We start from the raw sequence: 220593 nt of genomic DNA on the forward strand, positions 1-220593 counted from the left end.
CGCTGCCGGAGGCGTTCCGGCGGCAGGCCGGGCTCGGGGAGGTCCCGGGCGCGCAGGTGCTGTCGCGTGGTGTCCATGTGGGCACGGGCCTGGCGACCCGGCTGCTCCCCTCGTCGTGGACCCGGACCGACACGATGCTGGGGCTTTTGGATCCCGGGCGGGCCGATCTGGGGCCGAACCCGGTGTCCTCGCTGCGCGGCAGGGCGGGGCGGGCCGCGGCGCTGCTGCGCCTGGTGGCGCCCCTGCCCCGTGAGAGCGCGGCCGAGCGGTCCGCGGACCGGTTCTTCGCCGAGGTGCTGGACCAGACCGGGGACGGTCATCTGGACTGGCCCGACCTGGCGGCCATGGCCCGCGAGATCGCCACCCGGCTCGACCTGGACGAGCAGCACGAGGACCGCCTGTACGAGGCCTACGCCGGCTGGTGGCGCGAGCTGCTGGCCGCGCTGGACGCCGACGGGGACGGGCGTGTCACCCGTCAGGAGTACGCGGCCGCGGCGTCGTCCCTGGCCGGGCCGGCGTTGATCAGGGTCGCCGAGGTCCTGTTCGACGTCGCCGACAAGGACGGTGACCGCACCATCAGCGCCGCCGAGCACCAGGCGCTGTTTCGCACCGCGTTCACCCGCGATGTGAACGCCGAACGCGACCGCTACACCCCCGGTGAATTCGTCCGCGACTTCCTGGCCTTCATGTCCGGCCGCCAGGCCTCCGCCGCCTATGACTCACTGCTCACCCAGGCCTGACCGCGTCGCCGGGCCGGTCGCAGGGCGCGGCGCCTGCGGCCTCCGACCGGCCGATCCGGATCCGCGGGTGACGGTGGTCGCCTCGCAAGGCGCTCGGGCGCCGGGTTCAGACGAGCTGGCCGTCGGCTTCGGCCTGCTCGAGCACCGCGCGGGCCTGGCGGGTGTCGAGCATCTCCAGGCCGCGCACGGCCCAAAAGCGCAGGGGCTCCTCATCGCTGGCCAGCTGGGCGGACAGGATCTCCAGCGCCTGCGGGGAGCGGGCCTCGGCGAGCAGTTCCAGCAGCAGGCAGCGCAGGTCCAGGTCGCTTTCGCGGCCGAACTCGACCGCCAGTTGCGCCACGTAGGCGTCCGCGTGTTCGCGCAGGAAGTCGAAGCCGTTCTCCCGGTGCCGCGGATCGGTTTCGCGCATCATCGCCATCGCCCGTTCGAACCGGCGCATCGACATCGTTTCGCCCTCCTTCGTCTGGCTCTGTTCTACCGGTGCGGGGTGACAATCCTGCTGCGGGGATCTCCGGGAGGCGCGCCGGGCCGGCCTCGGCCGGCCCGCAGGCATGGCCGCGCCGCCGAGACCGCTCGTTCGTGCCCGGCGAGGTCGTCTCTGCGCCGGCCGCCGCGGTGGCCGGAGTGGCTGAGCAACCGGGGTTGGAGCCGCGGGTGTTGCAGAACTGCGCCAACTCGGCCTCGCTGCGTGACCAGCACCACCAGGCCGGGGCCGGGCCCTGGAACCGGGAACGGCTCCGGGGCTCGTGGCGGGCCTCGGCAGGGCGTTACGCCTGGGTCTTCTCCGGGGTGGCGGGGGTCGGCCGGGGTGCTGTGGGCGCGCGGTGGCGTGCGGTTGCCAGGTGGTAGAGCAGCGCCAGGGTCGTGACACCGGCGGCCGGCGGCCCCAGCGCGGCGGGCGCGATGGCGAACCACTCCTGGGCCAGTCCGCCCAGGCCGCCGCCGAGGGCGATGCCGACGTAGATGGCCGAGGAGTTGAGGCCGAGCAGAACCGGTGCTGCGGCCGGGCTGAGGGCGATGAGCCGGTGCTGTTGGGGCACGACGACGACGCCCAGGGCCGCGCCCCAGATCGCGGCCCATGCCAGGGTGGACGCAAGCGTGGCGGTCGCCACCGGAGTGAGGGCAAGGGCGATGGCGGCGATGATGAGCGGGCCGGTCAGCACGTGCGCGGGGTCGTGCCGGTCGACCAGCCGTCCGGCGATGAGGTTTCCGGCCAGGACGCCGGTCCCCCAGGCCAGCAGGATGACGGTGAGCCGCGATGGGGAGCCGCCGGTCGCATCCTGCAGGGCCGGGCCGATGTAGGTGTAGAGGGTGTAGGCGCCGAGGAAGACCAGTGTGGTGACGGCCAGCAGCGCGAGGACCCGGCCCTGCTTGAGCGGGCGCAGCCGGTCGCCCAGTGTGGCGGCGGGGAGCGTCACCTTGGGCAGGCCGGCGGCGATTCCCAGGAGCGCGGCGAGGCCGATCCCGGCGACGGCCCACAGGGTGATGTGCCAGTCGGTACGGCCGATCAGCGTGCCGAGGGGAAGGCCCAACGCCGTGGCCAAGGTGAGGCCGCCCAATACCAAGGCCAGGGCCCTGCCTCGGCGTTCGGGGGGTGCGATGGCCCCCGCGGTGCTGGCGGCGGCGGAGTTGATCATCCCGGCCCCGGCCGCGGTGACGACGCGAGCGATCATCACTACCTCGTAGCCGGTGCCCAGGGCGGTGACGGCGTTGCCGGCCACGAAGACGCTCAACGCGATCAGCAGCGCGGACCGCCTGTCCAGCCCACTGGTGAGCGCGCCCATGACGGGCGCCGACAGGGCCATCACCAAGGCGAACACCGTCACCAGCTGCCCGGCGGCGGGCGTGGAGACCTGCAGGTCGGTGGCGATGGCCGGGAGCAGGCCGGCGATGACGTAGCTGTCGGTGCCGACGGCGAAGGTCGCCAGGGCCAGCGGAAGAAGTCGTTTCAACACCAGATGGTGCCGCCTTTCCAGAGGGGCCTCGGAAGTACCGAGCGGAACCCTAAGCGATACATGGATGGTTGTCCATATATCAATGAGTTGGTAGCGTGCGGGTGTGCGGAACACGGGGGGCGGCGATGCGTGAGGTGTCACAGCCGGCGGCCGAGGCCATCCGGCTGGTGGAGGTGCTGCGCGCTCTGGCCGATCCGGTGCGGCTGGACCTGGTCCTGCGGCTCGACCAGATGGGCGAGGACTTCTGCAACGCGATCGGCGCCGAGATCGACGTGCATCAGACGACGCTGTCGCACCACTACCGGGTGCTGCGCGAGGCCGGCGTGACGTGGACGAAGGTGCAGGGCCGATCCCGGCTGGTACGGCTGCGCCGAGAGGACCTCGACGCGCTGTTCCCCGGCCTGCTCGACTCGGTGCTGAGCGCACACCGCCGAACCCGCGATACCGCGACCACCGGCACCCTCAAGGCGCCGTAGGCGCGGGTTCCCCGGCACTCGGCATCGGCGAGCGACTCCCCGCCCTGGGGCTGCGGTCTTATCCGACCGAAATTTCGTCAGCGCTACCGGGACCCCGGGCGACATCACCAAGGTCTCGCCGCCGACGGCCACGACCTAAGGCACGGTCGTGAACCTCGCCGGGGTGATCGCGTTCAGCGGGCCCGCACCGCACGAGCAGACGCCCCGCCGCGCCCTCTACGGTCGCCGCGGCTGTGCGGGGGCGTCGGGCCTCAGCAAGGACCGCGCCGTGCGGTCCGTGTCGCCCATCGGCTGGTCACGACCGCACCGGCCGCCGGCACGACCGCGGCGCAGCCGGCGATGACCGACCAGGCCAGATGACCGGCGGCCACGAAGGCGGTACCGGCGTGGGCGGCGATGACCGACCCGGTCACCGCGACGCCGGCGGCCGCGCCGAACTGGCGGCCGGTCGAGGTCAGGGCCGCGGCCATGCCCGCCTGGTCGGCCGGCAGGCCCGACATGGCGATGCCGGTGACCGGGCCGGTGACCAGCCCGAATCCGGTGCCGATGACGATGTAGGCGCCGACCAGGTAGGCGGCCGGGGTGTGCGCGTCCAGCCGCAGGAACATCAGCGCCCCGGTCGTCTGCAGCGTTCCGGCCAGCACGAGGGGCAGCCGGGGGCCCTTCGCCGCGACGAGCCGTCCGGACACGGTGGCCGACACCGCGAGCGCGACGGCCATCGGGATCGTCCGCACCCCGGCGCCCAGCGCGCTGTCGCCACGGACGTCCTGCAGGTAAAGGGTGTTGAGGAACAGGAAGCCGCCGAGGGCGGCGGAGTAGGCCATCGCGATGAGCATGGCTCCGCAGAACGGCGCGTTGCGGAACAACCGCATGTCGATCAGGGGTTCGCGGTGACGGGTCTCGGCCGCCACCAGCGCCGCCGCGCTCGCCGCCGCGACCACGCACAGCGTGATGATCGGCGCCGAGGACCATCCCGGCCGCGGCCCTTCGATGATCGCGGCCGTGACCGAGACCAGCAGCACGACGACCAGCGCCTGGCCGAGGGGGTCCAGGCGGCGGGGACGCGCGGACCTGGACTCGGGCACGAAGCGCCGGGTCAGCGCGATCGCGGCGATCCCCGCGGGAACGTTGATCCAGAAGATGGACCGCCAGCCCAGCGCGCCGACCAGAAAGCCGCCCAGGACCGGACCGGCCGCCAGGCTCAGCCCGGCCACCGACCCCCACACCCCCACCGCGCGCGCCCGCTCCCCCGGCTCGGGGAAGACGGTGACGATGATCGCCATCGCCACCGGGTTCAGCAGTGAGCCGCCGGCGGCCTGCACGGCGCGGAAGGCGATCAGCCAGCCCAGGCCGGGCGCCAGCGAGCACAGCAGCGAGCCTGCCGAGAACAGCACCAGTCCCGCCTGGAACGCGCGGCGGCGGCCGAGCCGGTCGGCCATCGACCCCGACATCGGCAGCAGGCAGGCGATGACCAGCGTGTAGGCGTCGATGGTCCACTGCAGGCCGCTGACCGATGCGCCCAGGCCGCGCCGGATCACCGGCAGGGCCACGTTCACGATCGTCATGTCGATACCGACGACGAACACGCTCATGCAGCAGATCGCCAGCACCGGCCAGCGGCGAGGCCGGTCCGGCAACGACCTGACGGCCTTGCCGGCGCTCCCTGCGGCATCCGAGGTCACAAGCACCCGCCCGGCCGCTCGGCCGGCTGCGCCGCCATCCCCACCCGGACCCGCCCCATGCAGACAGATACTCGCCCACACCTCGCCCACCGGCAGGGAAACCACAGGATCGGGCCGGGACGGGGATCAGGGCCGTGCCAGCAGCCGGTCGACGAGCCCGGCGATGTAGTCCGGGGTGAGCGGGCCCGCGCCGAACAGGACGCGGATGTACATCGGGGCCATGATGTGGTCGAGGACGCCCAGCGCGTCGGGGGGATGCTCGCCGCGGTCGCCGGCGCGGTCGAGCATGCCCTGGATGAGCCGGGCGCGTTCGGCGAGGAAGTCGTCGCGCGCCTGCAGGCCCCGTTCGCCCCGGTTGGACAGGGCGACGACCAGGCGCAGCACCGCCAGGCCGTCGGGTCCGGCGATCTCGCGGGCCACCTGGGCCGCGTAGGTGTGCAGGTCGCCGGCCAGGGTCCCGGTGTCGGGCATCGGCGACTGGGCTTTCAGCCGGGTGAGCGCCACGTCGGTGAGCAGGGCCTCCAGGGTGCCCCACCGGCGGTAGACGCTGGTGTCGGCCACGCCCGCGCGGGCCGCGACGTCACCGACCGTGAACTCGCCGTAGCCGCGCTCGCCGATCAGCTCCGTGACGGCCTGGTGCACCGCCGCCCGGACCCGGGCGCTGCGCCCGCCGGGCCGCCGGACCGGTTCTCGTTCTGCCATGCCCCCCACCTTATCGCAGTCGGCGGTTGCGTTTAGATGGTCGATCGGCTAGCTTCCCTAAAGCAGTAACGGACTGCTTTAGGGGGAACGATGAAGCCTGCACCACCGGTGGCCGTGCCGAACCGGGCGGCGTTGCTCACGGTGACCTGCCTCGGGCAGTTCATGGTGCTGCTCGACAACACGATCGTCGGCGCGGCGCTGCCCGACATGCAGCAGCGGCTGCACACCCGGCTGACCGGGCTGCAGTGGATCGTCGACGCCTACGTGCTGCTGGTCGCCATGCTGCTGCTGTCGGGCGGCGTCTTCGCCGACCGCTTCGGCCGCAAGAGGGTCTTCCTGGCCGGCGTCGCGGTGTTCACCGCCGCCTCCGTCCTGTGCTCCGCCGCGCCCTCGATCGGCTGGCTGATCACCGGGCGGGTGCTGCAGGGCATCGGGGCCGCCGCGCTGAGCCCCGCCTCGCTGGCCCTGCTCGTCGCCGCGCACCCGGTTCCACAGGAGCGGGTCAGGGCGATCGGGCTGTGGGCCGGCCTCAGCGGGATCGGCCTGGCCGCCGGGCCCCTGGCCGGCGGCGTCCTGGCCGAGGCCTTCGGCTGGCCCGCCATCTTCCTGGTCAACGTGCCCGTCGGCGCGGTCCTGCTGGTCGCCGGCCTGCGCACGCTGGCCGAGTCCCGCAACCCCGCCGCGCCGGCGATCGACGTGCCGGGGACGGCCCTGTCCGTCCTGGGCGTGGGGGCGCTCACCTACGGGCTGATCGAGGGCGGCTCCCGGGGCTGGACCTCACCGGTGATCTTGAGCGGCTTCGCCGCCGGAGCCGTGGCCCTCGCCGCCTTCATCGTCGTCGAAGGGCGGGTCCCGGCGCCGATGCTGCCCATGCGGCTCTTCCGGCAACGGCTGTTCACCGTCTCCAACACGGCGATGACCGTGGTCGGTTTCGCGCTCATGGGCTCGTCGTTCTTCTTCTCCCAGTTCTTCGTCCACGTCCAGGGCAGCTCGATCCTGCGCGCCGGGGTGCAGACCCTGCCCGCCACCCTCGCCATGGTCGTCGTCAGCCCGTTCGCGGGCCGCCTCGCCGCCCGGCACGGCTTCCGGATCATGGTCACCGCCGGCCTGGCGCTGGCCGGGCTGGGACTGCTGGCCCTGGGCTCGGTGCACGCCGGCACCGGCTACACCGACGTGTGGTGGCGGCTGGCCCTCATCGGCACCGGTTTCGCCCTGACCATGTCCCCGCTGACCGGCGCCGCCATCCAGGCGGTCGGCCCCCAGGAGGGCGGCCTGGCCTCGGGCGTCAGCAGCACCACCCGGCAGATCGGCGCGGTCCTCGGCGTGGCGGTGCTCGGAGCCGTCGTCCGCACCCGCCAGTCCGGTGGCGCCTCCTTCGAGGAAGGACTCGACAGCGCCTTCATCGCGGCCGGCGCCGTCACCCTGGCCACGGCCGTGCTCACCGGCCTGTGGCTGGGCAAGAACACCGAACCGGCACGGCCGGCGAACCCCGCCCCCCGTGTCCAGGAGAACACCCCGAGCCCGTGACGCAGATCCGACGCTCCCCGCCCGCTTCCCGAAGAACAAGGATGACGCGCGATGCCCACTCCGCCCACTCCGCCCACTCCCGCCGACCCGACCCTGGTGCACCCGATGCCCGGCCAGCGGCGGGTGGTACTGCTCAAGCCGCTGATCACCTCGCCGCTGATCGCCGGCGGCAACCCGGCCAAGCTCCTGCGCCGCCGCTACCCCGACCGGGACATCGACCGCCTCCTGGCACTGGCCTGGTGGGACTGGCCGCTGCCGCACATCACCGAGCATCTGCGCACGATCATGTCCGGCGGCATCGAGGACCTGGAGAAGGCGGCCCCCACACCGCCCCACGTGCGCTGACCCGTCCGGCACGTCGGAAGCGAGCCTTTCGGCATGCACGCCGGCACCGCATCCGCCCGTGTGGTTTCTGCCCGTGTGGTTTCTGTCGGTGGGGCGCGGTAGCGTCCGGCGGGTGCGTCCCATCGATGTTGAGCGTCTGCCCGTGGCCGAGTGCGTCGACCGCTATGTCGAGATGGTGCGGGCCAAGACCTCGACGGGCACGCTGGCGCCCTCGACGGCGGAGGTGTACGCGCGCGACGTGCACACCTTCGGGGAGCTGGCCGGCCTCGACCGGGTGCTGGACGATCTGACCGGCGGCGACGTCGACGAGGTGCTGCTGCGGTTCGCGCGCAAACCCGACGGCCGCCGCGCCACGGCGGGGCCGACAGCGGGGACGGCGGCGGCCGGGGACGGGGCGCCGCTGCAGAGCGCCTCGTCGCAGGCGCGGTTCCGCCGGTCGGTGTCGGCGTTCTTCCAGTACGCCGTCCTGGCCGGGTGGGTGCAGCTGAACCCGATGCCGGCGGTGACGGTCAAGCCCAAGCAGCGCGGCGGGCTGCGCGCCGAGCGGCGGGCGCTGACGGCCGAGCAGGCCGGCGGCCTGCTGGAGGCCGCCCAGGGGCTGGTGGAGACCGGCGAGCAGGACGAGGGCCGCGCCGACCAGCGCACACAGCTGCGCGACGGCCTGATCGTGCTGCTGCTGGCGGCGGTCGGGCCGCGGGTGTCGGAGCTGACCCGCGCCAACACCGAGGACTTCTTCGTCAACGACGGCACCCGGTACTGGCGGATCTTCGGCAAGGGCGGGCGGACCCGGGACGTGCCGCTGCCGGGCCCGGTCGCCCAGGTGCTGGACGCCTACCGCGCGCAGGGCCGGCCCGCGCTGGACCGCGGCCGCGAGCCCAAGGCGCTGCTGCTGTCGTGGCGGGGGCGGCGGCTGGCGCGCGGCGACGTGCAGGCGGTGATCGACCGGGTGCTGGCGCGGGTCGAGCCCGGCCGGCGCCGCAGCGTGACCCCGCACGGGCTGCGCCACACCACCGCCACGCACCTGCTGGCCGCCGCCACCGACATGGACGCGGTGCGCCGCGTGCTGGGGCACGCCGACCTGTCGACGCTGGGCCGCTACCGCGACGAGCTGCCCGGCGAGCTGGAGGCGGCGATGCGGGTGCACCCGCTGCTCGGGCCGGTCAGGCCGCGATGAGGGTGCGCGCCATCCGGTAGGCCTCGGCCAGGTCGCCGCCGCGGTAGTCCAGGGCGGCGATGCCGGCCAGGTGGTGGTCGGCGTTGACCGCCACGGTATGGGACAGGTGGCGGAACAGCGGCGCGTCCGACATCGAGTCGCCGTAGGCGATGCACCGGTCCAGGGCCAGGCCGTGGCGGGTGCGCAGCCGCTCGGCCAGGCGCACCTTGTCGGCGGGGGTGAGGATCCCGGCGGGGTCCAGCGGCGCGGCGAAGGGCGGCGGAGGGAACCGCGAGGCCAGCACCTCCCCGAAACCCAGGTCCAGCAGGTGGCGGGCGAAGAAGTCCGGGGACATGGTGATGACGGCCGAGTGCTCGCCGCGGGCGGCGATGTCGGCGCACACCTCGGCGATGCCCTCCAGCCACGGGCCGCCGGTGTAGGCGGCCAGGACCTGCTCGGGCGTCAGGGCGCGCCACAGGCGGTGGATCTCGGCGGAGAACCCGCGGGTGTCGATCGATCCGGCGGCGAAGCGCGCCTCCAGATCGGTCAGCTCGGCCAGGGTGCCCAGGTGGCGGGCGATCTGCAGGTTGGCGGTGGTGCCGGTGAGCAGAGTGCCGTCCATGTCGAAGATGTGCAGGATTCCCACGCGCTGATCATGGCGGAGCGGACGGGGCCGGCGCCACCGGGTTTGCCGCCCGTGCGGGCCGCGGGACATGACATCCTCTACAGGCAGGTGAACAGAGGGTGAACGCGCAGCGTCTACCGCAAGAGGCCGGTCACCGCCCCGGGGGGATGAGGAAGCAGCATGCACGCGCCAGATTTCAGCGCCGCCTGGTACCGCGCCGTCACCGAGTTCGCGCAGGGGACGCCCGGCTGGGTGCACGCCTTCGCCGAGATCGGCACCGACGCCGGGATGCTGCTGTTCGCGGCGCTGTTCGCCGCCGGCTGGTGGCGGGCCCGCCGGGACGGGCCGCGCGCGATGGCGCTGGCGCTGCTGGGACCGTGCGCGGTGATCGCGGCGTACCTGGTGAGCGAGGTGTCCAAGAGCCTGCTGCAGGAGGAGCGGCCCTGCCGCGCGGTGGCGCACGCGATGAACATCGCCGCCTGCCCGGCGCCCGGCGACTGGTCCTTCCCCAGCAACCACTCCACCATCGCGGCCGCGTCGGCCGCGGCGATCGTGCTGGCATGGCGGCGCACGGCGCCGCTGGTGCTGCCGCTGGCGGCGCTGATGGCCTTCTCCCGCGTCTTCGTCGGCGTGCACTACCCCCACGACGTGGCGGCGGGCTTCCTGGTCGGGGTGAGCGTGGCGCCGGCGGCGGCGCTGGTCGCGGCGCGCTGGGCGGTGACGCCGGTGACGGCGCTGCGGGCCCTGCCGGCCGGGGCACTGCTGCTGGGGACCGGCCCCGCCGCGGCGCCCCTCCCGCCCGCGGCGGCGGTGACGATGCCCGACGTGATGGGCGGCCTGGGCCCGGTCCCGCCCGACCCCCGGCCCCTGCAGCCCGCGCCGGGACGGCACCGCCGCCCCGGCGCCTGAACACCGCGCGGCTTTGCCCGGCCCGGACCGCAACCTGCGCGCGGCGGCCGGTGTTAGCCAGGATGTGACCGTGACCGACCCAGCCCCCGTCTGCGCCCCCGACCCGGCGCAGCAGGTCGTGGCGGCCCTGGCGGCCGACCTGGACACCGGCTTCGCCGCCCTGTACGAGCGCTACCGGGCACCGGTGTTCTCCACCGCGCTGCGCCTGTGCGGCCGCCGCGCCGAGGCCGAGGACCTGGCCGCCGAGACGTTCCTGCGCGCCTACCGCGCCCTGTGCGGGTACCCGCCCGCCCGCATCGCCGACCTGCGGCCGCGCCCCTGGCTGCTGACGATCCTGGCCAACCAGTGGCGCAACGACCTGCGCACCGCGGCCCGGCGCCCGCGGCCGGCCCCCGAGACCGACGCGCCCGACGCCCCCGACCCGCGCCAAAGCGTCGAGGACGCCGCCGAACGCCACGAGACCGGTCGCGAACTGGCCGCCGCGCTGGCCGCGCTCACCCCCGCCCAGCGCGCCGCCGTCGTGCTGCGCCACGTCGCCGACCTGCCCGTCGCCGAGATCGCCGACGTGCTCGGGCTGGCCGAGGGCACCGTCAAATCCCACATCTCCCGGGGCCTGGCCCGGCTCCGCACGCTGCACACCCCTGGGGGCACCCCATGACCGATCCCGCCACCGATCCCGCCACCGACCCGCTGGTCCAGGCCCTGTCGGGCCTGGCCGCCGACGCGCCGGGCACGCTGTTGGAACGCATCGCCGCCCGCCGCGTCCACGTCCCGGGCCCCCTGCCCGGCGAGCACGCCGACCTGCAGGTCGCCTTCACCGACCAGGGCGTGGCGTTCGTGCGCGCCGGCCTGGACGAGCACGAGTTCGCCCGCGCGTTCCGCGCCCGCTTCGCCCGCCCCCTGCTGCCGGCCGACCGGCCCCCCGCCGGGCTGCTGCCCGCGCTGCGCGCCGGCCGCCCCGGCGCCCTGCGCCTGGACCTGCGCGGCCTCAGCGACTTCGAGGCCGCCGTGCTGCGCGCCGCCGCCGCCATCCCGCGCGGCCAGACCCGCCCCTACGCCTGGATCGCCCGCCAGGCCGGCCACCCGCGCGCCGTGCGCGCCGTCGGGACCGCCCTCGGCCGCAACCCCGTCCCCCTGCTGATCCCCTGCCACCGCGTCACCCGCTCCGACGGCACCCCCGGCCGCTACATCTTCGGCGACGCCGCCAAACAGCACCTGCTGCGCGCCGAGAACGTCGACCTGGACCAGGTCGCCGACCTGGCCCGCCAGGGCGCGCTGCTGATCGCCTCCGACACCACCGGCATCGTGTGCTACCCCACCTGCGCCGACGCGCGCCGCATCACCCCCGCCCACCGCCACGGCTTTCGCACCCTGGCCGCCGCCCGCGCCGCCGGCTACCGGCCCTGCCGCCACTGCCACCCCGCCTAAAAGGACCGAGGGGGCCGGGTCAGGGGCGCACGGGGACCTCGGCGAACCCCGTCGCGCCGCGCCGCACGCTCACCCGGCCCCCCGTCACCTCGGCCGCCCACGCCTCGAACCGCGCCAGCTCCGCCGCCGGCACCGGCACGTCGGCCTCCACCGCCTGCCCGTAGCGCACGTCCGACGGCAGCGGCCCGCGCGCGTGCAGATCCCCCAGGAACCGGCCCGCCACGGCGTGCTCCACCCGCGCCGTCACCGTCACCACCGGCCGCAGCTCCACCACCCCCACCGCCTCCAGCGCCTCGGCGACCGCCTGCCCGTAGGCGCGCACCAGCCCGCCCGCGCCCAGCTTCACCCCGCCGAAATACCGCGTCACCACCGCGGCGGTGCCGGTCAGGCGCCGCCGCACCAGCACCTCCAGCATCGGCACGCCCGCCGTCCCGGCCGGCTCGCCGTCGTCGCTGCTGCGGGTGAACTCCCCCCGCGCGCCCACCACATAGGCGCTGCAGTTGTGCGTGGCGTCGCGGTGCGCCCGCCGGTGCGCCTGCACGAACGCCGCCGCCTCGGCCGCGTCGCCCACCCGCGCCAGCGTGCACACGAAACGCGACCGCCGCACCACCAGCTCGTGCGCACCGCCGCGCGCGACCGTGCGCATCACCACCGGCCCGCCGCCCGCGTCCCCGCCCACCGGCCTCAGCCCGGGAACGGCCACGGATTGGGCCGGCACCCCTGCAGCGACTTGGTCTGCTGCACCATCACCGGCGCCCGCCGGCCCGGCCCCGGGCACTGCTGGTGCCCGTGCCCCAGCGCGTGCCCCACCTCATGGTTGATCACGTACTCGCGGTAGGTCGCCAGGTCCCGGCCGTAGGTGGGCGCGCCGATCCCCCAGCGCCGCGCGTTGATGATCGAGCGGATCCCGCTGCGGCACGACAGCTCCCCGCCGGTGCGCAGCGGCAGGCACAGCCGATCGGTCAGCGCCGGGCTCGACAGTGCCACGACGAACCGCACCGGCCCGCCCGCCACCCGCTGGAAACGCATCGCCCCGCCATGGCCCCAGCTGCGCGGATCGTTGAGGACCCGGTGCACCTCGGCGGCGAACGCCGCCGCATCGAACGGCAGCCCCCGCTCCATCTGCACGCTGTAGCGCACCACCGGGCCGCGCGACCCGCCCGGCGGCGCGGCCGCGCCCGGCACCGTGACGTACCGGCCGCTCGCCGCATGCGGCACCGCCACCTTCACCGGCTGGCGACGCCCCGCCACGACCGCCCCCGGCGACCGCTTGGCCGGCGACGGCGCGGCCCCGGCACGGCTCACCGGCGGCTGCCCGGCCGGACCGCCCGCCCGATCGGGCTTGCCGCCGCCGGACGGCGCCGACGAGCACGCGCCCGCCACCGCCGCCACCAGCACCGCCGACACCACCGGCGCCACCACCCGCCCCCGACGGCCGGCGCGCCGGCCGGCACGAGAGCCTGCGCGGGGGCCGGCGGCGCGGCGCGGACGGCCGATACGGGGGCCGCGCGACGGCGCGGCGGGCTGCGGCGGTTCGGTCTGGGCGTGCACGGCGCTCCGGATCAGATGATCACCAATGGTCACTGCGCATGGTAACCGCCCCGCCGCGCCCGCCCGCACCCCGCCCACCCCGCCGCGCACCGCGACCGCAGGTCACAGGCGTTGCGGCGGTCCGGGCTCAGGCGCCCACGAGGGGGACCACGTCGGCGATGGAGTCCAGCACCCGTGACGGCCGGTAAGGGAACCGCTCGACCTCGTCGCTGCGGGTCACCCCCGACAGCACCAGGATCGTCTCCAGCCCCGCCTCCACGCCCGCGACCACGTCGGTGTCCATCCGGTCGCCGACCATCGCCGTGCTCTCGCTGTGCCCGCCCACCACGTTCAGCGCGGTGCGCATCATCAGCGGGTTGGGCTTGCCCACGAAGTAGGGCGCCACCCCCGTCGCCCGGGTGATCATCGCGGCGACCGCGCCGGTCGCCGGCAGCGACCCCTCCATCGAGGGCCCGACCGGGTCGGGGTTGGTCGCCACGAACCGCGCCCCCGCCTCGATCAGCCGGATCGCCCGGGTGATCTGGGAGAAGCTGTAGGTGCGGGTCTCCCCCAGCACCACATAGTCGGGGTCCAGGTCGGTCAGCACGAACCCGGCCTCGTGCAGCGCCGTCGTCAGCCCCGCCTCGCCGATCACGTACGCCGACCCCTCGGGCCGCTGCCCGGCCAGGAACGCCGCCGTCGCCAGCGCCGAGGTGAAGATCGCCTCGGCGGGCACCCGCAGGCCGAGCGACCCCAGCCGCGCCGACAGGTCGCGCCGGGTGTAGATCGAGTTGTTGGTCAGCACCAGGAACGGCTTGCCCGAGGAGCGCAGCGCGTCCAGGAACTCCGCGGCGCCGGGGATGGCGTGCCCCTCGTGCACCAGCACCCCGTCCATGTCCGACAACCACGACTCGATCGGCCCGCGCTCGTTCATGGCGCCATTGTCGCAGCCCGGCCCGGCCGCGCCCCGGAACGCCCCGCCCACCCCGGGCCGCGCCGGCCGCGCCCCGGAGGGCACCCCCCTTTGACAGGCGAGGTGAAGACGGGTGCGGAAAACAGGTCATGAACGCCGTAATCCACGGATGATCGTTGATCACCCGGTGCCTGCGGGCGCCGCGGTCTTTTTCACTCCCGCCCGGCGGCCTATTCACCGCGGCGCGCACGCTTTCTGCCGCGACACTCCCGGAAATGCGCCATTATTAATGTTTCCGAGAAAAGGGGCGGTATGGGGGCCGGTTCCTCCGTGGTGAAGGCCGCCGCCGCGGCCGGGGCGCTGGCCCTGGCCCTGACGTCCTGTCAGGGGGACGGCAAGAAGCCCGCACCGCCCCGCCCCGGCGCCCCTGCCGGCGGCATCACCGGCGGCACCGGCACCGGCGCGGGCACCGCCGGGACGGCGAGGAGGGGGCGGCCCGTGCGCCGGTGCGCACGGGCCGCCCCCTCCTCAGCGGTGGCCGTCCCCGGGAGACGTGCCGGTCAGACGTTCACCCCGAAGTCGGACGCGATGCCCGACAGGCCCGAGGCGTAACCCTGGCCGACCGCGCGGAACTTCCACTCGGCGCCGTTGCGGTACAGCTCGCCGAACACCATCGCGGTCTCGGTGGAGGCGTCCTCGGTCAGGTCGTAGCGGGCCAGCTCGTTGCCGTCGGCCTGGTTCACCACCCGGATGAAGGCGTTGCGGACCTGCCCGAAGCTCTGCTGCCGGCCGTCGGCGTCGTAGATCGACACCGGGAACACGATCTTGGCGACCTCGGCGGGCACCGCCGCCAGGTTCACCTTGATCTGCTCGTCGTCGCCCTCGCCCTCGCCGGTCAGGTTGTCACCGGTGTGCTCCACCGACCCGTCGGGGCTCTTGAGGTTGTTGAAGAACACGAAGTGCTGGTCCGACACGACCTTGTTCTCCGCCGAGCACAGCAGCGCGCTGGCGTCCAGGTCGAAGTCGGTGCCGGTCGTGGTGCGCACGTCCCAGCCCAGACCCACCACGACCGCGGTCAGTCCGGGAGCCTCCTTGGTCAGCGAGACGTTGCCGCCCTTGCTCAGACTGACACCCACTGGTCTACCTCCGTATCGGCCTCCGCGCGGGCCTGTCGCCCGCACGGTCTGTAACCAAGAACGGTAGTCACCCCACGCCGGTTCCCCCATGCCGACACGGCGTCACCCCCGTCACCCCCGTCACCCCCCGCCCCGCCTCCGCGCGGGCGGGGGCGGGGCGGGGCCGCTCAGCCGCCGGTGACGGCCTCGACCGGCGCGGTCAGCCACTCGGGCAGGTCCAGCCCCGCCGCCAGCGCCTGCGCCTGCCCGGCCAATGCGTCGCCGATCTCGCGCCGCGCCTGCCAGACCAGGTCCAGCAGGCCCGGCCCGGCCACGCCCTCGCTGAGCAGCGCGCCCGCGCGGCGCTCCACCCACTCCAGCGCGTGCAGCGCCAGCAGCGGCCGCAGCACCGCCGGGCCCGCGGCGGCCGCCTCGGCCACCACCGCCAGCTCGGCCCGCTCGGCCGACACCCCCGCCGTCAGCGACGCCAGCGCCAGGTTGTCGTTCCAGGCCGCGAACGCGTCGCCGCCCGCGGCCGCGGCGCCCACCCGCCCCGCCAGCCGCTCGGCCAGCCGCCGCTCCAGGTCCCCGGCCAGGTGCAGCCACACCTGCGGCGCCCGCAGGTCACCGCCCGCCGGAAGCCTCGCGGCGACCTCGGGCGGCGCGTAGCCCTCCAGCGACGCCATCGCCCGCGCGGTGTCGAACAAGATCAGCTCGTTGTCGCCGCCGGCGTTGGCGTAGGCGTGCGCCAGCCCCCGGTACCCGTTCAGCCGGTCGGTCGCGGCGAAACCCGGCGCGCCGCTGTGCACCCGGCACCGCGTCACCGTCTCGTGCGCCCGCCGCGTCGCCACCACCTTGAACAGCGCCAGGTCCCGGTCCACCGCCGACCACGGCGCCCACGCCCCGCCCGCCCCGCCCGCTCCGCCCTCGCCGTCCCCGGCCGCCGGCGGCAGGTCAGCCGGGGTGCGCCGGGCCTTGACGTGCCCGGCCACCGCCGTCAGCGCGTACGCCGACGCCAGCGCCCCCAGCACCGCCTCGCTCTGGTTGCGGTAGTCGGTCAGCGGCCGCCGCGGCGCCAGCCGGCCCAGGGTGGCCCGGCCCGCCGAGTGCGCCAGCAGCAGCCCCGCCGACGCCCGCGTGACCGCCGCCATCGCCGACACCACCGACCGCCACACCGCCGGCGCGATGCCCATCGACCGCGTCAGCCGCTGCGCCGGCCCGCCCGCCGGGTCGTGCAGCGCCCCGTCGGCGTCGAAGGACGCGCCGTCGCGCAGCCACGCCTCGTACGGCACCCGCAGCCCCCGCAGCCGCACCGCCGCGTAGTCCACGCGCAGGCCGGTCGTCTCGGGCGCGGGCACGATCTGCACCCCCTCGGCGGCCGCGCCGTCCGCGCCGCGCAGCGGCACCACGAACACGAACACCCCCTCCTCGCGGCCCCGGTGCACCAGCGTCGCGTACACCGCGGCGGTCTTGGGCACATCGGGATGGGCGGTGTTGGTGGGGAACTTGGCCGCCTGCGCGTCGGGGGTGTCCAGCACGAACTCGCGCGCGGCCTCGTCGTAGCGCGCCACCGTGCGCGGCGACAGATGGCTGTTGCTGCGCCCGGCCTCGGTCATCAGCAGCGTCCCGAAGCTGCGCATCGACTCCAGCGCCTCGCGGGCCCCGCCCAAGCCCTCCTGCCCGGCGCCGAACCGCAGGATCGGGCCGAGCGCCAGGGTGTAGTGCAGCATCATCACGTGGAACAGCGCCGGATCGGCCACCACCGTGCGCTCCAGCAGCGCGCACAGCAGCGGCGGATCGGCCAGCAGCTCGGCCGCCGGCGGCGCCGCCAGCCCCGCCTGCCGCAGCCGCCGGTAGGTCAGCTCCTGCTGCCCGCGCGCCGTCAGCTCCTCGGGATAGGCCGCGAACCGCGCCGGCACCGCCTCGGCCACCCGGGCCAGGGCCTTGGCGTCCAGGCCGCCGCGCACCAAGCGCAGCAGCGCCGGGTCGGCCGCGCTCATCGCCGCCCCTCCGCGGCCGGGCCCGCCGAACCCGACGACGAGGCCTCCCCGGGAGGATCCGCCGCGGGGACGCTGGGCGAGGACTTGCCGACCGGCGGCGCGCCCGACGACGCGCGCGGCAGCTCGCGCAGCGGCACCAGCGTCCGCGCGCCGGGCACCGCCAGCCGCGCGCACTGGGTCAGCGCGCCGCCCGCGCCGGCCTCGGCGAACACCGTCACGCCCGCCTCGCGCGCCGCCACCAGCGCCTGCGGCAGCCGCACCGGCTTGACGATGCAGTCGGCCAGCGCCCGGTGCAGGTCGTCGTCGTCGCCGTAGGCGCGGCCGCGCACCGGGGAGTACACCGGCACCCGCAGCGGCCGCTGCCCGAACCCGCTGATGATCTTGTACCACTCGTCGTCGGCGCCGGCCATCGCCGGATGGTGCGACAGATACGGCACCGCCAGGCGCACCGCCCGCGTCCCGCCCTCGCGCGCCGCCGCCAGCACCCGGTCCAGCGCCGCGTCCGGGCCGCTCACCACCGTCACCTGCGGCGCGTTCAGGCACGCCACCACCACCTGCGGCTCACCGGCCCGCTCGATCAGCCGCGCGGTGTCGTCCTCACCGGCCTCCAGCAGCCCCATCCCGCCGCCGGCGCCCCGGCTCGCCAGCACCCCCACCAGGCTGACCGCCATCCGCGCGCCGTCACCGACGCCGAACGCGCCCGCGCACACCAGCGCGGCGATCTCCCCGAAGCTCTGCCCGACCGCCAGCCCCGGCCGCACCCCGGCCGAGCGCAGCACCCGGTCCACCGCGACCGAGGCGGTGTACCCCGCCAGCTGCGCCACGCCCGGCGTGCGCGCCGCCTCGCGGTAGGACGCCGGGTCGATCAGCAAGATCTCGCGCAGCGACGGCCAGCCCGCCCGCGGGACGCCCTCCTGCACCGCGTCCACCACGTCCTCCACCACCTGCCGGGCGCCCGGCGCGGCCTGTGCCAGCGCCCGCAGGTCGGGGACGCCGGACGAGCCGGTGCCCGGGAACAGGAAGGCGCACACATCTGCGGGCTCGAGCCCGGACGACCACACATCGGCGAGGGCCACGCGCGGTTCTCCTTACTTGGAGGGAAGGTTGTGTTTTCTCGGTGGATAAAACCCGCTTAGAGCTGTGTCATTAGACAAAAGTTGCAATTTTGGATTATTCACGTGTTGGAACGGTCTGACAACCGTCGGTGGCACACGCATCGGCGGCGCGGACCCCAGCGGCGCACACCAAGGAGCGGCATGAGCGACCATCCGGGCCGGCACGGGGACCAGCACGCCGAGCAGCAGCCCGCCGAGCAGCACACCGAGCAGCACGCCCAAGACCGGCCCGCCGGGGACCGGGCCGGCGGCCGGCCCCCGGCCCGCCTGCCCTGGGGCATCCGCGGAACCGGCTCCTACCTGCCCGACCGGCGCGTCGCCAGCGACGAGCTGTCGCGCTCGCTCGGCCTGGACCCCGGCTGGATCGAGGAGCGCACCGGCATCCGCCACCGCCACACCGCCGCCCCCGGCCAGGCCGCCTCCGACCTGGCCGCCCTGGCCGCCGGCCGCGCCCTGGCCGCCGCCGGCCTGGACGCCGCCGACATCGGCCTGATCGTGCTGGGCACCTCCACCCCCGACGAGCTCGGCCCCTCCACCGCCTGCCGCACCCAGGCCCTGCTGGGCGCCCGCCACGCCGCCGCCTTCGACGTCGCCGCCGCCTGCAGCGGCTTCGTCTACGGCCTGCAGACCGCGGCCGGCTGGCTGGCCACCCAGCACGGCGCCGCCCCCTACGCCCTGGTCATCGGCGTGGAGGTCTACTCGCGGTTCCTGGACGCCGGCGACCGCGCCACCGCCGCGCTGTTCGGCGACGGCGCCGCCGCCGCCGTCCTCGGCCCCGTCCCCGCCCCCTACGGCATCGCGTCCATGACGCTCGGCTCCGACGGCACCCGCGCCGACGACGTGCTCATCCCCGCCGGCGGCAGCCGCGCCCCCGCCACCCCCGCCACCCTGGCCGGGCTCGGGCACACCATCCACATGGACGGCCGCGCCGTCCGCAAGTTCATCAGCGAGATCTTCCCCCGCCTGGTCGCCGACGCCACCGCCGGCGCCGGCCTGCGGCCCGCCGACCTGGACCTGGTCGTCCCCCACCAGCCCAACCCCAGGCTCGTGGCGAGCCTGGCCCCCGCCGCCGGCCTGGACACCGCCCGGCTGGCCATCGCCGGCCACGACGTCGGCAACATCGGCGCCGCCAGCCTCCCCTACGCCCTGGACCAGGCCGTGCGCGCCGGCCGCGCCGGCCCCGGCGACCTGGTCCTGCTCGCCGGGTTCGGCGCCGGCCTCACCTGGGGCCACACCCTGCTGGTGTGGCCGCCCGATCTGTGACCCCGGGCCCTCAGCGCGGGGGCCGGGAACACGGGCGCGGCCCGGACGGCGCATCCGCCGTCCGGGCCGCGGGCCGTCGCCCGGCCGGGCACCTCACCGCCGGGCCAGCGAGCGCAGCAGGTCCGCGGTGACCGCGCGGCGCCGCCAGGCCACCACCGCGAACACGACCCCGAACGCCACCGGCAGCGCCGCCCACGCCGGCTCCAGCACCAGCACCTGGGTGAGCGCGGCGCCGATCATCAGGCCGACGAGCCCGGTCGCGGCCAGCCCGGCCAGCCGCGGCACCACCAGCCCGATCGCGCCGGCCGCCTCCACGACCCCGGTGAAGTAGCGCAGCCACTGCCCCCATCCGATCTTGGCGAAGGTGTCGACCGCGTCGACCTGCCCGGCGAGCTTGGGCAGCGCCGAGGCCACCAGCAGGAACACCGCCAGCAGGATCTGCAGCGTCCACAGCGTGACCGTCACCGCGCGGCGGCCGGGAACCGCGTCGGCGGCGGCGGTGGTGGGGGTGGCGGAGGTGATGGGGCTCTGCGTGGCGGCCATGATGACGTCTCCTTCATTGGGCTCCGGTGTGCCTTCACCCACGCGTCGACCGGGCCGCCGCCGGATCGACATCCGCCCGCGACTTTTTTCAAGATTTCTTGTGTGGGACGTATCACCGCAGGTCACAGCGATTCGCGTGCGAGGATGAGCCGCGTGGCGCTGCCGTTCACCCTCGACCCCGCTTCCCCCGAACCCCTCTACCTGCAGCTGCGGGCCGCGCTGGAGCGCTCGGTGCGGGCCGGCGTCTTCCCCGGCGGGCGGCTGCCCTCCTCACGCGAGCTGGCCGCCGGGCTCGGCGTCTCGCGCAACACCGTGAACCTGGCCTACCAGGAACTGGCCGCCGACGGGATCGTCATCGCCCGGCCCCGCTCGGGATACGTGGTCAACCCCGGGGCCCGCATCACCCCCGCCGCCGAGCCCGACACCCGCCCCGGCACCGGCCCCGATGCCGGCTCCGCGCGGCCGGTGTGGCTGGAGCGGCTGGTGGCCCCCGCCGCCCGCGACGAGCTGCCCCACATCCGCAAACCCGCCGACTGGGACCGCTACCCCCACCCCTTCGTCACCGGCCACCTGCCGCCCGAGGCGTTCCCCGGGCGCGCCTGGGCGCGCTGCCTGCGCGAGGCCCTGGCCGGCGAGCACCGCCGCCACAGCCTGCAGGACGGCATCGACGCCGACGACCCGCTGCTGGCCGAGCTGATCTGCACCCAGATCCTGCCCGGCCGCGGCATCCACGCCGCCCCCGAGCGCGTCCTGGTCACCCTGGGCTCCCAGCAGGCCCTGCACCTGCTGGCCGCCGCGCTGGTGCGGCCCGGCACCCCGGTCGCGGTCGAGGACCCCGGCTACCCCGACGCCCGCCACATCCTGGCCCGCGCCGGCGCCGCGCTGCGCCCGGCGCCCGTCGACGACGCCGGCCTGGTCGTCGGCCCCGCCCTGGCCGGGGCCGAGCTCGTCCTCACCACCCCCGCCCACCAGTACCCCACCAACGTCACCTTGAGCGGCGCCCGCCGCCAGCGCCTGGTCGCGCTCGCCCGCGCCCGCGACATGGTCGTCGTCGAGGACGACTACGACGGCGAGCTGCGCTATACCGGCCGCGCCTCCCCGGCCCTGGCCTCCCTGGACCGCGACACGGTGGTCTACCTGGGCAGCTTCTCCAAGTTCCTGGCGCCGGGCCTGCGGCTGGGCTTCGTCACCGGCCCGCCCGGGCTCATCGAGGCCCTGCGCGACCTGCGCCGCTACAGCATCCGCCACCCGCCCGGCCACCTGCAGCGCGCCCTGGCCCTGCTCATCGCCTCGGGCGACTACCGGCGCGGCGTACGGCAGGTGCGCCGCGCCCTGCGCACGCGCTGGGAGGGCACCGCCCGCGCCGTCGCCGCGCACCTGCCCGGCTGGCACGTGCAGCCGCGCGCGGGCGGCGTCAGCCTGTGGCTCACCGGCCCCGCCGGCCTGGACACCCGCGAGCTGGCCGCCCGCCTGGCACCGCGCGGCGTGCTCATCGAGCCCGGCGACACCTTCTTCCTCGGCCCGGGCCGCCCCCGCAACCACATCAAGCTGGGCTTCGGCGCCCTGGACCCCGCCCGCATCGACCAGGGCGTCGCCCTCATCGCCGCCGAGGCCCGCCGCCTCGGTGTTACGCCCAGGTGACCACTGGTACCACGCCGCACACCTGAAACTGGCTCTTTGCGGGGAACCAGCGCACCCTTTACATTCATTTCCGACCAAACAAGTCGGTTTTATGGATCGGAAGAAGAGGCCGCCCGTGTTCCGTGCCGTCGCGCTCCGCGCCGCAGGGGTGCTCGCCCTGCTGGCGCTCTGGTGGGCGGTCGCCGCCGCCCACCTGTGGCCGCCGGTCTTCGTCCCCTCGCCCGGCGCGGTCTGGCACCAGCTGGTGCAGACCAGTACCGTGCACGACGGGCAGCGCGGCTACGCCGGCCACCTGCTGGCCGAGCACCTGGCCGCCAGCCTGCGCCGCATCCTGCTCGGCAGCCTGTACGGGGTCGCCGGCGGCGTCGCGCTCGGACTGCTCATCGGCCTGGTGCCCACCGTCCGGGCCCTGCTCGGCCCCCTGGTCACCTTCGTGCGCACCCTGCCGCCGCTGGCCTACTTCAGCCTCCTGATCATCTGGTTCGGCATCGACGAGACGCCCAAGACCGTCCTGCTGCTGGTCGCCGCGCTGCCCCCGGTCGCGGTCGCCACCGCCGACGCCGTGCGCGGCGTGCACGCCGACTACCTGCACGCCGCCCGCTCCCTCGGTGCGCCGCGCTGGCGCGTCCCGCTGTCGGTGGTGCTGCCCTCGGCGCTGCCGGAGGTGATGACCGGCGTGCGCGTCGCGGTCGGCGTCGCCTACACCACCGTCGTGGCCGCCGAGACCGTCAACGGCGTGCCCGGCATCGGCGGCATGATCCGCGACGCCCAGCGCTACAACCAGTCCGACGTCGTCGTCCTCGGCCTGCTGGTCATCGGCGCCTCCGGCCTGCTCATCGACGCCGCCCTGCAACTGGCCGAACGCCGCCTGGCGCCCTGGCGCGGCAGATCCTGACCCCGCCCCCACGCCGCCCTCTCACCTCGCCGCACAGCAGAAAGAACCCCACACATGAAGCTGCGACCACTGCCCGCGCTCGCCGCGCTCACCGCGCTCGGCCTCGCCCTCACCGGCTGCGCCTCGGGCACCGGCGCCGCCGCCGGGGACTCCGCGCCCAACGCCGACGGCACGCCCAAGGCGCTGCGCATCGGCTACCAGGCCATCCCCAACGGCGACCTCATCGTCAAGGACCAGCGCTGGCTGGAGCAGGCCCTGCCGCACACCAAGATCACCTGGTCGCGGTTCGAGTCCGGCGGCGACGTCAACACCGCCATGGTCGCCGGCGGCCTGGACATCGGCCTGGCCGGCTCCAGCCCCGTCACCCGCGGCCTGTCGGCCCCCTTGAACATCAAGTACAAGGTCCCCTGGATCTTCGACGTGATCGGCGACAACGAGGCCCTGGTCGCCCGCGGCGCCACCACCATCGCCGCCCTGAAGGGCAAGAAGATCGCCGCGCCGTTCTCCTCCACCTCCCACTACAGCCTGCTGGCCGCCCTGCAGGGCGCCGGGCTGACGGAGTCCGACGTCACCCTGGTCGACCTCGAGCCCCCCGACATCCAGGCCGCCTGGGCCCGCGGCGACATCGACGCCGCCTACGTGTGGACGCCCGTCCTCGGCCGGCTGCGCACCACCGGCAAGGTCCTGATCACCAGCAGGGAACTGGCCGCCAAGGGCAAGGTCACCGCCGACCTGGCCGTCGTGCGCACCGCCTTCGCCGACAAGTACCCCAAGGCCCTCACCACCTGGCTCCAGCAGCAGGACCGCGCCGTCAAGCTCGTGCGCGCCGACAAGGCCGCCGCCTCCGCCGCCGTCGGCCGCCAGCTCAACCTGCCCCCCGCCGAGGCCGCCCGCCAGATCGACGAGCTGGTCCTGCTCGACGCCCGCCAGCAGCAGGGCGCCCGCTACCTGGGCACCGCCCAGGCCCCCGGCGGCCTGGCCGCCGACCTGCACGGCGCCGCCGAGTTCCTCACCGCCCAGCACAAGATCCCCGCGGTGCCGCAGCTGAGCGTCTTCCAGCAGGGACTGGCCGCCAAGGAGCTGGGCGATGCCTTCCCCCGCTGACACCCCCGCCGGCCCCGTCGAAGAGGGGGCCGGCGGCGGGGCCGTCGCACTGCGCGGCGTGTCCCTGGCCTACGGCGGGCGCCGCGCCCGCGTCCAGGCCCTGGACGACATCGACATCGCCATCGGCGCCGGGGAGTTCGTCACCATCGTCGGCCCCTCGGGCTGCGGCAAGAGCACCCTGCTGCGCCTGGTCGCCGGCTTCCTGGCCCCCACCGGCGGCACCGTGCAGGTCGCCGGCGCCCCCGTCACCGGCCCCGGACCCGACCGCGGCGTGGTCTTCCAGCAGCCCCGCCTGTTCCCCTGGCTGAACGTGCGCCGCAACATCGAGTTCGGCCTGCGCATGGCCCGCGTCCCGGCCGCGCGGCGCACCGCCCGCACCCGCGAGCTGCTGGAACTGACCGGCCTGGCCGACGCCGCCGGCCGCCGCCCCCACGAACTGTCGGGCGGCATGCAGCAGCGCGCCGCCATCGCCCGCGCCCTGGCCCCCCGCCCCGCCATCCTGCTCATGGACGAACCGTTCGCCGCCCTGGACGCCCTCACCCGCGAACGCCTCCAAGAGGAGATCCGGCGCATCTGGCAGGCCACCGGCACCACCGTCCTGCTGGTCACCCACAGCGTCGACGAGGCCGTCTACCTCGGCACCCGCGTGCTGGTGATGAGCCGCCGCCCCGGCACCGTCGTCGCCGACCACCCCTCCGACCTGCCCCGCGCCCCCGACCCCCGCACCGAACCGGCCTACCTCACCCTGCGCGAAAGCGTCGCCGCAGCCGTCCGCCACGCCGCCGACCCCCGCAAGGACCCCCATGTGCACCCTGTGCTCTGACCACGGACGGCGCGCCTTCCTCGGCGGCTCCCTCGCCGCCGTCGCCGCCGCGGCCCTGCCCGCCCTGCCCGCCGCCGCTGCGGCACCGCGCCCCCACGGCGCACCCGACACCGTCTACCACGGCGGCACCGTCGTCCCCCTGGCCCCCGGCCGCCCCGACGCCCAGGCCATCGCCGTCACCGGCGGCCGCATCACCGCGATCGGCTCCGACCGGCGCATACGCGCCCTGGCCGCACGCACCACCGAACAGGTCGACCTGCGCGGCACGACCCTGCTGCCCGGCTTCATCGACGCCCACAGCCACCTGCCCGCCCCCGGCCTCATCGGCCTGTACTGGGCCGACCTGTCCAGCCCCCCGGTCGGCACCGTCACCGGCATCGCCGACCTCATCGCCGCACTGAAGACCAAGGCCGCCGCCGGCGCCCCCGGCGCATGGATCCTCGGCTGGGGCTACGACCAGACCCTGCTCGCCGAAGGACGCCACCCCACCGCCGCCGACCTGGACCAGGTCTCGGCCACCGCCCCCATCTGGGCCGCCCACACCAACGGCCACATGGGCGTGGCCAACACCGCCGCGCTGCGCCTGGCCGGCATCACCGAACACACCCCCGACCCGCCCGGCGGCGTCATCGCCCGCGACCCCGCCACCGGCCGCCCCACCGGCCTGCTCCAAGAGGCCGCCACCACCCTGGTCACCCGCCACCAGCCCGCCCTCACCCCCGCCCAGCTCACCGCCGCCGCCCGCGCCACCGACGCCCTGTACGCCGCGGCCGGGGTCACCACCACCGTCGTGGCCGGCGGCGGCGCCGACACCTACGCCGCCCTCAACGCCTGGCGCGCCGCCGGCGTGCTGCGCCTGCGCGCCCTGCTCATGCTGAACGGCGACCCCCTGGCCCCCGGCGGCCTGCCCCTGCCCGAAGGCACCGGCGACGACCGCGTCCGCGTCTCCGGCTACGGCGAAGCGGTCTACGACGGCTCCATCCAGGGCTACACCGGCTACCTCACCCAGCCCTACCACCGCCTGGCCGACGGGCTGCCCGCCGGCTACCGCGGCTACACCAACTACCCCGCCGACCTGCTGAAACGGCGCGTCGACGCCCTCTACGCCGCCGGATACGCCATCCGCCTGCACGCCAACGGCGACGCCGCCATCGACGACCTGCTGGACGCCTACGAGGCCGCCATCGCCAAGCACGGCCGCCGCGACCACCGGATGCGCGTCGAGCACGCCCAGACCGCCCGCCCCGACCAGCTGCGCCGCATGCGCCGCCTCGGCGTCACCGCCTCCTTCTTCGTCTCCCACACCTACTACTGGGGCGACCAGCACCGCGACGTCTTCCTCGGCCCCGAACGCGCCGCCCGCATCAGCCCGCTGCGCTCGGCCCAGCGGCTGAACCTGCGCCACAGCCTGCACCTGGACAGCCCCGTCGTGCCGATGAGCCCGCTGCAGGCCCTCTGGTCGGCGGTCAACCGCACCACCCGCAGCGGCCGCGTCCTCGGCCCCGCCGAACGCGTCACCCCCGCCCGCGCGCTGCGCGCCCTCACCATCGACGCCGCCTGGCAGCACTTCCACGACCACGACCGCGGCTCCCTGGAGCCCGGCAAGCTCGCCGACCTGACCGTGCTGTCGGCCGACCCGCGCACCGTCCCGCCCCAGCGGATCAAGGACGTCCAGGTCCTGCGCACCGTCGTCGGCGGCACCACCGTCCACCACCGCGACTGACCAAGGAACACCCGCTCATGGACCACCCCTTGAACCTGCACTGGTTCCTGCCCACCACCGGCGACGGCCACGACGTGCGCACCGCCATCACCACCACCGACACCCACCGCCCCGCCGCCCGCACCGCCGACCTGCGCTACCTGGTCCAGGTCGCCCGCGCCGCTGAGGCCACCGGCTTCCAGGCCGCCCTCACCCCCGTCGGCGCCGGCTGCCCCGACCCCTGGATCGTGTGCGCCGCCCTCGCCCAGCACACCGACCGGCTGCGGCCGCTGGTGGCGTTCCGGCCCGGCTTCACCCTGCCCACCCTGCTCGCCCAGCAGGCCCAGGCCTTCCAGCAGATCTCCGGCGACCGGCTGCTGCTCAACGTCGTCACCGGCGGCGACCCCGCCGAACAGCGCGCCTACGGCGACTTCCTGGACCACGACGCCCGCTACGCCCGCACCGGCGAGTTCCTGCACGTGCTGCGCCGCGCCTTCACCGGCACCCCCTTCGACCACCACGGCGACCACTACCGCATCGAACGCGGCGGCCTGGCCACCCCGCTGACCACGCCCCCGCCGATCTACTTCGGCGGCGCCTCGCCCGCCGCCGAGCAGGTCGCCGCCCGCCACGCCGACGTCGCGCTCATGTGGGGCGAGCCGCCCGCCGCGATCGCCGAGCGCATCACCCGGCTGCGCGCCCTGGCCGCCGCCCACGGCCGCACCCTGCGCTTCGGCATCCGGCTGCACGTCATCACCCGCGACACCACCGCCGCGGCCTGGGCCGAGACCGAACGCCTGCTGCAGGGCATGGACCCCGCCCGCATCGCCGCCGCCCAGGCCCGCTTCGCCCGCTTCGACTCCGTCGGCCAGCGCCGCATGGTGGACCTGCACCACGGCACCACCGCCGACCTGGAGATCTCACCGGGCCTGTGGGCCGGCGCCGGCCTGGTCCGCGAAGGCGCCGGCACCGCCCTGGTCGGCTCGCACGCCGAGGTCGCCGAACTGATCCGCGGCTACGCCGCCCTCGGCGTGCAGGAGTTCATCCTGTCGGGCTGGCCGCACCTGGAGGAGGCCTACCGCGTCGGCGAGAACGTCCTGCCCCGCCTGGCCCCCGCCACGACCCAGAACCATCCGGCATGAAACCTCGCCCGGCCCGGCGAACCGGCACACAATCGGCGCAGGCTCCACATCACCACCCGCCGATGCCGGGAGACCCGTCATGCGCCGACCCGCCCCCTGGATCGCCACCGCCGCCCTCGCCGGAACCCTCGCCGGCGCGCTGACCGGCTTCCTGCTCGCCCCCTCGCCCGGCGACGCCGCCCCCCGAGCCGCCACGACCACCCCCACAGCGGTGTCCAAGGCCCGGGCGGTGCGGCCCGCCGGCGCCACCCACCACCTGGCGCTCAACATGCCCGCCGCCGACCGCGCCAAGGCCGCCGCGCTCGGCTACGACCTGTTCGACGTCGGCCCCGACCCGGACGAGATCGCCGCGCTGCCGCCCGGCGGCCGGGCCATGGTGTGGGCCGGCAACTTCACCTGCGGCGACTTCACCATGGCGGCCGACGACTTCACCGCCGCCGTCGAGCGCCTGGCCGGCGACCCGCGCGTCTACGGCTGGTACCTGTCGGACGAGCCCGACCCCGCCGGCTGCCCCGGCATCGCCGCCGAGATCCGCCGCCGCGCCGACATCGTGCACACCCACGCCCCCGGCCAGAAGGCGTTCGCCTCCCTCACCGACTGGAGCATGCGGCCGCTGCGCCCCGAGACCACCCACCTGGACCTGATCGGCCTGGACCCCTACCCCTGCCGCACCGGCGCCACCGGCTGCGACCTGCGGCGCGTGGACGCGATGGTCGCCCAGGCCGACCAGGCCGGCTTCCCCCGCCGCATGATCGTCCCGGTGTTCCAGACGTTCGGCCAGACCTGCGCCGGCGGTGAGGACGCCTGGCGGCTGCCCACCGCCCGCCAGCTGCGGGCCCTGCTGGACCACTGGAAGACCCTCGCGCCCCGCCCCGCCCTGGACATCAGCTACTCCTGGGGCCACCAGCACCAGTGGGCCTGCCCCACCCTCGCCGACGCCCCCGGCCTGCAGGCCGTCATGAAACGCCACAACACCGCCGCCACCACGGAGTCCAAGCCCCCGGCGCCCACACCCACACCCACACCGGCGACGACGACGACGGCGCCGTGCGCGCCGCAGCCGGCACGGCCCAGCGCCCGCGCCAAGGCGATCCCCGGCCCGTAGCCGGCGCCGAACAGCGGTCAGCGCGCCGGCCGGTGCTCCCGGGCCGCCGCGCGCACGAGCCGGGACCCCAGATCGTGCAGCAGGGCGGCCAGCTCGGGCGGCTCGCGGACCTCGAAGTCCACCTCCAGGAACGCCAGCCGCAGCGCGGTGTACTCCAGCGACGCCGGAGCGGGGCGCAGCACGCAGGAGCGGTCGTCGACCGGCTCCACCTCGTGCCCGGCCACCGGGAACCGGTCGGCGAGCTCGGCCGCGGACACGCGCACCAGCAGCACCGGCCGCACCTCGGGCCGTCCCGCCGCCAGCGAGCGGCGCGCGAAGGCCGCCGCGTCCCCGCCGGGCGGCTCGCGCGGCGCGGCGCGCACCCCGGTCGGCTCCGCCTCCTCCAGCCGGTCCACCCGCAGCGTCCGCCAGCCGTCCCGGCCGGTGTCGAAGGCGACCAGGTACCAGCGGCGCCCCGCCGCCACCAGCGCGTGCGGCTCGACCAGGCGGCGGGTGCGGGCGCCGTCCTTGTCGCGGTAGACCAGGCGCAGCCGCTCGCGGTCACGGCAGGCGGCCGCCAGGACGGTCAGCGTCCCCGGCTCGACCGTCGGCCCGGCGGGCGCCCCCGCGATCGGCACGGTGGCGGCGTGCAGGGCGCTCACCCGCCGCCGCAGCCGCGCGGGCAGCACCTGCTCCAGCTTGGCCAGCGCGCGCACCGAGGTCTCGGCCATCCCCGCCACCGCGCCGCCCGCCGCGGCGCGCAGCCCGATCGCGATGGCGACGGCCTCCTCGTCGTCCAGCAGCAGCGGCGGCATCGCCGCCCCCGCCTCCAGCCGGTACCCGCCGATCGACCCGAGCGTGGCGTGCACCGGGTAGCCGAGGCCGCGCAGCCGCTCCACGTCGCGGCGCACCGTCCGCGCGCTCACCCCGAGCCGCTCCGACAGCTCGGGCCCGGTCCACTCACGCCGGGTCTGCAGGAGCGACAGCAGCTGCAGCAGCCGCGCTGAGGTGTCGGTCACGCCACCGAGTATGCCCGCCAATGAGGACAGATCCTGGCCTGCTTGGTGCCTAGCGTGACGGGCATGAGCGAGAGCATCGTGATCAGCGGAGCCCGGGAGAACAACCTCAAGGACGTCTCGCTGCGCATCCCCAAGGAGCGCATCGTGGTGTTCACCGGCGTCTCGGGCTCGGGCAAGTCCTCCCTGGTGTTCGGCACCGTCGCGGTGGAGGCCCGGCGCCGGCTGAACGAGATCTACTCCTGGCACGTGCGCGACCGGCTGCCCAAGCACGAGCGGCCCGACGCCGACGCGATCGAGAACCTGACCCCCGCCGTCGTGGTCGACCAGCGGCCGATCGGCGGCAACGCCCGCTCCACCGTCGGCACCGCCACCGGCGTCCAGCCGATGATCCGGGTGCTGTTCTCCCGGCACGCCGTCCCGAGCGCCGGGGAGGCGAGCCGCTACTCCTTCAACGACCCCCAGGGCATGTGCCCGCGCTGCGACGGCCTCGGCCGCACCGCCCGCCTCGACCTGGACCGCATCCTGGACACCGCGCGGTCCCTGGACGACGGCGCCATCGTGTTCCCGCCGTTCGCCGCCGGCACCTTCACCTGGCAGCTGTACGCCGAGTCGGGCCTGTTCGACCCCGGCAAGCCGCTGCGCGACTTCACCGAGGACGAATGGCGGCTGTTCCTGCACGGCGACGGCTTTCGCGTCCCCCGCCGCAACCGCAACGGAACGCAGGGCGACAACGCCTACGAGGGCATCGTCCGGCGCTTCGACCGCCTCTACCTCAACCGCGACCCCGCCTCGCTGCCCGAGCGCACGCAGGCCCTGGTCCGCGACGCCGTCACCCGCGCCGCCTGCCCCGAGTGCGGCGGCGCCCGCCTGAACAAGGCCGCCCTGGCCGGCAAGATCGACGGCCGCACCATCGCCGACTTCGGCCGCATGGAGATCACCGACCTGATCGCGGTGCTCGGCGCGATCGGCGACCCGGTGGCCCAGACGGTCGCCCAGGCCGCCGCGGACCGGCTGCGGCGCCTGGAGTCGGCCGGCCTCGGCCACCTCACCCTGGACCGCCCGGCCCGCGCGCTGTCGGGCGGCGAGGCCCAGCGGCTGAAGATCGTGCGCTACCTCGGCTCGGGCCTCACCGGCATGACCTACATCTTCGACGAGCCGAGCGCCGGCCTGCACCCGCGCGACGTCGCCCGCCTGAACGACCTGCTGCGGCGGCTGCGCGACCAGGGCAACACCGTCCTGGTCGTCGAGCACGACCCGGGCGTCATCGCCGCCGCCGACCACGTCGTCGACCTCGGCCCCGGCGCCGGGACACGCGGCGGCCGGGTCGTGTTCCAGGGCCCGGTCGCCCGGCTGCGCCAGGCCGACACCCCCACCGGCCGGTCCCTGCGCCGCGCCGCGCCCCTGAAGGACCGCTTCCGCGAGCCGGCCGGCTGGCTCACCGTCGCCGGCGCGCGCTCCCACAACCTCAAGGACGTCACCGCGCGCTTCCCCGTCGGCGTGCTGACCGCCATCACCGGCGTGGCCGGATCGGGCAAGAGCACGCTGGTGGCCACGGAGTTCCGCGCCGCCCACCCCGAAGCGATCATGGTGGACCAGTCGGCGGCCACCGCGGCGCGGCGCGCCTGCCCCGCCACCCACCTGGACATCATGGACCGGCTGCGGCGGCTGTTCGCCGGCGAGAACGGCGCGCCGGCGGGACTGTTCAGCTTCAACTCCACCGGCGCCTGCCCCGCCTGCGCCGGCCACGGCACCGTCCGCACCGATCTGGCGTTCATGGACCCGGTGACCACCCTGTGCCATGAGTGCCGCGGCACCCGCTACCGGCCCGAGGCGCTGCGCCACACCGTGCGCGGCAAGACGATCGCGGACGTCCTGGCGATGACCGCCGAGGAGGCCCTGGCCTGGACCGGCGACCCGCACGTGGAGCGCACGCTGCGCACCCTGACCGAGGTGGGGCTCGGCTACCTGACGCTCGGCCGCTCCCTGGACACCCTGTCGGGCGGCGAGCGCCAGCGCCTCAAGCTCGCCGGGCACCTGCACCGCGACGGCGAGATCTACGTGCTGGACGAGCCGACCACCGGCCTGCACCCCGCCGACACCGCCACCCTGCTCGCGCTGCTGGACCGGCTGGTGGACCGCGGCAACACCGTGCTGGTCATCGAGCACGACCTGGACGTGGTCAAGCACGCCGACTGGGTGGTGGACCTCGGCCCCGGCGGCGGCCGCCACGGCGGCGAGATCGTCTTCGCCGGCACCCCCGCCGACCTCGCCCGCGACCCGCACTCGGCCACCGCCGCCCACCTGCGCGCCGGCCTCGCGCACGCCGCCTGACCCGGCCCGGCCGGGCATCGACTTTGGTCTACCGGCCATGGCACATCGGACGATGCCCGGCCCCGTCCCCGGCGGCACGCTGGAACCACGCGATGCACACGGGGAGCGTGACCTTGCCCAGGATCAGGGGGATCTCGATGAACGGCGCCGCGCGGGGCCACTGGGAACTCGACCACGACGGCCACCGCCTGCGGGTGGAGAGCGAGCGGCGCGGCTGGCTGCGCACCGCCCGGCTGACCGTCGACGGCGAGCCGGCCGGGCAGGACGAGCAGGTGCTGTTCCAGGCCAGGTTCCCCTACGGCGAGCACACGGTGCTCGTCGGCTACGACCTGCGCGGACTGCTGGACGGCCAGGCCGCCCGCGTCCGCCTCGACCCGCCCGAGCCCAAGGACGGCGGCAACAAGGACGGCGATGCCAAGGACGACGCCGCCAAGCCCGAAGGCGTCGCGTTCACCCCGCCCGAAGGCACCCGCGCCGCCCGCCGCGAGCGGTTCGCGATGCAGCATCCTGGCCTGTACGCCTCACGGCACGTGGTGCTGGCCGTCGGCAAGGTGCTGTTCGGGCTGCTCGGCGTCGCCGCGCTGATCAAGGCGCTGCTCGCGCTCGTCCCCTGGCCCGAACTCCACCTGCCCAAGATCCCCTGGCCGGACCTCGACCTGCCGAGTCTGCCCCTGCCCGACATCGACCTGCCCGACGTCGCGCTGCCCGGCTGGCTCACGGCGGTCCTGGCCACCACCAAGTTCTGGCTGCCGGTCCTCATCGCCATCGGCGTCGCCCGCAAGGAGGCCGAACGGCGCAGGAGGCAGCGCGACGCCCGCCAGAACACCGAGCCCGCCGCCGGACCCGCCGCTGGCCCGGCGGGCTCAGCCGCTCAGCAGCGCGAAAAGGCCCGCGCAGGTCAGCACGACCATGACCGCGGCGACCGGTAGCTGCCCGCGCAGCGCCCGCTCCGGCGGCTGGGTGCGCAGCGCCAGGTCGTGCGCGGCGATCGTGCCGCAGATATGGCCGAGCACGATCGCGTTCACCTGCACCTGCGCGGTCAGCGTCGGCCCGGCCAGCCCGTAGTCGACCTGGTTGCCGGTCGAGCCGAGCAGGTTCAGGCCCGTCCCGAACGGGTCGCTGGCCAGGATGAACGTCATCTGGCCCTCCAGCACGAAGAACGAGAAGTAGTGCGCCACGGTGTAGCCGAGCGCGATCGGCAGCAGCGTCGCGGCGAACCGCCCGGGCAGCTCGGCCGGATCGCCGCCGGTCAGCGCCGCGCAGGCGCGCATCGCCGTCCAGTACAGGGCGGCGACGGCCCCGATCGCCGCGGCCAGCCCCAGCGTGCCCCAGACGATGCTGGAGGGGTCGACGTTGTCGCGCCAGTAGGTGGTGCGGGTGATGCCGTCGAACCCGGTCGAGCCGATCAGCACGCACGCCGTCGCCGCCAGCCCCGCCTCGCCGGTGACCCGCACCAGCCCGGCCAGCGGCGTGCGCAGCACCAGCGTCCCGTCGCCGCGCCGCCCGACCGGGCACATGCGCGCCAGCAGGCTCGAATAGGCCTCGAAGCCGTCGCCGCGGGTGAACCAGCCGCGCCCGAACCACCACGCCAGCGCCACGTTGACGGCCGCGTACCCGATGATCAGCGCGCCGACCAGGCGCGGGTCGGAGCGGTGCGGCGCGACCAGCTCCAGCCACACGAACCCCGTCAGCCACGCCGCCGCCGGCCAGTACCCGATCCGCTCCGGCAGCCGGCGGCGCCCGCCCGGATCGGTACGGGTGAGCCGGCACAGCCCCGCGTGCAAGGCGCGCAGCGGATTCACACGCCGCCAGACCGGCCCGAACAGCACGCTGACGGGCACCAGCCCCACCCAGAAGGTGACGAACAGCGCCCACGGCGCCAGGTTGCGCCGGTCTGTCGGTGGCCCCGCGAACGCCACCGCGACCACCAGCGCCGTCGCGGCGAACGCCGCGACGCGGCCGGCCGCGGTGAGGGCGGGCGCGTCCAGGAACCGGGCGGGCCCGCCCGGCAGCGGCCGCCCGCCGTCGGCGCGCAGCCGCGGCCGCTTCCAGGCGACGGTGAGGACCAGGAACGTCGCGGCCACGGCCGCGCCGCCCCCGGCGATCGCGGCGACCGCGTCCAAGGGCAGGTCGGTACGGCCGCCGAGCCCGTGCGCCAGCACCTGCTGCGCCGGGACCTGCTGCGCCGGAACGGGCACCGCTCAGCCCACCTGCAGCTCGAACACCCGGGCGCCCGAGTGGTGCAGCTCGGCCTCGAAGACGCCGGGCTTGTCGGCGACTAGCTCCAGCGTCGCGGCCTTGCCCGGCGCCAGCGTCATCTCCCGGTCGTAGCCGTGCAGGTGGAACTCCTCGGCGGTGTCGCTGGTGACGGTGATCCGCACCCGGGCGCCGAGGCGGACCTTCACCCGGCCCGACGCCGTCCGCACTTTCCCCTTGGTGACAGTCGCCTCGACGTTGGTCACGCCGGTCTGTCCCGCCGGTGCGGTGCCGGTCGCCGGGGCGCCGGACGACCCGGCCGGAGCCGGCGTCGCGCCGCCCGAGGCGCCGCCCGGACCGTCGGCCGGCTTGCCGCACGCCGCCGCCGAGGCCAGCGTCCCCAGGGCCACCGCCGTCACCAGCATCGTCTTGGCCTTCACGCTGGCGTCACTCCCTTCCCTCCGATGCCTTACACCACTCAACGAGACACTAGACAATGACACATTAGTGAGTGACATACTTCGGCCGGGGTGGTTTGTACCCCGTTTCTGTGGCTATGGGAGCATCCATGTTGGACCGACTGTCAAATCCCCTCGTGGACGCCGCACTGGCCGCACCACAGGCCAAGCCCGCCGGCGGCGCCGCTCTCGACCAGATCATCATCGCGACGGGCGCGGCCGGGATTCTGACGGCCGCGCTCCTGATCCTCGGCTGGGGCCACCGCACCGGGCGCCTCACGCTGCTCACCCGGCTGGCCGACCTGTCCGAGCGCGGACCCGGCCGCGGCCTGCCCGGCTGGGCCTCGCTGCCCATCGTCGTCGCCCTGTTCTCCCTGCTCACCGCCCTGCTCGGGATGTACTGGGACATCTCCCTGCACATCTCGCACGGCCGGGACGAGGGACCGCTCGCCAACATCGCCCACTACCCGATCCTGTTCGGGCTGTTCGGCATCTTCACCGCCGGCGTCCTCGCGATCGCCCTGCCGAACAAGGGCGTGCGGCCCGGCAAGGCCGCGGTGCGCATCACCCGCGACTGGTACGCCCCCGCGGGCGGCGTCCTGCTCGCCGGCGCCGGGTTCTACGCCCTGCTCGGCTTCCCCCTCGACGACGTCTGGCACCGCATCTTCGGCCAGGACGTCACCCTGTGGGGCCCCACCCACCTGATGCTCATCGGCGGCGCCGGCCTGTCCCTGGTCGGCATGATGATCCTGGAGCGCGAGGGCCGCCGCGCCTACGACGGCCCCGCCGGGGACCGCCCCGCCGCCTGGGCCCTGTTCGTGCGCCGCAGCATGCACGCCGGCGGCCTGCTCATCGGCCTGTCGGTCTTCCAGGCCGAGTTCGACTTCGGCGTCACCCAGTTCCGCCTGGTCAACCAGCCCCTGCTGATCGCCCTCGCGGCCGGCTGCGCCCTGGTCGCGGCCCGCCTGTGGGTCGGCCGCGGCGGCGCGCTGGCGGCCGTGGTGTTCTACATGCTGATCCGCGGCGGCGTTTCGCTCATCGTCGGCGGGATCATCGGCGAGCTGTGGGCCGCCGTCCCGCTGTACTTCGCCGAGGCCCTGTGCGTCGAGCTCGCCGCGCTCGTGCTCGCCCGCCGCCCGCTGCTGCTCGGCGCGGTGTCGGGCGTGCTGATCGGCACCGCCGGGTTCGCCGCCGAGTACGGCTGGACCCGGTTCGCCTACAAGCTTCCCTGGACGGGCGACATCATCGTCGAGGGCTCGCTGATGGCCGTCGTCGGCGGCGTCGCCGGCGGCCTGTGCGGCGCGATGCTCGCCGAAGGCCTGGAAGGACGGCTGCCGCGCCCGGCCGTCGCCCGCCCCCTGTTCGCCGCCGCGATCCTGGCGTTCGCCGCCGCCGCGACCAACTGCGTCATCTTCAGCGTGCCCAAGGGCGAGCAGGCCACCGTCGACCTCACCGACGTGCGCGGCGACGCCGCCCACCGCACCGCCAACGCCCGCATCACCCTGTCGCCCGCGAACGCCGTCGACGACCCCGCCTGGGTCGCCATCACCGGCTGGCAGGGCAAGGGCCTGCACGTCGAGCCCCTGATCAAGGAGGGCCAGGGCGTCTACCGCACCGCCGCGCCCATGCCGCTGTACGGCGAGTGGAAGACCCTGATCCGCATCCACGACGGCCGCACCCTGGCCGGCGTCCCGATCTACCTGCCCGACGACCCGGCGATCGGCGCCAAGGAGCTGCCCGCCACCGACCACTTCACCCGGCCGGTGCAGAGCGAGAAGAAGATCCTGCAGCGCGAGCTGAAGAGCGGCGTGCCCGGCTGGCTCTGGCTGGTCTGCTCCGCGGTCGTGCTGGCCTGCACGCTGACCCTGGTCATCGCGCTCGGCTGGGGCGTGGCCCGGGTCTCGCGCATCCTGCCCGAGCGGGCCGGCGCCGAGACCGGGACGCGCGAGAAGGCCAGCGCGTGACCCCCGCCGGCGGGGTGCTGGCCTCCCACCCCATCATCACCGCGGTGCCGTTCTTCGTGCCGACCTTCATCGTCGTCGCCGTCATCGCCGTGGTCATCTGGCGCGACCGGCGCCGCGGCGACGACGAGGAGCCCACCGACGTCTCCTAGGGACCCCGCGCCCTAGGGTTGCCGGTCATGACGGCACCCGAGTACCTGTCCGAACTGTTCTCGCTGCGCGGCCGGACCGCCGTGGTCACCGGGGGCAGCTCCGGCATCGGCCGCGCCATCGCCCTGGCCCTCGGCCGGGCGGGCGCGGCCGTGGTCGTCCTCGCCCGCCGCGAGGCCGAGCTGGCCGCCACCGTCGCCGAACTGGAAGGCCACGGCTGCCGGGCCGCGGCGGTCAGCGCCGACCTGTCGGCCCGCGACGCCGTCCGCCGCGCCGCCGACCAGGCCGCCGAACCGTTCGGCGAACCCGACATCCTGGTCAACAGCGCCGGGATCAACCTGCGGCCCCCGCTGCCCGAGCTCGGCGAGGACGTCTGGGACGCCACCATGGCGGTCAATCTGGACGCCCCCTACCTGCTCGGGCAGCGCTTCGGCCCCGGCATGGCCGCGCGCGGCTTCGGCCGGATCATCCACGTGTCGTCCCAGCAGGCCTTCCGCGCGTTCGTCGACAGCGGCGCCTACGGCGTCTCCAAGGCCGGCCTCACCGCCCTGGCCCGCTCCCAGGCCGAGGCCTGGTCACCCCACGGCGTCACCTGCAACACCCTGGTGCCCGGGTTCGTCATGACACCGCTCAACCGGCGGCTGTCGTCGGACCCCGAACGCGTCGCCGCCCTCGCCGCCCGCACCATGACCGGCCGCAACGGCCTGCCCGGCGACTTCGCCGGCGCCGCGGTGTTCCTGGCCAGCGACGCCTCCGCCTACGTCACCGGGCAGGCGCTGTTCGTCGACGGCGGCCTGTCCTCCCACTGAAAGGCCCTCAGCGGGCCAGGTGGGCGAGCAGCAGCCCGGCCACCTCGTCCGCGGCCTGCTCGGGGATCCAGTGCCCCACGCCCGCCAGCGTGCGGAAGGTGTAGGGGCCGGTCACCCACTTGCGGGTGAGCTCGGCGCCCTTGCGGCTGAGCGCCGGGTCGGCGTCGCTCCACACGTACAGGGTCGGGACGGCGACCTTGGTCAGCCGCCTGGGCGGGTTGAACGGCATGCCCCGGTACCAGTTGAGGGCCGGGGTGAGCGCGCCGGAGTTCATCAGGAAGTCGGCGTCGCGGACCGCGCCGCCCACGCTCTGCCCGCCGCCCGCCACCCCGGCGATCAGGCGCGGCCGCGCCCTGCGGTCCAGCTGACGCAGCAGGAACTCGGGCAGCCCCGGAATCTGGATCAGGTACATGTACCACGACTGCAGGAACTGGCGGCTGGTGAACAGGGCCTGCATGAACGCGCCCGGATGCGGGACCGACAGGGCCGTCATGGTGGCCACCGCGTCCGGGCGCGCCCCCGCGAGCGCCCAGGAGACCGCCGCGCCCCAGTCGTGCCCGACCAGGTGCACCCGGCGCCCGCCCGCCCCGGCCAGCTCGACGAGGGCCAGGGCGTCGTCGACCAGCTCGGTCATGCGGTAGGCGAACCTGCCGCGCGGCCGGGCGCGCGGCGAGTACCCGCGCTGGTCGGGCGCCAGGGTGCGGTAGCCCGCCTCGTGCAGCAGCGGCGCCAGCAGGTCCCAGGACGCGGAGGTCTGGGGGAACCCGTGCAGCAGCACCACGGCCTCCCCGTCGATCGGCCCCCGGTCGGCGACGTCGAACACCAGGCCGCCGCGCTCGAAGGAGGTGATGCGCCGCTCGTCGACGCCGTGCTCGATGGTCATGAGCGCGTTTCCTTTCCGCTCGCGGTCACCGGTGGTTCCCGGGCCGCTGGACCCACTGCCCGTGGAAGGTGAAACCGAGGCTCTCGGGGACGGGGAGGGTGCACACCGGGCCGCCCGCCACGTCCAGGGCGTCGAAGACGACGATGCTGGTGGCCGCTTCGGCGATGTCGGTCTCGTAGGCGACCAGCCAGCCCCGGTCGTCGACCACGTCCGGATCGCGGGGCACGAACAGCGGCTCGCTGACCATGCGGCCGGGGCCGTAGTCGAAGGTGTCGGCCTCGCCGCGCTCGGTGTCGTAGCGCGCGACCGCCGAGAACGTCACGCCCGACGCGGGACCGGTGGCGGCGGCGCCGAAGACGTGGCGGTGGGCGGTGGTGGCGCGCCGGGGGTCGATGGTGGGCCACTCCATCGGCAGGCCGTGGACCTGGTGCGCCTCGACCTTGCCCGCGGCGCTCACCCGGTAGCGCCACAGCCGCCCGACGGGGGTGGCGGCGGCGTCGAGCAGGTGGCTCATGCTGGAGATGGCCTCGTGCATGACGGTCCAGGACCGGAAGCGGGCCAGGTCGAACACGATGTCGTCGCCGTCGTCGTAGGCGCCGGCGAAGTGCCACTGGAACCACGGGTCGGTCTCCACGACACGGAACGGCCCCCCGTCGCGGGGGACCAGCAGGATGCGGGTGGGCTCCTCGCCGTGCCAGCGCATCGCCTCGAAGGGCGACAGGCGGCCCGACACGATGGCGGGCAGGTCCAAGACGACCGGGCCGAGGCAGAACACCAGGTGGGTGGCGGTCATCGCGAAGTCGTGGACCATGAAGCGGCGCGGCATGCGGACGGTGCGCAGGTGCTCGGTCGGGCGGCCCCGCCGGGTGCGGTAGATCTCCAGCTGCGGGCGCGGGCCATAGACGCAGCCGAAGTTCCACACCTCGGCGGTGGCGGGGTCCCAGCAGGGGTGGGCCGAGTAGGGGGCGCCCTGCCGGTCGGCGAAGAGGCGGCCGAGGAACCCCGACGGCGCCAGCGCGCCGTCCAGGTCGCAGCGGCCGAGGGTCTCCAGCGTGCCGGGGTCCAGCTCGAAGGGCGCGTCGGACTCCCACAGCGCCAGCAGCCGGCCGTCGATCATCGCCACCGAGGTGTTGGCCTGCGAGGCCGCCGGGGGCATCGTCAGGTTGCGCAGCCGGCCGCCGGTGGCCATGGACCCGCCGAGGCGCAGCGGGACGGTGCCGGTGCCGCGCGCCTGCACCGAGGCCCGGTAGGAGGGCGTGCGGACGTAGCGGGAGCGGACCCGCACCGGGCCGCCGGGGGCGAACGTCACGGCGCTGACCAGGCCGTCCCCGTCGATCATGTAGTCCGACAGGTGGTTTCCCGCGCCGTTGCGGTACAGGGTCCCGGCCAGCCCCTCGGGGACGGCCCCCTGGGTCGGGTGGAGCTCGGCGTCGACCTCGGGGGCCCAGCCGCCCTGGCGCAGATCCATGGAGACTCCAATGTGATCATTGAATACATTCATGTAATCGTTGATTACATTCCCTTCCGGGACGGGTGTCAAGGTGTGGTACGACTGGCTGCATGAGCACCCCGACGGCCGGCCGGCCCTACCATCACGGCTCGCTGCCGGAGACGCTGGTCGCGCACGCCGTCCAGTTGCTGGACGAGGCGGGCGCCGACGCGGTGGTCGTCCGCGAGGTGGCCCGCCGGGCCGGCGTCTCCCCCGCCGCGCCGTTCCGGCACTTCCCCGACCGGGCCGCCCTGCTGGCCGCGGTCACCGAGGCCGTCGCGGCCGACTTCGCCCGGATCCAGGCGGCCGCGGTGGACACCGCCGAGAGCATCCCCTTCCGGGCCCTCGGCGCCGCGTTCGCGCAGTACGCGCTGGACCACCCGCACCGGTTCGCGCTGCTGCGCGGCGCCCTGTTCGGCGCCGACCGCACGCCCGCACTGGAGGAGGGGCACCGCGCCTTCACCGACCGCATCACCGAGCTGATCGTCGCCGGGCAGCGGCGCGGCGAGCTGCGGCAGGCCGACCCCGAGCTGATCAAGATCGCCGCCCAGGCGCTGGTCTACGGCCTGTCCCAGATGTTCGTCGACCGCTATCTCGACGCCTCGCGCGCCGACACGGTCATCGGGCAGGTCATCGACCTGTTCGGCCTCGGCGTCCTCGCGCCGGACAGCGCGCTGCGCGCGGACGGCTGCGAGCCCGCCTGACCGCGCTCAGCCCTCGCCCTGCGCGGCCAGCCGGTCGATGACCGCGGCCAGGTCGAAGTCCTTGGCGGTGAGGCCGCCGGCGCTGTGCGTGCTCAGCGCGAACGTCACCGTCCGCCAGCGGATGTCGATGTCGGGGTGGTGGTCGGCGTCCTCGGCGGCCCGCGCCACCCGGTCCACCAGCTCGATCCCGGCCAGGAACGAGGCCGCCTCCACCTCCCGGCGGATCTGCGCGCCGTCGCGGACCCAGGCGGGCAGCCCCGCCATCCGGACGCTGATCTCTTCTTCCTCCAGCAGGGCGGCGCCCATGGCGGTCACTCCTTGTCGGCGGGGCGTTCGGGCAGCAGCGCGATGCGCGCCAGGACCAGCCCGAGCCGGCGCGCGGTGACGTCGGCGGGCCCGACCGGCTGCACGATGTGGCTGACGGTCAGCCGCACCACGGTCTCGATGGCCAGCGCGCGGGCGTCCGCGTCGACCTCGGGCCACGCCTCGGCGCCGTAGGCCTCCAGCATCGCGGTCGCGGTGTCCAGCAGCGGCTCGGACCGGGTGGTCAGATGGGCCAGCAGGTCGTCGTCCCCGCCCCGCGAGCTGGTCAGGATGCTCTTCAGCAGCGGATTGTCGGCCGCCGCCTCCAGCGTGAAGCGCACCCCGGCCTCCACCGCGTCGCGCAGGTCGGCGCGGTGGGCGTCCAGCCGCTCCTGGACGCCGAGCAGGAACCGCTCCACCTCGCGCATGACCAGCGCCTGGCCGATCGCGTCCTTGGTGCCGAACTCGGTGTAGAGGGTCTGGCGGCTGACCCCGGCGGTGGCGGCGATGTGCGCCATGCGCAGCTTGTCCCAGCCACCGGCGGTGACCAGGTCGTAGGCGGCGTCCAGCAGCCGCTCGTGCAGGAGCGAGCGGACCGATTCCCGATAGCGCGTCATCACCTCCAGCATAACGATCACCACCGTCCAGTGTCTTGACACCTTCCCGCAAAGTGTCTAGCTCCTGGACAGGACAGTGATTGGTGAACGGCCCCTGGGCGGTAACGCCGGGTCCGGTCCGCGGCCGATCGGCTCAGCGGCGGACGCGATAGCGGATGTGGGTGGCCTCGGGCGTGTCGAGCACCTGGATGATCTCCAGCTCGATCTCCGACGACAGGACGTCGAACAGCCGGCGTCCTGCGCCCAGGAGTACTGGAATGTGGTGGATCTGCACTTCGTCCAGCACTCCGGCCTCGAGGGCCTGCTGCACCGTGTACGCGCCGCCGCGGATCTGGACGTCCCGTTCCCCGGCCGCGGCCTTCGCCTGCGCCATCGCGCTTTCGATCCCGTCGTTCACGTAGGTCACCAGCGGATAGCCCCACCTGGCGGCCGGGCCGGGCGGCCGGTGGCTGGGGACGAAGATCGGGAGACCGCCGTGAGAGCCGCCCCAGTGGTCCATGAGCTCGGCGGTCCGCCGGCCCGCGAGGATCGCACCGGCCCCGTTCCATTCGTCCTGGAACTGCGCGACCGGCCCGGGATGCCGGTCCGAGTCGGCCCACTTGTGCAGCCGCTCGCCGTCGTCGCCGCCGAGGAAGTCGTTGGGATCGGCGATGTACCCGTCGAGGGACATCGACATGTCGAGCACTGATCTGGACATGACCCGCTCCTTGTTTCGCGGCGTGGCCCCTCGGCCACCGCCTGTTCCCAGGGTGGGGAATTAACTGTGTCCCCAGGACACTGTGTACGGTAGAGACAGTTTTGGCGGATGGCAAGCGGGAGACGACGTGGCGGTCAACGAGGATCCGAGGACACTGGCGGAACTGCTGTGGGGCCTGCGCAAACCGCGCACCAGAGGCCCCAGGCCCGCCTTCGACCTCGCCCGGCTGGCCGGCGCCGCCGTCGAGGTCGCCGATACCGAGGGCCTGGAGGCGGTCTCCATGCACCACATCGCCGCCGAGCTCGGCCTCACCAAGATGGCCCTGTACCGCTACGTCAACGGCAAGACGGAGCTGATGGCCATCATGATCGAGGCGGCGGTCGGCACACCCCCCGACCTGAACGGGGTGGCCGGCTGGCGGGCCAAGCTGGAGGAGTACGTCCGCGAACTGTCCGCCGCCTGGCGGCGCCACCCCTGGCTGCCGTCGGTCACCGTGGGCGACCGCGTCATGGGCCCGAATGAGACCGCATGGACCGAGACAGCTCTCAGCGCCCTCACCGACACCCCCTTGACCGAACGCGAACGGCTTGACGCGGTCATGATGGTGTCCCACCACATCCGCGCCACCCACTCGGCCGCCACCCAAGGCACTCAGACCTGGACGGACGGCAGCGCCGCCCCCGTCATGCGCGACCTGCTGCTCCTCAACGCCGACCGCTTCCCGTTGCTCGCCACCACCGTGGCCATTCCCTCGACCACCACCACCCGGGAATTCGGCCTCCGCGCCCTCCTCGACGGCCTCGAACGCACCATCACCCAACGCGCCCACGGCAACGGCGACGAACAACCGGCTTCGCGCCCAGGCCCTCGGTAAGCGGCGACCGCCGGCGGCCCGCCGGTCAGTGGCCGATGTTGCGGTCGCCTGCCTCGACCAGGCCGCTCTCGTAGGCGAAGATGACGATCTGGGCGCGGTCGCGCAGGCCCAGCTTGGTGAGGATGCCGGAGACGTGCGTCTTGACGGTCGCGGGTCCGATGAAGAGCTCTTTGGCGATCTCGGAGTTGCTCGACCCGCGGGCCACGGCGGCCATCACTTCGCGCTCGCGGTCGGTGAGGCGCTCCAGGCGCTCGGCCACGGCGGTGTTGACGCTCAGCCGCCGGGCGAACCGGCCGATCAGCCGGCGGGTGATCGAGGGGGCCAGCAGCGCGCCGCCGTCGGCGACGGTGCGTACGGCGGTGGCGAGCTGGTCGGGCGGGATGTCCTTGAGGACGAAGCCGCTGGCGCCGGCGTGCATCGCCCGGTAGACGTACTCGTCCGGGTCGAACGTGGTCAGGATGAGCACCCTGACGTTCCAGTCGGATTCGGCCAGGATCCGCTCGGTGGCCTCCAGGCCGTCCATGTCCGGCATCCGGATGTCCATGAGGATCACGTCGGGCCGGTGCCGGCGCGCCGCCTCGATCGCCTCGGTGCCGGTCCCGGCCTCGGCGACGACCTCGATGTCGTCGTGGATCCGCAGGATCATGGCGAAGCCGCCGCGGACGAGGGCCTGGTCGTCGACGATGGCGACACGGATGCTCACGCGGGCTCGCCTCCGGTGGGCAGGTGGGCGGTGACGGCGAACCCGCCGTCCGGGCGCGGCCCGGCGTCGAGGGTGCCGCCCAACAGTAGTGCCCGCTCCCGCATCCCCACGATGCCGTGGCCGCGTGTCCCGTCCCGGGCGTCTCCCGGCAGGGCGGCGGTGCCGCCGTCGTCGCGCACCTCGATGACGATCTCGCCGCCGACGGCCCCGAGCCGGACGTCGGCGCGGGCGCCGGGACCGGCGTGCTTGAGCACGTTGGTGAGCGCCTCCTGAACGATGCGGTAGGCGAACAGGTCCACGCGAGCGGGCAGTCCGGCCGGGAGCGTGGCGGGCGACAGGGTCACCGCGACGCCCGTTGCACGGATCTGGTCGGCCAGGCGGGGAACGTCGGCCAGGCCGGGCTGGGGCTCGGGGCCGCCGGCATCGCTCTCGGGACGCAGGACACCGAGCAGGTGGCGCAGCTCGGCCAGCGCCTGCCGTCCCTCGTCTTCGACCGCCCCCATCGCCCGCAGCGCCTGCTCCGGGATCGGGCCGTCGGCGGCGTGCGCGGCCATCGCCTTGGCCGCGCCCGCCTGAACGGTCATGACGCTCACCCGATGGGCCACCACGTCGTGCAGCTCGCGGGCGATGCGCGTCCGCTCCTCGGCCACGATGCGGACGGCCTCGGCGGCCTGTTCGGCGGCGAGCCGGGCGGCGTGGCGGTCGCGCAGCCGGAGACCGCGCCCCACGTACCACAGGCCGACCATGAGGACGGCCCCGAAGACGGCCTCACGCCACGGCGCGGACTCCGTCCGCAGGTCGACGGTGACCAGGGCGACGGCCGCCACGACGCCCGCGGGCCCCCGCCATGAGTCCGGCGAGTACCGCCCGGCGCTGTACAGGGCGATGAGCACCGGAACGCCGATGAGGGTGCGCGTGGTCGGCAGCAACACGGCCCAGGCGACCAAGGTGACGCTCAGCACGGCCAGAGGTGCCCGGCGTCGCCAGTACAACGCCGTACCGGCCGCGGCGAAGACCGGCAGAGCGGCGAGATCGAGGTCGCGAAGGGGGCGGAAGGCCAGGTCGTCTCCGGGCATGTCGCGCACGAGCACCAGCACCAGGAGGACCAGCCCGGCGAGGACGGCGTCCATGGCGCGCGGCCAGCGGGTGAAGGGCCCCCAGAGCCTTCCGGGGCCCTCGGCGGGCGGGCCGGAAGGCGGCTTCGTGCGGTTCACCAGCGCTCCACGGTGCGAGATGCGGTGCCCTCCGCGGCTTGTCGGCGGGCGCGGGGCCACCGTATGCGGGAACGGACACACCGGTCATCCGCCGCGAGGCGGAGCGGGCCTCCGCTGCGCGACGGGGACCGGTTCCGCCGGTGGACGGGCGACTGCGGCGGCCCCGGCGAGCACGGTTGGTGCGACACCCACCCCGGCGCACTCACCGCCGCATCCCCCACCGAAGGAGCACCGTCATGCATCGCGTCATCCGTCGCATAGGCGACGCCAGCGCCCGCCGACCATGGCCGACGATCGGGCTCTGGACTCTCCTGGCCGTCCTGGTCATCGGGCTGGCGGGCACCGCAGGCGGCAGGTTCGCCGACGACCTCGCCGCTCCGGGCAGCCAGAGCGAACGGGCGATGAAGTTGCTGGAGGAGCGCTTCCCGCAGGCGGCCGGTGGCAGCGCCAAGGCGGTCTTCGCCGCCCCGCAGGGTGAACGGCTCGACCGCTACCGACCCGCGATCCAAGCGGCCCTCGCCCGGATCGCCGCCGCCAAGGACGTGGCCGCCGTCACCGACCCGTTCGTCACCGGCACGGTGTCGCGCGATGGGCGCATCGGCTACGCCGAGGTCACCTTCGACCGGCCCTCGGCCGGGCTCGGCCCCGAACCGGTGAAGGCGGTCACCGGCGCGCTGGCGCCGGTACGGGCCGCCGGCGCCGTCGCGGAGGTCGGCGGCGACGCCGCGTTCGTCAACGCCGAGACCGAGACCTCGGGCACCGAGGTGGCCGGTCTGCTGGCCGCCCTGGTCGTGTTGCTCGTCGTCCTCGGAACGGCCGTCGCCGCCCTGGTGCCGATCGCGATCGCGATGGTCACGGTGGCCACCGGACTGTCCGGCATCGCACTGCTGGCCCATGCCATGGACGTCACCAGCGCCGCGACGAGCGTCGGAATGCTGATCGGCCTGGGCGTCGGCATCGACTACGCCCTGATCATCGTGGCCCGCTACCGCCAGAACCGGACGGCCGGCCAGGACAACCGCACCGCACTGTCGAACGCCATGGCGTCGGCGGGCTCGGCGGTCCTGTTCGCCGGAGGCGCCGTCGTCGTCGCGATGTCGGCGCTGCTGCTGACCGGCCTGGGCCTGCTGGCCTCGATCGGGCTCGGCGCCGCGCTGGTCGTGCTCTTCGCCATGGCCACCGCCCTCACCCTGCTGCCCGCACTGCTGTCCCTGCTGGGCGACCGCATCGACGCCGGACGCGTCGTCCGCCGCCACCGCCTCCCCGCCAAGCGCACCGAAGACGGCGCCTGGTGGCGTCTGGCGCATCATGTCTCGGGCCGCCCTTGGCCGTATCTGCTCGGCGCATCGGCGCTGCTGCTCACGCTCGCCGCCCCGGCGTTGTGGATGCGGACCGGCTACCCCGACGCCGGCGCCGACAGCACGAGCACGACCCACCGCCGCGCGTACGACCTGCTGGCGAAGGGCTTCGGCCCCGGCCACAACGCCCCGCTGCTGCTCGTCGCCGACCTGCGCCGCCCGGGCGTGACCGCCCAGACCATCCCCGACCTCACCGAACGTCTCGCCGCCGACCCCGGCATCGCCGCGGTGGGCCCGCCGCGGACCTCTCCCCGGGGGGACGCGGTCGTCGTGCCCGCGATCCCCACCAGCGCCCCCGCGGACGCCGCGACCTCCCGGACGCTGGAACGCGTTCGCGACCTGGCCCCCGCCAACGTCGCCGTCTCCGGCATGACGGCCATGACCGACGACCTCACGCGGCAGCTCGACAAGACCCTCCCGATCTTCATCGCCGCGATCCTGGCCACGTCGTTCCTGCTGCTGATGGTGCTGTTCCGCGCCGTCGTCGTGCCGCTGAAGGCCGCCGTCATGAACCTGCTGTCGATCGGCGCCGCCTACGGCGTCGTGGTCGCGGTGTTCCAGTGGGGGTGGTGCGCGGACCTGTTCGGCCTGGACGGAACGTACGCGATCGCCTCACCGCTGCCCACGATCTTCTTCTCGGTCCTGTTCGGCCTGTCCATGGACTACGAGGTGTTCCTGCTCTCCCGCATCCGCGAAAGCTACGACGCCACCGGCGACAGCACCGCGTCGGTCGCGCGCGGCCTGGCGGGCACCGGCCGGGTGATCACCTCCGCCGCTCTGATCATGACGGTGGTCTTCCTCGGCTTCGTCGCCCACCCGTCACCGATGGTGAAGATGCTCGGCCTGGGCCTGTCCACGGCGATCCTGCTCGACGCCACGGTCGTCCGGATGCTCCTGGTGCCCGCGACCATGGCCCTGCTGGGCAAGGCCAACTGGTGGCTCCCCCGCCGGCTCGACCGCCGGCTCCCCCACCTGACCGGCCCGGCCACCGAGCCCTTCCCCGACACCCCCGCGCCGCCCCCGGCGCCCGCCGTCCGCTGAGAAGGCCCCGAGCTCCTCCTGTCTTGACACTTTTTTCTAAAGTGTCTAGCTTCTAGACATATCAGCGATTTCTGTAGGAGGGCCGATGACCGCGATCGCGACACCCGGCACCGGTTCCGGCGCCGGCGCGGCGGACTGGCGGGACGGCAAGAGGTACCTGTGGCTGCTCGGCCTGTTCGTCCCCACCTTCCCCTTCCTGGCCTGGGGCCTCGCCGCCGCCACCGGCGCCGGCGTCTTCTGGTGGTCGGGCCTGGTCCTGCTGTACGGGATCTTCCCCGTGCTGGACCGGCTCGTCGGCAAGGACTCCGTCAACCCGCCCGAGAGCCTGCTCGCCTGGCTGGAGGGGCAGCGCTACTACCGCTGGTGCACCTACCTGTTCCTGCCGCTGCAGTACGCCGGGCTCGCCACGGCCTGCTGGCTGTGGACCGGCGGCGGCCTCTCCGCGATCGACAAGATCGGCCTCGCGCTCACCATGGGCGCGGTCGGCGGCATCGGCATCAACACCGCCCACGAGCTCGGCCACAAGAAGGACGACCTGGAGCGCTGGCTGTCCAAGATCGCCCTCGCCCAGACCGCCTACGGGCACTTCTACATCGAGCACAACCGCGGCCACCACGTCCGCGTCGCCACCTCCGAGGACCCCGCCAGCTCCCGGCTCGGCGAGGGCTTCTGGCGGTTCCTGCCGCGCAGCGTGTGGGGCAGCTTCCGCTCGGGCTGGCACCTGGAGAAGGCCCGCCTGGCCCGGCTCGGCGAGGGCCCCTGGACGCTGCGCAACGACGTCCTGAACGCCTGGGCGATGACGCTGGTGCTGTTCGGCGGCCTGCTGGCCGCCTTCGGGCCCGCCGTCCTGCCCTACCTGCTGGTCCAGGCGGTCTTCGGCTTCTCGCTGCTGGAGGTCGTCAACTACCTGGAGCACTACGGGCTGCTGCGCCAGAAGACCGCCACCGGCCGCTACGAGCGCTGCACCCCCCAGCACAGCTGGAACAGCAACAACATCGCCTCCAACGTGCTGCTCTACCACCTGCAGCGGCACAGCGACCACCACGCCAACCCCACCCGCCGCTACCAGGCGCTGCGCCACTTCGACGAGGCGCCCGAGCTGCCCTCGGGCTACGCCACGATGATCGTGCTGGCCTACGTCCCGCCGCTGTGGCGGCGCGTGATGGACAAGCGCGTCATCGCCCACTACGGCGGCGACGCCTCCCGCGCCAACATCCAGCCCGGCAAGCACGCGCGCTACGGGGTGGCGGCATGAGTCGTCACCGGTGTCCGGTCTGCGAGTACGTCTACGACGAGACCACCGGCGACCCCCGTGAGGGCTTCCCCGCCGGCACCCCCTGGGCCGACGTGCCCGACGAGTGGCCCTGCCCCGACTGCGGGGTCCGCGAGAAGATCGACTTCGAGGAGACGGCATGACCGACTACAAGGTCTACGAGTGCCTGGTCTGCGGGTTCGTCTACGACGAGGCCGAGGGCTGGCCGGACGAGGGCATCGCCCCCGGCACCCGCTGGGACGACATCCCCGACGACTGGTCCTGCCCCGACTGCGGCGCCGCCAAGTCCGACTTCCAGATGGTCGAGACCACCCGTGCCTGAGAACGCCGTGCCCGAGGAGATCGTCATCGTCGGCACCGGCGTCGCGGGCGCGACCGCCGCGCTGACGCTGCGCGCCGAGGGTTACGACGGCCGCCTCACCCTCGTCGGGGACGAGCCGCACGAGCCCTACCGGCGGCCCCCGCTGTCCAAGGACGTGCTGACCGGCCGCACCCCCGCCGAACGGACCCGGCTGAAACCGCCCGCCACCTGGGACGCGCAGGACATCGACCTGGTCACCGGCACCGCCGTCACCGGGTTCGACGCCACCCACGTCACCCTCACCGGCGGCGCCCGCCTCCCCTACGGCCGGCTGCTGCTCGCCACCGGCGGCCGCCCCCGCCGCCTCCCCCGGACCGCCGGCGTCCCGGACGCGCACACGCTGCGCACCCTCACCGACGCCGAGGCGCTGCGCGCGGACCTGCGCCCCGGCGCGCGCGTGCTGGTGATCGGCGCGGGCCTGGTCGGCCTGGAGGTCGCCGCGTCCGCGCGGGCGCTCGGCTGCGAGGTCACCGTGCTGGAGGCCGCGCACCGGCCGCTGGCGCGCGTCCTGCCCGCCGGGCTCGCGGACGCCGTCCTCGCCCTGCACCGCGAACGCGGCGTGCGGGTGCACACCGGCGTGCGGCTGGAGAGCGTCACCCGCCAGGGCGGCACGGTCATGGCCACCGCCACCGGCGGCGAACACTGGGCCGCGGACGTCCTGGTCGAGGCGACCGGCATGCTCCCGGCCACCGAACTCGCCGAACAGGCGGGCCTGCGCGTGGACGGCGGCATCACCGTTGACGCCTACGGCACGACCAGCGCGCCGAACGTGTTCGCCGCCGGCGACGTCGCCGACCGCCCCGACCTGCTGCACGGCGGACGCCACCGCGGCGGTCACTGGAACCACGCCCAGGAGCACGGCGCCGCCGTCGCCCGCAGCATGCTCGGCAAGGGCGCCCCCTACCGGACGCTCCCCTGGTGCTGGACCGACCAGCACGGCGTCACCCTCCAGCTGTGCGGTGACACCGGCACCGACGCCGAGCTGACGGTCGACGGCGATCCGGCCGCGTTCGACTTCGGCGCCGTACTCAGCCGGGACGGGCGGCCCGTCGCCGCGGTCGCGGCGGGCCGCCCGGCCGAGTTCCGGCGGCTGCGCGCCGCCATCACGGACGCCTCAGCGCGCTGACGTCAGGTCGTAGAGGGTGACGCCGCCGACGGTGCGGGCGGTGAACGACGACGTCACCCACGCGTTGATCTTCTGGGCGGCGTCGCTGCCGCTGGTGGCGCGCATCGCCATCCCCCCGACGCCCGCGATGAAGTAGTGCACGCGGTGCCCGGCGACCAGCCGCTGGAACTCCTCCAGAGTGGGCGCCGGGTCGGTCCCGTTGAACCCGCCGACGGCCATCACCGGCAGGCCCGTCGCCAGCTGGTACCCCGCGGCGCTGTTGGAACCGACCGCCGCAGCCGCCCACCGGTAGGCCGACGCGCCGTCCTTCAGCGCCGCGACCACCTCGGCGCCCGGCTTCGCCGCGTTCAGCAGCCCGCCCGGCCCGCCTCCGGGCCCGCCGCCCCGGCCACCCGCGAACCTGCCGGGAGGCATCCCCGGCATCATCCCGCCCGGGCGGCGGCCCATCATCGGGCCACCGCCCGGACGACCGCGCGGCCCGCCCATCCGCCCGAACCTGCCAGCGGCGCGCGGCCCGGCCGTCACGATCGACCCGCTATGCGCCGTCCCGGCGGTGTCCAGCGCGTAGGCGGCCGGTCCGAGCAGGCACACCACCGCCGCCGCCCCGGCGGCGACCGCGGCCGCCCGTCCCGGCAGTCGGCCGCCGACCGCCAGCACCGCCGCCACCACCAGCCCGGCGGTCAGCACCAGCGGCCGCAGCCACGGGTGCCAGTCCGGCGTTCGGCCGAGCAGCACGCACGCCCACCCGGCCGTGACCACCACGACCCCGGCGGCCACGACGCCGAGGCGCCGCTCGCGCAGCACCGCCGCGCCGAGCCCGGCCAGGGCCGCGACAGCCGGGGCGAGCGCCACGGTGTAGTACTCGTGGAAGATCCCGCGCATCAGGCTGAAGACCAGCCCCGTCACCAGCAGCCAGCCGCCCCAGGTGAGCAGTGCCGCACGCAGCGCGTCGGTGCGCGCGGCCCGCCGCGTCGCCCACAGGCCCACCACCAGCAGGACCAGCGCGGCGGGCAGCAGCCAGGAGATCTGGCCGCCGCTCGCGGCGCCGAACATCCGCGCCCACCCGGCATCCTGGTCCAGATTGCCCAGCCCGCCGGTCTCCTCCCCGTTCAGCCGACCGAGGCCGTTGTAGCCGAGCGCCAGCTCCAGGACGCTGTCGTGCTGCGAACCGCCGATGTAGGGACGCGACCCGGCCGGCACCAGCGCCACGGCCGCCACCCACCACCCGGCGGAGACCAGCAGCGATGCCCCGGCCAGCAGCACCTGCACGACGCGTCGCCGCAGCGGCGCGGGCGCCGTGGCCAGGTAGACCAGGGCGAACACCGGCAGCACCAGGAACGCCTGGAGCATCTTGGCCAGGAAGCCGAACCCCACCAGTGCACCGCACAGCATCAGCCAGCCGGTGTGCGCGCGCTCCTGCGCCCGGATCAGTGCGTACGCGCTGGCCGCCAGCAGCAGCACCAGCAGCGCGTCGGGGTTGTTGAAGCGGAACATCAGCGCCGCTACCGGCGTGAGCGCCAGCGCGGCCCCCGCCAGCAGCGCCGGGAGCACGCTGTCCGGTGTGCGGCCGAGCGACCGGCGGACGGCCGCGTACAGCACTCCAACCGTCGCCACGCCCATCAGCGCCTGCGGCGCCAAGATGCTCCAGGCGTTCACCCCGAACAGCCGCGCCGACAACGCCATCGGCCACAGCGCACCCGGCGTCTTGTCGACGGTGATGGCATTCGCCGAATCGGACGAGCCGAAGAAGAACGCCTTCCAACTCGTCGCGCCCGCCTGCACGGCCGCCGAGTAGAACGCGTTGCCCCACCCGGACGCGCCGAGCCCCCACAGATACAACACGGCCGTCGCAGCCAGCAGGACCAGCAGCGCCGGGCGCGCCCAGGCCGGGTCGCCCGGCCGCGCCGCCAGGTACTGCCGGGCCGGTTTCGGCAGAGTCGCAGTCATCGGTTCCCCCTCAGCTCAGCCGGTACAGCTGCGCGCCGCTGCCGGACGTGCCGCCGTACTCGCTCGCCTGCACCGCCGTGCCGTGCTGCTGCACCCAGGCGGTGACGGACGTGCCGCCCGAGTCCGGGCCGCGCCCGCCGCCCTGGCCGCCGATCATGATGTAGCGGAGCCGGCCGTCCTTGACGTACTGCTGCAGCTTGGCGACGCTCATCGCCGGGTCGCCGCCGGTGAAGCCGCCCATCGCGATGACGGGCCGCCCGGTCCGCAGGATGAGCGAGGACGCCTGCTGCGCGCTCGGCACCGCGACCAGCCACTGCGCCGAGCCCTGGTTCTTCTCCAGGTAGGTGATGAGCTGCCGGCTCACCTCACCGCCGGGACCGCCGCGCATCATGCCCCCGTCGCGCATACCGCCAGGAGGCATCCCCGGAGCGCCGTTCGGCGGCCGGCCCGGCATCCGGCCCGGTCCAGGGAAACCATCCCGGCCGCCGCGCGCGAAGCCACCCGGCGGGCCGCCGAAGCCTCGCCCGGTGTTCGGTCCCGCCAGCGGGTTGGTGCCGTTGACGTGCGAGGCCGCCGCCGACGCCGCGTACGCGCCCGGACCGGCCAGCCCCGCCACCAGCGCCATCGCCACGCCCGCGATCATCACCGGCAGCCCGGCGCGGCGGTGGAACCGCGCCGCCACCAGGTCGACGACGGCCAGCACCGTCACGATCGCGACCGCCCACCGCAGCCACGGGTTCCAGCCCGGCGTGCGGTTCAGCAGCACGAACGCCCACACGCCCGTCACCGCGACCGCCGCGGGCAGCACCCACGCCCACGCCGCCGAGCGCCGGTACGCGCCGAACAGCAGGACCGCGCCCGCGCCGGCGAGCGCGGCGATCGCCGGGCCCATCGCGGTCGTGTAGTAGGGGTGGAAGGTGCCCTCGGCGAAGCTGAACACCACGTAGTGCACCGCCAGCCAGCCGCCCCACAGCAGCAGCGCGGCCCGGCCGAGGTCGGCGCGCGGACGCCGCCGCAGCAGGATCAGCCCCGTCACCAGCGCGATCGCCGCGAACGGCAGCAGCCAGGAGATCTGCCCGCCGATGATGTCGTTGAACAGCCGGCCCGCGCCGGACGCGCCGCCGAATCCGCCGCCGCCCATCCTGCCGCCGCCTCCGCCGGGGCCGCCGCCCTGGCCGAAGACGCGGCCGAGGCCGTTGTAGCCGACGACCAGGTCCCGCACCGTCCCGTCGGTGCTGCCGCCGATGAAGGGACGCCGGTCCGCCGGGATCGCGTCCACCACGACCATCCACCACAGGCTCGACACCGCCAGCACCGCGCCCGCCGCCAGCAGGTGCACCACCCGCCGCACCCAGCCGGCCTTGGCCGCGACCAGATAGACCAGCGCTAGCGCGGGCACCACCAGGAACGCCTGCAGCATCTTGGTGTTGAAGCCGCAGCCGACGAAGAACGCCGCCGCCAGCAGGAACCGCAGCCGCCCCGTCTCGACGGCGCGCTGCGCGCCCCACGCCGCCAGCACCAGGAACAGCACCAGCAGCGAGTCGGGATTGTTGTCCCGGTCGATCGCCACGGTGATCGGCGTCAGCGCCAGCACCAGCGCCGCGATCGTCGCCGCCGGGTACCCGAACGCCCGCCGCACCGTCGCGTGCACCACCGCGACCGACGCGACGCCCGCCAGCACCTGCGGCAGCAGCAGGCTCCAGGTGGAGAACCCGATGACGCGGGCGAACAGCCCCATCGCCCACAGCGCCATCGGCGGCTTGTCGACGGTGATGAACGAACCGGAGTCCAGCGAGCCGAAGAAGAACGCCTTCCAGCTCTGCGTGCCGCTCTTCACCGCCGCCGAGTAGTAGGCGTTGGCGTCGCCGGCGCCCGTCAGGCCCCACGCGTACAGCGCGAACGCCAGCACCAGGATCGCCGCGAGCGCGGGCCGCGCCCAGCGCGGCCGCCGCACCGGTTCGCGCTCGGCGGGCGGCGCGTGCGCGGTCAGGGTCTCGGTGGTCATCGGTCGCTCCCTTCCCGGCCGAGCCGCCGGGGGTGAAAGATCCAGGCGCGCATCAGCAGGAAGCGCACCAGCGTGGCCAGGGCGTTCGCGCCCACCAGCGCCGCCAGCTCGACGGCGCGGGACGCGCCCGGCGCGGTCGCGTGCAGCAGCGCGAGGCCGCCGGAGCTGAGCGCCAGGCCGAGCAGGAACGTCAGGCCGCCCTCCAGTTGCTGGCGGAACGCGCCGCGCTGGCCCGTCACCCCGAAGGTGAAGCGGCGGTTGGCGGCGGTGTTGCCGATCGTGGTGATGACCAGCGACGCCGCGTTCGCCCACAGCGGCCCCATGACCAGCCGGAACAGCACGAACAGCAGCAGCTGCGCGAGCGTGCTGATCGCGCCGATGACGGCGAACACCGGCAGCTGGTGGCGCATCCCGGCGGGCAGCTCGGGCCGGGGCCGGCCGCCGACCGGCGCGGCGAACCCGCCGGTCAGCATCCGCCGCGCGACCCGCGCCATCCCGCGCAGGTCGTCCAGCGCGGTGCGCAGCACGTCGACCCGGCTGTCGGGGTCGTCGACCCAGTCGACGGGGACCTCGTGGATGCGCAGGCCGTTGCGCTCGGCGAGCAGCAGCAGCTCGGTGTCGAAGAACCACTCCTCGTCCTCCACCGACGGCAGCAGCGCCTGCGCGATCTCGGTGCGGGCGGCCTTGAAGCCGCACTGCGCGTCGCTGAACCCCGCGGCCAGCGCGGTGCGCAGCAGCAGGTTGTAGCAGCGCGAGACGACCTCGCGGCGCGGGCCGCGCACCACCGCCGAGCCGCGGGTGAGGCGGCTGCCGATCGCCAGGTCGCTGTGCCCGGAGATCAGCGGCGCGACCAGCGGCAGGAACGCGTCCAGGTCGGTGGACAGGTCCACGTCCATGTAGGCGACGACGTCGGCGTCGCTGCCGCTCCACACGTACCGCAGCGCCCGGCCGCGGCCCTTGCGCTCCAGCCGGACCGCCCGCACCCGCGGCAGCTCGGCCGCCAGCTCCTCGGCGATCCGCCAGGTCGCGTCGGTGCTGGCGTTGTCGGCGACGGTGATGCGGAACGGGTAGGGGAACCCGGCGCGCAGGTAGTCGTGCAGACGGCGCACGCTGGCGGCCAGCACGCGCTCCTCGTTGTGGACGGGGACGACGACCTCGACCAGGCGTCCCCCGCCGCCTCCCGGCGGCGGCAGTGGCGCCCCGGCGAGATCGGGTTCGGTGACCAGGTGGCTCATGCGACCACCGTCGGCGGCCGGGGTGGGAAGGCCCTGAGGCCCGTCTTAAGCCCGGATGAGAATGCCTCAGTCGTCCGGTTCGGCGGTGCCCGGCAGCCGGACACGGGCCAGTGTGCCGCCGCCCTCGGCGGGCTCCAGCGCCACCTCGCCGCCGGTCTCCCCGACGACCCGCGCCACGATCGACAGGCCCAGCCCGGACCCGGGCAGGCTGCGCGCCGACGGCGACCGCCAGAACCGCTCGAACACGTGCGGCAGGTCCTCGGCGGCGATGCCCGGGCCGTGGTCGCGGACGGTCAGCTCGCCGCCGGCCAGCCGCACCGTGACCTCGCCGTCCGGCGGGCTGAACTTCACCGCGTTGTCCAGCAGGTTCACCAGCGCCCGCTCCAGCGACCCGGGATCGCCGTGCACGAACCACGGCTCGATGGACGCCTCGATGCGCAGGCCCGGCCCGCGCAGCCGGGCCCGCTCGACGGCGCGTCCGGCGACCTCGTGCAGCGCCACCGTCTCGCCGCCGGTCTCCTCCCCGGCCGGGCGGGCCAGCTCCAGCAGGTCGCCGACCAGGCTGGACAGCTCCACCATCTGCGCCTTCACGCTGGCCAGCAGCCGCCGCCGGGTGCCTTCGGGCAGTTCCCGGCCGGTCGCCTCCGAGCGCAGCAGCAGGTCGATGTTGGTGCGCAGGCTGGTCAGCGGGGTGCGCAGTTCGTGCCCGGCGTCGGCGATGAGCTGCCGCTGCCGCTCGCGGGACCCGGCGAGCGCGGCCGTCATGGTGTTGAACGACCGGCTCAGCCGGGCGATCTCGTCGGTGCCCTCCTCGGGGATGCGCACGCCCAGGTCCTCGGTGCGGGCGATGTGCTCGACCGCGCCGGTCAGCTCGTCCACCGGCCGCAGCGACGCGCGCGCGATCACCAGCCCGGCCACCGCCGACGCCAGCACCCCGAACGCCGCGACCGCCAGCAGCGCGAACGCCAGCCCCTCCAGCGGGCCCTGCACCTCGGCCAGATCGATGGCGAACGAGACCGCCACCTGGGGGCCGCCGCCGGTGTCCAGCCCCCGGGTGAGCACCCGCACGTCGACGGCGTCGCCGGCGGCGGTGACGCCCCGCCCGTCGTGCACCGCCTCGGGCCGCTCCCCCTTGGCGACGGCGGCGTCGGCGCCGGTCACGGTGATCGCGCCCGCGTTCGACAGCGTGCAGCGCGTGCCGTCGGCCCGGACCACCTGGGCGATGTCGGAGGGTCCCATGCGCAGCGGCGACCGCACGATCCGGGTGACCGGGTCGGCCGAGCACGCCGCCAGCGCCTGCGAGATCTCCACCGCCAGCGGGCCGCGCACCGGGCCCCCGCCGGGCGGGCCGCCGACCGCGTGCAGCCGCCGGTCCAGCTCGTTGTAGAGCCGGTCGCGCACCACGAACCAGCTGAGCACCGCGCACGCGGCGACCGCCACCGCGACCGCCGCCCCGATGAGCAGCGCGAGCCGGCCGCGCAGCGACAGCCGGCGCATCACGAGCCCGCGCGCAGCACGTAGCCGACACCGCGCACGGTGTGCACCAGCCGGGGCCGCCCGCCGGCCTCGGTCTTGCGCCGCAGGTACATCACGTAGACGTCCAGGGAGTTGGAGGCGGGCTCGAAGTCGAAGCCCCAGACCGTCTCCAGGATCTGCTCGCGGGTCAGCACCTGCCGGGGATGGGCCAGGAACATCTCCAGCAGCATGTACTCGGTGCGGGTCAGCTCCAGCGGCTCGCCGTCGCGGGTGACCTCGCGGGCGGCGGTGTCCATCCGCAGGCCGGCGAACGCCAGCACCTCGCCCGGCCCGGCCGGGGCGGGCGCGGCCATCGCGCTGCGCCGCAGCAGGGCGCGGACGCGGGCCAGCAGCTCGTCCAGCTCGAACGGCTTGACCAGGTAGTCGTCGGCGCCCGCGTCCAGGCCGGTGACCCGGTCGCCGACCATGTCGCGGGCGGTCAGCATCAGCACCGGCATCGTGGCGCCCTGCGCGCGCAGCCGGCGGCACGCGGTGAGCCCGTCCATCCGGGGCATCAGCACGTCCAGCACGATCAGGTCGGGGGCCTGCGCGGCGACCCGCTCCAGCGCCAGCACCCCGTCGGCGGCGGAATCGACCCGGTACCCCTCGAACTCCAGGCTGCCGGCGAGGGACTCGCGGACGGCCGGCTCGTCGTCCACGATCAGAATCCGCTGCTCCATGCACCCACCGTAACCAGCGGCGATGTCTCGCCGATCCGGCGCGGCGCGATTCTCATGCGGCTCTCATGAACCGCTGAGCGCGCGTTCAGGAGGCGCGGCGGACCACCCTTCCGGTCAGCACGGGCCCGGTCGCCACGGTCCCGGCGACGACCGCGGGCCGGTCCGGGACCGGCAGCGGGGTGCGGCGCGTCCACGGCCGGTACCGGGAGGCGTTCCGCAGCGTGCTCACCGCGATCTTGGGGACGGCGCGCGGCGCGGTCCGGGTCGTCACCCGCACCGCGATGCCGGTGGCCGAGGCCGGCGCGCCGGTGGCGGCCATCAGGGACGTGGCGGTGCGCGCGGCGCGGCGGGCCATGTCGCGGGCCGACATGGCGGACGCCTCGGCCGGCGCCGGCGGGACGGGCCGGGTCGCGGTGACCCAGGTGGTGCGCATGACGTCGACGACGACGTCCTTGGCCACGTCGCGCATCAGGTCGCGCAGCGCGTCCTTCATCGCCAGCCGCAGCGCCTCGCGCAGCAGCTCGGCCATCACGGTCTCGATCGCGAACACCGTCGCCTGCAGCGCGGCGCGCGCGGCCATGTCACGGGCGGTGCGCGCCAGGGCGCTGCCCGCCACCGCGGCCAGCAGCCCGCCGGCCGCGCGGGCGGCGTCGCTGCGGGCCGCCTGCCCGGCGGCATCGGCCATCGCGGCGGTCAGCGGGGTGAGCGCGGCGGCGTCCTGCGCCCGGCCGCGCACCACCGAGACCAGCTCGCGGGCGCTCTCCTTGGCCACCTCCTGGACGACCTGCGCCGCGATGTCGCGGCCGACGTCCAGCGCGACCTCCACCGCCACGTCGGCGACGGCGTCCAGGGCGCTGTCCACGACGGCCCTGGTGGCGGCCTGCACGATCGGCGCCGACACCGTCCGGTTCGCCACGTCCAGCGCGGTCGCGGTGGCGGCCCGCGCGAACGGGTTGCGCGCGGCCAGCCGGGCCGCGGCCGCCGCCACCGGGTGCTGCGCGGCCTGCCCGGCCAGCGCGACCGCCGTGGTGGTGACACCGAGCGCGGTGCCGGTCACGGCGTTGGACTCGGCGACGGCGCGCGCCTCCAGCACCGCCTTCTCCGCGGCGGCCGAGGCGATCCGCACCGCGGCGTCGCGCGCGGCCCGCTCCACCGCGCGCATCGCGCCGGTGCGGTTCAGCTGGTCGACGATCTGCACCGCCGCCCGGCCCGCGGCGTCGCGGCCGGCCTGGCGGACCGGGCCGGTCAGCACGGCGGCGTGCCGCGCCGCCTGCGACGCGGTCGGCGCGAGCCCGTTCCAGATGTCCTCCAGCCGCTCGGCCGCGGCCTGGTCGATCTTGGCGGGCAGTCCCGCGCGCTCGGCGGAACCGCTGGTCGCAGACTCCCCGGCGGTGCCGTCCACCTGTCCGTCCACGGCCGTGACCTCCCGTTCGGGTACCTGTAAATCACCATAACCGGCGCATGGCGGCTTCCACCTCCTACCTCGGAGGGAGCTATAGTGGCCGTGGAACGAGAGGGAGGTGAACGTCGATGGCCGTCACTGTGGTCGCTGCTGCGCGCAGCATCCGAGCCATCCACACCTCCCGGGCCCGCGCCTGACCGCGATTCCGCGCGTCCGCGCCCGGCCCCTTCACTCAAGGGTTCCATACCGTTGTCTTCTGCATTTCCGCAGGCCCTCGTCCCGTTCGGCTGGGACGACGACCTGGAGACCGCCTTCGCCCCGCACTACGCCGCGGGGCTGATCCCGGCCCGCGTCGCCGGGGTCGACCGCGTCCGCTGCGACGTCATCACCGAAGACGGCCCGCTGCGGGCCGACTCCACCCCGGTCCTGTCCCACGAGGATCCGTCCCTGTCCCCCTGCACCGGCGACTGGGCCGCGCTGCGGCCCGGGGCGCAGCCCGCCCTGGCGGCGCTGCTCCCCCGCCGGACCGCGATCGTCCGCTCGTCGGCCGCCCGCACCTCCCACGGCCAGGTGCTCGCGGCCAACGTCGACACCGTCGCCATCGCCGTCTCGCTGGAGACCGAGGTCGACCTCGGCCGCATCGAGCGGATGCTGGCGCTGGCCTGGGAGAGCGGCGCCCGCCCGGTCGTCGTGCTCACCAAGTCCGACCACAGCCCCGATCCCGCCGCGGACGCGGCGCGGGTCGCCGAGGCCGCGCCCGGCGCCGAGATCATCGCGGTCAGCGCCGCCACCGGCGACGGCGTGGACGTCGCCGCGGCCGTGCTCACCGGCACGGTCGTGCTGATCGGGCCGTCGGGGGCGGGCAAGTCCACCCTCGGCAACGCCCTGCTCGGCGGCGACGTGCTCGCCACCGGCGCGGTGCGGGCGGGCGACGGCAAGGGCCGGCACACCACCGTCCGCCGCGAGCTGCTGCCGCTGCCCGGCGGCGGCGTGCTCATCGACACCCCCGGCCTGCGCGGCGTCGGGCTGTTCGACGCCGCCGAGGGCATCCAGCAGGCCTTCGCCGAGATCGAGGAGCTCGCGCAGGGCTGCCGGTTCGGCGACTGCGCGCACGACACCGAACCCGGCTGCGCCGTCCAGGCCGCCATCGAGGACGGCACCCTGCCGCCCCGGCGCCTGGCCAGCTACCGCAAGCTGGTGCGCGAGAACGAGTGGATCGCCTCCCGCAGCGACGCCCGGCTCGCCGCCGAGCGCCTGAGCAAGTGGAAGACGATCCACAAGGCCCAGCGCCAGCGGTACAAGCTGCAGGGCAAGGGCCGGGGCGAGGGGGCGCCGTGACCGGCTGGAAGACCAGGCCCGAGACCACCGGGGACGCCGCGGCGATCCGCCGGGTCGTCGCGGCGGCGTTCCCGACCGCCGAGGAGGCCGACCTGGTGGAGGCGCTGCGGTCCGACCCGGCGTGGCTGCCGGGCCTGTCCTGGGTCGCCGAGTCGCCGGGCGGTGAGGTGGTCGGCCACGCGCTGCTCACCCGCTGCCAGGTCGGCGACGCCGACGCGCTGGCCCTTGCGCCGGTCTCGGTGCTGCCCGCCTACCAGCGCGGCGGCGTCGGCGGCACCGTCGTGGAGGCGGCGCTGGCCGCGGCCCGCGCACGCGGCGAACGCCTGGTGGTGGTGCTCGGGCATCCGGAGTACTACCCGCGCTTCGGGTTCGTCCGGGCATCCTCGCTCGGCATCGGGGTGTCGTTCGACGTGCCGGACGAGGCGCTGATGGCGCTGGTGCTGGACGGCTCTGGGCCCGTCCCGTCCGGAATCGTCCGCTACCCGGCGCCCTTCGGGGTCTGACAGTAAGGGAGGCCCCCGGCATCCGCCGGGGGCCTCCCGCCCGTTACGGCGTCACGCGGATCGGGAGCGTCTTCGGGCCGCGCAGGTTGATCCGGCCGTTCCAGACGACCTCGCCGTCGAGGGCGAGGTCAGGGAAGCGCTCGACCAGCCGCTGGATCGCCACCCGCCCCTCCAGCCGGGCCAGCGCCGCGCCGAGGCAGTGGTGCGGGCCCGCGCTGAAGGACACGTGGGTGCGGGCGTTCGGCCGGTCCAGCCGCAGCCGGTCGGCGTCGGGGCCCCAGTAGGACTCGTCCCGGTTGGCCGACGCCAGGCAGGTGATGACGAAGCTGTTGGCGGGGATCTCCCTGCCCCCCACGGTGTAGGGGGCGGTGGTGATGCGGCGGGTCTGCTGCACCGGGCTGTCGTAGCGCAGGAACTCCTCCACCGCGTTGCCGGCCAGGTCCGGGTTCGCGCGCAGCAGCTCGAGCTGGTCGGGGTTGCGCAGCAGCGCCAGCACGCCGTTGGAGATCAGGCTCACGGTCGTCTCGTGCCCGGCCACGTACAGCAGCACCAGCTGCGCGACCAGCTCGTCGTCGGACAGCATCGCGCCCTCGTGCTCGGCGGCGATCAGCGCGCTGAGCAGGTCGTCGGCCGGGTTGGCGCGCTTCCAGGCGATCAGCTCGCGGGCGACGCCGTCCAGCTCCTGCCCGGCCGCGGCGATGGCCTTGAGCAGCTCGGGGTCGCCGACGACCTCCAGGGAGTTGACCAGCAGGCCGCTCAGCTCCCGGATGCGGGCGTGGTCGCTGGAGGGCACCCCGAGCATCCGGGAGATCACCATGAACGGCAGCGGGAACGCCAGCGCGCTCACCAGGTCGGCGCGGCCCTCCCGCTCGATGCGCTCCAGCGCGACGTCGACCAGGCGGACGATCTCCGGCTCCAGCGCCGCGACCGAGCGCGGGGTGAACACCTTCGACACCAGCGAGCGCAGCCGGGTGTGGTCGGGCGGGTCGCGGTCCAGCATGGACATGGAGAAGACGTTGCTGCCGCTCTGGTCGAGCTCGTCGAACTGGGCCCGGACCACGCCCTCGGCCAGGTGGCGCATCTCGACCGACAGCCCGGCCCGCAGGGTGGCCGCGACGTCCTCGTACCGGGTCAGCATCCAGAACCCGAACGGGTGCTCGTGCACCGGGTCGGCCTCCCGCAGCAGCCGGTAGGCGGGATAGGGATCGCCGGCGAACGCCGGCTCCAGCGGGTTGAAGAGCAGTTCCGTCTCGGTCATCGCGAGCACCTACCCCGTGTTGGAAACATACGCTAAGTATGTTCGTATACTCGGCGTATGTCACCTGTCAAGAGCCGCCGGGAGCAGTACTCGGAGGCGACCCGGACCGCCCTGCTCGAGGCCGCCACCCGCCGGTTCGCCGAGCACGGCTTCGCCGGCACCTCACTGGAGGACGTCGCCGCCGACATCCGGGCGACCCGGGGCGCGGTGTACCACCACTTCGCGAGCAAGACCGCGCTGTTCCAGGCCGCGTTCGAGCGGGCGGAGGCCGAGATGATCCGCCGCGTCACCGAGGCGGCGGCGTCGGACGACCCCTGGCAGGCGGCGCTGGCCGGCATCGACGCGTTCCTCGAGCACTCGTGCGACCCGGTGTACGGGCGGGTGGTCTGGCAGGAGGCGCCCCTCGCGCTCGGCTGGAAGCGCTGGCGGGAGTGCGAGGAGAAGTACGCCTACGGGCTGATCGAGCAGATGGTGCGGGACCTGGTCGGGGCCGGCGACATCCCGGCGCTGCCGGTGGAGCCGATGGCCCGGGTCACCTTCCACATCTTCGGCGCGGCGGGCATGGCGCTGGCCGACGCCGCCGAGGGGGACAAGGCCCGGGTCCGGGCGGAGTACGCGCAGGTGATCAAGGGCATGCTCGAAGGCGTGCGCCAGACCGCGGCACGGGACGGCGGGTGAGCCCGCGGCGGGGACGGCCCGTCCCCGCCGCTTCACGGCAGGGGCCTCAGCGGCCCCGCCTGTTGTAGGTGCGCACCGTCAGCGGGACGAACACCACCAGCAGCGCCGCCGTCCATGCCAGCACCGCCGTGACCGGGTGCGCGACCGGCCACGCCGTGTCCCCGGTGACCACGCCCGGGTTGCCGAACAGGGTCCGGCAGGCCGCCGTCAGCGCGCTGCAGGGGTTCCAGTCCGCCAGGAACCGCAGCCAGCCCGGCATGCCGCCGGTCGGCACGAACGAGTTCGACAGCATGGTGAACGGCAGGATCAGCGGCATCAGGCCGTCGGCGACCTGCTCGTTCTTCACCACCAGCCCGAGGTAGCAGCCGACCCAGGCGAGCGCGTAGCGCATCGCGAAGATCAGCCCGAACGCCTCCAGGGTGGGGGCGGGGCCGCGGTGCGCGCGCCAGCCGACGAGCAGTCCCGCCGCGACCATCATCGCCATGGCCAGCAGGCCGCCCAGCACGTCCGCGCCGGTCTGCCCGAACGGCACCGCCGAACGCGCCATCGGCATGGCGCGGAAGCGGTCCATCACCCCGCGCGAGGCGTCCGAGGCGACCTTCATGGTGACGGCCATGAGGGAGGTGAAGGTGACCATGGCGAACAGGCCCGGCATCAGGTACTCGCGGTAGTTGCCGCCGCCGGGCACCGCGATCGCGCTGCCGAACACGTACCCGAACAGCACCACCATGATCGCCGGGAAGATCATCGCGACGACCAGCTCGCCGGGCTGCTGCCGGATCCGGCCGAGCTCGCGGCCGACCAGGGTGAGGCCGTCGGCGAGGGTCCAGCGCAGCCGGCCGGCCGGGCTGGCCGGGGCCGGGGTGAGGGCGGGGGCGGTCATCGCACGGTCTCCTTCTCGCGGCCGGGGGCGTCTTCGGTGAGGCGCAGGAACACCTCGTCGAGCGTGGGGCGGCGCAGGCCGACGTCGGCGGCGTCGACACCGGCCCGGTCCAGCTCGCGCACGGCCTCGACGAGCCGGACCGGCCCGCGCGTCAGCGCCACGCTGAGCCGCCCGCCGGCCAGTTCCGGGGCGGCGCCGGCCAGGCCGATCAGCACGTTCGCCGCGATGGAGGCCTGCGCGGGGTCGGCGAGCGCCACGTCGAGCCGGTCGCCGACGGCGGACTTCAGCTCGTCGGGCGTGCCGCCGGCGATGACCCGGCCGTGGTCGACGACCGCGACGTGGTCGGCGAGCCGGTCGGCCTCGTCCAGGTACTGGGTGGTCAGCAGCACGGTCGTGCCGTCGGCGACCAGTTCGCGCACGGCGTCCCAGATCTCGCCGCGGCTGCGCGGGTCCAGGCCCGTGGTCGGCTCGTCCAGGAACAGCACCTGCGGGCGCAGGATCAGGCTGGCGACCAGGTCCAGGCGGCGGCGCATGCCGCCGGAGTAGCCCTCCACCTGCCGGTCCGCGGCCTCGGCCAGCCCGAAGCGCTCCAGCAGCTCGTCGGCCCGGCGCCGGGCGTCGCGCCGCGACAGGTGGTAGAGCCGCCCGAACATGCGCAGGTTGCCGCGCCCGGTCAGCTTCTGGTCCACCGCCGCATGCTGCCCGGCCAGGCCGATGCGCGCCCGCACCTGGTCGGCCTGCCGGGCGACGTCGTACCCGGCGACGCGGGCGTGCCCGGCGTCGGGGTCGGCGAGCGTCGCCAGGATCCGCACGGCGGTGGTCTTGCCCGCGCCGTTCGGCCCGAGCAGCCCGCAGACGGTGCCCGCGGGGACGGCCAGGTCCAGCCCGCACAGCGCGCGGGTCGCGCCGAAGCGCTTGTGCAGCCCCTCGGCGATCACGATGGGCTCGGTCATCGGCCCTCCCATTGGGTACGACGTACGCGGTTGTTGCCCCCGAGGGTAAACAACCGGGTACGCCGTACGCAACTAGGATGTGGCGCAGGAGGTGAGCCGGTGGCCGACACCGCGTCCCCGAACATCTGGATGCGCCCCGAGCGCCCGGCCCGCGGGCCGCGCCCGGCCTACAGCCGCGCGCAGATCACCGAGGCGGCGATCCGCGTCGCCGACGCCGAGGGCCTGGAGGCGGCCTCCATGCGCCGCATCGCGGCCGAGATCGGCACCGGCGCGATGACGCTGTACCGGTACGTGCCGAGCCGCGACGACCTGATCGCGCTCATGGTCGACCACGCGATCGGCCAGGAGCCGCTGCCCGAGCGGCCCTCGGGCGACTGGCGCGCCGACCTCGCCCTCGTCGCGCGGCACACCCGCGCCGTCGGGCTCCGCCACCGGTGGCTGGCCGACCTGCCCCCGGCCGGCGCCGTCTTCGGCCCGAACCAGCTGCGCGTCATCGAGTTCGCCTACGGCGCCCTGGACGTCGGCCTGCCCATCGACGACATCCTCACCTACGTCGGCATGGTGATGGGGCACGCCCAGCTGGCGGTCCGGGCCGAGATCGCCTGGGAGCGGGAGGCCGAGCGCGGCGGGGCGACCGCGGAGCAGCGGATGAGGCGGAACTCCCCGTACGTGGACCAGCTGATCCGCAGCGGCGAGCATCCGATGTTCGCCCGGATCGTCATGGACGCCCGCCAGCCCCACATGTCCCCCGACGAGCGGTTCCGCTACGGCCTGGACCGCGTCCTGGACTGCATCGGCGCCATGATCCCCATCGGCCCGCGGATGTCGGCGCTCACCCGGGCGGACGCGCCGGCCCGGCCGTCCTGACCCGAGGGTGTGCCGTGGTCCCCTCCCCCCTTACGGGGACCACGGCAGGTCTCAGACCTCCAGGTCCTCCTCGATGCCCTTGAGGCGGTGCCGCGACAGCGCCAGGTTGGCCCGGCTCCGGTCCAGCACCATGTAGAGGAACAGGCCCTTGGACTTGCGGCCGGTCACCGGCCGGATGATGTGGTACTGCCCCGACAGCGTGATGAGGATGTCCTCGATGTCGTCCTTGAGGTTCAGCTGCTCCATCGTGCGCATCTTGGCGCGCATCACCTCGGTGTTGCCGGCCGAGGCGACCTGCAGGTCCAGCGACTTGGAGCTGCCGAGCATGCCGAGGGCCATGCCGCTGTTGTAGTCGACGACGGCCGCGCCGACGGCGCCGTCGATCGACATCATGTCCTTCAGGGCCAGGTCCATGTTGCTCATGGGGTTTCCTTTCACTCGCGGTCGGTTCACTCGCGGTCGGTGTCGCGCGGTTGCGGGGCCGGTGCGGCCAGGTGCCCGGCGATGGCGCGGGCGACCGGCCGCGACTCCAGATGGAGCCGGCCGACGTTGACGCCCGGGGACGCCAGCACGGTCAGGGACGCGGCGCGGCCCGCCGCGTAGATCACCACGTAGCCGCCGGTGCCGCGCACGACGACCTCGTGGAGCGCGCCGCCGTGCGCGGTCGCGGCGAGCCGGTACGACAGGGCCAGCTCCGAGGCGGTGAGCGCGGCCATCCCGGCGGGCTCGACGCGCCCGGGCAGGTCGCAGGCGATGAGCAGGCCGTCGGAGGAGGCGACCAGGCTGCCGACCAGGTCGCCGACGCGGTCGCGCAGGGTCTTCAGCTCGGCCAGCACGAGCGGATCGGGCCCGGTCCCCGGCGTGGTCACCTTCGTCAGCCTCCTCATCAGATCGCCCAGTCGCGGTCGCGGCGTGCTCACATGCATTCCTTCAGGGCCGTGCGCAGGCGCACCAGCACGTCCATGTCGGGCGGCGACCACTGCGCCGCCGGCGCGGGCGGCCGGACCGGCGCGGGCGGCGCGGCGCGCGGGGCCCGCACCGCCGCCGGCCGGATCAGCCCGGCGGCGCCCAGCTCCCGCGCGGCCAGCAGGCAGCCGTAGGTGGTGCGGCCGAGGTCCAGCGCCAGCTCGGCGGGCGTGCGCCGGCCGTCGGCGTTCAGCAGCAGTTCGGCCTGAAGCCCGGTGAGCACGACCCGCTGCCGGCGGATCCGGCGGACCGGCACGACCGGCGCCAGGTCGGTGGGCGGCACGGGCCACACGGCGTCCAGCCGGTCGCGCCGCCGCGCGCACTCGTGCGCCAGCGTCGCCGGGGTGACCCGGCAGAGCGGCGCGAGCCAGTGCGCCGGGCCGGCGCCGAACCGCGGGACGGCGGCCGAGCCGAGCAGGAAGTAGGCCGCGTCGAACAGCGCCAGCAGCGCGAACATCTCCAGCTGCGGCCGGGGCAGGCCGGGCGCGCCGTCCAGGCCGCCGAGCCTGATCCGGCCCCACTCCTCGGTGCTGACCATGCCCGACCCGACGGCGAGCCGGTCCAGGCCGGTGGCGCGGCGGCTCCCGGCGAAGACGACGGCGCCCTCGGCCACATGGAAGGCCCCCTCGTCGCCGACGCGCAGCACCCCGGTGCGCCTTTCCTTCTCCAGGCGGCGCAGTTCCGCGAGGATCCGGGTTTCCTCGTTCCCCGGATCGGCGGCCGTCACCGCAAGGGCCTTACCGCTCATCGCCGGTGACGCCCATTTCCTCGATGAGCCTTTGGACGTGAATCCGGGCCAGTGCGAGATTCCCCTTGTCGTGATCGACGGACAGATGCAGGAACAACTGCCCGTCGAAGGTCTGCCCGAAGAGCGTGAGCAGATGGAAACCGCGCGTCCCGCGCACGATGATCTCGGTGATGTCGTCCCCCGCGCGGCCGGTGCCGAAGGCGGGGCAGGCCAGCACCGAGCGCACCGCCTCGGTGGTCGCCGCCGCGTCCTCGTGCTGGTCGAGCCGGTCCCGGTGGCCGGCCGCGGCGACCGCCAGGCCGCTCGCCCCGTCCACCAGGGTGACGCTGCGGGCGCCGGGGATCTCCATGATCCGGTTCAGGCAGCCGTCGATGCCGAGCATTGCTTCACCCCCGCCAGGTGTGGGTCGCGGTGCCCGACGCTACACGCGGCCCCGCCCGTTGCGGGGTGAAACATAAGGAAATTCCAGACGACCCGGCATCTTGGCCGAAAGGGGACAGTATTCCGTCTTCTCGGGGTAATAATACCGATCGGAACTTTTCCCCTAATACCGTTTGGTATTCACGGTCCGCCCTTTCCGGTGCCCGCGCTCACAGCGCGCGGACGAGCGCGGCGGCCATCTCGGCGCGGGCCCGCCGGGAGATCCCGGCGTCGGGGGCCACATGGTCGAAGACGTGGAACGTCCCCGGCACGTGGTGCAGCTCGACCGGCACGCCCGCGTCCAGCAGCCCGAGCGCGTACCGGTTGCCCTCGTCGCGCAGCGGGTCGTGCTCGGCGGTGAGGACGTAGGCGGGCGGCAGGCCGGACAGGTCCGCGGCGCGGGCGGGCGCGGCGTAGGCCGGCTCGTCGACGCCGTCGAGGCCCGCCGGGAGGTAGAGCGGCCACATCTGGGCGGCGGCGGCCGAGTCGAACGCCGGGACGTCGGTGAACGAGGCCGCCGAGCGGGTGCGCATGCGGTCGTCGAGCGCCGGGCAGATGAGGAGCTGGAACGCGATGGCCGGGCCGCCCCGGTCGCGGGCCAGCAGGGTCACCGCGGCGGCGAGCCCGCCGCCCGCGCTGCCGCCGGCGACGGCGAGGCGGGCGGGGTCGACGCCCAGTTCGGTGGCGTTCTCCACCGTCCAGCACAGGGCCTCGTAGCAGTCCTCCAGCCCGGCGGGGAAAGGGTGCTCAGGGGCCAGCCGGTAGTCCACCGAGATCACCACGAAGCCGGTCCGCCGGGCCAGGTCCAGGGCGCGCCGGTGCTCGCTGTCGAGGCTGCCCATGACGAATCCGCCGCCGTGGAAGTCCAGCACGACGGGGGCGGGCGCGTCCGCGTCCACCGGGCGGTACACGCGGACGCGCGGCCCGCCGGTCTCCAGGTCGGTGATCTGGACGGTGTCGTCGGCCGGGAGCGCAGCGACGGCGGCACGGGCGGCGGCCAGCGCGGCCTCCCGCACGGCGACCGGATCGGTGAGGTCGGTGCGCGGCAGCGTCGCGGCGATCTCGGCGAGTTCGGGGTCGAGCCACATGGTGTCGTCTCCCAGGGGTTTCAGCGGTCAGGGGTTTCAGCGGCGGCCTGCGCACAGGCCGGTGACGGCGGCCAGGACCAGGACGGCCACGGTGGTGACGGCGGTGGCGTGGGTGTAGCCGGTGAAGGGGACGCCGGGCGAGCCGGGCGCGGAACCGAGGACGCGGGCGAACAGGGCCCCGATCAGCGCCACGCCCGCGGCGTTCGCGACCTGCGTGGCGGTGAGCAGGACACCACCGGCGGCCCCGGCGTCCGCCGGGTCCACCCCGGCCAGCACCGTGCCGATCAGCGGTGCGGCGACCAGGCCCTGCCCGACCCCGCACAGCGTGAGCAGGGGCAGCAGCCGGCCGATCTGGTCTCCCGCCGGGGCGGACAGCACGACGAGCAGCACCCCGGCCAGACCGATCGCCATCAGGACCGTCCCGCGGGCCGGCCCGCCGTGCCGGCGGCCGGCGAGGCTCGCCACGGCGAACCCGGCGCCGAGCGGCGCGAAGACCAGGCCGCTGCCGAGCGGGTCCAGGCCGAGCCCGGCCTGCAGGTGGTAGGCGAGCAGCAGGAAGAACCCGGCGTTGCCCGCGTAGAAGGCCAGCACGGTCAGCAGCCCGCGGACGATCCGCCGCTGGGCCAGCAGCCGCATCGGCACCAGCGGATCCGCCTGCCGCCGCTCGACCAGCGCGAACGCCGCGAACAGCGCCAGCCCGGCGCCGGTTCCGGCCGCGACGACCGGCAGGCCCCGCTCCAGCACGGGCGGGAGCAGCAGGGCCGTGAGCGCGAGCGCCAGCAGCCCGGCCCCGGCCAGGTCGGGCCTGGCCTGCGCGCCCCGGCTCTCGCGGACGGTCAGCCCCGCCGCGACCAGCGCCACCGCCCCGATCGGGACGTTCACCAGGAACACCGCGCGCCAGCCGAGGCCGAGGGCGTCCCAGGCGAGCAGCGCGCCGCCGGCGAGCTGCCCGGCGATGGACGCCAACCCGACCGCCGCGCCGTAGCAGGCGAGCGCGGTGGCGCGGGCCTGGCCGGTGAAGGCGTGCTGGATGATCGACAGGACCTGCGGGAGCATCACCGCCGCGGCCAGCCCCTGCAGCACGCGCGCGGCGATCAGCGCGGGCGCCGTCGGCGCCGCCGCGCACGCCAGCGAGGCCAGCACGAACAGCACGACACCGGTCAGGAACATCCGGCGGCGGCCGTACCGGTCGCCGAGCCGGCCGCCCGTCACCAGCCCGACCGCGTAGGCGAGGGCGTAGCCGGCGGCCACGAACTGCACCGCGCCGAACGAGGCGTGCAGATCGCGCTGGACCGACGGCACGGCGACCGTCACGATGCCGGCGTCCAGCACGCCCATGAACGTGGCGAGCAGCACCGCGGCCAGCGCGGCCCAGGGCCGTGCCGCGGCGCCGCCGGCGGCACGGGAGCGATTGATGATCACTGTGGTCATGCCGGTATTCAGCCACCGGCGCCGCGGCCGCGTCCAAGTCCGGGATCTTCCCCTGTGATAAGCCGCAGTGATCACAGCGGCTAGGATGCGGGGGCATGGAACTACGGCATCTGCGCTACTTCGTCGCGGTCGCCGAGGAACTGCACTACGGCCGCGCCGCGCAGCGGCTGCACGTGGCCCAGCCCGGCCTCAGCCAGCAGATCAAGGCGTTCGAGCGGGAACTGGGCGTCGAGCTGTTCGCGCGCAACCGGCGCGGCGTGGCGCTGACCGCCGCCGGGGCGGCGCTGCTGCCCGCCGCCACCGACGTCCTCGCCCGCGCCGACGCCGCGGTGGAGCTGGCCCGCCGCCACGGCACCGGCGAGGCCGGACGCCTGACGATCAGCCTCACCCGGTCCGCGCCGCGCCGCGTCGTCACCGAGCTGGTGGACCCCTTCCGCGCCGCCCATCCGGCCGTGGAGGTCAGGGTCACCAGCGGCTTCACCGCCCAGGACGAGCAGCGGCTGCGCGACCGCTCGATCGACGCGGCGTTCCTGCGGATGCTGGACGACCCGCGCGACGACCTGGCCGACCGCACCGTCGGCACCGAGGCCATCGTGGCGGCCGTCCCCAGCGCCGACCCGCTGGCCCGCAAGCGCCGCCTGCGCCGCGCCGACGTGACCGGCCGCCCGCTGGTCTGGTGGCCGCGCGAGCACGGCCCGCGCATGTGGGACCGCATGCTCGACGAGGTGTTCGGCGAAGGCGTCCGCCCGGAACCGGCGCACTGGGAGCCGGAGGAGGAGCACATGCTGCACGCCGTGGCGCAGGGGCACGGCGTCACCTTCATCACCGAGGGCAAGGCGGCCGCGCTCCACGTCCCCGGCGTCGCCGTCCGCCGCTTCGCCGAGCCCGTCCCCACGGTCCCGATCACCCTGGCGTGGCTGCGCGGCAACCCCAACCCGGCGCTGCGCCGCTTCCTGGAGCACCTCCCCGGCTAGCGTCCCTGAGCAGCGGCCTCGATGCCGTCCAGGATGACGCCGAGCCCGGACTCGAAGGCCCGGCGCGCCTCGCGCTCCAGGTAGGTCGCGGGGTCGCCGGGCTCGCCGGGCGGCTCGCTCTCCAGCCACGCCACCGAGGGGAAGCGCCCGGCGAAGTCGGGCGCGACCTCCTGCAGGACCGCCGAGCGGGCCTGCCACCACTCCTCGTCGGACACTCCCGTCACCGCCGCGGCCTGCCGCGCCTCGGCGACGGCCTGGGCCGAGCCCCGCACGAAGTGCAGCAGCGTCCCGACCAGGGGGCGCACCGACCGCGGCGGCAGGCCGGTCGCGCGCAGGACGCCCAGCAGCGCGTCCAGCATGCGGTACTCGTTCGGCCCGAGCACCGGCCGCGCCTGCGACACCTGCAGCACCCACGGATGGCTCAGCAGGAACGCCCAGGTGTCCTCGGCCCAGGACGTCGCCGCCGTCCGCCATCCCGCCGCGGTGTCGTAGCCGGCGGGCAGCTCGGCGAGCACCCGGTCGTACATGAGGTCGACCAGCTCGCTCTTGCCGGGGACGTAGGTGTACAGCGACATCGCGGTGCGGCCGAGACGCTCCCCCACCGCCCGCATGGACAGCGCCGCCATCCCCTCGGCGTCGGCGACGGCGATGGCCGTCGCCACGATCACCTCCACGCTCAGCCCCGGCCGCGGGCCCGGACCGCCGCGCCGCCCGCCGTCCTGCGGGCGCCACAGCAGATCCAGCGACCGGCGCGCGTCACCCTGCCCGGCGAAGACGACCACCGCACAACTCCTTATGCCATAAACTGATAACTGTTTACGGCCTAAAGATATCAGCCGGCCCCTGGAGGACCCCATGGCACCGCCCCTGCCGGTCACGTTCGTCACGGTCACCCGCGTCGAGCGCCTCACCCCGCACATGCGGCGCGTCGTCTTCGCCGCGGACGACCTGCCCGCGATCCTCGGCACCGAGCCGGACCAGCAGGTGAAGCTGTACTTCCCCAAGCCGGGCCAGGCCCGGCCGCGGCTGCCCGAACCGGGCCCCGACGGCGACCTCATGAGCTGGTACCAGGCCTACAACGACATCCCCGAGGACGAGCGGCCCTGGATGCGCAGCTACACCATCCGCGCGCACGACCCGCAGGCCCGCACCGTCGTCGTGGACTTCGTCCTGCACCCCGACGGCGGCCCGGCGACCCGGTGGGCGTACTCGGCCGAGCCCGGGGACACGCTCGGCATGTTCGGCCCGGCGGAGGCGTTCGCGCGCCCCGTCCCCCTCAGCGCCTCCATCGCCGAGGCCGGCTGGCTGCTGCTGGCCGGGGACGCGACGGCCGTCCCCGCGATCGGCACCCTGCTGGAATGGCTCCCCGAAGGCGCCCGCGCCCTGGCCTACATCGAGATCGGCGACCCGGCCGACGAGCAGCGCCTCGCCACCCGGGGCGACGCCGAGGTGCACTGGATCCCCGCCGGCACGCTGCTGGAGGCCGTGCGGGCGGCGCGGTTCCCGGAGGGGCCGGTGTTCGCCTGGCTCGGCGGCGAGGCGGGCACCGTCCGCGCCCTGCGCCGGCACCTGACCGGTGAGCGCGGCGTCCCCAAGGACGCGATCGACTTCACCGGCTTCTGGCGCCGCCGCCTGTCACAGGACGACGCGCCGACCGAGGAGGACCTGGCCGAGGCGCGCGAGCGGCTGGCCGCTCAGCAGGCCTGATCCCGCGCGGCGATCGCCTCCAGCACACCGGTGTAGACCGGCCGCCGGTCGGGCCGGGCCCGGCCGGCGGCATGCGTGAGCGCGGGGACCGCCGCCGCGCCGAGCAGCACGAGCCCCTGCCCGGCGGCCCTGCGGACGGGCGGCCGGGCATGGGTGAGCAGGCCGACCAGCGCCGGGACGGCGGGCTCCCAGCCCGCATGGCCCAGCGTCATGATCGCGGAGCGGACGACGTCGGGCCGCGGGTCGTCCAGCAGCCGCGCGGTCTGCGCCAGATAGGCGGGCCGGTCCAGCACCCGGCGGCAGATCCGGTGGGCGTGCAGCCGGACCCGGGCCGCGGGGTGGCCGATCGACGCGACGAGCAACTCCTCGAACTCGGGGTCGGCGGCGGCACCGGCGTCCTCGTGGCGTTCGGCCAGCAGGGTCAGCGCCCGGCGGATCTCCTCGGGGTCGCCGTCGCGGGCCTGCCGGAACAGCTCCGCGCGGGTCGGCGCGGTGTCCGCAGCCGGTGCGCGCTCACGCAACGCCGCGAGGGACGCGGCGTCCTGGGCGGCGGCGCCGGGCGGGCGCAGCGGGCCGTCCAGCAGCACGATCGCGTCCGCGAGGTCGTCGCGTCCTTCCTCACGCAGCCGCCGCACCGCGCGGGTCAGGACGTCGGTGCGCAGCAGCGGCACGCCCGCGATGAGGTCGAGCATGCCCCAGTCGCCGGCGTCCAGCCGCTCGGACAGAGCGTCCGCCACGGTGTCGGGGGCGGCCCGGCGCAGCGCCTGCCATGCCGCCGCGCGGGTCGCGGGGGCGCCCTGCTCCCACAGTGTCAGCAGTGACGGGACGAATTTCGCCAGGTCGGCGGGCTCCAAGCGGGCGGCCAAGGCGGCGGCCCGCTCGCCGTCCGTATCCTTCAGATCGTCTGGCTCTAGGGCGCGGGCGAGGTCGGCGGTAGCGAGCAACGTGACCTTGCCGTGCAGGAATGCGCGTAGCACCTCGCGTCGGATCTGCGGTTCGGGCCAGTTCAGCAGAGCGCGCGCGGCGGTTTCGCGACGGGCTTGTTCGGGGGCGTCCAACAGGGCGAGCAGCCGCGCCCGCTGTGCCGCCGAGCGGGGCTGGTCCAGGTCGCCGTCCTGCGGCGTCCGCTCCGGCTCACGCGGTCGGCCCGCATGTTCGGCGACGGTCCAGGGCGGCGCGTCGAGCGGCTGGAGCGCGAGCATCTGGTCCAACAGCGCCTCACGGGCCTCGGCCTCGCCGTACTGCCGTATCAGCTCGTGGATCTGCTGGCGCGATCCCTCTGCCGGGACGTCGGGGCCGACCCCGAACGCCTCACGCAACACCGCCTCCTCGGCGCGCCAAGGATTCGGGCCGAGCCGCGCCGCCGTCAGTGCACGGTCCAGGTCATCACGGGTCGGGACCGCGCCGCAGCGGCGCAGCAGCGGCAGCATCCCCTTGCCACCCGCCTGGCCCGGCGGCAGCGCGCGGACCTGCGCGGCGACCTCGGAGGCTTCGGCGGCGCCCAGCTTCGGGACGGCGGCCTCCAGCAGGGCCAGCAGGCCCGGCCGGTGCTCGTCGCCGATCTCGGCCAGCCCGCTGGCCAGCATCTGCGCCGATCTGGCCACGACCTCCACTTCGCTGTCCGACCACGGCGGCGGGCAGAGCCGCAGGACGAACCGCAGCACCGGACCGCGCGGGGCGGATTCGGCCAGCTCCAGCCAGCGGTCCAGCATGGGCCGGAGCGGCTTGGAGTCGCGCGGCATGGTGCCGTCGCGTTCGTGCTCGTCCACCAGGCTCAGCGCGACCTCGCGATCCCACCCGTGAGGCATCGCGGCCTCCGGATTGGCGGTGCGCTTCTCCTCCTTGAGAACGTCCAGAAGCAGTGCGCGGGTGCGGTCGTCGGGCGCGCACTCGGCCGCCGCCGTGACGGTGACGGCGAACGCCTCGCCCAGGATCGCCCGCAGCGCCGCCACGATCGCTTCGCGCAGGCCCGGATTGTCATGGCGGCCGAGCCAGGACAACAACGTCGGCACCGCCACCGGGGCGCTGGCATCGGCCAGCGCCGCCGCTGCGGTCTTCTTGACGTTCATGTTGGAGTGGTTCAAGCACCCGGCGATGGCGCCGGCGGCCCAGTCTGCGCGCGCGCTCGCCAAGGCCAGCAGGGCCTGCCGGACGGTCTGCGCGTCGGCGGCGGCCGTCAACGGGATCAGGCTCGCCGACAGCGCCCGCGCGTCGCCCGCCAGCAGCGCGATCACCTGCTTGCGGACGTGCCGGTCCCGGTGCCGCAGCAGCGGATGCACGCGCGCCCGGATCCGGCGGTACGGGGTCTCCTTCAGCAGACCGAGCAGGATCATCTGCTCGACCGGCACCAGATCCGGACGATCCAGCAGGTCCAAGGCCATGCTCGCCAGGAGCGCGTTCCCCGCTTCTGCGGCGTTCGCGGCGTCCAGCAGGCAGTGCGGACGGATCCGGCCTCGACGGTGCAGGTTGGCACCCAGCTCACGGACGGCGGCCATGGCCTCCTGCGGCACCACCGGTTCCTCGCCCTGTATCCACCCTGTCGCCAGGTCGGACACCACCCGCAGCAGCAAGTCAGTGAGGGCCGGGACGATGTCCGGGCCGCCGTTGCGGGCCAGCCTGCACAGCGCGTCCAGCGGCTCGTCCGGATCCAGGGCGGCGCGCAGCAGCGCGAGTTCCGCTTCGTCGGGTCCGCCCAGGTCCATGGCGATCCGGGGCGGCAGGTCGCGCGGGTCGAGTCGGCCGAGGAGCGAGCGCCGCTCCGCGGCCTCGCTGAGATGCCAGAGCAGCTCCAAAGCCCTGTGCCGGACGGACCGCAGGTGCGGGGCGATCTGCCCGCCGTCGATGCCCAGGCCGGCGCGCAGCGCGGCGACCGTCCGCTCGCCGCCGACAGCTTCCAGCGCGGCCAGCGCCGCCTCGGGTGCACGGGGCAACGCGTCGAGGACGGCCTGCTCGGCACCCAGATGGCGCAGCTCGCGGATCGCCCGCAGAGCCGGCTCCGCCGCGATGTCCAGCAGGCCGGCGACGATGCCGCCCACGCCGAGCTCGCCGCCGCCTTGGGCGTCCAGCGCGACCAGCAGCTCCAGGACCCTCGCGTCTGCGCCGCGCCCGGCCAGCACCCGAACGGTCTCCCGGCGGCAGGTGAACAGGACGGTGGCGACGTCGCCGGCCGGGACGGAATGGTCGGCAAGAGCCAGATCCACGATCGCGGCGACCGCAGCATCACCCGGAAAGTGGCCACGGCGGTGCATTCCAACCAGGCAGCGCAGCGCGGGCCCGGCGAGAAGCAGCGGATCTTCGGTGGCGAGGGCAACCAGGTCGGCCACATCCTCGCGGTCCGCCAGGCCGCCGAGCAGCTCCAGCGCCCTGGCGCGCAGTGCGGGCGGCCGGTCTGAGTCCGCAGCGATGTCCCACAGCAGGTCCCGGTGCCCGTGACGTGCGGCGACCTCGGCAGCCGCGTCGGCCGGGCCCGTCGCGACGAACCGTTCCAGCCGCTCACGCGGCAACGGATCCAGCGCGGCCCAGGGCTCGGCCAGCTCGCGCAAGGCGTCTTCGTTCCCTTCGGCGAGTCCGGCGATCAGCGCGCGGGCCCGCGCCGGGACGATCAGCGCGGCGCGCATGGCCTCGCGCGTGATCCGTAGGGCCTCCGCCCGCAGAACGACGTCATCACGGGCCGCCAACTCCCCGGCCAGCGCCTCGGGATCGTCCAGCTCGGCCGCCCCGATCCCCTGGACGGCCTGGTAGAGCAGCTCCCGCGCGGGCTCGTCCCGCACGGTCCGCGGCCGGGCCGCGATCTCGGCCCGCAACCAGGCGATCCGCACGGAGACGGGCATGTCCGCCGCCCGCCACCGCGGCCACGCGCCGACATGGGCGTGCAGCCGCAGATACAGGCGCGCCTGCGCGAGTGCCGCCTCCGGAGACTCCTCCAGGGTGCTCGGCAGGGATTTCGCGCATTCGACCTGCTCATCGACGCCACGCTCGGCGAGCGTGACCAGCCCCAGCCGCCGCATCCGAGGGTCCGCGCTGGTGAGCAGCGCCTTCAGGACGTCCGTGGACCATGTCGCGGAATGACGGTTCACGGCGGCCGTGAGCGAATCGTCCATCCGGTGATCCTAGGTCGGTGCCGGCCAGTTCCTGAGGGTGACGTCCAGGGCGTCCAGGACCCTGGACCAGGAGGCCTCCACGTCGCCGGTGTGGGAGAAGCCGCCCACGCCCTCCAGCGACACGTAGCCGTGGAAGGTGCTGGACAGCAGGCGCACCGCGGCCGTCTGCTCGGACTCGGGCACGCCGTAGCCGCGCAGGATCGCGCGGGTCAGCTCGCTGTGCCGGCGGCCCGCGGCGATCACCTCGTCCGTCGCCGTCTCCGGGTCCAGCCGCATCCGGGTGGCGGCGTAGCGGCCCGGATGCGCCTTGGCGAAGTCGCGGTAGGCGGTGGCGAAGGCCACCAGCGCGTCCTTGCCCGCACGGCCGGCGAGCGCGGCGGTGACCTGGTCGGCGAGCTCGTTCAGCGCCAGGGCGGCCACCCTGGTCCGCAGGTCCTCCACGTTCTTGACGTGGGAGTACAGGCTCGCGGCCGAGACCCCGAACCGGCGCGCGAGCGCCGAGGCGGTCACGTTCTCCAGGCCGGCCTCGTCGGCCAGCTCGGCCGCCGCCTGGGTCAGGCGCTCGACGGTCACCCCGGCACGCGGCATGCACGCTCCTCCGTTTCCTAAAGCCTTTAAGGATTTGGATAATACCCGTAGGTCGGCTAGCTTCGCTCCCATGAACCCCATCACCGAGAGCGACATCCGCACGTCCTTCGTCAACTGTTCCAAAGGCGAGGCCAAGCGCATGCACCTGCCCAAGGACTTCCCCGAGCTCCCCTGGGCCGACCTGGACTTCCTCGGCTGGCGAGATCCAGGGGCCCCCGAGCGCGCCTACCTGGTCGCCGAGCACGGCGGCCGCACGATCGGCGTCGCGCTGCGCGCGACGTCGGGCGGCACGCGCGGCTTCACCTCGCGCAGCATGTGCTCGCTCTGCCTGACCATGCGCACCGGCAGCGAGGTCGCGCTGATGACCGCCCGCCGGACCGGCGAGGCCGGACGCCAGGGCAACACGGTCGGCCAGTACCTGTGCGCCGACCTGGCGTGCTCCCTGTACGTCCGGGGCCGGAAGAAGTCGGCCGCCGCCGGGGACCTCGACGAGACCCTCACCCTGGACGACAAGATCGCCCGCACGCTGGCCAACCTGGAGTCCTTCCTGGACAAGGTCACCGCCTGACCTAGGCGGCGGTGACCACCACCTTGCCGATCTGGGCGTTGGACTCCAGGTACCGGTGCGCCTGGACGATCTCGTCCAGCGCGAAGGTGCGGTCCACCACCGGGTGGAAGGCGCCCGAGCGCAGCCCGGAGGCGACGAAGGCCTCGGCCCGGCGCAGCCGCTCGGGCCGGGTGGTCGTCTCCAGCATGGTGTAGGTGCGCATGGCGAGCGCGGGCATGCCGAGGTCGAAGCCCGGATAGGGGGTCGGCTCGCCGCTCAGCCCGCCGTACACCAGGTGCAGGCCGTCGTCGGCGGCCACCTTGCCCAGCTCCAGCACGCCGGGTCCGGCGACGGCGTCGAAGACGAACTCGGCGCCCCGGCCGCCGGTCGCCGCCAGCACCCGCTCCACCACGTCCTCGGTCTCGGTGACCACGACCTCGGCGGCGCCGGCCTTCAGCAGCGCCTCCTTCTTGGCGGCGGTGCGGGTGAGGGCGATCGGCGTGGCGCCGACGCGGCCGGCGACGCGGATGGCGGCCAGCCCCACGCTGCTGGACGCCGCGTTCAGCACGACCGTGTCCCCGGCCCGCATCCCGCCCACCTCCACCAGCGCGCCGTAGGCCGTCACGTACGGCATCCACACCGCCGCGCCCTCGACCGCGCCGACCCCTTCGGGGCGGTGCAGCACCGCCGCAGCGGGCACGATCGCCCGCTCGGCGTAGACGCCGTAGTCGTTCTGCGAGAACGTCTGCACGGTGCTGACCGGCTGCCCGACCCGCAACCCGGTGACGCCCGCGCCGACCGCCTCGACCACGCCGGCGGCCTCGGAGCCCAGCCGGGCGGGGAACCGCTTCACCGGCTCGATGTAGTGGCCGCTGCGGAACAGCACCTCGGCCCGGTTCAGGCCGAACGCCTCCACCCGGATCCGCACCTCGCCCGGCCCGGGCTCGCCGACCTCGACGTCCTCCAACCGCAGCACCTCGGGGCCACCGAGCTCGTGGAACAGCACCGTCCGGGTCATCGCCTCGTCCTTTCGCGGGAAGTCATGATCGACTTAAGCCCGAAAGTACGATGGCTGTCAAATTTCGATCTCTGTCGTACTATGGGGTCATGGACGCAGAACGCATCCCCCCGCATCCCGACCTGGGCGAGATCACGCTGCAGCCGGTCCTGGAGGCCCTCGTGGACCCGGTGCGGCGGCGCATCGTCACCCGGCTGTACGACGGCGCCGCCGACGTCAAGTGCGGCGCGTTCGACCTGCCCGTGAGCAAGTCCACCGCCACGCACCACTTCCGCATCCTGCGCGAGGCCGGGCTCATCCGGCAGTACTACGTCGGCACCTCGCGGATGAACACGCTGCGGCGCGACGAGATCGACCAGGTCTTCCCCGGCCTGCTCGACGCCATCGTCAGCGCCGATCGCGCAGCCGTGCATTGAGCCGCGCGGCCTGCCGCGTGAGGTGATCGCGCTCGGGGAGGCTCGGCGCCGACCGGGCGGCCTCGGCGTAGAGCCGCGCCGCGGCCCCCTCGTCGCCGGCACGCTCGTGCAGGTACGCCGCGGCGGCGGTGCGGCGGGGCAGGGCGGGGTCGAGTTCCGCCAGCGCGGCCAGGCCGGCCCGCGGGCCGTCGGCCTCACCGACCGCGACGGCCCGGTTGAGGCGGGCCACCGGGCTGCCGGTGAGGCGCACCAGCTCGTCGTACCACTCGACGATCTGCACCCAGTCGGTCTCCTCGGCCGTGCGGGCGTCGGCGTGCAGCGCGGCGACGGCGGCCTGGGCCTGGAACTCGCCCAGCCGGTCGCGGGCGAGGGCCGCCTGGAGGATCTCGACGCCCTCGGCGATCATGCGGGTGTCCCATAGGCCGCGGTCCTGCTCGGCGAGAGGTACGAGCCTGCCGTCCGGGCCGGTGCGCGCGGGGCGCCGGGCGTGATGCAGCAGCATGAGCGCGAGCAGGCCCGCGACCTCCTCATGGTCGGTCATCGCCGCCAGTTGGCGGGTGAGCCGGATCGCCTCGGCGGCCAGGTCGACGTCGCCGGAGTAGCCCTCGTTGAAGACCAGGTAGAGCACGCGCAGCACGGTGGCGGCGTCCCCGGGCTGATCGAACCGGACGTCGGAGACGGTCCGCTTGGCCCTGCTGATGCGCTGGGCCATCGTCGCCTCCGGCACCAGGTAGGCCTGCGCGATCTGCCGCGTGGTCAGGCCGCCGACCGCGCGCAGCGTGAGCGCGACCGCCGAGGCCGGCGACAGGGACGGGTGCGCGCACAGGAAGTACAGCCGGAGCGTGTCGTCCACCGCCTCGCCCGGGCCGGGCACCGGCTCGGCCTCGACGCGGATCTCGCGGTGCTGCCGGGAGGTGTCGGCGCGGGCGGCGTCGAGGAACTTGCGCCAGGCCACGGTGACCAGCCAGCCCTTGGGGTCGCGCGGCGGCTCGTCCGGCCACAGGCGCACGGCCTCGACCAGGGCGTCCTGCACGGCGTCCTCGGCCGCCGCGAAGCCGGCCCCGCGGCGGACCAGGACACCGATCACCGCGGGCACCAGCTCGCGCAGCAGCGCCTCGTTCACTCGGTGACCACGCACTGCTCGCCGTAGAACGGGCGCAGCTCGAGCCACTCGTGGATCGGCCTGCCGCCCGCGCCCGGCGCGGCGGACAACTCGGCGGCCAGCTCCAGCGCCCGCTCGTAGGAGTCGACGTCGATCACCATCCAGCCGGCGATCAGGTCCTTGGTCTCGGCGAACGGGCCGTCGGTGACCGGCGGCCGCCCCTCGCCGTCGTAGCGGACGAACGTGCCCTCCGGGGAGAGCGCCTGCTCGCCGACGAACTCGCCGGTCTCCTTGAGCCGGTCGGCGAAGTCGCGCATGTACTGCAGGTGGGCCGTGACCTCCTCCGGCTCCCACTGGTCCATCGGCACGTCGTTGACCGGCGCCGGCGCGCCCCGGTAGTGCTTCAGCAACAGGTACTTGGCCATCGTTTTCTCCTTGCCGTGGTGGATGCCATTGTGGCGGGGGCGACTCAGGCGCGCTGGCGCTCTTCCCGCTGCCGGACCAGCTCCTCGACCGCGCTCGGCAGCGTCGTCTCGAAGTCGATCAGCTTCGCCCAGGTCGGGCTCACCACGATCCGGACCATGCCCTCGTGGTAGAGCGAACGCACCTCCGCCTCCCAGACGACCCGCTGCTCGGGCGTCATCTCGTAGGTACTGGTCGACTGGAGGAACTCGTCCGGGATGCCGTCGACGTGGTCCAGCTCGGCCCGGCCTCGGATGAGCAGGATCCTGGGCGGGTGCGACTCGGTGTCGATGGTCAGGGCGACCATCGGGTTCTCAGACAGGGCCCGCAGCTTCGGCGCGTTCTTCGGCGTGCTCATGACGATCTCCGAGCCGTTCCAGGCGAAGATGATCGGGATGTTGCGCGGGGTGCCGTCCTTGGCGACGTAGGCCAGGCGGGCCACGTCGCGGGCCAGCAGCTCCTGGCTGACCGGCCGGCCCAGCACCTCGGTGATCTCGTTCGCGTCCATGGTGGTCCTCCTTCGCCGCGCGGCCCGTCGTGGCCGCTGATGTGCCTGGGACGGAGCCGCCGTCGCGTTCTCGACATCGAGGGCACGCCGAATTCAGAAATTTTCTGCGGCAAGCTGGTGACCATGGACGACGACCTTGACCAGGCGCTCGGCGCGGTCGGCCCCCGGCTGCGCGCCCTGCGCCGGCAGCGGGAGGTCACGCTGGCCGCCCTGGCGGAGACGACCGGCATCTCGGTGAGCACCCTGTCCCGGCTGGAGTCCGGCGCCCGCCGGCCGACCCTGGAACTGCTGCTCCCCCTGGCCCGGGTCCACGGCGTCACCCTCGACGAGCTCGTCGGCGCCCCGCCCACCGGCGACCCGCGCGTGCACCTGCGCCCGGTCACCGCCCACGGCATGACCATGCTGCCCCTGACCCGCCGGGCCGGCGGCATCCAGGCCTACAAGCTCGTGATCCCGGCCGGCCGGCGCAAGGAACCCGAACCGCAGACCCACGAGGGCTACGAATGGCTCTACGTGCTCAGCGGGCGGCTGCGGATCGTCCTCGGCGAGAATGATCTGGTGCTCTCGCCCGGCGAGGCGGCCGAGTTCGACACTCGCGTGCCGCACTGGTTCGGCAGCGCCGACGCCGAAGCGGTCGAGTTCCTCAGCCTGTTCGGCAGGCAGGGCGAGCGTGCGCACCTGCGCGCCCGCCCGAAGGCCAAGCGAGCCGGCCAGGAGTGATCTCCGGCGCGGCCGGATGTCGGTGGCACGGTGCAGGATCGGGCCGTCACCCCTGCCACGCGTACAGGAGATCGCGATGCCGCTCACGAACCAGCAGGTCGCCGGGCATGTGTTCCTCGAGGACATGTTCGGCGACGACTACTACCCCGATCACGTCGTCGCCAAGGGGGCGTCGATCCTGGTGCGGCTGTGCGAGCGGATCGAGGCCGAGCGCCCGGCGGACCTGGCGGCGCTGTACGCGCTCACGCAGGCCGCGACGGAGGAGTTCAACGAGCTGGACGAGGAGTTCTGCGCGGCAGGCAGCGAGATCGAGACCGTCGCGCGGGACACGATCGCCGTGGATTTCGGGTTCGTGGCGTCGGCCTACGGGTTCCCGGACGCGGACCTGGAGGAACTGGTCGCCACCCGGGAGTGGTGAGGCGCGGTCTCAGCGGTCCCCGTCCTTGGTGCGCCGGTAGATGACGATCATGACGACCAGGGCCGCCACCCCCAGCGCGAGCACGACGGCGCCCTTGAGCAGGTAGTCGGCCAGCAGCTCGTGCAGGATCTCGTCCCCGCCATCAGCGGCCATCACGGGTCTTCCCCTCCCGTCCGGCGGCCTGGTCGAGGTGGTCGAGCGCCTGCCGGGCGGCGGCCTTCTTCCATTCGCCGCCCCGCGCACCGGGCCGGCCGGCCCAGTACCGGACGACCGGTTCGGCGTACCGGCGGGCGTCCTGCAGCCGGCCGCGCCGCTTGAGGGTGAGCAGCAGGACGAAGGCGGCGACGGCGAGCAGGGCGATCCCGCCGGCGACCATCACGAAGCGCAGCATGAGCAGGCCCATCACGTCCGAGGCGTCCATGTGTCCTCCCGTTTATTTAGCACGTCCATGCTAAATCAATTTAGCATGGACGTGCTACAAAAGACACATGCCGAAGATCGTGGATCCGGAGGCGCGCCGCCGCCAGGTCGCCGAAGCGGTGTTCCGGGTGGCCCGCCGCGACGGGCTGGAACAGGCGTCGCTGCGCACGGTCGCGGCCGAGGCGGGGCTCGCGGTCGGCTCGGTGCGCCACTACTTCGACGGCCAGGCCGACCTCATGATCTTCGCGATGCGGCACTTCGCCGAGCGGGCCGGGGACCGGATCCTGGAGCGGGCCGGGGCGCTGCGCGTCCCGGACCCGGCCGCGCCGCCCGCCGCGCACGCGGCGGCGATGGAGGCGCTGCTCGGCGAGGTGCTACCGCTGGACGACGAGCGCCGCGAGGAGACCGAGGTCTGGCTGGCCTTCATCACCAGCGCCCGCACCCGGCCCGAGCTGCGCCCCTACGCGCAGCGCCTGTTCGACGGGCTCCGCGAGATCCTCGTCAAGCTGCTGGCCACCGCGCAGCGCCTGGAGCTGCTGCGTCCCGGCCTGGACCTCGAGGTCGAGGCCGTCCGGCTGGGCGCGCTGCTGGACGGCCTGGCCGCCCACGGAGTCCTGTATCCCGACCGGGCCGGTCCGGCCGACCTGGCCGCCGCCCTGCGCCGGCACCTCTGCGAGATCACCGTCGTCGGCCCGGACGACCTCCCACCGGTCACCGGAGCCGCGGCAGCAGCATGCCGGCCACCGCGATGACCAGGCCGAGCCCGGCCGCCACGAGGAAGACCAGGTCGTAACCGGCGGCGTCGGCGACCGTCGCGAGCACCGCCAGGCCCACCGACCCGCCCGCCTGGCCGGCGGTGTTGGCCAGGCCGCCGACGATCCCCGCGTCGCTCTCGGGGACACCGGCGGTCGCCGCGGCCATGAGGGTGGGGAAGGCGAGCCCGATGCCGACCGCGATGAGCAGCGTGGGCCCGAGCACGCCGGTGACGTAGGCGCTGCCCGCGCCGGCCTGGGCGAGCCAGCCGAAACCGGCCAGCAGACAGGCGCCGCCGGCCAGCACCAGGGGACGCGTGCCGGTGCGCGGCAGCAGGGCGGACGCCCTTCCCGCGACCACCATGAACATCACCGCCGCCGGGGTCTGCCCGAGCCCGGCCTGAAGCGCGCTGAAGCCGAGCACGTCCTGCAGGAACAGCGACGTGAAGTACCACATCGCGATGGCGATCCCGCCGAACAGCAGCAGCAGGCCGTTGCCGACGGCCACTCCCCGGTTCCCGAACAGCCGCAGGGGCATCATCGGCCGGGCGGCGAAACGCGCCTCCACCACGGCGAAGAGAATGAGCAGGAGCAGGCCCGCGCCGGCCGGCCCGGCGACCGGCGCGGACGTCCAGCCGTGATCGGCGCTCTGCATGACCCCGTAGATCAGCGCGGCCAGCCCCGCCGTCCCGGTGACCGCGCCGGCGAGGTCGAGCGGCTCCCGCCGGACGGCCCGTGCGCCGGCCGGGGCCAGCACGGCCAGTGCGATCAGCGCCGCGCCGATCGGCACGTTGATCAGGAAGACCCAGCGCCACGACAGGCCGGTGGTGAGAGCGCCGCCCGCGAGCGCGCCGGCCATCCCGCCCACCCCGCCCGCAGCGGACCATGCGCCGAACGCCCGGGCGCGCGCCCGCTCCCCGGTGAAGCCGGTGTTGATCAACGCCAGCGTCGCCGGGGCCAGCAGGGCGGCGCCGGCGCCCTGCACGGCGCGGGCCGCCACCAGGACCTGCGGGGCGGTCGCCAGGCCGCCGGCCAGGCTCGCGAGCGAGAACAGCGCCAGCCCGGCGACCAGCGTCCGGCGATGGCCGAACAGGTCGGCGGCGCGGCCGCCCAGCAGCATGAAGCCGGCGAAGGTGAGCAGATAGCCGTTCACCACCCAGGCCAGGCCGGTGGCGGTGAAGCCGAGGTCGTGCTGGACCGAGGGCAGGGCGACGTTGACGATGGACGCGTCCAGGATCACCATGAACTGGCCGGCGCACGCCAGCGCCAGGACCATCCAGGTGCCGTCGGCCCGCCGGACTGCGGTACCGGTGTCCGTCATGCCCGCCGTCCCGCCATCTCAGCGGCCCGCTGCCCGGTGACATTGCCGGCGCCCGACAGCCGGATCGCGAACCGCGCCAGCCGCTGCCCCTGGTACCGGGCCGCCTCCAGCGCCGCGGCGTCAGGGCCGCCGTCCTGCGAGCCCGTCGCGGAGGTGCCGTAAGGGTTGCCGCCGGCGGCGTACACGGCCGGATCGGTGAAGCCGGGCGGGACGATCAGCGCACCCCAGTGGTAGAACACGTTCGCCAGCGACAGGAGCGTGGCCTCGCTGCCGCCGTGCCGGTTGAACGCCGCGGTGAAGGCCGTCACCGGCTTGTCGGCCAGGACCCCTTCCCGCCACAGCCCGCCCGTCTGGTCGATGAACTGCTTGAGCTGCGCGGCCGGCGTGCCGAACCGCGTCGGCGTCCCGAACGCGAACGCGTCGGCCCACGCCAGGTCCTCGACCGAGGCCTGGGCGATCGACGCGGCGGCGTCGGCGTGCCGTCGCCACTGCGGGTTCTGGTCGATCGCGGCGTCGGACGCGAGTTCGGCGACGCGGCGCAGCCGCACCTCGGCCCCGGCATGGGCGGCGCCCTCGGCGACGGCCTGTGCGAGCGCGTGCACGGTGCCCGTCGCGCTGTAGTAGATGACGGCGACCTTCACGGTCATGTCGGCTCCCTTGCTAGGATTAGTTACGCGCATAATGTTATGCACATAACTAATCCGTCAAGGAGAGCCCGTGGACTTCGACCAGGCCGACGCCCTCAACCAGGCCATCCGCCTGCTCAGCCTGCGCCACCGGGCCCGGACCGCGACGCTGCTGGCCCCGCTCGGCCTGCACCCCGGGCAGGAGGCGCTCCTGCTCGAGCTCGCCCGGACCGGCCCGATGATCCAGGCGCAGCTCAGCGAGGCGCTCGGCTGCGAGCCGCCGAGCGTCACGCTCATGACCCGCAAGCTCGAGGCCTCCGGCCACATCCGCCGCGGGCCCGCCCCGTCCGACAAGCGCGCCAGCATCGTCGAGCTCACCGACAGCGGCAGGGCGCTCACCGACCAGGTCAAGCAGCTGTGGTGCGCCCTGGCGGAGGAGACCGTGGCCGGCCTGCCGGCCGAGACCGTGGCGGAGCTGCCCGCCCTCCTCAACACCCTGACCGGCAACGTCGACACCAGGCGCCTCCGCCACCCGCGCGGGTGATCAGGTGAGGCCCGCGACCTGCTCCCCCGCGTGCTCACGGCGCGGCAGCGGGTGGCCGGCATGACGGCACCGGCGGCCGCGATCGCGATGCGGGGGCCGGTGACGGCGGCCAGTACCGGGTTGAATAGCCGGCCGGCACGCGCGCAGCGTTCCGCTGGCGGGCAGCGTCCTGTGCCGTCCGAACCGCGCCACGAACCGGCGTGCCAGGCAGGAGCCGAGGAGGCGGCCGAGGCAAGGGAGCGCGAGGCTGTACGGCCCGTCCGGCCGCGCTGCGGACGGCGGTGAGCGCCGAGATTGATCTTGGGGTGGAGCCCCAGGTCGGGTGTTCCGTAAGAGCGTTCCGCGAACTGTCCCGACGAGGGGCCCTAGCCGGAACACGGGAGCGTGAACGCTATGGCTCCCGATACCGTCCGGAATGGGTGCACCCGCTGTTCCACCGATGAACAGGACGTGGTCGTCCAGACCGAGTAGCTGCTCGCGCTCGGCGTCCCGGCCGATCGGATCTACATCGACCGGAGCTTCTCCGGGACCACCTGCCGCAACCGTGGCGGCCTGGACCAGGTTCGCCCGCACCATGGCCGAGGCCGACCAGATCCTCACCGACCTGTCCGACCGGGAGGTGCTGTTCGGACGGGGCGGATCGGTCTGCGACTGGAACGACCCGTTCGGCCGGCTGTTCCTGCAGACCCTGGCGATGGACGCCGAGTTCGAGGCGAACCTCGGCCACCTGCGCACCCGCGAGGGCATGGCGCTGGTCAAGAGGAACGGCAAGCAGCCCGAGTCCGCGCGGCGGTCCATCCGTCGCCGCTACGTCACCGGTGAGGTGTCGCCGGACAGAGCTGACGACCGGCGCGGCCGATCGGCTTTTCAGGGTTCGCGAATCCGACGGCGACCGGCAGGGAACGACGTTTCGGCCTCTCAGCCGGATTCGGCATCTGCGCTTGCCGATGGGCCGGCCAGGACGCGCGCCAGCAGGTCACGGAGGTGCCGCTGGTCGGAGCCGGGGAGGTCGAAGAAGGTCCGGGCCAGCGCGTGGGCGCTGGAGCGCAACTCCTGGCGTTTGCGCTCGCCGGCTTCGGTGAGCACCACGTGCTTGACCCGGCGGTCGCCCGGAGCGGGCCGGCGGGTCACCATGCCGCGGCGTTCCAGGCCGTCGACGATGCCGGTGACGTTCGACGGCTCGCATGACAGCCAGTCGGCCAGCTGACGCATCGGGGCAGGACCGGACAGGTTGGTCAGGACGAGCGCTTGGGCCGGGGGAAGGCCGAGCTCTGCCGCGGTGGCGTTGAACTGCGCGCGCAGCCGCCCGGTGACCTCGAAGACCAGGCTGCTCAGCTCGGCTACGACCGCATCCGCGTCGGTGCCGGCCCCTGTTTCGGCGCCGGTGTCGCTGTCGGCATGGGGGCTCATACGGCCAGCATAGCCGCCGCTTAAGCCACTGAACTGTTCAGCTTGTGAAGTAAGTGCTACGCTCGGCCGCATAGAACTTCAGGAACTGAACTATGTAGCAACTGAAGGAGATGTGGCGATGACGCAAGTGAGCACGGCCCGGCGCGCGGGCCTCAGGAGCCCACGACGGGCACGGGTACTGGCCGTGGCGGGTGCGGTCGCGGCCGCGCTGGCGGTCTGGGCGGTCGGGGAACCGCTGCTGGGCCATGACCTGGTCATCCAGCAGAAAGGACAACAGCCGCGAGACCTGGGGGCGGGCGCCATCGCCCTCTTCGCACTGGCCCCCTCGCTGCTCGGCTGGGCACTGCTGGCCGCGCTGGAGCGGGTGACGCCACTGGCGGCCCGGATCTGGACGGCCACCGCCCTGACCCTGCTCGCGGTGTCGTTCCTGCCCATCGTCGGCGTTCAGGCCTCCGGCGCGAGCAAAGCAGTGCTCGCCCTCACCCATCTCGCCGTCGCAGCCGTTCTCATCCCCGTCTTCTGGCGGACGGCCACGACCCGCGCCGCCGACACCGGGAGCGGGCGATGACAGCGCCCGAGAACGAGATCCTCGACAGCCCCACCCCCTGGGTCGCCGACCACATCCGCACCTACCTCGAAACCGACGGCGCCCAGGGCCACCTCTACCAGGGCTGGCCAACGCTGCTGCTCACCACCCGCGGCCGCAGGACCGGCAAACTCCGTCGCACCGCGCTGATCTACGGCCGCGACCAGGGCCGCTACCTGCTGGTCGCCTCCAACGCCGGCGCGGAACGCCACCCGGCCTGGTACCTCAACCTCACCGACACCCCGACGGTGTCGCTGCAGGTCGGCCCGGACCACTTCACCGCGACCGCCCGCACCGCCACCGCCGAGGAGAAGCCCCGGCTGTGGCAGATCATGACCGAGCTGTTCCCCCACTACGCCAAGTACCAAGAGGAATCAGTACGCGAACTGCCCCTGGTGATCCTCACCCCACAGGCACCGCCGGGGTGACCGGGACCGGACCGAGCCACCCGCCGTCCCCATCGACGGCGCCCTTCCGTGCCGAACTCCAGCACCCCCATCGATCCCGCACCGAACCCAGAGGAACCATGGAGACGCGACCCGCCCTGAGCGACCACCAACACCCCGTGAACGCGCAGACGGTGGCAGCCGACTTCGCCGCGATATTGCAGCGGGCCGGCGAGACCCGCGACGCCGACCTCTACGACTCCGCCTTCGCGGCAGACATGCTGTGGGGCAGCCCCTACGGAGCGACTGTGGCCGGCTACACCGAACTGAACACCATCCACCGACGGCTCATGGCGGCGAACGCCGCACCACCGTCACGGTTCGAGGTGGTCACCGCACACACCCCCGCACCCGGCGTGGTGGTGACACACATCCGCCGGCAGGCAGCCGACACCAGCGGATTCTCCGAGATGGCACTGTACGTCCTTGTCGAACGCGCCGGACGATGGTGGCTCGCAGCGGCGCAGAACACCCCCATCGGCGAATCACCACTGCACAACTAAAGCCAGGACAGACCACCGGCTCCCGGGCCTGCCATACCCGAAGCCGTACCGACGGCTGGCTGACACCACTGGCGTTCGGCTGCTGCAAACCCCGAACCCTGCTCCCGAAGACTGCTCTGACCTGCGCGTTGACCCCTTTCGGAAGTACTTCGGCCGTGCCCCCGGGACGCGCGCGCAAGCACCCCGGTCCAGGTGTTCGGACACCCGGCTGCCGTTTGGGGCTGGGGTCAGCTTCGGGAGCAGGACGCCGGGAAGCTCAAGAGTTCACGCGGAACCGCAGGGTCCTCGGCGAACCCGAAGGTGGCTTTAGCCTTTGGTGGGCGCCTTGGCCCCTTGGGTTCGCGGTGAACTCTGGGACTGGCTCGCTGATCCCGAGCGTGGCGCTGGCCGCCGGGCGGCGGATCCGGCTCCAGTCCGGGGCGGCGCCGGGATGGGGCGCGGGCGGGTCCGCCGGCGGCGACGAGCAGGATCGGCGGGACCTCCTGCCCCCGGAGCGGGAGCAGTCCGCCCGCTAAGGCCACGCCCCCGCCTGACCGCCCTACTCCGGCGCGGGCAGCGCGGGCCCCAGGCTGTCCTGCAGATAGGCCATGCCCTCGGTGTACACCGGGTCGGCCGCGCGCTCGCCGATCTCCTCGGGCGTCAGATCGGCCAGTCGTTCCTGGATCCACCAAATGTTGCCCAGCGGGTCTCGCACGCGTCCCACCTTGTCCCCCCAGAACAGCTCGGTCGGTCGCGTGACGACCGCCGCCCCCGCCTTCACCGCGCGTTCCACCACCGCGTCGGCATCATCCACGAACAACCGCAGCAGCCCTGGAGTCTCGACCGGAAACGGCGAGTCGAACATCAGCACCACCGAGTCCCCGATCCGCGCCTCGGCATGCCCGATCCGCCCCTCCACCTCCATCCGGCTGAGCTCCTGGCCGCCGAACGCCTCCTCGATGAACCCGATCAGCGCGACCGTGTCCCGGGTGACGATCCACGGCGTGACCGTCCCGTACCCCTCGGGCGCCTGGGGAAAGTTGTTCGTCATGCCATCTCCTCGCTCGCGGCTCCGGAGACCAACATAGCAGAACGGAATAGTTCGTTCCATAACGGGCCGGCTCTCCGGGCAAGAACCGCAGTCGGCAACCGACCGATCAAAACGGCGATGGCCACAGCCGTCGGCCCTGGGTTCACCCAACCGATCGAACGCCCACCGGCGCCCCAGAACCCTCAGGGCCGCTGAAGAACCCTCAATATCTGCCAGCGAGCCGTCGAGCCATCAACGCAGCACGTCACGGCCTTTCAAACGCCCCCGCCTTCACACCAGGACCCAAGGGTTATTTCTCCATCGCGGAAGGGCCGCAGGTCCGCCTTGGGGTCGGCGCGGGCGAAGGCGTAGCGGTCGAGGAAGTCGATGTGCTCATAGGCGATCGGCGAGAGCCGGGCGCACGTGTTGTCGGTGGCGGGCCTCCTGGGTGTTGAGCTGGGTGCCGGCCATGCGGGACGCGGCTTCGTCCCGCCGACGGCGCGGATGCCCAGCGCAGAGAGCAGGTAGCTGACCGCATCCGCCAGCACGGTCGTCACCGGGCCCAGCAGTCCGATCACCGACGCGCTCCACATCGTGGACTCGAACCGGCTGTTGGCGATGAGCAGGTCCTGTGGCAGCAGCAGCGCCTTCAGGTAAGCGTCGCTGGCGCCCGGAAGGCGAGGTCGGCCGCGGCGACGACAACGGACACAACGAGAAGTTGGGCGAAACTCAGGCAGCCGAGCGCGGCGGGGATGCTCGCCAGCGCCGCGAACCGGACCAGATCCGTCGCGATCATGACGGGCCGCTTGCGCTGGAACTCCACCCACGGGCCGAGCGGCACCGCCCCCCCGGCCCGTCCCACAGCGGCCAGCACCGCCACCTGGGACGGCCCGGAGTGCAGCACGATGACGGCGATCAGGGGAAACGCACCGAACCCGAGCCACGAGCTGTACGTCCTGACCGCGTACGACGCCCACAGTTGTCGTCGGCAGCGAAACCGTCAGTGAATCGGCAACGAGAACGTCAGCTCCTGTCGGTCGAGGGGGTTGTTCGGGCATGTGCGCCACGTAGGCCACGGCCTGCCGCCACCTGACCGGTCTGCGTCGTCAACGCCCAGGTGCTGCCGGCTTTCGGCGTCGACCTGGGGCCCTGGCCTAAAGCAGGGCGAACAGGTCGGCCCACTGCTCGGCCGCCAGGTCGCGCGGCAGCGTCGCACCGGTCACGCGGTGGCGGCGCGCCCAGGGCCGGAGCGCCACCCGCCTGTCCGGCATCGCGCGGTCGAGGATCTGCGGCAGGCCGCGCCCACCGCCGGTGAAGACCCTGTGCACCAGGTCCTGGTAGGCGCGGCGATCGGCCGGGGCCACGAGCGGGCGGGCGCGGCGCGTGATCGTCATCAGGCCGCCGTCCACGCCCGGACGCGGCCGGAACGCCGCCGCCGGCACGCGCTGGACCAACCGGAACTCGAACCACGGCCACCACTGCGCCGTCATCAGCGTCGCGCCGCCGACCCCGGCCCTGCGCCGCGCCACCTCCCACTGCACCAGCAGCACCGCGTCGGTCCAGTGCTCGCTGTGCAGGACGCGGCGCAACATCGTGGTCGTCTGGTGGAAGGGCAGGTTGCCGACCAGCACGTGCGGTGTGCGCGGCAGCCGGTGGCGCAGGAAGTCGCCGGTCACGACCGTGGTCGCCGGGGAGGCCCGGCGGGCCAGCGCGGTGGCCTGGCGGTGGTCGATCTCGACGGCGGTCAGGGGCCGTCCCAGGTCCTGCAACGGGAGGGTGAGCGCGCCGCCGCCCGCGCCGATCTCGACGATCGGGCCGTCGGTGCGGGCGACGAGGCCGACCATCGCGGCGATGACGCGCCGGTCGGTGAGGAAGTTCTGGCCGAGCTCGTGCCGGCCTGCGTGATGGGTGCGCAACGAAGGGCTCCGGGATTCAGAGGGTGAACCCGGGCAGCGTGAGGAGCCGCCCAGCATGGATCTGCTGGAGCGGCGGCGACTCTCAGAGGGGACGACCGCCGCTCAGGGGCGGCGGATCCTCATGAACGCTGCGGGTGCGCTGCACATGGCGCGAACCTACAGCAGGGTGGGCGCGCGGTCCCACCCGTTTTTCAGCGGCGGCGCCGGGCGTACCGGCCCGCAGTTCCTGTCGTCGCCAGCGAGACCGTCAGTGAATCGGCAACGAGAACGTCGGCTCCCGTCGGTCGAGTTTGTGATGTCGAGGTTGAGGGATGGCCGTCGGGCCGGTGTTATCTGGGGTGGCCTTCTGCTGTTTTCATGTACGGCACGTACGTCTTGCGGTCGTGCTGGACAAATACCCAGGGGTTGTTCGGGCAGGTGCGTCACGTGGGCCACGGCCTGCCGCCACCTGGTACGTCATCCTTGGGCTGAAGGCCGGAAGGGTCAGCGTGGACGGGGTTACGGCCGCGGCATGACCGAGACGAAACAATGGCGGGGCTTGCCCGCCGGGAGTCGGGACTTGAGCAGCAACCGAACCGTCAGTCACGGTAGGAGCCCGGTGGGCCGCATCCGCGTCCACCTCATGCCGCACGGCCGCGCCGCCTTCCAGTCCCACGCGCTGGTACTGGAACACATCGTCGCCGCCGCCCGCACCGAACCCGGCCACTGACCTCCATCACACCTACCGCCACGGCTGGTCACGACACGACAAGCCACGAGGCTCTGTAGCATGACCGGCCGTACGGTCGCCGCTCACACCCCGAGTAGGCCGCTGACACCCCAACCGCGCCTGGCCCGCCTGACGCATAAGAGCTACTGACGGTTTCGCTGCCGACCACTGTCGCTCCGGCTGCCGATCCGCTGACATCCGCAGGCCGGGGTCACTGACGTTCTGGCTGCCGACGACAACAGCCACCCGAACCGCCTGCCCAGCGCCCGCCTGCGTGTCCTACCCGCCACACCTCTCATCGCTACGGACAACCATTCGTTGTACAGATACCGTGACCGGCATGGATCTCGATGCCGTGCGCACCTTCGTGGCCGCCACGGACGCAGGGCGCTTCCAGGACGCCGCCGCCGAGCTGTCGATCACTCAGCAGGCCGTATCCAAGCGCATCGCCACACTGAAGAAGGCCCTCGGCGTGCGGCTGTTCACCCGCATCGCACGCGGAGTCGAGCTCACCATCGACGGCCAGGCGTTCCTGCCCCATGCCCGCGATCTCCTGCGGGCCGAGGAGCGGGCGGTCGCCTCGGTCCGTCCCGGCCGCCGCGCGCTGCGCGTCGACGTGATCGGCCGACGGCTCGCCCCGGCGGCCGTGCTGCGCGACTTCTACCGTGCACACCCCGAGTACGAGCTCGACGTCCTGACCCTCTTCGACGCCGACGCGGCCATCGACGCCATCCGGTCCGGCACGATCGACGCGTCCTTCCGCGCCGTCCCTCAGCCCGGCCGCCGGCTCCCCAGCGACATCGAGGCCGCCCGCGCCTTCGACGAGCCCCTCGAGATCCTCGTCGGCCCCGTCCACGAACTCGCCGCCGCCCGCGCCGTCACGCTCGCCGACCTCGCCGGGCGCCGGATCTGGATGCCCGGTATCGTCCCCGGAACCGAGTGGGCCGCCTACTACGACGCCCTCGCCGCCGCGTTCGGGCTCACCATCGAGAGCACCGGCCCCGACTTCGGCATCGAGGCCCTGCTGGACGTCATCGCCGACTCCCGGTCACTGGCGACTTTCGTCGGCGAACTGACACGCCTCGTCTGGCCCGCCGCCCAGGGCCTGCGACGCGTCATCGTGCGCGACCCCGTCCCGGTCTATCCGCACTCACTGGTGTGGCAGCGCGACAACCCGCACCCGGCCCTCGCCGCACTCCGCGACCATCTGGACTCAGCGCAGCCCCGCCCCTCCGGCACCTGGACACCGGCATGGGCAAGGTCGGCAGGACACCTGCGCACGACACCGTGAGTCCCGCCGGTGACCGTTCGCCGGCGCGGCCTGGAGAGCTGCGTCACCGGCCGGAACATACCCAGGGGGGTATATGTTGGACGAGGTACGGGCACACACGGCCATAAGGGGAACGACGATGGAGATGGACGCGTCGGTGCTGGCCGACGCGCTCACCCGGCTCAAGCGGGCGCACGGCCAGCTGGGCGGGGTGATCGCGATGATCGAGAACGCCGAGGACTGCGAGCGGGTGCTGACCCAGCTGGCGGCGGTGTCCAAGGCACTGGACCGCGCCGGTTTCAAGATCATCTCGACCGGCCTGCAGCAGTGCCAGCTCGCACGCGACACCGGCCAGGAGCCGCCGATCACCCCCGAGCGGCTGGAGAAGCTGTTCCTCGCCCTGTCTTAGACAGAGCCCGGCGAGGACATGGCCCCCAGCAGACAGCGCACAAAACCGCTCCCCCACCAGCGCGCACATCTGCCCGCAACATACCCCCAGGGGTATCGCCACAACGGAGTGAATGATGACTCCCGCGAGACGGCGATTACTGAGCTGCAACGCAGCGACTTAACCGGCCCCGGTCGCCGCCGACCAGGCGGGCAAGGGCGTGCCTGCCCGGCGTCCGCAGCACGATCGCCACGCAGGCCCTGCACAGCGCCGTCGCGCGGGTGCGCCCTCTGACCGGCGGCACCACGGCCTGCCGTTGCGAAAACGGCACGCTGACGGCCCGGCACCGGCCGCAAAGAACCGATCGCGACAGCGATGACAACAGCCGAACGACGACATGCGAAGGCGGCGAAACGATGACCACGATCCACGTCGAGGTGGTGGAGACCTCCTCCCTGGGCGACCGCAGCTACCTGGCCCACGACGGGCGGGTGGCGCTGGTGGTCGACCCGCAGCGCGACATCGACCGGGTGCTGGCGCTGGCCGGCCGCGCGGGCGTGCGCATCACGCATGTGGCCGAGACCCACCTGCACAACGACTACGTGTCCGGCGGCCTTGCGCTGGCCAGACTGACCGGTGCGGCGTATCTCGTCGCCCGCGCCGACGAGGTCGGCTTCGACCGGCTGGCGGTCGCCGACGGCGACGAGATCGCCCTGTCTGCGGAGATGGGCCTGCGGGTGGTGGCCACCCCGGGACACACCTTCCACCACCTGTCCTACATCCTGACGGGCCCCGGCGGGGCCGAGGGGGTGTTCACCGGCGGGTCGCTGCTGTTCGGCACCACCGGCCGCACCGACCTGCTCGGACAGGAGCACGCCCACGCCCTGGCCCACCACCAGCACGCCTCCGCCCACCGGCTGGCCGACCTGTTGCCCGACGGCGCGCAGATCTGGCCCACCCACGGGTTCGGCAGCTTCTGCTCGGCCACCCAGTCCGACGCTCCGGCCTCCACCATCGGCCGGGAGAAGCAGGCCAACCCGGCGCTGCGGCTGGAGGCCGACGACTTCGTCGCCGAGACCCTGGCCGGCCTGGATGCCTACCCCGCCTACTACGCCCATATGGGCGCCCGCAACACCGCCGGCGCCGACCTGATCGACCTCACCCCCGTTCAGCGGGCCGACGCCGACCAGCTGCGGGCGCGGATCGCGGCCGGCGAGTGGGTGGTGGACCTGCGCTCGCGCAAGGCCTTCGCCACCGGACACCTGACCGGCACGCTCAGCTTCGGGCTGGACGGGCCGATGGCGACCTGGCTGGGCTGGATGATCGACTGGGGCGCGCCCATCACCCTGCTCGGCGAGGACCCCGGCCAGGTCGCCGCAGCCCAGCGCGAACTGGCCCGCATCGGCATCGACCGTCCCGCCGCGGCCGCCACCGGCGGCCCGGAGCAGTGGGCCGGCGGCGACGGCACCCGGCTCGCCGGCCTGACGGTGGCCGCCTTCACCGACCTGGCCGCCGCCCGCGCCGGACGGCCGCCGCGCGGCCTGCCCGCCTCCGACGTCGTGCTGGACGTGCGGATGACCAACGAATGGCGCGCCGGGCACATCGACGGCGCCGCCCACATCCCGCTGCCCGACCTGCCCGCGCGCCTGGCCGAAGTACCAGGCGGCACGGTGTGGGTGCACTGCGGTTCGGGCTACCGGGCGGCAGCCGCCGCCAGCCTGCTGACCCGTGCCGGGCGCCGCGTGGTGCACATCGACGACGCCTTCGACAGCGCCGCGGCCGCGGGCCTGACCATCACCGATCCCCAGCACTGACCACCTCACCTCCGCGACAAGGAGAATCCATGTCCACCGCTGACACCCCGGCCGGTCCCGCCGCACTGGACACCGCCGCGCTGCGGCAGCTTCTGGCCGCGCAGGACGCGCCCCGGCTGATCGACGTGCGCACCCCCGGCGAGTTCGAGTCCGCCCACATCCCCGGCTCCTGCAACGTTCCGCTGGACCTGCTGCGCGAACACCGCATCGAACTGCGCGCCCACCTGGACGAGCAGGCGGTGCTGATCTGCCACTCCGGCCAGCGCGCCGCCCAGGCCGGGCAGGTCCTGGCCGACGCGGGTCTGCCCGGCCTGCGGGTGCTGACCGGCGGGATCACCGCCTGGCAGGCCGCCGGTGCCCCGGTCGCCACCGGTCGCGCCCGCTGGCACCTGGAGCGCCAGGTGCGCCTGGTGGCCGGGTCCGTCGTGCTGAGCTCGGTCCTGGCCAGCACGGTGGCCCCCAAGGCCAAGTGGGTCGCGGGCTTCATCGGCGCCGGCCTGACCTTCGCCGCAGTGTCCGACACCTGCGCGATGGGCCTGCTGCTGGCCAAACTGCCCTACAACCGCGGGCCCCGGACCGACCTGGACGGCGTGCTCACCGCCCTGACCGGCCACGGTCCCGTCCCGCACGGCGGCCGGACCCGATGATCGCCGCGCTGCTGCTCGGCGTCGTCATCGGCGCGCTGCTGGGACTGCTGGGCGGCGGCGGATCGATCCTGGCGGTGCCCGCCCTGGTCTACGGGGCGGGCCTGCCGCTGGCCTCGGCGATCCCCGCCTCCCTCCTGGTGGTCGGCATCTCCTCGGCCACCGCCGTGCTGCCGCGCGCCCGCGCCGGCCAGATCGCCTGGCGCATCGCCGCGGTCTTCGGCGGCGCCGGCGCGCTGGCCGCTTTCGCCGGCACCGCCCTCAACCGGCTGCTGCCCCCGCGCGTGCTGCTGCTGGGCTTCGCCGCACTGATGGTGGCGGCCGGCCGGCGCATGCTGGCCGACCAGAGCAGCCGGGGCGGCGCCTGCGCCCTGCCCGAAGGCGGCGTCAACTGGCGCAGCTGCCTGCCCAGATCCATTTTCATCGGCGCCGTGGTCGGCGTGCTGACCGGCCTGTTCGGCGTCGGCGGCGGCTTCCTGATCATCCCCGCGCTGGTGCTCGGCCTGGGCCTGCCGATGACCACCGCGGTCGGCACCTCCCTGCTCATCGTGGTGGCCAACGCCGCAGCCGGTTTCGTCGCCCACGCCGGCGACGCCGACCTGGACTACCCCGTCATCACCGCGTTCACCCTGGCCGCGGTCGCCGGCTCCCTCATCGCCGGCCGGCTGGCCCGCCGCCTGGACGCCACCCGGCTGAGCCGCTGGTTCGCCTACCTGGTCTTCGGCATCGCCGCCTTCGTCGCCGCCCAGGCCCTGCTCAACCCCGCTGCCGTGACCGGCTGAGCCTCAGGCGATCGCAAGGCCCTGTAGGGCGAACCCGCGCTGAGGCCCCGCCACCGTTCTCCAAGCCGAGTCCCCACGCTCATCTAGCCAGACTCAGCGCCCACATCCGTCGTTGCTACTGACCATTCCGATCCTCCTCGCGGGCCGATCCGCCTTCTTCCGCGGCAGGGGTGCCGGCGCGCTCGGCTTCGGCCAGCGCGGCGTCGGCGCGGGCGGCACGTTCCCGCTGAGCAGCGGCGTCGGCGCGGGCGGCGGCCAGGTCCTCTTCCAGCCGGGCCCGCAGCGCCTGCTGGGCGGCCAGGGCCGCTGCGCTTTCGGACCGTTCACGGTCGGCGGCGGCCTGTAGCGCCGCCAACTGAGCGGAGAGCTCGTCTGCCCGGGCGACGGCGGACTGCTCGTCACGCCGGGTCTGCTCCAGCGCCTGTTCGGCGGCTTGAGCGCGGGTGCGCTCGGCCCGAGTCTCGCCCTGGGCGGTGGCCAGGGCCTCACGGGCGGCGGACAGCGCGGCGGCCATGTGGGTCAGCTCGGCGCGCAGCCCCTCCATCCGTTCGGCCTGCCTGTCGGCCGCCGCCTGGTGGCGGGCGGTCTCCTCGGCGTGGGCGCGGTGGGCCTCACGCAGCTCGGCGGTCTTGGCGTCCCGGGCGGCCTCGGCGTGCGCCTGGGCCTCGCGGGCGGCGTCGCGGACCTGCTGGTGGACCTCGATCAGCGCCGCGCAGTCGGTACGGGTCTGCGCGGCGTCCGCGATCGCCCGCTCCGCCTCGGCCTGCGCCGCCTGCCGCGCGGCGACGGCGTCCGCGGCGGCCTGCTCGGCCTGACGCCGGGCACGGTCGGCCGCCTCGGCACGGGCCTCGGCGTCCGCGGCGCCCTGCCGGGCCGCGACCGTCTCGGCCTCGGCCCGCTGCACCCGGCCGAGCGCCCCCTCCTGCGCCGCGGCCAGGAACTCCCGCAACTGGGCGAGCTGGTCGGCGACGGCGGCCAGTGGCAGGGTGCGGGCCAGGGCCTCAGCGCGGGCCAGGGGCTCCTCGATCGTGAGGGCGTCGGCGCTGCGCCGGTCGCGGCTGGCCTGGTCAGCGTGGGCCTTGCTGCAGTACTTCGGCCGCCGGCCCCGCCCCTCCACCTGCGGCAACGGCAGTGCGCACCCCTCCAACGCGCACACCCCGCCACCTTCGGTCCGGCGCCCGCCGGCCGCTTCCGGTTCTGCCTCGCGCGGATCTTCGCTCTGGCCAGTAGTCGCGCCCACCTCGTTGATCATGAATCCAGGCTACACCTTCATCGCGTATGAGCACGCGAAAATAATTAAGCGTCACGCGATATGCGAAAGAAGTTGAGCCTGCCCACTCCGGGATAACTCCGATTATCCAGGTGGCTCCTGCCAGCGACTGGCCCCGAGGAGAGAGCTTGTGCCCCGGCCCGTGTGCGGCGCTGACTTGATGTCAGTGAGTGGCGCCGACCTTCTGTCAGTAGCGACGTGGGTAGGCCCGCCGGTAAGAAACGCGTTGTGATCCCCAAACGAGGGACATCGTCCCAGGTCACAGTGGGTGCGGCTCGCGTCGCCGGAGACGGGGTTTTCGACTGTGGCTGACGGGCGGGGCCGGTGCCCGAATTGGCGTGCATGCTGTCGTCACGGCGTTGCCCTGCGTTGGTGCGCTCAGGAGTGCCGGACAGGGTTGGGAATCTGTCCGGCGCGCCCCTTGGTGACATCAACGACCGTAACAATCCGTGAACGCGCGCCGCGCAGGGATGGCCGAGCGGCTACCCGCCCCATCGACAGAGGTTCAACACACCCCGCGCTCGTTTGCGGCTAATTGCATGTTGTGAGTGGGTGCCGGTCTGCAGAACCTGACTTGGCGAGGGGGCGGGACTAAGCATCAGCGCGTGGGGATGCCGAGCGACAGATCCAGTTGGCGGTTGCCGTCGCCCTCGTTCCAGGCGTGGTACCGGAGGGCGTCGGGGGACGGGATGCGGAAGGCGTCGCGCAGGGCGGTGACAATCATGGTGGCCAACTGCTGGTAGTCCGAAGTGGTTGCCGGCCAGGAGAGCTCGAACCACCGGTTGCCGCCCCGGTCGGGATCTTGCTGTTGCCAACCGGATTCGGTCAGCATCTGGGTAATGGCCGCTCCGACCCGCGCCCCGGGGGAGGGGGGCGGGCCGGGATCGCCGGGCACTTCCGCGGTGAGATAGTCGGGATACCGCCGGAATTGTGTGAACCCCTTACCGGCAGAACGAAAGCCGGCTTCTTCGATGATCACGACGCCGCCCACCGGCAGGTCACGCAAACAACGGGCCAGGGCAGCGGCGAACATGCTCCACTCGGTCACAGCAGGCCTTGGCGTTCCAGTTCGATGGCTTCGTCGTTGTTCGCCAGCCAGCCGTTGGTGGCCAGTGCGAGATTGATGCGAACCGACCCGGCGATCAGCCTGAGCGTGGCTTCCGGTCCGGCCCAGCGTATTTCGGAGCACGTGCCGGGGAGCTTGGCGGTCGGTGCGCCGAAGGCGGCGGTCAGCGCGGCAGTCATCCGCGCGAACGTGTCGTTGAGCGCGTCCCGGCCGGCATCATCCTGGGACGCGAATCCGGTGACCGGCAGTTCCATCACCTGCACCCGCCCGGCATTGCCCCGCGCAATGCCACTGGCGTGCCCGAACCCGCAGTCGAAGCGGGCCCGGTTTTCCCTGGTGCTGACCATGTTCCAACCGAAATCCGCTGCGAGTCCAGCGAAATCGGAGAACTGCCAGGACCAGCGCAGCTCACGCAGGCGGGTGGCCAAGTCGACGAGGTCGGCGTCGGCCGTGGTGATCAGTTCGCTCATGGCGCATCTGTCCTTTGCTAGAGAGTGCAGCCGCGATCCCGAATAGCTTCCCGCGCCGCAGCCAGGTCTGTGGATGGCAAGGGGATGCCCATCTCGGCCAGAGTGTTAGGGAGCAGGTCGTTCATCGCGTCGGAGTCTTCCGCGAGAAAATCCATCTGGACAAGGCATCCGGCGCTAAGGTTTCCCACCCGAGACTCAACCTCGTCCTTCAACTGCTGCGCGAGGGCGACACGTTGAAGGCCACCCGCCTGGACCGGCTGTCGCGGTCGGGTCCTGCATCTGGCTGTGACGTGACCCGCCGAGTGTCGTTACGCGCCGCTCAGGGGCCAACTGCACGGACCCGAGAAGTGGGCGTCCCATCGGTTGCTGTTCACGGGCCGTAGCCGTGGGGGTTGTTGGGATCGAAGGGGCGGGGCGGCATCGCACCGGGTGGTGGTGGGGCGCTGAACAGCTGTTGGCCGGGGACAGGAGGGGACCCGTAGACCGGCTGACCCGGAGCGGGTGGCGGGGCGAACGGCGGCTGGGCGGGAGCGGGCGCCTGGGGCGCGCCCCAGGCGCCCGGCGGCACGGGCTGTCTTGACCGGTGGGCGGGCTGCTTGGCACCCAACAGCGCGAGCACGGCGGCGACGACCATGGGCAGCAGCAGGCTGAGGATCCGCAGGAGGTTCGGCGAGAGCAGGAAATCCAGGTTGATGCCGAAGCCGATGAGAGCGGGCACCAGGCGGCCGACCTCGCTGACGACCAAAGCCGCACCGGCCGCTGCGAACGGGGCGGCGACCCCTTTGACCCTGACCATGATGAAGGCCAATCCCACGGCCAACCCGGCCAGTAGGGCTGACAGCAATATCGAGACGGCCGCGCCGAACAGGCGGCCGACAACGGCCGCCAGCATGCTAATCACCAGCCCGACGCCACCGCCCAGGACCATCCCCAGGACCAGGGATCGGGCATGGGCAGACGGGCGGACGGGTGGCGGGGCGAACGGGGGCGGGGGGAAGGGCGCGGCCATACGAACATTAAATCGAGCCGCCCCCTCAGAAAGCCAGTCTTGTTCCTCTATGGAAGCCCGTCACGGCCCGAGACCCGGGAGACCGCAAAGAGCGTTGAGTGACGATGGTGGTGCGTACTCGCAGAAATGGCCTGTTCCGCGAAGCTGTGACCTGCACAGACGATCTAGTTTGGGGCTCATCGCAGCTTCCTGGGTCCCGGGCCTGGAGTTGCGGGACGAACGGATATGGGGCGGGGAAGGGTGCGGCCGTAGCGGCATTGAAGCGACCTGCCCCTTCAAAAAGTCAGACTTGTCCTTCTATCGTGACCCTGTGCGTTCATCCGCTATGAGCTTCATGTCCGAGCTGACCGAGCCGCTGGTCCGCCAGGGCTTGGTCGCGCCCGAGGACTTGGTCGGGTGCACCGTCGAAGAGATCGAGACGTTGAAGGAGTCCCAGGGCGTCACGACGCTACCCGCCCGCTACCGGGAGTTCCTGGAGCAAGGGGGCCGCACGCCCTACTGGCTGGCCCACCTGGGCGAGTGGCACTACGAGTGGCTTCTGGAGGCCAAGAACATCGCCCGCGAAATCGTCGAGGACCACGGCGACGACTTCGCTCCCTACGCCGACGCCTTCATCTTCCAGACCCACCAGGGCTACATGTTCCTCTACTTTCGCGCGGCGGACCTGTCTCAGCTTGACCCGCACGTCTGGACTTACACGCAGGGACGGCCAGCCAAGGGCAGTGATCAGCCGTTCACTCAGTGGCTGGGGGATCTGGCCGCCTACCTCCCGCACGCGATCCGGCTTCGCCGCGACCTCGGGCCCCGGTAAGCCCGCGGGGCCACCCATGGACACCTGTGCCGGTATGACCCATCGAAACGAGCCGTGCGGATGACCGCACCCGGATCGAGAAGCCGTGTTCAAGAACTACTCCGATGCCCGTCGTAAGGCCCGCCTCTTCGCCGACTGCGCCGATATCAGCTACGCCGCGGCCCTGCGCCGGCTGAACGACGCCCGCATCGCAGCTGCTGGCCACCAGCACGACGCCACAGAGGGGGTGGGCCTGATCGAGCTGCCCTACAGCGGCGGCCGCGCGGTGAACACCGACCTGGCCGCCCGCCTGGTCGCGGCGGTCAAGGACGGGTGCCGCCACTGCCGGATCGTGTTGTCGGTTGAGGCACTGGACCACCGCCCCACCGTGGCCGCCCTCGCCGGGACGGTGTTCTGGCCCCTGCCCAAGGCGGGGAGAGCGCGAGCCTCCACCGTGCGGTGGCATGCTCTGGCTCGGCGCGCCCACACCGACCGTACCGACTCCGCAGCCGCCGCAGCCGTGTGGGAGGTCGTCGAGGCCATGGATGCCCCGCAGGTGTACGGCCTGCTCGACGACGCACTCCGCCTGTGGGCCGTGATCAAACCCCCGCCCCTTGTCATCCACCACGCAGAGCTCGGCGATGACCCAGGCGGTGAACCCCACTATCAGGTGACCGTCGCGTCCATCAGAGACGGCGGACACAAGGTGCCCGCGCTTGTCCTGGGCCACGAGGCCGGCCGAGCCGGGCTGGCCCACCTGCGCGAGCTCGGCCTACCCGACTGGAACAAGGACAGCTCGCCCGTCACCGATCCCGCATGGCGGCTGAGGGTCAGCATCAGCACCCGCGCGTTGGAGGCGATCGTCCACGTCAACGACGAGGAGGAGGGCGACGACATCGTGCTGTGGAAGGCCGCCAAGCCCGTCCGGCTGCCCGACGGCTGGTGGGACCTGATCGACCGCGTTCAACACGTCGCGGTCTGCGGCCCTACCGCATCAGGCGCCCCCAAACAGCCCGCCCAAGTCGCCGTCATCGCCCGCGTCACCTTCCGCTAGTCGCCGGATACGCAGTGATGGCGATCAAACCACCGCAGACCACGCGGTATCGCCAGCAGCTGAGCGTGTCGAAAGCCAAGAACGACGCGGTCGATGTGCGCATGCCGAGCCGATATCGTCTGCACCGACTCCCACCAGCCGCACCTCGTTACCGGCGACAGCGACCAGGCCGCAGCGATCAAAGTGATGACCTGGACGCGCAAGATGCTGATCTGGGAGCAGACCCAACACGTCACGGTCTTACAAGCCCCCGCCCCTCGCCCTCCCTCCAGGAACCCTGGGCGATTCCTCACAGCGGACCCTCGACGGGACACTGAGCTGGCCGAGATTCCCGTTCAGGGCCGGTTGGAGCCAGCCGGGATGCTCACCTTCACGTGGCGGGCCTGCCGCTGTGGTCGAGTGTGAACCTCAGTTGTCGTCGGCGGAGAGCGCGGCGACCAGACCACCGCCGTGGAAGCGGCGGAACACTGGGAGCGCCCCAAGGCGATCGATGAAGTAGACGGACGTGGGACAAGGAACAGAACGCAAGTCAGCCAGAGCCCCGACGCCTCCTTCGTCTGGAGGCATTCCACTGACAAGCGACCGACACCCGCCAGCGGCACGCCCTGGCCGCGCTGATCGCCCCCGTCTACGACGACCCCGCCACCTCCACCCGCTGGCTCTCCCTGGACCGCGCCGGATTCAAAGAGCTGCTGCACGACGCCGCGGTCGGGGACACCATCCGCATCGCCGATGCCGCCCGCCTGTTCCGCTCGGTCGCCGACATCCTCGCCCTGCGCCCCGTGCTGATCCGCCGCGGCCTGCACCTGCGGGTGGAGTCGGGGCTGCTGTCGGGGATCGACCTGGCCGCCGACGATCCCGGCACCAAGATGATGGTCAACGTGCTGGCCTCGGTGCTGGAGTTCCAGCGCGACATGATCAGCGAGAACACCCGCCAGGGCGTCGCCGCCGCCGAGGGCGCAAGGCCTACCGGGTGTACGCCACCCGCATCACAGCCGCTCAACAGCAGAGGACGCCCGGCAATTAACCACGCCGCCCCGCCGGGCTCACCACCCCTAGCCGTCCTGATCCGCTACCTCGGGCTCGTTTGGGGCTCATGACACGGTTCTTACCGGCACCCCGGGTACAGTCGCTTCCCCCGTGCCGACTATGCCTTTGAACTGGGGGTTTCTAGGTTAAGCAGAGGTGGCTACGTGCGAGCAGGCTTCCTCGACATCAGGTTGCCCGATCGGGTTCGTGTGGTTGCCCGGCGGGTTTCCCGCATGCGGTTCTGCTGTTGAGTGCCAAGTGAAGGTTCGGGACGGCAAGCTAGGAAACCGCTCTGCGTGAGGTGGCTGGCAGGTCGCGTCGTGGTGCCTCTCAGGGTTGCTTGGCGCAGTGGGTAGGTGTGGTGCCAGCCCTGGGAGGCCTGGGTAGCGATAAGCTCACTTATCGCTACCCAGGCTGAGGATCGCGGAGAACCATATGAGTGCCGCTGACCGTCCACCCGCTGTCGACGGCGCATTGGTCACCGCCAGCATCATGCCCGGTGCGAGCGGCGAAGCCAGCAAGGCGATCGAGGCGGAGCACCTGCTGAACGCTGAGGCCGCGCGTCTGGTCGAGGGAGGGCTGGCGGTCAACACCCGCATCGCCTACACCCGTGACTTCGCTGCCTACGCCACCTGGTGCGACCACACCGGACACAACAGCCTGCCCGCCAGCCCGGCGACACTGGCCAACTACGTGGCCCATCTGACCACTCGGCAATACGCCCCGGCCACCATCGACCGAGCCTTGGCCTGTGTCCTGGCCGCGCATGACCACGCTCAGTTGCCCAAGCCCGCCACCACCGCCGCACGGATGGCGCTACGCGCCTACCGTCGCAACCGCGCACAGCAGGGCCACCGCCGGCGCAAGTCACCGCCGATCACCGTAGACACCGCCTTCGGGCGATGGTCGCCGCACTACCACGGGACACCCCCGCCGGGCTCCGTGATCGCGCGTTGCTGGTACTGAGCTTTGCGCGCATGGGCGACGCTCAGAGATCAGCGAGGTCGATATCGGCGACCTCGCCGTTACCGGCGATGGGCTGGAGGTCTACGTTCCCCTCAGTAAGACCAATCAGGACGCCCACGGTGAAACCGTCGCCGTCCCCTACGGCCCCACACCCGATACCTGCCCAGTACGGGTGGTACGCGCCTGGCTGGTCGTCCTGGCCAACGCAGACATCACCAGCGGACCGCTGTTTCGTCCCATCGACCGGCACGGCAACATCGGCGACCGCACTCGCGCCTCGGCCGGGCGCGGTCGACGCGGCCGTCTGACTCCACAGGCAATCAACCTCATCGTCAAGCGCGCCGCGGCCGCGGCCAACCTAGAGCACGCCGACACCTATACCGCGCACGGACTGCGGGCCGGCGGAGCCACCTCCGCCGCCAAGGCAGGAGCGCCCATGTCGGCCATCACCCGACACGGCCGCTGGGCCGACGGCTCCCCCGTAGTGGCCGGATACATCCGACAGGCCGACAAATGGAACGACAACCCCCTCCGCGGCATCGGGCTCTGAACCTGGTACGGAGACCGGGAGAAACAGCTTCGAACTCCCGAAGTCACAGCGAGTCGGGCAGTCGCGAATGACCCGCAGGTTGGCGCCTTGTAGCGAGCCAGCGAAGTCACCTCTACCTGGCCGGGTTTCGGCGGTAACTGATGCGCGTTGGCCGAGGATCGCAACGGTCTCTTGGCTGCCAAGATGCGCTGACCAGCAGCGAAGCGAGCGAAGAGAACAGGCAGGACATAAATACTGTCTGGTCAGATTTGTTCAGCAGGATGACAGTTTCGATGCCCGATCTTCGGTCTCATGGAATCTCGTCCGGTGGTGACGCTGTGGGCAGCGGCGAGTCAGGTTGGTTGAGATCGTCGGCTGGTGTGTGTCTTGTTCAGCCTGGTCTGTGGTGTGGATGGTTGATGTTGTCTCACTCAAAGCATTCTGAGCGGGGTGGAACGGGCTGCCTGCCATCGCTCGATGGCTTCGCGGGCGTAGGGAGGCGTGATCTGATGAGACGATCCGGCAAACGAACCAGATTCATCGAGACGGCAAGGTGCCCAAGTCCCCGTCCTTCGCATGCTTCAACTGGGGTGTAGCCACCTGCTATTCGATCTCGACCCCGCGAGCCCGCGCCAACTCCGTCATCTTGGTCACCACGGTCGCTAGGAAGTCACGGGTTCTGGTCTGGCCCCTCAAGCCCGAAAGGTTCAACTCGGACAGGTGCCCCCTGCAGCCACCATGAGCAACGATGTCGCCATCCGGGGTGACATAGGTGCGGCAGGACGTGGGATACCGGGAGATCCCGCCGGAGTCGAAACGTACATCGCGGATCGGCTGTTCCAAGAACCAGTCGTAGGTGCCGATGCACCACCCGTAGCGGTGCTCTTCCGGGTCTTCGCGGGTGCGGTACTTCCAGATTCCAAAGAACTTCAGGAACCCGATCGGCTCGGTCGTGGTGGCGTGTAGGTACTGCTCGTCGGGGCCGGCCCCGGCTTCAACCAGGGCGCGGGCCAGAGCCTGAATTCGGGCGCGGGCCCGCTCTTCCGCCTCCTCGATCTCGGCCTCCCGGAGGTCCTCCGCGCGAGAACATCCCATACACCAACCCTGCCGCCCACTGTGACGACGCTCAACGTGCGAGCTGCAGAACGCAGCACCGCCCTGAACATGGCATTCAGGGTTCGCACAACGTCCTACCGCTTGGACACCGCAGAGGACGCCCCGATCGTCGCTTTCGCATTCAACTGCCATGGGCCGCCATCCTTTCAGGTTCATAGACCATCCTGCCCGCACGCTTATGGCCCGGGGGCGCCGTCGTCGAGGAATCCCAGCGATCGGCCCTTGTCGGCCAGCGCGAGCTGGGAACCAGCAGGAACCCGGGCCAGAGTCACCGAGATCCGGGCCAGGTTCCTTGGGCGGGTCACCCGAACGGACTACTTAAGGTCGTCCCAGCCCCATGCGGCTGCGGCAGTTCCCTCCGGGGAGCGTCCGAACCGAAACTGCTCCCGATGGCCACCAGCTTGTAGAAACATTTCGAACAATCCAGCAGCCGGCAACCGCTGGGTAAGCATGGCGGTCTGCTCGGCTGTCCCCTCATACTGCAGCGCGTTCAGCAGCTCGTGCACGGCGTACGGGTCGTCGAGGGGGGCGTGAGTGGCGGCGCGTTCAGCCAGCGTGGTGACCTGCTCGACCGCCCCCGCCTCCCGCAGCTCGTCCAACAGGTCGGCGACGGCGCCCGGGTTGTCGAGGGGGACATGGGCGGCGGGGTCGCGGCTCAGCAGCGCGGTGACCTGTTCCCCCGCTCCCGCCTCCCGCAGCGCATTCAGCAGCCGGGTCACGGCCTGCGGGTTGTGGAGGGGGGCGTGGGCGGCGGCGCGTTCAGCCAGCGTGGTGACCTGCTTGACCGCCCCCGCTCTCCGCAGGGCGTCCAGCAGTTCGGCGTCGGCGTCCGGGTTGTCGAAGGGGTCACGGGCGCCGGTATCCGAGTCGTCGAAGGGATCATAAGGGGCTCGGCTCAGCAGCGTGGAGATTTGTTCGTCCGCCCTCACTCTCCGTAGTTCGTCCAGCAGCATGGCCACGGCGCCCGGGTTATCGAGGGGGGTGTGAGTGGCGGCGCGTTCAGCCAGCGCAGTGACCTGTTCAACCGCCCTCACCCTCCACAGATCACCTAGCAGCGTGACCACAGCGCGCGTGTTGTCGAAGGAGACGTGGGCGGCGGCGCGTTCGGCAAACACAGCAACCTGTTCGGCTGTCCCTACCATCCGCAGCGCGTCCAGCAGCTGGGCCACGGCGAACGGGTCATCGAGGGCGGTGTGGGTGGCGGTCCAGTGGGCGGGGCGGTGGTCGGTGGGGTGGAGGGTGTGCAGGTGGGTGAGGAGAGCGAATGCGGTGGTGGAGTCGCCGTGGGCGGTGGCGTTCTTGTGGAGTTGGGCGGCGTGGCGGCGCAGGCCACGCTTCCAGGCGGCGTAACCGAGAGCTGACAGGTCGGCGGGGTGGGCGTGGGTGGTGAGGGCGGTCCAGAAGGGCAGCGGGGGGGATGTGTTCGGTTCGGGTGGTGCGGCCGTGCTGGTCGAGGTAGTCGGCCAGGCGGTAGCCGGCGATGCCCACGCCGTCGTCGGGTGGGACGGGTTGCAGGGGGCGTACGGCGCCGTGCAGGCGGCGGGTGGCGTACTCCCAGGCGCCGGCGGGCCAGCCGTCATGGAGGGCGGCGCGCTGGTCCTCGTCCAGGTAGCCGACGGCGGCGTGCTGCAGCAGGCCGGTCGACAGTAGGTGGGTGTGGCCCATGCGGACGGTGTCGATCGCGGCGGTGATCAGTGCGTGCCCGTGCGGGTTCGCGCCGCGGTTGGCGTAGTGGTCCAGCAGCGCGAACACCCCGGCCAGGTACTGGGTGACCTGCCCGGGCGCGCCCGCGTGTCGGGCGGCGTCGATGGCCTGGCGCAACGCGGCGTCGTCCAGCAGCCCCGCACGCTCCAGCTCGGGCGCGGTGAAGTGATCGGGGATGTCGATCCTGGCGCCGCGGGCGGGATCGGCCTCGCCGGGGCCGCAGCCGGTCAGGTCAGGCAGCGGTTCCAGCAGGGTGCGGGTGGCGCGGGCGGGGTCGGGCCGGCCTGGGCCGGTGTGGCAGGGGGCGGTGTAGGCGTCCCAGAAATCGGGCCACAGCGCGGTGAGCACGATGACGTGGTCGCGGCCGGTCAGCAGCTCGGCCAGGCAGTCCAGGGCATGAGGGCCGGCCGGGTCGTCGGCGTAGTGGCGCAGTTCGTTGAGCCACAGCACCGTCCCGCGCGGCACGCCCTGCTCGATCAGCCGGGCCAGCCGGCCAGCCGAGGCGGGGTAGAGCAGCGGCCGGTCGGGCAGGCGCGCCCGTACGGCCTGGTAGGCGGCGCGGGTCTTGCCGGTGGAGGACCCGCCGCGCAGCACCACCAGCCGGTTGGCCGCCACCGCCGGGTCCAGCAGCGCGTACAGCAGATGGTCGTGAGCGCGCCGCACATACGCCGGCAGCGGGCCGCCGCCGATCGCCTGGTGCACCCCTAACGCCACCGGATCCCAGTCGCCGACCCTGCGAATCGCGCTCCCACCCGCTGAGGACGCAGGTGCCGTGCGGCGATCGCCGGAGGGCGGGCCGCCCAGGGGCTGGCGGGAGTCACGGGACTGCTTGGCCTCGGCCAGCAACTCCACCCAGCCCTCGACCGTCCCCGGCAATCCGCCCTCGCCGGCACCGGCGCGCTGGGCGGTGTGGTCCAGGCACAGCTGGACCACCTCCAGCAGCGGCCCGGTCCCGGTCGGCAGATGCGCGCCCTTGCGCCAGTCGTACAGCGACGCCCGGCCCATCACCCCCGGCAGCGCGGCCACCACCTGATCCACCGACAGGCCAGCGGCCCTCAACAACGCGGTGAACGCCGCCCCGAAGTCCTCGGGCGTCCGTGGTGACGCCATCGCCGCACCCCTCCCCGGGCCGGATGTCCGAACCCTTCGGATTGTGCCCGTACGTTGGACATCTTGTCCGGCCTGCACCTGGATCGGCGCTTATCCGACCTTCCCGCAGCCCCTCCTGGACAGCGCCGGATCCGGCCCACTCTGCCGTCATGACCACCTACGACACCGGCACCGGACACCACCCGGCCACTCTGTTTCAGGAGGCGTCGTGCTGACCACTGTTCTGGCCGGCCTGGCCGCCGCCGTGCTCATCGTGGGTGCGGCCGCGCGCATCCCCGCCGCCCTTGCCGACTTCCTGCGCGCCTGCCTGCCCGTCGTCCACGCCGCCCGCGAACTCCACCACGCCCTCACCCACCCCGACGCCCCTCCCCCGGCAGTGCTGCCCGCGTCCGCATCAGGGCAGGACGCCGAGCGATAGCAAGCTTGCGCCGAGCTGGGCAGGGGGCCCGTCTTCTGCACGGTTGCGCCACAGCGCAGGCACTAGCTTCGAGGAAACCCGGTCAGTCCATCTGCTCTGAAGCGAGCCACCGTTCTCGTCCCCCGGCTGGCTGGTCGTCAACTGCCCGCCCATGTGATCTGGTCTCGCGCGCGGCCGGGCAGTCCATGCTCAACGCTGACTGCGAGATGCAGCGCGTCGGCGCTGCTGGGTGGGCGTTATCGCGTGGGAGTGGAGGGCTTGTCGAGGCCGTGGGTGGTGACCAGTTGCGCGGTGCCGTCGGCAAGCCGGTAGGACAGGCCCGCCACCGCGGCCTGGCCGGTGGCTACGCGCTCGGCGAGAACGCTGGAGCGCTCGAGCAGCAGGTCGACGGTGTGCCGGATGTGCTGGTGCAGGATCTGTTCGGGCTGGTGGTGTCCGGCGGCGCGGGCCGCCAGCACGCTCGGGGTGACCCGTTCGACGACATCGCGCACGAATCCGGTCGGGATCGTGCCGCCTTGCAAGGTGGCCTGAGCGGCTGCGATCGCACCGCAGGAGTCGTGGCCCAGTACCACCACCAGCGGGCAGTTCAACACGGCCACCCCGTATTCGATGCTGCCCAGCACCTCGGCTCCCAGCACATGGCCGGCGGTGCGGACCACGAACAGGTCCCCCAGTCCCCGATCGAAGATGATCTCTGCGGCGAGGCGGGAATCGGAGCATCCGAACAGCACGGCGAACGGGTTCTGTTCCGGCGCGGTGCCGGTGCGGCGGACGGCGTCCTGGTTGGGGTGCTCGGGCGTATCGGCGACGAATCGCCGGTTGCCGGCCAGCAGCATTTCCAAGGCGTCACCGGGGCTCGGCGGCAGGGCGTCGATCATGGCCACAGGCTACGGCCCGGCTCGGCCGCGCCGCCTGCCGGGGGTACGGACAGGGAGTTGATCGTGTTCTACCGCCGACGGGTGGACAGGAAGGTGCACGTAGTCGGCTCTAGAGCCGAGCCGACCATGTGGCCTGTCCGGCAGCCACTCGACGATCTCGCACCCGTGTCTCCCTGATGGCGGCCGACCCGGCCGCATCATCACCTGATCGGGGAGTCGGAAGGCCGGCGTCACCAAGTACGTCCGGGGCGGTGACGGGGCAGAACTATTTGGCGTGCCGGTAAGGAGCATGTCATAAGACCCAAGCCGTGTTCGGCATGGTCGATGCTGTCCGGCTATGACGCGCCTCCCGATGCACGTCGACGAGCAAGCACGAGATTGCCCACACGTCGCCTCCAAACTGCGGCTCGACCGCTGCGGCGGTCCGGTTCCAGATAGCCGGACCAGGCTGGTTCCGGTCCGACGGCGCGGTGTCGGGCAGGACCTGATCCCCGCAACCTCGCGGTGGCGGCGATCAGTGGCCCGCTGTGGCGCGCAGGGCGGAGGCGAAGGTGCGCAGCGCCCTGCGCGCGGCGGGCTCGGACGGGCGTGATTGCAGGACGACGCTGCGAGTGGGCAGTGGGGGGAGGCCGAGTGATTCGCCCATGTCCATGGTGCCGGGTGGGGCCACGCGCGGGCTGAGCGCCGCCACGGCCAAGCCTGCTGCCACCGCCGCGCCGATGGTCGCGATGCCGCCGCCCACGAACACCTCTTGCCAGGCGATGCCCGCTTCGTTCAGCGCGGTCACCGCCATCTCGTGCACACGGCATGACTCGGCCTGCAGGGCGAGGCGCAGAGGCTCGCCGGAACGGTGTTGGAAGTCGGATGAGGCCATCCAGCCGAAGGTCTCCTCCATCAGGACTTCACCGTCGGTGCGGCGGCCCTCGTGGCGCAGCACGATGGCCGCGTCCAGCGCACCGCTGTCGAACAGGTCAAGGAGCTCCCATGAGCCGGCGATGCTCACCTCCAGCGTCAGGTCCGGTTCTGCCCGCCCTATCTGGCGCAGGAGGTGGGGCAGTTCGGCGCCGACGACGTGGTGGCTCATGCCGATCGACAGGCGTTGCCGCTGGACGCCGAAGGAGCCCAGCGCGTCCGCGTGGGCGGCCAGCAGTTCACGTGCGGGCCCGAGGAAGGCGGCGCCGTCGTGCGACAGGCGGACCAGGCGGGGCGTGCGGTCCAGCAAGCGGCGGCCCAAGGCGTCCTCCAGCCGTTTGATCTTCAGGCTCACGGCGGACTGCGTGGAGTCCATCGCCTCCGCCGCACGCGTGAAGCTCTTCAGTTCGGCGGTCAGCACGAAGGCATGCACGGCGTCCAGGGCGAGCATCTTCATCGTCACACCGATCATTGAAATATTTAATGACTGAAATATAGTAAGATGGCTTTTTTGAATGATCAAGTGATGGCTACGCTGCGAACCGTCCCGAGGAACGGAGCCAGACCATGCCCTTGGTCCAAGTGTCGTTGCGGCGAGGCAAGCCCGCCGAGTACCACCAAGCCCTCTTCGAGGGCGTCTACCGCGCCATGCGCGAGACCTTCGACGTGCCGGAAGACGACCGCTTCATGACGATCACCGAGCACGACGACAGCACCTTCAGCGTCAGCCCCACCTATTACGGCGTCGAACGGAGCGACGAGGCGGTCATCATCCGGATCACCGCCAACAACACGCGCGACCTCGCCCAGAAGCAGGCGCTCTACCTGCGCATCGTCGAACTGCTGCAGGCGAACCCCGGCGTGCGTCCCGAAGACGTGTTCATCAATCTTGTGGAAGTACTGCCGGAGAACTGGTCGTTCGGCAATGGCATCGCGCAGTACGCGGTGCAGCAGGGCTGAGGGGAACGGTTCGCCCCGCGCCTTCCGAGTTCCAGCGCCACGTGACGGTGCCATATTGCGCCGTCACTGGTCGTGAACAGTTTGGACGTATCTCCGGAGCCCGGTCAGCCGGAGGCTAATCAACATCTGAACCGCCTGTTCGAGCACAAGGGCGATCCGGGAGACCAACGTCTCCGCCAGCACCAACGCCAGGGCGGAATCGGAGCCTCCCTGGCATACCTGTGGAACTCCTAACTGGGCTCTCTCCCATCGGTCTCTTCCGGCTCTTGAGGTCGCCCGTCACCCTCAAGTGGAAACTGATGACAAGCGGGCCGGGTGTTGTCGGCTGTACGCCGATTCGCGCTGTCCCGATGGGCAGGTGGGTGGCGGTGCCGCAGTCGTAGGAGCCGTCCCGGACAGTCACGAGAGATCGAAGGGGGCGGGGAAGTGGCCTTCCCAGATCTGGCGGGATGCCTGTTCGGGGTAGGGCAGAGTCTTCGATTCGGTGTCCAGGACGCGGGTGAGGTGCTCGCCGGGCCGGTGGGCGGACCAGCCCGCATCGCCGGTGGTGACGAAGCGGACCCATGCCTCCTGGAGTTCGCGGGAGAGCGCGACGGCCTCGGGAGCGGCCTCCTCGCCGATGAGTTGGGTGCCGACGGGGCTGTCCAATGTGCCGAACGCCAGGGGCACGTCGAGGCTGTGGCAGGCGCCCAGGATGCCGCCGAGGGCCGGGGCGACCCAGCACAGTTCGAACAGGTACGAGGTGCCGCCGGCTGCGGCGTTCGCCTCGGCCAGCTTCTGTGACGGCATGCGGAAGAGGGCGTCGGAGTACACCGTCTCCACCAGTTCCTCCGGGCCTGCCTGCGGGAACGCGGCACGGTAGGCCCGCGTGCCGTCCGGCTGCGGGGCGTGCAGTTCCAGGACCGCGTGGGCGTCCTCCTCGGTGAAGGTGCCGTACCTTCCGCCCATGACGCTGAAGGACCGGAATTCGTCCCGAGTGTGGCCGACGAGCAGTTCGGTCCCGCTCGCACGTGCGCCGGTCAGCGCGGGCCAGGGTGTTTCCGGGAGGACCTCGCCGTCGACGACGGGGCACAGCGCGGTGCCGGTCTCCGTGAGGCGTCCCCAGCTCTCCCGGTGCGCGTGGAGGCCGGCGTTGAAGGAGGTGAGCTCGGCGGCCAGGCGCCATGGGTCGATGTCGCGCAGGGCTTCGGCGGTGGGGGCCGCCGCGCCGAGCCGGTCCGCGAACGCGGCGGTGACCTGCCGTGCCAGCGCGGGGGTGCTGTGCAGCCCCGGCACCGAATGGGCGATGGCCCGCCGGAACAAGCCGCGCGCGGACTTCATCGTCAGCAGGGCGGCGACCGAGCCCGCCCCGGCGGACTGCCCGCCCACGGTGACCCGGCCGGGGTCGCCCCCGAAGGCGGCGATGTTGCGCTGCACCCACTCCAGCGCCGCGATCTGGTCGAGGAATCCGCGGTTGGGCGGCGCGTCGTCGAGGAACGCGAATCCCTCCGCGCCCACGCGGCAGTTGATGGTCACCACGACGACTCCCGCCTCGGCCAGCGCCGCCGGGTCGTACATCGGGTCGCTCGACAACGCCGAGAGGTAGCCGCCCACGGGGATCCACACCAGCACCGGCAGCCCCGCCGCGCCGGGATCCGGAGTGCCGACGTCGAGCGTCAGCCAGTCGGTGCCCCGCGGGGGCACGTCGACCGGCAGGGACAGCGGCACCACGGGGCCGAACTCGACCGCCTGCCTCGTCCCCTCCCAGCGGTGCGGCGGCGCGGGCGCGGCGAAGCGGAGCGTTCCGACCGGGGGCCGGGCGTAGGGGATGCCGCGGAATACCGCGTGCCCCTGCCGCCGGCGCCCCTGCACCACGCCTTCCGTGGTCCGTACCTTCGGCTGCTCGGACATGACGGTTCCTTCCCTGGAGTGGCCTCCAGGTTTATAGGTCAGCTGTATTATGTCAACTGTATTGAAACAGTCCCAGGTGCGAGGGAAGGGCCGGCGATGCCGAAACAGGTGGACCACCGCGGACGCCGCGAAGCGATTGCCCGCGCACTGTGGCGGGTGGTGGAGCAGCGCGGCGTCGCACAACTGACGATGCGCATGGTGGCGCAGGAGGCGGGCATGTCACTCGGGCAGCTGCAGCACTACTTCGCCTCCCGGGCCGCCATGCTGTCCTTCGCCATGGACTTCGCGTCCGAGCAGACCTCGGTGCGCGTACACCAGGGGCTCGAAAAGCTCGGTGACCGTCCGCACCCCCGTGACGTGCTGCGACTGACGCTCGCGGAAATGCTCCCCCTGCATGCCGACGCCCGCGCGACCAGCCGGATGAGCGCCGCCTACGTCCTGGAGGCGCTGCACGACGAGGCCGTGCACGAGCAGGCGCGCCGCGGCCTCCTGCAAGGGCGGGCCCTCGTCGAGCAGTTGGTCCGCCAGGCGATCGCCGATGGGCACATCGACTCCGGCCGCGACCCGGCGATCGAGACCAACCTGCTCCTCGCCCTCACCGGCTTCACCCCCCTGATCGAACTTGGCGTGATCGAGCCCCAGGACGCACTCGGCGCGATCGACGTGCATCTGGACCGGCTGTTCAGGAGTACGTGACCCGTCCCCGGACACGGGAGCCGGGTGGAGACGAGATCAGCTCTGGTCCGGCCGCCCCCGGCCTGGCCCACGGCGCCGAACGCGACGCGAATGAAGATCGATCAGGTCGCTTCCTTCTCAATGCGCCATTCCAGATGGGGACGCAGCACCGCCCCTACATCGGCAGGCTGTTCCAGCGTCGCGTCGGCCAGGTGCCGAGCCTGCGACAGTTCGGCCGGAAGGGGCCGCCGATCGACACGTCCACCTGGCACACGAGCACCGACGTACCTCACCAACTTCCTTGTTGGACGAGGCAGTGGAATCGTCGAGTCCCTGGAGGAGATGCGCCCTCTGCGCGCTGATCCGGTACAGCCAAGGCACATCTCTACCTGGCCCGGTGCTGGGCGCGGGCCGCAGCGCTGATTGCGAGCGCCGACGCCGACGCCATGACCTCCTTCTGGAGTGCTCCGGCCGCACACCTAGAACCGGGAATCGGCATCGGAGTCCTTGGCGATCCGCTCCAGCGCTTACACCGCGGCGATGCGCACCTCCCGCTTGCCGGGGGCCAGTTGCTCGGCTGCCTTGATGTACTGGTCGGTGACCTGGCCCTGCTGCGCGATGGCGACATTCTCCCGTGCCGTCCGCTTCCCACTGCCGGTGGAGTTCCTGTGCGCCGCAGCCCTCGGCTACTGCGGTCCGGCCGAGCAGGCACAGGCGCCGGCGAACTGGTTCGAGGAAGCGCTGGACTACGCTCCCCAGCCACTGTCGGGCGCCGCCGCGGCCCTCGACCTCGTGAGGACGGCATGACCATGGGTGCCAGCACCGGCTACCAACTGGCCGACTACCTCGACCAGCACGCCCGAACTGACCGCTACGAACAGCTCCCCCGCACGGTTTCTGGACCGCCGCCGCACACGGCCACCTCGTCGCCGTCGAAAAACTGGTCGTCCACCTGCACGCATTGCACCCGGCCGACCACCGCCCTGCCCACTACGCCGCCGCCCATGTCGCCCTTGGCGGCATGACGGAGGACAGGTCACCTGTCCGCGCCAGCGTCCGGGGACTACAGGGCCTCTTCGTTCTGCACCGAGGCGTGCGGGGTGTCGCCGGCGCGGCAGGGCCTGCCGGTGAGCATGTTGGTGCCGGCATTGGCGATGACCGAGTCGAGCCGGTCGCGCGTGCCGGTCAGGTCGGCGATATGCCTGTCGATGTGGTCGCGTTGGGCGGCCAGGCGGGTGAGCAGTTCGGGCGTGGCGCGGCCGTCCACGACGCAGGGGATGAGATCGGCGATGGTCTTGCTGGACAGCCCGGCGGCGTACAACTGCTGGATGAGCCGGACCCGGTCGACCGCGCTGTCAGGGTAGTGGCGCTGACCGCTGGAGCTGCGTTCGGCGGCGAGGAGGCCCTGCTGCTCGTAGTACCGCAGGGACCGGACGCTGACGCCCGCCTTGACGGCGAGTTCCCCGATACGCATATCCGGCCCCTCCGTGATGTGTGGCACACCCCTTGCCTCTGACATCGATGTCAGGTTTTAGCGTACCCGGTGTGAGGCCGATCCCCTGCTTCCCGCTCTGGCCGCGAACAGCCGGCGACCGGCCACCGCACAACCCACGGTTGGAGACATCCATGACCACTTCGGCTACCGCGCAGACGGATCTCACCGGTGGCATCGCCGCCTCCCCGATCGTCTCGGTGAAGCCGATCGTGCTGCCCGCCCCCGAGCGCGGCGAGGACCTGCATGTGCGCCTGTCCGCACCGGTCACCGGGCGCGACCTGCCGATCATCTTGTTCGCGCACGGGTACGGCTCCCATCTGGACGGCTACGCACCTCTGATCGACTACTGGGCCGCGCATGGCTTCGTGGTGGTCCAGGCCACCCACCTGGACTCCAGGAGGTCGGGTCTCGCCGCGGACGACCCCCGCCGGCTCCGGACGTGGCGGATCCGGGTCGCCGATATGAAGCGCGTCCTCGACGGTCTCGACGTGCTGGAAGCGGCCGTCCCCGGCCTGGCCGGACGCCTGGACCGCAGCCGCATCGCCGCGGCCGGGCACTCCTTCGGCGGTCACACCGCCGCAATGCTGCTGGGCCTGCGCGTCACCGACCCGCAGACCGGAGCCGCCGACGACCTGTCCGATCCTCGGGTCGCGGCGGGCGTCCTGCTGGCCACGGCCGGAGAGGGCGGCGACCATCTGACCCCCTACGCCATCGAGAACCTCCCCTGGTTGCGGAAGGTGGACTTCTCCCACCTCACCGCCCCGGCCCTGGTGGTCGCCGGCGGCAACGACCACCTCCCGCTGACCACCCGGGGACCGGAATGGACCACCGAGCCCTACACCCGCAGCCCCGGCGATAAGAGCCTGCTCACCGTCTTCGGCGGCGAGCACTTCCTCGGCGGCATCTCCGGCTACGACGCCGCCGAGACCACCGACGAGAACCCCGAACGCGTCGCCCTCGTCCAGCAGGTCACCCTCGCCTACCTGCGCCACGTCCTCGGCCTCGACAGTTCAACTTGGACCGCGGCGCAAGCGGCCCTCACCGGCGCCTCGCACCCGATGGGACGACTCGAATCCAAATGAGGCGCCGTAAGGGCAGAGCGGAGAGAACACCTCGAACCGGCGCGACGCGCAGGAGATGTTCGTGCTGTGCATGCGGATTCTGCGATCGGCCCTGCTCTACATGAACACCCTGACGCTCCAGGACACCCTCGGCGAATCCGAGTGGGCGGAATTCCTCAAGCTCGCCGCAGCCTCTGTGCTGGATGCGCGAGGGTGAGCCCCGCCCCCCCTCTTCCGCAGCAGTGGCCGATGCCGCAACTTCACCCGGCTTCTCCGGCTGTTCGCGTGACCGGTCTGCGGCCGTGCGCTCTCAGCCGAGGAGTGTCGTCAGGATCAGTTTGTCGAAGACGAGGTAGGCCAGTAGCGAAAAGGGAACGGCGGTCAGGAGGGTCAGCGCGCGTTCTCTGTGGGTGCGGCCCATGAGCAGGGGCACGAGGACCAGAACGGCGAGGCATGCCCATGCCTGGGAGGCGTAGTGCAGAACCCAGGCGTAGTGGATGGCCTCCATGCCGAAAACGCCCGCCAGGGCGGCGAGGCCGATGACGCGATGGCGCGGGCTGATGCCTCGCCACCAGGAGCCCGCCACCCCGAAGAGGGGGCCGGCGATGAACGCCATGCCGAGCCAGACGAGGGGCGCGAACAAAGAGCCCATGCCGTCGCGCGCGACCTCCGCGTAGCCGTAGTAGCCGACGACGAGACCGGACTCGGCGAACAGGCCCGCGACGGCGGCCGCGGGCAAGCCGACCCTCCGGGCCAGCAGCGCGCCCGCGGCGAACGCGGCGACGGACCAGACCGCACCGGAGTTGGCGATCTGATTCCACGCACCCGGAAGCCAGCCCTGGGCCAGATTGGTCAGGACGCCGAGAAGGAGTCCTCCGGCGAATGCCGACGCCGTCGCGTAGGCCCAGGATCTCCCGCTCGTCTCGGGTACCGAGGCGATGACCGGGGACGCGCTCATGGTGGTGCTCACTTCTCTGTCGAGTGGCATGGACGCGACGCCATCGGCGCCCGCAGCCGTTCAGGGGTCTTCCGAACCTCGCCGCCGGGCCTGCCGCCTGTGGTGCGCGCCATGATCACGGGCTTGACGTTAACCGCTGTACCGATGTTCCCCAGGGCCGGTAACGCTCTGCAGGAATGGTGGTGGAGCGTGTTCGCAGAAATGACCTGTTCTACGAGGTCAGCACACTACCTTCCGCAGGTTGCGCTACCGCACTGCACGCGCCTTCGGTGTGGCCTCTTGGCCTACCGGCAAAGTTGCGGTCGCATGGAGCACTGGCGTCCCTCGTGGTCCCATGCGGTGTTCTCCCCGGCGAGTTGGTACACGTCGTATTCGACGTTGTACTTGCCATCCACGAGGCAGGTGAAGCGCGTGACGTGATCGGGCTCGGTGGTATCCGGCTCCGGCCTTCGGTTCGATGTGGTGGTCGTCCTGCTCGGGCGTGAACTTGCCGTGAGCGGGGTTGGGGAGGCGGTCGCGTTCCTCCAGCCTGGTGCTGCCGTCAGCGCCGGTGACACTCTGGTAGATCGTGCAGCTCTTGGCGTCAAGGCGACGGGGCTCTGGGAGAGCCCGTTGAGGTCCTAGGCGACCATTGCCCGTTGTTGCTTGGCCTTCCCGCCCCATCTGCATGCCCTCCTGCCCAGCATGGCCTCCAGCCAGGGCAGATACCGGCAGCGAGGGCGGGGTATGCCCTCACCGTTGTGTCTTCGAAGGTTGGACAAGGGGGACCGTATGCGTGCGACGGTGGGGGACAACATCCGGCTCGCGTCGAGGGCCGTGGGGATGCAGGAGCGGGTCGGCGAGATCGTCGAGGTGCGCGGGGCCGATGGCGCGCCGCCCTATCTGGTCAGGTTCAGCGACGGACACGAGACGCTGGTATACCCGGGGCCCGACTGCGTCATCGAGGCCGGCGCCCCGGCGGACTAGCACCGCCAGCGGGGCCGACCTGCCTCATGATCAATGAGACGGACGAGAGTGCCGGCACCTCATTGATCATGAGGCGCGGACTGGGGACTCCGGTTACCTCAAGTCCGATGGGACAGGACAGCTGACTTGGTCGGCAGCTGGGTGCCGGCCTTCCGCAGGCAGCGACATAGGCGGCGGTCGCGTTCCCGGTACCGGCCATGCGCCTGGGCTGGGGCTTCCTGGTTCACGCCGAGCAGAAAGGGCCCGCGAGGAGGACTGGGCCGAGTTGACGACGGTTCGGTGCCGGCGGGCCCGGTTCTGCGTTCCTGGGCATGCCAGTTGATTTCCTGTCGGCTGATTCCGCGAGGATGCGGCGGTGCCTCAAGGCCAGACTCAGCAGGTGCCGTTCTGCACCGGATAGTCGATGACGATCGCACCGCCTGTGGCGTAGTTGGCGACATCGGCAGCCACCTGCCGGCCCTGCGGGGACTCCCTCGCTGCGGTCATTGCCGCGGCGTCAGCGAACTCGGCCTCGAAGACCGCGAAGTACGGCGCCTGTCCCTGCGCCGCTGACACCTCGAAGCTGTAGCGCCACGCGAGCAGGCCGGGCATGCGCGCGACCAGCGGGAGGTGGGTGCTCACGTAGTAGTCGCGGAAGTGGTCGGGATCGGCGGGTTCGGGATACAGGACCATCAGCTTGTGCATGACAACCTCCGTTCGGCGGTGGGCGACCACGACATCCGGGGACCTTGGGGTATCGCCATACCGGCACCACCACCTCGATGCCCCGGCCGGTCGCACGACCCGGCAGTGATCGCCTCCCGAAGCCCTGCTCAAGCGCTTCGGAAATCGAATCGATGCGGCTCACGATAGTGTGTCGGATATCGAAGCCGCAAGATGGGACGGTACGACGCATGGCGGCACCCAGGCCGGGACGGGCGGTCCGAGGGTCGGACACCGGCCGGCCGCTGATGGCCGCCCTCGACCTGTTCGGCCGCAGGTGGAGCCTGCGGATCGTCTGGGAACTGCAGCACGGGCCGGTCGGGTTCCGCGCATTGCAGGAGCGCTGCGACAACATGTCCTCCAGCGTGCTGCGGCAACGGCTGACCGAGCTGCTCGACGCCGCCCTCGTCGAGCAGCATCCGGACGCCACCTACGCCCTCACCGAGCTGGGCCACGGCGCCCACCGCGCACTGCGCCCGCTCGTCCGGTGGTCCGCGGAGTGGGCCGCGACCCTCTCCGCCGCCGGTTCCGAAGACGCCCGCTAGCACCATTCGGCCTGCGAGCAGGCCGAGTGCAGGAGTCAGCGGTTGGTCGCGGGTGTCCCGGGGTCCGTTGCCGAGGTCGTGGGCTTGGGGCAGGGTGCGTCGGCCGGGAGGCATGGACGCGGTCGGCGTACTCGCAGCGCCGTCGCGGGGGTGGCGGCCCAGGTTGGCGATGCACGGTGGACGAGGCGTTGATGCGCAGGGCGCAGCCCTGGCCGCGCCGTATGGCCTGACAGTGGTCGAGCGCAGCCCGTTCGGCCCGCCGAGGTGGGCGTTCCCTTACTTGGTCATGTTGAAGACCCGCAGGTGCTCGCTCTTTCGGGTCTTGAAGATCAAGTCCTTGATCACGCCCTTGTGTCCCGTCGCGAGAATGTCGGCTTTCCTGTCCATCTTTTTCGCGACATCGTCGATCATCTGGACGAAGGCCGGGTCGGCGTTGTAGGTGGCGCCGCTATAGGTCCTCAGATCGGCGATGGCCTCCTTGGCGGCGGTGATCTGGCCGGCGGCGTCCCTCGCGAAGGCGGCGGCCCTCAGCGCGGCCTCGTCGCCGAGGGCGACTTCGTCGAAGGTCCCCTTGGCGACGGTGGCCCTGCTTTCGCCGTGGCCACTGCGGCCACCGGAGTCGACGGTGGCGAAGGGGAGCACATTGCGGAAAGTGAGGTAAGCCTGGATCGCTTTCTCGGGGGTGTCCGCGGCGCGGACCGCGTAGGCGGCGTCGGCGATCCTCCTGAGCTGGCCCTTGTCGAGCTGGCCGGAGGGCAGGGCCGGGGCGAGCTCCGTCATCAGCTTGCCCTTGAGATCGTTCTCCGTCTCCGTTTTGAAGCGGTCGATGATCTCGGCGTCCCCGCCACCGTTCGCCCGCACCTTCTCGACCATCGACTTCACCGCGTCGGTCTCCGTCTTCCAAGCGGTGATGTGCGCGCCCATGCCGTCGATGCCGGGCGGCGCCGCCGCGCGTCCCAGGATCATCGGAACGTCGTTGCGGATCCCGACGACGAGGCCGGTGTTGCGGGAGCCGACCACCCACCTGCTGTCGGCGGCGATCTTCGGGGTGTGGTTCAGCGAGGCGTAGGCGGCGTCGAAAGCGGCGAGCAGGTTGTCCCGCTCTCCCTGCTCGACCTTGAGCGTGCCGGCCGCCTCGCCGTCGGCGATGTACTTCCTGAGCATCTCCCTGGCGGCGGCCGCCGGATCAACGTTGCCCGCGGCGTCCTGGAGGAAACCGGTCGCCTTGACCGCCTCGGGATAGGCGGTGGCCATGTTGCCCTGGTGATCGTTGATCATGTGCGCGAGCATCAGGGCGGTATCGGCGCGGACGTCCGCCTCCGGCCTCGACAGCCTGGTGATGACGTCGTCGAGGCCGTCGTGCCAAACAGCGAGGGTCTCGGCACGCTTTCTGAGCGTGTTCAGCTCCCCGGCCGGGGGCTTGGGCAGCGCGGCCAGGCGCTCGAGTTCGTTCACCACCCAGATCCCGTCCCTGGCAAGCCCTGCCAGCGCGTTCTCGGGGTCGTTCTTGTGTTCGTCGGTGAAAGCGGTGACCTTATCGGCGGGATTCGGATTTGCAGGATCCTCTTCGGTCAGTTTCTTCAGATGTTCCGCCAGGTCTTTCAACGCACCGGGTGTGGTCAACTGGGTGATCCGCTTGACGCCCGTTCCGCCGTTGGCCGCTGTGGGCGGCAGGACGGCCGCGGCGATCCCGCCCCGCAACTCCCGGGTGTACCTGCTGATCGCCTCCATATCCGCCTTGGTCTTTTTGAGCTCCTGCGGCTTCAGCGCCTCGCCGAGCCGGGCCTCGCGGGTGGCCGCCGACATCGAGAACATCGCGTGCAGTCCCTCGCCGGCCTTCTTGACGGCATCGGCGCTGGGCAGAGGGGCGTTGGGGTCCTTACGCCGTTCGTTCATGGCGATGTCGATGGCCAGGACGTTGTTGCGGTGCGTTCCTTCGCCCGAGCCGATCGAGCCGCGGTCCGCGGCGGCGGGCACGGTGGCGAGCGGCAGCATGTTCCGGTAGGCCGCGTGGTGCCCGAGCGCCTCGCTCAGGTGAGCGCCGACCTCGTTCGTCTCGGCCGCGGTCAGCGGACGGCCGGCCGCGGCGGCCGCCTTGATGATCTTGTCTGCCTTGTCGAGTTCGCTACGGACCCTGAAAGCGTAGCCCTGCACCAGGTCATGCCGGGCGTTCCGGTCGGCCTCGTCCAGCATCTTCCACAGCTTCAGGACGGGCGGGTCGGCGCCGTTCGGCAGCGGGCCGTCCATCCACTTGTCGGCGGCGTCCTGCCGGTCGCGCAGCTCTTGGACGGCCCCGTCGAGCGTCTTGCCGAACACGCCGGCATGGATGGAGTCGACGACGCCCGCCCAGGACGAGGTGTGGTCGCCCATCTTCGCGCCGAACGGGCTCGGAGTCCGGGTCGTGCCGAAATTGACGCTCCCGACCCTGCCGTTCTCGACCGAGAAGACCGGGTAGTACTTGACATCGTCGATCCTTGCGGCGTCGGTCCGCAGGAACGCGTTGAGGTTCTTCGCGCCCTGCTGAGCCCCGGTCTGCTGCTGAGCCGCAACCTGTTGCTGCGCGCCGGGCTGCGGCGGGTTCGCCGCGTTCTGGGCAGGCGTGGTGCCCGTCTGCATCGCGACGGTCAGGTGCTGCGGGCCCGGGACGGGTCCCGGAAGCGGTCCGATCAGGGCGGTCAGCGCCGCCATGCCGGGCGACTGGTTGCTGGACGGCGACGGACCGGCGGTCGACGGGCGCGCCGGCCCGTCGGCCGGTTTGCCCTGCGGGTCGCTGTCGGGCGCGGCGACCCGGACGCGCTTGGCCGCGCTGGACGGCCGGGCGGGGCCGTCGGAGCCCGAGTCGGAGCCGTCGCTCCAGGCCCGCTTGGGCGGAGCGCCGGCCCGGAACGACGTGCGGTCCGACGGGCCGATCCTGGTGCCGGAGTCGTAGGAGGAATCGTCGTCGTCCAGGTCCATCGGGGACGGGCGGGAGCCGCGGACCGGGGTGGAGTGGGTGTCGGGGCCGTCGGAGTCGATGCTCATCGCCGAGCCCGGCCGGCTGTCGGAATCGGAGTCGGACGAGGAGCCCGACGCGCTCATGGTCCGGTCGGACGTCGGCTTCTTCCGCTTCTTGAGCTTCTTGGTGGTCGGTGTGGGGGGCATCGCGACCTCGCTAGGCGGTGGCTCGGTACAGCAGGATCAGGGTCAGGCCGGTCAGGTCCTCGGCGGAGCCCGACAGCGTCAGCCGCCACGGGGCGGACCCGGCGGTGAGGCCGGCGGGCCGCAGCAGCTGCCCTTCGACCAGGGTCTGGCGGGCGTCGCCGTCGAGCAGCAGCCGGGCCGTGGAGCCCGGGCCGTACAGCGCGGTGATCCCGGTGATCTGCCGTCCCGAGATGCCGGGCAGCAGGTCGGGCGTGACCCGCAGGCGCAGTTCACCGGTCTCGTCGGTGCGCAGGTCCTGCCACTCGTCGGGGAAGACCGCCGCGACGTCGAGGGCGACGGCCGCCGGGTACGGTTTGAGCAGGCCGCGCACGGCCGTCGCGAACGTCTCGCCGCCGTCCTCGGCCGAGTACCGGACGGTGATGGTGACGTCCCGCAGCCCGGACGGCGGGCGGCGGGTCTCCAGCCGCCACCGCGAGACCGCGCCGGAGCCCTCGAACGGCAGGTAGCGCGGGTCGTCGTAGCGGACCTCGAACAGTCCGGCGTCCTCCCCCTCGGTCACCTCCGACAGGGCGATCCGCTGCCCCGGGCGCCAGGCGGAGCGCAGCGACGCCGGGGGCGCGCCGCGCGGGTCGAGCAGGTATCCGACGGCCTTGGGGTCGGGCGTCAGCACGGTCTTGTCGCTGAGCTGGGTGAGCGTGGCGTTGAGCTGCACCGGCCCCTCGGCGGTCGCGAACGCGACGCTGATCGACTTGATCTGCCGCCGGTAGTGGCCGGGGAAGTCCCGGTCGAACAGGTCCTCGCTCAGCGCGAACTCGCACCGGCCCTCGGTCTGGAAGGCCAGCAGCGCGGCCGCGTCGAGCCGCAGCAGCGACACCCGCTTGGTGATCTCCATTCCGCGGGCGCCCGCCTCGGCGTAGGCGCTGTCGAGCCGCTCCAGGTCGAGGCCGAGCTGGTCGCCGGCGAGCAGGCCCTTGCGGCGCGAGTCCCAGTAGGTGGGCCGGATCAGGCCGGGGGCCCGGCCGCGCTCGGCCTCGAAGGCGCGCTCGGCGGCGCGGGCCATGTCGAACGCCAGCTGGTAGGTCTGGAAGTACAGGCCGGAGATCTGCCCGACCATCCAGCCGTAGAGCTCGGATCCGGCGAACTTGGTGGTCAGGAAGGTCTTCACCGCCTCCAGGTGGGCGGCCTCGCGCAGGTGGATCTCCAGGTCGCGGCGGGCCACGGCCACCTGGAGCTCGGCTCCGGCGATCTGGTGGCCGAGCTGGTCGGCCTCGGCGCGGCCGGTGGCCAGCTGCAGGTCCCAGTCCTGCTTCTGGCCCTCGAATTCGGCGATCACCCCGAGCAGCTCGCCGACCATGCTGAAGCCCTCGCCGAGCGAGGCGGAGATCTCCGCGGCCTCGCTGAGCGCCCCGCCGACCGACTCGCCGCCCGTGGTCGTGCCGAAGATGAACGGTCCGGCGTGGATCTGCGGCACGGCCTTGGCGATGGCCGCGCCGATCTTCAGCCCGCCGGAGACGAACTGGCCGGTCGCGCCCAGCCCCATCATGACCAGCTGGGCGATCTGGAGCGGCGACATGCCGTCGGCGATCAGCCGGGTGTAGTGCTTGACGCGCGCGTCGGCGCCCGCCTTGGCGGCCCGCGCCTCCGCCAGCCCCTCCTCGGCGATCTTGATCTGCTGCTCCTTGATCTGCCGGGTCAGCGCGTGCAGCTCGGCGTCCTGGCGGTTCTGGAGCAGGCCCAGCTCCTCGCCGTCGCGGCGTTCGATGGCGTCCAGCAGCGCGGAGCCGAGCTCGCGGACCCGGGCGGCCAGCTCCTTGGCGCGGGCGAGCACGACGTCGAACCGGTAGGCGGGGATCGGCGCGGCGAGCGCGGCGGTGACCTGGTCGGCCGACAGTCCGGCGGCGGCGCCGCGGACGAGCGCCATGACGTCCAGCGGCGGGTCGAACAGCGGCAGCGGCCGGCTGATGCCGAGGATGTCGAGGGACGCCCGGATCTTGGTCAGCCGGTCCTCGACCCTGGTCCAGTACTCCAGGAACTGCGCGTTGCCCGGCACGTGGAAGTAGGGGTTGGCGACGCCGGCGTGCACGATGCCGCCGCCCTTGAGCAGGGTGCCGTCGGCGGTGAGGTGGGCGGTCTCGCCCGGCCCGTCGCCGTCGGTCAGCTCGTAGGGCGCGGCGGGCGGAAGCAGCCCGGTGCCGAGGGTGGCCGGGCGGCGGCCGAGCAGGTCGTAGGCGAAGATGTACAGCAGCCGCGCCTCGTCGACGCTCTCGGCGGTGTACTGCCGGAACAGCATGTCGCCCCAGTCGAGCAGGTTGTCGATGTAGGCCATGACGACGCCGCGCCGGTAGCCGTCGGGGCGCAGTTCGGCGATGGCGTGCGGGTCGAACGGGTCGTCCAGGTAGGTCTGCAGGAGCGCGCGCCGGTCGCCCATGAGGTCGTACTGGCGGCGCAGCTGCCCGATCAGCGCGATCCGCTCGGCCAGCTCGGCGGTGCGCGCGTCCTGCGGCACCGCGGCGAGGGCCTCCTTGACCGGGTCGAGGCCGGTGCCGGCGAGGTCGGTGAGGCGGTCGCGTTCGGCGGCGGTCAGGTCGCGGGCCCGGCGGAACGCCGGGACCATCGGGTCGAGCGCGGCGAGGACCGGGGTGAGCCGGGCGGTGAGCGTGGCGTCGCCCAGCTCGGTGAGGTCGAGCCGGCAGGCGGCGACCAGCGCGCCCGGGTCGACCGCGAGGAACGGCAGGAACCGCCACGGCCGTCCGTGCCGGGTGGGGTCGAAGACGAACTCGTACCAGTGGCGGGCGTCCTCGAACCGCTGCGCCTCGTTCAGCGCCTGCGCGATGAGCATCGGCGCGTGGTGGAAGATCTCCCAGTAGTACAGGCCGTTGGCGCTGTCGAAGTCCAGGTGGGTGCTGACCGGGACGTGCGCGGCGACCTTCGGCTTCACCTGGACGGTGGTCGCGTCGGACGTCGTGGGGCTGAACGAGGGGAGCTCGTCGAGCTCCTGGGTCGGCTGGGCGAGCAGCGCGTCGACGCCGCCGGTGAGCAGCCGCCGGTTCAGCTCGGCGGCGGTGCTGGACGTCAGCCGGACGATCTCGATGGGCAGCGTCGCGGTCTCGTACGGACGCGCGGTGGCGTCGGCCGTCGGGGAGGTGACATAGCCCGAGCGCAGGAACAGGAACAGGGCGCTGTCGGTCGACATGGCGCCGGTGAGGTCGGCGGGGAACCCGGCGGGCAGTCCCCGCCAGTTCGCGGTGTAGGACAAAAGCGGGACCGCGGTGCCGGGTTCGAAGTCCCGTCCCACCGGCGCGTATCCGGCGGTGCTGATCAGATAGCGCTGGTCGCCGCGGGTGATGACGCCGTTGAGTGGCTGCGCGACGGGCCTGGGGTATCCGGCGTCGACGAACCGGGGCACCGTCCCGTCGGACGCCAGCGTGTACCGGACGTACTGCTGCGCCCCCACCAGGAACAGCTTCCCGTCGGAGACGTAGGCCGCGGTGATCTTGCCTTCGGTGGTGAAGGCGTTGGCGGCGCGGCCCAGCTCCCAGGTCTGCCGGGGCGCCTCGTCCTGGCCGCCGCCGCGCGCCGAGAGGGTGCCGCGCGCGTTGTCGAAGGTGAACACGCCGCCGCCGAGGGTGAGCGACGGGCCGGTCGGCTCCTGCTCCGGGACGCCGTCTTTGTTGCCGGGGAGGGGCTTGGGGTAGCCGGCCTCGGCGGTCAGGTCGGCCCGGAGCCGGACGTACTGGCCGTCTCCCACGACGTGGGCGCGTCCGCCCGAGACCACGGCCCGGGTGATCTGGGTGCGCGCGGGCAGCCGCCAGTTCGCGGCGACCGGCTTGACGCTGGTCAGCGACCCGGACGTCACGTACCCGTCGAGGGCGCGGGAGTAGAAGACCTCGGTGCCGTCAGGCGCGGCGAAGGCCACGTCGACCTTGTCCCAGCGGGGCAGGTTCTCGGTGTTGGCCGCCAGCTTCTTGGGGTAGCCGGCTTCCAGCAGGTTCGCGCCGAACAGGTAGTCCTGGTAGCGGTAGTATTCGTCGCCGCAGAACAGGAACACCTTGTCGCCGCGGATCAGGACGGCGTCGACGGCGGCCGAGGTCCCCAGGTTGGTGGCGGCGTACCCGAACCGGTCGTAGGTCTTCTGCCGGACCTGCCCGGACGCCGGCCGTCCCGGCCCGGCCTGGACGTACAGGCCCGAGGCGGAGTCGAAGACGTACAGGGTGCCGTCGGGGAGCTGGAATCCGGCGTCGACCTGGTTCCAGGTGGTGGGCAGCCGGTCGGGGTTGCCCTTGTAGGGCAGCACCTGCGGCGCGTCGGACGGCGCGTCGACGGGCCGGACCAGGAAGCTGCCGCCCTTGTGGTCGACGCTGCACCACGGGCCGTCCTGGCTTTCGGCGGGCGCGTTGAAGCGGACCACCCCGGCCGGGTCGATGGGCGCCGGCTCGGCGAACACGCGCGACAGGTCGACCGGGCGCGGCGGCGCGATCGTCTTGGTCGCGGGCTGCGAGGTCAGCTCCGGGGTCAGGCTGAACGCGGCGGTGACCGGGACGGCGGCGGCGCCGGTGCCGACGGTGTAGTCGCAGCGCACCACGATCGAGTCGTGCACGTCGCCGCCGGGCACCGTCCGCGACGCCTGCACGTACAGGCTCACCCCGCCGATCGGCCCGTTGCGCACGACGTCGGAGTCCAGCAGCTGTGCCGGGAGCCAGTCGCCGTTCAGGTTCAGGTACGAGTAGTAGACGCTGACCTGGTAGCTCGGCGGTTCAGCGGTGACCTCCTGCTTGCCGCCGGACTCCTTGGTGGTGATGGTGGTCTTGCTCTGGTCCTCCTTGGGCACCGCGGACACGACCGGCCAGAACACGAAGACCCGGCCGAAGGCGTGCACCGGGTCCACCCGGTCCGCGGTGATCTGGGTGTCGACCTTCAGCCACGGCCGCCACGTCGCCGACAGCCTGTCGCCCTCGCGGAACTCGGCGGTCCGGTAGTAGTAGCGGCGCGGGTCGGTCCTGGTCCGGCCGAACAGCACCAGGCGGCGCACGCCGGACGCGGCGCCCTCGGCCGGGTAGACGTAGCCGCCCGCGATGGTGAGCCGGGACACCTCGGTGTACTCGTCCAGGTAGCGCTTGTAGGCGCCCTGGACGGTCGCCGCGGTGATCTCGCGCTGGAGCAGGTCGTCCTGCAGGGCCTGGAACGCCGGGGTCTTGCGGTCGCGCAGCTCGGGCCGCAGGTAGTTCTCCGGGTACAGGAAGACCTTCCGGTTGGCCTCCCAGACCCGGTAGGTGCGCATCCACTTCCACCAGGTGCGCAGCCGCGCCTTGACCTGGGCGGGGTCGACGCCGGCGGGCAGGTCGGCGCGCTCCAGGTCGAGCAGGTAGCGCTGGACGTACAGCTGGGTCGCGGCGATCGCCTCGCGGATCCGCGAGGTGGTGCCCGCGGGGCCCATGTCGACGTCGATGAGGTACTTCTCGTACAGGTCGCGGGACTTGCCGTGGACCGGGGTGAGCGCGGCGACGAGGGCGTCGCGGCGGCGGGTGTTGAGCCGGTCCCGCAGCCGGGCCGACACGATCTTCCATTCGGCCGGGGCCGAGCGGCGGCGCAGGATGTCGCCGAGCGCGGCCGCGGCGGCGTCCTGGTCGCGGGCGGGGCCGTGCAGCCTGGCCCAGACCTTCTCGTAGAGCTCGGCCGGGCCGCTGCCGATCCGCGTGGTGACCGTGAACAGGCTCGCGAGGGACAGCAGGAACTCGATCTCGAACAGGTCCTCCTCGCGGGTGTCGGGCCGCAGCAGCGCGATGTTGCGGCGGGCCCAGCGGACCTCCTCCAGCGGCCAGCCGAACCGGTCGGCCAGGTGCGCGTAGGGGTCCTCGGCGCCGGCCAGCAGGAACGCCGCGAGCCCGTCGGGGCGGGTGCGGCACAGCTCGGCGAAGCCCGCGATGACGTGCACGTCGCCGAGCCGGTAGTCGGCGCCGCCCGTCCAGCGGTGCGCGAACGCCTGCGGGAAGGTCCGGTCCACGACCCGGCCGGGCCCCGAGTAGCGGACGTACCGGTCGCCCTTGGTCAGGTAGACGCGGCCGTCCAGGGTGAACGCGCCATCGATCCCGGCCTCGAAGTCCGGCGGCAGGTCGCCCCAGTCGTCGGCGATGGTGCGCGGGTAGCCGAGTTCGGCGATGTCCAGCGCGCCGGTCGCGGGGTAGCGGACGTACTGGCCGCCGCGGAAGGCGTACAGCTCGCCGCCGCGGCCGGTGAACGCGGCGTCCAGGGCGCCCGACTCGAACGCGTTGCCGTTCTTGCCCCACACGCCCGCGAGCGGGGTGACCTCTCCCCCGGCCAGGTGGGCGCGGCCCTTGAACAGGTGGACGGTGCCGTCGGTCGCGGCGAACGCGGCGTCCAGGCCGTCCTGGAACTGCGGCGGCAGCGGCGGCAGGCCGAGTTCGGCGGCGAGCGCCGGCAGGGGGCGCGGGTAGCCGTCGTCGGCGCGGGTGCGGTCGGTGCCGGAGTAGCGGACGTACTGGTCGCCGGAGAACAGGTAGGTGCGGCCGCCGGCGACGAGGGTCGCGTCGACCCGGCCGGACGTGGCGAGGTTGTCGCGGGTCCGGCCGAGTCCGGCGAGGTCGATCGTGCCGGTCGGCTCGGGCGACACGGTGTGGCAGATCCCGCCGCTGATCAGGTGGATGGTGCGGTCGTTGCCGACGACCGCGTCGAGCGGGGCGGTGAGCGCCGCGTCGAAGGTGTCGGGCAGGTGGCCGAACGGCGGCTCCTTGCGCAGCTCGCCGATGATCGGCTTGGGGTAGCCGGGGTCGATGTTCCGGTAGGTGGTGCCGGTGTAGCGGACGTACCGGGTGCCGGAGAACAGGTAGGTGTACCGGCCCTTCCACACGAACGCGGCGTCGACCGCGGCGCCCGGCGGCAGGAACGGGTTGGGCGAGCGGCCCCACCGGTCCCGGACGGGCGTGCGGGCACCGAACACCTCGCCGGTCAGGGAGGCGAAGGTGTCGTCGAAGAAGAAGTGGATCGTGCCGTCGGCGGCGCGGAACGCCGAGCGCAGGCCGTCGGGGGCGTCCAGGTCGTGGCCGAAACCGGGGTACAGCCGCTCGATCGGGCGGACCCGCGACCAGCCGCCGGAGCCGGTGCGGGACACGCACGACTCGCCCGCCAGCAGGGTCAGGGTGTCGCCGTCGGACAGCACCGCGGCCGGGAACGGGAAGCCCTCGGGCGCCTGGTGGAAGGCGGCGTCCGCGAGCCGGGGGTGGCCGGGGTCGGGGGTGTCGTAGGCGGTGCCGGAGTAGACCAGGTAGCGGCGGCGGCCGGCCGCGTCGGGGCGCTCGAACAGGTAGGTGCGGTCGCCGTGCACGTAGGCGAGGGCGACGCTGGTCAGGCCCGCCCAGCTGTCGGCGATCGGCCGCGGGTCGCCGTCGATGGCCGTCCCGCCGTCGGCGGCGTACACCACGAACTGGTCGCCGGAGAACAGGTAGGTGCGGCCGTCGCGGCCCACGAACGCCGCGTCGACCGCGCCGGTGTCGTACAGGTTGTTGCGGGGCCGTCCCCATTCCTGCTCGGCCGGGTAGGGGCGGCCGAGCTGGGTGTTGAAGCAGGTCGCGCCCTGGAACAGGTAGGTGGTGCCGTCGGCGCCGGTCAGGACCGAGTCCAGGCCGGTGCGGAACCGGTCCGGGACGCCGCGCAGCACGCGGGGCCGGAACGGGGTCGCGGTGACGGTGCGGCCTTCCAGCGCCGACAGCCGCACCCAGCCCGCCGCGGTCGCCGCCACCAGCGTGCCGTCCTGGATGAACGCGCAGGTCAGGTCGCGGACCGGGAGGTCGTCGTAGCGGCGGTAGGTGGCGCCGGACACCGCGTGGCAGCGGCCGCCGGAGAACAGGTAGGCGGTGCGCCGGTCGGAGTAGGCGGCGTCGATCCGCCCGAACCCGGCGGGCAGCCCGGCCAGGCCCGGCTCGGTGCGCAGGACGGACAGCGGACGCGGGTAGCCGGGGTCCACCGTCGCGGGCATCGCGGTGCCGGCGCAGGTGTAGCGGACGTACTGGTCGCCGGAGAACAGGTAGGCGCTGGTCCGCGGCCGGTCCACGCCGTCGACCTTCTCGACGGCGTCCAGCACGAACGCCGCGTCGACCTTCCCGGTGCGGGCCAGGGTGTTGGACACCCGCCCCCACAGGCTGGAGATCTTCTCGGGGTAGCCGTCGTCGACCTGGGTGTAGTCGTCGGTGGAGTACCGCACGTACCGGTCGCCGGAGAAGACGTAGGTGCGGCCGTCGACACCGACGAACGCCGCGTCGATCCGGGCGAAGGGGATGCTGTCCCACCGCTCGCGCAGCGCCATCGGCTCCGACCACCAGCGGTGCCGGGCGTCGAAGCGGACGAACCGGTCGCCGGAGAACAGGTAGGTGCGGCCGTCGCGGCCGGTGAACACCGCGTCGACCGGGCCCAGCTCCATGTGGGCCGGCATGTTCCACCAGTTGTCCGACAGCGGCTTGGGGAACCCGGCGTCGGGGGTGCGGTAGTCGCGGGTGGAGTACCGGACGTAGAAGCGCGAACCGTCGCCGGACGCCTTCAGCCGCAGGCCCTCCAGCCGGACCGTCAGGGTGACGCCCTCCTCGGTGGCCAGCACCCAGTCGCCGGCGTTGCGGCGGACCTCGCGCAGGGTGAGGGCGTGCTCGGCGAGCAGGTTGCGCAGCCGCGGGGTGACGCGGCCCGCGTCCAGGTCGGCGCGGCTGTCGGCGGGCAGGTCGAACAGGTGGCCGCCGACGCCGAACAGGTAGGTGTGGCCGTCCAGCACGAACGACGCCTCGACCTTGGTCAGGCCGCCCCAGTCGCCGGCGATGGAGCGCGGGTGGCCCGGGTCGGCGACCGAGTAGTCGCCGGTGGAGTAGCGCAGGTAGGTGGCGCCGCTGAACAGGTAGGTCTTGCCGTCGAGGCCGGTGAACGCGGCGTCCACGATGCCGCCGGACAGCGGCGCGGGCAGCACGCCCCAGCGGTCGGCGACCGCGACGGAGGTCGCGCCCGGGCCGGTCAGCGCGACGGTCCGGCCGTCCTTGAACAGGTGCACGACGCCGTCCGGGGCGGTGAACGCGGCCTCGACGCCCGTCTCGAACTGCGGCGGGACCCCGGCGGGACGGGCGGTGCCCTCGTCGGCCAGGACGCCCGGGTTCTCGATGCTGTCGGAGTAGCCGAGCCACCTGCCGCCCGCCAGGAGCCGGGCCGCGGCGCCCTCGGTGTAGGCGGCGTCGACGCCGGTCAGGCCGGCCGGGGCGGGGGTCGTCCCCCAGCCCTGGGCGATGGGCGCGGTCCCGGCGGTGGTGTGCTCGACGCCGCCGGTGAACACATGGACGAGGCCGTCCCGATCCTGGAAGCAGGCGTCCAGGGGGGTGGCCGGCACCGGGCCGGGCAGGCCCTCGTGCCGCCACCAGTCGGCGACCGGGCGCGGGTAGCCCTCGTCGGCGGTGGCCAGGCCGCTGGAGTAGCGGACGTACTGGTCGCCGGCGAACAGGTAGGTGTGCCCGTCGGTGTCGGTGTAGGCGCTGTCGATCCGGGCCGGATCGGTGAAGGCGCTCTTGACCTTGCCGAAGGTCTGGGCGCGCGGCACCCACGCGGTGCCCGCCTTGTCGCGGGTGAAGACCGAGGAGGTGCCCGCGGCGTCGCGGCCGACCAGCCATTCGACGCCGCCGGGACGGACGAACGCCGCGTCGATCGAGGTCAGCGCGGCGAACCGGGGCGACAGGTCGGTGAGCGGGCGGCGTCCGGTCCCGGTGGGCTCGTGGGTGGCGGCCGAGTACGTCCAGTAGCCGTCGCCCGCGAACAGGTACAGCAGGCCGTCGCCGCCTTCCAGCAGGGCGTCGATGCGGTCCGCTCCCTGCGGGAGGGTCAGCGGCTCGGGGAACTTGCCGGTCAGGTCCTGGTCGGCGAAGACCGCGCGGACCTCGTCGGGGGTCAGGCCGAGCTTGGCGGCCAGCGCCGCGAACCGGCGGATCCGCCGGACCGCCAGGCGCACCCAGGCGTCCGCGGGCGGCTCCACCAGGTCCAGGGCCGGGACCGACAGCAGCGCGCGGGCCTGCGCGGGGCCGCCGGCGACGCACTGCGCGATGGCCTCGGCGACGGCGGCGGGCACGCCGAGCACGTCGGCGAGGCACGAGTACAGGGCGGTGTTCTGGCGGCCGGCCAGGACGGTGAGCCGGTCGGTGAGCTCGGTGACGGCCGCCGTCAGCGCGCGAGCGACCGTGTGCAGCAGGAAGAACACCTTGCGGGCGTGGTCGGGGGCACCGGGCAGGGTGAACGCCAGGGAGTTGTCGGGGTTGGCGAAGTAGCCGAGGCGGTCGCGGGTGACGGCCAGGCGCGGGGTGAGGTCGCCTTCCTTGACCAGGTGCGCGATCACCTGGTCGCGGCCCGCCTCGTCCAAGCCCAGGTCGGTCAGGGCGGCGGGGTCGACACGGTAGGGGGTCTCATCGCGCAGCACCCGGACGATCCGGGCGAAGACCGCGTCCTGGTCGGGGGCGAGGAAGCCCGGGCCGAGCTGGACGGTGCCCTCAGGGTCGGCGAACTCGTCGGGGTCCAGGACCCGGCCGCCGGACAGGTGGACGCCGTCCATCGCGGTGAACGCGCGGCGGGCGGCGATCCCGTCGGCGAGGTCGGCGAAGTCGTCCGGGCCGAAGGTCGTCAGCTTCGCGCGGTGCGCGGCGATCCTGGCCTGCAGGATCGCCAGCAGCTCGGCGCGGATCGGCGCGAACTCGGCCGCCAGCCCGAAGTCGGCGAGCGGCAGGGTCAGCAGCGCGGCCTGGTCGGTGAAGCGGCCCTCGGCGTCGAGGTGGCCGTTGAAGTGCAGGCTCTCCATCAGCCGGGTCGTCTGCGCGGGGGTCAGCCACAGCTCGGTGAGGATGTCGGGGTCCAGGCGCAGCGCGTTGTCGCGGAAGCCGGCCAGGCGCTCGGCGAACAGCGCGCCGAGCGGACCGGCCGCGTCGGCGAGATCGGCGTTGACCTCGAAGTGGGCGACGTTCTCGACGTCCAGGAAGAAGTCCGGCTCCACGAGGGTGCCGTGCTCCTCGATGTAGCCGATATACCACAGGTTGTCGTACAGCTCGGCGCGGGCGGCGTCGCTCAGCTCGCCGAACGCGGCGAGGTCGGACGGCCGGAACACCGCCGTCCCGTTGATGACCGCGCCGATCGCCTTGAAGACGGCCTCGCGGTGCGCGGAGAAGTCCCCGGCCAGCTCCGCCGGGCCGAGGGCGGTGGTCTCGGCCGCGAGGGCGCCGTCGGCGTGCAGCACCCCGCGGAACACCAGATTGCGGAAGATCTTGTGCTGGAGGCGCTCGCCGAGGCCCAGTCCCTGCAAGTCCGAGGCGAAGATCACGCCCAGGTCCGTGACGGCCCGGTAGGCGGCGCCGCGGGCGGCCTCGGCGTCCAGCTCGAGGGCGCGGCTGCCGACGGAGGGGACGACGCCGGGATGGCAGGCGACCAGCACGTCATGGACGACCTGCGCCGCACGCTCGCCGAACCGGTCCGACACCAGCGCGGACGGCTCCAGCGCCACCTGGTCGAGCTCCTCGCCGAGCCGCTTGAACAGCGCGATCCGCCCGGAGTCGTCGGTCTCGGGACGGCCGCCGAGGATCTTGGCGAGCTCCGCGCCGTCGAACCCGGCGCGCCCCATCCAGCCGGCGATCGCGAACAGCGTCTGCGCCAGCCAGAGCACCGTCTGCGGCGGGCCGCCGCGCAGCACCGCGTGCAGGTCGCGGGTCTGCGGGCCCGGCTCGCCCAGCACCGCGAAGGCCGGGTACCGCTGGAGCGACGGGTCGCCCTCGATCGCGACCAGCAGGTCGAACAGCTCCCCGGCGGAGATGCCGAGGGCCCGCGCCAGCAGGCCGCACCGCCGGATCAGGGTGATCTCGGGGAGCTCCACCCGGCCGCCGTCGAACGGACCGGGCTCGTTGCCGGAGTAGCGCTGCCGGTGGCGGCGGACGATCTCCACGATGTCGGGTTCGGCGACGTCGATCAGCGCGGCCAGGCGGAACCGGTAGTCGCGGTTCGCGGGCGTCAGGATGTCGCCGGTGGCCGTCTCGACGGCCACGCCCTCGGCCGGTTTCCACGGCAGGACCAGGCCGCAGACGTCCGGGACGGTCATGCCGTGCAGCCGGACCAGGCGGACCGCGCCGGCGACGGCCCGCAGGGCGGGGAGGTCGAGGCGTCCGGCGGCGAAGGTGGTCAGGACCGTGTCGGCGTCGGTGAGGGTCAGGCCGGTCCTGCGGGTCAGCCGGATCAGCCGGTGGGTGCGGCCCAGCCACGCGACCAGCGAGGCCGGTCCGGCCGGGGCCGCCAGGCGGGTCTCCTCGGGGTTCAGCTGGACCTCGGTGCGCAGCTTCACCAGCTCGCGCAGGGCCGCCTCGTCCAGGCCGGTCGCCTCCAGGAAGCGGCGGGCGTCCAGGAGGGCGTCGAAGTTCTCGCCGGCGATCAGGCCGTAGCGTCCGCCCAGCTCGGCCTCGGGCACCGCCTCGGTGGTCAGCACCGTGACGTCCTCGGCCGACAGGCCCAGGTACTCGCGGGCGGCGATGTCGTGATCGACGCGCGCGGCGAACAGCCGGTAGAGCTCCTCCGGGGTGACCTTCAGTTCGTCCAGATGCGCGCGGAGCCGTTCGTTCCGGACCGAGAACGGCAGCCCGAACGGGTGGACCCGGGTGCGGAGCGTCTCGTAGGGATCGGGGCCGATGAGGCGTTCGAGCACTTCGTTGACGATGTCCAGGTAGGCGGTCTCGCCGAAGGTGTTCTTCTCGTCCAGGACGATCCGTTTGAGATCCGGTCTGCGTTCCAGCAGGCCCGGCCGGTCGAAGGTGCCTTCCAGCAGGCCCAGCAGCTCGACGAAGTACGCCGCCGGAGAGGTCACCGCCCTCGCGTCCTGTCCCGCCACGAACCGCGACTCCCCGAACAGCTCGGCGTACTCGGGCAACGAGTTCTCAGCCACGGCGACATCCCCACTTCGCGTTCCGGAAACGGCGCCCCATGTTCGCCGGGCGGCGGCGAATCCAGATACTTACTCCAAGGACACAAAACTCAGGCGAGAATTATTCGCGCACCACAATCTCGATCCCCGGGGCCGGGCCGCGAAATATCCCTGAGGCGCGGCACCGGACGCTGCACGCTGGGCTTTCTTCCGGTTCAGCGAATATCATCCGGCCACGGCGGCCGGTCGTCCGTTTGGACCGAAACATGGTGGCCCGCTCTGGCCCAGAACGCGATGCGCGGAAGCCGGACCGGGACCGATCGTTTCCTCCGCCTCATCCGAATCCACGGGGCGGCACGCTTCCTGCGGACCGGTGGCGGCCAGGAAGCGGCGGCAAAGTTGCGGTGCGCTCATCCGCGCATCCCTTCGCCAGAGGCATCGGCTCAGGGCACCCGGCGGCAATGTGCCATACGCCGACCATCTCAATATGAGAATATCTCGATCTACGGACAGGCGATCTGAGGAATTCGCCCCAGGGCTTTCTCCGGCCGAATCCGGCCGCACCCGCGAAGGCCGGCCGGTTTCCTTTTTCCACCCGGCGCTTGGACCTCCCCTCCCCGGGGCAACGGTACTGGCCCCCTTTATAGAGGCGGGGTGTAACCGCGGGTGCGGACGAGGTCGTGGGTGAGGCGGATAAAGGCGCGAGTGGCGGCGCTTTGGTAGGCGTTCTCGCGATGCAGGAGGGCGACGGTGCGGGTCGGCAGGGGCGGGGTCAAGGGCACGGGGGTGAGGTGGGGGTGGTCGTGGGTGACGGCGTCGGGCAGGACGGTGGCCAGGGAGGTGCGCTGAACGATTTCGGTGAGGGCCTGGATGGAGTTGGCCTCGACCGTGACGCGCGGAGTGACCCGGTGACGGGCGAAGTAGGCGTCGATGTGGCCGCGGGTGGCGAAGTCGCCGCTGAGCAGGGCGAGCTGCTCGTCCTTGAGGGCGTGGACCGGCAGGCGGTCGGGCATCGCCTGGGCGCGCGGGGCGGCGGTGACGAGGCCGAGGGACTCGGTGAACAGGGCGGTGGCGGTGATGCCGGGCGGATGGGCGCCGGCGAAGGCGATGCCGAGGTCGAGGTCGTCAGCGAGCAGGGCCGCTTCGAGATGGTCCTGCGACATCTCGGTCAGGGTGAGGCCGATGCCGGGGTGGCGGGCGTGGGCCTCGGCGGTGAGCGGGCCCACCAGGTAGGCGGTGAAGGTGGGGGTGACGCCGAGACGCAGGTGGCCGCGGGAGAGGTCCTGGACGTCGTGGACGGCGCGTTCGGCGGAGGCCAGCTCGCGCAGTGCGCGCCGGGCGTGGTCGGTGTAGACGGCTCCGGCGTCGGTGAGCCGTACCGTGCGGCCGGTGCGGTCCAGCAGCAGCACGCCCACGGTCCGTTCCAGCTGCTTGATCTGCTGGGAGAGCGTGGGCTGGGAGATGTGCAGCTCCTCGGCGGCGCGGGTGAAGTTGCCGTGATCGGCCACGGCGAGCAGATAGCGCAGGTGACGCAGTTCCAGGGCGGCCATGGAACACACTATAGATGCCATCAATGGTTTCTATCTGTAATGGCTCTTGGACACTATAGGTGCAGGTCATGCAGGATGGATTTCACCGGCCCACCGGGGCCGGCCACCTGAAGGGAGTGACCGTGCAGGACCTCAGCGAGGGCGTCGCCCGTTTCCAGCGGGACGTCTTCCCGGCCAGGGCGGAGCTCTTCGCGCATCTGGCCACGCACCACACGCCGCACACGCTGTTCATCGGCTGCTCCGACGCCCGCGTCGTGCCCGAGCTGATCACCGGCGCCGAGCCGGGCGAGCTGTTCGTCGTCCGCACCGCCGGCAATCTGGTGCCCGCCCACACCCCGGGGACCGACGGGGTCGCGGCGAGCATCGAATACGCCGTCGCCGCTCTGGGCGTGACGGACATCGTCGTCTGCGGTCACTCCGCCTGCGGCGCGATGACCGCCCTCGCCGAGGGCCACGACCTCAGCGGCGCCCCGGCGGTCGCCACCTGGCTGCGGCACGCGGACGCCGCCCAGGCCCGCACCGCCGGAAACGGCGGCGTTCCCGCCCTGGTGCGCCAGAACGTGCTCGCGCAGCTGGCGAACCTGGCCACCCATCCCTCGGTCGCCAAGGCCCTGGCGGAGGAGAAGGTCACCCTGCACGGCTGGGTCTTCGACATCTCCACCGGCCGGGTCGAGGACCTGACCGCCGCCGGTCGCGTGCGCGCGGCCTGACCATCCGGTGCGGGCTCGGTGCCCGCACCATCCCGCCCGCCCCTCAGGGAGCGGCCCATCCGGAAAAGGACGTATTGATCATGGTGCACGCACAGTTCGAGCAGACCGCCCGTGAGGCCCTCGCCGTCAAGGCGGTGCAGGCCAAGACCGTCAAGGACCTGTCCTGGAAGCAGATCGCCGAGGCCTCGGGCCTGTCGGTGGCCTTCACCACCGCCGCCGTCCTCGGCCAGCACCCGCTGCCGGAGAAGGCCGCGCAGGCCGTGGCCGAACTGCTCGGCCTGGACGACGACGCGGCGATGCTGCTGCAGACCATCCCGGTCCGCGGCTCGATGCCGAACCGGGTCCCGACCGACCCGACCATGTACCGCTTCTACGAGATGCTCCAGGTCTACGGCACCACCCTCAAGGCCCTGGTCCACGAGGAGTTCGGCGACGGCATCATCTCCGCGATCAACTTCAGGCTCGACGTGAAGAAGGTCGCCGACCCCGAGGGCGGCGAGCGCGCCGTCATCACCCTGGACGGCAAGTACCTGCCGACCAAGCCGTTCTGACCCGGCGTCGCGCGCGGAGCGGAGACTGCACGCCGCTCAGTCCAGGTCGCCGGCCTTGCCGAGCAGATAGCGCTGCTCGACCTTGTTGCCGGTCAGGGCGGCCGCCTGACGGTAGAGCGCGGCCGCCCGCGTGGTGTCACCGGTCATCTGGAGCAGGTGGCCGCGGACCGCGTGCTCCCGTTGCCTGGTGAGCGGGTTCCGGTCCAGGTGGTGGCGCTGGTTGAGATCGTCCAGGAGCGCCAGCCCGCGGACCGGCCCGTGGGCGCGGGCCACCGCCACCACGCGGCTGAGCCGGACCGGTGCGGTGGGGGTGAGCCGCTCGAGCCACAGATACAGCACGGCGATCTGGGCCCAGTCGGTCCGGTCGGGCGAGGAGGCCGCGGCGTGCACGGCGGCGATCGCGGCCTGGAGCCGGTACGGGCCCGCCGGGCCCCGGTTCCAGACGCCGTCGATGAGAGCGGTGCCCTCGTCGATCAGGTCGCGGTCCCAGCGGGTGCGGTCCTGCTCGTCCAGGGGGACCAGGTCACCGCCGTCGGTGCGGGCGGCGCGCCGGGACTCGGTGAGCAGCATCAGCGCCAGCAGGCCGGCCGCCTCGGCGTCGTCGCCGACCGCGGCGTGGAGCATGCGGGTCAGCCGGATGGCCTCGCGGGTCAGGTCGACGCGGGCGAGCCGGTCGCCGGCGGTGGCGGTGTAGCCCTCATTGAAGATCAGGTAGAGCACCCGCATCACGGCGGCCACCCGACTGTCGCGGTCGGCGCCGGCCGGGAGCGCGAAGCGGGCTCCGGCGCGGGCCAGCCGCTGCTTGGCGCGGCTGATCCGGGCGCCCATGGTGGGCTCGGCCATGCCGTGGGCGCGGGCGATCTCGGCGGTGGTCAGGCCGCCGACCGCGCGCAGCGTGAGCGCCACCTGCGAGGTGGGGTCCAGCGCGGGATGGCAGCACAGCAGCAGCAGGGTCAGGCTGTCGTCGGTCTCGCGTGCCGGTCCCCGCACGGCCGGTTCGGCCACGCAGGCCTGCAGTTCGCGGCGGTGGCGGGCCTGCTCGGCGCGGATCAGGTCGACCATGCGCCGGTATCCGACGCGGATGAGCCAGCTGCGCGGGTTCTCCGGGACCCCCTCGGCCGGCCAGGTCCGGCCGGCGGTCAGCAGCGCCTCCTGCACCGCGTCCTCGGCGATGTCGAACCGGCCGAAGCGGCGGACCAGCGCGCCGAGCACCTGCGGCGCCTCGGTGCGCAGCAGCTGCTCGAGCTCGTGGTTCACGCCGCGAAGTCCTCACCCATGATCGGGCGGACCTCGATCGGTTCGCCGAGCGCCTCGACGATGCGTGCGGCGATCTCGACGGCGCGCTCCTTGCCGGCCACGTCGATCACGGCGAAGCTGGCGAGGACCTCCTTGAGCTCGGCGAAGGGCCCGTCGGTGGCGACCACCTTGTCACCGTCGCGGTGGACGGTGGTGCCGACCGCCGGATGCCCCAGGCCCTCACTGGTGACGAGCTCGCCGGAGGCGAACAGCTCCCGCTCCAGCTTCTGGTAGGTCGCGAAGGCGGCCAGTGCCTCCTCGGAGGGGACGTCGGCGGTGGCGGCGTCCCACGCGGCGGCCGGGGTGTAGGCGAGCAGCAGGTATTTCATGGTGGATCCCTCTATCGATCGTCGCAGGTCACGTTACGGCCGCCTCAGATAGCGCGCGCGAGGACTCCTCCCTTGCGGGCCCTCGCTGGCACCTCGGACCCGGACCGGGATTTTTGACACCGAACAGATGTGATCCAGAACACATCGATCCGGCGTCAAAGCCCGGCAGGGGGCTCCGAGGTACCGGCAAGCGACCACCAAGGAGGACAACATGATCGAGACCCGGCAGCCCAGCCCCGAGGTGCAGGCCCTGGACCGGCTGGTCGGCACCTGGAAGGTCACCGGCGGCGCGGAGGGGACCGTGCGCTACGAGTGGATGCCCGGCCGCTTCTTCCTGGTCCAGCACGTCGAGCTCACCCAGTTCGGCGAGCCGGTCACCGGCATGGAGGTCATCGGCAACCTGCGTCCGTTCGGTGAGCCGGCCGGGGCGGACGTGGTGTCGCGGTACTACGACTCGGCGGGCAACACCTTCGACTACGTCTACGAACTGGAGGGCGACAAGCTGACCATCTGGGCCGGCGCCAAGGGCGGCCCGGCCTACTTCGCGGGCACCTTCGACGCCGCCGGCACCACGCTCACCGGCGAGTGGGTCTACCCCGGCGGCGGCGGGTACGCCTCCACCTCGACCCGCATCTGATCGAGGGGCCACCACCAGACGTCATGTCGCCGTCCATGTCCTTCAGGCCATGGACGGCGGCGTTCCCTTATCCGTCAAGGGCGGTGAGGAGGTCGTCGAGGGCCTTGCCGAGGGCTTGGGAGTTGCCCGGGGTGAACCATGTGGTGCGGATGCGCTCGTTGCTTCCGTTCGGGGTCTCATGGTCGGCCGCGAGCCGGTGCAGGGAGCGCGTCTCATCCCCCAGGGAACGGCCGACGCCCTGGAAGAGGCCGCGGACGTAGCCGTCCGCGTCGTCGGCGGCGATGCCGTGGCCGACGGCCCACGACGTGAGCGCGGCGAGATACGCGTAGTGGGTGGTCAGCGTCCCCGTCAGCGCGGAGAACCCGTCAGCGCGGAGAAGACGTTGAAGGCCGCCTCGTCCTCGACCGGAAGCACCCCGCCCAGGCGCTCGAAGAGGGAGTCCGCCACCGGGTGCGACGGGTACGTTACCGTGACGGAGCGGCGCTCGCGCGCGGCGGGCAGAGGGATGGCCCGTACCAGCGGGGCCTCGGTGGCCAGCGTCCGGCGCAGGTCGTCGATGCCGACGCCGGCCATCACGCTGACCACCGTCCGGCCGCCGTCCACCCTCAGGCCGGCGAGCGCTTCGTGCCGGTCCCGGCCGCGTACGGCGATGATGACCACCTCGGAACGGTCCACCACCTCCTGATTGCCGGCGCACACCCGCACGGTCTCGAAACGCCCGGACAGCTCGGCGGCCGTGCCCGCGCCCCGCGGGGAGAGGAACACCTCCGGCGCCTCGTCGTCCCCGTCGCACAGGCCCGTCACGATGGCCCGGCCGATCTCGCCTGCTCCGATGATGCCGATCCTCTTCACTGTTCTCTCCCCTTATTCGGCGTCCGGCGCGTTCCGGAGCCGGGCCGCCAACTCCCGGACCTGTTCGGGGCGCGGATTGGCGCCGGTCAGCACCGTCGCCGGCCGGTCGCCGTCGACCGCGCCCTCGGCGATCGCCGCCAGGCCCGCCGCCCCCGCCGGTTCCAGGAGGATCCCGAGCGTACGCGCCGCCAGCTCCATGGCGGCCGCGATGGCCTCCTCGCTCACCAGGACGATCTCGTCCACCAGGGCGCGGACCCGCCGCACCGAGGCCTCCAGCGGGGTGCGCACCGCGATCCCGTCGGCGAAGGTGCGGACGCGCTCGACGCCGACCGCGCGGCCGGCGCGCAGGCTCTCCAGCATGGAGGGGGCGCCTTCGGGGTTGACCCCCACGATCCGGGTGCCGGGGGCGTGCTCCTTCATCCAGCACGCCACGCCGTTGATCAGCGCGCCGTCGCCGACCGGGAGCACGACGGCGTCGAAGGCCGGGGCGCCGTGGGTCAGCTCGACCCCGATCGTCCCGGCCCCCTCGGCGATCGCCGGCTGGAGGCCGTCTTGCAGGTAGACGCGGTCGGGATGGCGTTCGGCGTGGGCGGCCGCGGCCTTCCGCGCGGCCGATCCGTCCGGCCCGGCCGCCACGACCCGGGCACCGAAGGTCTCCATCCTGGCCCGTTTGGCGGGATTGACCGTCTCGGGCACGAACACCTCGACCGGCATCCCGCGGGCCCGACCCGCATAAGCGACGGCCTGGCCGAAGTTGCCCGAGCTGGCGCACACCACCGGCGTGCCGGGGGCCAGCGTGCTCAGCATCAGGTCGGCACCCCGGCCCTTGAAGCTGCGCACCGGGTTGGCCGTCTCCAGTTTCACCGTCACCGCACGGCCGCCCAGCGCCCGGCACAGCTGCTCGTCGAGGTACTGCGGGGTGTTGCGGAACACCGGATCGATCACCTGCACGGCCTGCTCGATGCGTGCCACGTCCAGGTCCATGAGCGCCGCCTTTCCTTCGAGGCTTGCGGACCCGGCCGACGCTAGGGGAACCCCCGATCGAAGCGATTGAGAATTTTCGCGCCGCGACGCAATAATCTTGCATGCCCGAACCGCCGCCACCGCGCCTGGACGAGATCGACGCCCTGCTGCTGGACCAGCTCCAGCGCGACGCCGGACGCACCCTGCACGACCTCGGCGAACAGGTCGGACTCTCGCCGAGCGCCGTCCAGCGGCGGCTCGCCCGCTACCGCAAGGACGGCCTCATCACCGGGCAGGTCGCCGTCCTGGACCCGCACCGCTTCGGCCCGTCCGTCCTGGCCGCGGTCCTGGTGACCCTGGACCAGGAAACGTTCGAGTACCACCGCGCCTTCGCCGACCGGATGCGCTCGGAGCCGCAGGTCCAGCAGTGCTACCAGGTCGCGGGACCGTGGGACTACCTGGTCGTCCTGGCCGCGCGGAGCATGCGCGACTGCAGCCGGCTCGGCGATCGCCTGTTCAAGGCCGACGACAACATCAAGCGTTACGAGACCCTGCTCGTCTTCGACACCATCAAGACGGGACTGGCCCTTCCTCTCCCCGTGCCGCAGTCGCAAGACGGACGGCCATGAGCAGGAAGCGGTCGCTGATCAGGCCCGCGTCAGAGACGGCGTCGTTCGTCCGGCCGCACGGACATCGGACCGGCCCGTGTGCAGGTAGCGGGCGCGGCCCTGGCCGTCATCTCCCAGGAACGCGACGGGTCCGTGGCCGGGTTCTGCGGGCGGCTCGACGACCCTGCCGAGGATCTCCTTCATCAACGGCTTGCGGTCACCGCCGTTGGTGAGGACCGCCACGGCCACGTCGCGGCCGGGATCGACGCGCAGAACGGCCGACTGCCCGATGGTGTTGCCGTCGTGACCGAACACCGGGCCGCCCGGCAGATCGTAGAGCTCCCAGCCGGGGCGGGAGATCTAAGGGATCTCGCGAGCCGCGATGAGTTCTGCGGCGTCCGGTGGTCGTACTCGTCGAACCCATGACCGAGGAGGACTTCTGACGCGCGGCGTTCCCTCTTCGCTGAACGTCACGCTTGACAGCCATATCGGCGGGGCGGGCGGTGGGTTCGACTACGACGTACCGATCGGGCAAGGCGTCACGATGCATCATCGCTACGCCATCCAGGACACAAGGAGACAAGCTCGTGCTGAGGCGGGTCGCGGAGGGTGTGCTGGTCCACGAGAGCGAGTTCGTGCAGAGCAATGCCGTTGTGGTGCAGGGCCGGTCCGGTGTGCTGCTCATCGACCCCGGGGTGACCGGCTCCGAGATCGACTGCCTTGCGGACGACCTTCAGGAGCTGGGACAGCCTGTGGTGGCAGGGTTCTCCACGCATCCGGATTGGGATCACCTGCTCTGGCACGACCGGCTCGGCGAAGTGCCCCGTTACGGCACGGCGCGCTGCGCTTCCACGATCCGGGATCAACTGTCCGAGCCGGGAGCGAAGGCCCGCATCGCCGACCACCTGCTCGAGACGGAAATCGCCGGGCAGGTACCGCTGGACCTGCTCGGGCTCATCACCGGCCTGCCCGCCGCGACGGAGCAGATTCCCTGGGACGGTCCTCAAGCCCGGATCATCGAGCATCAAGCGCATGCCCCGGGCCACGCGGCGCTGTTGATCGAGGAACGCGGAGTCCTCGTTGCCGGCGACATGCTTTCCGATGTCCTGGTTCCGATGCTCGACCTGGCCGACGCGGACCCGATCGAGGACTACCTCACCGCGCTGCGGCTGCTCGAGGACGTGGCGAGCGACGTCGATGTCGTCGTCCCGGGCCACGGTTCCGCCGGCGGATCCGGCCAGGTCCAGGCACGGATCGAGCAGGACCGGGCGTACGTGCTCGCGCTGCGGAACGGCCACGTCCCCGCCGACCCACGGATCGGACCATCGGCCAAGCCCGGCTGGGAGTGGGTGAGCGACGTACACGAAGGGCAACTCCAGCGCCTTGGCCGTTGCTGACGATCGGCGTGCGACACGCTGGTCGCGGGGCTTGGACAGCGGCGGGGTCCTGCGGGAAAACCTGTTGGCTGGTCACGGGGGCCGCTGGTACCTTGCCGGTGGCCGTGCGAGAGAACGAGGAGGTGGTACCCGTGAACGCAGTATCGACATGGGTGCTCCCCTCTGGGGCCACGGTCGGGCGATAGGTCGTCCGGGAGCGCCGTTCAGAGCACTCCCGAAAGGCACGACCATGCAGTTCATCTCCGAGCAGCGCCTCGACGACGGCGTCCTCGAACGCGAATTCACCCTCGGCGATATCCCCGGCATCCTGTGGACGCCCGCATCCGTATCCGTGCCGGCGCCGCTGGTCCTGATCGGCCACCCCGGCGGAATGCGCAGGATGTACCCCCGGCTGGTGGGCCGGGCCCGGCAGTCCGTGGCGGACGGCTTCGCCGCGGCCACCATCGAGCTCCCCGGAAGCGGTGACCGGCCCCGCTCGGCCGCCCTGGACCAGGCCCGCGCCGACCTGCGCGGGGCGCTGGAGGCCGGCGAGCCGGTCGGCGACGAGATCGTCGACCGGCTCGTCCTCCCGCTGGTCGACACGGCGGTCCCGGAATGGCAGGCCGCCCTGGACGCCCTCCTTGCGCTGCCCGAGATCGGCGGCCCGGTCGGCTACTCGGGCGGAGTGATCTCCATCGGCGTCCGGCTGGCGGTGGTCGAGCCGCGCGTCTCGGCCGCCGTGCTGTTCGCCGGGAGTTTCGTGCCCCGCGTCATGTTCGAGGAGGCCCGGCGGGTCACCATCCCGCTGCACGTCCTGCTGCAGTGGGACGACGAAGGGAACGACAGGCAGGCCGCCCTGGACCTGTTCGACGCCTTCGGCTCCAAGGAGAAGACGCTGCACGCCAACATGGGCGGGCACACCGGCGTCCCGCAGTTCGCGGGAGAGGCCGCGGCCCGGTTCTTCACCCGGCATCTGGGCTAGCCACCTGACGGCCTCGGCTCCAGATCCCGAAGCGAGGCGAGGGCCACACGGCCCTCGCCTCGCCGGCGGAACGTCAGGGACGCAGGCCGGGACGGTCCACGACGCCCGCGGCCACAAGGACGGAGTAGCTCTCGACGGCGCCCTTCAGGAAGCGCCCCCCGTCCGGCAGGGTGTGGTCCTGGGCGACGGTGGTGCGGTGGCCCCGGTAGGCGTAGGTGGACGGGTCCAGGAGGATCTCGTCCTTCGCCCAGCCCTCGATGAGGAACGAGACCGAGATCGCCTTGTGCCCCGTCGCGTCCTTGGCGGTCCGGTCCACGGTGACACCGGGGATCTTCGCCATCGCGCGGTAGGCGGCGGCGGTCTGCGCCGGCGGCAGCGCGCCGTTGTTCAGCAGGAGCGATCCGAGCATCTGGAACGCGCCCTCGTTCCCCTGGTTCGGCGTCTTCTGCTTGCTGAACCAGGCCAGCATCCCGTCGGGGTCGGTGGGCAGCTTGGAGATGGTGGCGTAGTCGGTCGGCGGCATCGCCGCCGCCCCGCCCGTGGCGGAGGTGACGAGCTTGCCCTGGTCGTACAGCGCCATGACCTTGCCGTCAGCCCGGACCCACGTCCGGTCGACCTGCGTCTTCAGCGGCGACCCCGGCTTGATGACCTGGCCGCGGCCGGGGACGCCGCTGCGCCGGAAACGGGTCTCGGTGTAGACCCACTGGCCGGGACGCGGCGCGGTGAACGGCTTCTTCAGCGCGAACGTCGCGGCGACGTTCAGCACCTGCTGCGTCTCCGACGCCTGTGCGGGCGCCGGGTGGCTCGGCCCGCCGCCGCCCGTGGCGACGACGGCGCCGGCGACGAGCGCCCCGGCGACGCCGCCCGCGGCGACGAGGCGGAACGTCATCCGGCGGGACGGGGCGGTGCGGCGGTCCGTGGCCGCCGTGATCCGCGCGTAGGCGGCGCGGCCGGCCGGGTCGTGGGCGGCGCCGTCGAAGGTGCCGGGCGGGCAGGGGTCGGCCGGGGCCATGATGCGGCGGACTTCGTGGAGGTCGTTCATACCTGGTGGCTCCTTTGCAGCGGGGCGGCGGGGGCGGGGCGGTCGGCGGCGTCGATCTCGGCGAGGGCGGCGGTCAGGCGGCGCCGGGCGCGGTGCAGGCGCACGGAGAACGTCTTGACCGAGCAGCCCATGACGGTCGCCGCGGCCCGCGCGTCGAGGTCGTCCCAGCCGACGAGCTGGAGGACCTCGCGGTCGCGGGCGGACAGGCGGCTCAGCCCGGCGGCGATGCGGCCGCCCTCGGCCAGGCCGGACGCGACATCGGCGGCGGGGGGGTGCGCGCCGTCGCCGCGCAGCCGGTCCCACAGCCGGGTGCGCCGGTGGTGGCTCCGCGTCTCGTTGGCGAGGACGTTGCGGGCGACGTTCAGCAGCCACGGGAACGGGTGGTCGGGCGGGATGTCGCCGCGCCGCCGCCAGGCGATCAGGAACGTTTCCGCGGCGATGTCCCGGGCCGTCTCGTGGTCGATCCGACGCGCCGCGTACCTGAGCACGTCGTCATAATGTTCGTCCCACAACCGGGTGAATCCCCCGTCTGGATCCGGCACTCCGGTTCCCTTCTCTCGAGTTGGTGTCGCTCAGAGATGTCCGGCAGGGCCGCTTCGCCTACACTCCTGATCGATCTTCGGCGCCCTCGCCGTGCCCATCACCTCCGAACGCGGCGATCACCCGGCTGGTCGGATCCGGCGCAGCACCGTCCCGGAGACGGTCGGTCAGCAGGAAGCCCGCGAGCTCCCACGCGGCCGCGTGCTCGCGCTCGGTCAGCACGAACGTCCCGCCGACGGCATCGGGCTCCCAGCCGTGCGCGAGTCCGTGCTCGATCACCGCGCGAACGTCGTCCGGGCCCGGATAGGCGCCGTCGGCAGCGCATGCGCCCCATGGAGCGGGCCAGCTCTTCGAGAGGAGGTCGGCCTGCAGAGCCCGGCTGTTCTTCCCCGCGCCCCACACCCGCAGCCGGATGCACCGGTGGCAATCACCCGCACCCCGCACGCAGCGGATCTCGGCCCTCCATGTGAACCTGCGCCCGCCCGAATGAAGGTTCCGCAACCTTGTCCGCACGCCGACTCCCACTTCGGTTCGTCTTCACCAGCGAGACCGCCCACCCGTCCGCGGACGGTTCACCGCTCGGGCCTCGCGGCGGACGCGTAGCCCTCCAGCACGTCCGCCACCTCTCTGGGACGGCTGAGCGCGACGCAGTGGCCGCCCGCGATCTCGTCGGGGACGATGCCCAGCCGGTCGGGCACCAGGCGGCGGAAGAAGTCGGGCGGGAAGCAGCGGTCCTCGGTGCAGAGCACGAACCTGGTCGGCACGTCCGGCCAGGCGTCCAACGGCCATGGAGCGGCCATCGCGGCACGTGAAGGATGCGCGCGCTCCTTGCTCATCGCCTGCTCGGCCAGTTCCCGGGGTACGTCGTGGTAGAAGCCCACGAACGGATCGGCGTTGCCGGTCAAGCCGCCATCGCGCCCGGCCTGCTCGGCCACCGCGCTCTCGTAGCCGGTGCCGGCCCACCACTCCTGCGGCGGCTCCCCCGGCGACGGGACCATCCCGGCCAGCAGGACCAGCACATCGACGTCCAGCCGGTCGGCGACCAGCGGCGCGGTGAACGCGCCGAACGAGTGGCCCACGACGACCAGGTCCCGCTTCTCGCCGACGGCCTCGACCACGGCGTCGGCGTAGTCGGTCAGGGTCTTCGACTCGTCGTCGCCCGGAAGGTCGGGGGCCACCACGTCGTGCCCGCGGGCCCGCAGCTCGGCCTCCACCAGATGCCAGGACCAGCCGACGTCTCCGCCGCCGTGGATCAACACGAAGGTGCTCATCGCGCACTCCTTGAGGTCGTCGTTGTCCCGTACCCATCGCGCGGAGCGCGCGGCGGCCGCCACCACGACGGTCGCCGCCGTACCGGCCACGTTGGGGACGAGCCGTCATCGCGAAAAGCGATGATCCTCGGTCAAGGCGATCGTCCCACCCGGGCTGGAATCCGTGGCAAAGGCCGGGCAGATGAGGGCGGCGCGCGGATTTGACCCTGACGTTGCGTCAGGCTTCACGATGGCCGCATGAGCGACTACTACGACGCATTCGAGATCAGTCCTGTGCCTGCGCCCGGGCCGGACGCGACGCCGCCTGAGATCTACCGGGGCATCTACGGCATGCCGATGTTCGTCAGCGTGCCGACGCCGGATCTGGCCGCGTCCGTGGACTTCTGGACGCGCGGGCTCGGGTTCGTCGACCTGTTCACGATCCCCGGCCGGCTCACCCACCTTCGGCGGTGGGCGTTCCAGGACGCGCTGCTCGTCCCGGCCGACACCCCGGCGGCGCCGCCGGCGGTGAGCATCAGCTTCTCCTGCGTGCTGAGCCAGATCGACGAGATCGCGCAGGCGTGCACCGCGCTGGTGCCCGGATGCACGACGGGGCCGCGGCGGACTCCGTGGAACACCGTGGATCTCGAGGTCGTCACGCCGGAGAACGCCCGCGTGATCATGACCGCGGCCCGGCCGCTGGAACCCGGCAGCGCCGAGGCGCGCGACCTCCAGGCGGCCGGCATCACCCTTCCCAAGGGGTAGGCCGTGCATGGCAGACTCGGCGGCGTGATGGACGATGTCGCGGGCCACGGCGAGCTGACCGTCGGGGCCGCGGCGGCGCACGCGGGAGTGACCGTCCGCACCCTGCATCATTGGGACGCGCTCGGGCTCGTCCGCCCGTCCGGGCGGACCGCGGGCGGTTACCGGCTCTATTCGGCGGCCGACGTCGCCCGCATCCACCGGGTGCTCGTCTACCGCGAGCTCGGGCTGCCCCTCGACGACATCCGCGGGCTTCTCGACGCCCCGGCGGCCGATATGGCCGTGCCGTTGAGACAGCAGCGTGCTCAGCTCCTCGACCGCATCGCCCGTTTGCAGGCGATGGTCGACGCGGTCGATCGCCTGATGGAGGCCGCGAGCGCCGGCATCCTGCTCTCGGCGGAGGAACAGGTCGCGATCTTCGGGCAGCGCTGGGAGCCGTCATGGGCCGCGGGCGCACGCGACCGGTGGGGCGGCACGGCCCAATGGACGCAGTACGCCGAGCGCGCCGCGGGCATGACCCGCGAGGACTGGCAGCGGGTCGCCGCCGGCGTCGCCGCGCTCGAGGGCGACCTGGCGGCGGCCAAGCGCGCCGGCGTCAGGCCGGGCAGCGGCGAGGCCAACGCTTTGGCGGAACGGCACAGGGCCTCCATCGGCGTGTACTTCGACTGCACCCACGCGATGCATGTCTGCCTGGGCAGGAAGTACGCCGCCGATCCCGGCTTCGCGGCCTACTACGACGCGATCGAGCCGGGCCTGGCCGGGTGGCTCCGCGACGTCATCGACGCCAACGCCCGCGATCGCGGCATCGACCCGGATTCGGCGACCTGGACCTGACGCGCCCGCGCCGCCACCGGGATCACCTGCTGGATGATTCCCGGCATGACCGACAACTCCCGTATCACCTTGCGCCACGAACTGGACGCCTTCGCCGGCCGGCGCCGCCGGATCCAGGACCGGGTCGCCGACCGGATCACGGCGTTCAGCGGCTCGATCCCCTTCATCTACCTGCACGTGGTGTGGTTCACGGGCTGGATCGCCTACAACACCGCGGTGACGCCGGCCTTCGACCCCTTTCCCTTCGGCCTGCTGACCCTGATCGTCTCGCTGGAGGCGATCTTCCTGTCCACGTTCGTGATGCTCAGCCAGAACCGCGAGGCCCTCCGCTCGGAGATCCGCTCGCAGATCGACTTCGAGACCAACGTGCTGTCGGAGGTCTGGCTCGAGGCGATGGCCGACAAGCTCGGCATCGACATCGACGAGGTCCACACCAAGGCGACCGCCCGCATCGCCGCCGCCCAGGCACGCCAGGAACAGGCCACGGGCACGTCCGGCGGCTGAACCCGCGCCGGCGGAACGGCGGCGGTGACCGCGCTGCGCGGACGAGCAGGTCCTGGCTTTCTAGGGGCGCGTACTCAGGTGGAGATGAGTAGGGCGGCGGAGGTCCCGGCGGGGCGGGATGGCCGAGAGTGACGGTGGCAGAAGGCACCGGGCGTCGCGGGTACCGGCGGTGACCGTGGGCGTGGAAGGTCAGGGGAGAACATGCGGATTCGGGTGGCCGGACCGGAGGACCGGGAGTGGATCTTCCGGACGCGGCACGAGGTGTTCGCGCGAGAGCTGGGACAGCACCAGGTCAACGGCCAGGGGATGCTCAGCGACGCGATGGACGAGCGGAACGTCTACCTCGTGGCCGAGGTGGACGGGGAGCACGCCGGGTTCGTCAGCGTGACGCCGCCGTGGGCGGGGCGGTACGCGCTGGAGAAGCACCTCGGACAGGGAGGACTCGACCAGCTCGCCGGGGGCGAGGAGCTGTTCGAGGTGCGGCTGCTGACCGTGGCCGAGCGGTTCCGCGGCTCGCTGGTGGCCGGGGTGCTGCTGCACGCGGCGCTGCGCTGGGTGGTCGCGCACGGCGGGCGGCGGGTGGCCGCCATGGGGCGGGCCGAGCTGATGGAGATGTACCGGGGGATCGGCCTGGCGGGGACGGGACGGGTCATCCGGTCGGGCGCGGTGGAGTTCGAGCTGATGACCGGCGACACCGCGGAGATGGCGCGGGTCTCGCTGGAACGGTACGGGCGGATCCTGCGGACCGTGGCGAAGCGGGTGGTCTGGGAGCTGGACACCCCGTTCCTGCCGGATGAGGAGGCCTGCTACCACGGCGGGGCCTCGATCGGCGCGATCGGGGAACGGGTGGACGCGCTCGACGGCAGGCACGCGGCGGTGCCCGCCGACGTCCTCGACGCCTGGTACGCGCCCGCGCCGGGGGTGGAGAAGTCCCTCATGGAGGACCCGGCGTGGCTGGCGCGGACTTCGCCGCCGGCCGACGCGGCGGGGCTGCTCGCCGAGGTGTGCGAGCGGCGCGGCCTGCCCGCGGAGTCCGTCGCGCTCGGCGCCGGCTCCTCCGACCTGATCTTCCGGGCGATGCGCGGGTGGCTGCGGCCGGACAGCCGGGTCCTGCTCGTCGATCCCATGTACGGCGAGTACGCGCATGTGGTGGAGCAGGTCGCCGGATGCCGGGCCGAACGGTTCCGGCTGCGCCGGGACGAGGACTGGCGGATCGATCCCGGGCGCCTGTCCCGCGCCCTGGCCGAGGGCCGCTACGACCTGGCCGTGATCGTCAACCCGAACAACCCGACGGGGCAGGTCCTGGACACCGCCGTCCTGCGGGCCGTGCTGGACGGCGCCCCGCGCGAGACCAGGTTCTGGATCGACGAGGCGTACCTGGAGTACACCGGGCAGCCCTCGCTGGAGGGTTACGCCGCCCTGTCCCCGAATGTCGTCGTGGCCAAGACCCTGTCGAAGATGTACGCCCTGTCCGGGCTGCGGGCCGGCTATCTGGCCGGGCCGCCCGCGCTCGTCCGGGAGATCCGCCGCTGGACGCCGCCGTGGGCGGTGAGCCTGCCCGCCCAGGTCGCCGCCGTCCAGGCGCTGCGCGAGACGGAGTACTACGCCGCCCGCTGGGCCGAGACCGCCCGCCTCCGCCGCGACCTCGCTGCGGCCCTCCGGGAACTGCCCGGCGCCCCGCGGGTGCTGTCCGGCTACGCCAACTCCGTCCTGCTCACCCTTCCCGAAGGGGCGCCCACCGCCACCCGGGTGGTCCGTGCCTGCCGTGGCAGCGGTGTCTTCGTGCGCGACCTCACCGGCATGTCCCCGTCCTTCGAGGGACGCACGCTGCGGATCTCGGTCCGCGGCGCCGAGGAGAACGCCCGCGTCGTCGCTGCTCTGCGCGGCGCCCTCGCATGATGACCGCGCTCCAGGCGGCGCCCGCGGTCGGCGGGGCGCTGGTCGTCGGCGGTGTCGGTGTCGCCTTGTCCCGCCGCCGCGAGTACATCGTCCGCTGGTGTGCCTGGGCGGTCGCCGTCCCGGTCGCGCTGGGGGCGTTCGCCTTGGGCGGGCCCGGTCTGGCGCTGCTCGCCGCGCTCGGCGGGACGGTCTGCGCCGCCGAGTACGCGGCTCTGGCGCGGCTTCGCTGGGCGGACCGCGGTGTCCTGCACGCCGCGGTCCTCGCCCTGCCCGCCGCGGCCTGGCTCGTCCCCGGGCAGCTGCCCAGGGTCCTGGCCGCCGCTGTTCTGGCGGCCCTCCTCGTCCCCGTCCTGACCGGGGACGCCGAAGGCGGGGCGCGCCGGCTGGCCTTCACCGCGGGCGGCGTCCTGTGGTTCGCGCCCCTCGCCGGCGCGGTCCTGCTCGACGACGCCGCGCTGGCCCTGTTCGCGGCCGTGTCGGTCACCGACATCACCGCCTCCCTGGCCGGACGCCGGCTGCGCGGCCCGAAGCTGTCGCCGATCTCGCCGAACAAGACCTGGGCCGGCGCTCTCTGCGGCGCCGCGGCCGGGCTGGCGACCCTCGCCGCGCTGGACGCCTGCACCCCCGCCTACGCCGTGGCCGTCCTGCTCGGCGCCCCCTTGGGCGATCTCCTGGAATCTCTGGTCAAGCGGTCCCTGGGGGTCAAGGACTCGGCTTCGTGGCTGGCCGGCGCCGGCGGCCTCCTCGACCGCCTGGACTCTCTTCTGCTCACCTTCGCGCTGGCGCTGCTGCTCGCGCTTTGACCGGCGCGACGATAGAACAGGACGGCACCGCCCAGTCCCCGAGGAGGCCATTGCCGTGACGGCGCTGGAAGGACCCGTCAACGACGGGGTGCTCCATGCCCCTGGCGGGCTCGATCCGTTCGCCGAGGCCGTCGCGCTGCTGCCGGCCCTTCCGCCGGATGCGCCGGGCGACCGTTACGGGATCCGCGGCCTGACCGCGGCCTGGCTGCGCAACCTGAAGAGCGACGCCACCCGCCGCGGCTACTACCGGGACCTGGCGGGCTGGCTGGACTACTGCAACCGCACCATGCTGGACCCGCTGGACGCGCGCCGCGCCGACATCGACGACTGGTCGGCGTCCATGACGGTGGCCGCGCCGCACGGCGGGACCCGGCCGGCCGGGGTGTCCACCCGGGCGCGGCGGCTGGCGGCGGTGTCGTCCTGGTACACCTACCTGCAGTCCAACGACGTCACCGACCGCAACCCCACCCGGCTCGCCAGCCGGCCCTCCGCGTCGGAGATCTCCGCGAACGCCCGCAAGGCCCCGACGCTCAGCGCCCCCGAGACCGCGCTGCTGCTCGACACCGCCGAGTCCCGCGCCGCCGAGCTCGGCACCGAGGCCGCGTGGCGGGACGCCGCGGTGATCGCGCTGCTGTTCTACACGGCCCTGCGGGTCTCGGCCATCACCGGCGCCGACCTGTCCGACCTGAGCACCGAGGCCGGCTACCGGATCCTGTGGCACAGCACGAAGGGCAAGGGGCCGGACGGCCGCGACTACGTCCGCCTGGACGGCGAGCTCTGCCGCGTCCTGGACACCTACATCGCCGTCCGCGGCGGCTCCGGCGGCCCGCTCCTGGTCACCACGCCCCACCCCTACGACGCGTCCAAGCCGGGCGGGAAGCGCCTCACCCAGCGCGACGTCACCAACATCATGCGCAAGCTGGCGGGCCTGGCCGGGCTGCCCGCCGCCGCCCGCCTGTCCCCGCACAGCGGCCGCCGCACCGTGATCACCACCCTGCTCGGCAACGACGTCCCCCTCGCCAAGGTCCAGGACCTGGCCGGCCACGCCGACCCGCGCACCACCCGCCGCTACGACGACACCAACCACAAGCTCGCCGCGTCGCCCGTCACCGACCTCACCCGCATCCTCGCCCGCCACCGCTCCTCCCCCGGCTGACGCGCCGGTCAGCCGCGCGCGTATCCGCCCAGGTCGCCGCGGTGCTGCTCGACACCCGGGGAGAGCGGCGGGCGGCCCGGGGCCAGCAGGTTGGCGGCCATGGGCGCCGCGGCCGGCTCCCCCCGTCCGTACGCCTTGACGATCTTCTCGACCTGGGCCGGTTTGACGGTCTCGCCGAAGGGCGGCTCGTGGGGATCCACGACGCATTCGACCAGTACCGGCCCGTCGTGGGCGAACGCCCGGGTCAGCGCGTCCGCCACCTGGCCGCACTCCTCGACGCGGAACGCAGTCAGCCCGCAGCCCTCGGCGACCTTGACGAAGTCGATGGGCGACAGGCCGCACCCGTACTGCGGGTTGCCCAGGTAGGCGTTCTGCTCCCACACCTCCAGGCCGAGCGTGTCGTTGCGCAGGACGACGACCTTGACCGGCAGCCCGTGCTGCACGAGCGTGGCCAGCTCCCCCAGGCACATCGACAGGCCGCCGTCGCCGACGAAGGCGACGACCGGCCGGCCGGGGTGGGCGATCTGGGCGCCGACCGCGTACGGCAGGGCCGATCCCATCGAGCACAGCGTGCCGGAGAAGGAGAACTGCATCCCGCGCCGCAGCATCACCCGCGACCCCCAGGAGCTGACCGTCCCGGCGTCACCGGTGAGGATCGCCCCGTCGGGGATGGTGTCGCTGAGCGCGCAGGTCACCGCCTGCGGCTTCATCGGCACCGCGGGGTCGGCGGCGCGCCGGCGCTGCAGCTCCCACCACCGGTCGTAGAGGGCGCGCGCCTCCTCGGCGAACGAAAGGTCCTTCCGCGCCCGCAGCATGGGCAGGAGCCGGGCCAGGGTGGCTCCCGCGTCCCCGCACAACCCGACCTCGACCGGGTAGCGCATGCCGATCCGGTCCCCCGCCACGTCGATCTGCACCGCCCGCGCCTGGCCCGGCTTCGGCCAGAAGTCGTAGAACGGCGTGCTGCTGCCGACGATGAGGAAGCCGTCGCAGTTCTCCATCGCCCACTGCGAGGCCCTGGTGCCGATGAAGCCGATCCCGCCGGTGCAGAAGGGGCTGTCGTCGGGGACAGCGTCCTTGCCCAGGCCCGCCTTGGCGATCGGCGCCCCCAGCGTCCGGGCGACCTCCTCCAGCAGATCCCCGGCGCCGAACCGGGCGCCGGCCCCGGCGAGGATCGCGATCTTGTCGCAGTCGTCGAGCAGCACGGCCGCGCGCCTGATGTCGTCCTCGGCCGGCACCTGGACGTGGCGCTGGCCGGCGGTCGAGGTGTGGCCGGGGACGTTCTTCTCCGACACCGTGTCCTGGTCCCCGGTCCAGGACTGGGTGTCGATCGGGATCGTCAGGTGCGCGGGCGCGCGGCGGTAGAGCGCGGCGCGCACCGCCCGGTCGGTGACCGCGACGGCGTGCGCCGGGCCCATCACGCGCTCGCTGAAGGTGCAGGCCGGCTCCAGCACCTTGGCGTTGTCGATGTCCTGCAGGAAGTGGGTGCCGACCAGGTCGTGGTAGGTCATGCCGGTGATCGCGATCACCGGGGCGCCGTCGATCCTGCCGTCGTACAGCCCGTTCATCAGGTGCAGCGCGCCCGGGCCCGAGGTGGCCACGCAGGCGGCGGCGCGGCCGGTGAACTTGGCGTAGCCGACCGCCGCCAGCGCGGCGTACTCCTCGTGCCGGACGTGCACGAACCGCATCTCCGGGTGCGTGCGCAGCGCCTCGAAGAAGCCGTTGACGGCGTCCCCGCAGATGCCGAAACAGGTGTCGATCCCCCATTCCAGCAGCCGTTCCACGATGAGGTCCGAGGTCGTCTTGGGCATGGCGTGGCTCCTTGTTCGCGGAAACGGCCCGCTTGCCGCCATACCCGTGCCGGCCTTGGCGAGGGAAGGCCGGTGGTCAAAAGTTGGCCGGGGTGCGGGGTGCCTCAGCTCTGCGGGACGTCCTTGACGAACACGATCCCGTCGATGCTTTCCAGGTGGGACGGGTCGAGCGAGGCGTAACCGAACCAGGGGGATTCGCGGTGCGCGGGCCGCGTGCCGCCGAGGGCGGTGGTCAGCCGGCGGGGGTCGACGAGGCAGCGGTCCTCCGGGAGCCCGTACAGGAGCCCTTCGAGGGTGCCGGGCGGCGGGGCGTCCACGCCCTGGTGCCGGATCGTGCCGAGGGCCGTGGCCACGAAGGCGTAGTCGTCGCCGAGCCGGGCGTTCGCCAGCGCGCCGGCGCTCCACCACTCCACCGGCTTCTCGCCCATCCGCATCGAGCTCTTCTCCCGCTGGAGGTGGGAGTTGTGGGCGTAGACGAAGACCGGGCCGCGCTCGGCGAGCGCGAGGAGGTTGTGCGCCATCATCTGGTCCCGCACCCCCACCAGCCAGGCCATGCGGCCCGGTGAGGTGTCGGCCATCCAGTGGTGGTAGCGCAGCAGGCCGGTGGCGGTGCGCGCGTACAGGCGCGCCCGGTCCCACTCGTCCCGCGAGGAGGACGCGATCAGGTGCGGCATCTGCGTGTCGAGCAGCGCCGCCAGGTCGTCGGCGAGCAGCCGCAGCCGGCGGGCCTCGGCTGACCGCCCCACCGACCGGGTCGGGTCCATCATCGCGGCGGGCTCGGTCCACTGCTCGTCGGAGCCGAGCAGCCGGTCGAGCGTTTCGGCGGTGCAGGGAAGCAGGTCCGCGTCCGCCCGGGCGGCGAGGTAGTCGTGGAGCGCGGTGAGGGCCTGCCGGGGACTCGCGGCGTGGCTGATCTCCAGCGGGCCGTCGAAACCGGCGAAGCGGACCTGCTCGGAGGCGGGCCGGCCGTCGTTGTAGGCGCGCATCCAGCGCACGAGCTCGCGGTTGCCCGCGCAGGTGCCCCAGTCGTGGCTGAACCCGTGCGCCATGACCTCGTCCAGGGTGCCCGTGCCCGAGGTGACGTGGTCGTCCACGATCAGGCCCGCCAGGCAGTCGCTTTCGAGCGCGATCGTCCGGTAGCCCCCCTGCTCGACGAGCTGCCGGAAGAGCTCGTTGCGCAGGTCGAGCAGGGCGTCCTCGTGGTGGGTGGGCTCGCCCAGGGCGAGCAGCCGGGGCCGGGCCGGGAGCAGGCCGAGAACGGCGGTGGCATCGACGGGATGGACGGTGTCCTTGATGTCAGTGGCCATGCCTTTAACGATATCGTTGAACTTACGGTTGAAACTTTTCTGCGATGTAGGAGGGGGCATGGAGCAAAAGCTTAAAAACGGCAGGCAGCTCAGGCCGGTCGACCTGGCGCGCGGGCACGGCCTTTCCACACAGGCCGTCAGGAACTACGAGGAGGCTGGCATCCTTCCGGCCGCCGATCGCACGCCGCACGGCTACCGGACCTACACCCCGCTGCACGCGCAGGCCCTGCGCACGTTCCTCGCCCTGGTGCCCGGCCACGGCCACCAGACGGCGACGTCGATCATGCGGGCGGTGAACCAGGGCGCGGTCGATGAGGCGTTCCGCCTCATCGACGAGAGCCACGCCCAGCTCCTCGACGACCGGCGCACCCTCCAAGCGGTGGAGAACGCCCTCCGCGACCTGGAGCCCGGCACGGCGGCCGAACCCGGATCCGGCGGCACGTTCATCGGGCCGCTGGCGAACAGACTCGGCCTCCGGCCGGCGACGCTGCGCAAATGGGAGAACGCCGGGCTGGTGCGCCCGCGCCGCGACCCACGGACCGGGTACCGCGTCTACGACGAGGCCGACGTGCGGGACGTCCGGCTGGTCCACCAGCTCAGGCGGGGCGGCTACCTGCTGGAGCAGATCGCCCCGCTGATCGCGCAGGTGCGGGCGGCCGGGGGACTGGAGCCGCTGGAGGCCACCCTGCGCGGCTGGCACGGCCGGCTGTCCGCCCGCGGACGCGCGATGCTGGCCGGGGCCGCCGAACTGGAGGCGTATCTCCGCGAGTGCGAATGAGGCCTCTCCCCCGCCGTGGAGCCGGGTCAGGCGGTGGCGTACACGGCCCGGCCCAGTTCGGCCTGCAGCGTCGCGAGCGTCACCGCCCCGACGAGGACGATCCCGTCCGGGAACCGGAAGACCGGTACCGGCGGGCCGGACGCGGGGGCGGGCTGCACGAGATCCGCGGGAAGCGGTTCGCCGTTCCAGGGCATGCCGAACGCGGAGGCCAGGTCCCGCAGCACACCCGCGTCGGCGACGTCCAGGCCGTCGGTGAAGTAGGCGCGGTACAGGCGTGCGGCCATTTCCTCGGCCGTGCCGTGCGCGGCCGCCAGGGCGATGAGCCGGTGGGCGCCGGTGGTGTCGGCGGGCACGATCCGGTCGAGGTTCATCACCAGGCCGTCCGCTGCGGCCTCCCGTGCGATCCGCTCGGCCCGCATGCTGGAGGCGAGCCGGGAATGCACCCGGCCCGGCGGCGATCCCGCTGATGTGACCGCGCTCCGGTAAGGCCTGAAGACCACCGTCAGCTCGCCTCCGCCGGCCCGGTGCTCCGCGGCGGCGCGGTGCAGGCGGGCATAGCCGAGCGCCGACCAGGCGCAGGCGATGTCGTGGATGATCTCAACCTTCACGAGCCTTGTCCCTTGCTGGCGGCACGGATCGTTCCGTGCCGCTTCAGCATGGCCGCCGCCGTCGGCCCATGTCAACACGGAACGTTCCGTATCGCCTGAATGCTAGGCTGGTCCCATGTCCCCCAGACGTCCCGAGCGCCGCAGCGAAGAGTCCGCCAACGCCGTCATCCGGGCCGCCATGGAGCTGTGCCAGGAGGTCGGGTACCGCAAGCTCAGCATCGAGGGCATCGCCGCCCGGGCCGGGGTCGGCAAGAACACGATCTACCGGTGGTGGCCGTCCAAGGCCGCCGTGCTGCTGGACGGCCTCCTGTCCACCTGGAGGGTGGACGCGTCCTTCCCCGACACCGGCGACTTCGCCGCCGACATCAAGGCGCAGATGACGGCGGCCGCCCGCCTCCTCGGCGACCCGGACGTCCTCCCCCACTACCGCGCGCTGATCGGCGAGGCCCAGCACGACCCCGAACTCCACCAGGCCCTGTGGGACCGCTTCATCGGCCACCTGGCGGGGGCCGCCGTCGAGCGCATCAAGGCCGCGCAGCGCGCGGGGCAGATCCGCGCCGACGCCGACCCGGTCCTTGTCACCGAACTGCTCTACGGCGCCGCCTACTACCGGATGCTGCTCACCCCGCGCGCCGTGGACGCCGGCCATGTCAGCGCCGTCATCGACCTCGCCCTCGCCGGCCTCGCCCCGTCCCAGGGCTGAGTTCGCAGCAGGTCAGGCGGGCCGGTCCTCGGGTTCGCCGGTCTGCCAGTTCCAGCCGGTGAGCGTGGTGCGCATCAGGCGGGCGGCGTCCGGGAGATGGTTGCCGGTACCCCAGTGCAGGGTGAGCGTGCGGCGGCAGCCGGGGTGGTCGACGGGGATCCAGGCGACGGGATAGGGCAGAGCGGTGTGCCGGGCGACGCCGGGATTGAGGCCGATACCGAGCCCGGCGCGGATCAGCTCCTGGATGGCGGTGGCCTCGTCGGCCTCGCAGACGATCTTCGGGGTGAGGCCCCTCTCGGCGAAGAGCCGGTCCAGGAGGCTGCGCTGCCAGTGTCCTTTGCGGGCGGTGACGAAGGGCCGGCCGGCGAGGTCGTCGACGCGCACCGAGGTGCGGCCCGCCAGCGGGTGGTCCAGGGACGTGACGACCCCCACCGGCTCGTCGAGCAGCAGGGCCGCCTCCAGCCCCTCGGCCGGGATCGGCTGCGAGGCGACGCAGAGGTCGATGTCCTGGGCCCGCAGGCTCCGGGCCATCTCCTCGGCGGACATCTGCTGGAGCACGACGTCGGCGGAGGGATGGGCGCGCTTGTACGCCGCGAGCGGGCCGGTGAGGGCCAGGAAGGTCTCCGACGCCAGCCGCACGCTGCCGAAGCCCGCGCCGGTGGCCTCGGCGACGGCCCGCCGTCCCGCGTCCAGCTCGCCGAGGGCGCGTTCGACGTGCTCGCCGAAGAGCCGCCCGGCGGCGTTGAGCCGGAGCCGCCCGGCCCGGTCGAACAGCGGCGTGCCGAGCTCGTTCTCCAGCCGGGCGATGGTGCGGCTCAGCGACGGCTGGGCGACGCGGAGTTCGGCGGCCGCGCGGCTGAGGTGCTCCAGCCGCGCCACCACCAGGAACTGCCTGAGCGTGTTCAGCTCCATGGCCTTCTTCCCGCCCTTCGGTCATACCGTTCGGGACATAACAGGATAGCAATATTGATCTTTGACGTGATCACTTTGGAGGCATAGCTTCGCGGTTGATCGAGCACCGGAGAAGGAGGGGGCCTCATGGTCACCGCAGCCAGAAGGTTCCGCCCGGCCCCGACGGGCCGGGCGGGCGCCGCGCCACGGACGAGACCCGCCGGGTGGGCGCTGCGGGCGGTCGTCAGCGCGCACATGGCCGTGATCTTCGGCCAGCCGGTGTTCGCCGGGGTGTACCTGAGCGGCGACTACGACGGCCTGCGCTGGCACGCGGCCGGCGCGGACCTGGTCACCTACGCCGGCTACCTGCAGCTGATCGCGGCGATCGTGGTCTGGGTCCGGCTGCGGCGGGCCTGGCCGGCGGCCGCCGCGCTGGCCCTGGTCGCGGCCGAGACGGTGCAGTACTTCGCCGGGCTGGACGGGGCGCTGTGGCTGCACCTCCCCCTGGGCGTGCTGACGATCGCCGGCCTCGCCGTGATGTTCGTCGGCGTGTGGCGCCTGCCCCTGTGGCGGGCCGGGCAGCGGCAGCCGGAGGCCGAAGCCGATGCGTGAGCAGGAGAGGGACGAGCCCCGCGGAATGGCCAGGCGCCAGGTGCTCGGCATCGGCGGGGCGCTCGGGCTGATGACGGCCACCGGACTGACGACCGCGGCCGCGCTGTCGCGCCGCCCGGCGGCGACGGGCGCCGAACTGCGCAGCGCCCTGCCGCTGCCGCCCCCGTTCCAGGCGCCGCTGCCGATCCCCGCCGTGCTGGCGCCGGCCGGCACCGCGGGCGGGACCGACCGTTACGAGATCACCCAGCGGCAGGCGAGCGCGCAGATCCTGCCCGGCGTCCAGACGCCGCTGTGGACCTACAACGGCACCTTTCCCGGGCCGACGATCGAGTCGCGCCGCGGCCGGCCGGTCACCGTGACGCACCACAACCGGCTGCCCGTGCCGACCGTGGTGCACCTGCACGGCGGACGGACCCCGGCGGCGTCCGACGGGTACCCCACCGATCTCGTCCTGCCCGAGGGGTGGCAGGAGGCCGGCCACGGCATGGGCCACGGCGGCCACGGCATGCAGGGGATGCGGGATCCGCGGGCGGTGCGGTCCAGGCTGACGCGGGACTACACGTTCCCGCTGGACCAGCGGCCGACGCTGCTCTGGTACCACGACCACCGGATGGACTTCACCGCTCCGGCGATCTGGCGGGGCCTCGCCGGGCTGCACATCGTGCGCGACGACGCCGAGGAGGCGCTCGGCCTGCCCTCGGGGCGGCGCGAGTTGCCCCTCGTGATCGCCGACCGCGCGTTCGCCGCCGACGGCTCCCTCGCCTACCCCGCGCTCGACCCCGCCCTGCGGGCCCGGCCGGGCGTCCGCGACCCTTACCTGGCCGGGGTCCTCGGTGACGTGATCCTGGTCAACGGCGCGCCGTGGCCCCTGCACGAGGCCGACGCGGCCCGGTACCGGCTGCGCGTCCTGAACGCCTCCAACGCCCGGCACTACGAGCTCGAGGCGGTCCTGGACGACGGGCGCCGGCTGGACCTGGTCCAGGTCGGCGCCGACCAGGGGCTGCTGGCGGCGCCGGTCGCCCACCGGTCCCTGCCGATCGCGCCGGCCGAGCGCTACGACGTGGTCGTCGACTTCGCGAAGGTCCCGGTGGGCGGCCGCGTCCGGATCGTCAACCGGCTGGGCTCCGGGCGGACCCGCGACGTGATGGCCTTCCGGGTCGTGCGCAAGGCCGCCGACCACAGCCGCGTGCCGCGCGTCCTGTCGCGGGACCTGCCGGAGTGGCGCCGGTCGGACGCCGTGCGCGTGCGCGACTTCTCCTTCCGGGCCGGGCGGATGCACGGCGGCCACGGATGGCTGATCGGCGGGCTGCCGTTCGATCCGGCCCGCACCGACGTCACCGCCCGGCTCGGCGACGTCGAGGTGTGGCGGCTGGTCGCCGACGTCCACCATCCCGTCCACCTGCACCTGGTCGGTTTCCGGGTGCTCTCGCGCGGCGGCCGGGCGCCCCTGCCCCACGACGCGGGACTGAAGGACACGGTCTCCCTGCGGCCGGGCGAGTCAGCGGAGATCATCACCCGCTTCGACGGCTACCGCGGCCGCTACCTCTTCCACTGCCACAACGCCGAGCACGAGGACATGGGGATGATGGCCAACCTCGAGATCATCTGACGCCGGCCGCATCGGCGTGCGAGCTGCGGAAGGTGCGGCGGTAGGTGTCGGGGGGCACGCCGACGGTGCGGTTGAAGTGGCGGCGCAGGGTCGTGGCGGTGCCCATGCCGGTGGCGGCCGCGATGACCTCGACACTGTCGTCGGTCCGCTCCAGCAGTTCCTGGGCGCGGCGGATCCGCTGGATCAGCAGCCACTGCAGCGGGGTGGTGCCGGCCACCGACCTGAAGTGGCGGCCGAGGTTGCGCGAGCTCATAGCGGCCTGACGGGCCAGGTCCTCCACCGTCAGCGGGTGGTCCAGCCGTTCGAGCACCCACGGGAACAGGTCGCCGAGCGGGTGGCCGGTCCGGTCGGGCATCGGCGAGGCGACGAACTGGGCCTGGCCGCCGGCCCGGTGCGGCGGCACGACCAGGCGGCGCGCGACCGCGTTGGCGACCGTCGCGCCGTGGTCGAGGCGGACCAGGTGCAGGCACAGGTCCAGCGAGGCGGCCTTGCCGGCGGAGGTGAGCACGCTGCCCTCGTCCACGTAGAGGACGCCGGGGTCGACCTCCACCCGGGGATGGCGCGCGGCCAGGTCGTCGGTGTGCGCCCAGTGCGTGGTCGCGCGCCGGCCGTCCAGCAGCCCGGCGGCGGCCAGCACGAACGCCCCTGTGCAGAGCGAGGCGACCCGCGCGCCCGCCTCGTGCGCCGCGCGCACCGCGTCGATCAGGTCGGCGGGCGGGGCCACGTCGACGTCGGCCCACGCGGGGACGATCACGGTGCCGGCGTCCGCCAGCCGGTCCAGGCCGTGGTCGGGCTCCAGGAGGAACCGGCCGGCCCGCACGGCGCCCGGCCCGCAGCCGACGAGGTCGTACCAGGGGCCGGACACGGCGGCCGGGGCGGGGCCGAACACCTCGAACGCCACGGACAGCTCGAAGTGCAGCATTCCGTCGGTGATGGCCACCGCGACTGTGCTCATGTCCGGAATTGTACGGTGCATGGCGTTCCAGACACTCGTGCGGGCCGGCCGTTCCCGCGAGGATCTCCTCATCGGATCAAGCGAGCATGGCGGGGGAAACGATGGAATCGGCACAGAATGTCGCGGTATTCGGCGCGTACGGGCACACCGGGCGCTTCGTGGTGGCGGAGCTGCTGGAACGGGGGTTCGTCCCGATCGCGTCCGGCCGTGACGCGGGCAGGCTGCAGGCGCTGGCGGCGTCCTTCCCCGGGCTGGACGTCCGGCCCGCGACGGCGGACGACCCGGCCTCGCTCGACCGCGCGCTGGCCGGCGCGGCGGCGGTGATCAACGCCGCCGGGCCCTTCGCCGACACGGCCGCCCCGGTGATCGAGGCGGCGCTGCGCGCCGGCATCCCCTACGTGGACGTCGCGGCCGAGATCGAGGCCAACGCCGACACGTTCGCGCACTTCACCGAGCGCGCCCGCGCCGAGGGCGCCGTGATCGTCCCCGCGATGGCCTTCTTCGGCGGCCTCGGCGACCTGCTGGCCACCGCGGCGACGGGCGGCTGGACGACGGCCGACGAGGTGCACATCGCCTACGCGCTGAGCAGCTGGCACCCGACCGCCGGCACGCGCGCCGCGGGCGCGGTCTCCCGGGAACGGCGGGACGGCCGGCGCGTCCGGTTCGCCGGCGGGCGGCTGGAGTACCACGACGACGCCCTTCCGACGCTGAAGTGGACGTTCCCCGAGCCGGTGGGCGTCCAGTCCGTCATCGGGGAGTTCAGCATGGCCGACGTCGTCACGATCCCCAGCCACCTGGCCGTCCCCGCCGTGCACTCCTACATGTCGGCCCACGCGGTCGGTGATCTGTCGGCCCCGGACACGCCCGCGCCGACGGCGGCCGACGAGCGCGGACGGTCCGACCAGACCTTCCTCGTCGAGGTCGTCGTGCGCTCCGGCGAGGAGGAACGGCGCGCCACGGCGAGCGGCCGGGACATCTACGCCATCACCGCGCCGCTCGCAGTGGAGGCGGTCGGACGCATCCTCAGCGGGCGGACCAGGACCACCGGGGTCGCCTCCGCCGGGGAGATCTTCGACGCGGCCGACTTCCTGCGCGCGCTGTCCCCGCACCTGACGTTCGAGGTGCGTCAGTAGTCGATCATGCGGGCGTACGGGCCGTTCCGGAGGGCGGCGAGGGCGAGGCGCTCGCGCGGCGGGTTCGGGCCGACGGGCCGCCACGCCAGGCCGGAGTCCTCGCCCACGGCGTGCCGCGGCCGGAGCGCGACCAGGCCGGTGTCGCGGCGCAGCGCGTGCCGGAACAGGGTGTGGCTGGAGTGGCCGCCGGTGACGAGTTCGGGCGTCCAGCCGTTGGCCTCAAGTGCGGCGAGGACCGCGGCGGCGTAGTCGGGCGCACGCGCCGAGGGGAACCAGAGCAGGCGCCGGCCGGCCAGGTCGTCCCAGGTGAGGGCGGTGCGGCCGGCCAGAGGGTGGTCCGGGGCGAGGACGATGCCGAGCGGTTCGTCGCTGACGAGGTGGAGCGTCAGCACGGCCCGGGCGGCGGGCGGGCGCAGCAGCCCGAAGTCCAGTTCGCCGCTGCGCAGCAGCCGTTCCTGGTCGCGGGAGCTGATCTGCTCGATGGCCGGCCGCAGCGGCCCGGCGCCGGCGATCAGGGCTTCGGCGCGGGCGAGCACCGCGTCCGGGACGCCGGAGCAGACGCCGAGCCGGACCTCGCGGACGGTCCCCCGGGCGGCCGCGATCGAGGACCGCAGGCCGCCGAGCGCCCGATCGACGCCCTCCAGCAGCACCCGGCCGCTCTCGGTGAGCTCCATCCCCTGGGGCCTGCGGTGGAACAGCGGGGTGCCGACGCGCCGTTCCAGCGCGCCGATCTGCTGGCTCAGGCTGGGCTGGGCGATCCGCAGCCGCCGGGCCGCCCCGGTGACCGTCCCCTCCTGCGCCACCGCGGCGAAGTAGCGCAGGTGCCGGATCTCGATCCCCGCCAGCTCGTCCATTCCCCCGCCTTCGCCTGCACCTATAGGGCGGAGCCTATGGCACGGCGGCGGAGAGGTCTTGGCGTCCGGGCGAAGGGATGGGCTTCGCTGGAGGCATGTTCCTCATCATGCTGACCTACCAGGCCCCGCTGGACACCATCGACGAGCTCAAGGACGAGCACTACGCCAACCCGAAGGGGCTGTTCGCGCAGGGCATGGTCCAGATGGCGGGGCGGCTCGAACCCCGCACGGGCGGCCTCATCATCGCCGAGGGCGACCGCGCCGACGTCGAGGCGGCGGTGGCGTCCGACCCCTTCGTCACCAGCGGCGCGGCCACCGTCCAGATCACCGAGTTCCACCGGACGCGGTGAGCGCCCCCAGTTTCGCGAAGAACGCCCGGACGTCGTCCGCGAACAGATCGGGCACTTCCATCGCGGCGAAGTGGCCGCCCCGGTCGAACTCGCTCCAGTGCGCGATGTCGTAGAGCTGCTCGGCGAGGGGCCGGACCGACAGGACGATGTCGTGCGCGAAGACGGCCATGCCGACCGGGGCCGGGCAGGGCGGGCTGCCGAACGTGCTCTCGCGGGTGAGGCGGGCCGAGGAGCCGGCGGTGGCGGTGAGCCAGTAGAGCATGACGTTGGTCAGCAGCCGGTCGTCGCTGATCGCCGACCGGGGGTCGGTCCACTCGGTGAACTTCTCGGCGATCCAGGCCAGCTGCCCGACGGGCGAGTCGGTCAGCGCGTAGGACAGGGTCTGCGGGCGGGTGGCCTGCAGAACCTGGTAGCCGGGGCGCTGGGCGGCGAAGCGCCTGATGTGATCGAGCCTGGCCCGGTCCTCCTCCGACAGGCCCTCCTCCCGGCCGGTCGGAGGCGTGGGCAGGTAGTTCAGGTGCACCCCGACGACGTTTTCGGGAGCGGCGGCCGCCACGGCCCGGCAGATCCCCGACCCCCAGTCGCCGCCCTGCGCGCCGTAGCGGTCGTAGCCGAGGCGGGCCATCAGCTCGGCGAAGGCGGCGGCGACGCGGTGCTGGCTCCAGCCGCGTTCGCGGGTCGGGCCGGACAGGCCGAAGCCGGGGATCGAGGGGACGACCAGGTGGAAGTCGCGCGACAGCGGCTCGATGACGTCGAGGAACTCCACGACCGAGCCGGGCCAGCCGTGGACGAGCAGCAACGGCAGCGCGCCGGGGTCGGCCGAGCGGACGTGCAGGAAGTGGACGTTCTGGCCGTCGATCTCGGTGGTGAACTGCGGGTGGCGGTTGAGCTCGGCCTCGTGCGCGCGCCAGTCGTAGCCGGTGCGCCAGCGCTCGGCGAGCTCGCGGACGCGGGCGAGCGGGATGCCGTAGTCCCAGCCGGCGTCCGGGAGCTCGTCGGGCCAGCGGGTGCGGGCGAGGCGGTCGGCGAGGTCGTCCAGATCGGCCTGGGGGACATCGAGGCGGAACGGCTTGATCATGGGGGTCTCCATCAGGCGAGTTCGGCGTCGATGCGGGCGGTGACGGCGTCCAGCACGCGGCCGGCGGTCGCCAGGTCCGCGGCGGTGACGGCGGAGTAGGCGCGGGCGGTCGCCTCGGTGACGGCGGCGGTGAGGCGGTCGTGCAGGTCGCGGCCGGCGGCGGTGAGGCCGCCGTCGTCCAGCAGGCCCGCGGCGGCGAGGTCGTCCAGGGCCGCGCGGGCCGCCGGCGCGCCGGTCTTCAGCGCGCCGGCGATCCGGGCGGCGAGGTCGCCGCGGTCCGCCGGGCCGGCCCCGGCGGCGATCTTGAGGGCGACCCACTGCGGGTAGCCGAGGCCGCTGCCGGCCAGCAGGCTCTCCAGCAGGGCGCGGTGGGCGTTCTCGGCGCGGCCGAGGACCTGCGGGCTGAGGGTGGGCGTCATGACGACTCCAATTAATTGGCAGCACCAATGTTGGTATGCCCAACGATAGCAACTCGTTGGGGTGGCCAACAAGTGGCTAGACTGAGGCGCATGACGACGGCCGAGAACGAGACGCCCGCGCGGCTTCGGGCGATGCCGAGCTGGCTGCTCGGCCAGCTGTCGGTGCACGCGCACCGGATGCTGTCCGAGGGGCTCGCCGCCGCCGGCGCGCGCGGCCACCACTACCGGCTGCTGGCCGCCCTGGAGGAGTTCGGCCCGGCCAGTCAGGCCGCGCTCGGCCGCCGGACCGGCATCGACCGCAGCGACGTGGTGGCGGCGCTGAACGACCTGGCCGGGCAGGGCTTCGTCGAGCGCTCCCCCGACCCTGAGGACCGCCGCCGGAACGTCATCACGATCACCCCGGCCGGACTGGAGGCGTTCGGGCGGCTGGACGAGGTGCTGGCGGGAGTGCAGGAGGAACTGCTCGCCCCGCTGCCCGCCGCCGACCGCGACCAGCTGACCAGGCTGCTCGGCCGGCTGCTGGAGCACCACTCCGGGCGCTGACCCGCCCCGCGTGCGGGCGCCCCTGTCCGCCCCGGCGCGTTCCAGTTACTCAGATCGCTCCTGCTGAACTCGGCGTGCTCAGAGGGCGGAGTACGGGTGGACCTCCATGTTCCCGAGCACGGCCGGGGCCGGCGTCCTCGCCCGCCGGGTCATGCCGGGCCGTCGCGGAGCCAGGCCAGGACCGCCATGACCCTGCGGTGGTCGTCGGCCGAGGGCGGGAGGCCGAGCTTGTCGAAGATCGCCGAGATGTGCTTCTCCACGGTGCCGGCGCTCAGGTCGAGGGTGCGTCCGATGGCGCTGTTGCGGCGGCCCTCGGCCATCAGCGCCAGCACCTGGCGTTCGCGCGCGGTGAGCCCGCCCAGAGGGTCGCGGCGGCGCCGGTGGGCGAACAGGGCCGCGACCACTTCGGAGTCGAGGACCGTTTCACCGGCGACGACGCGGGCCAGGGCGTCCGACAGCTCGGTCAGCTTGGCGACCCGGTCCTTGAGCAGGTAGCCGACCCCGCCGCCGTCGGCGAGCAGGTCCTCGGCGTAGCTCTCCTCGACGTACTGCGACAGCACCAGGATCGCGGTGCCGGGCAGGTCCTGGCGGATCCGCAGGGCCGCCCGCAGCCCTTCGTCGGTGAAGGTGGGCGGCATCCGCACGTCGACCACCGCGACGTCGGGCCGGTGCGCGGCCGCGGCCTCGACCAGCGCGGGCCCGTCGCCGACCGCGGCCACCACCTCGGCGCCCGCCTCCTGCAGGAGGCGGACCAGGCCCTCGCGCAGCAGCAGCGAGTCCTCCGCCAGGACGACGCGCATCAGTGGCCCGCGAGCGGGACGACAGCGGTCAGCACGGTCGGCCCTCCGGACGGACTGGTGATGTCGAGCGTCCCTTCGACGGCGGCCAGCCGGTCGGCGAGGCCGACCAGGCCGTGGCCCTTGCCCGGATGGGCGCCGCCGCGGCCGTCGTCGTCGACCCGGACGTGCAGCGCCGCCTGGCTCGAGGTGACGACGACGGCGCACCGCGTCGCCTGGGCGTGCTTGGCGATGTTGGCCAGGGCCTCGGTCACCACGTAGTAGACGGTGTTCTCGACGATGGCCGCGTAGCGCCGGCCGGGCAGGTCGACCTCCAGCGACACCGGGACCGGGCAGCGGCCCGCCGCCGCGGACAGCGCCGCCGCGAGCCCGCGGTCGGCGAGGATCGGCGGGGCGATGCCGCGCGACAGGGCGCGCACCTCCGACAGCGCTTCCCGGCTCTGCTCGATCATGTCCTCGACCAGCGGCCTGGCGCGCTCGGGGTCGTCGTCCAGGCGCCGCGCGACGGTCTCCAGGTCCATGTTGAGCCGGACGAGCCGCTGCTGCGGCCCGTCGTGCAGGTCACGCTCCAGCCGGCGCAGGGTGTGCGCCTCGGCGGCGACCGCGCTGCGCCGGCCGGCCGCCAGCTGCGCGGTCCGGGCCTGCAGCGCGGCGGTCTGGTTGGTCAGCAGCGCCCGCGCCAGCGAGGTCTGGAGGGCGGCGAGCCCGCGGACGACCGGGACGGCGGTGGCGAGCAGCACGACGCCGATCCCCATGTTGAACGCGATGTCCGCGGCGCGCGAGGAGATGCCGAACGCCAGGTCGAGCACACCGGTCTTGCCGGGGTCGCGCGGGATCGGCCACGACCACAGCGCGTACAGCAGTTCCGCGACACCGCCCAGCGTCCAGGTGATCGCGAGGCAGAAGGTCGTCACCCGGACGGGGAACGCCACGACCATGTGGATCAGGTCGCGCCATGACTGGGGTTCGCGCACCGCGCGCAGCAGCCCGGCGATCCCGGTCTCCTCGGTGTGCCGGTAGTGGTGCGGGGGCAGGGGCCGTCCGGTCGCCCGCTCCACCTGGCCTCGTTCCAGCCGTGCGAACGCCCGCGCCGCGGCCAGCGTCCCCACGAGCAGGGGGATCCCCAGGCCGATGACCAGGGTCGAGGCGCCCGCGGCGATCCCGGCGATCGCGACCGCGAAGGCGACGGCGCCGACGGGCGCTCCGGACAGCAGGTACGCCAGCTCGCGGCCGAACCGGCCGGAGGTCTGCGACGGGCGGGTGGTGGGCGGTGCGGCCACAGATGCTTCGCTCATGTCTCCAACTTCCCGCCCCCGGCCTCCGCTGCCCACGGTGCCCGCCCTGTGATCATGGTAGGGCAAACCCCCAGAAGCTCGACGAACCAGAGCGGTCGCTACGACTGCGGCGCGGCGCCGGCGGGCACAGGGCTGAGGCGCGGGAACCGGCGCGCGAGAGGCGCGACCGCGGCGCCGAGGGCGAAGCCGTACACCGCCACCAGTCCGTGCCCGTTGTCCTGGGCGATCCACAGGGCCAGGCCGAAGACCGGCACGCTGAGCGCGAGGAGGCGGTCGGCGCGGCCGGAGGCGAACCACAGGAGGCCGGCCGCCAGCGTGGAGCCCAGGAAGTACGTCGCTCCCGAGCTTCCGGCGAGGTTGCGGGGGTCGGTGCTGCGGCCGGCCTGCCCGAAGAGCGCGTCGATGTGCTGCGGGAGGAGGAGGCCCGCGAGGAACAGGGCCAGAAGGCACCGGCCGCCCGCCCGGGTGCGGATCAGGGGCTGATCGCAGGTCATGGGCCGGTCACACCTCGGGCTCCCGGGACAGGGCGCGGGTGGCACCGGCGATGACGTGGCGCAGCTCGTCCAGGTCGTGCCCGGGACCGAGGATCATGCGTCGCAGCTGCGGCATGGCCAGGCTCCAGCCGACCATCCCCAGGACCAGGAACAGCCGGTTCCTGGCGGCGTCGTCCTCGCCTCCGGCGGCGCGGATCTTGTCCTGGTAGTGCTGGGTGCGGGCCTGTTCGGCCGGTACGGGCCGGTCGCCGAGCTCCAGGGCCTCCCACAGCAGCAGCCGGAGCGCCTCGGGGTGGGCGCGGTGGTAGTCGAACAGCCGCTCGGCGTAGGCGGGCAGGTCCTCCTCGCCGGGGGGAACGGCCTCGGCCAGCTCGGCCATCAGATGCTCCAGCACGGCGGCGAACAGGGCGTTCTTGTCGCCGAAGTAGTCGTAGATGGCGCGCTTGTTGGCCTTGGCCTGGGCGGCGACGCGGTCCACGCGCGCCCCGGCCACGCCGTGCGCGGCGAACTCGGCGGTCGCCGCCGCCAGGATGCGTTCCTTGGTCGCCGTGGAGTCGTATGCCATGCCACCAGGGTAACGAACTGGTTCGTTTGACCTCCTCCACCGCATCGCCTACATTCCGAACCAACTAGTTCGTTCGAATGAAGGAGGGCTCGGTGTCCATCACCGGCTCGTTGCGGGCCTCCCCGGCGGAAGCCCCGCGACTCCAGGCACGCACCCCCGCGACGCGTCCGCTGTTGTTCGTGGTGATGGCGGTGTGCTGCGGCGCCACCGTCGCCAACGTCTACCTGGCCCAGCCGCTGCTGGAACTGTTCGCCCGCGACCTGGGGGTGTCGGCGGCGGCCGCCGGGATCGTGGTGACCTGCGCCCAATTCGGCTACGCCGCCGGGATCTCGCTGCTGGTGCCGCTCGGGGACGTGCGGCGCCGCCGGCCGCTGCTGGCCGCCCTGCTGGCCGCGACCGTCGCGGCGCTGCTGCTGGCGTCCGCCGCCCCCGGCCTGTCAGCGCTGGCCGCGGCCGCCGCCCTGATCGGCGCGGTGACGGTGATCCCGCAGGTGCTGGTGCCGCTGGCCGCCGAACTCGCCCCGCCGACGCGGCGCGCGGCGGTGGTGGCCAACGTCCAGATCGGGTTGATGACCGGCATCATCGGCTCCCGGGTCGTCGGCGGGGTCGTCGGGCAGGCGCTGGGCTGGCGCGCGGTCTACCTGCTGGCCGCCGCGCTGACCGCCCTGGCGGGCCTGGCCACGGTGTGGCTGCTGCCGCGCGAGGCCGCCCGCGCCGACCGGATCGGCTACGGGCGGTTGCTGGCCTCCCTGCCGGGGCTGCTGCGCCACCACCCGGCGCTGCGCCAGTCCTGCCTGCTGCACGGCGCGCTGTTCGGGGCCTACAACGCCACCTGGACCACGCTGGTGCTGGCCCTGACCCACGCTCCGTACCACTTCAGCAGCGCCCAGGCCGGCCTCTTCGGGCTGCTGGGACTGGCCGGGGCTGCGGCCGCTCCCTGGGCGGGCCGCGTCATCGACCGCCACGGCCCGTCGCCGATCCTGACCGCCGCCGCCGCGCTGACGCTCGGATCGGCCGGGGCCTACGCGCTGGGCCGGACCTCGCTCCCCTCGATGATCGTCGCGATCGTGCTGGTGAACGTCGCGGTGCAGTGGAGCCAGATCGCCAACCAGGCCCGCGTGTTCGCCCATCTGCCCGAGGCCCGCAGCCGCGCCAACACCGTCTACATGGTCGCCGCCTTCCTCGGCGGGGCGGTGTGCGCCGTGGCGGCGGCCGCCTGCTACGGCGCCTACGGCTGGTCCGGGGTGTGCGCGCTCCAGGCGCTGCTGGCCGGGACCGCACTGCTGGTCCTGCCCGCCATCCGCCGCCACGACCAGCGCCACCGACCGGCCTGACCTCGCCCTCATTGCACACGAAGACAAAGACAGGAGCCGTCATGACCTTCCCCGCGATGCCCGCCTCGGTGATGCAGTTCTTCACCGCCTCCCAGTCCGGCGACGTCGACGCCTGGGCCGACGCCTTCGCCGCCGACGGCGTCTTCCACGACCCGGTCGGCCGGCCGCCCATCGTCGGCCGCGCCGCCATCCGCGCCTTCATCGCCTCGGTGGTGCCCGGCTTCCAGCCCTTCCTGGGCCTGACCCCGCACGAGGCGCACACGGTCGGCGACCAGGTCGCCGTCGCCTGGCGCGGCGCGGCCGTCAGCAAGGACGGCGAGCCGGTCAACTGGTCGGGCATCAACGTCTACGAACTCGACGACGCCGGCCTGATCAAGGAAGCCAGGGCCTACTTCAACAGCGCCATCTTCCAGGCCCAGCTCACCCGCTGACCGGAAACGACCATCCTCGGCGGCGCGGGCCGAGGCCCCTTTCGGGCCCTGGCCCGCGCCGCCTCGTCTCCGCCTCAGGCCGGCGAGCCGGTCGCCACGAACATTCCTTGACACGAATATTCGTTTTGAGGAATACTACTTCTCATGGACGCACTCCTCACCGCACTGGCCGATCCGGCCCGCTGGCGGCTCGTGGGCCTGCTGGCCGAACGCCCCCGTTCGGTCGGCGTCCTCGCCCAGCTGGCCGGGGCGCGCCAGCCGCAGACGACCAAGCACCTGCAGACCCTTGAGCGGGCCGGCGTCGTCACCTCCCAGCGCTCCGGCCAGCGCCGCGTCTACGCGCTCCGGTCCGCTCCGCTGCGGGACCTGGCGGCCGAGCTCGGCCGGCTCGCCGACACCGCGGACCAGACCGGCGAGACCTACGACCGCTACGGGCTCGGCCTCCAGGCCGAGCGGCTCGCGGCGGCGGAGCCGGGGTGGGCCGACGGCCGCTCGTTCCGGTTCCGGCGCTCGCTGGCGGGGCGGCCCGAGCTGGTGTGGCGGCATCTGACCGAGGCCGCCCTGCTCGCCCGCTGGTGGACGCCCGACGACCTGCGCGTCTCCGAGCTGGTCTTCGAGGCGCGGCCGGGCGGGCGGATCGTCCAGGAGTACCGCGACGCCGAGGACACCGACGGGTCCGACCCGGTCGCCGGGCGCGCGGAGGGTGTCGTCGAGGAGGCGCGTCCCGGCGAACGCCTCGCCTACCGGCTCTCCCCGCTGCTCCCCGGCGGCGGCCTCGCCTTCACCGCCCACGTCGACCTCGGTCTCCGGCCCGCCGGCGCCGGCACCGAACTGGACGTCCACTGGCGGATCGCCGACAGCACCGTCGACTCCGCCGACTTCATCGCAGGCATCGAGATCGGCTTCGGCCAGAGCCTCGACAAGCTCGCCGCGGCCCTCGTCGCGGACACCGACCCAAGGAGCGCGAAATGACCGACCGCACAGTGACCGCGAACATCAGCATCACCCTCGACGGCCGCTACAACGGCCCCGGCGGGCCCGGCGACCTGTCGGCGATCGTCCCCTACATGACCACCGAGGTCGCGCGGGGCCACCTCACCCGCATCTGGGAGGGCGCGACGACGGCGGTGCTCGGCCGGGGCAGCGCCGAGGGGTTCCTCGGCTACTGGCCCTCGGTCGCCGCGGACGAGAACGCCGACCCGCGCGACCGCGGATACGCCAAGTGGCTGGTCGACACCGAGAAGGTGGTCTTCTCGACCACCCTGGCCGAAGCGCCGTGGGACCGCGCCCGCGTGGTGAACGCCCCCGTCGCGGACGTCCTCACCGAACTGAAGGCCGCCGGCGAGGGCGACATCCTCATCAACACCTGCCCGAGCATCATCAAGCAGGCCCTCGCGGCCGGCCTGGTCGACCGGCTGTACCTCATGGTCACCCCGCGGATCGCCGGGGACGGGCAGCGGCTGTTCGAGGACGGCCTGCCGGGCTCGCAGTGGACGCTCACCCACCAGGAGACCGGCGAGCAGGGCGAGATGGCCCTGGTCTACGACCGGATCAGCTGACCCGGTTCCGGGCGCGGGCACTCCGCGCCTGCGCCCGGAACCCGAGCAGTGGTGTGCCCTACGCTGACGGCATCCCTCCAGAACGGATCACCCGGTGCCTGCCGAACTACGCGGACTGACCGTCCATATCGACACGGGCCGGTGGAGCGGGACGGTCCTGGACTCCATCGACCTCGTCGTGCCGGACGGGAAGGTCACCGCGCTGCTCGGCGAGTCCGGATGCGGCAAGTCCATGGCCGCCGCGGCGCTCACCGGCTCGCTCCCCGCCTCCGCCCGCAGCACGGGGCAGGTGCGCATCGACGGCGAGCCGGTGCGCGGGCGGCGCCAGTGGCAGCGCCTTCGCGGCGGCACCGTCGGGCTGCTGCCCCAGGAGGGGGTCACGGCCTTCCGCGCGGAGGAGACCGTGGGTGCGCAGTTGCGCGCACTGGAAGAGCGGTACCGGTGCTGGAGCGTCGATGACGCTTGCGCGGCCGCCCGGTATCCGGCCGAGTCGGTCGATCTCTACCCGGACCAGCATTCGGGCGGCCAGATCCAGCGCGCCGCGCTCGCCGCCGCACTGCTGCCCCGGCCCCGCGTCCTGGTCGCGGACGAACCGACGGCCTCCCTGGACACCGAGACCGCCTACGGCGTGTGGGCCGCCCTCCGCCGGTACGCCGGCGCCGGAGCCGCGGTCCTGGTGATCACCCACGACGTGCCGATGCTCACCGCGGCGAAGATCGCCGACCAGGTCGCGCTCATGCGCGCCGGAAAGATCGTCGCCACCGGCGGCCTCGCCGCCCTGGCCGCACTCGACGACCCGTACGTGCGCGGCTTCTTCCAGCCGAGCGGCCACTGACCGCAAGGCTGGAAAAGCGGTTCCGCTCGCACCGTCTCCGGCGCGCCTTCGAGTTCGCGGGGCGAGGACGTCACCCTGGTGACCGCCGGTTCCCCAGGCCCCGCGCCCATGTCCGGCTGTACGCGCACTTCCCCGCTTCCTGGAGCCGCCTCGTCAGGCACGGATCGCGTGATGCGCGTACAGCCGTCATCCGACTATGGGGTCAACTGGCGCAGACGAGGCTGCCGGCGGCCTGGTAGTTGCTGGTGTTGTAGCCGTTGAACCCGGCGAAGGTCCAGCTGCTGGAGTCGGCGCCGGGAGCGATGGTGCGGATGAGGCCGCGGGCACCGGGGACGTTCATGCCGATCGACAGGCCGGTCTTCCCGCTGGGGCAGGTGATGGAGTTGTTGGTGGTCGGGTTGGGGACGGTGAGGAGCGGGCCGGTGAAGCGCTCGTACCCGGCGGGCGGCTGGGCGCAGATCGCGTAGACGTCGAGCTTGTTGTTGCCCGCGCTGGTCTGGTTGAGCGCGGCGTTGGCCACGCCGCTGGCCTGGTCGATGTAGAGGGCGGACAGGCCCGTCACGGGAGCCTCGCCCTGGGCGGTGCCGCCCACACCCAGCACGACGGTTCCGCTGCCGGGGCAGCCGGTCTGGACGCGGGTGCTGGAGGTCACGTTCGTCACGGTGTTGGTGGCGATGGCGTAGCCCGCGGGCTGGGGCATGCACACCGCGTGCATCTTCAGGTCCACGGGGGCGCCTCCGGCGGAGCCGTAGGCGGAGTTGGGGGGATTGGCCACGACGACCTCCCAGCCTTTCCCGTCGGCCGTCGGAGCGCTGCGGACCAGGACGTTGGGAGCCGCCATGTCGACCCCGCCGCTGACGGCGACCTTGCCCAGGGGGCAGGAGATCTTCTGCATCGACCGGCTGGGCGCCTGGATCGGCCCCACGCGGACGATCTCGTAGCCGCTCGGAGCGCGCAGCGACCGACTCTGCGGCGCCGCCGCCCCGGAGGCCGCCGCCGGGCCGAGCAGCACCAGCCCCGCCGCCGTCGCGGTCACCAGTCCGCCCAGGCCCATCCGGGTCCCTCGTGTGGATCGCATTCATCTGCCCCTTCCGTTTCGGAGCTCACAACCTCCCAAGTCGAACACGCATTGAACATGACCGAATACGTAAGGTGGCCGTTCCCGGCGTGCGTGTCACCGTTGAACATCAGTCCTGCTCACGCCCTGGGGCTCGAATGACAGCGGTCGCGAAAAATCTGCTTTGCTCCACTTTCCGAGATCACCCTTCGCGACTTTCTTACAGAAAGCAATCAGTCATTCACAGATAGCGACCATCGCAGGATTCGCCGGTGTGAGGCATTGCGCTGCGAGAGCGAGGCACGGCGCTGACCGCATGAGGACATCGGGCCGTCATTGAGCGGTGTAGCCGCCGTCGACGGGCAGGGCGACGCCGATGACGAAGGCGGCGGCCGGGCTGCACAGCCACAGGACGGCGTCGGCGATCTCGTCGGCGGCGCCCAGGCGGCCGATGGGCTGCTGCTTCATGATTTCGGCCATGGCCTCGGCCTGGCCTTCGAGCATGTCGGCGACCATCGGGGTCTCGATGACGCCGGGGCACACGGCGTTGACGCGGATGCCCCGGGGGCGTATTCGACCGCTGCGCTTCGGGTCAGCCCGATCACGCCGTGCTTGGAGGCGTGGTAGGCGGCGCGTTCGGGCAGGCCGACCAGGCCGCCCAGGGAGGAGCAGTTGACGATCGCGCCGGAGCCCTGAGTGCGCATCTGCCGCAGTTCGTGCTTTTGGCAGGCCCAGATGCCGCGCAGGTTGACCGCGTTGACACGGTCGAAGTCCGCGGCCGTCTCGTCGGCGGCGTCGGACGGAGGGGCCTGGACGCCGGCGTTGTTGTAGGCCATGTCCAGGCGCCCGAAGGCCGCGACGGTGCGGTCGACGGCGGCGTACTCGGCGTCGGTGACGGGGGTGAGCCAGTGCACGACGTCGTGGTCGGCGTCGCCTTCGTTGATGGCCAGGTGGACCATCAGCCGGCTGGGCGCGGCGCCGTGCCAGTGCTCCTCGTCGGCCTCGAACAGGACGCGGTCGCCGGGCCGGATGACCTCGACGGGACCGCCGCGGCGACGGTGTCGATCGAGCTTCGCGTGATCTGCATGGCCGTTCCCTTCGTGGGCGTTGCCGGGGCTCAGGGCTGCAGCAGGGTCTTGATGGCGCGGCGCTCGTCCATCGCGGCGTAGCCCTCGGCCACCTGGTCCAGGGGAAGGGCGAGGTCGAAGACCTTGCCCGGGTCGATGGCGCCGGTCAGGACCCGGTCGATCAGGTCGGGCAGGTAGCGGCGCACGGGGGCGGGGCCGCCGCGCAGGCCGACGTGGGAGAAGAACAGCTCCTGCCCGTCGAGCGCGACCTCATGGGGGACGCCGACGAAACCGACGTTGCCGCCCGGCCGTGCCGAGTGCAGCGCCTGCCGCATCGCCTCGGCGGTGCCGACGCACTCCAGCACGCTGTCGGCGCCGATCCCGCCGGTCAGCTCCTTGATCCGGGCCACGCCGTCGTCGCCGCGCTCGGTGACGATGTCGGTCGCGCCGAACGCGCGGGCCAGCTTCTGGCGGGGCTCGTGCCGGGACATGACGATGATCCGCTCGGCGCCCAGCTGCTTGGCGGCGATCACCGCGCACAGGCCGACCGCGCCGTCACCGACGACCACGGCGGTGGAGCCGGACCCGACCTCGGCGGCGTCGGCGGCCCACCAGCCGGTGCCCATCACATCGGAGACGGCCAGCAGACCGGGCCAGAACCCCTCCCCCGGCACGCCGTCGGCGGTGACCAGGGTGCCCTGGGCGTTGGGGATGCGAACGTACTCGGCCTGGCAGGTGCTCATGAACTCGCGGTTCAGGCAGTGGGACTGGAAACCGTTGCGGCAGTTGGCACAGGTGTTGTCCGAGGTCGCGAACGACCCGACGACGAACTGCCCCGGCTTCACCGAGGTGACCTCGGATCCGACCTCCTCCACGAAGCCGACGTACTCGTGGCCCATCGGATGCGGCGCGTCCGTCGGCTCCGCGCCGCGGTAGGGCCACAGGTCCGAGCCGCACACGCACGTCACCGCGGTGCGGATGATCGCGTCGGTGGGGTGGAGGATCTTCGGGTCGTCCAGGTTCTCCAAACGGATGTCGCCGGGGGCGTGGATCACTGCTCCGCGCATGAGAAAGGTCCTTTGCTTAGTGGGACGGGCGCGCCGGCACGGTTCTCGCCCGGGCACGTAGCGACGCCGCGTGCGGTTGGGGGCCCAGGGCGTCAGGTGGCCGACCGCCTGGGGCGGACAGGAGCTCCTGCGGTCACCGGTTTCACATCCGGCAGGAGGAGCACCACGCCTTCTATGTAACCCCTCGTCAAAGCGCGTAACCAGGCACGGCCAAGGGGTGTACCGGCAGTACACCCCTAGGGCCACGGGCAGCACGTACCGTCGTAGGAGTGGACAACCGTGAAGAGGTCCGCGAGTTCCTGACCTCGCGGCGCGCGAAGATCACCCCCGAGCGGGCCGGGCTGCCGCCGGGGTCCCGGCGCCGGGTGCCGGGGCTGCGCCGCAGCGAGGTCGCGGCCCTGGCCGACATGAGCGTGGAGTACTACGCCAAGCTCGAACGCGGCAACCTCGCCGGTGTCTCGCCGTCCGTCCTGGAGTCCCTCGCCCGCGCCCTGCGGCTCGACGACGCCGAACGCGCCCACCTGCTGAACCTGGCCCAGACCGCCGACGGCACCGACGCCCTCACCCGCCCTCGCCGCCGGCGCACCAAGGACCAGTGGAAGCCGCACCGCAGCCTGCAATGGACCCTGGACGCCATCACCGCCGGACCGGCGTTCGTCTACAACGGCCGCCTGGACATCCTCGCCGTCAACCGGCTCGGCCGCGCCTTCTTCAGCGACGTCTACGCCACCCCCGGCAACCAGGCCAACCTGGCCCGCTTCAACTTCCTCGACCCGGTCTCCCGCCGCTTCTACCCCGAGTGGGACCAGGCCGCCGACATCACCGTCGCCATCCTGCGCACCCAGGCCGGCCGCAACCCTCACGACAAGGACCTGCACGACCTGGTCGGCGAACTGTCCACCCGCAGCGACGCCTTCCGCACCCGCTGGGGCGCCCACAACGTCCGCCACCACGGCACCGGCACCAAACGCTTCCACCACCAGGCCGTCGGCGCCCTCACCCTCGCCTACGAGGGCCTGGAAATGGCCGCCGAACCCGGTCTCAGCCTCACCATCTACACCGCCGAACCCGGCTCGCCCTCCGAAGAAGGCCTGCGCCTTCTCGCCTCTTGGGCCGCCACTCCACAGGCTTCACCCGCACCGCACTCCGGCGGCTGACCACCCGGCCCGGAGTGAGCACGCGGACGGCGGGCGGCTCCCGGTCCGAACGGAGGCATCGGCATCCGCCCTGTCGTCGGACGCCTCGCACTTATCCCTATTGCCGCCGGATCTCCTGTCGTATCGCCCATCACGGTGGGCATTCCTCGGCACACAAAGGTATGGGCAAAGTTTTCTGCGGTCGGGTGGCGACGACTTGCCCGCCGATCCGGTTGCGACTTCCCATAACCCGGGAACTTGGAAACGCGCACACGAATGCTCGCGCACGCCGACTGCCACATCAATGACGATTGTGTTTCCGGGTTCCCGGCACCCGCCATGCCTTCAGAGAAGGTGATCAACGTCTCAGGTCACCCAAAGAGGGCAAAGCGATGGTCGCAGCCCTCTCTTTTTGCCTTCTACCAGCGACAATGCATCCATGTTACGCCCGCGTCGTGACCGTGTCCTCCTGCCGTCCCGCCTGCCAGTAAACCTCTTCCGGTCAAACACCTCGAACCCTACGTCCGCACCGCCACCAGGGGCACCGGTGAGCTGGCTACGGCCACCCGCGCCGCGCTGACCGCCCACCTGCCGCACGCCACCGAGATCATCGAATACCTCGCCCTCTACTACGGCATCGAGTCCTGACGCTCGACGTAGCCTGCCCCCCGCGCGGGGGTCAGGTGCGCTTGCGGCGGCGGTGCCGGACGAGAAGCAGGGCGGTGGCGATCACCGCGGCCAGGCCGCCGGCGGTCGCCATGTCCGTCGTGACCGATCCGCCGTCGACGACGTTGCGGGGGAACGGGGCCGGGCCCACCGCGGCATGGCCCGGCGCGGGCCGGTGCGTCGGGGCGGAGGGGACCGCGAGGGGCCTGCCGGCGGGGCGGGAGCCGCCGCAGGCGTAGGCCTCCAGGACGCCGTCCTTCCGGTCGGCGAAGATCAGGTACTCGTCCCCCTGCCGGGCGCTGAGCCCGCACGTGGCGTCCTGGGCGGCGGTGCGGACGTCCTGCAGGCGCGAGACCTCGCCCTTGTTGACCGCGCTCACCTCGAACACGAGGACCGTGGGATCGCTGCTGCTGGACTCTCCCCAGACCGGCGAGTACACGTGACGTTGCACGACGCGTCCGGTGAACACCGCGTCGGCCATGGCATAGGCCTTCTGCTCGGGCACGGCCGCGCAACTGCACGCGCAGGCCCGCCCGGGTGCCGCCGCCACGACAAGCAGGACGACGAGCGCCGATGCAAGCAAGGTCCGCGCGAGCACCGATAAGGGCATGGGCCTTGGACGCGATCGGCGGCGAGGCGGTTCCCCCTATGCCGGCGAGACCTGGCCCGCCTTCCGGGTGGCGAGGAAGCCGTCGATCTCGGCCTGCTGCTCTTCGTCGAAGGCGGCCTTGGGAAGGAACGCCGCGGGCTGCCTGTTCACGGACAGCAGCCAGAACTCCGGGGTGGCGGTGATGCCGGAGAGCATCGACCACCGCATCGCCATGGTGGATTCGTCGGTGCGGCACTCATAGCCGTCGTCGGTCACCCGCACCGTCGTGGGGACGCAGAGGAACGCCAGCCGCTGCCGGGCGCGCCGGCGCATCCACCAGTGTCCTGCCGGCGGCGCCAGGACGGACGAGATGAGCATGGCGACGGCCATCGGCAGAACGCCGATGGCGAACAGGACCGCCGCGGCCACGAGCAGGACGCCCACCAGGACCGCGTACAGCGTGACGAGCTGCCGCCGGAGCCCCAGGGAGAACGCCCGGACCACTTCGTCCGAGGTGGGCTCGTATCTGACCGTGATGTCCACGCCGCCGCCTTAGCCGAGATCGTGGCGATCATCCTTCAGCAGGGTGTCCGGCCGGGCAACCTCCGGCGCCGCGCCCTCCGGCCGGCCGGAGGACAGGGCCCGTTTCACAACCGCGAACCGTTGACCACGAGCGCCACGTCGACGTTGCCGCGCGTGGCGTTGGAGTACGGGCAGACCTGGTGGGCCGTCCTGACCAGCCCGGCCGCCTGCTCCCCGGTGAGCGACGGAAGCGAGATCTCCAACTCGGCGCCGAGCCGGAAACCGCCGCCGTCCGCCGAGATCAGCGACACCGACGCGTCGATCCGCGCGTCGTCGGCCTTGACGCCCTCGCGCTGCCCGACCAGGGCGAGCGTGGTGCCGAAGCAGGCGGCGTACCCCACCGCGAAGAGCTGCTCGGGGTTGGCGCCCGCACCGTCTCCGCCCAGCTCCTTGGGAAGTCGCAGCTCCAGGTCCAGCCGTCCGTCGGATGTGGTGCCGTGGCCGTTCCGGCCGCCGGTCACGCGTCCCCGCGCCGTGTACAGGGCCTTGCTCATCGCGCGCTCCTTTCGTCTGCTTCCTGATTTTGAATCTTTCACTTCAAAAACAGGAAGTCAATCGCTAGGGTCGGGATCGTCGACGACGGCCGGGAGGCACGATGCTGGGACCGCAGGTCGGCTATCTGCTGCCGACGCGCGACCAGACCGTCCGGGGCGAGCATTTCGCCTTCGAGGGCGTGCGGCTCGCGCCGCCGCCGGCGCGCCCGGGAGGGCCACCGATCTGGCTGGCGGGAGGAGGCGGGCCGGCGCTGCGGCGCGTCGTCCGCCTCGCCGACGGCCGGCTCCCCTATCCCCCGCGGGCGCAGACGTACGCGGCGGAACGCCTGGTCATCGAGCAGGCCGAACTGGCCCCGGTCACCCCCGCCCTGTACGCGACGCTCTGCCTGGACGACGATCCGGACAAGGCGCGCCGGCGTCTGCGCGAGGGCGTCGAGCGCTACTACAACGCGCCGCTGGAGGTCGTCGAGTCGCTCCAGGCCCTGTTCGCCGGCCGCGTCCTGCCACTGCTTGGTGAGGAGAACCGCCATGACCACGTTCGTTCTCGTCCACGGCGCCTGGCACGGCCCGTGGGCCTGGGACCGCGTCGTCCCCCTGCTGCGCGCCGCCGGAGCCCGCACCCTCACCCCGGACCTCGGCACCCCAGGGGACCGCGGGCTGCACGACGATGCCGCGACGGTCGCCGCCGCTCTGGACGGTGTGCCCGGCGGCGAGGAGGTCGTGCTCGTCGGGCACAGTTACGCGGGCCTGGCGGTGCGGGAGGCGGCCGACGCGCGGCCCGGGGCCGTCGGCCGCATCGTCCTGGTCGACGGGTGGGCCGGGCCCGACGGCGCCGCCATGGTCACCCTGGCCCCTGCCTCCCTCATCACGGCGGTCCGCGCGGCGGCCGGGGACGGGACGCACGTCCCGGCGCCTCCCCCGGCGGCGTTCGGCATCGACGACGCCGGCGACGCCGCCTGGCTGGCCCCGCGCCTGGTCCCCCAGCCGCTGCGCACCTTCACCGAGCCCACCCGCTTGAGCGGGGCCGTCGACCGGATCCCCGGAACGGCCGTCCACTGCGAGCCGGCGACCTACCCGTTCGAGCGGTTCGGCCGGTCTGCCGGCTACCGGACGCTCGCGCTGGACGGCCCGCACGACGTGATGCTCGCCCGCCCGGAGCCGCTCGCCCGGATCCTGCTGGACGCCGCTTCGTTCAAGAACAGGAAGCGGGAAGCCTAAAGTGAAGAAGTGGAGCAGCGAACCTACAACCAGTACTGCGCGACCGCGCGCACCCTCGACATCGTCGGCGAGCGCTGGACGCTGCTGCTGATCCGCGAGCTGCTGACCGGCCCCAAGCGGTTCGGCGATCTGCAGGCGAGTCTGCGGGGCCTCGGCACCGGCCTGCTGGCCGCGCGGCTGAAGCACCTGGAGCGCGAGGGGCTGGCCCGCAAGGTCACGCTTCCGCCGCCCGCCCGCACCCCCGCCTACGCCCTGACCGAGGCGGGCGAGGAGCTCGGCCCGGCGGTGCTGGCCCTCGGCCGGTGGGGCCTGAAGTGGGCGATGGGCGAGCGGCGCGAGGGCGAGACGTTCCATCCCGGCTGGGCGGTGCTCGGCCTGCGGGCCTGCTTCGACGCCGGTGCCGCCGCCGGGCTGCGCGCGGTGTACGAGTTCCGCATCGGCGGCGAGGTCCTGCACGCCCGGGTCGACGGCGCTGAGATCGAGACGCTGCACGGGCCGGCCCAGTACCCCGACGCGATCGTCACGATGGACGAGGAGGCGTTCCTCGCGGTGACCGCCCGGGACACCACCCTCGCCGAGGCGCTGGAGAGCGGCGCCGCGTCGGCGTCCGGCGACCGCGCGGCCTTGGACAGGCTCACGGACCTGTTCCGGCTGCCGGTCCCGCGGTCGCGCACGCCGTCCACGTCCTAGCGCGCACGCCGGTTCCTTTCCCGGGCCTTCGGGGTCTTCAGCACATGGCGGTCGTATCCGCCGCGCTGAATACCGATGGAGGCCCTCATGCCGAAAGTCGCCGCCCGTCCGGTGGTGGTACTGGCGGTCGTGTCGCTGGGAGTGGTGCTGTCCAGCCTCGACCTGTTCGTCGCCAATGTCGCGCTGCCCGCCATGGCCGCCGACCTGCACCCCAGCGATCTCGGTGAGCTGAGCTGGGTCCTGAACGCCTACGCGATCGTCTTCGCCGCGCTGCTCGTCCCGGCGGGCCGGCTCGCCGACCGCACCGGCCACAGGACCGGCTTCCTGGCCGGCACGGCGCTGTTCGTCGCGGCCTCGGCGGCCTGCGCGGCGGCCACGAGCGTGCCGATGCTGGTCGGTTTCCGCGCCGTGCAGGCGGTGGGGGCGGCGCTGCTCATGCCGACCTCGCTCGGGCTGGTCCTGGCGGCCTACCCGCCGGCCGGGCGGCCGGGGGCGGCGCGCGCCTGGGCGGTGACCGGCTCGGTCGCCGCCGCCGTCGCGCCCGTCGTCGCCGGGCCGCTGGTGCAGGTGTCGTGGCGCTGGGTGTTCCTGGTCAACCTGCCGGTCGGGGCGGTCGCGCTGGTCCTCGGCCGGCGGCTGCTGCCCGAGACCGCGCGCGAGCGCGGCCCGCTGCCGGACGTCCTCGGGGCGGCGCTGCTCACCGCGGGGATCGGCGCGCTGGCGCTCGGGCTGGTCAAGGGCGGGGCCTGGGGCTGGTCGTCGGGGCGCGTCGCCGGCGCGCTGGCGGCCGCGGCCGTGCTGGTCGCGGTGTTCTTCGCCCGGTCGGCGCGGCACCCGAGCCCGGTCTTCGAGCCCGGCCTGCTGCGCGACCGCGGGTTCGCCGTCGCGACGGCGGCCATGCTGGTCTCCTCGGCGGCGTTCGGCGGCATGCTGCTGTCGGTGGTGCTGTGGATGCAGGACGCCTGGCAGTGGTCGGCGCTGCGCGCCGGGTTCGGCATCGCCCCCGGCCCGGCCATGGTCCCGTTCTGCTCGGTGCTGGCCGGGCGGCTGATCCCGCGCCTCGGCCCGGCGCGGATCGTCGTCGCCGGCGCGGTCGTCTTCGCGGCGGGCCTGGGCTGGTGGGCGGCGAGTGCCGGCGCGGGCTCCGGCTACGCCTCGGGGATGCTGGGCGGCATGGTCCTGACCGGGATCGGGTTCGGCCTGCTCATGCCGACGCTGTTCGGCAGCGCGGCGGGCTCTCTGCCGCCGCAGCGGTTCGCCACCGGCGCCGGGGTCGTCTCCATGGTCCGCCAGATCGGGATGACGGTCGGCGTGGCGCTGCTCGTCGCCGTCCTCGGGACGCCGCACGGCGCGGACGAGCGGTCGGCGGCGTTCCGGACCGCCTGGATCGTGCTGGCCGCGGTCGCGCTGGCCGCCGCGGTGGTGGGGAGCGCGCTGCCGCGTCCCCGGCGGGCACCCCGGGACCCGGCGGCGGCCCGGCCGATTCCTTTCGAGAAGGCGTCGGGTCGATAGAGGTGAGGGAACCCGCGACCGAGAGGAAACGACCATGAACGAGACGGCAGAGATCAGGCTGGGCGGGCTGGTGCTGGGCAGCGACGACCCCGAGCGGCTGAGCGCCTGGTACCGGGCGGCGTTCGCGCCGGCGGCCGAGCCGGGCACCGTTCTGATGGTGGGCGGCGGGCGGCTGGTCTTCGACCGCCGCGACGACCTGGCGGCGAGCACCCGGGAACCGGGCCGGATCCTGATCAACTTCTATGTCCAGGACATCGACGCGGTCGCGGCCCATCTGAAGGGGCTGGGCGTCACGCGGTGGATCCGCCCGGTGGAGGAGTTCGGGCCGGGCCGCATCGCGACGGTGCAGGACCCGGCCGGCAACTACGTGCAGATCGTCGAACTCGCCGCGGGGCGGTGACGGGTGGTCCGCACCTACGATGAGGCCGATGAGCGGGTGGTGGCGGACGCGGGCGGCCCGGTGGCGCTGCTGACACCGGACGGCGACGCCTTCGAGCGGCTGACCCGCCCCTACCGGCCGGAGCTGCTGGCCTACTGCTACCGCATGCTCGGTTCGGTCCACGACGCCGAGGACCTGGTCCAGGAGACCTATCTGCGCGCGTGGCGTTCCTACGGGACGTTCGAGGGCCGGTCGTCGCTGCGCACCTGGCTCTACCGGATCGCGACCAACGTCTGCCTCACCGCGCTGGAGAACCGCAAGCGGCGGCCGCTGCCGTCGGGGCTCGGCGGTCCCGCCGACGATCCCGACGGGCCGGTGGCGCCGCCGCTGGAGGCGGCCTGGCTGCAGCCCCTCCCCGACCGGGCGGCCCGCGCCGGGGCCGACGACCCGGCCGCGATCGTCGCGGCGCGGGCGAGCCTGCGGCTCGCGCTGGTCGCGGCCCTGCAGCATCTGCCGCCGCGCCAGCGCGCCGTGCTCATCCTGCGCGACGTGCTGGCGCTGCGCGCGGCGGAGGTCGCCGGGCTGCTGGACATCTCGGTCCCGGCGGTCAAGAGCATCCTGCAGCGCGCCCGGGCGCGGCTCGGTGAGGCGGCCCCGTCGGAGGACGACGCGGCCGAGGCGTCGGGCGCGCGCCAGCGGGAGCTGCTGGAGCGGTATGCGGCGGCGTTCGAGAACGCCGACGTCGCCGCGTTGATGGGGCTGCTGACCGAGGACGCGGTCCTGGAGATGCCGCCGACCCCGACGTGGTTCGCCGGGCGCGAGGACGTCGGCCGGTTCCTGCGGTCGCGGGTCCTCACCGGGCCGGGCGTCTTCCGGCTGGTGGCGACGGCGGCCAACGGCCAGCCCGCGTTCGCCATGTACCGGCGCGGCGCGGACGGCGTGCACCGCGCCTACGGGGTGATGGTCCTTGCGGTGTCCGGCGCGGGGGTCGCCCGGGTCGTCGCGTTCCGCGAGCCGGGCCTGTTCGAGCTCTTCGCACTCCCCCCGGTGGTCAGGGAGAGTGCGGGCTGAGCTTGGGCACCGCCCGGCGCAGGTTGGTCAGGACGGTGGGGTCGGTCTCGGTCTCCAGCAGGGCTTCGAGCAGCGGGTGCAGGTGGCGCAGCTCCCGGTGCTCGATGCCCTGGACCGCGGTCCAGCGCGAGCGCGCCTCGCCGTCGCCGAGCGCGGCGGCGAGCAGGGCGTCGGCGCCGTCGCCGGTGGCGTCGCGCAGGTAGTGCAGCCCGGTGGCGCGGATGCCGGGGTCGGGGGACGAGGTGAGCGGCGCCAGGTCGGCGACCGTCAGCTCGCCGGAGTCGAGCAGGGCCCACACGGCGCGGATGACGACGTCCTGGTCGGGGTCGCCCAGCATCGTCCGGGCGACGGCGGCCAGGTCCGGGATCTGCAAGTCGCGCAGGGCGCTCACGGCCGCCGCGCGCACGGCCGGGTCGTCGTCGCCCAGCGCCGTGCGGGCGGCCGGCCCGGCTTCGGCGGCGCGGAAGCGGCGGACGGTGCGCAGCGCGGCGGCCCGCACGGGCGCGACCGGGTCGGCTGCCAGCCCGGCCAGTGCCCGGCGGCCGGCCGGTGACAGCTCCGGCAGCGGGCACAGCGACCAGACGGCGCGGGCGCGCCGGGCGGGGTCGGGGTCCGCGGCGGCGATGGCCAGGAGCTCGGCCTCGCCGCCAGGGATCTTGTCGGTGATGCGGGTGACGTCGTGGCCGGCGGCGAGCTCGTCGAGCCAGCGCTCGTACCAGGCCAGGAAACCGGTGTCCTCCAGCACGTAGGGGGCCGGATCGCCGTTGTGGTCGACGCTGACCAGGCGGCCCCGGGCCGGGCCGGAGACGACGAGCAGGGTGTAGGACGTGCAGCCGTGGTGGACGATCGCGAGGGTGCCCTGGCGGGGGTCCCGGCCGAGGTCCTCGTCGATGTGTCCGTCCCACCAGTCGCCGGTGTAGGTCACGCCCGGCGCGAAGGGGCTGGGGGCGGCGAGGGGGCCGGTGTCGGCGTCGTAGGCGTCGGCGAGCGGCAGCAGGCCGTAGCCGGGGCCAGCCCCGCCGTCGGCGAGCCCGGTGACGAACCGCCGGTAGTCCTCGGGGAGCCGGACGCCGTGGGCGCGTTCGAACGCGGCGACGGTCTCCTCCGGCAGCGGCGGGTTCAGCTCGAAGCGGTGCCTGCCCGCACCGAAGATGTCCAGGTTGCCGGGCACTTCGGCCGCGGCGGCGACCTTCGCGGCGATGCGCTCGAGCTGCTCGTCCCCGTCGGCGCGCCGGCGCGCCGCGAGCGTATGCAGTGCGGCCGCGGCGGCGGCACCCGCGGCGTAGGCGGCCAGGTCGCCGGCGTTGAAGCCCGAGCCGAGGACGAGCCGGGCCAGGACGCTCTTCTCCGACAGTTCGGCGGGCCAGCCCGTCAGCTGCGCCGCCTCGATCAGCCAGCACACCGCGGTCGCGGCGGCCCAGAGGCGGGGCGCGGCGGCGGCGGGCCGCGCGAACAGGAGCAGCAGGTAGATCAGGACGGCGTACAGGGCGTCGCCCAGGTAGCCGCCCACGTCTCCTGGCACCAGCCGGTGCACTCCCAGGCCGGACGCCACGGTGAGGACGATCGCGGCCGACACGCCCGCACGCGCTGTCTGCATGACCGCTCTGACCCCTGTTCCACGGCTCCGGTTCCGCCGCGACCCTACGGGTGTCCGCCGAAAACCGTTCGACCGGGCCGGTCCGTCTTCGCTACAACGTTTCCATGCTTCACAAATACCCTCGCACCCGCCATATCGAGGGTTCCCGGCTGCAGCCCGGCGACCACGACCTGGCCGCCGTGCCGTTCCGGGAGATCGCCGGGCGCCATCTGGTGGTGGAGGAGAAACTCGACGGCGCCAACTGCGGCGTCAGCTTCACCGGGACCGGTGAGCTGCGGCTGCAGAGCCGGGGCCACTTCCTGACCGGCGGTCCGCGCGAGCGGCAGTTCGCGCCGCTGAAGGCGTGGGCGGCGTCGGTGCAGCACCTGCTGTGGCCGGTGCTGGGCGACCGGTACGTCATGTACGGCGAGTGGCTGTACGCCAAGCACACCGTCTTCTACGACGCCTTGCCCCACTATTTCTGCGAGTTCGACGTGCTCGACCAGTCCGACGGGACGTTCCTGTCGACCGTGCGCCGCCGCGAGCTGCTGGCCGGCACGCCGGTGGTGTCGGTGCCGGTCCTGCACGAGGGGCCGCTGAAGAACCTGGCGGCGCTGACCGCGCTGACCGGGCCGTCGACCTGCCGCACGGGGCGCTGGCGCGACGCGCTGCGCGAGGCGGCGGTGGCGGGCGGCGCCGATCCCGAGCGCGTCGCGCTGGAGACCGACGCCGACGAGGAGATGGAGGGCCTCTACATCAAGGTGGAGGAGGGCGGGCGGACCGTCGACCGGTTCAAGTGGGTCCGGCCGAGTTTCCTGACCGCGATCCTGGACGCCGGGACGCACTGGCAGGACCGTCCCATCGTCGCCAACGGCCTGGCCGACCCGGAGGTGCTCTATGCGGGTGTTCGATGAGCTGTGCCCGGCCCCGCCGCACTGGCAGGTGCCCTGGGAGCGGATCCGGGCGACCTTCCGCTGGGTGCGGGCGATGGAGGGCGTGGAGCAGGACGCCGTCCACCACGCCGAGGGCGACGTGGCGGTGCACACGCGGATGGCGTGCGAGGCGCTGGCCGCGCTGCCCGAGTGGCGGGCCCGGCCGGCGCAGGAGCGGGTGCGGCTGTTCGCCACCGTGCTGATGCACGACGTCGCCAAGCCGTACTGCACGCAGGTCGAGGACGACGGCCGCATCACCGCGCACGGCCATTCGCGGCGCGGCGACCTGATGGTGCGGCGGATCCTGTGGGAGCTCGGCGCGCCGATCGCCTGGCGCGAGCACGTGGCCGCGCTGGTGCGCCACCACCAGGTGCCGTTCTGGGCGCTGGAGCGCCCCGACCTGCAGCGGATCGCGTTCCGGGCGAGCCTGCTGGCGCGCAACGACGACCTGGTGCTGCTGGCCACCGCCGACATCCTCGGCCGGGACTGCGGCGACACCGCCGAGGTGCTGGACAACATCGGGCTGTACCGGGAGTACTGCGCCGAGCAGGACTGCCTGGACCGGCCGCGGGCCTTCCCCTCCGACCACGCCCGGTTCTGGTACTTCCGCAAGCCCGGCCGCGACCCCGGGTACGACGCCTACGACGACACGCGGCTGACGGTGACGGTGCTGTCAGGGCTGCCGGGCGTCGGCAAGGACACCTGGGTCGCCGAGCACCGCCCGGATGTGCCGGTGGTCAGCCTGGACGCGCTGCGCGCCGAGCTCGGCGTCGATCCGGCCGGGGACCAGCGGCCGGTGGCGGCCGCCGCCTACGAGCGGGCCCGCGAGCATCTGCGGGCGGGCCGGTCGTTCGTGTGGAACGCCACCAACGTGTCGCGGGCGCTGCGCGAGCAGTGCACCAGCCTGGCCGCCGACTACCGGGGGCGGGTCGAGGTGGTGGCGCTGGAGGCGCCGCCGCAGGTGCTGCGGGCCCGCAACCGGGCGCGGGAGGCGCCGGTGCCGGACGCGGTGATCGACCGGCTGGTGCGGCGGTGGGAGCTGCCCGACCCGACCGAGGGGCACCGGGTGGAGTGGACGCGCACCGGCTGAACCTCACGCGGCCGGCCTCACACGGGGCGGGAGAAGAACTCCACCAGGGCGGGGACCATCAGCTCGGGGGCGAACTGGTGGCCCTGGCCCTTCAGCACGGCGTGCCGGGCGCCCGGCAGCGCCGCGAGGAGGGCCTGCGCGGAGCGGCGCATGTCCTCGGGGCTCTCCTCGCCCTCCAGCACCAGCACCGGCATGGTGATCTTGGGGAAGAGGTGGTGCGGCGGGCGGCCGTCGCCCTGGACGGCGCCGTCGTAGGCCAGGGTGGGGGCGATGCGCTCCAGCCCGGGCCAGGCCGGTGACCCCTTCATCCCGGCGACCAGCTGCGGGGGGACGCCGACGTTCAGCATGAACGTCTCGACGGCGTCGCCGTTGCGGCCCGCGGCGATCAGCCCCTCCAGGGTCGCGCGCAGCTCCAGCCAGGCGCGGGCGGCCTCGTCGTCCAGGGCGAAGGGCGGCTCCCACAGCGCGAGCCGGGTGACGGGCAGCCCGGCGGCGGCCGCGTGCAGGGTCAAGGTGGCGCCGGAGGAGGCGCCGAACAGGTGCGCGGGGCCGCCGCCCGCGGCGTCGATGACGGCGGCGATGTCGTCGATCTCGCGTTCGACCGCGTAGGGCGGGGTGTCGCCGCTCTCACCGCGGCCGCGCCGGTCGTAGTTCACGACGGTGAAGTGCTCGGCCAGGCCCGCGGCCAGCGCGGTGTGCACCTGGTGGTCGCAGGACGCGCCGCTGACCAGGACGAGCGGGGGCCCGTCGCCGAGCCGGTCGAAGGCGATGACGGTGCCGTCGGCGGAACGCGCCTGCTCCATGCAGTCTCCATGCCTCGCGGTGCCGGTCGTGTCCCCGAAGTCTGCCACCCGCGCGCCGGGCCCGGCCGGGGTTGCTGGCAAAATCCAGGCCATCGGCGGCGGGGAGGACGGGACGTGGACACATCCGGGCAGGTGGCGCTGGTGACCGGTGCGGGCTCGGGCATCGGCGCGGCGGTCGCGCAGGCGCTGCTGCGCGGCGGCCGGCGCGTGGTGCTGGCCGGCCGGCGGGCCGGGCCGCTGGCCGAGGCCGCGGCCGGCGCGGGCGTGCCGGACGAGCGGTTCCTGGTGGCGCCGGCCGACGTCACCTCCCCCGAGTCGGTGGAAGCGCTGTTCGGCGCGGTGCGCGACCGGTTCGGCCGGCTGGACCTGCTGGTGAACAACGCCGGGGTGTTCGGGGCGCCCGCGCGGGTGGAGGACTTTCCCGTCGAGGAGTGGCGGCGGGTCCTGGACACCAACCTGACGGGCGCGTTCCTGTGCGCCCGTCAGGCGTTCGCGCTGATGAAGGAGCAGTCGCCGCGGGGCGGCCGCATCATCAACAACGGGTCGCTGTCGGCGCACACGCCCCGGCCGCTGTCGGTCGCCTACACCGCGAGCAAGCACGCGATGAGCGGGCTGACCAAGTCGCTGTCGCTGGAGGGGCGCGCCTACGGGATCGCCTGCGGGCAGATCGACGTCGGCAACGCCGCCACCGACATGACCACCGGGTTCGGGTCGGGCGCCCTGCAGGCCGACGGGTCGGTGCGGGCCGAGCCGGTGATGGACGTGCGCAGCGTGGTCGAGGGCGTGCTGTACATGGCGGGGCTGCCGCTGGAGGCCAACGTGCAGTTCATGAGCGTGCTGGCCACCGCGATGCCCTCGTTCGTCGGCCGCGGCTAGCGCCCGCCGTCCTCGCCGAGGGTGTTGCGGGGACGCAGCGCCAGGTGCAGGCCGAGGCCGCCGGTCACCAGGATCAGCCAGCCGCCGCCGATGCGGGCGGAGGCGTCCATGCCGACGCTCGCCTGGGCGCCCATCGCCACGATCAGCCACAGGCCGCACGCGAGCGGGTGCCAGCGCAGCGCGCCGCGGAAGCGGCCGACGACCGCGGTCATGATGCCGAGGATCAGCAGGACGAGCTGCGACAGCGGCCAGGAGGCGTCCAGGACGGGGAACCAGGCCGGGGTGGGGTCGTCGAAGCTCTTCAGCGCGACCAGCGAGTAGACGTTGAAGGCGGCCGCCAGCGGCAGCAGCGCCATCAGCACGAACGGCGCGAACCGGCCCTTGCGGTCACCGGTGGCGCGGGTGTGCCGCAGCACCCAGGCGAGAGCGAGCAGGCCGGCGAGGTAGCCGATGCCGGTGACCTCCTCCAGTTTGGACAGCTTCTTGCCCTGGTCGCCGGCGATGATCACGCCGGTGCCCCAGGCGGACGCGCCGAGCGCGAGCACGATCCCGGCGACGCGGATCTTGAGCGTGGAGGCGGCGGGGGCGGGGCGGGCCTCGGCGGTGGCCGGGCCGTGCGGGCTGTCGGTGTACATGGTCTCCCCGGTCGGGTGGCGGCGGCGCCGGTCGCGCCGCTCGTGCGTCCACCCACGTTCGGTGCGCGGCGTCCCGGGCGCCCAGGGCCCTGCCGCCCCGTCGCGCCCTCGTTCCGCTCATGACCGATGTCCCGGTTCGGCGGGACACAGATCCCGCGCCGCCGGGACGGCGCCCGGGCCATGCTGGGGCCGTGACCAGCACTGCAGCGAACCGGCGGGCCGATCGGTGGACGGTGTCGGCCGCCGTGGCGGTGGCGGCGCTGTGCACGCTCGCCACGGCCGGCACGATCTGGGCCGACGCCCTGCTCGGCGACGCCCGCCCGCCCGGGCCGCTGAACTACCCGCACTGGGGGTCGGCGCTGTCGGGGCTGCCGGTGGTGCTGGCGGGCGCGGTGCTGGCGACGCGGCTGCCGCGGCACCTGATGACGCGGCTGCTGCTGGCGGGCGGGACGGTCGCGGTGGCCGACGGCGCGGGCGCGGCGTACGCGTCGCTGTCGCTGCTGCACCATGGCGGGGGGCTGCCGCTGACGGCGGCGGCGGTGTTCGCCGGCGCCCGCTTCGGCCCGATGATCAACCTGATCATCCCGACGCTGCTGGTGTTCTTCCCCGACGGCCGGCCGCCGTCGCCGCGCTGGCGCTGGCCGGTGCGGATCACGCTCGGCGCGCAGGTGCTCGGCGCGCTGACGCTGCAGCTCATCCCCTGGCGGGTGTTCGCCATGGGCGAGCCGCTCGTCCCGGCCCTACGCGGTCTCCCGCTGGACCCCTTCACCCCGCCGCTGCCCGACGCGGTCTGGCCGCTGACCATGCCGCTGTGCCAGTTCTCGTTCTTCGCCGGGTTCGCGGTGGGGGTGGCGGCGTTCGCGGTGCGGTTCCGCCGCGCGGATGCGGTGCGGCGGGCGCAGCTGCGCTGGATGCTGCTGGCGGTGCTGGTGGACGTGGTGCTGGTGGTGGTCACCGAGGTGATGCTGCACCTGATGCCGCCGGGGATCTCGTGGTGGGTGATGGACATCTGCCTGGCCCTCATGCACACCACGGTCGCGGTCGCGGTGGTGATGGCGGTGGCGCGCTACCGGCTGTACGACGTGGACCTGCTGCTGGGCTGGACGCTGCTGTACGCGGTGGTGGCGGCGGCGGTGGTGGCGATCGACATGGCGGTGTTCGTGGGGGCGGGCACCGTCATCGACGACCCGCCGGCGGCGGTGGTGGGCGCGGGCGTGGTGGCGGCGCTGTACGGGCCGCTGCGGCTGCGGTTGCAGCGGTGGGTGAATCGGCTGCTGACCGGGCGCGGCGAACCCTATGACGTGGTGTCGGCGCTGGCGCGGCGGCTGGAGGATTCGGGCGGCCCGGGCGAGCTGCTGGCGGAGGTGGCGCGGGTGGTGGCGGTGTCGTTCCGGTCCCCTTACGTGCGGGTGGAGCTGGACCGCGGCGACGGCGCCGCGACGGTCGTCGAGCACGGCGAGCGGCGCGCGGACGTGGTGGTGATGCCGTTCGCCTACCGGGGCGCGGCGATCGGGCGGCTGGCGCTGGTGCCGCGGTCGGGGGCGCGGCTGTCGGACGCCGACCAGCGGCTGCTGGCCGACGTGGTGCGGCAGGCCGCGGCGGCGGCGCGGGCGACGGCGCTCAGCGAGGAGCTGCAGCGCAGCCGCGAGCAGCTGGTGACCGGGATCGCCGAGGAGCGCCGCCGGCTGCGGCGGGACCTGCACGACGGGCTCGGCCCGTCGCTGGCGGCGGCCGCGCTGAAGATCGAGGCGGCCCGCAACCTGGCGGCGCGCGATCCGGCCGCCGCCGACGCCACGCTGCGCGGTGTGCGCGGGGACCTGTCGGGGGTGCTCACCGACGTGCGGCGGCTGGTGCACGACCTGCGGCCGCCGTCGCTGGACCAGTTCGGGCTGGTGGAGGCGGTGGAGCAGCAGGCGGCGCGGTTCCGGACGCGGGCGCTGCGGGTCGCGGTGGACTGCTCGGGCGATCTGTCGGCGCTGCCGGCGGCGGCCGAGGAGGCGGCGTACCGGATCGTCGGGGAGGCGCTGAACAACGTGTCGCGGCACGCGGCGGCGGCGTCGTGCCAGGTGCGGCTGATCGCGGGCGCCGAGGCGCTGGAGGTGGAGGTGCTCGACGACGGGCGCGGGGTGCGGCCCGGCGCGGCGGCGGGCGTCGGCCTGATCGGCATGCGCGAGCGGGCCGAGGAGCTGGGGGGACGGTGCGCGGTGACGCCGCGGCCGCCGCGCGGCACCCGGGTGCACGCGGTGCTGCCTTACGGGCCCGGTGTGCGCCGGGCCGTCCTGCAAACGAGCGGAGGAAGAGCATGAGCGGGCTGCGGGTAGTGCTCGCCGACGACCATCCCGTCTACCGTGACGGGCTGCGGCTGATGCTGGAGTCGACCGGCGCGGTGCAGGTCGCGGGGACCGCGGCCGACGGCGCGGAGGTGGTGGCGCTGGCGGCGCGGCTGCGGCCCGACGTGGTGGTGATGGACCTGGCGATGCCGCGCCTCGGCGGGGTGGAGGCGACGCGGCGGATCCTGGAGCGCCGGCCCGGGACGGGCGTGCTGGTGCTGACCATGCACGACGACGATGACAGCGTGCTGGCGGCGATGCTGGCGGGGGCGCGCGGCTACCTGGTCAAGGGGGCGGGGCAGCGCGAGATCCTGCGCGCGATCGGCGCGGTCGCCGACGGCGAGGTGATCTTCGGGCCGGCGCTGGCGGGGCGGATCGCGTCCTACTTCGGGCGGCTGAGCGAGGTGCGGCCGGCCGGCGGCGACCCGTTCCCGCAGCTGACCGCGCGCGAGCGGCAGGTGCTGGACCTGATCGCGGCGGGTCTTGGCAACGGGCAGATCGCCGAGCGGCTGGGGTTGTCGCCCAAGACGGTCCGCAACAACGTGTGCACGGTGCTGGCCAAGCTGCAGGTCGCCGACCGGGGGCAGGCGATCGTGCGGGCCCGCGACGCCGGGCTCGGCCGCTGACCGCCCGCCCCCTGAGGAGGGCGGGCGGTCAGGGCCGTGGGGTCACGGCTGCGGGACCGCGCAGCCGTCGGGGCCGCAGGCGTCGGCGGCGGGGTCGCCGGCGAGGACGGTCAGCGGGGTGCGGGCGGCCCAGGCCTGGCGCAGCGCGTCGGTGAAGACCTCGGCGGGCTGGCCGCCGGACACGCCGAGGCGGCGGTCCAGGACGTAGAAGGGCACGCCGGTCGCGCCGAGCTCGGCGGCCTCGCGCTCGTCGGCGCGGACGGCGCCCGCGTAGGCGCTCTCGTCGTCCAGGACGGCGGCGGCCTGCTCGCGGTCCAGCCCGGCCTGCACGGCCAGTTCCAGCTGCCGCTCGCGGTCGTAGACCGAGCGCTCCTCGGCGAAGTTGGCGCGGTAGGCCAGGTCCAGCAGCCGCTCCTGGCGGCCGTGCTCCCTGGCGAAGTGCAGCAGGCGGTGCAGGTCGAAGGTGTTGCCGTGGTCGCGGCCGTCGGCGAGGTAGTCGAGCCCTTCGGAGGCGGCGGCCGCGGCGACGCGCTGCTCGGCCTGGCGGGCCTGGTCCAGGGTGAGGCCGTACTTGGCGGCCAGCATGGGCAGCACCGGCCCGGTCTCGCCCTTGGGGGCGCGGGGGTCCAGCTCGAACGAGCGGTGCACGACCTCGACCTGGTCGCGGTGCTCGAACGCGGCGAGGCCGGCGGCGAAGCGGGCCTTGCCGATGTAGCACCACGGGCAGGCGATGTCGCCCCAGATCTCCACGCGCATGATCGCGGTCTCTCCTCAAGGTCGGTGGGTTGCCGGGTGCGACAACACCGCCGGCCGCTCCCCTGTTCCCCGTGGTCAGGGGCGCGCGGTCAGGGGAGCATCTGGTGCGGCATGTCCCAGCCGTCCGCGAGCCGGGAGGGGTGCACGTTGCCGCCGCCGCCGAAGAACTCGCAGAACTTCATGATCAGCGGGTCCCAGGCGAGCGGGTCGATGTGGCTGGTGCCGGGGATGACCAGTTTCTCCTCGACGTGGGTGCGCAGCACCTCCAGGTGGAAGGCGGTGGCGCGGGCGTCGGGGCCGTCGAAGGGGTGGGCGGCGACGACCTTGCACTCCAGCTGGATGGGGCATTCCAGGACGCGGGGCGCGGCGACGAGCTCGGCGGCCTGCTCGGTGAGCCCCGCGACGCCGAACTTGTCGGGCTCGTAGCGGTAGCCCCGGGCCGCCTTGTGCTCGGACAGTTCCCGCCTGCCGGTGGTGAGCGCGATCCGGTCGACGGCGTCGACCATCGAGGAAGAGGGCAGGTTGAGCACGCACTCGCGTTCGCGCAGCAGGTTCGCCGTCGTCTGGCCGCTGTTGCCGAGGCCCAGCATGCAGCACTGTCCGAGCCACCACGCCGAGGACATGGGCGCCAGGTTCGCGGTGCCGTCCTCGTTGCGGGAGCCGACCAGCACCACCGGGGTCCCGAAGTACAGCACCTTCAGTCCGGGGTCGACGTGCATGGCTTCACCTTTCGCGGGCCGGGGATCGAACGGGCCCGCCTTGGGGCGGCGGGCCCGTCCCAGCGTGGCGGGGGCGGGCGGGGGCGCGCTGGCCGGAATCCGACCTGGCGTTCGAACGGCCGGGCGGGGGCGAGGCCTTAGGATCATTCGTGTGCTGCGTCCCGATTACCCCCTGCAGACCGAGCGGCTGACGCTGCGGCCGTTCGGTCCCGGCGACCTGGCCGAGCTGTACGCCTACCAGTCGCTGCCCGAGGTGGCGCGGTTCCTGTACTGGGAGCCGCGTGATCTTGAGGAGTCGCGGGTGTTCCTGGAGCAGAAGATGGCCTCCACGGCGCTGGAGCGCGAGGGCGACTGGCTGGTGGCGGCGGTGGTGTGGCGCGAGACCGGCGCGCTGATCGGGGAGATCAACCTGCAGTGGCGCAGCCGGGAGCACCGCCAGGGCGAGATCGGCTACATCTTCAACCCGGCCTATCACGGGCGGGGGTTCGCGACCGAGGCGGCGGCCGAGGGGCTGCGGCTGGGGTTCGAGGAGCTCGGGCTGCACCGGGTCGTGGGGCGGCTGGACGCGCGCAACACCGCCTCGGCGCGGGTGCTGGAGCGCCTCGGGATGCGCCGGGAGGCGCATCTGGTGGAGAACGAGTTCGTCAAGGGCGAGTGGAGCAGCGAGGTCGTGTACGCGATGCTGCGGCGGGAGTGGGACGCCCGCTGATCCGGCCGGCGGTTCGGCGGCGGTCTCAGCGGCGGTCGGCCTGGGCGTGCAGGGTCGCGGCCAGGGCGTGCACGGCGGCGCGCAGCTCGTCGGGGCGGTGCACGGTGAACGGGCAGCCGAAGCCCGCCAGCAGGCTCGCGACGCCGTCCAGGTTCTCGGCGCGGATGTTGAGCAGCACTCCGTCGCCGGTCTCGGTGAGCGTGCCGAGGGCGGGCGGGATGCGGCGGCGCACCTGGTCCAGGCCGGTCTCCAGCAGGACCTGGACGTCGTGGGCGTAGGGCACGGCGGCCAGTGAGCGGGTGACGTGCCCGACCGGGTCCAGGCCGCCGGGGACCTGGAAGGTCTCGGCGCGGGGCTCGGCGGTGGTGACGCGGTCGATGCGGAAGGTGCGGACCTCGTCGCGGCGGTGGTCGTGGCCGGTGACGTACCAGCGGCCGGAGTGGAAGACCAGGCCGTAGGGGTCCAGGTCGCGGACGCTGTCCTCGCCCTTCCAGGAGCGGTAGCCCATGCGCACGCGGCGGCGGGCGTGGGCGGCGGCGGCGAGGGTGAGCAGGGCGCCGGTGGCGGGCGCGGCGCCGTCGCGTTCGGCCAGGGTGAAGCCGAGGGTCTGCTGCAGGGCGGTGACGCGGTCGCGCAGCGCGGCGGGCAGCACGCGCTGGATCTTGGCCAGGGCGCTGTCGCCGGCGGCGGCTCCGGTGGTGAGGCCGAGGCGGCGCGCGGCCAGCAGGCCGAGGACGACGGCGGTGGCCTCCTCGTCGGTGAGCATGAGCGGCGGCAGCTTGTAGCCGGGCATGAGGCGGTAGCCGCCGTGGCGGCCGCGTTCGGCGGCGACGGGGACGCCCAGGTCCTCCAGGCGGGCGGCGTAGCGGCGCACGGTGCGCTCGTCCACGCCCAGGCGGCGGGCCAGCTCGGTCCCGGTCATGCGGTGGTGGGCCTGCAGCAGTTCCAGCATGGCCAGGACGCGGGTGGTGGGGTGTGACACGGGTCACCGTCTTAATCCGGGCGGGTTCTGTCCGGTATTGATCCTACGGTGGAGCCATCGACCTCCAAGGAAGGCATGTGAGATGGCGGATTTCGTACTGGTCCCCGGTTTCTGGCTCGGCGCGTGGGCGTGGGAGCAGGTCGCGGCGAAGCTGCGCGCGGACGGGCACCGGGTGCACGCGGTGACGCTGACGGGGCTGGCCGAGCGGGCGGGCGAGGCGACGCCGCAGACGGACGTGGACACCCATGTCGGCGACATCGTGCGGGTGGTGGAGGACAACGACCTGCGGGAGGTGGTGCTGGTCGGGCACAGCGGCGCGAACATGCCGGTGACGGGCGCGGCGGACCGGATCGCCGGGCGGCTGGCGCGGGTGGTCTACGTCGACACCGCGCCGATGCCGTCGGGGATGGCGCAGGTCGACTTCCTGCAGGGCGAGGCGCGCGAGGCGGTGCTGAGGCAGATCGCCGAACAGGGTGGAGGCCGGTGGCTGCCGGCGCCGTCGTTCGAGGCGGCGGGCGAGGGGCCCGGGACGCTGTCGGAGGCGGATCTGGCGGGGCTGGCGCCGCAGGACCTGGCGCTGCTGCGCGAGCGTGCCACGCCCGAGCCGGCCGGGGCCGCGACGCAGCCACTGGAGCGGCCGGCGGCGGTGCCCGCCACCCCCAAGTCCATGATCATGTGCACGATGCCCGCGCCGCTGGTGCGGCAGCTGGTGGCCAGCGGCAACCCGGTGTTCGCCGCGATGACCGGGCCGGAGTGGAGCTTTCACGAGCTGCCGACCGGGCACTGGCCGATGCTGTCGCGGCCGGTGGAGCTGGCCGCGCTGCTGGCGGAGCTGGCGGCGGCGGGCGGCTGAGCGGCGCGTGACCGGCCGGCGCGGGTCCGGCGCGGGTCCGGGCGCGGTCAGGGGGCCGGCGGGTCCTCGGCGGCGCGGTCGCGGCGGCGGCCGGGGATGATCAGGCGGGCGAGGGCGGCCGACAGGACGCCGAGGGCCCAGCCGGCCAGGGCGTCGGTGGGCCAGTGGTAGCCGAGGGCGACGGTGGCGGCGGCGACGCCGATCGCCAGGGCGTGCGCGGCGATCGTCCAGGCGCGGCCGGCGCCGGTGAGCAGGGCGATGACCGGCAGGCAGGCGGCGGCGTTGGCGGCGTGCCCGGAGGGGTAGGACAGGTAGCCGTCCTGGAACAGCAGGTCGTGGCCGGTGCGCGGCGGGGTGCGGGCGGTGGCCAGCTGGCCGGCGCGGACGGCCAGCTCGGTGGCGGCCAGCCAGAGCGCGGCGCGCACCGGCAGCCAGGCGTCGCGGCGGCGCCAGGCCGCCAGGAGCGCGGCGAGCGCGGCGAGCCCGCCGACCAGCCAGTACTGGCCGCCGTTGACGACGGTGCGCCAGAACCAGTGCCGGGCGCCGGTGCGCGGTGGCAGGCCGCCGGCGAAGGTCTGGCCGTCCAGGTGGCGCAGCGGGCCGCCGATCAGGACGTCCAGGGTGACCAGCGCGGTGAACACGGCGGCGGCCGCGGCGGCGATCGCGGCCGCGGGCCGGGTCATGGCGGGGCGGCGCGCGTCCCGGGGTCGCAGCAGCCGCATGCCTGCCGATCCTGCCGGACCGGCGGGGCGGGAGGCGGGAGGCGGCGGTCCAGGGCGGATCTACCTCATATCCCCCCACGGGCCGGTGGCGGGGGGCTTAGCATGACGGCCATGGAGCCTCCGGTGAGCCGCAAGCGGCCGGCGTTCCGGCGGCTGCCGGCGGACCGGCGCCGCGACCAGATCATCGAGGCGGCGGTCGAGGTGTTCGGGCGGCGGCCCGAGCCGGAGGTGTCGATCGACGACGTCGCGGCGGCGGCGGGCACCTCGCGCTCGTCGATGTACCGCTACTTCGAGGGCAAGCAGGAGCTGTACGGGGCGGCGGCGCAGCGGGTCGCGGCGGCGCTGGTGGAGCGGCTGGAGCAGGCCGGCCAGGGGCCGCGGCCGGTGCCGCCGTCGGTGCTGATGGCGACGCGGCTGGCGCTGTACCTGGACTTCCTGGAGCAGTACGAGGCCGGGTACGCCGGGCTGCTGGGCCGGGGCGGCGCGCGGGCGCCGGAGGCGGCGCTGGCGGCGGTGCGGCGGGTGCGGGCGGCGGCCGAGGAGATGACCTGCCGGGCGCTGCAGGTGAGCGAGCCGGGCGCGCCGCTGCGCACCACGGTGCGCTCGTGGGTGGCGGGGGTGGAGTGGGCCGGCGCGGAGTGGCTGCGCACCCGCACCCCGCCGCGGCCGGTGCTGGAGCGGCTGCTGGCGGCGCAGTTCGCCACGATGCTGGTGGGCGCGGCGGCGCTGGACGCCCAGGCCGCCGGGCGGGTGGCGTGGCTGCTGGAGGTCGAGCCGGCCGGGTCGCCGTTCGGGGCGCTGGTGCGGTCGGTGGCGGGCACCTTCGACCGGCCGATGGTGGCGCAGCTGGCCCGGTTCCTCGGCCACCGGGACGCGCCGGGCTCACCCTAGGACAAAACGGCCGGTTTTTCTTGTCATCCCCGCCCATAGATCATCGGCGGGCGGGGCGAGGACACTCTGCGTCCAGCCGTGCGGCCGCCCGGGCCGCGCACCGCCGCCTAGGAGTGCCATGACAGTCTCGGTCCCCTCCCGCCCGCGCGTGCGGTGGCGTCGTTCGCTGGCCGCCGGGGCGATCGGCACGGTCACGGTCGCCGGGCTCGGCGGGGTCGGGGGCGCCGCCCAGGCGGCCGGGCCGGGCCTGAAGGCCGACGACGGCGCGCAGATCACCGCCACCACGCGGGTCGCGGGCAACGAGGTCGACCTCACCATCTCCTCCCCCGCGCTCGGCAAGTCGGTCAAGACGCGGGTGCTGCTGCCCGCCTCCTGGCAGGCCGGGGGCAGCGCCACCTACCCGGTGCTGTACGCCTTCCACGGCGGCCAGGACGACTACACCTCCTGGACCCGCAACACCGACATCGAGGCGTGGGCGGCCAAGTACAACGCCATCGTGGTGATGCCCGAGGCCGCCAACGGCTCCTACGCCGACTGGTACAACTACGGCAAGGGCGGCACGCCCAAGTGGGAGACCTTCCACACCTCCGAGGTGCGCCAGCTGATCGAGCGCAACTACCGGGCGGGCGGGGCGCGGGCGGCGATCGGCAACTCCTCGGGCGCGCAGGGCGCGCTCAGCTACGCAGCGCGGCACCCGGGGCTGTTCCGCTACGTGGCGTCGCTGAGCGGGATCTTGTCGATGCGCTCGCCGGGCATCCCGGCGATGCTGATGTTCACCAACGCCGGCAACGGCCAGGACCCGTACGCGATCTGGGGCATCCCGCGGTTCGACGACGCCAACTGGGCGGCGCACGACCCGGCGGCGCTGGCCGACAAGCTGCGCGGGACCGGGGTGTTCTTCTCGGCCGGGACGACGGGCCGGCCCGGGCCGGGCGACCCGGACGTGGCGCCGTGGGACATCGGGCTGCTCAGCGAGATCGCGATCGGGCAGAACAACAAGGACTTCCAGAAGCGGCTGGACGAGCTGAAGGTCCCCTACACCGCGCACATCTACGGCGACGGCCGGCACAACTGGCCGGCGTGGCGGCGTGAGGCCACCTTCATCTGGCCGACGCTGATGCGCTCGATCGGCGCCTGAGCGCCCCTGCGGCATCCGTGTAGTACCCGTGCAGCATCCGGGCGTGGAAGCGGCCCGGCACCGTAGCCCCCTATGACTTCGGTGCCGGGCCGCGGCTTTTGTCACCTGGCGGCGGCGGCCGTCACTCGTCCTCGATGACGGTGACGGGCAGGGCGCCGTTCAGGTAGGCGGCGCGGCAGGCGGTGCGCGAGACCTTGCCGCTGCTGGTGCGGGGCAGGCCGCCGGGCTCGATGAGGACGAAGTCGTGCACGCGCACGTCGTGGTGGTGGTTGACGGCGCCGCGGACGGCGGCGGCGATCTCGTCCGGGTCCAGGCGGCGGATGGGGACGCGGCGGTTGCGTTCGGCGACCACGACCAGGTTCTCGGTCTCCTCGCCGGGGACGGCGAACGCGGCGACCAGCTCGCGGCGCACGCCTTCGTGGGCGTGGTAGGCGGTGTGCTCGATGTCCTGGGGGTAGTGGTTGCGGCCGTCGATGATGACCAGGTCCTTGATGCGGCCGGTGACGTAGAGCTCGCCGTCGTACCACACGCCCAGGTCGCCGCTGCGCAGCCAGGGCCCTTCGGGCAGGTCGCCGCGGTCGCCGGAAAGGACGCCGCCGAAGGTGGCGGCGGTCTCGGCCGGGCGGTTCCAGTAGCCGGCGGTGACGTTGGGGCCGTGGATCCAGATCTCGCCGACCTGCCCGTCGGGCAGGCGGCGGCCGGTCTCGGGGTCGGCGATGGCCAGGTGCTGGCCGTAGGGGGTGCCGCAGCCGACCATGACGGTGGCGCGCTCGTGGTCGCGGTCGACGGGCACGGCGCGGCCGGCGCCGAGGGCGTCGCGGTCGAAGGCGTGCACGGTGGGGATCTTGTAGCGGGAGGAGGAGCAGACGTAGACGGTGGCCTCGGCCAGGCCGTAGGCGGGGACCTGGACCTCGGGGCGCAGGCCGTGGGGGCGGTAGGCGTCCAGGTAGCGGGTGAGGGTGTCCTCGCGGATGGTCTCGGCGCCGTTCATGAACACCTGGACACCCGACAGGTCCAGGCCGGCCTTCTCCTCGTCGCTGACCTTGGTGGACAGGTACTCGTAGGCGAAGTTGGGGGCGCAGGTGAAGGCGTGGGACTGCTTGCTGAGCAGTTCCAGCCAGCGGGTGGGGCGCATGATGAACGCGACGGGGTCCATCAGCACGGCGGGGCTGGCGTAGGCCAGCGGCAGCGCGACGGCGGTGACCAGGCCCATGTCGTGGAACAGCGGCAGCCAGTTGACGCCGGTGGAGACCCGGGGGATGCCGTCGAAGGTGCCCCAGCACTGCTCGGCGTTGACGGCGATGTTGCCGTGGGTGACCATGACGCCGGCCGGGACGCGGGTGGAGCCGGAGGTGTACTGCAGGTAGGCCAGGTCGTCGGCCTCGATCGGCTCGTCCTCCCAGGTGCGGGAGGTGTCCAGGGTGTCGACGGCCAGGATCTGCTTGGGGCGGGGCAGGGTGTTGGTGTTGAGGAAGTCCTCGACGTGGCCGAGGGAGGGCGTGGTGGTGATGACGCAGGCGGGTTCGGCGTCGTCGTAGACGGCCTGCAGCCGGTCGGCGTGGCCGGGCAGGTCGGGGGAGAACAGCGGGACGGCGATGACGCGGGCGTACATGCAGCCGAGGAAGGCCACGACGTAGTCCAGGTTCTGGGGGGCCAGGATCGCGGCGCGCTCGCCGGCGGCGGTGACGTCGCGCAGGGCGGCGGCGGTGGCGCGGGCGCGGGCGTCCAGCTCGCCCCAGGTGATGTCGACGGCGACGCCGGCGGGGTCGTCGCCGTAGTCCATGTAGGTGTAGGCGCGGTCGCCGGGGTAGAGCTCGGCCCAGCGGGCGAGGCGGTGGACGAGCGGGGTGCGGTCCAGGTCCTGCGGGGTCGTCATGGAGGGGGCTCCGGTTCGTTCGGTGAGGCTGCCGTTGGGCGCGGAGAGGCGCGGGCGGGGTGTGCGGGGGTCAGGGGTTGGCGCGGCGGGCGGCCAGGCGCTGGGGGTCGGGCCAGCGCACGTCCCACACCCAGCCGGCCTTCTCCATCAGCCAGATGACGCGGGCGCTGATGTCGATCTGGCCCTTCAGGACGCCGTGGCGGGCGCAGGTGGGGTCGGCGTGGTGCAGGTTGTGCCAGGACTCGCCGAAGGAGGGGATGGCCAGCCACCACACGTTGCGCGAGTGGTCGCGGGTCTTGAAGTCCTCCTTGCCGAACACGTGGCAGATGGAGTTGATGGAGAAGGTGATGTGGTCGCCGGCGAACACCCGCAGCAGCCCGGCCCAGAACAGGGCGGTGACCGCGCCGTGCCAGGACCAGGTGAGCAGGGCGCCGAGGCCCATGGGGACCAGCAGGGTGGAGGCGGCGATGAGGACGTAGACGTCGTTGCGGCCCATGAAGCGCAGGTCGGGGTCGTTCAGCAGGTCGGGGGCGTACTTGGTGCGCGAGGTGCGCTCCTTGCGGAACAGCCAGCCCATGTGGGCGTGGAACAGGCCCTTGGTCAGGCCCCACACGCCGGGGCCGTAGGCCCAGGGCGAGTGGGGGTCGCCCTCCTGGTCGGCGTACTTGTGGTGGCGGCGGTGGTCGGCGACCCAGAACACCACCGAGCCCTGCCAGGCCTGGCCGCCCAGGATCGCCAGCGCGATGCGCACCCAGCGCTTGGCCTTGAAGCCGCCGTGGGTGAACAGGCGGTGGTAGCCGACGGTGATGCCGAGGGCGTTGAACGGGTACAGCAGCGCGAAGATCGCCACGTCGGTCCAGCCGAGGCCCCAGCCCCAGAAGAAGGGCACGGCGGCGGCGACGCCGGCGATGGGGGCGAGGACGAACACGACGACGCTGGCCCGTTCGATGAAGGGAACGGGTTTGGGGGAGATGTCGGGGAGCGGGGCTCGGCTGCCCGCCTCGGCGACGCCCGTGGTCATAGGGGGCTCCTTGGGAGGACGCGTTCGCGAGGGGCGGCCTGGGGTGCGGCGCGCCGTGATGTGGCCACGACCGTACGGTCCCCCCGCGGGGGCGGTCTTGGCTCCGGGCACACTGGTTGGTGCGCCGGGTGTGAAGCGCGTTGACAACTGCGCGGCGTGCGCGCAGGCGGGCGGCGCCGCGGGAGTGTCACCGGGCGCGGCGGCGCCGGCGGGGCGGGTCGGGGGCGGTGAGGGGGTGGTCCTCGACGGTGTAGCGGTGGACGTAGGCGCCGGCGAAGGCCTGGATCCCGGCGCCGGCGGGCAGGGCGAGCAGGGCGCCGAGGGGGCCGAGGACGGCGGCGCCGGCCAGGACCAGCGCGAACGCGACGGCGGGGTGCATGTCCAGGGTGCGGGCGGTGATGCGCGGCTGCAGGACGTAGTTCTCGAACTGCTGGTAGGCGACGATGAACAGCAGCGTCCACAGTGCGGTGGCGGGGCCGGCCGCCAGGGCGACCAGGACGGGGACGGCGCCGGCCAGGTAGGTGCCGACGGTGGGGATGAACTGGGAGACCACGCCCACCCACAGGGCCAGGGTGAGGGCGTAGGGGACGCCCAGCAGGGTGAGGGCCAGGTAGTGGGCCAGGGTGGAGGCCAGGGCGAGCAGGGCGCGCGAGTAGATGTAGCCGCCGGTCTTGTCCAGGGCGATCTGCCAGGCGCGCAGGACCAGGCGCTGGCGGGCGGGCGGCAGCACCGAGCACACCGTGCGGCGGAGCTGGGGGCCCTGCGCCGACAGGTAGAAGGTGAACAGCAGCATGCCGAGGGCCTGGAACAGCAGGCCGGCGGCGGTGGCGCCGATGCCCCACACGCCGCCGGCCAGGCCGGTCAGGTGGCGTGACAGCGTGCCGGTGAGGGCGGGCAGGCGGGCCAGCAGGCCGGAGGTGGACAGGTGCGCGCCGAAGGCGGTGTTGATCTGGTCGATGACCTGGTCGAGGTAGCCGGGCAGGCCGTCGACCAGGTGGGTGGTCTGGGTGATCAGCAGGGAGCCGAGGACGCCGGTGAAGGCCGCCGCGGCGGCGGCGAGCAGCAGCATGACCAGGCCGGTGGCCAGGCCGCGGCGCATGCCGCGGGCGGCCAGGCGGTTCACCGCCGGTTCGATGGCCATGGACACGAACAGCGAGGCGACCAGGAGCAGCAGCAGGCCGCGCAGACGCTCCAGGAGCCACAGGCCCGCGACGAACAGCATGACGACGGCGCCGGCGAGCACGAAGGCGCGGGGCAGCCAGGGCGGCATCCGCCGGGGCCCGTCCGCGACTCTGCCTGTGGGCCTGTCCGCGGGCCCGGGGGCCGGGTCGCCGGCCGGCGGCGTGCCGGGGCCGTCGCCGGTGTCATCGCCGGTGGCGTCGCCGGGTGTCTGCGGCATGGCCGCAACGCTAGAAGGCGTGCCGGGTGCGGCCGGGCCGCCCGCCGGGGTGGCGGGCCAGGTTTTGCCGAGTCTTCAGGCGGGCGGCCGGGTCAGCCCGCGGCCTCGCCGCCGTCACCGCTGTCATCGCCGCTGTCGTCGCCGTCACCGTCGGGGGGTTTGACGGCGTAGTCGCCGATGCCGCCTTCGAGCAGGTCGAAGACGCGGGCGGCGGCGGCGTAGACGTCGGCGCGCATCTCCTCCAGCGACTCCCCCGCGAGCTTGCGCTGCACGGCCTGGGCGACCAGCGTCCCCTGCGCCGTCATGATCATGGCGGCGACGGCGCGGGGGGTGATGTCGTCGGGGCCGGCGCCGGTCTCCTCGGCCAGGATCTCGGCGAGCCGGTCCTGGGCGCGCTGGCCGATCTCGCGCTGGTAGGCGACCAGGGAGGGGCTGGCCTGGACGGTCGCCACCCAGGCCTCGGCGCCCTCGTGGAAGCCGGTCTGGTAGGCGCCGGCGTCCAGGCCCTCGAAGAAGCGGCGGCGGAACAGCGCCAGGGCCGACTCGCCGGGGCGGCGGGCGGCGAAGTCGCGGGCGGCCTGCTCGATGATGTCGGCCTGGCGGTCGAAGAACAGCTCTTCCTTGGTGCGGAAGTAGTTGAAGACGGTGTTGACCGACACGTCGGCGGCGCGGGCGACGTCGGCGATGGTGACGGCGTCGAAGCCGCGCATCAGGAACAGCCCGGTGGCGATGTCGGCGATGCGCCGGCGGGTCTCGCGCTTCTTGCGCTCGCGCAGCCCCAGTTCCTCCATGCCTGCGATCCTAGCCGGATTGGTGTCGCTTAAAACTTGGTGTCACTTCAAAATTGTGGTTACTCTAGCGACGTTCCCCCTGACAACCGGAGGCAGGCAGTGATCGAGGCGAGCGGGCTGGCCCGCACCTTCACCACCAAGCGCGGCGACGTCGAGGCGGTGCGCGGCGTCGACCTGGACGTGGCGGCCGGCGAGATCGTGGGGTTCCTCGGCCCCAACGGCGCGGGCAAGTCGACCACGCTGCGGATGCTGACGACGCTGCTGGCGCCGACGGCGGGCCGGGCGCGCGTCGCCGGGCACGACCTGCGCGGCGACCCGGCGGGCGTGCGGCGGCGCATCGGGTACGTGGCGCAGGGCGGCGGCACCGACCCGGGCGTCCCGGTCGCCGAGGAGCTGGACCTGCAGGCGCGCCTGTACGGGGTCGCCGGCCGGGCGGGGCGGGTCGCGGGCCTGCTGGAGCGGTTCGGCCTGACCGACCTGGCCGGGCGGCCGGCGGGGGCGCTGTCGGGCGGGCAGCGGCGGCGGCTGGACCTGGCGCTCGGGCTGGTGCACGCGCCGCCGCTGGTGTTCCTGGACGAGCCGACCGCCGGCCTGGACCCCCAGAGCCGCAGCGATCTGTGGGAGCACGTGCGGGGCCTGCGCGAGCGCGAGGGCACCACGGTCTTCCTCACCACGCACTACCTGGAGGAGGCCGACGCCCTATGCGACCGGGTCCTGATCATCGACCGGGGGCGGATCGTGGCGGCCGGCTCGCCGGCCGAGCTGAAGCGCCGCGTCGCCGGCGACGTGCTGGTCCTGGAGCCGGCGGGCCCGGGGGGCCCGGAGGCGGTCCTGGACAAGACGCGCGCGGCGCTGGCGGGGCTGCCGCAGGTGCGCGAGGCGGTGGTCGCGGCGGGCGGGGTGCGGCTGAGCGTCGAGGACGGCGACCGGGCGGTGGCGGCCGTGGTGCGCGCGCTGGACGGCGCCGGGGTGGAGCTGGCGTCGCTGCGGCTGTCGCGGCCGACCCTGGACGACGTCTTCCTCACCGTCACCGGCCGCTCGCTGCGCGATGCCGCCTGAACCCGCCGACCGGCCAAGCCGACCGACCAAGGAGCCGATGAGCATGTCCCAGATCGTCCACGACACGTTCCTGATCTTCCAGCGGTGCCTGCGGCAGACGCTGCGCAGCAAGGTGGCGGTGGTGTTCGGCGCGGTGCAGCCATTGCTGTACCTGCTGCTGTTCGGGCCGCTGCTGATGCGCGTCAGCGGCGCGCAGGGGTTCGGCGCGGGTTCCGGCGGGTCCGGGGGTGCGGCCTGGCGGGTGTTCGTGCCGGGGGTGCTGGTGCAGCTGGTGCTGTTCGGGGCGGGGTTCGCCGGGTTCGGGCTGATCGCGGACCTGCGGTCGGGGGTGGTGGAGCGGCTGCGGGTGACGCCGGTCAGCCGGGTCGCGCTGCTGCTCGGGCGGGTGCTGCGCGACGCGGTCGTGCTCGGCGTGCAGGCGGTGATGCTGCTGGCGGCGGGGCTGGCGCTCGGGCTGCGGGCGCCGGTGGCCGGGATCGCGGTGGGGCTGGCGCTGGTGACGGGCCTGGCGGTGGCGATCGCGGCGGTGTCGTACGTGCTGGCGCTGGCCACGCGCAGCGAGGACGCGTTCGCGCCGCTGCTGTCGTCGGTGACGCTGCCGCTGATGCTGCTGGCGGGGATCCTGCTGCCGATGGGGATGGCGCCGGGCTGGCTGGACGCGGTGTCGCGGTGCACGCCGCTGCGGTACGTGGTGGACGCGGCGCGGGCGGCGTTCGCAGGGGACGTGGCGTCGGCGGCGGTGGCCGAGGGCGCGGCGGTGACGGCGGTGCTGGTGGCGGGGTCGGTGGCGCTCGGGGTGCGCCGGTTCCGCCGCGAGAACGCCTGAGGCCGGGGCGCCTGCGGCCGGGGCGTCAGGGGACGAGGGTGGGCACGGGGTCGGCGGCGGCGCGGGGGCGGGCGGCCAGGGCGCGCTGGGCGATGTAGGCGCCGGCCAGGACGGTGACGCCGCCGGCGATCTGGACCGGGGCCAGGTGCTCGCCGAGCACGGCCCAGGCGATGAGGGTGGCGGCGACGGCCTCGGTGTAGCAGACGGCGCCGGCGGCCTCGGCCGACAGGCGCTGCACGCCGGCGACGCCGGTCAGGTAGGCCACCACGGTGCAGACCACGGCGAGCCAGGCGACCAGCAGCCAGCCGGGCGCGGTGTGCCCGCCGACGGCGACGGCGGCGGTCAGCACCTCCCAGTGCAGCGCCCAGGGCGCGGCGGGCAGGGTGAGGGCCAGGGCGGCGACCAGGATGCCGGCGGTGCTGGTGACCAGGGGGTCCAGCCGGCCGGCGAGGTGGTCGGCGATGACGAAGTAGGTGGCCGCGCAGGCGGCCGAGCCGGCGCCGGCGGCCAGGCCGAGGGCGTCCAGGCGCAGGCCCGACCCGATCCGCACGACCAGGGCCAGGCCGATCAGGGCGATCGCGACGCCGAGCACGGCGCTGCGGCGGACCCGGACGCGGCGCACCAGGCGGGCCCAGGCCAGCACCAGGACCGGGCCGGTGAACTCCAGCAGGATGGCCACCCCGACCGGCAGCCGGGAGGCGGCGACGAAGTAGCAGGCCTGCGCGCCGGCGACGCCGGTCATCCCGTACAGGGCCAGGCGGGGCAGGTGGGGGCGGGCGGCGCGGGCGGCGGCGGGGCCGCGCAGCAGCGCGGCGAGCGGGAGCAGGACCAGCGCGGCGCCGGCGATGCGCAGCCAGGTGGCCTGCAGCGGGGTGAGGCCGGCCTCGATCAGGGCCTTGCCGAAGGGGCCCGAGGCGCCGAAGCACACCGACGACAGCACCGCCAGGACCAGTCCGTGGGTGCGGGTGCGCGCCGCGGTGCCGGTTGCCATGCGCTTCTCCCCCGCCGTCCCGTCGATTCAGGAGCATCCTGACATAACGCTCCTTACGGGTCGAGGGTGGGAGATCATCGGAATGCGGGGCGCGGCCGCGGACGGGACTACTATTCGCGGGGTGAGCTGGCAGGCGGCCGGGGCGGGACTCGGCGCAAGCGGAGGCGGGGCGGCCGGAGATCTCTTCACGGCGGTCGAGGGCAACGTGCGGGAGCTGGTGGCCTCGCCCTGGTGGCAGGGCGCGTCGCCGCAGGACCGCGCGGCGCACATCGCGGCGCGGATGCTGTGGGGCGCGGGCGAGTGGTGGCTGTTCGGGGCCTGGGGCCGCTGGTACCGGTGCGGGCTGGACGGCAGCTGGCACCCCTGCCCGCCGCCGGCCGACCCGGCGGGCCGGGCGGCGGCGCAGCCGGCGCCGCGCGGGGCCGGCACGCCCCCGGTGCCGCCGCAGCTGTACCCCACCGGCCCCGACCTTGCGGCCGGCCGGATGGCCTCCACCGGGTTCCTGGGCCCGCTGCCCGACACCGCGGTCGTCGCGCGCATCTCCCAGGCCCTGACGACGGCGCTGGCGGTGAACCCGGCGCAGTTCGCCCAGCAGGACCCGATGTTCCAGGCCGGGACGCCCTCGACGGTGGCGGCGGCGTGGGGCGCGCTGCTGTGGTGCGCGGGGTCGCCGGTGGCCCTCACCGAGCACCCGCTGATCGAGTCGTTCACCTACTACCTGACCACCCCGGCCGAGCGGCTGCACTGGATGATGCCGCCGGACTTCTCCACCCTGGCCGGCTACTACTTCTCCCGGCTGGGCGCCGGCGACGGCGCGGGCGCCGCGCACCTGGCGCGGGTGATGTACGAGGTCGCCTCGGGGCTGCAGGGCGACGCGCGGTTCCGGCCGGGCGCCGACGCGCTGGCGGCGGTGACGGGGATGTCGCTGCGCTACGTCCAGCAGGACCTGGCCACGGCCCGCTACGGCCCGGCGGCGATCTTGCAGGAGTGGCGGCGGCGCTGCCCGCCGGAGTTCGCCACGCCGATGGTGCGCGACACCGCGCCGGGCGAGTACCTGCGGCTGGCGCTGTACGACCTGCAGCAGATCGTGGCCGGATTGTCGGGCCCGGCGGCGCCGGCGGCGCCCGGCGCGGCGGCCGGCCGCGGCCATGACCGGGTGCGGCACGCGGGCCTGGCGGTGCTGGCGGCCGACCTGCAGGCCGCGCCGGGGGTGCTGCCGGCGCTGCAGCGGTGGCTGGACCCCGACAGCGCGCGCGTGCTGCAGGCGGTGCTGGGCGATCCGGCGCATCCGCTGCGCACGCTGTGGCCGCGCGACGGGCGGCTGCCCGAGGCGCTGCGCAGCCAGGACGCCGGGCTGCTGGCCGAACTGCTGGCCACCACCTACAGCATCGGGCTGACGTGGTGCCGGCTGGCGCAGGTGGCGCCGCCGGCGACGGGGTTCGTGGTGCCGCAGGCGGTCGCGGCGGAGCTGACCAGCCCGGCGATCTACAGCCCGCCCTCGACCGACGAGCTGAGCGCCTGGGACATCATCTCGGCGGCGCGGGCGCATCTGGCGGCCGAGCGGACCGGGGCGCCGGTGCCCGACGAGCCGGTCGCGCCGGTGCCCCCGGCGCCGCCCGAGCCGCCGCCCGCGGTCGCGCCGGCGCCGCCGCCGTCGGCGCCCGAGCCGCCGCCGGGCCCGCAGGCCGACCCGGCCGCCGGGCACGGACCGGTCGGGTTCGGGCAGCAGGGTTTCGAGCAGCAGGGCTCGGGGCCGGAGGGTGAGGCGGGGGCGCCGCCGCGGATCGCGCCGCCTCCTCCCCCGCCGCTGCCCGACGAGCCGCGCCGGCAGGACCGTCCCGCCTGGCCGGGCCAGCCGGGCCGGCCGGATGCGCAGGGGGCGCACGGGTTCGCGCAGGGTGCGCCGGTGCCGCCCGCGGCGGCGGGGGTGCCGCCGGCGCCGCCGACCGCGCCGGTGTGGCCGGGCGCCGACGACGTGCCCGCCCCGCCGCCACCACCGCCCCCGCCGCCGGCTTCGGCGGCGCCGGTGCGGGAGGGGCCGGTGCGGGAGGGGCCGGGGACGTGGCCGGGTGACGCGTCGGCGACGCAGTTCGATCCGGGTCCGGCGCACACGCAGCTGGACCGGGGCGGGCCGTCCTCGTGGCCGGGCGCGCCCGCGGTGTCTTCGGATCTGCCGTCGAATCTGCCGCCGCCTCCGGCGCCGGTGTCGGAGCCGCCGCCGCCCGCGCCGGCGGCCCCCGATCCGCAGACCGGCCCGCAGGTCGTGCAGGCCTACGGGATCCGGTTCCTGTGCGGCGCCGACGACATCGAGCGGGTGGTGACCGAGGTGCGGCGGCGCGGCAAGTGGGCGGCGCGGCTGCGCGGGCAGGAGGTGTCGAGCGCGTCGGTGCCGGCGCTGCTGCTGATCGGCGGCCCCTCCAGCGGTCAGCGGCGGCTGGCGCGGATGGTGGGGCGGGCGCTGGCGGAGGTGGAGGTGTCCAGCGGGCAGGTGCGCACGGTGCACGCCGAGGACCTGCGCGACGCCGGACCCGAGGGGCTGCGGGCGGCGCTGGACGAGCACGCCGGGCACGCGCTGCTGCTGGACGGCCTGGACGAGCTGATCCTGGACACCTCGCAGGGCCGCGCGTACGCGGCGGCGCTGTACCGGGCGCGGCTGGAGGGGGTGAGCGACACCGCCCTTTTGGCCACGTGCGCGCCCGAGCGGGTCGGGGAGCTGTCGGCGGCGTCGCCGGAGCTGCTGACCGATCTGCGGGCGGTGCGGCTGCCGGACCTGGGCGAGGCGCGGGTGCGCGAGGGGCTGCTCGGGCTGCTGGCCGAGGAGCGGCGGCTGCGGCTGGCCGCCGACGCCTGGGAGGTGGTGCGGCGCGAGCTGCCGGGCCTGCGCGGGCGGGGGCGGCTGACGGGCGCGCGGCTGATCGAGGCCTACCTGGACCGGGCGGCGACCCGTCAGCTGGGGCGGGCCGAGGCGACGCAGGCGATCGGCAGCGCGGGGACGCTGACGCTGAGCGGCGCGGACTTCGCCGGCGTGGCCGCGGAGCTGTCGGGCCCCTAGCCGCCCGCGCCGTTCGCGCCGCCGTGCAGGGTGCGGGTGAACCAGGCGGTGGTGCCGGTGGCGGTGGGGTGGGCGCCGTGGGCGTCGGCGAGGGCGGCCACCAGCAGCAGGCCGCGGCCGGCCTCGGCCCAGTCCAGCAGGGCGGGCGCGGGGCCGGGGACGCAGGGCGCGCCGGCGCCGGCGTCGGTGATCTCGGCGGTGAGGCGGGCGCCGGTCAGGCGCAGCCGGAGCCGGACGGGGCCGGTGCCGTGCACGACGGCGTTGGTGACCAGTTCGTCGACCATGAGGACGATGTCGTCGGTGTCGCTGGTGTCGCCGTTGGTGCCGGGTCCGGTGAGGTGCCAGGCGCGCAGGGCGGCGCGGGTGAGGGCGCGGGCGCGGGAGGCGGCGCGGGCGTCGTCGGGCAGTTCCCAGGACGCGCAGGGCTGAGACGCGCAGGGCTGAGGGGCCGGCCCGCGGGCCGGGCCGGTGTGTTCACTGGTGCGTGCGTCGATTCCGGTCCCGTTGCTGCTCATCGTCCCCGACTCCTTGGCTTGGCCCGCTGGTGCGCGGTGCGGTGTGGAGGGTCCCGGGCGCGCCGTGCGCTCCGGGTGTCCGCATGGGGGACGCTCCGTCGCGGGCGGCGGTGCACGGGCGCGGGCGAACCCTCACCGCGGGGTGAGGCCGGTACCGCACGGCCACGACATCGGCGTGACCTGAGGGTGGGTGGGCCGGGCATGGCCTGGTTGCCGTTACAGTGGAGGGCGTCGGTGTGGATTGTGTCCCCCGGGCTCTAATAACGGCCTTCGTGGAATACCGTCGGGTCCTTGCGGCCCGTGCTGGAGCCTCGTTGTGCTTTTCGCCGTGAGGCGACCGCCACACCGGCTTGACGCCGAAGGCCCCGGCGAGACCAGGTTCTGGTCTCGCCGGGGCCTTTCGGCTTTCCCGGGGCCGGCCGGGGGTGGTCGGCGGCCCGCGGGGGGCCGGGTGTCAGCCGAAGACGGTGGCGATGGCCGACATCAGTGCGGTGGCCACGCCGAGGACGGCCACGAGCGCGGCGGCCAGCAGGCGGGTGCGGCGTCGTGGCCGGCGGCCGTGTCGGGCCAGGCGGCGGGCCAGGCGCGGGTCGTCGTGGCGGAGCCGTTGTTCGATCTCGGCGAGGAGCCTGCGCTCCTGCGTCGACAGCGCCATGGGCGTGTTCCCTCCGGGGGCGGTGAAGTGCTCTGGTTGTGCCCCGTGGCGGGGTGGTTCACCCCTGCTGGGCCGCGGTGACGGTGGCGGCGCGGGCGGGAGGGCTCTCGTGGTGCAGGCGGTCCACGGCGGTGACGTAGTAGGTGTAGGTCTTGCCGGGGGCGGCGGTGGGGTCGATGATGCCGCCGCCGCGGACGCTGGCGACGAGGGTGGCGGGGTCGACGGGGGCGCAGGCGGGGCGGCGCCCGTCGGCGCGGTAGACGGCGTAGGAGGCGGCGCCCTGGGAGGGCTGCCAGGTGACTTTGACGCCCTTGGCGGCGGGGGCGGCGGTGACCTGGCGGGCGGCGGGCGGGGCCTGGCCGCCGGGCGCGGCCGGCGGCAGGGCGGGGCGGCCGTAGTGGTCGGCGCGCAGTTTGGCGGCGAAGCCGCGGCGGTTGGCGGCCAGGTCGGCGGCGCTGAAGAACACGTCGCCGCGGATCTCGGGATGGCGGGTGTTGAGGTCCAGGTGGCGTGACAGCTCGGCGGGCTTGCGCCAGGTGGCGTCCTCGCCGACGCGGTAGCCGGCCTGGCCGATGGTCAGCTGCACCTTGGTGCCGGCGACCTGCCGGGACCACCAGGCGGCCAGGGTCTGGTAGTCGGCGCGGGGGTCGCCGATGGCCCAGTACAGCTGGGGGGTGACGTAGTCGATCCAGCCCTGGCGGATCCATTTGCGGGTGTCGGCGTACTGGTCGTCGTAGCTTTGCAGGGCCTTGGTGGCCGAGCCGGCGGGGTCGCTGGAGCGGTTGCGCCACACGCCGAAGGGGCTGATGCCGAACCGGACCCAGGGTTTGGCCTGGTGGATGCTGCGCGACAGGTCGCGCACGAGGGTGTCGACGTTGGCGCGGCGCCAGTCGCCCTTGTCCATGCCGCGGCCGTAGGCCTTGTAGGTGGCCTGGTCGGGGTAGTCGCCGCTTTCGGGGTAGGGGTAGAAGTAGTCGTCGAAGTGCACGGCGTCGATGTCGTACTTGCCGATCACGTCCATGACCGACTTGGTGACCAGGTCGCGGACCTGGGGCAGGCCCGGGTCGTACCACAGGCCGGTGCCGTACTTGCGGACCCAGTCGGGGTGGCGGCGGGCGGGGCTGGTGGGGGCGAGCTTGCCGAGGTCGGCGTCGCGTGAGACGCGGTAGGGGTTGAACCAGGCGTGGAACTCAAGGTTGCGGGCGTGGGCCTCTTTCAGCATGAAGCCCAGCACGTCGTAGCCGGGGTCCTTGCCGGGCGTCCCGGTGATCCACTGTGACCAGGGCTCGTACGGGGAGGGGTAGAACGCGTCGGAGTTCGGGCGGATCTGCACGAACACGGCGTTGAGGTTGAGGGCCTGGGCGGTGTCCAGGCGCTTGCGGAAGGCGTCCTGCTGCTGGGCGGGGGTGCGGGCGCCGTCGGTGGGCCAGTCGATGCCGCCGACGGTGGCGATCCACATGCCGCGCAGCTGGCGGGCCTTGGAGTCGCCGGGCGGGGCGGCGACGGCGCATTCGCCGGCTGCTCCGGCGGGGACGGGGGCGCGGGCCCCGGCGGGGCGGTCGTCGCCGCCGCCGCACGCGGTGAGGGTGGCCGCGGTGAGCGCCGCCGCCACGATTGCTGCCTTGCCTGCCGTTGCCCTTCGCCTGACCATAGCGAGCCATTGTTACGCATCCGTTGCCGTGCTAGGGACGGAACGACGCGGCCGGCACGGGCGCCGCACGGGCGTTGCGCGGGGGGCGTGCGGGGGCGGGGCGGGGCGGCCATAAGGGCGGCGTGAAGATTTTTTCAAACCCGGGGTGGGGTGCGTCACATCTAACCCAGTGTTCCGCCGACCACGCCAGGAGTCCTCATGAACGCCACCGGCCCGGCCCGCCGCACCTCGCCCGCGCTGACGGTCACGGCCGTCGTCCCGGTCCTGAACGAGGCCGACAACCTGCGCTGGCTGCTGCCGCGGCTGACCGGGGTCGATGAGATCGTGGTGGTGGACGGGCAGTCCAGCGACGGGTCGGCCGAGGTCGTGGCGGCGCTGCGCCCCGACGCCACGATCATCAGCCAGCCGCCGCGGGGCAAGGGCGCGGCGCTGCAGGCGGGGTTCGCCGCGGCGACCGGCGAGGTGATCGTGATGCTGGACGCCGACGGGAGCATGGACCCGGCCGAGATCGGCTCGTTCGTGGCGCTGGTGGAGCGCGGCTTCGACTTCGTCAAGGGGTCGCGGTACGCCTGCGGCGGCGGGTCCAGGGACCTGACGCTGGTGCGGCGGACGGGGAACCGGTGGCTGACGGCGCTGGCCAACGCGCTGTACCGCACGCACTGGAGCGACCTGTGCTACGGGTACGTGGCGCTGCGGCGGTCGGCGGTGCCGCGGCTGGCGCTGCGCTCGACCGGTTTTGAGATCGAGACCGAGATGTGCGTGAACGCGGTCACCACGGGCCTGCGGATCGCCGAGGTCGCCTCGTTCGAGGGCGACCGGCTGTTCGGGGAGTCGCACCTGAACACCTGGCGGGACGGGTGGCGGGTGCTGCGGACGATGGTGGGGGCGCGGGTGCGGCCGGTGCGGGCGGCGGCCGAGCCGGTGGCGGCGCCCGAGCGGGTCGCGGCGGGCCTGGCGGCCTGACCCGGCCTCTCCCCTGCTGTGCGCGTGCGGGGCCCGGTCCGCCGGAGGGGGCGGGCCGGGCCTGGCGCCGTTCAGCGCAGGGTGGACAGGCCGCCGTCGACGTGCAGGACCTGGCCGGTGATGTAGGAGGCGCGGTCCGACAGCAGGAACACGGTGGCGTCGGCGACCTCCCAGGCGGTGCCCTGGCGGCGCATGGGGATGAGGGCGGCGACGCGGTCGCGGTCGGTGTTGCCGGCCGAGGCGTCGCGGCCCATGACGGTGTCGATGAGGCCGGGGGCCACCACGTTGGCGCGCACGCCGCGGGGGGCGCCCTCGGCGGCGACGTGGCGGGCCAGGCCGGTGAGGCCGGCCTTGGAGGCGTCGTAGGAGGGCGAGGAGCTGCCGGGCTTGGTGCCGGCCAGCGAGCCGGTGAACACCAGCGCGGCGCCGGTCTCCAGCAGCGGCATCGCGGCGCGGGCGATCAGGTAGGGGCCGCGCAGGTTGACGGCCAGGACCCGGTCCCACACCTGCGGCTCGGTGCCGGCCAGGCCGTAGCCGGCGCCGATGCCGGCGTTGACCACGACGCCGTCCAGGCCGCCCATGCGCAGCGCGGCGCCGGCGACCATGGCGGCGCTGGCCTCGGGGTCGGCGTTGTCGGCGGTCAGCACGTGCGCGGTGCCGCCCTCGGCGGTGATCAGGGCGGCGGTCTGCTCGGCGGCGGCGGTGTCGATGTCGGCGCAGGCGACCTCGGCGCCGGCGCGGGCGGCGGCGACGGCGATGGCGCGGCCGTTGCCGGCGGGGGCGTCGGGGTCGTTGCTGGGGCGGGTTCCGGCGCCGGCGACCAGGATGCGGCGTCCGGCCAGCTGTGAGTGATCGGGCATGGGCCGTGACCCTAGCCGGGCGGGCCCGGCGCCGGAAGGGGCGCGCGAGTGAACAGGGGGGCGGCGCAGGGGGGCCGGTCGGTAGGGTCGGGGCGTGGCGATGACGGACGCGGCGGGCGCGGTGGTGGTGGAGCGGGCCGAGGGCGTCGGCGGGGAGCTGGTGCTGCGGCGCGACGGCGGCGACTACGAGATCATCAGCAACGGGGTGTTCCTGATGGACACCCGCAACGGCGAGTCCGAGCGGCTGCTGGTGCGCTGGGCGCTGGAGGCGCTGGACGGGCCGGCGGCGCCGGTGCGGGTGGCGATCGGGGGCCTGGGCGTGGGGTTCTCGCTGGCCGAGGCGGCCGGGACGCCCGGTGTGGCGGCGGTGACGGTGGTCGAGCGCGAGCCGGCGGTGGTGGGCTGGCACGACGGGCCGCTGCGGCCGTTCTCGCGCGGCGCGCTGCAGGACCCGCGGGTGCGGGTGGTGCGCGCCGACCTGGTGGAGTGGATCGCCACCGCCGACGCCACCGCCGGTGCGGGTGGTGGTTTCGACGTGGTGTGCCTGGACATCGACAACGGCCCGCACTGGACGGTCACGCCCGGCAACGCGCGCCTGTACGGCCGCGAGGGCCTGGCGCGGCTGGCGGGGCTGCTGAGCGGGCGCGGGGTGCTGGCGGTGTGGAGCGCGGGCGCCGCGCCGGGGTTCGAGGAGCTGCTGCGCGCGTGTTTCGCGCGGGTGCGGGTGCGGCCGGTGCCGGTGCCGCGCGGGGAGCCCGACGTGGTCTACCTGGCCGGCGGCCACCGCGGGTGAGGCGGGCCCCGGTCCGGGACGGCGGGCCGGTGCCGGTGCGGCGGGCCGGGCAAGGGCGGCGGGCGACAAAGCGGGGGCGGCGGTTTCTGTACCCCGCAAGATCTACGCCGATCGCACGGGTCGGTAGGTTTGTCCCCGGACGCA

217 protein-coding genes and 4 pseudogenes (1 of these 221 only partly in view) are annotated in these 220593 nt (G+C 73.5%); 109 read left to right on the forward strand and 112 right to left on the reverse strand.

Features of this window, described 5'->3' with window-relative positions; translation table 11 throughout:
* Positions 1 to 740, forward strand: partial view of an oxygenase MpaB family protein gene (locus ACRB68_RS34275; RefSeq protein WP_153539969.1) — the 3' portion only. It extends 679 nt beyond the left edge of the window; the window shows 740 of its 1419 coding nt (coding positions 680–1419); its start codon lies off the left edge, out of view; it ends in the stop codon at positions 738 to 740.
* A 106-nt stretch (positions 741 to 846) separates the two neighbouring features.
* Here ACRB68_RS34275 and ACRB68_RS34280 read toward each other — a convergent pair whose 3' ends face one another.
* Positions 847 to 1185: a HEAT repeat domain-containing protein gene (locus ACRB68_RS34280; RefSeq protein ID WP_153539971.1), complete on the reverse strand. Its 339-nt coding sequence runs from the start codon at positions 1183 to 1185 to the stop codon at positions 847 to 849.
* Between the two features lie 322 nt (positions 1186 to 1507).
* Positions 1508 to 2692: an MFS transporter gene (locus ACRB68_RS34285; RefSeq protein ID WP_207709923.1), complete on the reverse strand. Its 1185-nt coding sequence runs from the start codon at positions 2690 to 2692 to the stop codon at positions 1508 to 1510.
* Positions 2693 to 2820: 128 nt separating this feature from the next.
* On the opposite strand from ACRB68_RS34285, the gene ACRB68_RS34290 reads away from it, so the two are divergent.
* Entirely contained in the window at positions 2821 to 3171 is a 351-nt protein-coding gene (locus tag ACRB68_RS34290) for an ArsR/SmtB family transcription factor (protein WP_153539973.1), read from the forward strand.
* Between the two features lie 251 nt (positions 3172 to 3422).
* Here ACRB68_RS34290 and ACRB68_RS34295 read toward each other — a convergent pair whose 3' ends face one another.
* On the reverse strand, positions 3423 to 4763 hold the full coding sequence (locus tag ACRB68_RS34295) for an MFS transporter (RefSeq protein ID WP_153539975.1): 1341 nt from the start codon (positions 4761 to 4763) through the stop codon (positions 3423 to 3425).
* A 216-nt stretch (positions 4764 to 4979) separates the two neighbouring features.
* On the reverse strand, positions 4980 to 5555 hold the full coding sequence (locus tag ACRB68_RS34300) for a TetR/AcrR family transcriptional regulator (protein ID WP_153539977.1): 576 nt from the start codon (positions 5553 to 5555) through the stop codon (positions 4980 to 4982).
* A 90-nt stretch (positions 5556 to 5645) separates the two neighbouring features.
* On the opposite strand from ACRB68_RS34300, the gene ACRB68_RS34305 reads away from it, so the two are divergent.
* The 3 genes from ACRB68_RS34305 (at position 5646) to ACRB68_RS34315 (ending at position 8601) form a co-directional block, all read left to right on the forward strand.
* A complete protein-coding gene (locus ACRB68_RS34305) occupies positions 5646 to 7082 on the forward strand; it encodes an MFS transporter (protein WP_153539979.1) in 1437 nt (478 codons plus the stop codon).
* A 51-nt stretch (positions 7083 to 7133) separates the two neighbouring features.
* The gene (locus tag ACRB68_RS34310) at positions 7134 to 7427 is read left to right on the forward strand and encodes an LbetaH domain-containing protein (RefSeq protein WP_153539981.1); all 294 of its coding nucleotides are present in this window, start codon (positions 7134 to 7136) and stop codon (positions 7425 to 7427) included.
* 142 nt (positions 7428 to 7569) lie between these two features.
* Positions 7570 to 8601: a tyrosine-type recombinase/integrase gene (locus ACRB68_RS34315; protein ID WP_328595151.1), complete on the forward strand. Its 1032-nt coding sequence runs from the start codon at positions 7570 to 7572 to the stop codon at positions 8599 to 8601.
* Here ACRB68_RS34315 and ACRB68_RS34320 read toward each other — a convergent pair.
* Positions 8588 to 9226: an HAD family hydrolase gene (locus tag ACRB68_RS34320; RefSeq protein ID WP_328595152.1), complete on the reverse strand. Its 639-nt coding sequence runs from the start codon at positions 9224 to 9226 to the stop codon at positions 8588 to 8590. The two genes, ACRB68_RS34315 and ACRB68_RS34320, sit on opposite strands and share 14 nt — an antisense overlap.
* Positions 9227 to 9385: 159 nt before the next feature.
* Here ACRB68_RS34320 and ACRB68_RS34325 point away from each other — a divergent pair, with 159 nt between their 5' ends.
* The 3 genes from ACRB68_RS34325 (at position 9386) to ACRB68_RS34335 (ending at position 11542) form a co-directional block, all read left to right on the forward strand.
* Positions 9386 to 10114, forward strand: coding sequence for a phosphatase PAP2 family protein (locus tag ACRB68_RS34325; protein ID WP_153539985.1), 729 nt, complete (start codon positions 9386 to 9388; stop codon positions 10112 to 10114).
* A 70-nt stretch (positions 10115 to 10184) separates the two neighbouring features.
* Positions 10185 to 10772: an RNA polymerase sigma factor gene (locus ACRB68_RS34330; protein WP_328595153.1), complete on the forward strand. Its 588-nt coding sequence runs from the start codon at positions 10185 to 10187 to the stop codon at positions 10770 to 10772.
* Positions 10769 to 11542, forward strand: coding sequence for a methylated-DNA--[protein]-cysteine S-methyltransferase (locus tag ACRB68_RS34335; RefSeq protein ID WP_153539987.1), 774 nt, complete (start codon positions 10769 to 10771; stop codon positions 11540 to 11542). The genes ACRB68_RS34330 and ACRB68_RS34335 overlap by 4 nt, the downstream gene beginning before the upstream one ends.
* 19 nt (positions 11543 to 11561) lie before the next feature.
* Here the strand turns inward: ACRB68_RS34335 and ACRB68_RS34340 are convergent, their stop codons facing one another.
* The 6 genes from ACRB68_RS34340 to ACRB68_RS34365 form a co-directional block, all read right to left on the reverse strand.
* Positions 11562 to 12221, reverse strand: coding sequence for an IMPACT family protein (locus tag ACRB68_RS34340; protein WP_328595154.1), 660 nt, complete (start codon positions 12219 to 12221; stop codon positions 11562 to 11564).
* Between the two features lie 5 nt (positions 12222 to 12226).
* Positions 12227 to 12961: a DUF3152 domain-containing protein gene (locus ACRB68_RS34345; RefSeq protein WP_328595155.1), complete on the reverse strand. Its 735-nt coding sequence runs from the start codon at positions 12959 to 12961 to the stop codon at positions 12227 to 12229.
* Positions 12962 to 13220: 259 nt separating this feature from the next.
* Positions 13221 to 14006 (reverse strand): HAD-IIA family hydrolase, encoded by a 786-nt coding sequence (locus ACRB68_RS34350; protein ID WP_153539989.1) that lies wholly within the window; start codon positions 14004 to 14006, stop codon positions 13221 to 13223.
* Between the two features lie 539 nt (positions 14007 to 14545).
* Positions 14546 to 15121 carry a TerD family protein gene (locus ACRB68_RS34355; protein WP_328595156.1) on the reverse strand — a complete coding sequence of 192 codons (576 nt, stop codon included), beginning with the start codon at positions 15119 to 15121 and terminating at the stop codon, positions 14546 to 14548.
* A gap of 167 nt (positions 15122 to 15288) precedes the next feature.
* On the reverse strand, positions 15289 to 17100 hold the full coding sequence (locus ACRB68_RS34360; RefSeq protein ID WP_153539991.1) for a hypothetical protein: 1812 nt from the start codon (positions 17098 to 17100) through the stop codon (positions 15289 to 15291).
* The gene (locus ACRB68_RS34365) at positions 17097 to 18176 is read right to left on the reverse strand and encodes an ACP S-malonyltransferase (RefSeq protein WP_328595157.1); all 1080 of its coding nucleotides are present in this window, start codon (positions 18174 to 18176) and stop codon (positions 17097 to 17099) included. Before ACRB68_RS34365 ends, ACRB68_RS34360 begins: the two co-directional genes overlap by 4 nt.
* A 180-nt stretch (positions 18177 to 18356) precedes the next feature.
* On the opposite strand from ACRB68_RS34365, the gene ACRB68_RS34370 reads away from it, so the two are divergent.
* Entirely contained in the window at positions 18357 to 19478 is a 1122-nt protein-coding gene (locus ACRB68_RS34370; protein ID WP_153539993.1) for a 3-oxoacyl-ACP synthase III family protein, read from the forward strand.
* Positions 19479 to 19571: 93 nt separating this feature from the next.
* Here the strand turns inward: ACRB68_RS34370 and ACRB68_RS34375 are convergent, their stop codons facing one another.
* On the reverse strand, positions 19572 to 20021 hold the full coding sequence (locus ACRB68_RS34375; RefSeq protein ID WP_153539995.1) for a DoxX family protein: 450 nt from the start codon (positions 20019 to 20021) through the stop codon (positions 19572 to 19574).
* Positions 20022 to 20174: 153 nt separating this feature from the next.
* Between ACRB68_RS34375 and pdxR the strand changes: the two genes are divergently transcribed.
* The 7 genes from pdxR (at position 20175) to ACRB68_RS34410 (ending at position 28433) form a co-directional block, all read left to right on the forward strand.
* Positions 20175 to 21662, forward strand: a complete 1488-nt coding sequence (gene pdxR, locus ACRB68_RS34380) for a MocR-like pyridoxine biosynthesis transcription factor PdxR (RefSeq protein WP_328595158.1) — start codon at positions 20175 to 20177, stop codon at positions 21660 to 21662.
* Positions 21663 to 21777: 115 nt separating this feature from the next.
* Positions 21778 to 22557, forward strand: coding sequence for an ABC transporter permease (locus ACRB68_RS34385; protein WP_328595159.1), 780 nt, complete (start codon positions 21778 to 21780; stop codon positions 22555 to 22557).
* 54 nt (positions 22558 to 22611) lie between these two features.
* Entirely contained in the window at positions 22612 to 23661 is a 1050-nt protein-coding gene (locus ACRB68_RS34390) for a taurine ABC transporter substrate-binding protein (RefSeq protein ID WP_153540001.1), read from the forward strand.
* Positions 23645 to 24484, forward strand: a complete 840-nt coding sequence (locus ACRB68_RS34395; RefSeq protein ID WP_153540003.1) for an ABC transporter ATP-binding protein — start codon at positions 23645 to 23647, stop codon at positions 24482 to 24484. The genes ACRB68_RS34390 and ACRB68_RS34395 overlap by 17 nt, the downstream gene beginning before the upstream one ends.
* Entirely contained in the window at positions 24465 to 26207 is a 1743-nt protein-coding gene (locus ACRB68_RS34400; protein WP_153540005.1) for an amidohydrolase, read from the forward strand. The genes ACRB68_RS34395 and ACRB68_RS34400 overlap by 20 nt, the downstream gene beginning before the upstream one ends.
* A 17-nt stretch (positions 26208 to 26224) precedes the next feature.
* Positions 26225 to 27328 (forward strand): LLM class flavin-dependent oxidoreductase, encoded by a 1104-nt coding sequence (locus tag ACRB68_RS34405; protein WP_235960685.1) that lies wholly within the window; start codon positions 26225 to 26227, stop codon positions 27326 to 27328.
* A 79-nt stretch (positions 27329 to 27407) separates the two neighbouring features.
* The gene (locus ACRB68_RS34410) at positions 27408 to 28433 is read left to right on the forward strand and encodes a hypothetical protein (RefSeq protein ID WP_153540007.1); all 1026 of its coding nucleotides are present in this window, start codon (positions 27408 to 27410) and stop codon (positions 28431 to 28433) included.
* A gap of 17 nt (positions 28434 to 28450) precedes the next feature.
* On the opposite strand, the gene ACRB68_RS34415 is transcribed toward ACRB68_RS34410, so the two are convergent.
* Positions 28451 to 29431 (reverse strand): helix-turn-helix transcriptional regulator, encoded by a 981-nt coding sequence (locus ACRB68_RS34415; protein WP_328595160.1) that lies wholly within the window; start codon positions 29429 to 29431, stop codon positions 28451 to 28453.
* A gap of 63 nt (positions 29432 to 29494) precedes the next feature.
* Here ACRB68_RS34415 and ACRB68_RS34420 point away from each other — a divergent pair, with 63 nt between their 5' ends.
* On the forward strand, positions 29495 to 31762 hold the full coding sequence (locus ACRB68_RS34420; protein WP_153540011.1) for an ATP-binding cassette domain-containing protein: 2268 nt from the start codon (positions 29495 to 29497) through the stop codon (positions 31760 to 31762).
* A 113-nt stretch (positions 31763 to 31875) separates the two neighbouring features.
* Complete coding sequence (locus ACRB68_RS34425; RefSeq protein WP_153540013.1) at positions 31876 to 32691, forward strand: hypothetical protein; 816 nt, start codon at positions 31876 to 31878, stop codon at positions 32689 to 32691.
* Here ACRB68_RS34425 and ACRB68_RS34430 read toward each other — a convergent pair.
* The gene (locus tag ACRB68_RS34430; protein WP_328595161.1) at positions 32626 to 33960 is read right to left on the reverse strand and encodes a hypothetical protein; all 1335 of its coding nucleotides are present in this window, start codon (positions 33958 to 33960) and stop codon (positions 32626 to 32628) included. The genes ACRB68_RS34425 and ACRB68_RS34430 overlap by 66 nt on opposite strands.
* Before the next feature lie 3 nt (positions 33961 to 33963).
* Entirely contained in the window at positions 33964 to 34398 is a 435-nt protein-coding gene (locus ACRB68_RS34435; RefSeq protein ID WP_153540015.1) for a cupredoxin domain-containing protein, read from the reverse strand.
* Between the two features lie 155 nt (positions 34399 to 34553).
* On the opposite strand from ACRB68_RS34435, the gene ACRB68_RS34440 reads away from it, so the two are divergent.
* The 3 genes from ACRB68_RS34440 to ACRB68_RS34450 are packed head-to-tail and all read left to right on the forward strand — an operon-like array spanning position 34554 to position 37336.
* Positions 34554 to 36380, forward strand: a complete 1827-nt coding sequence (locus ACRB68_RS34440) for a hypothetical protein (protein ID WP_328595162.1) — start codon at positions 34554 to 34556, stop codon at positions 36378 to 36380.
* Entirely contained in the window at positions 36377 to 36529 is a 153-nt protein-coding gene (locus ACRB68_RS34445) for a hypothetical protein (protein WP_153540017.1), read from the forward strand. The genes ACRB68_RS34440 and ACRB68_RS34445 overlap by 4 nt, the downstream gene beginning before the upstream one ends.
* 27 nt (positions 36530 to 36556) lie before the next feature.
* Positions 36557 to 37336: an SDR family NAD(P)-dependent oxidoreductase gene (locus ACRB68_RS34450; RefSeq protein WP_153540019.1), complete on the forward strand. Its 780-nt coding sequence runs from the start codon at positions 36557 to 36559 to the stop codon at positions 37334 to 37336.
* A gap of 7 nt (positions 37337 to 37343) precedes the next feature.
* On the opposite strand, the gene ACRB68_RS34455 is transcribed toward ACRB68_RS34450, so the two are convergent.
* Together ACRB68_RS34455 and ACRB68_RS34460 are read right to left on the reverse strand one after the other, a co-directional pair.
* Entirely contained in the window at positions 37344 to 38219 is an 876-nt protein-coding gene (locus tag ACRB68_RS34455; protein ID WP_153540021.1) for an alpha/beta fold hydrolase, read from the reverse strand.
* Positions 38220 to 38244: 25 nt separating this feature from the next.
* Positions 38245 to 39687 (reverse strand): carotenoid oxygenase family protein, encoded by a 1443-nt coding sequence (locus tag ACRB68_RS34460; RefSeq protein ID WP_194293562.1) that lies wholly within the window; start codon positions 39685 to 39687, stop codon positions 38245 to 38247.
* A gap of 92 nt (positions 39688 to 39779) precedes the next feature.
* Between ACRB68_RS34460 and ACRB68_RS34465 the strand changes: the two genes are divergently transcribed.
* Positions 39780 to 40412: a TetR/AcrR family transcriptional regulator gene (locus ACRB68_RS34465; protein ID WP_153540025.1), complete on the forward strand. Its 633-nt coding sequence runs from the start codon at positions 39780 to 39782 to the stop codon at positions 40410 to 40412.
* Between the two features lie 6 nt (positions 40413 to 40418).
* Here the strand turns inward: ACRB68_RS34465 and ACRB68_RS34470 are convergent, their stop codons facing one another.
* The 3 genes from ACRB68_RS34470 to ACRB68_RS34480 all read right to left on the reverse strand — a co-directional run bounded on the left by ACRB68_RS34470 (position 40419) and on the right by ACRB68_RS34480 (position 42029).
* A complete protein-coding gene (locus ACRB68_RS34470) occupies positions 40419 to 40718 on the reverse strand; it encodes a 4a-hydroxytetrahydrobiopterin dehydratase (RefSeq protein WP_153540027.1) in 300 nt (99 codons plus the stop codon).
* Between the two features lie 5 nt (positions 40719 to 40723).
* Positions 40724 to 41332 carry a TetR family transcriptional regulator gene (locus tag ACRB68_RS34475; RefSeq protein WP_153540029.1) on the reverse strand — a complete coding sequence of 203 codons (609 nt, stop codon included), beginning with the start codon at positions 41330 to 41332 and terminating at the stop codon, positions 40724 to 40726.
* A gap of 133 nt (positions 41333 to 41465) precedes the next feature.
* Positions 41466 to 42029 (reverse strand): dihydrofolate reductase family protein, encoded by a 564-nt coding sequence (locus ACRB68_RS34480; RefSeq protein ID WP_153540031.1) that lies wholly within the window; start codon positions 42027 to 42029, stop codon positions 41466 to 41468.
* A gap of 127 nt (positions 42030 to 42156) precedes the next feature.
* On the opposite strand from ACRB68_RS34480, the gene ACRB68_RS34485 reads away from it, so the two are divergent.
* Positions 42157 to 42903, forward strand: coding sequence for a TetR/AcrR family transcriptional regulator (locus ACRB68_RS34485; RefSeq protein ID WP_207709925.1), 747 nt, complete (start codon positions 42157 to 42159; stop codon positions 42901 to 42903).
* Positions 42904 to 42928: 25 nt separating this feature from the next.
* Here ACRB68_RS34485 and ACRB68_RS34490 read toward each other — a convergent pair whose 3' ends face one another.
* Together ACRB68_RS34490 and ACRB68_RS42685 are read right to left on the reverse strand one after the other, a co-directional pair.
* Positions 42929 to 43606 carry a response regulator transcription factor gene (locus ACRB68_RS34490; protein WP_328595163.1) on the reverse strand — a complete coding sequence of 226 codons (678 nt, stop codon included), beginning with the start codon at positions 43604 to 43606 and terminating at the stop codon, positions 42929 to 42931.
* The gene (locus ACRB68_RS42685; RefSeq protein ID WP_207709926.1) at positions 43603 to 44820 is read right to left on the reverse strand and encodes a sensor histidine kinase; all 1218 of its coding nucleotides are present in this window, start codon (positions 44818 to 44820) and stop codon (positions 43603 to 43605) included. Before ACRB68_RS42685 ends, ACRB68_RS34490 begins: the two co-directional genes overlap by 4 nt.
* Before the next feature lie 236 nt (positions 44821 to 45056).
* Between ACRB68_RS42685 and ACRB68_RS34500 the strand changes: the two genes are divergently transcribed.
* From ACRB68_RS34500 to ACRB68_RS34520, 5 genes are all read left to right on the forward strand, one after another.
* Positions 45057 to 47219 (forward strand): MMPL family transporter, encoded by a 2163-nt coding sequence (locus tag ACRB68_RS34500; RefSeq protein WP_153540033.1) that lies wholly within the window; start codon positions 45057 to 45059, stop codon positions 47217 to 47219.
* Positions 47220 to 47304: 85 nt separating this feature from the next.
* Positions 47305 to 48474: an alkane 1-monooxygenase gene (locus ACRB68_RS34505; protein ID WP_153540034.1), complete on the forward strand. Its 1170-nt coding sequence runs from the start codon at positions 47305 to 47307 to the stop codon at positions 48472 to 48474.
* The gene (locus ACRB68_RS34510) at positions 48471 to 48635 is read left to right on the forward strand and encodes a rubredoxin (protein WP_153540036.1); all 165 of its coding nucleotides are present in this window, start codon (positions 48471 to 48473) and stop codon (positions 48633 to 48635) included. The genes ACRB68_RS34505 and ACRB68_RS34510 overlap by 4 nt, the downstream gene beginning before the upstream one ends.
* A complete protein-coding gene (locus ACRB68_RS34515) occupies positions 48632 to 48814 on the forward strand; it encodes a rubredoxin (RefSeq protein ID WP_153540038.1) in 183 nt (60 codons plus the stop codon). Before ACRB68_RS34510 ends, ACRB68_RS34515 begins: the two co-directional genes overlap by 4 nt.
* On the forward strand, positions 48807 to 49979 hold the full coding sequence (locus tag ACRB68_RS34520; RefSeq protein WP_153540040.1) for an NAD(P)/FAD-dependent oxidoreductase: 1173 nt from the start codon (positions 48807 to 48809) through the stop codon (positions 49977 to 49979). The genes ACRB68_RS34515 and ACRB68_RS34520 overlap by 8 nt, the downstream gene beginning before the upstream one ends.
* Here ACRB68_RS34520 and ACRB68_RS34525 read toward each other — a convergent pair.
* The 6 genes from ACRB68_RS34525 to ACRB68_RS34550 all read right to left on the reverse strand — a co-directional run bounded on the left by ACRB68_RS34525 (position 49968) and on the right by ACRB68_RS34550 (position 58775).
* A complete protein-coding gene (locus ACRB68_RS34525) occupies positions 49968 to 51926 on the reverse strand; it encodes a glycosyltransferase family 39 protein (RefSeq protein ID WP_153540042.1) in 1959 nt (652 codons plus the stop codon). The genes ACRB68_RS34520 and ACRB68_RS34525 overlap by 12 nt on opposite strands.
* Positions 51927 to 51936: 10 nt before the next feature.
* On the reverse strand, positions 51937 to 53931 hold the full coding sequence (locus ACRB68_RS34530) for an ArnT family glycosyltransferase (RefSeq protein WP_153540044.1): 1995 nt from the start codon (positions 53929 to 53931) through the stop codon (positions 51937 to 51939).
* Positions 53928 to 55166: a bifunctional glycosyltransferase family 2/GtrA family protein gene (locus tag ACRB68_RS34535; RefSeq protein ID WP_153540046.1), complete on the reverse strand. Its 1239-nt coding sequence runs from the start codon at positions 55164 to 55166 to the stop codon at positions 53928 to 53930. The genes ACRB68_RS34530 and ACRB68_RS34535 overlap by 4 nt, the downstream gene beginning before the upstream one ends.
* Before the next feature lie 66 nt (positions 55167 to 55232).
* Entirely contained in the window at positions 55233 to 56663 is a 1431-nt protein-coding gene (locus ACRB68_RS34540; RefSeq protein ID WP_153540048.1) for a sensor histidine kinase, read from the reverse strand.
* Positions 56663 to 57361 carry a response regulator transcription factor gene (locus tag ACRB68_RS34545; protein ID WP_153540050.1) on the reverse strand — a complete coding sequence of 233 codons (699 nt, stop codon included), beginning with the start codon at positions 57359 to 57361 and terminating at the stop codon, positions 56663 to 56665. The genes ACRB68_RS34540 and ACRB68_RS34545 overlap by 1 nt, the downstream gene beginning before the upstream one ends.
* Positions 57362 to 57446: 85 nt before the next feature.
* Positions 57447 to 58775: a hypothetical protein gene (locus ACRB68_RS34550; RefSeq protein WP_153540052.1), complete on the reverse strand. Its 1329-nt coding sequence runs from the start codon at positions 58773 to 58775 to the stop codon at positions 57447 to 57449.
* Positions 58776 to 59012: 237 nt separating this feature from the next.
* Here ACRB68_RS34550 and rsgA point away from each other — a divergent pair, with 237 nt between their 5' ends.
* Both rsgA and ACRB68_RS34560 read left to right on the forward strand, forming a co-directional pair.
* On the forward strand, positions 59013 to 60101 hold the full coding sequence (rsgA, locus tag ACRB68_RS34555; RefSeq protein ID WP_153540054.1) for a ribosome small subunit-dependent GTPase A: 1089 nt from the start codon (positions 59013 to 59015) through the stop codon (positions 60099 to 60101).
* Positions 60098 to 60604 carry a GNAT family N-acetyltransferase gene (locus tag ACRB68_RS34560; protein WP_328595164.1) on the forward strand — a complete coding sequence of 169 codons (507 nt, stop codon included), beginning with the start codon at positions 60098 to 60100 and terminating at the stop codon, positions 60602 to 60604. Before rsgA ends, ACRB68_RS34560 begins: the two co-directional genes overlap by 4 nt.
* Positions 60605 to 60647: 43 nt before the next feature.
* On the opposite strand, the gene ACRB68_RS34565 is transcribed toward ACRB68_RS34560, so the two are convergent.
* Positions 60648 to 61862 carry a cytochrome P450 gene (locus ACRB68_RS34565; RefSeq protein ID WP_153540056.1) on the reverse strand — a complete coding sequence of 405 codons (1215 nt, stop codon included), beginning with the start codon at positions 61860 to 61862 and terminating at the stop codon, positions 60648 to 60650.
* Positions 61863 to 61919: 57 nt separating this feature from the next.
* On the opposite strand from ACRB68_RS34565, the gene ACRB68_RS34570 reads away from it, so the two are divergent.
* Positions 61920 to 62540, forward strand: a complete 621-nt coding sequence (locus ACRB68_RS34570; protein ID WP_153540058.1) for a TetR/AcrR family transcriptional regulator — start codon at positions 61920 to 61922, stop codon at positions 62538 to 62540.
* A 46-nt stretch (positions 62541 to 62586) separates the two neighbouring features.
* On the opposite strand, the gene ACRB68_RS34575 is transcribed toward ACRB68_RS34570, so the two are convergent.
* Together ACRB68_RS34575 and ACRB68_RS34580 are read right to left on the reverse strand one after the other, a co-directional pair.
* Positions 62587 to 63423 (reverse strand): ABC transporter permease, encoded by an 837-nt coding sequence (locus ACRB68_RS34575; protein WP_153540060.1) that lies wholly within the window; start codon positions 63421 to 63423, stop codon positions 62587 to 62589.
* Complete coding sequence (locus ACRB68_RS34580; RefSeq protein ID WP_153540062.1) at positions 63420 to 64376, reverse strand: ATP-binding cassette domain-containing protein; 957 nt, start codon at positions 64374 to 64376, stop codon at positions 63420 to 63422. Before ACRB68_RS34580 ends, ACRB68_RS34575 begins: the two co-directional genes overlap by 4 nt.
* A 99-nt stretch (positions 64377 to 64475) precedes the next feature.
* Between ACRB68_RS34580 and ACRB68_RS34585 the strand changes: the two genes are divergently transcribed.
* Positions 64476 to 65243: a TetR/AcrR family transcriptional regulator gene (locus ACRB68_RS34585; RefSeq protein WP_328595165.1), complete on the forward strand. Its 768-nt coding sequence runs from the start codon at positions 64476 to 64478 to the stop codon at positions 65241 to 65243.
* A 51-nt stretch (positions 65244 to 65294) separates the two neighbouring features.
* Here ACRB68_RS34585 and ACRB68_RS34590 read toward each other — a convergent pair whose 3' ends face one another.
* The 6 genes from ACRB68_RS34590 to ACRB68_RS34615 form a co-directional block, all read right to left on the reverse strand.
* Entirely contained in the window at positions 65295 to 65666 is a 372-nt protein-coding gene (locus ACRB68_RS34590) for a hypothetical protein (protein WP_153540064.1), read from the reverse strand.
* Positions 65667 to 65692: 26 nt separating this feature from the next.
* A complete protein-coding gene (locus ACRB68_RS34595) occupies positions 65693 to 66130 on the reverse strand; it encodes a roadblock/LC7 domain-containing protein (protein WP_153540065.1) in 438 nt (145 codons plus the stop codon).
* A gap of 29 nt (positions 66131 to 66159) precedes the next feature.
* Positions 66160 to 66957 carry a transcriptional regulator gene (locus tag ACRB68_RS34600; RefSeq protein WP_153540067.1) on the reverse strand — a complete coding sequence of 266 codons (798 nt, stop codon included), beginning with the start codon at positions 66955 to 66957 and terminating at the stop codon, positions 66160 to 66162.
* On the reverse strand, positions 66947 to 67339 hold the full coding sequence (locus ACRB68_RS34605; RefSeq protein ID WP_153540069.1) for a roadblock/LC7 domain-containing protein: 393 nt from the start codon (positions 67337 to 67339) through the stop codon (positions 66947 to 66949). The genes ACRB68_RS34600 and ACRB68_RS34605 overlap by 11 nt, the downstream gene beginning before the upstream one ends.
* A 208-nt stretch (positions 67340 to 67547) precedes the next feature.
* Positions 67548 to 68465, reverse strand: coding sequence for an alpha/beta hydrolase (locus ACRB68_RS34610; RefSeq protein WP_153540071.1), 918 nt, complete (start codon positions 68463 to 68465; stop codon positions 67548 to 67550).
* Between the two features lie 36 nt (positions 68466 to 68501).
* Complete coding sequence (locus ACRB68_RS34615; RefSeq protein ID WP_153540073.1) at positions 68502 to 69896, reverse strand: MFS transporter; 1395 nt, start codon at positions 69894 to 69896, stop codon at positions 68502 to 68504.
* Positions 69897 to 69991: 95 nt separating this feature from the next.
* Here ACRB68_RS34615 and ACRB68_RS34620 point away from each other — a divergent pair, with 95 nt between their 5' ends.
* Positions 69992 to 70870, forward strand: coding sequence for a LysR family transcriptional regulator (locus ACRB68_RS34620; protein WP_153540075.1), 879 nt, complete (start codon positions 69992 to 69994; stop codon positions 70868 to 70870).
* On the opposite strand, the gene ACRB68_RS34625 is transcribed toward ACRB68_RS34620, so the two are convergent.
* The gene (locus ACRB68_RS34625) at positions 70867 to 71652 is read right to left on the reverse strand and encodes a TetR/AcrR family transcriptional regulator (RefSeq protein ID WP_328595166.1); all 786 of its coding nucleotides are present in this window, start codon (positions 71650 to 71652) and stop codon (positions 70867 to 70869) included. The genes ACRB68_RS34620 and ACRB68_RS34625 overlap by 4 nt on opposite strands.
* Before the next feature lie 73 nt (positions 71653 to 71725).
* Between ACRB68_RS34625 and ACRB68_RS34630 the strand changes: the two genes are divergently transcribed.
* Positions 71726 to 72577 carry a siderophore-interacting protein gene (locus tag ACRB68_RS34630; protein ID WP_153540077.1) on the forward strand — a complete coding sequence of 284 codons (852 nt, stop codon included), beginning with the start codon at positions 71726 to 71728 and terminating at the stop codon, positions 72575 to 72577.
* Here ACRB68_RS34630 and ACRB68_RS42265 read toward each other — a convergent pair.
* Both ACRB68_RS42265 and ACRB68_RS34640 read right to left on the reverse strand, forming a co-directional pair.
* On the reverse strand, positions 72565 to 76677 hold the full coding sequence (locus tag ACRB68_RS42265) for a HEAT repeat domain-containing protein (RefSeq protein ID WP_153540079.1): 4113 nt from the start codon (positions 76675 to 76677) through the stop codon (positions 72565 to 72567). The genes ACRB68_RS34630 and ACRB68_RS42265 overlap by 13 nt on opposite strands.
* Before the next feature lie 9 nt (positions 76678 to 76686).
* Entirely contained in the window at positions 76687 to 77265 is a 579-nt protein-coding gene (locus ACRB68_RS34640; RefSeq protein ID WP_153540081.1) for a TetR/AcrR family transcriptional regulator, read from the reverse strand.
* A 70-nt stretch (positions 77266 to 77335) separates the two neighbouring features.
* Here ACRB68_RS34640 and ACRB68_RS34645 point away from each other — a divergent pair, with 70 nt between their 5' ends.
* Positions 77336 to 77833 carry an FBP domain-containing protein gene (locus tag ACRB68_RS34645; RefSeq protein ID WP_153540083.1) on the forward strand — a complete coding sequence of 166 codons (498 nt, stop codon included), beginning with the start codon at positions 77336 to 77338 and terminating at the stop codon, positions 77831 to 77833.
* Between the two features lies 1 nt (position 77834).
* Here ACRB68_RS34645 and ACRB68_RS34650 read toward each other — a convergent pair whose 3' ends face one another.
* A complete protein-coding gene (locus tag ACRB68_RS34650; RefSeq protein ID WP_153540085.1) occupies positions 77835 to 78830 on the reverse strand; it encodes a zinc-dependent alcohol dehydrogenase family protein in 996 nt (331 codons plus the stop codon).
* 89 nt (positions 78831 to 78919) lie between these two features.
* Between ACRB68_RS34650 and ACRB68_RS34655 the strand changes: the two genes are divergently transcribed.
* Positions 78920 to 79246, forward strand: coding sequence for an ArsR/SmtB family transcription factor (locus ACRB68_RS34655; protein ID WP_153540087.1), 327 nt, complete (start codon positions 78920 to 78922; stop codon positions 79244 to 79246).
* Here ACRB68_RS34655 and ACRB68_RS34660 read toward each other — a convergent pair.
* The 3 genes from ACRB68_RS34660 to ACRB68_RS34670 are packed head-to-tail and all read right to left on the reverse strand — an operon-like array spanning position 79218 to position 81318.
* A complete protein-coding gene (locus tag ACRB68_RS34660) occupies positions 79218 to 80369 on the reverse strand; it encodes an RNA polymerase sigma factor (protein ID WP_328595167.1) in 1152 nt (383 codons plus the stop codon). The genes ACRB68_RS34655 and ACRB68_RS34660 overlap by 29 nt on opposite strands.
* Positions 80366 to 80773 (reverse strand): YciI family protein, encoded by a 408-nt coding sequence (locus tag ACRB68_RS34665; protein WP_153540089.1) that lies wholly within the window; start codon positions 80771 to 80773, stop codon positions 80366 to 80368. The genes ACRB68_RS34660 and ACRB68_RS34665 overlap by 4 nt, the downstream gene beginning before the upstream one ends.
* Positions 80774 to 80817: 44 nt before the next feature.
* Entirely contained in the window at positions 80818 to 81318 is a 501-nt protein-coding gene (locus ACRB68_RS34670; protein ID WP_153540091.1) for a pyridoxamine 5'-phosphate oxidase family protein, read from the reverse strand.
* 123 nt (positions 81319 to 81441) lie between these two features.
* Here ACRB68_RS34670 and ACRB68_RS34675 point away from each other — a divergent pair, with 123 nt between their 5' ends.
* Both ACRB68_RS34675 and ACRB68_RS34680 read left to right on the forward strand, forming a co-directional pair.
* The gene (locus ACRB68_RS34675) at positions 81442 to 82038 is read left to right on the forward strand and encodes a helix-turn-helix domain-containing protein (RefSeq protein WP_153540093.1); all 597 of its coding nucleotides are present in this window, start codon (positions 81442 to 81444) and stop codon (positions 82036 to 82038) included.
* Positions 82039 to 82114: 76 nt separating this feature from the next.
* Positions 82115 to 82456, forward strand: a complete 342-nt coding sequence (locus ACRB68_RS34680) for a DUF5713 family protein (RefSeq protein WP_153540095.1) — start codon at positions 82115 to 82117, stop codon at positions 82454 to 82456.
* A gap of 9 nt (positions 82457 to 82465) precedes the next feature.
* Here the strand turns inward: ACRB68_RS34680 and ACRB68_RS34685 are convergent, their stop codons facing one another.
* Both ACRB68_RS34685 and ACRB68_RS34690 read right to left on the reverse strand, forming a co-directional pair.
* Complete coding sequence (locus ACRB68_RS34685; RefSeq protein ID WP_153540097.1) at positions 82466 to 82612, reverse strand: hypothetical protein; 147 nt, start codon at positions 82610 to 82612, stop codon at positions 82466 to 82468.
* On the reverse strand, positions 82599 to 82877 hold the full coding sequence (locus tag ACRB68_RS34690; protein WP_153540099.1) for a hypothetical protein: 279 nt from the start codon (positions 82875 to 82877) through the stop codon (positions 82599 to 82601). Before ACRB68_RS34690 ends, ACRB68_RS34685 begins: the two co-directional genes overlap by 14 nt.
* Positions 82878 to 82944: 67 nt before the next feature.
* On the opposite strand from ACRB68_RS34690, the gene ACRB68_RS34695 reads away from it, so the two are divergent.
* Positions 82945 to 83628, forward strand: coding sequence for a TetR/AcrR family transcriptional regulator (locus ACRB68_RS34695; RefSeq protein WP_153540101.1), 684 nt, complete (start codon positions 82945 to 82947; stop codon positions 83626 to 83628).
* Here the strand turns inward: ACRB68_RS34695 and ACRB68_RS34700 are convergent.
* Positions 83588 to 84949 (reverse strand): MFS transporter, encoded by a 1362-nt coding sequence (locus ACRB68_RS34700; protein WP_153540103.1) that lies wholly within the window; start codon positions 84947 to 84949, stop codon positions 83588 to 83590. The two genes, ACRB68_RS34695 and ACRB68_RS34700, sit on opposite strands and share 41 nt — an antisense overlap.
* Entirely contained in the window at positions 84946 to 85596 is a 651-nt protein-coding gene (gene wrbA / locus ACRB68_RS34705) for an NAD(P)H:quinone oxidoreductase (RefSeq protein WP_153540105.1), read from the reverse strand. The genes ACRB68_RS34700 and wrbA overlap by 4 nt, the downstream gene beginning before the upstream one ends.
* 70 nt (positions 85597 to 85666) lie before the next feature.
* On the opposite strand from wrbA, the gene ACRB68_RS34710 reads away from it, so the two are divergent.
* Positions 85667 to 86119: a MarR family winged helix-turn-helix transcriptional regulator gene (locus ACRB68_RS34710; protein ID WP_328595168.1), complete on the forward strand. Its 453-nt coding sequence runs from the start codon at positions 85667 to 85669 to the stop codon at positions 86117 to 86119.
* 574 nt (positions 86120 to 86693) lie between these two features.
* Positions 86694 to 86831, forward strand: a pseudogene (locus tag ACRB68_RS42905) (recombinase family protein); the annotation flags it as partial.
* 206 nt (positions 86832 to 87037) lie between these two features.
* On the opposite strand, the gene ACRB68_RS41725 reads toward ACRB68_RS42905, so the two are convergent.
* Positions 87038 to 87529, reverse strand: coding sequence for a MarR family winged helix-turn-helix transcriptional regulator (locus ACRB68_RS41725; protein ID WP_153540107.1), 492 nt, complete (start codon positions 87527 to 87529; stop codon positions 87038 to 87040).
* Positions 87530 to 87647: 118 nt separating this feature from the next.
* Here ACRB68_RS41725 and ACRB68_RS34725 point away from each other — a divergent pair, with 118 nt between their 5' ends.
* The 4 genes from ACRB68_RS34725 (at position 87648) to ACRB68_RS34740 (ending at position 89579) form a co-directional block, all read left to right on the forward strand.
* On the forward strand, positions 87648 to 88097 hold the full coding sequence (locus ACRB68_RS34725; RefSeq protein ID WP_153540109.1) for a DUF6069 family protein: 450 nt from the start codon (positions 87648 to 87650) through the stop codon (positions 88095 to 88097).
* Positions 88094 to 88543, forward strand: a complete 450-nt coding sequence (locus ACRB68_RS34730) for a nitroreductase family deazaflavin-dependent oxidoreductase (protein ID WP_153540111.1) — start codon at positions 88094 to 88096, stop codon at positions 88541 to 88543. The genes ACRB68_RS34725 and ACRB68_RS34730 overlap by 4 nt, the downstream gene beginning before the upstream one ends.
* A gap of 137 nt (positions 88544 to 88680) precedes the next feature.
* Complete coding sequence (locus ACRB68_RS34735) at positions 88681 to 89064, forward strand: hypothetical protein (protein ID WP_207709928.1); 384 nt, start codon at positions 88681 to 88683, stop codon at positions 89062 to 89064.
* Between the two features lie 344 nt (positions 89065 to 89408).
* The gene (locus ACRB68_RS34740; protein WP_153540115.1) at positions 89409 to 89579 is read left to right on the forward strand and encodes a hypothetical protein; all 171 of its coding nucleotides are present in this window, start codon (positions 89409 to 89411) and stop codon (positions 89577 to 89579) included.
* A gap of 23 nt (positions 89580 to 89602) precedes the next feature.
* Here ACRB68_RS34740 and ACRB68_RS34745 read toward each other — a convergent pair whose 3' ends face one another.
* The 4 genes from ACRB68_RS34745 to erm form a co-directional block, all read right to left on the reverse strand.
* Positions 89603 to 90094, reverse strand: a complete 492-nt coding sequence (locus ACRB68_RS34745) for a VOC family protein (protein ID WP_153540117.1) — start codon at positions 90092 to 90094, stop codon at positions 89603 to 89605.
* Between the two features lie 254 nt (positions 90095 to 90348).
* Positions 90349 to 90651 carry a hypothetical protein gene (locus ACRB68_RS40685; RefSeq protein WP_207709929.1) on the reverse strand — a complete coding sequence of 101 codons (303 nt, stop codon included), beginning with the start codon at positions 90649 to 90651 and terminating at the stop codon, positions 90349 to 90351.
* A gap of 71 nt (positions 90652 to 90722) precedes the next feature.
* Positions 90723 to 90977, reverse strand: coding sequence for a hypothetical protein (locus ACRB68_RS40690; RefSeq protein WP_207709930.1), 255 nt, complete (start codon positions 90975 to 90977; stop codon positions 90723 to 90725).
* 250 nt (positions 90978 to 91227) lie between these two features.
* Positions 91228 to 91989 (reverse strand): 23S ribosomal RNA methyltransferase Erm, encoded by a 762-nt coding sequence (gene erm, locus ACRB68_RS34755; RefSeq protein ID WP_153540119.1) that lies wholly within the window; start codon positions 91987 to 91989, stop codon positions 91228 to 91230.
* 1049 nt (positions 91990 to 93038) lie between these two features.
* Between erm and ACRB68_RS34760 the strand changes: the two genes are divergently transcribed.
* From ACRB68_RS34760 to ACRB68_RS34780, 5 genes are all read left to right on the forward strand, one after another.
* The gene (locus ACRB68_RS34760; protein ID WP_153540121.1) at positions 93039 to 93989 is read left to right on the forward strand and encodes a LysR family transcriptional regulator; all 951 of its coding nucleotides are present in this window, start codon (positions 93039 to 93041) and stop codon (positions 93987 to 93989) included.
* Between the two features lie 118 nt (positions 93990 to 94107).
* Positions 94108 to 94377 (forward strand): metal-sensitive transcriptional regulator, encoded by a 270-nt coding sequence (locus tag ACRB68_RS34765; protein WP_153540123.1) that lies wholly within the window; start codon positions 94108 to 94110, stop codon positions 94375 to 94377.
* A gap of 395 nt (positions 94378 to 94772) precedes the next feature.
* Positions 94773 to 96170 carry an MBL fold metallo-hydrolase gene (locus ACRB68_RS34770; RefSeq protein ID WP_153540124.1) on the forward strand — a complete coding sequence of 466 codons (1398 nt, stop codon included), beginning with the start codon at positions 94773 to 94775 and terminating at the stop codon, positions 96168 to 96170.
* Between the two features lie 29 nt (positions 96171 to 96199).
* Entirely contained in the window at positions 96200 to 96817 is a 618-nt protein-coding gene (locus ACRB68_RS34775; protein WP_153540126.1) for a rhodanese-like domain-containing protein, read from the forward strand.
* Entirely contained in the window at positions 96814 to 97596 is a 783-nt protein-coding gene (locus tag ACRB68_RS34780; RefSeq protein WP_153540128.1) for a sulfite exporter TauE/SafE family protein, read from the forward strand. The genes ACRB68_RS34775 and ACRB68_RS34780 overlap by 4 nt, the downstream gene beginning before the upstream one ends.
* Before the next feature lie 115 nt (positions 97597 to 97711).
* Here the strand turns inward: ACRB68_RS34780 and ACRB68_RS34785 are convergent, their stop codons facing one another.
* The 3 genes from ACRB68_RS34785 to ACRB68_RS34795 all read right to left on the reverse strand — a co-directional run bounded on the left by ACRB68_RS34785 (position 97712) and on the right by ACRB68_RS34795 (position 100402).
* A complete protein-coding gene (locus ACRB68_RS34785; protein ID WP_153540129.1) occupies positions 97712 to 98752 on the reverse strand; it encodes a coiled-coil domain-containing protein in 1041 nt (346 codons plus the stop codon).
* A 712-nt stretch (positions 98753 to 99464) separates the two neighbouring features.
* Positions 99465 to 99914, reverse strand: coding sequence for a TY-Chap domain-containing protein (locus tag ACRB68_RS34790; protein WP_153540131.1), 450 nt, complete (start codon positions 99912 to 99914; stop codon positions 99465 to 99467).
* On the reverse strand, positions 99911 to 100402 hold the full coding sequence (locus ACRB68_RS34795; RefSeq protein WP_153540133.1) for a DUF6301 family protein: 492 nt from the start codon (positions 100400 to 100402) through the stop codon (positions 99911 to 99913). Before ACRB68_RS34795 ends, ACRB68_RS34790 begins: the two co-directional genes overlap by 4 nt.
* Positions 100403 to 100416: 14 nt before the next feature.
* Here ACRB68_RS34795 and ACRB68_RS42910 point away from each other — a divergent pair, with 14 nt between their 5' ends.
* Positions 100417 to 100785 (forward strand): recombinase family protein, encoded by a 369-nt coding sequence (locus ACRB68_RS42910; RefSeq protein WP_153540135.1) that lies wholly within the window; start codon positions 100417 to 100419, stop codon positions 100783 to 100785.
* Here the strand turns inward: ACRB68_RS42910 and ACRB68_RS34805 are convergent.
* On the reverse strand, positions 100773 to 101294 hold the full coding sequence (locus ACRB68_RS34805) for a hypothetical protein (protein WP_153540137.1): 522 nt from the start codon (positions 101292 to 101294) through the stop codon (positions 100773 to 100775). The two genes, ACRB68_RS42910 and ACRB68_RS34805, sit on opposite strands and share 13 nt — an antisense overlap.
* A gap of 451 nt (positions 101295 to 101745) precedes the next feature.
* Here ACRB68_RS34805 and ACRB68_RS34810 point away from each other — a divergent pair, with 451 nt between their 5' ends.
* The 5 genes and pseudogenes from ACRB68_RS34810 (at position 101746) to ACRB68_RS34830 (ending at position 105800) form a co-directional block, all read left to right on the forward strand.
* Positions 101746 to 102222 (forward strand): SMI1/KNR4 family protein, encoded by a 477-nt coding sequence (locus ACRB68_RS34810; RefSeq protein ID WP_153540139.1) that lies wholly within the window; start codon positions 101746 to 101748, stop codon positions 102220 to 102222.
* Between the two features lie 85 nt (positions 102223 to 102307).
* On the forward strand, positions 102308 to 103255 hold the full coding sequence (locus ACRB68_RS34815; protein WP_153540141.1) for a hypothetical protein: 948 nt from the start codon (positions 102308 to 102310) through the stop codon (positions 103253 to 103255).
* Positions 103256 to 103854: 599 nt separating this feature from the next.
* Positions 103855 to 104355 (forward strand): annotated as a pseudogene (locus ACRB68_RS34820) (recombinase family protein); the annotation flags it as partial.
* A gap of 364 nt (positions 104356 to 104719) precedes the next feature.
* Entirely contained in the window at positions 104720 to 105250 is a 531-nt protein-coding gene (locus ACRB68_RS34825; protein ID WP_153540145.1) for a site-specific integrase, read from the forward strand.
* A 28-nt stretch (positions 105251 to 105278) separates the two neighbouring features.
* Entirely contained in the window at positions 105279 to 105800 is a 522-nt protein-coding gene (locus tag ACRB68_RS34830) for a tyrosine-type recombinase/integrase (RefSeq protein ID WP_328595245.1), read from the forward strand.
* A 582-nt stretch (positions 105801 to 106382) separates the two neighbouring features.
* On the opposite strand, the gene ACRB68_RS34835 is transcribed toward ACRB68_RS34830, so the two are convergent.
* From ACRB68_RS34835 to ACRB68_RS34845, 3 genes are all read right to left on the reverse strand, one after another.
* Entirely contained in the window at positions 106383 to 106874 is a 492-nt protein-coding gene (locus ACRB68_RS34835) for a hypothetical protein (protein WP_153540147.1), read from the reverse strand.
* 335 nt (positions 106875 to 107209) lie between these two features.
* A complete protein-coding gene (locus ACRB68_RS34840; protein WP_153540148.1) occupies positions 107210 to 108064 on the reverse strand; it encodes a hypothetical protein in 855 nt (284 codons plus the stop codon).
* A gap of 10 nt (positions 108065 to 108074) precedes the next feature.
* A complete protein-coding gene (locus tag ACRB68_RS34845; RefSeq protein WP_153540150.1) occupies positions 108075 to 109709 on the reverse strand; it encodes a hypothetical protein in 1635 nt (544 codons plus the stop codon).
* A 208-nt stretch (positions 109710 to 109917) separates the two neighbouring features.
* Between ACRB68_RS34845 and ACRB68_RS34850 the strand changes: the two genes are divergently transcribed.
* The gene (locus tag ACRB68_RS34850) at positions 109918 to 110127 is read left to right on the forward strand and encodes a hypothetical protein (protein ID WP_153540152.1); all 210 of its coding nucleotides are present in this window, start codon (positions 109918 to 109920) and stop codon (positions 110125 to 110127) included.
* Positions 110128 to 110363: 236 nt separating this feature from the next.
* Here ACRB68_RS34850 and ACRB68_RS34855 read toward each other — a convergent pair whose 3' ends face one another.
* Both ACRB68_RS34855 and ACRB68_RS34860 read right to left on the reverse strand, forming a co-directional pair.
* Entirely contained in the window at positions 110364 to 111005 is a 642-nt protein-coding gene (locus ACRB68_RS34855) for a carbonic anhydrase (protein WP_153540154.1), read from the reverse strand.
* A 514-nt stretch (positions 111006 to 111519) separates the two neighbouring features.
* Positions 111520 to 112389, reverse strand: a complete 870-nt coding sequence (locus ACRB68_RS34860; protein WP_207709931.1) for a LysR family transcriptional regulator — start codon at positions 112387 to 112389, stop codon at positions 111520 to 111522.
* 95 nt (positions 112390 to 112484) lie between these two features.
* Between ACRB68_RS34860 and ACRB68_RS34865 the strand changes: the two genes are divergently transcribed.
* Entirely contained in the window at positions 112485 to 112877 is a 393-nt protein-coding gene (locus ACRB68_RS34865) for a tautomerase family protein (protein WP_153540156.1), read from the forward strand.
* Positions 112878 to 113276: 399 nt separating this feature from the next.
* On the opposite strand, the gene ACRB68_RS34870 is transcribed toward ACRB68_RS34865, so the two are convergent.
* Positions 113277 to 114767, reverse strand: coding sequence for a carboxylesterase/lipase family protein (locus ACRB68_RS34870; RefSeq protein WP_153540158.1), 1491 nt, complete (start codon positions 114765 to 114767; stop codon positions 113277 to 113279).
* Between the two features lie 96 nt (positions 114768 to 114863).
* On the opposite strand from ACRB68_RS34870, the gene ACRB68_RS34875 reads away from it, so the two are divergent.
* Together ACRB68_RS34875 and ACRB68_RS34880 are read left to right on the forward strand one after the other, a co-directional pair.
* Entirely contained in the window at positions 114864 to 115463 is a 600-nt protein-coding gene (locus tag ACRB68_RS34875) for a TetR/AcrR family transcriptional regulator (protein ID WP_153540160.1), read from the forward strand.
* Positions 115464 to 115949: 486 nt separating this feature from the next.
* Positions 115950 to 116249: a hypothetical protein gene (locus ACRB68_RS34880; protein ID WP_194293563.1), complete on the forward strand. Its 300-nt coding sequence runs from the start codon at positions 115950 to 115952 to the stop codon at positions 116247 to 116249.
* A gap of 256 nt (positions 116250 to 116505) precedes the next feature.
* Here ACRB68_RS34880 and ACRB68_RS34885 read toward each other — a convergent pair whose 3' ends face one another.
* On the reverse strand, positions 116506 to 116916 hold the full coding sequence (locus ACRB68_RS34885) for a MerR family transcriptional regulator (protein ID WP_153540164.1): 411 nt from the start codon (positions 116914 to 116916) through the stop codon (positions 116506 to 116508).
* 152 nt (positions 116917 to 117068) lie between these two features.
* Here ACRB68_RS34885 and ACRB68_RS34890 point away from each other — a divergent pair, with 152 nt between their 5' ends.
* Entirely contained in the window at positions 117069 to 118019 is a 951-nt protein-coding gene (locus ACRB68_RS34890) for an alpha/beta hydrolase family protein (protein ID WP_153540166.1), read from the forward strand.
* A 55-nt stretch (positions 118020 to 118074) separates the two neighbouring features.
* Positions 118075 to 118215, forward strand: coding sequence for a hypothetical protein (locus ACRB68_RS34895; protein WP_153540168.1), 141 nt, complete (start codon positions 118075 to 118077; stop codon positions 118213 to 118215).
* Between the two features lie 93 nt (positions 118216 to 118308).
* On the opposite strand, the gene ACRB68_RS34900 is transcribed toward ACRB68_RS34895, so the two are convergent.
* Entirely contained in the window at positions 118309 to 118968 is a 660-nt protein-coding gene (locus ACRB68_RS34900) for a DUF6518 family protein (protein WP_207709932.1), read from the reverse strand.
* Between the two features lie 759 nt (positions 118969 to 119727).
* Here ACRB68_RS34900 and ACRB68_RS34905 point away from each other — a divergent pair.
* Complete coding sequence (locus tag ACRB68_RS34905) at positions 119728 to 119922, forward strand: DUF1918 domain-containing protein (protein ID WP_153540170.1); 195 nt, start codon at positions 119728 to 119730, stop codon at positions 119920 to 119922.
* 372 nt (positions 119923 to 120294) lie between these two features.
* On the opposite strand, the gene ACRB68_RS34910 is transcribed toward ACRB68_RS34905, so the two are convergent.
* Positions 120295 to 120606: an EthD family reductase gene (locus tag ACRB68_RS34910; RefSeq protein ID WP_153540172.1), complete on the reverse strand. Its 312-nt coding sequence runs from the start codon at positions 120604 to 120606 to the stop codon at positions 120295 to 120297.
* Between the two features lie 209 nt (positions 120607 to 120815).
* Here ACRB68_RS34910 and ACRB68_RS34915 point away from each other — a divergent pair, with 209 nt between their 5' ends.
* Positions 120816 to 121169 carry a winged helix-turn-helix transcriptional regulator gene (locus ACRB68_RS34915; RefSeq protein ID WP_153540174.1) on the forward strand — a complete coding sequence of 118 codons (354 nt, stop codon included), beginning with the start codon at positions 120816 to 120818 and terminating at the stop codon, positions 121167 to 121169.
* Between the two features lie 276 nt (positions 121170 to 121445).
* Here ACRB68_RS34915 and ACRB68_RS34920 read toward each other — a convergent pair whose 3' ends face one another.
* The 3 genes from ACRB68_RS34920 to cynR form a co-directional block, all read right to left on the reverse strand.
* Complete coding sequence (locus ACRB68_RS34920; protein ID WP_153540176.1) at positions 121446 to 124310, reverse strand: hypothetical protein; 2865 nt, start codon at positions 124308 to 124310, stop codon at positions 121446 to 121448.
* Between the two features lie 10 nt (positions 124311 to 124320).
* Complete coding sequence (locus tag ACRB68_RS34925; RefSeq protein ID WP_153540178.1) at positions 124321 to 137250, reverse strand: hemopexin repeat-containing protein; 12930 nt, start codon at positions 137248 to 137250, stop codon at positions 124321 to 124323.
* Positions 137251 to 137870: 620 nt separating this feature from the next.
* Entirely contained in the window at positions 137871 to 138779 is a 909-nt protein-coding gene (gene cynR / locus ACRB68_RS34930) for a transcriptional regulator CynR (protein ID WP_153540180.1), read from the reverse strand.
* A gap of 68 nt (positions 138780 to 138847) precedes the next feature.
* Here cynR and ACRB68_RS34935 point away from each other — a divergent pair, with 68 nt between their 5' ends.
* Together ACRB68_RS34935 and cynS are read left to right on the forward strand one after the other, a co-directional pair.
* The gene (locus ACRB68_RS34935) at positions 138848 to 139489 is read left to right on the forward strand and encodes a carbonic anhydrase (protein WP_153540182.1); all 642 of its coding nucleotides are present in this window, start codon (positions 138848 to 138850) and stop codon (positions 139487 to 139489) included.
* Positions 139490 to 139569: 80 nt separating this feature from the next.
* The gene (gene cynS, locus ACRB68_RS34940) at positions 139570 to 140040 is read left to right on the forward strand and encodes a cyanase (RefSeq protein WP_153540184.1); all 471 of its coding nucleotides are present in this window, start codon (positions 139570 to 139572) and stop codon (positions 140038 to 140040) included.
* A gap of 36 nt (positions 140041 to 140076) precedes the next feature.
* Here cynS and ACRB68_RS34945 read toward each other — a convergent pair whose 3' ends face one another.
* Positions 140077 to 141297 (reverse strand): RNA polymerase sigma factor, encoded by a 1221-nt coding sequence (locus ACRB68_RS34945; RefSeq protein WP_328595169.1) that lies wholly within the window; start codon positions 141295 to 141297, stop codon positions 140077 to 140079.
* A complete protein-coding gene (locus tag ACRB68_RS34950) occupies positions 141294 to 141665 on the reverse strand; it encodes a YciI family protein (RefSeq protein ID WP_153540186.1) in 372 nt (123 codons plus the stop codon). The genes ACRB68_RS34945 and ACRB68_RS34950 overlap by 4 nt, the downstream gene beginning before the upstream one ends.
* Before the next feature lie 211 nt (positions 141666 to 141876).
* Between ACRB68_RS34950 and ACRB68_RS34955 the strand changes: the two genes are divergently transcribed.
* Positions 141877 to 142302 (forward strand): hypothetical protein, encoded by a 426-nt coding sequence (locus ACRB68_RS34955; RefSeq protein WP_153540188.1) that lies wholly within the window; start codon positions 141877 to 141879, stop codon positions 142300 to 142302.
* Between the two features lie 348 nt (positions 142303 to 142650).
* On the opposite strand, the gene ACRB68_RS41730 is transcribed toward ACRB68_RS34955, so the two are convergent.
* Both ACRB68_RS41730 and ACRB68_RS34965 read right to left on the reverse strand, forming a co-directional pair.
* Positions 142651 to 143154: an NAD(P)-binding domain-containing protein gene (locus tag ACRB68_RS41730; RefSeq protein WP_328595170.1), complete on the reverse strand. Its 504-nt coding sequence runs from the start codon at positions 143152 to 143154 to the stop codon at positions 142651 to 142653.
* A 12-nt stretch (positions 143155 to 143166) separates the two neighbouring features.
* A complete protein-coding gene (locus ACRB68_RS34965; protein WP_153540190.1) occupies positions 143167 to 144138 on the reverse strand; it encodes a threonine ammonia-lyase in 972 nt (323 codons plus the stop codon).
* Between the two features lie 101 nt (positions 144139 to 144239).
* Here ACRB68_RS34965 and ACRB68_RS34970 point away from each other — a divergent pair, with 101 nt between their 5' ends.
* Positions 144240 to 144746, forward strand: coding sequence for an Lrp/AsnC family transcriptional regulator (locus tag ACRB68_RS34970; protein ID WP_153540192.1), 507 nt, complete (start codon positions 144240 to 144242; stop codon positions 144744 to 144746).
* An 18-nt stretch (positions 144747 to 144764) separates the two neighbouring features.
* On the opposite strand, the gene ACRB68_RS34975 is transcribed toward ACRB68_RS34970, so the two are convergent.
* Entirely contained in the window at positions 144765 to 145085 is a 321-nt protein-coding gene (locus tag ACRB68_RS34975; RefSeq protein WP_328595246.1) for a serine hydrolase, read from the reverse strand.
* Positions 145086 to 145312: 227 nt separating this feature from the next.
* Between ACRB68_RS34975 and ACRB68_RS34980 the strand changes: the two genes are divergently transcribed.
* The gene (locus tag ACRB68_RS34980) at positions 145313 to 146122 is read left to right on the forward strand and encodes an MBL fold metallo-hydrolase (protein ID WP_328595171.1); all 810 of its coding nucleotides are present in this window, start codon (positions 145313 to 145315) and stop codon (positions 146120 to 146122) included.
* A 229-nt stretch (positions 146123 to 146351) separates the two neighbouring features.
* The gene (locus tag ACRB68_RS34990; protein WP_153540198.1) at positions 146352 to 147083 is read left to right on the forward strand and encodes a dienelactone hydrolase family protein; all 732 of its coding nucleotides are present in this window, start codon (positions 146352 to 146354) and stop codon (positions 147081 to 147083) included.
* 73 nt (positions 147084 to 147156) lie between these two features.
* Here ACRB68_RS34990 and ACRB68_RS34995 read toward each other — a convergent pair whose 3' ends face one another.
* The 4 genes from ACRB68_RS34995 to ACRB68_RS35010 all read right to left on the reverse strand — a co-directional run bounded on the left by ACRB68_RS34995 (position 147157) and on the right by ACRB68_RS35010 (position 149936).
* Positions 147157 to 148125 carry a CU044_5270 family protein gene (locus tag ACRB68_RS34995; RefSeq protein WP_153540200.1) on the reverse strand — a complete coding sequence of 323 codons (969 nt, stop codon included), beginning with the start codon at positions 148123 to 148125 and terminating at the stop codon, positions 147157 to 147159.
* A complete protein-coding gene (locus ACRB68_RS35000) occupies positions 148122 to 148667 on the reverse strand; it encodes an RNA polymerase sigma factor (protein WP_328595172.1) in 546 nt (181 codons plus the stop codon). The genes ACRB68_RS34995 and ACRB68_RS35000 overlap by 4 nt, the downstream gene beginning before the upstream one ends.
* Positions 148668 to 148725: 58 nt before the next feature.
* The gene (locus ACRB68_RS40695; protein ID WP_207709933.1) at positions 148726 to 148944 is read right to left on the reverse strand and encodes a hypothetical protein; all 219 of its coding nucleotides are present in this window, start codon (positions 148942 to 148944) and stop codon (positions 148726 to 148728) included.
* Positions 148945 to 149237: 293 nt separating this feature from the next.
* Positions 149238 to 149936 carry an alpha/beta hydrolase gene (locus ACRB68_RS35010; protein ID WP_153540203.1) on the reverse strand — a complete coding sequence of 233 codons (699 nt, stop codon included), beginning with the start codon at positions 149934 to 149936 and terminating at the stop codon, positions 149238 to 149240.
* A 237-nt stretch (positions 149937 to 150173) separates the two neighbouring features.
* On the opposite strand from ACRB68_RS35010, the gene ACRB68_RS35015 reads away from it, so the two are divergent.
* The 6 genes from ACRB68_RS35015 to ACRB68_RS35040 all read left to right on the forward strand — a co-directional run bounded on the left by ACRB68_RS35015 (position 150174) and on the right by ACRB68_RS35040 (position 155873).
* Positions 150174 to 150680, forward strand: a complete 507-nt coding sequence (locus ACRB68_RS35015; RefSeq protein ID WP_153540205.1) for a VOC family protein — start codon at positions 150174 to 150176, stop codon at positions 150678 to 150680.
* A 27-nt stretch (positions 150681 to 150707) separates the two neighbouring features.
* Positions 150708 to 151511 (forward strand): MerR family transcriptional regulator, encoded by an 804-nt coding sequence (locus tag ACRB68_RS35020; protein WP_153540865.1) that lies wholly within the window; start codon positions 150708 to 150710, stop codon positions 151509 to 151511.
* Between the two features lie 45 nt (positions 151512 to 151556).
* The gene (locus ACRB68_RS35025) at positions 151557 to 152015 is read left to right on the forward strand and encodes a DUF1003 domain-containing protein (protein ID WP_207709934.1); all 459 of its coding nucleotides are present in this window, start codon (positions 151557 to 151559) and stop codon (positions 152013 to 152015) included.
* A gap of 201 nt (positions 152016 to 152216) precedes the next feature.
* Positions 152217 to 153914, forward strand: coding sequence for a histidinol-phosphate aminotransferase family protein (locus ACRB68_RS35030; protein ID WP_153540209.1), 1698 nt, complete (start codon positions 152217 to 152219; stop codon positions 153912 to 153914).
* Positions 153911 to 154717 carry a phosphatidate cytidylyltransferase gene (locus tag ACRB68_RS35035; protein WP_153540211.1) on the forward strand — a complete coding sequence of 269 codons (807 nt, stop codon included), beginning with the start codon at positions 153911 to 153913 and terminating at the stop codon, positions 154715 to 154717. Before ACRB68_RS35030 ends, ACRB68_RS35035 begins: the two co-directional genes overlap by 4 nt.
* A 55-nt stretch (positions 154718 to 154772) precedes the next feature.
* Positions 154773 to 155873 (forward strand): tyrosine-type recombinase/integrase, encoded by a 1101-nt coding sequence (locus ACRB68_RS35040; protein WP_153540213.1) that lies wholly within the window; start codon positions 154773 to 154775, stop codon positions 155871 to 155873.
* Between the two features lie 8 nt (positions 155874 to 155881).
* On the opposite strand, the gene ACRB68_RS35045 is transcribed toward ACRB68_RS35040, so the two are convergent.
* Positions 155882 to 157681 (reverse strand): thiamine pyrophosphate-dependent enzyme, encoded by a 1800-nt coding sequence (locus ACRB68_RS35045; protein WP_153540215.1) that lies wholly within the window; start codon positions 157679 to 157681, stop codon positions 155882 to 155884.
* 104 nt (positions 157682 to 157785) lie between these two features.
* Entirely contained in the window at positions 157786 to 158988 is a 1203-nt protein-coding gene (locus ACRB68_RS35050; protein WP_153540217.1) for an erythromycin esterase family protein, read from the reverse strand.
* A 58-nt stretch (positions 158989 to 159046) separates the two neighbouring features.
* Here ACRB68_RS35050 and ACRB68_RS35055 point away from each other — a divergent pair, with 58 nt between their 5' ends.
* Positions 159047 to 159766 carry a TioE family transcriptional regulator gene (locus ACRB68_RS35055; protein ID WP_153540219.1) on the forward strand — a complete coding sequence of 240 codons (720 nt, stop codon included), beginning with the start codon at positions 159047 to 159049 and terminating at the stop codon, positions 159764 to 159766.
* 26 nt (positions 159767 to 159792) lie between these two features.
* On the opposite strand, the gene ACRB68_RS35060 is transcribed toward ACRB68_RS35055, so the two are convergent.
* Positions 159793 to 160374: a DsbA family oxidoreductase gene (locus tag ACRB68_RS35060; RefSeq protein WP_194293565.1), complete on the reverse strand. Its 582-nt coding sequence runs from the start codon at positions 160372 to 160374 to the stop codon at positions 159793 to 159795.
* A gap of 115 nt (positions 160375 to 160489) precedes the next feature.
* On the opposite strand from ACRB68_RS35060, the gene ACRB68_RS35065 reads away from it, so the two are divergent.
* Entirely contained in the window at positions 160490 to 161077 is a 588-nt protein-coding gene (locus tag ACRB68_RS35065) for a TetR/AcrR family transcriptional regulator (RefSeq protein WP_153540223.1), read from the forward strand.
* Positions 161078 to 161089: 12 nt separating this feature from the next.
* Here the strand turns inward: ACRB68_RS35065 and ACRB68_RS35070 are convergent, their stop codons facing one another.
* A complete protein-coding gene (locus tag ACRB68_RS35070) occupies positions 161090 to 161989 on the reverse strand; it encodes a LysR substrate-binding domain-containing protein (RefSeq protein ID WP_153540225.1) in 900 nt (299 codons plus the stop codon).
* Between the two features lie 126 nt (positions 161990 to 162115).
* Between ACRB68_RS35070 and ACRB68_RS35075 the strand changes: the two genes are divergently transcribed.
* Complete coding sequence (locus tag ACRB68_RS35075) at positions 162116 to 162580, forward strand: hypothetical protein (protein WP_235960686.1); 465 nt, start codon at positions 162116 to 162118, stop codon at positions 162578 to 162580.
* Positions 162573 to 164189 (forward strand): multicopper oxidase family protein, encoded by a 1617-nt coding sequence (locus tag ACRB68_RS35080; protein WP_207709935.1) that lies wholly within the window; start codon positions 162573 to 162575, stop codon positions 164187 to 164189. The genes ACRB68_RS35075 and ACRB68_RS35080 overlap by 8 nt, the downstream gene beginning before the upstream one ends.
* Here ACRB68_RS35080 and ACRB68_RS35085 read toward each other — a convergent pair.
* The gene (locus tag ACRB68_RS35085; protein WP_153540227.1) at positions 164182 to 165144 is read right to left on the reverse strand and encodes a helix-turn-helix domain-containing protein; all 963 of its coding nucleotides are present in this window, start codon (positions 165142 to 165144) and stop codon (positions 164182 to 164184) included. The two genes, ACRB68_RS35080 and ACRB68_RS35085, sit on opposite strands and share 8 nt — an antisense overlap.
* A 101-nt stretch (positions 165145 to 165245) precedes the next feature.
* On the opposite strand from ACRB68_RS35085, the gene ACRB68_RS35090 reads away from it, so the two are divergent.
* On the forward strand, positions 165246 to 166277 hold the full coding sequence (locus tag ACRB68_RS35090; protein WP_153540229.1) for a saccharopine dehydrogenase NADP-binding domain-containing protein: 1032 nt from the start codon (positions 165246 to 165248) through the stop codon (positions 166275 to 166277).
* Here ACRB68_RS35090 and ACRB68_RS35095 read toward each other — a convergent pair.
* Positions 166271 to 167131 (reverse strand): LysR family transcriptional regulator, encoded by an 861-nt coding sequence (locus tag ACRB68_RS35095; protein WP_153540231.1) that lies wholly within the window; start codon positions 167129 to 167131, stop codon positions 166271 to 166273. The genes ACRB68_RS35090 and ACRB68_RS35095 overlap by 7 nt on opposite strands.
* 95 nt (positions 167132 to 167226) lie before the next feature.
* On the opposite strand from ACRB68_RS35095, the gene ACRB68_RS35100 reads away from it, so the two are divergent.
* On the forward strand, positions 167227 to 167481 hold the full coding sequence (locus ACRB68_RS35100) for a YciI family protein (RefSeq protein WP_153540233.1): 255 nt from the start codon (positions 167227 to 167229) through the stop codon (positions 167479 to 167481).
* Here the strand turns inward: ACRB68_RS35100 and ACRB68_RS35105 are convergent.
* Together ACRB68_RS35105 and ACRB68_RS35110 are read right to left on the reverse strand one after the other, a co-directional pair.
* On the reverse strand, positions 167456 to 168559 hold the full coding sequence (locus ACRB68_RS35105) for an epoxide hydrolase family protein (protein ID WP_153540235.1): 1104 nt from the start codon (positions 168557 to 168559) through the stop codon (positions 167456 to 167458). The genes ACRB68_RS35100 and ACRB68_RS35105 overlap by 26 nt on opposite strands.
* Positions 168560 to 168570: 11 nt before the next feature.
* Positions 168571 to 168978: a MarR family transcriptional regulator gene (locus ACRB68_RS35110; RefSeq protein ID WP_153540237.1), complete on the reverse strand. Its 408-nt coding sequence runs from the start codon at positions 168976 to 168978 to the stop codon at positions 168571 to 168573.
* Positions 168979 to 169068: 90 nt separating this feature from the next.
* Here ACRB68_RS35110 and ACRB68_RS35115 point away from each other — a divergent pair, with 90 nt between their 5' ends.
* Positions 169069 to 169521, forward strand: a complete 453-nt coding sequence (locus ACRB68_RS35115; protein WP_153540239.1) for a MarR family winged helix-turn-helix transcriptional regulator — start codon at positions 169069 to 169071, stop codon at positions 169519 to 169521.
* A gap of 149 nt (positions 169522 to 169670) precedes the next feature.
* Here ACRB68_RS35115 and ACRB68_RS35120 read toward each other — a convergent pair whose 3' ends face one another.
* The 4 genes from ACRB68_RS35120 to ACRB68_RS35135 all read right to left on the reverse strand — a co-directional run bounded on the left by ACRB68_RS35120 (position 169671) and on the right by ACRB68_RS35135 (position 172672).
* On the reverse strand, positions 169671 to 170321 hold the full coding sequence (locus ACRB68_RS35120; RefSeq protein WP_153540241.1) for a response regulator transcription factor: 651 nt from the start codon (positions 170319 to 170321) through the stop codon (positions 169671 to 169673).
* Positions 170321 to 171613 carry a sensor histidine kinase gene (locus ACRB68_RS35125; protein WP_153540243.1) on the reverse strand — a complete coding sequence of 431 codons (1293 nt, stop codon included), beginning with the start codon at positions 171611 to 171613 and terminating at the stop codon, positions 170321 to 170323. Before ACRB68_RS35125 ends, ACRB68_RS35120 begins: the two co-directional genes overlap by 1 nt.
* A gap of 98 nt (positions 171614 to 171711) precedes the next feature.
* Positions 171712 to 172107, reverse strand: a complete 396-nt coding sequence (locus ACRB68_RS35130) for a hypothetical protein (protein ID WP_194293566.1) — start codon at positions 172105 to 172107, stop codon at positions 171712 to 171714.
* A gap of 7 nt (positions 172108 to 172114) precedes the next feature.
* Entirely contained in the window at positions 172115 to 172672 is a 558-nt protein-coding gene (locus ACRB68_RS35135) for a TetR family transcriptional regulator (RefSeq protein ID WP_153540245.1), read from the reverse strand.
* Between the two features lie 92 nt (positions 172673 to 172764).
* Here ACRB68_RS35135 and ACRB68_RS35140 point away from each other — a divergent pair, with 92 nt between their 5' ends.
* From ACRB68_RS35140 to ACRB68_RS35160, 5 genes are all read left to right on the forward strand, one after another.
* On the forward strand, positions 172765 to 174006 hold the full coding sequence (locus tag ACRB68_RS35140; RefSeq protein WP_194293567.1) for an MFS transporter: 1242 nt from the start codon (positions 172765 to 172767) through the stop codon (positions 174004 to 174006).
* A gap of 41 nt (positions 174007 to 174047) precedes the next feature.
* Positions 174048 to 174437 carry a nuclear transport factor 2 family protein gene (locus tag ACRB68_RS35145; protein ID WP_153540249.1) on the forward strand — a complete coding sequence of 130 codons (390 nt, stop codon included), beginning with the start codon at positions 174048 to 174050 and terminating at the stop codon, positions 174435 to 174437.
* 144 nt (positions 174438 to 174581) lie between these two features.
* Positions 174582 to 175409 (forward strand): metalloregulator ArsR/SmtB family transcription factor, encoded by an 828-nt coding sequence (locus ACRB68_RS35150; protein ID WP_153540251.1) that lies wholly within the window; start codon positions 174582 to 174584, stop codon positions 175407 to 175409.
* On the forward strand, positions 175406 to 175996 hold the full coding sequence (locus ACRB68_RS35155; protein ID WP_153540253.1) for a dihydrofolate reductase family protein: 591 nt from the start codon (positions 175406 to 175408) through the stop codon (positions 175994 to 175996). The genes ACRB68_RS35150 and ACRB68_RS35155 overlap by 4 nt, the downstream gene beginning before the upstream one ends.
* Positions 175997 to 176090: 94 nt before the next feature.
* Positions 176091 to 176831, forward strand: a complete 741-nt coding sequence (locus ACRB68_RS35160; protein WP_328595173.1) for an ATP-binding cassette domain-containing protein — start codon at positions 176091 to 176093, stop codon at positions 176829 to 176831.
* Positions 176832 to 177033: 202 nt separating this feature from the next.
* Here ACRB68_RS35160 and ACRB68_RS35165 read toward each other — a convergent pair whose 3' ends face one another.
* The 3 genes and pseudogenes from ACRB68_RS35165 to ACRB68_RS35175 all read right to left on the reverse strand — a co-directional run bounded on the left by ACRB68_RS35165 (position 177034) and on the right by ACRB68_RS35175 (position 180022).
* Positions 177034 to 177909: a hypothetical protein gene (locus ACRB68_RS35165; RefSeq protein WP_153540255.1), complete on the reverse strand. Its 876-nt coding sequence runs from the start codon at positions 177907 to 177909 to the stop codon at positions 177034 to 177036.
* Positions 177910 to 178221: 312 nt separating this feature from the next.
* Positions 178222 to 178847, reverse strand: a pseudogene (locus ACRB68_RS41735) (SDR family oxidoreductase).
* A gap of 158 nt (positions 178848 to 179005) precedes the next feature.
* Positions 179006 to 180022, reverse strand: a complete 1017-nt coding sequence (locus ACRB68_RS35175) for a zinc-dependent alcohol dehydrogenase family protein (protein ID WP_153540257.1) — start codon at positions 180020 to 180022, stop codon at positions 179006 to 179008.
* Between the two features lie 269 nt (positions 180023 to 180291).
* On the opposite strand from ACRB68_RS35175, the gene ACRB68_RS35180 reads away from it, so the two are divergent.
* Entirely contained in the window at positions 180292 to 181179 is an 888-nt protein-coding gene (locus tag ACRB68_RS35180; RefSeq protein WP_328595174.1) for a helix-turn-helix transcriptional regulator, read from the forward strand.
* A 658-nt stretch (positions 181180 to 181837) separates the two neighbouring features.
* Here the strand turns inward: ACRB68_RS35180 and ACRB68_RS35185 are convergent.
* From ACRB68_RS35185 to ACRB68_RS35195, 3 genes are all read right to left on the reverse strand, one after another.
* Positions 181838 to 182434: a hypothetical protein gene (locus ACRB68_RS35185; RefSeq protein WP_153540259.1), complete on the reverse strand. Its 597-nt coding sequence runs from the start codon at positions 182432 to 182434 to the stop codon at positions 181838 to 181840.
* A 36-nt stretch (positions 182435 to 182470) separates the two neighbouring features.
* Complete coding sequence (locus ACRB68_RS42690) at positions 182471 to 182956, reverse strand: YcxB family protein (protein WP_153540261.1); 486 nt, start codon at positions 182954 to 182956, stop codon at positions 182471 to 182473.
* Positions 182957 to 183060: 104 nt separating this feature from the next.
* Positions 183061 to 183489 carry an organic hydroperoxide resistance protein gene (locus tag ACRB68_RS35195; protein ID WP_153540263.1) on the reverse strand — a complete coding sequence of 143 codons (429 nt, stop codon included), beginning with the start codon at positions 183487 to 183489 and terminating at the stop codon, positions 183061 to 183063.
* A gap of 101 nt (positions 183490 to 183590) precedes the next feature.
* Between ACRB68_RS35195 and ACRB68_RS35200 the strand changes: the two are divergent.
* The 6 genes and pseudogenes from ACRB68_RS35200 to ACRB68_RS35225 all read left to right on the forward strand — a co-directional run.
* Positions 183591 to 183878, forward strand: a pseudogene (locus ACRB68_RS35200) (LLM class flavin-dependent oxidoreductase); the annotation flags it as partial.
* Positions 183879 to 184017: 139 nt separating this feature from the next.
* Positions 184018 to 184707, forward strand: a complete 690-nt coding sequence (locus ACRB68_RS35205) for an alpha/beta fold hydrolase (protein ID WP_153540265.1) — start codon at positions 184018 to 184020, stop codon at positions 184705 to 184707.
* Positions 184708 to 184716: 9 nt separating this feature from the next.
* Positions 184717 to 185397 (forward strand): winged helix-turn-helix transcriptional regulator, encoded by a 681-nt coding sequence (locus ACRB68_RS42695; RefSeq protein WP_328595175.1) that lies wholly within the window; start codon positions 184717 to 184719, stop codon positions 185395 to 185397.
* A gap of 87 nt (positions 185398 to 185484) precedes the next feature.
* The gene (locus ACRB68_RS35215) at positions 185485 to 186909 is read left to right on the forward strand and encodes an MFS transporter (protein WP_153540267.1); all 1425 of its coding nucleotides are present in this window, start codon (positions 185485 to 185487) and stop codon (positions 186907 to 186909) included.
* 34 nt (positions 186910 to 186943) lie between these two features.
* A complete protein-coding gene (locus ACRB68_RS35220) occupies positions 186944 to 187309 on the forward strand; it encodes a VOC family protein (RefSeq protein ID WP_153540269.1) in 366 nt (121 codons plus the stop codon).
* Positions 187310 to 187369: 60 nt separating this feature from the next.
* Complete coding sequence (locus ACRB68_RS35225; RefSeq protein ID WP_328595247.1) at positions 187370 to 188359, forward strand: sigma-70 family RNA polymerase sigma factor; 990 nt, start codon at positions 187370 to 187372, stop codon at positions 188357 to 188359.
* Here the strand turns inward: ACRB68_RS35225 and ACRB68_RS35230 are convergent.
* On the reverse strand, positions 188340 to 189956 hold the full coding sequence (locus tag ACRB68_RS35230; RefSeq protein WP_153540271.1) for a DUF2809 domain-containing protein: 1617 nt from the start codon (positions 189954 to 189956) through the stop codon (positions 188340 to 188342). The two genes, ACRB68_RS35225 and ACRB68_RS35230, sit on opposite strands and share 20 nt — an antisense overlap.
* Positions 189957 to 190060: 104 nt before the next feature.
* On the opposite strand from ACRB68_RS35230, the gene ACRB68_RS35235 reads away from it, so the two are divergent.
* Both ACRB68_RS35235 and ACRB68_RS35240 read left to right on the forward strand, forming a co-directional pair.
* Complete coding sequence (locus tag ACRB68_RS35235) at positions 190061 to 190849, forward strand: RNA ligase family protein (protein WP_153540272.1); 789 nt, start codon at positions 190061 to 190063, stop codon at positions 190847 to 190849.
* Positions 190833 to 191957 carry an AAA family ATPase gene (locus ACRB68_RS35240; protein WP_153540274.1) on the forward strand — a complete coding sequence of 375 codons (1125 nt, stop codon included), beginning with the start codon at positions 190833 to 190835 and terminating at the stop codon, positions 191955 to 191957. The genes ACRB68_RS35235 and ACRB68_RS35240 overlap by 17 nt, the downstream gene beginning before the upstream one ends.
* Before the next feature lie 17 nt (positions 191958 to 191974).
* Here the strand turns inward: ACRB68_RS35240 and ACRB68_RS35245 are convergent, their stop codons facing one another.
* A complete protein-coding gene (locus ACRB68_RS35245; protein WP_153540276.1) occupies positions 191975 to 192760 on the reverse strand; it encodes an alpha/beta fold hydrolase in 786 nt (261 codons plus the stop codon).
* 114 nt (positions 192761 to 192874) lie between these two features.
* On the opposite strand from ACRB68_RS35245, the gene ACRB68_RS35250 reads away from it, so the two are divergent.
* The gene (locus tag ACRB68_RS35250) at positions 192875 to 193636 is read left to right on the forward strand and encodes an SDR family oxidoreductase (protein WP_328595176.1); all 762 of its coding nucleotides are present in this window, start codon (positions 192875 to 192877) and stop codon (positions 193634 to 193636) included.
* On the opposite strand, the gene ACRB68_RS35255 is transcribed toward ACRB68_RS35250, so the two are convergent.
* Entirely contained in the window at positions 193633 to 194271 is a 639-nt protein-coding gene (locus ACRB68_RS35255) for a hypothetical protein (RefSeq protein WP_153540280.1), read from the reverse strand. The genes ACRB68_RS35250 and ACRB68_RS35255 overlap by 4 nt on opposite strands.
* Positions 194272 to 194462: 191 nt before the next feature.
* On the opposite strand from ACRB68_RS35255, the gene ACRB68_RS42700 reads away from it, so the two are divergent.
* On the forward strand, positions 194463 to 196577 hold the full coding sequence (locus ACRB68_RS42700; protein ID WP_328595177.1) for a sensor histidine kinase: 2115 nt from the start codon (positions 194463 to 194465) through the stop codon (positions 196575 to 196577).
* Complete coding sequence (locus ACRB68_RS35265) at positions 196574 to 197227, forward strand: response regulator (RefSeq protein WP_153540284.1); 654 nt, start codon at positions 196574 to 196576, stop codon at positions 197225 to 197227. The genes ACRB68_RS42700 and ACRB68_RS35265 overlap by 4 nt, the downstream gene beginning before the upstream one ends.
* A 42-nt stretch (positions 197228 to 197269) precedes the next feature.
* On the opposite strand, the gene ACRB68_RS35270 is transcribed toward ACRB68_RS35265, so the two are convergent.
* Positions 197270 to 197983 (reverse strand): DsbA family oxidoreductase, encoded by a 714-nt coding sequence (locus tag ACRB68_RS35270; protein ID WP_153540286.1) that lies wholly within the window; start codon positions 197981 to 197983, stop codon positions 197270 to 197272.
* 89 nt (positions 197984 to 198072) lie between these two features.
* Positions 198073 to 198702, reverse strand: coding sequence for a flavin reductase family protein (locus ACRB68_RS35275; RefSeq protein ID WP_153540288.1), 630 nt, complete (start codon positions 198700 to 198702; stop codon positions 198073 to 198075).
* Between the two features lie 151 nt (positions 198703 to 198853).
* On the opposite strand from ACRB68_RS35275, the gene ACRB68_RS35280 reads away from it, so the two are divergent.
* Positions 198854 to 199411 (forward strand): GNAT family N-acetyltransferase, encoded by a 558-nt coding sequence (locus ACRB68_RS35280; RefSeq protein ID WP_328595178.1) that lies wholly within the window; start codon positions 198854 to 198856, stop codon positions 199409 to 199411.
* Between the two features lie 25 nt (positions 199412 to 199436).
* Here ACRB68_RS35280 and ACRB68_RS35285 read toward each other — a convergent pair whose 3' ends face one another.
* Positions 199437 to 200393, reverse strand: coding sequence for a helix-turn-helix transcriptional regulator (locus ACRB68_RS35285; RefSeq protein ID WP_328595179.1), 957 nt, complete (start codon positions 200391 to 200393; stop codon positions 199437 to 199439).
* 82 nt (positions 200394 to 200475) lie between these two features.
* On the opposite strand from ACRB68_RS35285, the gene ACRB68_RS35290 reads away from it, so the two are divergent.
* Entirely contained in the window at positions 200476 to 201246 is a 771-nt protein-coding gene (locus tag ACRB68_RS35290) for an alpha/beta fold hydrolase (protein WP_153540292.1), read from the forward strand.
* Positions 201247 to 201293: 47 nt separating this feature from the next.
* Here ACRB68_RS35290 and ACRB68_RS35295 read toward each other — a convergent pair whose 3' ends face one another.
* Positions 201294 to 201968 carry a phosphatase PAP2 family protein gene (locus tag ACRB68_RS35295; protein WP_153540294.1) on the reverse strand — a complete coding sequence of 225 codons (675 nt, stop codon included), beginning with the start codon at positions 201966 to 201968 and terminating at the stop codon, positions 201294 to 201296.
* Between the two features lie 111 nt (positions 201969 to 202079).
* On the opposite strand from ACRB68_RS35295, the gene ACRB68_RS42285 reads away from it, so the two are divergent.
* Positions 202080 to 202859, forward strand: coding sequence for a TetR/AcrR family transcriptional regulator (locus tag ACRB68_RS42285; RefSeq protein WP_153540296.1), 780 nt, complete (start codon positions 202080 to 202082; stop codon positions 202857 to 202859).
* Positions 202860 to 202977: 118 nt separating this feature from the next.
* Positions 202978 to 203997, forward strand: coding sequence for an alpha/beta hydrolase (locus tag ACRB68_RS35305; protein ID WP_153540298.1), 1020 nt, complete (start codon positions 202978 to 202980; stop codon positions 203995 to 203997).
* 121 nt (positions 203998 to 204118) lie between these two features.
* Here the strand turns inward: ACRB68_RS35305 and ACRB68_RS35310 are convergent, their stop codons facing one another.
* The 4 genes from ACRB68_RS35310 to ACRB68_RS35325 all read right to left on the reverse strand — a co-directional run bounded on the left by ACRB68_RS35310 (position 204119) and on the right by ACRB68_RS35325 (position 209084).
* The gene (locus ACRB68_RS35310; protein WP_153540300.1) at positions 204119 to 205873 is read right to left on the reverse strand and encodes a fatty acyl-AMP ligase; all 1755 of its coding nucleotides are present in this window, start codon (positions 205871 to 205873) and stop codon (positions 204119 to 204121) included.
* Between the two features lie 70 nt (positions 205874 to 205943).
* Positions 205944 to 206894 carry an acyl-CoA desaturase gene (locus ACRB68_RS35315; protein ID WP_153540302.1) on the reverse strand — a complete coding sequence of 317 codons (951 nt, stop codon included), beginning with the start codon at positions 206892 to 206894 and terminating at the stop codon, positions 205944 to 205946.
* A gap of 187 nt (positions 206895 to 207081) precedes the next feature.
* Complete coding sequence (locus ACRB68_RS35320) at positions 207082 to 208293, reverse strand: AI-2E family transporter (RefSeq protein ID WP_153540303.1); 1212 nt, start codon at positions 208291 to 208293, stop codon at positions 207082 to 207084.
* A 92-nt stretch (positions 208294 to 208385) separates the two neighbouring features.
* Positions 208386 to 209084, reverse strand: a complete 699-nt coding sequence (locus tag ACRB68_RS35325; RefSeq protein WP_153540305.1) for a TetR/AcrR family transcriptional regulator — start codon at positions 209082 to 209084, stop codon at positions 208386 to 208388.
* A gap of 99 nt (positions 209085 to 209183) precedes the next feature.
* Here ACRB68_RS35325 and ACRB68_RS35330 point away from each other — a divergent pair, with 99 nt between their 5' ends.
* On the forward strand, positions 209184 to 210143 hold the full coding sequence (locus tag ACRB68_RS35330) for an ATP-binding cassette domain-containing protein (protein ID WP_328595180.1): 960 nt from the start codon (positions 209184 to 209186) through the stop codon (positions 210141 to 210143).
* Between the two features lie 43 nt (positions 210144 to 210186).
* Positions 210187 to 210969, forward strand: a complete 783-nt coding sequence (locus ACRB68_RS35335; protein ID WP_153540309.1) for an ABC transporter permease — start codon at positions 210187 to 210189, stop codon at positions 210967 to 210969.
* 25 nt (positions 210970 to 210994) lie between these two features.
* Here the strand turns inward: ACRB68_RS35335 and ACRB68_RS35340 are convergent, their stop codons facing one another.
* Positions 210995 to 211960: an EamA family transporter gene (locus ACRB68_RS35340; RefSeq protein ID WP_153540310.1), complete on the reverse strand. Its 966-nt coding sequence runs from the start codon at positions 211958 to 211960 to the stop codon at positions 210995 to 210997.
* A 121-nt stretch (positions 211961 to 212081) separates the two neighbouring features.
* On the opposite strand from ACRB68_RS35340, the gene ACRB68_RS35345 reads away from it, so the two are divergent.
* On the forward strand, positions 212082 to 215012 hold the full coding sequence (locus tag ACRB68_RS35345) for a hypothetical protein (protein ID WP_153540312.1): 2931 nt from the start codon (positions 212082 to 212084) through the stop codon (positions 215010 to 215012).
* Here ACRB68_RS35345 and ACRB68_RS35350 read toward each other — a convergent pair.
* The 3 genes from ACRB68_RS35350 to ACRB68_RS35360 all read right to left on the reverse strand — a co-directional run bounded on the left by ACRB68_RS35350 (position 215009) and on the right by ACRB68_RS35360 (position 217794).
* Entirely contained in the window at positions 215009 to 215527 is a 519-nt protein-coding gene (locus ACRB68_RS35350; protein WP_153540314.1) for an ATP-binding protein, read from the reverse strand. The two genes, ACRB68_RS35345 and ACRB68_RS35350, sit on opposite strands and share 4 nt — an antisense overlap.
* 454 nt (positions 215528 to 215981) lie before the next feature.
* Entirely contained in the window at positions 215982 to 216182 is a 201-nt protein-coding gene (locus tag ACRB68_RS35355) for a DUF3040 domain-containing protein (protein ID WP_153540316.1), read from the reverse strand.
* A gap of 58 nt (positions 216183 to 216240) precedes the next feature.
* A complete protein-coding gene (locus ACRB68_RS35360; protein WP_328595181.1) occupies positions 216241 to 217794 on the reverse strand; it encodes a glycoside hydrolase family 10 protein in 1554 nt (517 codons plus the stop codon).
* Positions 217795 to 218031: 237 nt separating this feature from the next.
* On the opposite strand from ACRB68_RS35360, the gene ACRB68_RS35365 reads away from it, so the two are divergent.
* Positions 218032 to 218796: a glycosyltransferase family 2 protein gene (locus tag ACRB68_RS35365; protein WP_153540320.1), complete on the forward strand. Its 765-nt coding sequence runs from the start codon at positions 218032 to 218034 to the stop codon at positions 218794 to 218796.
* A 71-nt stretch (positions 218797 to 218867) separates the two neighbouring features.
* Here ACRB68_RS35365 and ACRB68_RS35370 read toward each other — a convergent pair whose 3' ends face one another.
* Positions 218868 to 219656, reverse strand: a complete 789-nt coding sequence (locus ACRB68_RS35370; protein ID WP_153540322.1) for an SDR family NAD(P)-dependent oxidoreductase — start codon at positions 219654 to 219656, stop codon at positions 218868 to 218870.
* A gap of 100 nt (positions 219657 to 219756) precedes the next feature.
* Between ACRB68_RS35370 and ACRB68_RS35375 the strand changes: the two genes are divergently transcribed.
* Entirely contained in the window at positions 219757 to 220449 is a 693-nt protein-coding gene (locus ACRB68_RS35375; RefSeq protein WP_153540879.1) for a spermidine synthase family protein, read from the forward strand.
* Positions 220450 to 220593: the final 144 nt, after the last annotated feature.

Origin of the sequence: Actinomadura macrotermitis, assembly GCF_009604375.1 — a bacterium.
Lineage (GTDB): Bacteria > Actinomycetota > Actinomycetes > Streptosporangiales > Streptosporangiaceae > Spirillospora > Spirillospora macrotermitis.

Bases quoted from the DNA above. Each gene is read 5' to 3' on its own strand.
- ACRB68_RS34680 (WP_153540095.1), top strand. From the start codon at position 82,115: ATGCCGCTCACGAACCAGCAGGTCGCCGGGCATGTGTTCCTCGAGGAC.
- ACRB68_RS34990 (WP_153540198.1), top strand. From the start codon at position 146,352: ATGCAGTTCATCTCCGAGCAGCGCCTCGACGACGGCGTCCTCGAACGC.
- ACRB68_RS34835 (WP_153540147.1), bottom strand. From the start codon at position 106,874: ATGGGATGTTCTCGCGCGGAGGACCTCCGGGAGGCCGAGATCGAGGAG.
- ACRB68_RS35215 (WP_153540267.1), top strand. From the start codon at position 185,485: ATGCCGAAAGTCGCCGCCCGTCCGGTGGTGGTACTGGCGGTCGTGTCG.
- ACRB68_RS34780 (WP_153540128.1), top strand. From the start codon at position 96,814: ATGATCGCCGCGCTGCTGCTCGGCGTCGTCATCGGCGCGCTGCTGGGA.
- ACRB68_RS35230 (WP_153540271.1), bottom strand. From the start codon at position 189,956: ATGCAGACAGCGCGTGCGGGCGTGTCGGCCGCGATCGTCCTCACCGTG.
- ACRB68_RS35350 (WP_153540314.1), bottom strand. From the start codon at position 215,527: ATGAGCAGCAACGGGACCGGAATCGACGCACGCACCAGTGAACACACC.
- ACRB68_RS35030 (WP_153540209.1), top strand. From the start codon at position 152,217: ATGCGGATTCGGGTGGCCGGACCGGAGGACCGGGAGTGGATCTTCCGG.
- ACRB68_RS34855 (WP_153540154.1), bottom strand. From the start codon at position 111,005: ATGATCGACGCCCTGCCGCCGAGCCCCGGTGACGCCTTGGAAATGCTG.
- ACRB68_RS35355 (WP_153540316.1), bottom strand. From the start codon at position 216,182: ATGGCGCTGTCGACGCAGGAGCGCAGGCTCCTCGCCGAGATCGAACAA.
- ACRB68_RS34700 (WP_153540103.1), bottom strand. From the start codon at position 84,949: ATGACGGACACCGGTACCGCAGTCCGGCGGGCCGACGGCACCTGGATG.
- ACRB68_RS35085 (WP_153540227.1), bottom strand. From the start codon at position 165,144: ATGAGCACAGTCGCGGTGGCCATCACCGACGGAATGCTGCACTTCGAG.
- ACRB68_RS35310 (WP_153540300.1), bottom strand. From the start codon at position 205,873: ATGACGACCCCGCAGGACCTGGACCGCACCCCGCTCGTCCACCGCCTC.
- cynS (WP_153540184.1), top strand. From the start codon at position 139,570: ATGGTGCACGCACAGTTCGAGCAGACCGCCCGTGAGGCCCTCGCCGTC.
- ACRB68_RS34450 (WP_153540019.1), top strand. From the start codon at position 36,557: ATGACGGCACCCGAGTACCTGTCCGAACTGTTCTCGCTGCGCGGCCGG.
- ACRB68_RS35075 (WP_235960686.1), top strand. From the start codon at position 162,116: ATGGTCACCGCAGCCAGAAGGTTCCGCCCGGCCCCGACGGGCCGGGCG.
- ACRB68_RS34305 (WP_153539979.1), top strand. From the start codon at position 5,646: ATGAAGCCTGCACCACCGGTGGCCGTGCCGAACCGGGCGGCGTTGCTC.
- ACRB68_RS35220 (WP_153540269.1), top strand. From the start codon at position 186,944: ATGAACGAGACGGCAGAGATCAGGCTGGGCGGGCTGGTGCTGGGCAGC.
- ACRB68_RS34670 (WP_153540091.1), bottom strand. From the start codon at position 81,318: ATGGACGCGAACGAGATCACCGAGGTGCTGGGCCGGCCGGTCAGCCAG.
- ACRB68_RS35175 (WP_153540257.1), bottom strand. From the start codon at position 180,022: ATGCGCGGAGCAGTGATCCACGCCCCCGGCGACATCCGTTTGGAGAAC.
- ACRB68_RS34575 (WP_153540060.1), bottom strand. From the start codon at position 63,423: ATGACCGCCCCCGCCCTCACCCCGGCCCCGGCCAGCCCGGCCGGCCGG.
- ACRB68_RS34650 (WP_153540085.1), bottom strand. From the start codon at position 78,830: ATGACCCGGACGGTGCTGTTCCACGAGCTCGGTGGCCCCGAGGTGCTG.
- ACRB68_RS34570 (WP_153540058.1), top strand. From the start codon at position 61,920: ATGTCACCTGTCAAGAGCCGCCGGGAGCAGTACTCGGAGGCGACCCGG.
- ACRB68_RS34580 (WP_153540062.1), bottom strand. From the start codon at position 64,376: ATGACCGAGCCCATCGTGATCGCCGAGGGGCTGCACAAGCGCTTCGGC.
- ACRB68_RS34760 (WP_153540121.1), top strand. From the start codon at position 93,039: ATGGATCTCGATGCCGTGCGCACCTTCGTGGCCGCCACGGACGCAGGG.
- ACRB68_RS35370 (WP_153540322.1), bottom strand. From the start codon at position 219,656: ATGCCCGATCACTCACAGCTGGCCGGACGCCGCATCCTGGTCGCCGGC.
- ACRB68_RS34375 (WP_153539995.1), bottom strand. From the start codon at position 20,021: ATGGCCGCCACGCAGAGCCCCATCACCTCCGCCACCCCCACCACCGCC.
- ACRB68_RS35195 (WP_153540263.1), bottom strand. From the start codon at position 183,489: ATGAGCAAGGCCCTGTACACGGCGCGGGGACGCGTGACCGGCGGCCGG.
- ACRB68_RS35115 (WP_153540239.1), top strand. From the start codon at position 169,069: ATGACGACGGCCGAGAACGAGACGCCCGCGCGGCTTCGGGCGATGCCG.
- ACRB68_RS35025 (WP_207709934.1), top strand. From the start codon at position 151,557: ATGACCGACAACTCCCGTATCACCTTGCGCCACGAACTGGACGCCTTC.
- ACRB68_RS34675 (WP_153540093.1), top strand. From the start codon at position 81,442: ATGGACGACGACCTTGACCAGGCGCTCGGCGCGGTCGGCCCCCGGCTG.
- ACRB68_RS34280 (WP_153539971.1), bottom strand. From the start codon at position 1,185: ATGTCGATGCGCCGGTTCGAACGGGCGATGGCGATGATGCGCGAAACC.
- ACRB68_RS34885 (WP_153540164.1), bottom strand. From the start codon at position 116,916: ATGCGTATCGGGGAACTCGCCGTCAAGGCGGGCGTCAGCGTCCGGTCC.
- ACRB68_RS34310 (WP_153539981.1), top strand. From the start codon at position 7,134: ATGCCCACTCCGCCCACTCCGCCCACTCCCGCCGACCCGACCCTGGTG.
- ACRB68_RS35120 (WP_153540241.1), bottom strand. From the start codon at position 170,321: ATGCGCGTCGTCCTGGCGGAGGACTCGCTGCTGCTGCGCGAGGGCCTG.
- ACRB68_RS35105 (WP_153540235.1), bottom strand. From the start codon at position 168,559: ATGATCAAGCCGTTCCGCCTCGATGTCCCCCAGGCCGATCTGGACGAC.
- ACRB68_RS34535 (WP_153540046.1), bottom strand. From the start codon at position 55,166: ATGAGCCACCTGGTCACCGAACCCGATCTCGCCGGGGCGCCACTGCCG.
- ACRB68_RS35095 (WP_153540231.1), bottom strand. From the start codon at position 167,131: ATGGACGAGCTGGCGGGGATCGAGATCCGGCACCTGCGCTACTTCGCC.
- ACRB68_RS34565 (WP_153540056.1), bottom strand. From the start codon at position 61,862: ATGACCGAGACGGAACTGCTCTTCAACCCGCTGGAGCCGGCGTTCGCC.
- ACRB68_RS34845 (WP_153540150.1), bottom strand. From the start codon at position 109,709: ATGGCGTCACCACGGACGCCCGAGGACTTCGGGGCGGCGTTCACCGCG.
- ACRB68_RS35245 (WP_153540276.1), bottom strand. From the start codon at position 192,760: ATGGAGCAGGCGCGTTCCGCCGACGGCACCGTCATCGCCTTCGACCGG.
- ACRB68_RS42285 (WP_153540296.1), top strand. From the start codon at position 202,080: ATGGAGCCTCCGGTGAGCCGCAAGCGGCCGGCGTTCCGGCGGCTGCCG.
- ACRB68_RS34725 (WP_153540109.1), top strand. From the start codon at position 87,648: ATGACGCAAGTGAGCACGGCCCGGCGCGCGGGCCTCAGGAGCCCACGA.
- ACRB68_RS35365 (WP_153540320.1), top strand. From the start codon at position 218,032: ATGAACGCCACCGGCCCGGCCCGCCGCACCTCGCCCGCGCTGACGGTC.
- ACRB68_RS34515 (WP_153540038.1), top strand. From the start codon at position 48,632: ATGACCGACTACAAGGTCTACGAGTGCCTGGTCTGCGGGTTCGTCTAC.
- ACRB68_RS35130 (WP_194293566.1), bottom strand. From the start codon at position 172,107: ATGACCTGCGATCAGCCCCTGATCCGCACCCGGGCGGGCGGCCGGTGC.
- ACRB68_RS34775 (WP_153540126.1), top strand. From the start codon at position 96,200: ATGTCCACCGCTGACACCCCGGCCGGTCCCGCCGCACTGGACACCGCC.
- ACRB68_RS34600 (WP_153540067.1), bottom strand. From the start codon at position 66,957: ATGAGCGGTAAGGCCCTTGCGGTGACGGCCGCCGATCCGGGGAACGAG.
- ACRB68_RS34630 (WP_153540077.1), top strand. From the start codon at position 71,726: ATGGCACCGCCCCTGCCGGTCACGTTCGTCACGGTCACCCGCGTCGAG.
- ACRB68_RS34915 (WP_153540174.1), top strand. From the start codon at position 120,816: ATGGCGGCACCCAGGCCGGGACGGGCGGTCCGAGGGTCGGACACCGGC.
- ACRB68_RS34545 (WP_153540050.1), bottom strand. From the start codon at position 57,361: ATGGAGCAGCGGATTCTGATCGTGGACGACGAGCCGGCCGTCCGCGAG.
- ACRB68_RS34870 (WP_153540158.1), bottom strand. From the start codon at position 114,767: ATGTCCGAGCAGCCGAAGGTACGGACCACGGAAGGCGTGGTGCAGGGG.
- ACRB68_RS34875 (WP_153540160.1), top strand. From the start codon at position 114,864: ATGCCGAAACAGGTGGACCACCGCGGACGCCGCGAAGCGATTGCCCGC.
- ACRB68_RS34640 (WP_153540081.1), bottom strand. From the start codon at position 77,265: ATGCCGCGTGCCGGGGTGACCGTCGAGCGCCTGACCCAGGCGGCGGCC.
- ACRB68_RS34390 (WP_153540001.1), top strand. From the start codon at position 22,612: ATGAAGCTGCGACCACTGCCCGCGCTCGCCGCGCTCACCGCGCTCGGC.
- ACRB68_RS35015 (WP_153540205.1), top strand. From the start codon at position 150,174: ATGAGCGACTACTACGACGCATTCGAGATCAGTCCTGTGCCTGCGCCC.
- ACRB68_RS34860 (WP_207709931.1), bottom strand. From the start codon at position 112,389: ATGATCGGTGTGACGATGAAGATGCTCGCCCTGGACGCCGTGCATGCC.
- ACRB68_RS34335 (WP_153539987.1), top strand. From the start codon at position 10,769: ATGACCGATCCCGCCACCGATCCCGCCACCGACCCGCTGGTCCAGGCC.
- ACRB68_RS35290 (WP_153540292.1), top strand. From the start codon at position 200,476: ATGGCGGATTTCGTACTGGTCCCCGGTTTCTGGCTCGGCGCGTGGGCG.
- ACRB68_RS35080 (WP_207709935.1), top strand. From the start codon at position 162,573: ATGCGTGAGCAGGAGAGGGACGAGCCCCGCGGAATGGCCAGGCGCCAG.
- ACRB68_RS34400 (WP_153540005.1), top strand. From the start codon at position 24,465: ATGTGCACCCTGTGCTCTGACCACGGACGGCGCGCCTTCCTCGGCGGC.
- ACRB68_RS34615 (WP_153540073.1), bottom strand. From the start codon at position 69,896: ATGACCACAGTGATCATCAATCGCTCCCGTGCCGCCGGCGGCGCCGCG.
- ACRB68_RS35275 (WP_153540288.1), bottom strand. From the start codon at position 198,702: ATGCACGTCGACCCCGGACTGAAGGTGCTGTACTTCGGGACCCCGGTG.
- ACRB68_RS34805 (WP_153540137.1), bottom strand. From the start codon at position 101,294: ATGCTGGCGGCCGTTGTCGGCCGCCTGTTCGGCGCGGCCGTCTCGATA.
- ACRB68_RS35240 (WP_153540274.1), top strand. From the start codon at position 190,833: ATGCGGGTGTTCGATGAGCTGTGCCCGGCCCCGCCGCACTGGCAGGTG.
- ACRB68_RS41725 (WP_153540107.1), bottom strand. From the start codon at position 87,529: ATGAGCCCCCATGCCGACAGCGACACCGGCGCCGAAACAGGGGCCGGC.
- ACRB68_RS35295 (WP_153540294.1), bottom strand. From the start codon at position 201,968: ATGCGGCTGCTGCGACCCCGGGACGCGCGCCGCCCCGCCATGACCCGG.
- ACRB68_RS34810 (WP_153540139.1), top strand. From the start codon at position 101,746: ATGTCCGAGCTGACCGAGCCGCTGGTCCGCCAGGGCTTGGTCGCGCCC.
- ACRB68_RS34455 (WP_153540021.1), bottom strand. From the start codon at position 38,219: ATGACCATCGAGCACGGCGTCGACGAGCGGCGCATCACCTCCTTCGAG.
- ACRB68_RS35185 (WP_153540259.1), bottom strand. From the start codon at position 182,434: ATGCCCTTATCGGTGCTCGCGCGGACCTTGCTTGCATCGGCGCTCGTC.
- ACRB68_RS34470 (WP_153540027.1), bottom strand. From the start codon at position 40,718: ATGGGCGCCGCCCTGCTGGAGGAAGAAGAGATCAGCGTCCGGATGGCG.
- ACRB68_RS34480 (WP_153540031.1), bottom strand. From the start codon at position 42,029: ATGTCCAGATCAGTGCTCGACATGTCGATGTCCCTCGACGGGTACATC.
- ACRB68_RS35110 (WP_153540237.1), bottom strand. From the start codon at position 168,978: ATGACGCCCACCCTCAGCCCGCAGGTCCTCGGCCGCGCCGAGAACGCC.
- ACRB68_RS34890 (WP_153540166.1), top strand. From the start codon at position 117,069: ATGACCACTTCGGCTACCGCGCAGACGGATCTCACCGGTGGCATCGCC.
- ACRB68_RS34655 (WP_153540087.1), top strand. From the start codon at position 78,920: ATGGACGCAGAACGCATCCCCCCGCATCCCGACCTGGGCGAGATCACG.
- ACRB68_RS34395 (WP_153540003.1), top strand. From the start codon at position 23,645: ATGCCTTCCCCCGCTGACACCCCCGCCGGCCCCGTCGAAGAGGGGGCC.
- ACRB68_RS42265 (WP_153540079.1), bottom strand. From the start codon at position 76,677: ATGGACGATTCGCTCACGGCCGCCGTGAACCGTCATTCCGCGACATGG.
- ACRB68_RS34865 (WP_153540156.1), top strand. From the start codon at position 112,485: ATGCCCTTGGTCCAAGTGTCGTTGCGGCGAGGCAAGCCCGCCGAGTAC.
- ACRB68_RS34905 (WP_153540170.1), top strand. From the start codon at position 119,728: ATGCGTGCGACGGTGGGGGACAACATCCGGCTCGCGTCGAGGGCCGTG.
- ACRB68_RS34505 (WP_153540034.1), top strand. From the start codon at position 47,305: ATGACCGCGATCGCGACACCCGGCACCGGTTCCGGCGCCGGCGCGGCG.
- ACRB68_RS34420 (WP_153540011.1), top strand. From the start codon at position 29,495: ATGAGCGAGAGCATCGTGATCAGCGGAGCCCGGGAGAACAACCTCAAG.
- ACRB68_RS34610 (WP_153540071.1), bottom strand. From the start codon at position 68,465: ATGTGGCTCGACCCCGAACTCGCCGAGATCGCCGCGACGCTGCCGCGC.
- ACRB68_RS34995 (WP_153540200.1), bottom strand. From the start codon at position 148,125: ATGAACGACCTCCACGAAGTCCGCCGCATCATGGCCCCGGCCGACCCC.
- ACRB68_RS35255 (WP_153540280.1), bottom strand. From the start codon at position 194,271: ATGTACACCGACAGCCCGCACGGCCCGGCCACCGCCGAGGCCCGCCCC.
- ACRB68_RS34500 (WP_153540033.1), top strand. From the start codon at position 45,057: ATGCATCGCGTCATCCGTCGCATAGGCGACGCCAGCGCCCGCCGACCA.
- ACRB68_RS34920 (WP_153540176.1), bottom strand. From the start codon at position 124,310: ATGCCCCCCACACCGACCACCAAGAAGCTCAAGAAGCGGAAGAAGCCG.
- ACRB68_RS34965 (WP_153540190.1), bottom strand. From the start codon at position 144,138: ATGGACCTGGACGTGGCACGCATCGAGCAGGCCGTGCAGGTGATCGAT.
- ACRB68_RS35035 (WP_153540211.1), top strand. From the start codon at position 153,911: ATGATGACCGCGCTCCAGGCGGCGCCCGCGGTCGGCGGGGCGCTGGTC.
- ACRB68_RS35235 (WP_153540272.1), top strand. From the start codon at position 190,061: ATGCTTCACAAATACCCTCGCACCCGCCATATCGAGGGTTCCCGGCTG.
- ACRB68_RS34410 (WP_153540007.1), top strand. From the start codon at position 27,408: ATGCGCCGACCCGCCCCCTGGATCGCCACCGCCGCCCTCGCCGGAACC.
- ACRB68_RS34300 (WP_153539977.1), bottom strand. From the start codon at position 5,555: ATGGCAGAACGAGAACCGGTCCGGCGGCCCGGCGGGCGCAGCGCCCGG.
- ACRB68_RS34825 (WP_153540145.1), top strand. From the start codon at position 104,720: ATGAGTGCCGCTGACCGTCCACCCGCTGTCGACGGCGCATTGGTCACC.
- ACRB68_RS35320 (WP_153540303.1), bottom strand. From the start codon at position 208,293: ATGCCGCAGACACCCGGCGACGCCACCGGCGATGACACCGGCGACGGC.
- ACRB68_RS34935 (WP_153540182.1), top strand. From the start codon at position 138,848: ATGCAGGATGGATTTCACCGGCCCACCGGGGCCGGCCACCTGAAGGGA.
- ACRB68_RS34690 (WP_153540099.1), bottom strand. From the start codon at position 82,877: ATGGACGCCTCGGACGTGATGGGCCTGCTCATGCTGCGCTTCGTGATG.
- ACRB68_RS35090 (WP_153540229.1), top strand. From the start codon at position 165,246: ATGGAATCGGCACAGAATGTCGCGGTATTCGGCGCGTACGGGCACACC.
- ACRB68_RS35325 (WP_153540305.1), bottom strand. From the start codon at position 209,084: ATGGAGGAACTGGGGCTGCGCGAGCGCAAGAAGCGCGAGACCCGCCGG.
- ACRB68_RS34465 (WP_153540025.1), top strand. From the start codon at position 39,780: ATGAGCACCCCGACGGCCGGCCGGCCCTACCATCACGGCTCGCTGCCG.
- ACRB68_RS34290 (WP_153539973.1), top strand. From the start codon at position 2,821: ATGCGTGAGGTGTCACAGCCGGCGGCCGAGGCCATCCGGCTGGTGGAG.
- ACRB68_RS34745 (WP_153540117.1), bottom strand. From the start codon at position 90,094: ATGACGAACAACTTTCCCCAGGCGCCCGAGGGGTACGGGACGGTCACG.
- ACRB68_RS35020 (WP_153540865.1), top strand. From the start codon at position 150,708: ATGGACGATGTCGCGGGCCACGGCGAGCTGACCGTCGGGGCCGCGGCG.
- ACRB68_RS35265 (WP_153540284.1), top strand. From the start codon at position 196,574: ATGAGCGGGCTGCGGGTAGTGCTCGCCGACGACCATCCCGTCTACCGT.
- ACRB68_RS34730 (WP_153540111.1), top strand. From the start codon at position 88,094: ATGACAGCGCCCGAGAACGAGATCCTCGACAGCCCCACCCCCTGGGTC.
- ACRB68_RS35155 (WP_153540253.1), top strand. From the start codon at position 175,406: ATGACCGACCGCACAGTGACCGCGAACATCAGCATCACCCTCGACGGC.
- ACRB68_RS35305 (WP_153540298.1), top strand. From the start codon at position 202,978: ATGACAGTCTCGGTCCCCTCCCGCCCGCGCGTGCGGTGGCGTCGTTCG.
- ACRB68_RS34540 (WP_153540048.1), bottom strand. From the start codon at position 56,663: ATGCGCCGGCTGTCGCTGCGCGGCCGGCTCGCGCTGCTCATCGGGGCG.
- ACRB68_RS34350 (WP_153539989.1), bottom strand. From the start codon at position 14,006: ATGAACGAGCGCGGGCCGATCGAGTCGTGGTTGTCGGACATGGACGGG.
- ACRB68_RS34895 (WP_153540168.1), top strand. From the start codon at position 118,075: ATGTTCGTGCTGTGCATGCGGATTCTGCGATCGGCCCTGCTCTACATG.
- ACRB68_RS34295 (WP_153539975.1), bottom strand. From the start codon at position 4,763: ATGAGCGTGTTCGTCGTCGGTATCGACATGACGATCGTGAACGTGGCC.
- ACRB68_RS35100 (WP_153540233.1), top strand. From the start codon at position 167,227: ATGTTCCTCATCATGCTGACCTACCAGGCCCCGCTGGACACCATCGAC.
- ACRB68_RS34770 (WP_153540124.1), top strand. From the start codon at position 94,773: ATGACCACGATCCACGTCGAGGTGGTGGAGACCTCCTCCCTGGGCGAC.
- ACRB68_RS34370 (WP_153539993.1), top strand. From the start codon at position 18,357: ATGAGCGACCATCCGGGCCGGCACGGGGACCAGCACGCCGAGCAGCAG.
- ACRB68_RS34765 (WP_153540123.1), top strand. From the start codon at position 94,108: ATGGAGATGGACGCGTCGGTGCTGGCCGACGCGCTCACCCGGCTCAAG.
- ACRB68_RS34590 (WP_153540064.1), bottom strand. From the start codon at position 65,666: ATGAGCAACATGGACCTGGCCCTGAAGGACATGATGTCGATCGACGGC.
- ACRB68_RS34950 (WP_153540186.1), bottom strand. From the start codon at position 141,665: ATGAAATACCTGCTGCTCGCCTACACCCCGGCCGCCGCGTGGGACGCC.
- ACRB68_RS34525 (WP_153540042.1), bottom strand. From the start codon at position 51,926: ATGACTGCGACTCTGCCGAAACCGGCCCGGCAGTACCTGGCGGCGCGG.
- wrbA (WP_153540105.1), bottom strand. From the start codon at position 85,596: ATGACCGTGAAGGTCGCCGTCATCTACTACAGCGCGACGGGCACCGTG.
- ACRB68_RS34530 (WP_153540044.1), bottom strand. From the start codon at position 53,931: ATGACCACCGAGACCCTGACCGCGCACGCGCCGCCCGCCGAGCGCGAA.
- ACRB68_RS34795 (WP_153540133.1), bottom strand. From the start codon at position 100,402: ATGAGCGAACTGATCACCACGGCCGACGCCGACCTCGTCGACTTGGCC.
- ACRB68_RS35150 (WP_153540251.1), top strand. From the start codon at position 174,582: ATGGACGCACTCCTCACCGCACTGGCCGATCCGGCCCGCTGGCGGCTC.
- ACRB68_RS35065 (WP_153540223.1), top strand. From the start codon at position 160,490: ATGTCCCCCAGACGTCCCGAGCGCCGCAGCGAAGAGTCCGCCAACGCC.
- ACRB68_RS34695 (WP_153540101.1), top strand. From the start codon at position 82,945: ATGCCGAAGATCGTGGATCCGGAGGCGCGCCGCCGCCAGGTCGCCGAA.
- ACRB68_RS34360 (WP_153539991.1), bottom strand. From the start codon at position 17,100: ATGAGCGCGGCCGACCCGGCGCTGCTGCGCTTGGTGCGCGGCGGCCTG.
- ACRB68_RS35315 (WP_153540302.1), bottom strand. From the start codon at position 206,894: ATGACCACGGGCGTCGCCGAGGCGGGCAGCCGAGCCCCGCTCCCCGAC.
- ACRB68_RS35205 (WP_153540265.1), top strand. From the start codon at position 184,018: ATGACCACGTTCGTTCTCGTCCACGGCGCCTGGCACGGCCCGTGGGCC.
- ACRB68_RS34325 (WP_153539985.1), top strand. From the start codon at position 9,386: ATGCACGCGCCAGATTTCAGCGCCGCCTGGTACCGCGCCGTCACCGAG.
- ACRB68_RS35165 (WP_153540255.1), bottom strand. From the start codon at position 177,909: ATGCGATCCACACGAGGGACCCGGATGGGCCTGGGCGGACTGGTGACC.
- cynR (WP_153540180.1), bottom strand. From the start codon at position 138,779: ATGGCCGCCCTGGAACTGCGTCACCTGCGCTATCTGCTCGCCGTGGCC.
- ACRB68_RS34620 (WP_153540075.1), top strand. From the start codon at position 69,992: ATGGAACTACGGCATCTGCGCTACTTCGTCGCGGTCGCCGAGGAACTG.
- ACRB68_RS34595 (WP_153540065.1), bottom strand. From the start codon at position 66,130: ATGAGGAGGCTGACGAAGGTGACCACGCCGGGGACCGGGCCCGATCCG.
- ACRB68_RS35375 (WP_153540879.1), top strand. From the start codon at position 219,757: ATGACGGACGCGGCGGGCGCGGTGGTGGTGGAGCGGGCCGAGGGCGTC.
- ACRB68_RS35050 (WP_153540217.1), bottom strand. From the start codon at position 158,988: ATGGCCACTGACATCAAGGACACCGTCCATCCCGTCGATGCCACCGCC.
- ACRB68_RS34910 (WP_153540172.1), bottom strand. From the start codon at position 120,606: ATGCACAAGCTGATGGTCCTGTATCCCGAACCCGCCGATCCCGACCAC.
- ACRB68_RS35335 (WP_153540309.1), top strand. From the start codon at position 210,187: ATGTCCCAGATCGTCCACGACACGTTCCTGATCTTCCAGCGGTGCCTG.
- ACRB68_RS34405 (WP_235960685.1), top strand. From the start codon at position 26,225: ATGGACCACCCCTTGAACCTGCACTGGTTCCTGCCCACCACCGGCGAC.
- ACRB68_RS34665 (WP_153540089.1), bottom strand. From the start codon at position 80,773: ATGGCCAAGTACCTGTTGCTGAAGCACTACCGGGGCGCGCCGGCGCCG.
- ACRB68_RS35055 (WP_153540219.1), top strand. From the start codon at position 159,047: ATGGAGCAAAAGCTTAAAAACGGCAGGCAGCTCAGGCCGGTCGACCTG.
- ACRB68_RS35145 (WP_153540249.1), top strand. From the start codon at position 174,048: ATGACCTTCCCCGCGATGCCCGCCTCGGTGATGCAGTTCTTCACCGCC.
- ACRB68_RS35125 (WP_153540243.1), bottom strand. From the start codon at position 171,613: ATGAGCGAAGCATCTGTGGCCGCACCGCCCACCACCCGCCCGTCGCAG.
- ACRB68_RS34970 (WP_153540192.1), top strand. From the start codon at position 144,240: ATGCCCGAACCGCCGCCACCGCGCCTGGACGAGATCGACGCCCTGCTG.
- ACRB68_RS34955 (WP_153540188.1), top strand. From the start codon at position 141,877: ATGATCGAGACCCGGCAGCCCAGCCCCGAGGTGCAGGCCCTGGACCGG.
- ACRB68_RS34605 (WP_153540069.1), bottom strand. From the start codon at position 67,339: ATGCTCGGCATCGACGGCTGCCTGAACCGGATCATGGAGATCCCCGGC.
- ACRB68_RS35010 (WP_153540203.1), bottom strand. From the start codon at position 149,936: ATGAGCACCTTCGTGTTGATCCACGGCGGCGGAGACGTCGGCTGGTCC.
- ACRB68_RS34645 (WP_153540083.1), top strand. From the start codon at position 77,336: ATGAACCCCATCACCGAGAGCGACATCCGCACGTCCTTCGTCAACTGT.
- ACRB68_RS35340 (WP_153540310.1), bottom strand. From the start codon at position 211,960: ATGGCAACCGGCACCGCGGCGCGCACCCGCACCCACGGACTGGTCCTG.
- ACRB68_RS34475 (WP_153540029.1), bottom strand. From the start codon at position 41,332: ATGACGCGCTATCGGGAATCGGTCCGCTCGCTCCTGCACGAGCGGCTG.
- ACRB68_RS34510 (WP_153540036.1), top strand. From the start codon at position 48,471: ATGAGTCGTCACCGGTGTCCGGTCTGCGAGTACGTCTACGACGAGACC.
- ACRB68_RS35270 (WP_153540286.1), bottom strand. From the start codon at position 197,983: ATGCGCGTGGAGATCTGGGGCGACATCGCCTGCCCGTGGTGCTACATC.
- ACRB68_RS35135 (WP_153540245.1), bottom strand. From the start codon at position 172,672: ATGGCATACGACTCCACGGCGACCAAGGAACGCATCCTGGCGGCGGCG.
- ACRB68_RS35045 (WP_153540215.1), bottom strand. From the start codon at position 157,681: ATGCCCAAGACGACCTCGGACCTCATCGTGGAACGGCTGCTGGAATGG.
- ACRB68_RS35070 (WP_153540225.1), bottom strand. From the start codon at position 161,989: ATGGAGCTGAACACGCTCAGGCAGTTCCTGGTGGTGGCGCGGCTGGAG.
- ACRB68_RS34460 (WP_194293562.1), bottom strand. From the start codon at position 39,687: ATGGATCTGCGCCAGGGCGGCTGGGCCCCCGAGGTCGACGCCGAGCTC.